The following is a 230,686-nucleotide window of genomic DNA, read 5'->3' as shown; positions in this document are numbered from 1 at the left end:
GCTTCATCTGCGGCGTCTTCTCGTACTTCGTCCACAGCGGCTGCATCGCCTTCACGAACGCCGCGCGGTCGATCTGCGCGGCCGGCAGGATCTTCGCGCCGCCCTTCGTCACGGCCTGCTGCGCGGACGCTTCGCGCGCGGTCCACAGCTTCTGGTAGTACGGCACGGAATCGGCCGCCGCCTTCCTGATGGCCGCCTGCTCCTGCGGCGACAGCGTGTCCCAGACCTTCTTCGAGAACACCAGCACTTCCGGCGTCATCGCGTGCTGCGTCTCCGAGTAGTCGGGCGCCACTTCGTAGTGCTTGGTTTCCTCGTACGACGGCATGTTGTTTTCGGCCGCGTCGACGAGCCCCGTCTTCAGGCCCGTGTACACCTCGGCGAACGGCATCGGCGTCGGCGTGCCGCCCATCGCCCTGATCTCGTCGACCATCAGGTCGGACGGTTGCACGCGCACCTTCAGCCCCTTCATGTCGGCCGGCGAGCGCACCGGGCGCTTCGCGTAGATCGAGCGCGCGCCGCTCTCGTAGAACGTCAGCGCGATCATCCCCTTCGCGGTGAACGCGTCGAGGATCTTCTGGCCGGCCGGGCCGTACATCGCCTTGCGGAAATGATCGATGTCGCGGAACAGGAACGGGAACGACGGGATCAGCGATTCCGGCACGATCTCGTTGAACGACGCGCCGTTCACGCGCGCCATGTCGATCGCGCCGATCCGCACCTGGTCGACCGTGTCCTTCTCCGAGCCGAGCGCGCTGTTGCCGAACACCTTGATCGAATCCTTGCCGCCCGTCTGCTTCGACAGCTCGTCGCCCATGAACTTCACGGCCATGTTGGTCGGGAAGTTGTCGCCATGCACGTCCGCCGAGCGGAACACGCGCGCCTGGGCGGACATCGCGAAGCCGGCCAGCAGCGCGACGGCCAGGGCGACTCGGGAGCGGTTGAATCGGTGCTTCATCGTCAGTCTCCTTGATGGTTGTGCTTGTTGTTGCGCGGCGGCCCGACGGCATGCGCATGCTTCGGCGCCGTGCGCGCTGACCGCTGACCGCTGAGTCATACGTCGTATGACGTGTTGACGCGAATGTACGTCGGTTAATCGTTTAACTCACTTGGTGCATACCCGTAGAACCATTGCCATGACGGGTGTTGGGGAAATTTCAGGGAATCGTTTTCTCTGTTTAGGCGTGTTTGCGCGAAACGTTTTCTGGAACGGGACCTGCATTCGAGCAGGAGGGACAGCCCGTTGCTTCCGCTGGCATCGGGAAGTAATCTTTCGCGTCACTTGCATTTGTTGTAGGATGACTGATCACACCGCTAGTCCGTTGGCGCTAGTCCGTTGGCGCTAGTCCGTTGGCGCTAGTCCGTTGGCGCTAGTCCGTTGGCGCTAGTCCGTTGGCGCTAGTCCGTTGGCGCGATGCCATGCGCGCGCGCCGGCCACGCACCGCCGCGTGCGGCACGACCGGGAAGGAACGACTGGGAATCCGGACGGCGGCAGGCACCCAGGCCTGCCCCGCGCCATCACGTCTGCATGACCAGCGATGTCAATTGCGCCGCGCGCGCCACTGCCGTCTTCGCGTAGATCGATTTGATCTGCGAACGGATCGTGCCGATCGACACGCCGCGCAACCCGGCGCATTCCTGCGGCGACAGCCCGTCGCAGCACAGCAGCACGGCAAGCTCGGCTTCAGCCGACGACAGCCCGTAGAACACGCGCAGCCGCTGCGCGCGGGCCGACGGCGAACGCAGGTCGGCGGCCGTCATCAGCGTCGCGACGCCCGGCCGCTCGCGCATCAGCCGTGACTGCTCGGGCACCGGCATCAGCGCCAGCGGCAGCGGTTCGCCCGTCGAGCGCCGCAACAGCAGCCCGCCGCGCGCGTGCGCGCGCCGCCATTGCGCATCGTCGACACAGCCTTCCGGCGCGAATCGCCCGTTCACCACCCGCAGCGCCGGTTCGGCCGCGAGCAGTTGATCGGCCGCGCGATTCGTATAGCGCAGCTCACGCTGCTCGCCGAGCAGGAAGACCGGCACCGGAATCGCGTCCAGCGCCGATTCGGCGGCGGCCACGCGTGCCTCGAGCGCGCCGATCCGTGCCTGGATCTGCAGCGCGCGGCCGATGTGCATTCCCATGGTTTCGATCGCGTGGCGCTGGTCATCGGAAAGGCCTGGCGATTCGGGGCCGTTCTGGACGCTGAGGAATGCGCCGGAGCCCTCGCTGCGACGGATGTACAGGCCCGAGATGCTGCCGAGCCCATAAGGGTGAAGGAATTCCTGGTAGAACGCGCCGTGCGCGCGCTGATGGGCGGACAGGTGCTTGACGTCCTCGAACCAGCGGCCCGCCGGCCAGTTGGCGGCGACCGGCACGACCGGGTCGTACAGATAGAACTCGGTGTTGTAGGCGTCGTAACACGCGGCGACCCATGACGCGTCGTCACCCGCCGCCTGCTCGATCGCCGGCACCCGCGCCGCGTCGTCGAACGACAGCAGCGTGACCATGCGCACGCCGACCCACGATCGCAGCCCGTCCAGCACCGTTTCCCATCGCTGATCGCCGAGTGCCGCAGCATAGACGTCATCGACCCATGCCGATGGAATCAATCCGTTCAGTTGCATCTGGCCACCCCGCGCCGTGCGTTTTTGTCGAACGTCTTCTGCGCATCTTAGTCAATCGGCGCCCACGTTTGAATCACTCGTTCGCGCTTGATCGAAATACCACGTTTGTTACCGCTTATCGTCTGACGTAATGGCCGTTATTCCGGCACACGCAATGCCGATCGCTTTTCATCCGGATCACGGTATGCCATGATGCGGCGCATGACGATTCGAAACACCACGCTCTCGCTGCACCATCACCACGGCCGCCCCCGGTTGCGCCGTGGTTCGTTTCGCATCTAGCAATTGCATCGGGTCAATACCCGATCAAGACGACAACCAAGGCGCCTCCGGCGCCTTTTTTGTTTTTTGCCGCCTTAAAAACCTGCCGCGCCGATCAATCGAACCCGTTATGGAGCGTTTTCAATGCAACCACCCTGGAAAGCAGTCGCCTTGCCGGATTTACCGCTCCGCGAGGATCTCAAGTTGCAGCACGCGTACGGGGCGCCGCAGCTCGATGTGCCGGTCTGCCTGAACGTCAACGAGAATCCGTATCCGCCGTCGCCCGCGCTCGTCGAGCGCATCGCGACCGCGGTGGCCGACGCGGCGCGCGCGGCGAACCGCTATCCCGATCGCGACTTTGCCGCGCTGCGAGCGCATCTGGCTGCGTATCTGACGCACGACACCGGGGTGACGGTCGACGCCTCGCGCATCTGGGCGGCCAACGGCTCGAACGAAGTGATCCAGCAGATCCTGCAGGCATTCGGCGGCCCGGGGCGTTCGGCGCTGGCCTTCACACCCGCGTATCCCATGTATGACGAATACTGCCGCACGACTTTCACGCGCCCGCATGCGTTGCCGCGCACCGTGGATTTCGTGCTGGACCGGGATCAGGCGCTCGACGGTATTCGCGAGCACCAGCCGAGCGTGGTGCTGCTGACGTCGCCGAACAACCCGACCGGCACCGCGCTGCCGGTCGACGATATCCGCGCGATACTCGACGTCGCGCCGGGCGTGGTCGTCGTCGACGAAGCTTATGCGGAGTTCCGGCGTCGCGGCGTCCCCAGCGCGGTGACGCTGCTGCCCGAGCATCCGCGGCTCGTCGTCACCCGCACGTTGAGCAAGGCGTTCAAGTTCGCGGGCGGCCGCGTCGGGTATTGCGCGTGCGCACCGGCGATCGTCGAAGCGCTGAAGCTGGTTCGATTGCCCTACCACCTGTCCGCCTTTACCCAGGCGGCGGCCTGCGCGGCGCTGGCCGCGCGTGACGAGATGCTGTCGCAAGTCGAGGCCATCAAGGCCGAGCGCGATTCGACCGTCCGCTGGCTGCGTGGCCTGGGCCTCACGGTAGCCGATTCCGACGCCAACTTCGTGATGTTCGGCGAGTTTGCGGATCGGCACCGGATCTGGAGCGGACTCCTGCGCCATGGCGTCCTGATTCGCGAGTCCGGGCCGCCGGCGTATCTTCGCGTGTCCATCGGCACCGCTGCGGAGATGGCCGCGTTTCGCGCGGCCCTGCTCGACGTGATGGCGCCCGGACAAGCGACCGGCCATCCGGTCGGCGACGCGACGGAGCGCATGTAGGCGCCGCATCCGACGATCGACTTACTTCATCGTCGCGAACCGTATCTCCATCGCGTCGAGCTTCGCGAGCACTGCTTCGCTGAGCGTCCTGACGTGGCGCGGCACATCGGGCGCCGACAGCAGCGCCTCGATGCGCCCGCGCCAGTAGCTCGGATGCCGCACACGCCCCGCGCCCGACATCGACACATCGTCAGCGTTCGTCTCGCTGTCCAGGAGAGCGACCATTCTCTGAATGTGAGAGAGCTCTCGTTCTGCATAGTCTCGTGCCAGCATATGGATTGAAATTCCCCGAAATACGACACCAGGCCTTCCGTCGACAACGCGCCATCGTGTTGCGATGCAAACGACTCACCGCACACGTCGTGTCGCCATCGTACGCAGAAGCTGTGTCAGTCAACCTCGTAGGCATGTGCTGATTTCGATACGGAACGGCGGGCCTGTCCGTTTGTTCTGATGACAGCCGGCCCGATGCCCTGCGGTCAATCGTAGGCTTGCTGTCGGGTGACGGCATCTCCCAAAGTGGGGATGCGGCGCGAGATTGGCGGGACAGTGATTTCCGGTGGTTGCGGGGAGCCCGGAGTCGCGCGGCAGGCATGCAGCACGGATGTGTGGCGTGCACGGGCGCAGTGCACGCCCCCCATGCGCGACGACTGCGAGCGCGAACGTGGAGCGCCGTGCGCCGTATGCGTCGGCCACGGCAACGTCCGCCCCCTGCTCGACGAGCGAGATCGTCTGGATGCAGGTCGCACGCCAGCGCAGCCCACCTTCCCCGCCCGCCGCGCAGGTTCGCATCACAGGTATCGATGCCGCCTGAACCTTCGCGAGATCCTCTTCGTCAAGCGACGTCTCGAATTCGTTCGCCAGCCGTTTCATTTTCTTTCGGCATTGCAGGGCCTGTTGTCACTCGCAGGCGCGTCGTGCGCCGGATATCCGAATGTTTCGCGCAACTACGCACCCGCGAGAGACGACCCGTTGCAGTCAGCCATCGGCATTGCCCTGCTTCAACCCGAAAATGAAATCCGCTTCCACCGACGCGCCTTTGGGCAATTGCAGCACGCCGACCGACGAACGCGCATGGACGCCTGCGTCGCCAAGCACCGCGTACAGGACATCGGATGCGCCGTCAGCCACTTCGCTTTGCATCGTGAAGTCAGGCGTGCTTCGCACATAGACGGTGATGCGAGGCACCGTCGCGATCGCGTCGAGCGTGCCGCAGTGCTTTCGGATCAGCGAGAGCGCGCGCAGCGCCGATACGCCGGCGGCCCGGCGAGCTTCGTCGAGCGAAACGGATTCCCCCACGACGCCAACGAAATGCACCACATCGCCGATCCGCGGAATCTGACCGGCAATGTAGGCCGCGTTCCCGTCGACCAGGACGGGCCTGTACTTTCCGCCGATCCTGATTTCCTCGTCCGGATTGAAGCCGAATTCGGCCGCGATCCGGCTCAGCTTATCGTCTCTGTTCATGGGTGAATTCCCCGATACTTCATAAAAAATGTAAAGCGGAGTTAAGTTTTTGCTGCTTGCTTTCAAGAAGAAAACCCGCCGGGAACGGTCAAAGCGACGTGCCGCCGCCGTTAAAAGTCTCCGGGTAACCCTCTACGATTTCTCAAACATGACACACTTTTCAGGTGTTCGAAGCAGTCCTGTGTCGTCTTATCGACAACAAAACGCGTCGTGGAAGAGAATTTCCTCAAAATTTTCCGCTGAAACCGCTATCATGTGTGTACTCAACCTGAAGAGCGATACATGGCAACGTACAAGGAACTGAAAGCCCAAATGGAAGCTTTGGCTGAGAAAGCCGAAGCTGCACGTGCCGCGGAATTCCAGGCGATCGTCGACGACATCCGCACCAAAGTAGCGGAATTCGGCATTACCGAGAAAGACATTTTCGGTACGCGCCGTGGTCGACCGGCCAAGCAAGCGGCCGCCCCCGTGCAGGCAAAGTATCGCGACCCGAAGACCGGGGCAACCTGGTCGGGCCGTGGTCGCGCGCCCGCATGGATCAAGGACGCGAAGAATCGCAATCGATTCCTGATCCAGGAATAAGATTCCAGACGTGCAACGGCGTGCGGTTCAGCACGCCGTCCTGTTATTTGGGCATCGATACCGGCGGTATTCAAAGACCGTTCCGGTTGATGAAGCTTTGTCTCATTCGGCGCGTGGCGGCATGCCACGCGCCCGATCGCATTCCGCCCAATATTTCCTGATTCAACGTTCGTAATAAATCGCAAGCCAGACGGATTGCGTTTCTTCGTGCGTCCACGCGACGCGATGGCGGCAATGCGGCTCGATCAGCACGTAATCGCCCGGGTGCATTTCATGGCGCGCCGGGCCGCCTTCGAATTCGAGTACGGCTGCGCCCGACAGCAACACGACCCATTCGGCGCGTGAGTCGTCATACCAAAAGCCGTCGGGGCTCGCGTGCCCCATCGATACGATTCGCTCTACGTTCAGACGCTGGCCCGTGACGAGGAGATCGATTTGCTCGTCGTCGCCGCGCCGGCCTTCGGTGGCGAACAGGTTACCGGTTTGAAGTTGCATGGTCTGGCCTCGTCGATGATCCGCGTAAGAAGGAAGCCGGTTCGAAGGCGCCGGGCAAGCGTTCACTCTAGCCCAATGACCTGACGGACACCATTGCTCGGGCAAGACCGGTTCAAGCGCATCCATGAACGCGCCGATGAATCGATCGCGGCGAATTGATTGCATAAACTCGGCCGGAGTGCGATCGCGTTCGCGTTTGCCGCCGACGCCAACCTGCGCCGCGCAAAGAGCCATCGTTGCGCATCCGGCTACCATGCGTCGGGAATTGTCTTTTGAGCACCCACGCATTGGCATGACCCGAACTGAATAATGCGTGCCGGTTTTTCAAGAAATATTCCGCGACCGCAAACCGACACCCTGCATGTCGGTAAAAATCCAAGCCATTCTCACCTCGATATATGGCGGCGCGAGTCGGGACCGCTTGATCTGCAAATCGCAACTCGATCATGCCGACATCCTGAACCGGTTTGCAGATTCACCGGCACGCCAGGATGGACGAAAACAACTGAATCGGCATTCGACGGACTTCATTGCGCGGAGAGTGCTTTTATCAACCTGGCTTGCGAGCAGAGGCACGACCTGCGCGAAGAGCAGGATGCCATCGTGTCCGGCAAGCGCCAGCAGCCATTGAGCGATGCCGTCGAGGCGGCGGCCTTGCTCCACTTGCCGCGGTTCCGGCACTGCAGCAACCGGTGAATCGGCAGTCTTGTCGGGTTGACCGGCGTTCTTCGCATCGCGCGACAGTGACCCCATGCTCCCGCCTGCATCGATTGTTTCGAGTGTGGCGCCGGAATGGAGACAGATATCTGCTCGATCAAACCACTTTGATTCATCGAAAAACCATCGAAACCAGAAAGACGACTCCAGATCGACCGACTCCGGCTTCAGGATCGAAAAAATCACGTTTAAATTATCGCATCAATAATTTCAACTTTATCAACCATTTAAAATAAGACAAAGATACATTGCATTTTGCTTGCAATGAATGACGAATGATGTAGGCTTGACGCCGCTATCGTGAACTTCTCGCAAACCCTATCCATGGTGCATTTAACTATGCGCAATATATCAGGCCGTTCTGCATCGAATTCGATTAAAGCCCTCGCTGGAATGCTGCTGATTGCAGCCTGCCTGACCGAAATCGCCCATGCGGCGCCGATCGAGGCGTCGTTGCAACGCTCGATCGAGCAGGCGCTTGAATCCCGATCGGGCAGGACGTTGGCACTGCCGGCCCAGTCGGACAGCAACCTGGTCGAGGCAATCAAGACCGATGACGTTTCCGGATGGATATTCGGTACTGCGACGCAAATCCTGCGTGAAGACGAATCCGCCGATCCCGTCACGAAGCTGTTCATCGCGCGCAACATGAATGGCCGATGGATCACGGGTGTGGAGGGCAGCGGCACGTTCGGAGAACTGCTCGATGCGGCGCCCCCCACGCTGCTCGCGGCCGGCGAGCGAAAAAATCTCGCGTCAAGACGCGCCTCGCTTGCGCCGCGGGCGGCGGCATTGCCGCAACCGGGCCTTGCGTTGCCGTGGGAGCCGAATGCCGGGTGGTACTGGACGGGCGGCGCACACGGCTGGTCCGGACAAAGCAGGCCGTATAACTCGCTCGATTTCTCGGGTGGCAACGGCCGCGTGCTGGCGGCGCGAGACGGCTATCTTTACAAGAGCTGCGAGCGCAACGGCAGCGCGATCGTGAAGGTGGTTCACGACAATGGCTATGCGACGACGTATTACCACATGGTCCAGCTGACGTCGCTGAACAGCGGTACACGCGTCCGTCAGGGGGAATATCTCGGCACCGTCGGAAACGGCCTGCCGTGCGGCGGGCAAACGACCGGGCCGCACGTTCACTTTTCATTGAGCAAGGATGGCAATGACGTGTCCGTCAATGGCATGACGATCGGCGGCTGGCAATTCTTCGAAGGCACTTCACCGTATTCCGGATACGCGGTTCGCAATCAACGGCGCGTCACCCCGCAGGCCTGGCTGGTCAACTACGGGAGCGCGGATTCCGGCGATCCGTCCACGCCCGTCAGTGCGCGCGTCCAGGCGCCGGGGCCGGCGAATCTGCGCAGCGCGCCTTCGCTGTCGGCGCCGATTGTCGGTACGCTCGAGAACGGGCGCACCGTGCAGCTCGCTTGCCACCGGTACGGCGACTCCGTGAACGGCAACTGGGGCGCCACACGGCTTTGGTATCGACTCGACTCGAATCAGTGGATCTCCGACGGATTCGTCTACACGAACAGCAATGACCCGGTGGTGCCGGAATGCGCGAATTAGCGCGGGCGCGTCGGCACCCGACTCACTCGGTCAGCAATTCGGTGCCGACGCGCGACGAGATCCCGGCCAGTTGTTCGGCGGGCTGCGGCCGCGCGAACAAAAAGCCCTGCACCTGGTGGCAACCGATCTCCCGCAGGAAAGCCAGCTGCTTTTGCGTCTCGACGCCCTCCATCACGACATCGAGCCCCAGCGCGCGCCCCATCGCAACGATCGCGCGCACGATCGCGTCGTCCGTGCTGCCCGAACCGCAATCCGTGAGGAACGACCGATCGATCTTCAGCGTATCGACGGGCAGATCCTTCAGATAGACCAGCGACGAATACCCCGTACCGAAATCGTCGATCGCCAGGCTGATGCCCCGCGTCGCCAGCTCGCGCAGCAGAATGCCGATTTCCTCGCGCGTGTTCATCGCCATGCTTTCGAGCAACTCGAGCTGCAGGCATTCGGCCGGCAATGCGGTTTCGCTGAGGATGGTCGTCAGGTCGCTGAGAAAATGGTCCGTGAAGCACTGCCGCGCCGACACGTTCACCGACACACGCCCGAACTCGAAGCCTTCGTCGAGCCAGCGGCGCGCCTGCCGGCAGGCCTCGTGCAGCACCCACCGTCCGATCGGAACGATCAGCGCCGATCGCTCCGCGAGCCCGATGAAGTCGCCCGGAGGCACCAGGCCCTTGCGCGGATGCATCCAGCGCAACAGCGCCTCCACACCGACGATCCGGCCGCTGGCCAGATCGTATTGCGGCTGGTAGAACAGGCGGAATTCGTTCTGCTCGAGCGCGCGGCGCAGTTCGCCGAGCGTCTCCAGCTGCTCCATCGCCGACGACGTCATCTTGTTTTCGAAGAACTGGAACACGTTCCTGCCCCGGCTCTTCGCGCCGTACATCGCCTGGTCCGCGAGCAGGATCAAGTGCTCCGCCTCGGTGCCGTCGTCCGGATAGATGCTGATGCCGATGCTCGGCGTCACGAAGATCTCGCGACCGCCGATGTCGATCGCCCGCCCCACTTCGTCGAGCAGCTTGCGCGCCACTCGCCCGACGTCGCGGACATCGTCGAACTCCTCGAGCACGAGCGCGAATTCGTCGCCGCCCATGCGCGCCACCGTGTCGTTCGCGCGCACGGTCGCGACGATGCGCCCCGCGACCATCTTCAGCACCTCGTCGCCGGCGTTGTGGCCGAGTGTGTCGTTGACCAGCTTGAAGCGGTCGAGATCGAGGTACATCACCGCGACCTTGCGGCCGAGCCGCTTCGCGTGAACGATCGCGTGCGCGAGCCGCTCCTCGAACAGCGTCCGGTTCGCGAGATCGGTGAGCACGTCGTGCGTGGCGAGATAGCCCAGCCGCTCCTCCGCCTGGCGCCGCTGCGTGATGTCGGAGAAGATCGCCGCATAGTGCGAGATCTCGCCGTCGTTGTCGCGGATGCTGGTGATCGTCAGGTATTCGAGAAACAGCTCGCCGGTCTTGCGGCGATTCCAGATTTCGCCTTGCCAGTGGCCATCGGTCGTCAGCGAATGCCACAGCTGCTTGTAGAAATCCGCCGTCTGGCGCCCGGAACTCAGCAGGGCCGGATTGCGCCCGACCACTTCGTCCTCGGTGTATCCGGTCAGGCGCGTGAAGGCCTGGTTGACGCGCTCGATCTTCGCGTGCCGGTCGGTCACCATGATGCCTTCGAGCGCCGATTCGAACACCCGATCGGCCATGCGCAGGTTGAAGCGGGCGAGACCCAGCGCTTCGTCGCGCTCGCGCAATGCGCTGCGCAGCTCGTTCGCGTATTCGTGCTCGATGCTCTGCAGCACGTCCGCGAAACAAAGCAGCCCGGCCAGCCTGCCCGCCTCGTCCTGGATGCCGACGTGCCGCATATTGTGCTCGGTCATGAAACGCTGCGCCGCATACAGGCTCTGCTTCGCGGTCAGCATCTGCAGCGGCTTGCTCGCGTAGGCCCCGACCGCGCCTTGCGCCCCGCCGTCCGCCAGGAGCCGGACGATGTCCCGTTCGGTCAGGATGCCGTGCTCGCCGTCGTCGTAGCCGACGAGGACCGCATCGAGTCGTTGCGCGCGCATCCGTGCGACGACCTCGTGCAGCGCAACCTGCTCGTGCACCACAACGGGCGGATGGACGCGGATCGATTCGATCGGCTTCAGGTGCAGGAAGAATTCCGGCCCCTGGTTCACGACGACGTCGGTCTGCGTCAGCACGCCGATCGCGGCGCCATCGCGAACCACCACGAAGTGCCGCACGCCCGACTGCTTGAACTTCATCGCGGCTTCACCCAGCGGCGTATTGGCTTCGAGCGTGAGCACCGGACGGCTCATCACCTCGCTGACGGGCCGATCGAGCCCGGACGGATTGTCGCCGGCCGACAGCGCATCATGCTCGGTCCAGATCCCGACGACCTGTTCATCCTCCATCACGACGATCGAGCTGCAACGCTCGGCGAACATGCGTCGTGCGACCTCCCGCACCGGCGTGGCGGGCGCGCAGGACAGAATCTGACGCGCGACGAGGCGCGCAATCGGAACATCGTAGCTGCTCGGATACATTCTCTAACCAAGACGACGAAAAACCGCCGGCGCACGACGATTCGGCAACCTGCGGGCTCGCCCGCGGCGACAAGCGCGGTGCGATCTCACTTGCCTCGAATGGTTGCGCACTCATCGAACTCGCAAACGGGGAATCGATCCATCGTTTGAAGCGTCGTGGCGGCGAGCGCGGCACATTGGCCTCGATGCCGCATTTGACGATCCCTTGTCCAACGGATCCACACGCCGGAGCCCTGCCCTTGCAGGGGCAGCCGCCCCGAGTTTACGGCAGATTTGGACAAGAGTTGAGTGCCGCGACGATATTCGGGCTGCGCGCCGGCAAGTCGAGCGGCGGCGGCCCGGGTGACATGTCGACGCTCCTGCGACGTCACCGCCCCACCCGGCTCGTGTGCTCTACGCGGGCGGCGCGATGTGCCATCGTGTTCGGCGCTGCGTCGTATGCCCGAGCGAACCCGCTTGGCGGAAAATCAGACTGTATGTCGCGCGAACGGGCGCCGGTGAAGCCGATCAATGGAGGCTGCCGGGCGGCACATGCTTCCTGCGCCGCGCTCGCGGCTCCCTTGCCTGAAAAGGACTCGCCTGAAATCGATCATCGGCAGAGCGGCACCGACACGCAGCCATCGATCTGGCGTTGCCGATCGGCCGCCGTCGGTCGAAGCCGGCTTCATGCTCACTGCGCGAGTGCGGGATCGATCTCGCTCTGCGTCAGGCCGAATGCCGCCATCCTGGCTCGATGGTCCGGCGAACCCAGATACGCACGGAGTTGCCTGTTGACCGCCTCGAGCAGATCGCTGTCTCGCCGGTTGAACGAGAACGCGCCGAGCGGGAGCCCCTGTTGCTGACCCGCCGTGCCCCGCTCGTGCGGCACGGCCTCGAGCACGGAACCGCCGATCCGATTCTGGTGGTGCGGATGTCTCCTCGGGGTCGTCCGGCGCCGTGCGCGTCGCCCAGGCGCCGCCATTCGCCGCCGTACGCAGTGCCGATGCGGGATGACCGTCTCGTCAAACAACAACTTCGCCACTGCCGGCAAAACGAACGATCAACGAGAGGAATTTTCCGCTCACGACACCCGCGCGAGGTGAAGCGCCACCAGCAGAGTGCCGCTTTGCCGGAGCAGTGCAGCCACTACTCCGGACTTCCGCGCCGGCGATCAGAAGCCGTGGTACATGCCGATGTTGACTTGAACCTGGTTGCCGCCCGATGCGGTGTTGCCAAAGTCGGCAACCGAAGCCTGAGCGCCCTGAGCATGAACGTAGCCGCCCATCGCGTACAACGCGGTGCTCTTCGACAGCGAGTACGTCGCCCCCAGCGACACCTGGTTGATCGACGCCATCGTGCGGCCTTGGGCAGCCAGCGCGGGCGTGGCTGCGGAACCGTAGACGTACGTGTACCCGGTCGCCAGCGACAGCGCCGGGGTGACCTGGTACTGCAGGAGGGCACCCAGCACGTTGAAGTGGATCGACGGCTGGCCGGCGTTGCCCTGGTACTGAGCGTTCGAGTAGCGCAAGCCGGCCGTGTACGGACCCATCTGGTATTGCGTCGCGACTTGCGCGATGCCCGCGCTCTTGAACGCATTGCCGCCGTTGTAACCCGAACTCGGATAGCCCAGCGCACCACCGAAACTCGGTTGCGCCGTTGCGTTCGTCCACCCGTTCTCACCCTGGTTGACGGCATGGAAGTAGCCGCCGGCGACCGTCAGACCACCCTGGGCGTAGTTTGCAGCCACCGACCACGATTGACCCGAACCCATCGAACCGGCAACGCCGCCGAACGAGTACGCGCCTTCAGCCTGGAAGCCATGGATGAGCGGCGAAATGTACTTCACGGCGCTGTTCTGGTTCGTCGTGTTGTCGTTGTTGTCCACGTCGCCCGGGGTCGAGAATGTCGACGCCGAAATGGCGTCGCCCGTCAGGACCTGAACCATTTCCGTCACGGCGTCGAGCTGGCGCCCCAGACGCACGGTACCGTACTGATCGGAAGCGAGCGATACGTAAGCCTGGCGGTTGAACAACGAACGCGTCGAACCGATGGGCCCCTGGCCGCCTATCCCGCCCGTACCGATGTTGAAGCCGTTTTCGATCTTGAAGATAGCCTTGAGGCCGCCACCGAGATCTTCCGTCCCCCTGAGGCCCCACTTGTTCGAACCTGCGGCACCGCCGTCGAGGCCGAACCGATTGTGGCCATTGATGTTCGACGTGTAGCCGATCCCCGCATCGAGCATGCCGTACAGGGTGATCGACGACTGGGCCATTGCCGCCGACGATGCTGCGAAGGCGGCAACAGCGATAACGCTGACCTTGGTTTTCTTGTTTTTCATCGGTATTTCACTGTCAGGAGTGGTTTCGGGATTGTTTGAAACGGTTTTTGTTGTATTCGAATGCAGATGACGGCGCACGAGCTGCGCGTCGTCTCAAGCCGCAACGGCCGGCGTCATGTTCTCCAGATCGGCATATCTGACTCAATCATTTCGTCATCCTCAAAATTTCATGCGGAAAGGCGTCTCGCATCTCGACCTGTCCGGCATTCTCTCGATTAGAACCATCGCGGCGTCCCTGCCTGGACGAAACCGCTTTCCTGCTTCCGTTGCCGCTCCGGCCATACCGCGCCGCGGGTTGATAACATGCCGAGCCGCCTGTCTGCAGCACAAACATGCAGCCCCCGCTCCAGCAACACGGCACCGTCGATCACGCAAAGGGACTCGCCCCTGAGTGGCGGCTTCCGAGCGCGTCTTGCCCATAGGCAAACGCCCGGGCATTCACTCGAACCGGCGTCCTGCTACCGAATTCGTGATCCGGACGAGCCGATGTGCCAAATCCGCGCAGCCGAAGAACCCGAACGACTCACCGCGCGAAACCGGACGCTTCTTCGACGGCATTTCGAAGAAGCACTGCATCGTCACGTTCCATGCTCGCGCCATACCCACGCGCGCGGTCGGCGATGACGAAGCCGAGCGCCAACGCAACCGGGCCGCGCTTTGCAGGTGCGAAAAACCATATCAGGAACATAAATCATCGTCAAAATTTGTTTGATATAAGTTAATCGCGTTTGATAACCCTAGCTTTACCGGGATTTCCCTAATAGGAACTGGCGCGAAGACAAAGCTTCAGGGAAATCCGTGCCGTCACTCCGATGCACGGCTCGCATGGCATCGAGCCATGTAGCGGGCTGACGCCGGGAGCTCCCGAGCAGCGAGGCGGGCCAGGCATCTGGCGGTCAAACGGTTTGGGTGCACCGAAACCTGTATGCCGCTATGTCGGCGTGCGGATCAAAAACTTCTCCCGATCTTGTCCGGCCATCCAACGCGGCGTCCGTCCACGTCCACTCCAGACAGCGCCTGACACCGGGTCCCGATATTTCGGGATCGCCGGTGCGCGACGCCTGACCCGACAGGGCACACATTGGATCCCGGCAAACAAATCCTCGGGCCTCAGATCGAACTCGGCGATGATTTTCTGAACATCCTTTACGGCGTTCTCCATTTCATTCTTGCGCGCAAGTTCCACCTGAGCTTGAAGTGTACGCATCTTGGCTTTCAGCTCCAGGTAGGTAGACATCTCGGTTCCTTTGGTTGGGGCAATGTTTTGAACTGGTTGATTTGAAACCGTCACCGTTCTATATTTTTCGCAATACTTACTATATTTGACTGAACGAACGCAATGGTCGCTCGAAACAAAAGGTGCGATCGAGAGGGGAGATCGCGAACCGCCTGCGCCGAGCGCTGACGCGTCGCAGAAGACAGGCGGGGCAGTCGACCGAGGCTAATGGTTCTTACAAGAATTTGCCGATCTGCTCACTGCTTGATGACCCGGCTGCGTGCCGAGGGACGCACGGGGGTGCCTACGCAACGCGTTTCGGCAGGTCGATATCGTCGTGGCATGCGGTCGGCCATGGTGGTCTCTCAATGTGTACGCCAAGGTCAGGCCATAGACGATGTTCGCAGCATCGTCCATGGCCGCTTCCGACGCCTCACCGCTCGCTTTCGGCAAAATGCGGCGAGGATTCGTTCAGGAAGTCAACGAGCGCCAGCGCTACTCATTGATTTCCCTTCAACTTCAGCCAGACCTTGTTGCGTAGCTGAATCGCCGCAGGCGAGCACATCTTGTACGGTTTGAGCCTGTCCTTGTATTGCTCGGGCATCTTGGTCGCGGGGTTGTTCAGCAGCGCAGGATCAACGTAGCGCTCCGACCCGATGATCTCGTTGTTGTACCGGATCGCGTTCGTCACCAGCGCGATGTTTTCAGGCCGCATCATCCAGTCGACGAACTTGTAGGCCGATTCGACGTTCCGCGCTTTCGCCGGGATAAGCAGACTATCCATGAACAACCGGACGCCCTCTTTCGGATACACGAATCGGATGCTCGCCAGACGATCCTGCGCGCGCGCAGCGGCACCATTCCAGATGTGCTGAACGGTGATTTGCCTGGACGCGAGACGGTCGATCGTTCCGTCGTTGCTGTATGTCTTCACGAACGGCTTCTGCTTCTGCAGGACGTCAAGCACGCGCTTCGCATCCTCGGGGCGCTCGGTGCATTCGTCCTGCCCCAGATACCAGCTCGCGGCCATGTACAACTCCTCCTCGACGTCCAGGTCGCCGACCTGGCCGCGCAGTGCCGCCGGGGGCTCGAAGAAGGACTTCCAGCTATCGTCGAGCCTGCCGCCCGGCACGCGCGCGCTGTCATACGCAAACCCGGTCAGGACGACCGTAAAGGGCATCGCGTAGTCCCGCTGAGAATCGAATGCCGGATGACGGTATTCCGGCTTGATGTTTGCGATATTCGGCAACTTGCTCTTGTCGAGCTTGAGCAACAGGCCGGATTTCACGAGCACCGGGACGTAATAGTCGCCGGCCACCACGACGTCGTAGCCGCCGCCGCCAGCCTGCAGTTTCTGGGTCAGCGCGGCATCGCTTGCATACGTGTCCAGCGTCGTCTCGATGCCGGTATCCGTCTGGAACTTCTTGATCAAGTTCGCAGGCAGGATGCCCGGCCAGCTTCCGATATGAAGCTCGGCAGCCTGCGTCGTAACAGCCGCCAGGAGCAACATCGCCCCGATTGTTTTTTTCATACTGTTCCTATTGCTTGGAGATTTGCGTGATGCATCCCGGATTGCTTGGGCGCGGTTCTTCTTTTACCTCGAGCACCGATGAGCCAGACCGCCATCAGCTGCACCGACGAAAGGCCGATGACGACGGTCGAGACCGCACTGACCTTGGGCGTGATCCCGATCTTCATCGCACTGAAGATGTACATCGGCAGTGTGGTCATGCCGGCCCCGGCGAGAAAGTAACTGGTGACGTAGTCGTTCATCGACCCGACGAACGACAGCAGCGCCCCGGCGACTATGCCGGGTAGCGCCAGAGGCAAGGTAATTTGCCGGAACGCCGCCCAGGGTGTGGCCGACAGGTCCGCGGCGGCCTCGAGCAAGGTGCGATCGATCCGCTTGAGCCTGGCTTTGATCGGCAGGTAAGCAAGCGGCACGCTAAAGACCACATGCGCAAACAGGACGACACCGAATGCGGGCTCGGTCTTGAACATCGAGAACAGCATCATGGTGGCGATCGCCAGCACGATTTCGGGGATTGCCAGAGGAAGCGCGATGAGAAGTCCCGCCGGGTCGAAACCGCGCCGATCGCTTCGCGACCACCAGGCGAGCGCTGCACTCGTCGCAAGCGTGGTGGAAAGCACCATCGACGCCAACGCCAGCAGCAGCGAGTTCTTCGCGGCGCGGACCAATGTCGGATCAGACCAGGCTTCCACGTAACCGCGGATACCGAACCCGTCCCATATGAGGGCCGACTGTCCGACGTTGAAGCTCATCCAGATCACGGTCAGCATCGGCAGATAGAGGAACGACAGCGCCGCGAATGCGATTGGACGGGTCAACGGAAACCGGCGCAGTTCACGCGAACTCATGAACGCGCTCCTGTCGTTGAAAGAGCACGCCCAGTCGAGACACGAGCATCGCCAGAAGCACCACGGCGAGCAATGCAAACGACATGGCAGCGCCCAAAGGCCAATCCCGTCCACCGGCGAACTGGAAATCGATCAAGTTGCCGATCATGAAAGCATGGTTGCCACCGAGCAAACCCGGGATCGTATAGGAGCCCAGTGCCGGAACGAAGACGAGGCCGACGCCCGCCATGATGCCCGGACGGCAGCACGGCACGACGACATGGACCAGTGCGGCCGGCTTGTGCGCCCCCAGATCGTAGGCCGCTTCGACCAGCCGCCAGTCGAGGTCATCGAGCGCCGCGAAGATCGGCAGGATCATGAATGGCGTGAACGCATAGACGAGGCCGATCAAGGTCGCGAGATCGGTATAGAGCAAGCCGAGCGGGCCTTTCATGATGCCGGCCCTGGTCAATAGCTGATTCACCAGGCCGTTGTCCGCGATGATGATGATCCACCCGTACATCTGGACGACGACGCAGGTCCAGAACGGGATCGTGATCAAGATCAGCAACGCGGCTTTCCACTTCCGCGGGCGCGTCGCCATGAAAAGCGCCGTCGGGAATCCGATCAACAGGCATCCCGCGGTGGTCAGCAGGGCCATGACCATCGACCGCGCGAAAATGGCGAGATAACCCTGCTGAACGACAAGCGAACCATCAAAGTCCTGATCGAAGACGACCCGCTCGTACGCCCGAGCAGTGAAGTCGCCCCACGCGACGCCGCCGAAGTCGAGCGGCGCGCTGAGCGAGACCACCGCCAGGACGATCAAGGGAAGCACGACACCCGCGACCATGACGGGCACTGCCGGGTTATACATCTTCCGCCATGATTTCAGCAGACGGACTATAGGGACTTGGCGCACTACCAACAACCTCGAATCGGTCGGTTAGATGGGCAGGAAGCGTATCAAATTGACTGCTCCATTTACAGGGGTTGCCCGTGCCGTTCGCGCCAATGTGTTACCCGTGAGCGACAATGAAATTATAAATTTGCCGATTGACATTTTTAGGCAAACCATTTCAGATATGGAAATTCACTAATTAGTGTAATTTGGATCGACGCAGGGATATTAAATTATTGCCCAATCGCCAGGCCACCATGAACGGTCACCGGGTGCTGCGCCCCACGCCGATGGCCGACTGGCCCTCAGTCCGCGGCGGCACATGTCGACAGCTATCCCGCTCCCGCGTCAGGATCGTTGGTGGATTTGCAAAAATCGTGAGATAGTTGCCCAAGTCGCACCACGTATATTTCATATAACGAGATGAGAGACGATAACGAATATGGCCATTGCTGAGAATCTGGAATACCGCCGAATGACCGAGCGCGACATCGGCGCTTTTTATGACGTGCGATTCTCCGTGAGCGAGAATAGAATCCATCCGCACCAGGTTCACCTGCTCAACCGCAACCTCTTGATCGAGAAAATCAGGCAGGGAGGCGGCTGGATTTGTGAATCTCGCGATGAGGTGGTCGGGATCTGCCTGCCGGTCATCACCGAAAAGCCGTTCATCACGGCCTTGTTTGTGAGGCCGTCATTCCATGGCGCCGGCATCGGCCGCGCGTTGCTCGACCGTGCGCTGACGTGGTTGAAGGAAAAGGGCGTGGCGCAAGTCACGCTCGTGACCGACCCGGGCTCGCGAGCCGATGGCTTCTACCAGCGTCTCGGGTGGAAGCGCGGCGAACTGGACGAGTATGGATGCCAGGTCGTGTTTACGAAGTCGCTCGGAAATGCGTGATCCAAGGCGTCAAATGAGGCCGGTAGCCGACGTCATTCACCGCACTGCAGCGCAACGTCCCGCGCCGCTTCACACCATCTTCGTCACGCTCGACTTCATGAAGCGCATGGGGGTTCCCGTCGACGTCCTGCTGAAAGGCACGGGCATTTCTCCCTCGGACGTCGAGCGACCCGACGCAATGGTCACGCATGCACAGGAAATGGTGCTGTTTGCGAATGCGCTCGAGGCAACCGGCGACACCTCGATCGGGCTTCATATCGGAAACGCGATCCCGGTGACATCGTACGGCCTGCGAGCCCACGCGATGCTGGTGAGCCCGACGCTGGGTGACGCGCTGCGCCTGGGCTTCGATCATCCATTGCTGGGGATCAGTTATTTCAGAATGAGGATGACGACAAGGGGCGATGTGGCCAGGATTGCGGTTGGCGGCTATACCTATCGCCCGGATCTCCTTGTCTTGAACACCGACATGGTTTTCACCGCCATTCGCCGGGAGATGCATGATTTGATCGGAAAATATCCGGCGTTTCTGAAGATAGGATTTTCTTATCCGGAACCCCCGCACGCGGAGTCTTACCGCGCCTATTTCAACTGCCCGATCGAATTCAATTCCAGCGAAAATTTTCTCGAGTTCGATCGATCGACACTCGAGACCGAGCTTCCGCTCGCCCACCCGATAGAATTCGAATTGGCGAAAAAGGCGTGCGCAAAGCGCGAATTCGAACTGGCGCACTGGGCCCCATCGGACCTCATCGGACGACTACTTGCGCTGATGTATGACAACCCCGCGTGTCAAGACATCGCTGATTTTTCCAGCGCGCTCGGGCTTTCACTGCGCAGCTTGCAGCGCAAACTCCAGGAAATGGGAACGTCGTTCAGCGCCATGCACAACCTTGTGCGTCAAGATCTGACGTCGCAATATCTTTCCAAAAAGGAATATTCGATCAAGGAGATCGCAGCGCGATTGGGGTACAAAAACACATCCGCATTCAGCCGGGCGATGAAGCGCTGGTCGAAAGAAGCGACCGGATGACATCCGGAAGATTGTCCATACGACAACGACAACGCGATCGAGTCGCCGCACCTGCAGCTTCGCAAGATCATCAAGGCGGCAGCCGATCGTGCACGTCACCAGCCGCCCTTCATCCCACCGCCGCCCTCAACCACCCCAGCAACTCCGCCTGCGCACTCCCCGCCGCCACCGGTTCCGGCGTCAACAAGCAGTAATGCGAACCATCCTCGACGAACCCCATCGGCGCGACCAGCACGCCGCTTTCGATATCATCGCGAACGAGATGCCACGGACCCATGGCGACACCGAGCCCCGCGACCGCCGCCTGCAGACTGAAGTAGAAATGGTCGAACATCTGCCCGCGCCCGCGGGCTACCGGCTGATGCGCCGCCACCGCCCATTCCTTCCACGCGTCCGGCCGTGTCCGCGTCTGCAACCGCGGCACGTCCGCCTTCAATGAACGATCGCCGCGACGCGCAGAAAACCACGCATCGACCTTGTCCGGCCGGCAAACCGGCCCGACCTTCTCCGCGAACAGACGCTCCGCGTGATAACCCGCTGGCCACGCAAAGTCATTGCGTCGAATCGCCATGTCGATGCCGCTGTCGAACGAAAACGGGCCACCCGCGGCCGCCAGGTGAATGTCGACGCCTGCATGCCGCTCCTGAAAATCCGGCCAGCGCGGAATCAGCCAGCGCATCAGAAGCGTCGGCTCGCACGACAGAACCCAGCGCCGCGCCCGGGCAGCCTCGGTACGCAATTCCTGCGCGGCGTGACGCATCAGCCCGAGCCCGTCATGGACAGCCTGCGCCAGCTTGCGGCCCGCATCGGTCAGAAACACGCGACGGCTGCGCCGCTGAAACAGCGCCACGCCCAGGTCGCCCTCGAGCAATCGCACCGCGCGGCTGACCGCGCCATGGGTCAAGCACAGTTCGTCGGCGGCACGGCTGAAATTCTCATGACGCGCCGCCGCCTCGAAGCAGCGCAGCGCCATCAGCGACGGCAGGCTCCCGCGAACCGATTGTGAGTCAATCTCACCATTCTGGTCAGAAATCATCGCTTTTCCCGATGGAACATGACCCATAAGATTGCGCCATCAAGCCATCAATCGCAAGGACAAGACGATGACCGAATTGATAGTCGTAATCACCATCACGCTGCTTGCCGTGATCAGCCCGGGGCCGGATTTCGCGATGGTCACGCGCAACAGCCTGATGCTGTCGCGCCGCTCGGGCGTGCTCACCGCGCTGGGTATCGGGCTCGGCGTGACGATTCACGTGAGTTACACGCTGCTGGGCGTCGGCCTGCTGATCCGCCAGTCCCTGTGGCTCTTCAACGCCGTCAAGCTGGTCGGCGCGATCTACCTGATCTACCTCGGCGTGAAGATGCTCATGACGAAGGCCGGCAACGGGCGGCCGGATGCACCGCCCGCACCGCTATCCGATCTGGCCGCGCTGCGCACCGGCTTCCTGACCAATGCGCTGAACCCCAAGACCACGGTGTTCATCGTCAGCCTGTTCATGCAGGCCGTGCGGCCGGACACGCCGTTGATCGTGCAGATCGGCTACGGCGCGTTCATCGCCGTCGCGCATGCCGGCTGGTTCAGCCTGGTGGCCCTGTGCTTCTCCGCCACGGCCGTCCGCGATCGGCTGCTGGCGCTGCGCCACTGGATCGACCGTACCTTCGGCTGTCTGCTCGTCGGCTTCGGCGTCGCGCTCGCCATCGCGCGCGGCGGGCGCTGACTCGAAACGACGCGCCGCGTGCCGATGCAACCGGCGAGCGCGCTTCGCTGGCGCGCCGGATGCGCCGTTCGGCAGCGTCAGAACCTGCGCGCGATCGATCCGGCCGATTTCGATGCGATCTACTTCACCGGCATCCATGCGGTGATGTGGGACTACCCGGACGATGCGGGGCGGCAGCGGCTCACGCGCGAGATCGACGAACGCGGCGGCATCGTGTCGTCGGTCTGTCCCGGCTACCGCGGGCTGCTGAACCCGAAGCTGTCGGACAGCTCGCTGCTGGTTGCCGGGCGCCGGATCACCGGCTATGCGTGGTTGGAGGAAATCCTGGCCGGCGTCGCGAACAAGGTGCCCTGCAACGTCGAGCAGCAGATGCAGCAGCGTGGCGCGCGCTACGAGAAGGCGCTGCTGCCGTTCACGTCGAACGTCGTCGTCGACGGCCGCCTGGTGACCGGCCAGATCCTGAAAGGGTGCGAAAGCAGGGAGCGTCATCGGGGAAAGCGGTCGAGGTCGGGATGTCGATGATCGCCGCAAGCGCCACGCGGCACACGATCCGCCATCCGATTCGCATTCGATTCCGCCATCTCGAGCAAACCGTTACCTGCGGCGGAACCGGTTGGCTTATAGTGCGAATTGCCCATTCGACAAGGAGCGCTGCGATGACATCGCTGGCCAACGGTCCGTTTCAAGTGAAGCTGAATCCGGAATCCCTGAGTACCGTCGCGGAACGGTCCGGGCTCGGCCGCATGTCGCTGGACAAGCAATATCACGGCGACCTGGAAGCCGTCAGTCAGGGCGAGATGCTCGCGTTTCGAAGCAGCGTCCAGGGTTCCGCCGGCTATGTGGCCATGGAAACCGTGCAAGGTGTGCTGGGCGGCCGCCACGGCAGTTTTGTCCTGCAGCACAGCTCCACCATGACCCGCGGGCAGCCGCAGCAATCGATCACCGTCGTGCCCGATTCCGGAACCGGAGAATTGCTGGGGCTCTCGGGCTCGATGACGATTGCCATCGACAACGGCCAGCATTCGTACCGCTTCGACTACACGCTGCCTGACTCGCCCCGCTAAGCCGACGCATCGGGATGCGGCGACTTCGTCGCGTCGCCGCGACGCTACAGTCACGCCCTCCGTGCAGCATTCATCCGCCCGATACCCGGCGCTTGCGCTTCGACGAAGGCATTGCCGGGTTCGCTCATGATCGGGTGAAGGCATTCGACCGCGGCGATGCACTCAACCATCGCCGAGCCATCACACCACGGTCGCCATGCGTTCAATTCCATGCATGGCGCGCCGGCCGCACGCCGTTCAGGTAGTAGTTGCCGACGAGGTGGTATTTCCAGCGCACCGGATCGTGCAGCGTGTGCGTGCGTGCATTGCGCCAATGCCGGTCGAGGTTGTGCTCGGCCAGCGTCGACTGCGTGCCGGCCAGCTCGAACAGCTTCTCGCCCGCGAGCAGCGCGATCTCCGTCGTCAGCACCTTCGCCTCGCCCACCGCCACCGACGCGCGCGCGACATCGCCCTCGGTCACGTCGCCGCGCGCCGCGATCTCGTCGAGCGTCCGCGCCGCGCGCTCCAGCAGCGCCTCCGCCGCATGCAGCTGGATGTGCAAGTGGCCGATCTCGCGAATCGTCAGCGGATCGTCGGCCGCCCGCTCGACGCCGCTGTCGACCCACGGCCGCGTGCGCGTGCGCACGAACGCCAGCGTATCGTCGAGCGCGGCCTGCGCGATGCCCGCGTCGATCGCGGCCTGGATGATCTGCGACAGCGGGCCGTTCAACGTCGGCAGATCCGACACGCGCTGGGCCGGCAGCACATGCGACGCAGGCACGCGCACGTGGTCGAGCACGACGGTGCCGCTCGCGGTGGTCCGCTGCCCGAACCCCGACCAGTCGTCGATCACGGTCAGCCCGGGCGTCGGCCGGCGAATGTACGCGAGCCACGCGTGGCGCTCGTCGTCGAGGCCGAGCACCGGCACGTAATGCGCGAACAGCGCCCCGGTCGAATAGAACTTGGCACCGTCGACGACGTAATCGTCGCCGTCCCGCCGCACGCGCGTCTTCAGGTCGAGCACGTGCTTCGTGCCCTTCTCCGAAAAGCCGTTGCCGAACCGCTTGCCGCTCAGCACTTCCGAGAAAAAGTGGCGCTTCTGCGCGTCGGCGCCGGTCAGCGCGATCACGTCGACCAGCCCGAAATGATTTTGCGGCAACTGCCCGAGCGACGGATCGGCCGCCGCGACGATCTTCACGACCTCCGTCAGCGTCACATGCGATACGCCCGCGCCGCCATAGGCCTTCGGCACCGTGATGGCCCACAGCCCCGATTGCGAGAACCATTCGATCTCGTCGTGCGGCAGCCGGCGCACCCGGTCGCGCTCGGCCGCCCCTTCCGCAAGCCGCTGCGCAAGCGCATGCGCGGCCGCGATGGCCTGCGCGTCGTCGGCGATCACGCGGGCCGCCTGCGGTTGCGTATCGGCCGGCCGTTCCTGGATCGTGGCGCTCGTCTCTGACATCGGGCTCTCCTGCTGATTGACGGAAAGATTCAATCTAGCAGCGCCCCGCATGCCCGCAAACCGATCGATTCGCACAACGATATTCCTTCGGACGACAAACAATCCGGCACGCCGCATGCAGGCAACCGCGCGTCAGCGGCGAGATCGACGCTTCAGCATCGACACCACGCCGCCCCGCCGGCGTAATGCCCGATGGCGATAACGATGTGCGAATCCGTTATTGGATCGTCCTCAGCACGCTTCCTATACTGGCCTGCCGGCATCGACGGCCCCGCCTTTCAAGGACTCCCGCATGACTTCGTCTCCCGCAGCAACCCGCCTTTCCACCGGCGCCGACTATGACGCGCTCGCCAGCCGCTTCAGGCCGATCTTCGAACGCATCGCGGCCGGCACCGCGGAACGCGAACGCCGTCGCGAACTACCGCATGAGGCGATCGGCTGGCTGAAGGCCGCCGGCTTCGGCGCCGTGCGGCTGCCGGTGCACGATGGCGGCGCCGGCGCGTCGCTGCCGCAGCTGTTCCGGCTGCTGACCGAACTCGCCGCAGCCGATTCCAATCTGCCACAGGCATTGCGCGGGCACTGCGCGTTCGTCGAGGACTGGCTGAACGCACCGCCCGGCGCCGATCGCCAGACGTGGTTCGACCGCTTCGCGAGCGGCCAGCTCGTCGGCAATGCGTGGACGGAAACCGGCGACGTCGCGCTTGGCCAGACCATCACGAAGGTTTCGGAACAGAACGGCCGGTTCGTGCTGAACGGCCGGAAGTTCTACAGCACCGGCAGCCTGTTCGCCGACTGGATCGACGTGTTCGCGCAACGCGCGGACGACGGCCGTGACGTGATCGTCGCCGTGGCAACCGCGCAGCCCGGCGTGATCCGCGAAGACGACTGGGACGGCTTCGGCCAGACGACGACCGGCAGCGGCACCACGCGCTTCGAAGACGCGGCGGTCGACGCACGGGACATCATCGACTTCGCGCGACGCTTCAAGTACCAGACGGCGTTCTACCAGCTCTTCCACGTCGCGACGCTGGCCGGCATCGGCCACGCGATCGTGCGCGACGCGGGCGACCTGGTGCGCCGCCGCACCCGCGTCTACAGCCACGGCAACGCCCCGCGCGCGGCCGACGACGCGCAGCTTCAACAGGTCATCGGCGAGATCGCGTCGTGGGCCTATGCGGCCGACGCGCTCGCGCTGCGCGCCGCGCAGCCGTTGCAACAGGCCTACGAGGCGCACTTCGGCGACGACGCAACGGCCGAGCACGATGCGAACGTCGCGGCCGAGATCGAATCCGCGCAAAGCCAGCTCGTCGTGTCGGAACTCGTATTGCGCGCGGCGACGCGCCTGTTCGACGCGCTCGGCGCGTCCGCCACCCGCAGCACGACGGCGCTCGATCGTCACTGGCGCAACGCGCGCACCGTGTCGTCGCACAATCCGCTCGTCTACAAGGCGCGGATCGTCGGCGACTGGGTCATCAACGGGCGCACGCCGCCGTTCGTCTGGCAGATCGGCAACGGCGCAGGTGCGGGTGCGGATGCGGGCGCGAGCACGCAGGCAGCGACAGGAGCCGCCCGATGAGCAAGACCATCCGCTTCAACGCGTTCGAGATGAACTGCGTCGGCCACCAGTCGCCCGGGCTGTGGGCCCACCCGCGCGACCGGTCGTGGCAGTACAAGGATCTCGACTACTGGACCGACCTCGCGCGCGTGCTCGAACGCGGGATTTTCGACGCGATCTTCATCGCGGACGTGATCGGCTATTACGACGTCTACCAGGGCAGCAATTACCACGCGCTGAAACAGGCCGCGCAGATCCCGGTCAACGATCCGCTGCAGCTCGCCGCGCCGATCGCGATGGCGACCGAGCATCTCGGCATCGGCATCACCGCATCGACGACGTTCGAACACCCGTACACGTTCGCGCGCCGGCTGTCGACCGCCGACCATCACACGAAGGGCCGGCTCGCGTGGAACATCGTCACGTCCTACCTCGAAAGCGGCGCGAAGAACGTCGGCGATCACGGCTTGCGCACGCACGACGACCGCTATGCGGTCGCGGCCGAATACGTCGAGGTGCTGTACAAGCTGTTCGAGGGAAGCTGGGAAGACGGTGCGGTGGTCCGCGATCGCGACGGCCGCGTGTTCACGCATCCGGAGAAAGTGCACGAGATCGGCCACAAGGGCCGTTTCTTCGAGGTGCCCGGCTATCACCTGTGCGAACCGTCGCCGCAGCGCACGCCGGTGCTGTTCCAGGCCGGCGCGTCCGGTCCCGGCAAGGCGTTCGCCGCGCAGCATGCGGAATGCGTGTTCGTCGCCGCGCCGACCCGCCCGCAGCTCGCGCGCTACGTGGCCGACATGCGCGCGCAGGCCACGGCCGCCGGGCGCGACGCGAGCAAGGTCCTGATCTACAACCTCGTCACCGTGATCGTCGACGAAACCGACGAGAAAGCGCAGGCAAAGTTCGACGACTATCGCCAGTATGTGTCGTACGACGGTTCGCTGGTGTTCATGTCCGGCTGGACCGGCATCGACTTCGGCCAGTACGCGCCGAGCGATCCCGTCCGGCGCGTCGAAACGAATGCGATCGTGTCGGCGGTCGAACACCTGGCGGGCGGCGATACCGCATGGACGATCGAGGAACTGGCGGCCTGGGGCGGCATCGGCGGCCTGGGCCCGGTGTTCGTCGGCTCGGCCGCGACCGTCGCGGACATCCTGCAGGAATGGGTCGCCGCTACCGACGTGGACGGCTTCAATCTCGCGTATGCGGTGGCGCACGAAACCTTCGAGGATGTCGTGCGTCATCTCGTCCCCGAGCTGCAGCGGCGCGGCGTGTATCCGACCGGCTATGCGCCCGGCACGCTGCGCGAGAAACTGTTCGGCGGATCGGCGCGGCTGCCTGACGAACACCCGGCCGCGCAGTTCCGCGACATCGAGCAGGTCAAGCGCGATGCCGAGCGGGTGGCTGCCTGAGCGTGACGTCAACGCGTCGGCTGGTTGGCCCGCGTGCGGGCCGGCTGGCTTCACGATGAGCAGAAACCGGTGCGTCGGGCCACCACTCGCCCGACCCGCCGCCGCTTGATTGCCCCTCTCCCGTCACTCGGTGCGGCCACTACGTGCGCGCTGCTTCCGCGCTCGCACATCGAGCGGGCGAGCATAGCCGTTGCGGCAACGGCGACGCGCGCACCAAGCGCGCCCGCTTTCCCAATGACGAGCGACCACGACCTCGCTCAAGCAACGCCCTCGTCGTCGATATCACGCGCCGTCGGCTCGTCACGCACGATCAGCAGGAACACGATCGGCGTAGCGGCGCTGATCGCGACGACCTGGAACATGTCCGTACCGAGCCGCGCCTGCAGGATCGGCAGCACGAACAGCGCGAGCGCCTGCTCACCCCGCAGCGGCGCGACAGGCTGCAACGCGCCGGTGCACCGGCGCACTTCAACCGTGCGTATGCCGCAACTCGCCGTCGATCGTCTGCGGCAGTCGCAGCAGGTTGAAGATCGGGCACAGGGCCTCGACCGCCTGATGCAGTGCGCGAATCGTCTCCGGCGGTTCGGGCGACACGATATCGAGCGTGTAGCGGAGGTTGTGCGGAAACACCGGCACATGCTCGAAACCCGGTTGCTGCGCGAGCGGATGCTGGTCGCCGGTCACTTCGACCTCGATCGAGTCGATTTTCAGGCCGCGCTCCGCGGCCTGGATCAGCGTGATGTGCGTCAGGCAGCTGCCCAGCACGCCGAGTTGCAGCTCCGGCGACGCCGGCCCGAGGTTGTAGCCCGCGAAATCGGGCGGGCTGTCGCTGATCACCTGGAAATCGCGAATGCGGATTTCCCGCACGCCGCTGCGGCCCAGCGCGCGTACGGTCGCTTTCAGCGGGGTCGCCTTGAGATCCGGATGGCTGCGGGCGGCTTCCTTTTTCGCGAGCCACGCGTCGCGCTTTTGCTGGAGATAGTCGTTCAGTGTCGTCATGTCGGGCCGGGATGGTCGCAATGACTGGCCACGCATGCGGCGACCAATCGAGAGGGGTCTTCATGCTATGCCCTTTCGCGACAGCCACGAAACGATCATTCCGGCAAAGCAATTCGCGGTACGTGATGTCGCATGGCGACACGCGCGCACGAACCATCGGCGGTTCTTCATCCGCTCGAGTTATCCACATTTTCCGTGCATAACCCTGTGGAGAACGTTCGAGAAATTACGCGGCCGCCTTGGCCGACAAGGATCGCGGCGGCGACGCCGTCGCCTCGCGGGCCGTGAACGCAGACCGCTTCGCACCGCGTTCGGCGATCGTCCGATTGTCGTGCTTCACCACGCCGGTGCATGAAGCGCGCGTCGACGTCGGCAATCACGATGTCCGCACCAGAACCGTGCCGCTTCGACACCGGCGCACCGCGTCGGCCACACGTGCGGCCCGACGATCCCGCTCCGGTCGCGCGCATCGATGGGTCAGGCGAGCGCTGCGTCACGCACACGGAACTGCGCAACCGCCGCACTCAGCCGCGAGCCTTGTTCGTCGAGCGACAGCGCCGCGGCCGCGGCCTCCTCGACCAGCGCGGCATTGCGCTGCATCGTCTGCTCCATCTGGATGACCGCGGCGTTCACCTGCTCGATGCCCGACGATTGCTCCTCGAACGCGTTGCTGGTTTCGCTCATGATCGTATTGACCCGCTCGACCGCCGCGACGAGCTCGGCCATCGCCGAGCCGGCCTGTGCGACGAGGCCGCTGCCGTCTTCGACACGCTGCGCGGATTGGCCGATCAGTTCGCGGATCTCCTTCGCCGCCGACGCGCAGCGTTGCGCGAGCCCGCGCACCTCGGTCGCGACGACCGCGAAGCCGCGCCCCTGCTCGCCTGCGCGCGCGGCTTCGACGGCGGCGTTCAACGCCAGGATGTTGGTCTGGAACGCGATGCTCTCGATCACGCCGACGATTCCGGAGATCCGCGTGGAACCGTGCGAAATCGCCGACATCGTCTCGACGACGCGCTGCATCGCCTCGCCGCCGCGCGACGCGATGCCGGCCGCGCCTTCGACATAGGTGCGGGCATCGCGCGCGTTGTCCGCGTTCTGCCGCACGGCCGCCGTCAGCTGCTCGACGCTCGCCGCCGCCTGTTGCAGCGATACGGCCTGCTGCTCGGTGCGCGCCGACAGGTCGACGTTGCCGCTCGCGATCGTGCGGACGTCGCCGACGATCGTCTCCGTGCTCGCGCGCACCTGGTTCACGGTGTCGACGAGGCCGTCCTGCATCCGCTTCAGCGCATGCAGCAGGTAGGCCATCTCGTTCTCGCCAGGCACGACCACCGTTCCGGTCAGGTCGCCCTTCGAGATCTTCTCGAACTGGTCGACCGCGAGATTGATCGGCTCGATGATCGCCTTCGCGAGCACGCGCTGTGCAAAAAAGCCGACGACGAGTGCGAAGGCCGCAACGGCCGCCATCCCCCACACGATCCGGTGGAAATGCGCACCGGCCGCCTCATAGCGCGCCTTTTCGCGCGCAACCTGGAACGACTCGAGCGCATCGATCGCCTCCTGGTAGGCGGCGAACAGCTCGGGCGGCGCGGTGCGTTGCGTGTCGAGAAAGCCGAAACCGTCGTCGCCGTCGAGTTGCGACAGCGCCTTCAGGAACACGCGGTCGAGCAACGCCCGCCGGCGATTCTGCAGCGTGTCGAACCGCGCCTGCTCGTCGGCGTTGCGTGCGTGCAGGCCCGCATAGGCATCCAGTTCGTCGTTGCTCTGCTTGAGGAGCGTGCGGAGTGTCGCGATCTCTTCCTTGCCCGAGCGGCCGGCGCTGATGATCTGCGCGACGTCGCTCATGCGTTCGCGCAGCACGAGCATCCGCTCGGAGCTGGTCTTCAAGTGCAGCAGCGACGCGGTGTCGTCGCGGTACATCGCCTCGAGCGAACCGTTGCCCATGTAGAGGGCCGCGATGCACGCGCCGACCACCAGGACGAGCAGCACGGTATAGCCGGCGATGGTCGCGACGAGACCACCCCGGATAGTGAGTTGTTTTCGCATGACGTTCCCTTGCGCCGGCCGGGCGCGGCCAGCGGCGGATGTGGATTCCGGATCACGAAAGACGCGCGCCGCGTCGCAACACGGGGCGCATGGGCTGCGAACGGGTTAACGGCGGGGGGAACGGGGAGGTTTTATCTGCACGCGACGCGAATCTTGACGATTGCGACAGGTGTCGGTTGCCCCGCTCCTCTTGCAGTCACATCCACCGCGGCCGGCGCCTGCCTGATCGGTTGCGGGGCGGGCGGCGACGTGCCCTCGAGGGACCGGGATCGAACCGGGCCTGCGCACCCGGCCATGTCGCGAGTCGCTACGAACCCGCTTCGTCCAGCAAGACATTCCGCAGCTGAGCCAGACCCTGCTCACCATCCCGACGATCATCGTTCAATCGGTCGTGCTGATCTGCAGCATCGCCTATCTCGCCTATCTCTCCTGGATCGTGTTCGCTTCGACGATCATCCTGACCATCGTCGGCCTGGCGCTTTATCTGTTTTTCTATCGAAAGGCGGTCAATTTCACGGAGCGGGTTCGCGATGAATTTGTCCAGTTCAACGAATATACCCATCGCCTCGTGTTCGGCATCAAGGAGCTCAAGCTCAACCGGGCCAGGCGACGCTGGTTTACCCGGGCCGCGATCGAATTGTCGTCGAGGCGCGTGGCAGGCTTCAATTACATCGAACGCTTCTGGTTCATGAGCGGCGACAGCATCGGCCAGATCATGGCAGCGGTCCTGCTCGGATGCCTGCTGTTCGGCGTACCTTCGCTCGGCGTCGTGGACCCGTCCGTACTCACGGCGAGCATTCCGGCCGTGCTCTACATGATGGGGCGCTTGACCATGCTGATCAATATTCTGCCGGTGATGGCCGAAGGCAAGACCGCGCTCGCCAGGCTGGCTGAATTCGGTTTCCTGATCGACGACACGCAGGATTCACGCAAGGAGCCGCCCTCTCCGGGCACCGTGGAATCGCCATCGGCGAAGCTGTGGAAGGTCATCGAGTTGAAAGAGGTGACGATGAACTACCGTGACAACGCGTCGTCGGTCGACTTCGTGCCCGGCCCGATCAACATGACGATTCATGCCGGCGAACTTGTCTATGTCATCGGCGGAAACGGCAGCGGCAAGAGCACGTTGGGCAAGGTGCTCAGCGGCCTCTATGCGCCTAGCGGCGGCACCATTTCCCTCGATGGAAAGTCATCGACGACGACGCCAGGGAACGCTACCGAAACCTGTTTTCCGCCGTCTTCACCGATTTCCATTTGTTCAACCGGATCATAGGATCGGATCGGGGCAACGAAAGCGTCGAGCTTGCGCGGAAATACCTCGAAACCCTGAAATTGGCGGACAAGATCGAAATTTCCGGCCGGACGTTCTCGACAACCCGGGCTTTGTCGACCGGGCAACGCAAGCGCCTGGCATTGCTTTGCGCGTACATCGAGGATCGTCCGATCTATATCCTGGACGAATGGGCCGCCGATCAGGATCCGGTCTTCAAGCGATTTTTCTATGAAGTGCTGGCTCCCGACCTGAAATCCCGCGGGAAATGCGTCGTCATCGTTACCCACAACGATCAGTATTTCAAGCTGGCGGATCGGGTCGCTCGCCTGGATAGCGGCCGCATCTTCTCCGATACGGCCCTGTGCGACGCCCGGGCCGAAGCGGCCGGATGAGCGGCGATCCGGATGCGGACACGATGCGCGCAGTCTGTCGCAGACGGACGGAACGGTCGCCGTGCGCCGTACCGGATTCGGCGGCCGGCGATGCTTCGGCTGTCCCGGCAATCCGTTACAGACGCGTGCGCAGCCGGGTGTTTAAATCATGTCGGCATCCATGCGCGCACGCGCAGCTTCAACGTCTCATCAGGAATCCTTTCATGGAGTTCAGCAGATTGTTCGCACACGTCGGCGCAGCGATCTCGAGCAGCGGTAGCCGGCGTTTTCCCCGAATGATGTACAACCTGATCTCCGCGGCGGTCCCCGTCGACGAGATCCGCATTTCGGAGCTTGCGGGCGACGCCGCACCCGACGGCAATCCCGGGGTGCGCAGCCTCGGTGCGGTCGGTGCGGTCGGCGCGGCGCTCGCGCAGGCCGGCCCGGCCGCTGCCTGTTGCGGGCCGCAGATGCCGCCGCGCCCGGGTGCGAGCCGCCTGCACGTCGACGACACGCTCGCCGGCCACGGCCCGACCCACGCGCAGCTCGACCGCTTCGTCCACATGCAGGCGGCGATCGTGTCGCCGCGTTGCGCGCAATTCCACCTCGTGACCCGCAAGCGGGGCCACTGTTACGTGATCTCGTTGTATCGCACGAGTACGTTCGACGATTTCTCGCCGCAGGAGCGCACCTTCCTCAAGGAACTCTCGCATGTGCTGTTTCCGATCGTCGCGAGCCATGTCGCGGCGCGCGATTCGGCTCCGCCGGCCGCCCGTGTGACCGGCGCCGCGCCGCCGGCGACGCAATCGGGCCGGGAGCGCGTGGCGCGGCGGTTCGCCGACCGGCTGCGGCAAGCCGGCGTCAAGCTGTCGACGCGCGAGATAGAGGCCTGCACGGCACTGCTGGCCGGCGACACGGTGCCCGCCATCGCCGTACGTTTCGCGCTGCGCGAAAGCACCGTCGAGACCTACCTGAAGCGGGCAGCCGTCAAGCTGGGCTTCGGCGGGCGTCATGGCCTGACGCGCTGGATGCTCGACGAGACGGCCGGAGCCGCGACGGAAGCCGGCCGGGACGGCGCGAGAAGCGTGCGGCGCGACTACGCGCCGCCGCGCATCGGAACCTGACGGCCCGCTGCCCGAACGCGCATGCGTGGCGGCATGGCGTGCGTCGGGTGCGGCACGCCAGGCCCTTCAGCGCGCGCAACGCCGACGCAGGCGACGCACGAAACGACAGGGGACGGCTGCCGCCGGCCGCCACCTCGAGTCGCACGCCGGCAATCCGGCCGGCGACACCGTCGTCATCGCCCGCTACGACGAGCGTCGGCGCGGGCACGCGCGTCAGCCATCCAGGCACGTCGGCCGGCAGGGTGCGTCGTGCGTCGGCGTCACGCCGCCGACGCGCACGGCACGGCATCGTCGATCATCCATTTCGTGAGCCCGTGCCGGCCGCTGATGCCGAGCTTCAGCGCGGCGCGCTTGATGTACGTCTCGACCGTACTCTCCTTCACACCGAGCTCGCCGGCCATTTCGCGCAGCATCTTGCCCGCGAGCAGGCCGAGGCACACTTCGTTTTCACGCACCGACAGCGCGACCCCCGCGCGCGCGAGCCGCGATTCGAACTCGTGGCGCAGCGCCTCGACGCCGGGCATGCCTGCCGCCGCACCGGGCGCCGTCGCGCATTCAAGCTCGCCGTGCCGACGCGTCGACGCATGCCACTCGACGAGCGGCAGCAGCGTATCGGCGAAATTCTTCAGGAACGACATCTCCTGCAACGAGAAGTCGCGATGCGATGCCGTGCGATGCAGCGAGATCACGTAGCGGCGATTCGCCTTGCCCGACACGAGATGGCACTGAAATCCGCCGCCCGGTCCGCGTGGCGGCGCGACTTCGCCGCCATTGCCGCTCCGCATCAGCGGATTGATGTGAATGAGCTGCCGGTCGCAGGCCGCCAGGATCCGGTTCAACGGCGGATGCGCTGCCGGTTCCCGCGCGTCGTGCGCGGCCGGCTTCCCGCGCCCGTCGTCGCCCGGCGCGCCGAACGCGCCGAGCGACTGGACGCGGACGACTTCGCCCGCCGGCTCGTCGAGCGTCCATTCGGTCATCCGGGTGATCGCGAGCGGAATCGATTCGACCAGCAATGCATGCATGTCGGATGCGAACCGCTCACTGCCGGCGCTCGAAATCACCTTCCCGAGCTTCGCGAACATCTGATTCTCCTTGTTGTGCGTGCTTGAGGACGTGGCGCAGCGCCAGCGCGGGCGAGCCGGCACGGTTTGCGCGGCGCGCGTCTGCCCGCGCTGCGTCGCGCGCCTTCTTCAGCGGGCAACGCGCCGCCGCCATCGCGCGCCGATGCGTTCGGCTCACGCGATACGACGGCGCGCCGTTCCCTGTTCAGCCCGATGCGAGACCGCATGCGGGAACGGTGGCCGCGCCGCGCTCAACGGCCGGCTGCGAGCCCAATGCGTCGGCGCGCCAGCGCGAGTCGAATGGCTCGGCAACGTGGCGCGGGCCGTCGAGCAAGCATCCATAGCCCGCGATCCGGAAGACGCAGCGCGCGTGCGAGCGATCTTCAGGCGCGGCGAGTGCCGCCTCGGCACCGACGATCGAACAGTCCGACGACAAGCGTGAAACAGGCACGATGTTTCCTCCGTATTGGACGGCGCGATGCGGCCGGCGCCGCATCGATGGACGATCATGACTGGCGAAGCTGCAAGAGGCTGAAACGTCCATTTCAAGCGACGCGCGTTGCAGGATGAAAACGCGCCGCCGCCGGACGTACTGAAAACCTGAATTGAAAAACCCGGCGCCGCCCCGGAGTGGGTGCGTTCCCGGTGAATTCAACGAAAAATCGCGATCAAAAAGCGCAACGATTCTTTCCATTGAATTTTATCCATGCATATCCCAGCCGCGTATGATAGCGATGATTTAAGACATTTGCGGTTAACCTGACATCTATTTTTAAATCACGTCGCTCGCAAACCGGAAATCGACCAATCTGCCAGCCACCCATTGGCATGATTATGAATGCGCGGATAAACCAACATCTGCTTACCACGAACTTTTGCAATAATCCCCCAGGCGACGCATACCACGAATTTTCATCCTGACGCCTTATTCGATCAAATAATTTCCGAATTTCGCCATACCCACCCGCTCACCGAGCTGGCTTCAAATATTGCCTACCGGACGTTATTTCGATTCGCTCAACGATCGATTCAATTCGCGCGGCGGCAAAGCATAATCTCCACCTCCAGCCCACGGCTGCTTGCCACCGATACCGGCGTTGCAAAATATCCACAAATGGCAAAGCCACCTCTCGTCATGAAATTTCCATATTAAGTAATCGGAAATTCGTCAACCCCGCCGCTTGCCACCCGACAGATAAATTGCTAGGCTCTCGACCGAAATACATGACACATCCTCAATCAATTTTGAACTGCGGCCGGGTTTATTTAAAAAACCGAAACATGGAAATTAATATTCACGTGAAATCATTTTTTACCGATCGCCACGGCTAGCGCTTCGCCACACGCGATTTCGTCGAATCTCCCTGTCTGCTTGCCGCCAGAACGGGCCGACGGCCAATTGAAGAAGTCGCCCGGCGGTTTTCCGATTTCCTGTTAGACGTCCGTGGCAATGCGCGGCCGCGCATTGCCGAACACACCGTCTTTTTCAATCCCGGCTGCCAACGCGCAACGCTTTCCACGCGCCGCGCCTGCTCGAATTGCCACACGAGTCTCAACGCGTCATTTGTCGTCTTTCCAATCTGCAAAACAATTCCGAAAAATTGGAGCACACCATGAGTCACGACTTCCGAGACGAACCTGCGCCGCGTCGCGCCTTCCTGGCCGACATGGCGAAGCTCGCGGCGGCCGGCATCGTCACCGGCTGGACCCCGCTCTATCAGATTGCGGCGCACGCGCGGACGGCCGGCGACACCCCGCCCGGCTTCCCGGCCGACATCCCGCTTTACAAGCAGGCGTTCCAGAACTGGAGCGGCGAGATCGCCGTGCAGGACGCATGGACCGCCGCGCCGCGCTCCGCCGACGACGTCGTCGCAACCGTCAACTGGGCGCGCGCAAACGGCTACCGGATACGCCCGCGCGGCTACATGCACAACTGGTCGCCGCTGACGCTGGACCCCGGCGCCGGCGCCGCGAACCTCGTGCTGCTCGATACGACGAAGTCGCTGACGGCCGTCTCCGTCGACACGTCGGCGCGTCCGGCGCGCGTCACCGCCCAGACGGGCGTCTCGCTGGAGTCGTTGCTCGCGACGCTCGAGCAGTATGGCCTCGGCGTGATTGCCGCGCCTGCGCCGGGCGACATCACGCTCGGCGGCGCGCTCGCGATCGATGCACACGGCACCGCCGTGCCGGCGGCCGGTGAAACCTTGCAACCGGGCCAGACCTACGGCTCGCTGAGCAATCTCGTGGTCGCGCTCACCGCGGTCGTGTTCGATCCGGCCCGGCAGCAATACGTGCTGCGCCGGTTCGAGCGCAGCGATCCCGAGATCGGCGCGTTCCTCGCGCACATCGGGCGGGCGTTCGTCGTCGACGTCACGCTGACGGCCGGCCCGAACCAGCGGCTACGCTGCCAGAGCTACGTCGACATTCCGGCATCCGAACTGTTTGCCCCGGCCGGCGCGACGGGCCGCACGATCGCGTCGTTTCTCGACGGCTCGGGCCGGGTGGAAGCCATCTGGTTCCCGTTCACGACCAAACCGTGGCTCAAGGTCTGGACGCCGACGCCCAGCAAGCCGTTCCTGTCGCGCGCCGTCACGCAGCCGTACAACTATCCGTTCTCCGATTCGATCTCGCAGTCCATCTCGGATCTCGTCAAGCGGATCGTGATCGGCGGCGAAGGCGCATTGACGCCGCTGTTCGGCCAGACGCAGCTGGCCATCACGACGGCCGGTCTCGCACTCACGCTCAGCGGAGACATCTGGGGCTGGTCGCGCACCGTGCTGCAGTACATTCGACCGACGACGCTGCGCGTCACCGCGAACGGCTACGCGGTACTGGCGCGGCGCGCCGACGTGCAGCGCGTGATCAGCGAGTTCGTGCAGTTCTATCAGAACCGCGTCGACACGTACAAGGCGCGCGGCGAGTATCCGATGAACGGCCCCGTCGAGATCCGTGTCACCGGTCTCGACAAGCCGGCCGATGCCGGCGCGGGCGCGGTCGTGCCCACCTTGTCCGCGCTCAAGCCGCGCCCCGACCGGCCGGAATGGGATACCGCCGTATGGTTCGACATCCTGACGTTGCCGGGCACGCCGGCCGCCGATCGCTTCTATCGCGAGATCGAGCAATGGATGCTCGCGAACTACACCGGCTCGTATGCAACGGTGCGCCCGGAATGGTCGAAGGGCTGGGCCTATACGGACACGGCCGCCTGGCAAGACGACACGATGCTCACCACCACGATTCCGAACCTGCATCGTGAAGGCCAGCCGGCGTCGAGCAGCTGGGATACGGCGCGCGCGACCCTCGAACGCTACGACCCGCACCGGATCTTCCGGTCGCCGCTGCTCGACCGGCTGATGCCGTAGCGATCCCGGCACAAGCCGGTCGCCACGGCTGTCCCCGAACGGATCACGATGACCGTGCGCAAACCGGACAGGTTCAAGGTCGTTCCGGACGCGGCGGACGGCAAGCCCGAACCGTGGCGAACGGCGGAACGGGTGAAATCGGCGACCCGGCAGGCTCGCCTGCGGGTCGCCAGGCTGCGGGAGTGCAGCCTCGATGTGCTCCGGCCCATGCCCCGCGGTCGAAGCGATTGCCGGATTCGGCGCGTGAGTCGAACGCCCGCCCCGCGAAGCCAGCAGCGCGCGCAAGCCGGCCGTCGCGCGCTCGTCAGGGCGGCCACGCGCCGCGACGCATGCATCACGCGGCGCCGTCGCGCCCCTTCGGAAACACGCCGTGGCTCATCGCGTCGAGCTGCCGGACGATCTCCGCGCGCAACTCGGCCGACACCTCGATGCTGTCGAGCAGTTTCGAGATCCACAGCCCGTCGGCGGCGAGCCGGCAAATCATCAAGGTCGCGGCCTGCTCGAGCGGCACCGGGTCGGGCCGCGTCCATTCGCGCATCGGCACCGACCATCGCTCGCGCGTGTCCTGGTCGGTAATCATCGACGCAACCAGCACGCGCAGCACATCGGTGCTCGCAGCCGGATGCGACTCGTCGAGCACCGCATGCACGTACGCCCGCGCCGCCGCACCGGCCCCGCCGGCATCCGCCGCCACCCGCGCGGCCATCTGCGCGGCGAACCGCTCGGTGGCCTGACCGAACAGCGCATCCAGCAACCCCTGCTTGTTCGCGAAGTGATATTGCAGCGCGCCCTTCGTCACGCCGGCGCGCTCGGCCACCGCGTCGAGCGTCAACGCGGCCACGCCGTGATGTGTCGCGATCTCCGATGCGGCCGCCAGCAACTGCGCGCGCACCTGATCGGGTGCTTTTTTTCGACGCACGCCGGCGGTGGCGACAGCCGGCGCCGACGATGCCTCAGGCGCCCGCGCGCCGGCCGTTCCAGCCGGTTCGGCGGGCGCGGACGCAGCGTGCGGCGCGGGTTCGAGGTGTTTTTTCATGGTGCGGATGGTAGCACCGAGCGTCTCGATATAAACATTCCGGCTGGATGGTATGATCCGCCGCATGACGACACCCACCTCCTCCCCCTGGTCCGCGCTCGACACCGCCATCGCCCGTGGACGCGACGCCCTCGTGCGTCTCCAGCAGCCCGACGGCAGCTGGTGTTTCGAACTCGAATCCGACGCGACGATCACCGCGGAATACATCCTGATGATGCATTTCATGGACAAGATCGACGACATCCGCCAGGAGAAGATGGCGCGCTACCTGCGCGCGAACCAGCGGCTCGACACGCACGGCGGCTGGGCGCTGTACGTCGACGGCGATCCGGACGTGTCGTGCAGCGTGAAGGCGTACTTCGCGCTGAAGGCGGCCGGCGACAGCGAGCATGCGCCGCACATGATCCGCGCGCGCGACGCGATCCTGAAACTCGGCGGCGCGGCGCGCTCGAACGTGTTCACGCGCATCCTGCTCGCGACGTTCGGCCAGGTGCCGTGGCGCGCGACACCGTTCATGCCGGTCGAATTCGTACTGTTCCCGAAGTGGGTGCCGATCTCGATGTACAAGGTCGCGTACTGGGCGCGCACGACGATGGTGCCGCTGCTCGTGCTGTGTTCGCTGAAGGCGCGCGCCCGCAATCCGCGCAACGTCTCGATCCGCGAGCTGTTCGTCACGCCGCCGGACGAGGAGCGTCACTACTTCCCGCCCGCGCGCGGCATGCGCAAGCTGTTCCTCGCGCTCGACCGCACCGTGCGTCATGTCGAGCCGCTGATGCCGAAGGGCCTGCGGCAGCGCGCGATCCGCCATGCCGAGGCGTGGTGCGCGGAGCGCATGAACGGCGAGGACGGGCTCGGCGGCATCTTCCCGCCGATCGTGTATGCCAATCAAATGATGCAGGTGCTCGGCTACCCGGACGATCACCCGCATCGCCGCGACTGCGACGATGCGCTCAAAAAGCTGCTGGTCACGCGGCCCGACGGGAGCATGGTTTGCCAGCCGTGCCTGTCGCCGGTGTGGGATACCGCGTGGAGCACGATGGCGCTCGAGCAGGCGCGCGGCGTGGCGGTGGCGGAAGACGGCGAGCCGGGCGATGCACGGCGCGCACTCGACGAGCGCATCGCGCGCGCATACGACTGGCTGGCCGAACGCCAGGTGAACGACCTGCGCGGCGACTGGATCGAGAACGCCCCGGCCGGCGTCCAGCCGGGCGGATGGGCGTTCCAGTACGCGAACCCGTATTACCCCGACATCGACGACACGGCGGTCGTCACCGCGATGCTCGATCGCCGCGGCCGCACGCATTGCAACGCGGACGGTACGAACCCGTATGCGCCGCGCGTCGCGCGCGCGCTCGACTGGATGCGCGGGCTGCAATCGCGCAACGGCGGCTTCGCGGCGTTCGACGCCGACTGCGACCGCATGTACCTGAACGCGATCCCGTTCGCCGATCACGGCGCGCTGCTCGATCCGCCGACCGAGGACGTGTCGGGCCGCGTGCTGCTGTGCTTCGGCGTGACGAAACGCGCGGACGAACGCGCATCGCTCGCGCGCTGCATCGACTACGTGAAGCGCACGCAGCAGCCCGACGGCAGCTGGTGGGGCCGCTGGGGCACGAACTACATCTACGGTACGTGGAGCGTGCTGGCCGGCCTCGCGCTCGCCGGCGAGGACAAGTCGCAGCCGTATATCCAACGCGCGATCGAATGGCTGCGCTCACGGCAGCATGCGGACGGCGGCTGGGGCGAGACGAACGACAGCTACATCGATCCGAAGCTGGGCGGCACCAATGGCGGCGAGAGCACGTCGAACTTCACCGCGTGGGCGCTGCTCGCGCAGATGGCGTTCGGCGACTGCGAATCCGATTCGGTGAAGCGCGGCATCGCGTATCTGCAGTCGGTCCAGCAGGAAGACGGCTTCTGGTGGCACCGCTCGCACAACGCGCCAGGCTTCCCGCGCATCTTCTACCTGAAGTACCACGGCTATACCGCGTACTTCCCGCTGTGGGCGCTCGCGCGCTATCGGCGGCTGGTGGGCGCAGCGGCGGCGCGGGCGTCGGCCGCGCGCGGTGCGGCGGCGGTCGCCGCGCCGGACACGGCGGTCGCCTGAGCGCTCACGTGGCGGCGCAAGGCCGTCACACGAAGCCCTCGTCGACGAGCGTACAACCCTGCGCCGTGATCTCGTGCCGCTGGCCCGAGCCCCCGGCCACGCGGCTCCAGCTTTCGGACACGAGCACGGCCGCGGCGCCGTCGTTGCGCAGCACGTAGCCGAATCCGCCGTACATGCCCGGCACCGCGAACCATGCGCGTTCGGCCTGCCCATCGAGTTCGAGCAGCGGTTCGAGTTCGGGCAGGCGCAGCGCGTCGACGCGCAAGTGTGCGATGCGGCCGAGAATCGTCTCGTGGAAGTGGCGCTGGATGTCGCGCAGCGTTGCGTCGGGTACGAAGCGCCGCGGCTGCGGCGTCAGCGGATCGACGAGATGTCGATGCCCACGCCGCTCGGCAAGATCGACCGGGCGCGCGCCATGTGCATCGCGCAGCATGCGCCATGCGCCGAGCTGCAACAGCTCGACGACAACCTCTTTCGGTGCGCCGCCGCAGGCAGCCTGATGCAGCGGCGTATAGCGCGACGTGCCGCCCAGCCGTGTCGCGTTGACGAGCCCCGGCTGTTTCGCAACGAGATCCAGCATCGTCGCCCAGTCGCCGTTGCGCGCCGCATCGGCCAACGCGTGCCGGCGCGCGACCTCGGCTTCGCCGAGCACGTCGGCGCCCGTGATTCCATCCCATCTGATGCTCAATCGGCTCTCCTCGTGTTTCGCGCCAGCGCTATCGTAGCGCGATCGCGCAATGCCTCTCCGGGTAGACGACGCATCGAGCACGCCATGCTCCAGCAGCAGGTTCAGAAGCTGGCGGCGTGATTCGATGCCGAGCCGACGCGCCTGCCGCGCCCGCGCCATCCAGGTTGCCCCGCCGCACGCGCCGAGCGGGCCAGCCAAGGTCAGCCGGCACCGCAGCCGCGCGAGCGTGGTCTTCCGCATGCCCCCCCCGACCGGACTATCCGGACACGCCCGCAGATCGGCCCGGATTCTGCTCAGGGGATGCGACGCACGTATTTCGTTTTGCAGAAGCACGCCGATACAGTAATGCCGTTCAGTTAAGAACTGAACGGCATTTTTCATTAGCAGCGCCACCCGATAGAACGGGTGGCGTTTTTTTTCAATCGCATCGCATGACGCGCCGGGTCGCCATCGCGCTTCGGATTTCAGTGCGCGGATTCGCGGGTGGCGCAAGTGCGCCGGAAACGCTGGGCGATAGTCAGGCACTCGCCAGGACGATCGCAATGAGCCTGGCTTTCACACGTCTCAAAATGGAGAATTGGCCATGAGCAGCCCGCCGGGAATCAACCGTTCGTCATCGAGCATGCGGCAGTTGGAAACATCCCAGGTTATCGCCGCGCGCCCCGACAATTCGCGTCCCGGCGGGAGCGTATCGGAAGGCGGATCGTCACCACAGCTCCAGGCTTTGACGCCTCATTCGAGTACGGCGACACTGGTAACGAACAGGGCCCCCCTGCCCTCGGCACGCGCGTCATCGGCATCGGAACCCGCACCGGAAACCCGCTTTTCACCGGCGCCGACGAGAGGAGGCGCCAAAGACTGGGCGGAATGGTATGCAGCCAACGCGTCGAAAGCCGGCACGTCGGCGGGCGACGTAGCGGCAGGAAAACAACTCCCTCCGAGGCTCCAGGAGGCGCTCAGATTCATCGAGAAAACGGATCCCCTCAAACAATATAGCTCTCCGAAAGAACTTATCGACCACCTCAAGCAAGTGAACAACTCTCGGCCCGGTGTGCAATTTTTCGGCGAGACCACGAGCCCGTTTCGTGTTTTCCCCGGTGAAATGGACCCCTCCAACAATGGGTTCCCGAAGAATTGGAACCTTGGAACACCCACGGCGCATGCGGTTCCGACCGAACTGGACCCGGCGACCACGACCTCCCTCGCACACGTCACCCGGCCGAGTGCGCTGCGCCACTTCGATCAAAAACAGGTCAAGGTGGACAGTGGAGAGGGAGAATTCGGCAAAGGATTCTATCTGACGACCGGGCACGAGATCGCCGCGCAAAACAAAATTGCTTCGGTCTGGAACAAGCCGGGCGCCAAGGAGAACCTTCAGGAGGTGCTTCGCTTCGACGTCGGAAACAACGTGTTGCGCAAGATGGTCGAGACGGATGGACAGCGCGATTTCCTCGTCCATGTGATGCAGAATCGCAATGGTTACCCGGAGGACATGACCGAGCAGGCTGCCGTCGAGATGATCAATCAGATCAACGCGCAGGGAAAGGTTCTGATCTTTCCCGACAACAAGGACACCAAGGTCAAGATCGACTCGACCAACGAGAAGAGTTGGCACGAGTATGTCGAAATGAAAGGCGGGACCGGCGATCACTATATGGTGATCGGTCCGCAAAAGCCCGACGACCTACAAGGCATCCGGCAAATCGCGATGCGCTATCAGATGGGCGAGTTCATGATCAATTCGGTTCCGCGCTCGCATCAACGGATGTGAACCGAACAGGTGGCGGCGGCCCGTACCGGCCCCGCTTCTGCAAAAGACCGGGCATCGCCCTGATACCGTTCAGTTAAGGTCTTTCCGAAGATATCGAACGGCATAACGAGCCGGACGGGATTTGACGGCCCGATCGCATTTGCGGTCGGGCCGTTTTACGTTGATGAGCAGTTTGAGGTGCTCGCGCAGTCGTTTGAGAACGGCGGGAAGCTTGGCCAATGCTGGCGTACGTGCAGCCCACATCATCTCGTGCTGGATGAGATGGAAGGAGCAGACGAAACTGAGTTCGGTCGGCTCGCACTTGGCCTCGAAGGCAGCACTGGCCATTTCGCGGCGGATCAGGTTGTAGGCGATCAAGGCGCCCCGGATTTCCTGATAAATGCCCTCGACAGTCCGACTGCGTTGCGTCAGTTCGCTGCCAAGCATGGATTGCTTGAGTTCGCGATAGCTGGTTTCGACCTGCCAGCGACGTTCGTGGCAGGCATCCAGATCCGCCACCTCGAAACGACGTCGATCGGTCAACGAAGTCAGCAGTATCCGCTCGCGGCCTCCGGCATCAACCACACGAATCGCACGAGCCGTCCACCATTCAGGCAACTCTGGACACTTCTGCCGCGCCTGCGGTGACGCGCGCATTCGCACCAAGGCATCCTCGGGTTTGCCAGACACAACCTCCCAGCGTGTATTGGATTTGGCAGGAATCAGGAAGTGGCGATTACGTTCGCCTGCGCTCATGCCGCACAGGATCTCGGCGGACAGAAAGCCCTTGTCGAAGACCGTCAGCGAGTGATCCGGAATCTGTTCCAGCAATTGCTTGGCATACAGCATCTCGTTCGTGTCGTAGCGGCCGAACGCAATGTTTGCAACGAGATGGGTCGGAATCGAAGTCAGGGTCACGGCCCGCACCTGCGGATAGCTCGCCACCTTGCCGCTGGCATAGCCCTGTGCGCCAAAGTGTTCGCGATTCGCCGGACTATCTGGCGTGCGTAGCGTGGTGCCGTCCATGGCCCACAAGCTCAACCCCTTGAAGGCGTGGCGTGCCGCGTCTTGCTCGCACCAAGCTTGCGCGGTTCGCTCGAACAGCCAGGCCATGGGCGCGTCGCCCAATCGCTGCCGCGCCTGGGCGATGGCGCTCTTGCTGACGAACGTGGCTTCGTTGGGCAACACCAGATCGAGGCTGTCGACCACCTCACTGATGGACCAATGGCGGTAGATCGCCAGAGCGATGACCAACCACACGACCTGTTCGGCCGGTAAGCGCCGGCGACGAATGCTGGCCGTGCCCGTGGCATCAATGGCCTGCTCGATCCACTCCTGCGGCAGATGCTCGCCCAGCCGACTTAGGTCGGCGAGCGCTGCATCCAATAGGAAGGTCAGGTGGTCGCTTAGCATCGCGACCAACGCTAACAGCTTGCCGCTCCGTTTACAACTCCAACCCTAAAAACAAAAATGCCGTTCAGGTCTTAACTGAACGGCATTAGCGCCGATACAGGTATCGGTTTTTTTGGGGAGAGCCGGCCACGTGGAACGGCCGGCTCGTCGGTGGCAACGTTACCGCCGCCCGTCGAGCGCCGCGAGGATCCCGTACGCGGCCTTCACGCGGTCCTCGTTCGGATAGCTGCGGTTCGCGAGCATCACGATCGCGATCCGCTTCGACGGGACGAACGCGACATAGGTACTGAAGCCGTTGGTAGAGCCCGTCTTGTTGATCCACGTATCCGCGCTCGGCGCGAGCGGCGGCTTGATCGCGGTGGCCGGCAACCCGTCGCGCAGCATCTTCATCGAGTTGCCTTCGAGCAGCGTCGGCAGCGCGACCGGATACGGATACTGTTCCCAGATCAGGTCCTGCGTCAGCGGCCCCGCGCGGAAATAGCCGGTATGCGTGCGTTCGAGCGCGCGCTGCAGGCGCGGCGCGGTTCCGGTCAGCCCCATGTTCGCCTGCACGAAGCGCAGCAAATCGGCCGCCGTGGTCCGCACGCCGTACGCCGGCTGCCACAGCATCCCGCCCGTCATCCGGATGGGCTTGCCGTCCTGCGTATAGCCCTGCGCATAGTCGGCCTGGCGTGCTTCCGGCACGTCGATGTACGTGTGCGTCATGCCGAGCGCGGGAAAGAGCCGCTGCTCCATCAGCGCCGCGAAATCCTTGTGCATCGCCTTCGCGGTGAGCCACCCGAGCATGCCGACCGACACGTTCGAATACGTCCTGTACGTACCCGGCGCATGCGCGGGCCGCCACGCGTCGAGATAGCGGATCAGGCCTGCGTCGTCGCGGATGCTGTCCGGCACCTGCACCGGCATGCCGCCGGACGTGTGCGTCCCGAGCTGCAGCAGCGTCAAGACACCGAACGGCTTGCCCTGCAGCGCGGGCAGGTACTTGGCAGCCGGGTCCGCGAGCGACAGTTCGCCGCCCTCCTGCGCGTCGGCCGCGAGTGTCGCGGTCAGTGTCTTGCTGACGGAGCCGATTTCGAACAGCGTATCGCCCGTGACGGGCTTGCCGGTTTGCGTCGACATCACGCCGTAGTCGAACACGTAGGGCTTGCCGTCGGCGACGATGCCGACCGCCATGCCGGGAATCGCGTACTGCTTCATCAGCGGCGCGATGTGGCGGGTGACGGTGTCGTGGAGGTCGTCCTGCGTGGCGGCGGCCGCGCGGCCGGCCGTGGCGGCGGCGCACGCGGCGACGAGCAGGGTCGCGGCGAAGCGTGTCGCGTTGAATCGCATGGTTGCGGTTCCCTTGATATCTGATGGTTGCGTGGACAACGGATCCGGCCGCGCCATGCTGAAACCGCATGGCCGGCCTGCCGAAGCAGGACTATCGCCTGTCGGCGCGCCGCCAACAATCGACGATATGTTGCGCGAGCCTAAAGAAAAACTAATGAGATACCCGAAGCCTTGCCTTGCCCGGACGCCGTTCCACGAACGTTCGCCGGTTTCCCGGAAAACCTGTCGGTTTTAACAGCATGCAATCCGACGGCCGAATCGCACCGCTTCGAAAATCGGTGAAAAAGAGATAAGTCTTAAGAGATAAGTCTTGTCAGATCCGCATACGCGGGTACGCGGCGCGATCGAACGGGCATCCCGACGCGCGCGTGCACGGCGGCCGTGATCCTGCGCGGCTACGGACACCGCGCGGGCGCATTCGGCTTCGCCCGCGACGACGCGCATTCCCGCCAGCGCTACATCGACGAACTGCGGCGGCACGCCGAAGGCGGTCATCCGGCGGCGATGGCCGCGTTATCGGGTTTCCTCTGCGGCGGCCGCGACAAGTCGCACTACAACTACCGCGAAAGCGTGCGCTGGATCATGGGCGCACAGGCCGTCGCACCCGACGACGAATACGTGCTCAACATGACGCGCGCGTGCCACGAGGACGGCATGCTCGGCAAGCTGTTGTACAAGCTGCACCGGAAGCAGATCAAGGCGCACGAGATTCCGGGCAGCGACAACGCGATGGTGTGAGCCCCGGGCGACGAATGCGCGGGCCCACGGTCGGGCCGGATGATTTCATCGTGCTCGCCCGGCACGATCGTGACCGGTACGGCGATCGCCGCGGGATCCCGCGCGCTGCAATCCGGTTGCGTGCGCATCGTTTCGCCGACCGCCGCGGCGACTGCGGCGGATGCGTCGAACCGGTCCGGCGTCGCGGACCGTTCTGCGTCGTCCTTGCGGTGCCGCGCGAAGCAGCGAAACAGGGCCGGTCGCCGCGCGGGCCGCGGCCGCAGCCGGTCAGGCCTGCGTCGACACCAGCCCTCCTGCCGTCGAGCCGCCAGTTTTCTCGATCGCCGCCGCCAGTTGCGAGATCGCGGTCGCGAGCGCCCCCGAAATCGCGCCGGCTTCCGCGCTCAGCGACTGCTGTTCGATCGCGGCGGCCGGATCGTCCTTCGCGCGCTGCGCCGCGCTCGCCATCTGGCGCTCGATCGTGGCCAGCTGTTTCTGCAGCCGGTCGATCAACGCTTTCAACTGGGCGACCGCCGGGCTGTCCGACGATCCGCCCGAGGCGCCGAGCGTTTCGCCGGTGGCGCCGGTCGAACCCTGCGTGCCGGTGGTGCTCGTGGTGCTCGTGGTGCTCGTCGCGCCGATGGGATTCGTCGCGCCGTCGGTGGACGACGTTGCGGCAGGCGCGGTCGAGCGGGTCGCCGCGGCGCCCGACGACGTATTCGCGGTCGGGCCGCCGTCCGCCAGCGGGGCGCGCGTGGTTGTGGAGAAGTCGATTTGCATCGTGTCGGTCCGTGAGTCGGTTGTGTCGGTAAACGTCGAATCGTGACGGAGGGCAGGAACTGCCTTCCAATTCGTTTACGGCATTCGTCACACGAAACTTGAGTCTCGGGGCCGGACGGGATTGGCCGAAGATCGCCGCGTTTTCGCCGCGAAAGGGCCAGATTGGCGACACGGCGGCGCTGGTAAAATCGCCGGTTCGCCGGCCGGATTCGCGCGCCGACCGCCGCCGGGCTCGAGCGCGCGACGCCGCCGGTCTCGGCTCCCGTCCTTCCGGGTGTGGCACGCCACGCGCGCTGGCGCCGCGGTCGCGGCTTCGCGGCCGGCTTTTCCGTCCGCCGGCATGCCCCGCGCGCCGATCCGCGCGGCGCACGCCGTTCGGCGCGCACTCACTTCATCACGCATTCGAGGAACACACGATGGCCCGCATCGGCGCCTTCTGCATCACGACGTGGCTTGCGGCCGCGATTCTCTACTTCGGCCAGCACTCCGTCGCGATGATCGCGTTGAGCGGTGTCGTCGTATTCGGCGGGTTCGATCTGCTGCGTCCGTAAGCACGCGCGGCGGCACCGCCCTGCGCGGCTGCGACGGCCGACGCGACTGTGATAGCCTCTGCCGCACCATCCATCACGCGCACGCCTCGCCGGCGAACGGGAGACAGGAATTTGAATCGCGACCTGAACCGCCATCCAACGGCCCTCGCCTGCAAAGTGTGTTCGGCCCAGGCGCGCATCTGCGGCCTGGTCGATTTTTCGCGCTGCGGCGCCGATGTCATCGCCGGCAAGAAAGTCGACCCGTATGCCGGCATCCCGATCTACTACCACGCCTGCGAGCAATGCGGCTTCACGTGGGCGCCCGCGTTCGACGACTGGACGCACGACGATTTCGCGCAGCATGTGTACAACGCCGACTATGCGCGCCACGACCCCGACTATCTCGAGATCCGTCCGCAACAGCACGCCGACCTGATCTGCGGCAGTTTTCCGGAAATGCGCGAAGGCCGGATTCTCGACTTCGGCTCGGGGCTGGGCTTGCTGGAACGGAAGCTGTCGTCGCGCGGCTTCGCGGACGTCACTTCGTACGATCCGTTCTCGCACCCGGTTCCGCCCGAAGGCCGGTTCGATACGATCCTGTCGTTCGAAGTGTTCGAGCATCATCCGGCGCCGCTGGAACTCTTCGACCAGATCGCGCGCTACCGGAAGCCCGACGGCGCGTTGCTGTTCCAGACGTCGCTGATCGACCGCGACATCATCGAACGCGGCATCGATCAGTGGTGGTACTGCGCGCCGCGCAACGGGCACCTCTCGTTTCACACCGCGCGGTCACTGACGCTGCTCGCCCAACGCCACGGGCTCGAATACGGCGCGTTCAGCTCCGAGCTGCACGTCGTCTTCGATCGTGCGGCGACACCGCGCTGGCTCGACAGGTTTCTCAAGCCGTAACGGATTGCCGGGCCGCCGGCAAGCCATGAGCGCCGCGCGCATTCACGCGGCATTTCACCGGCTGGCTCCCGATCCCTCTTGCGCTTGCGCTTGCGCGCCATCACGCAGCACACGCCACCGTCAGCAGAGCGCGAACGTCGGCCCGTTGTGCAGCGTCACGCCGGAAGCAGTCGATCGCGCCGCCAGTCCCGCCCGACGACAGCTAGCCGCCCGAGCCGTTGAAGTCGTAGCGCGGCGTGTTCGGCCCGGCATTCACGCTCCCGAACGGCGCCATCGCGCCCAGGCTCACGTTGCTGGCGCAACCGGCATCCGCGTTGGTTCGTTTAACCAACCAATCCGGCGTCAAGCGGCTTCGGGTGCAAACTTCCGCCATTTGCTGCGTTGCAACGGCGGCGCACGGGAAGGGCATGGACGGGCGCCCGGCGAATCCGGGCGCCGCATGAACTTGCAGAACTGAACGAGTCGATGCCGGGCGCGTCAGCGCGGCAACGTGCGCAACGAAGACGGCCCGCCCGTCAGCGCGATCCGCTTGCCCGTATCGTGCAGCTTGCCGCCTTCGACCGAATAGAGCGCGAGTTGCCGCTCGACGTTGAACTGCACGATCACGTGCCGGCTGTCGGCGGTGAACACGATGCCCTGCGCGGCTTCGCCGCCGGGCAGCTCGCTCACCTTCACGGCCTGCCCGTTGCGGATCTCGAACAGCAGCACCTTGCCGATCTTGTGGCGGCCCGGATTGTCGGGCGTCAGGTTCGAGCCGTCCATCGCCTGCACGGCGATCCACTTCCCGTTCGGCGAGATCGCGACGCCCTCCGGCAGCGACGGCACCGTCAGGTACTGGACCGTGCGGAACGGCACGCGCGACACGTCGATCAGCGCGACCGAATCGGCGTCGCCCGCCAGCGTGCCCGTATAGCCCGGCAGCCCCGCGAGCCCGACGTTGCTGACGACGGCCCAGCGGTTGTCGCTCGACACGTCGATCGTGTAAGGCGCGACGCCGGTGCTCAGGCGCGACCCGCTGTCGGTCACCTTGCCGTCGTCGACGTTCAGCACCGCGATGCCCTGCTCGTCGCGCAGCGACACGAGCGCATGCTTGCCGTCATGGGTGAAGCTGATCCCGGCCAGCCGCTTCTTGCCGATCTTCAGGTTGCCGTCGAGCGTCACGTTCGTGCCGTCGATGCGCAGGATCGACACGCTGCCGTCGACGTTCGCGACCAGCGCGAGCTTGCCCGAGCGGTCGATCGCGATCCCTTGCGGATGCGTGCCGAGCTCGATGCGCGCGATCGACGCCGGCGCGGCGTCGAGATTCACGACTTGCAGGAACGTGTCGAACACGAGCTGCTTCGCGGCCGTGTCGTAGCGCGTCGGCGCGCCGACGAGCGCGAGCTTCGCGTCGGGCGTGATCGCGACCGCCTGCGGCGGCCCCTGGATGCCGTTCTCGACATCGACCTGCAGCGCGACCTTCGGCGGGAACGTGCTGGCGTCGAGCAGCGTCAGCGTGTCGGCGGGCGGCGCGGCCAGATAGGTGTCGCGGCCCTCGACGCGCTGGTACTTGCCGTCGTTGCCGGACACGATCCAGTCGGCGGCATGGGCGGCAACGGCCGTCGTGGCGAGGGTCAGCGCGGCGAGCAGGCGCGCGCTGCGCGGGCGGAATGGATTCGAATGCATGGCGGTCGGTTCTCCGGATCGGTTGCGGACGCAATGAATGGATCGACCCAGCTGCTCGACGGGTCGACGCCACCGCATGATGCCCGAAAGCCGGCCAATCCGGCGCCTCGCGCCCGGTTCGTTTCCGTCAATCCGTCCGCTGCGTCCGCTGTGCGCCGGACGACGGCCACTCGCCGACATCGTCGAGCGGATACATGGGCCGCGCGAGCCGCTCGTAGCGGAACAGCCCGTAGTCGGAACCCGTCACGCCGCGGCTGTCGCACTCGACCAGCGCGGCCGCGATCGGCACGAACACCGGCCGGCAATACATCCGCGACTTCAGCAGCAGGAAGCGCGCACGGCGCGGATCGACACCGACGCTCTCGAACACGCCGAGATCCCAGGGCTCCTGCGTACGCTCGCTGATGACGAGCGTGGCCGCGCCGATGTCGAGCACGGCCGTGCGGCCCATGTACGCGCGCTGGCCCGTGTATGTCGGCCCCGTGATCACGTATTCGCCGTCGGTGAGCGCGCGCACGATGCCGGTCGCGCGGAACGGCTCGCGCCGCACGCCGCCGTGCGACGGCAAGCGGTTGCCGACCGGTACCGCGACGGTCGCGCCGACCCCCGCGTCGATCAGCGCCGCGACGGCCTGCGGGTCGCACAGCGGCCCGCTGACGATGCCGTCGAGCCCATACTCGAGCGCGGCCTCGAGCAGGTCCATCGTGTCGCACGGGCCGCCCGACATGCAGTTGTCGCCGTGATCGAGCATCAGCACGGGGCGATCCGCGCCGCGCGCGAGCGCCGCAGCCTGCGCAACCGATTCGGCGAGCGGCGCGCTGCGATAGACGAAATCGTCGCGCTCGTCCCAGATCTGCCGCGCGATGCGCTCGGCCACCGCGTCGGCCGCGGCCCGGTCGCCATCGGCCACCACGACGACGCTGATGCACGGCGCGGGAATGTCCGCGAGCGAGAAGCCGGGCAGCACCGAGACGGCGAGCATCCCGTCGGCCTCGGCCGCGCGCGCGGCCTCCACCGCGCGCCGCATCGCGCCTTCCGCGCTCGCGCTGCGCAGCGTCGAGGTCATCAGCGGCGGCTGCCGCCACGCGAGCACGGGCCGCGCGCGGCCGTGCAGCCGGTCGAGCAGCACGCGTGCCGCATGCTCGCCGGTCTCGACCATATCGACGTGCGGGTAGGTCTTGAAACTGACGATCACGTCCGCGTGATCGATCATCTTCTGCGTGACGTTCGCGTGCAGGTCGAGCGCGATCGCGATCGGTGCGCCGGGCAGCACCGCGCGCACGCGCGCGAGCAGGTCACCCTCGCCGTCCATGCTCTGCTCGGCCACCATCGCGCCGTGCAGGTCGAGCATCACCGCATCGCAGCCGGGCGCTGCCGCGACGATCGCGTCGCAGATCGCCGCATATGCGTCGGCCGCGACTGGCCCGCTCGGGTTCGCGGCCGCCGACACCGGCGTCACGATTTCAGCGCCCTCACGCTCGGCCGCATCGATGAAGGCGGCCATCGCGGTGCGCATCCCGCGATTCGCGCGATACGCGTCGTCGCCCCAGTCGGGGCCGGTGCGGCCGAACGCGGCAAGCGGCGTCGGCACCGGCGAGAACGTGTTGGTCTCGTGGTTCATCCGCGCGATCAGGATCTTCATCGCACGCGGCCCACCGCGCGCGCCGCCGCGTAAACGTTCGGTCGTCTCCGTCATCTGCATCGTCGAATTCCTCCCAGTCGATCAATCGATGTACAGGGGTGCGGTGCCCCTTCCCGCGGGACGCCGCCGCCCGGTCAGCGCATCCGCGCGTCGCTCAAGCGTACCCCGTCGTGCCCTTCGTCTCCAGATACTCGATGAGGCCGAACTCCGCATACTCGCGGCCGTTGCCCGAGCGCTTGTAGCCGCCGAACGGCGCGGCCGGGTTCCATGGCGGGTAGTTGATGTGGACATTGCCGACCCGCAGCCGCGCCGCCACCCTGCGCGCCCGCTCGAGATCCTTCGACTGCACGTAGCCCGCGAGCCCGTAGACCGAATCGTTCGCGAGCGCGACGGCCTCGTCTTCGGTGCGGTAGGTCATGATCGCGAGCACCGGCCCGAAGATTTCCTCGCGCGCGATCGTCATGTCCGGCGTGACGTTCGAGAACACCGTCGGCCGGACGTAGAACCCGTCGCCGAGCCCGTCCGGCCGCCCGGGGCCGCCGGCGACGAGCGTCGCGCCTGCTTCGATCCCGAGCCGGATGAAGTGCTGGATGCGGTCGAACTGCGTGCGGCTGACCACCGGCCCGATGCCGGTTTCCGTCGAACGCGGATCGCCGACGACCGTGCGTTCCGCCTCCCGCCGCGCCGCCTGCTCGGCCTGCGCGAGATGGTCGACATGCACCAGCATGCGCGTCGGCGCATTGCACGACTGGCCGCTGTTGCTGAAACAGCTGCGCACGCCGCGCGTGACCGCCTCCTCGATATCGGCGTCGGGCAGGATCAGGTTCGGGCTCTTGCTGCCGAGTTCCTGGTGCACGCGCTTCACGGTATCGGCGGCCGCCTTCGCGACTTCGACACCCGCGCGCGTCGACCCCGTGAACGACACCATGTCGACGTCCGGATGCCGCGACAGCGCGTCGCCCACTTCATGCCCGTAGCCGTGCACGAGGTTGAACACGCCGGGCGGCACGCCGGCTTCGTGCAGGATCTCCGCGAACAGGATCGCGCTGAACGGCGCGATCTCGCTCGGCTTGAGCACCATCGTGCAGCCGGCCGCGAGCGCCGGCGCGACCTTGCACACGATCTGGTTGATCGGCCAGTTCCACGGCGTGATCAGCGCGCACACGCCGATCGGCTCGTGCGACACCAGCAGCGAATCGGTCTGCGTGCTGAAGCGGAACGACTGCAGCGCGCGGATCGTCTGCTCGAGGTGCGCGGTGCCGACCGCGGCCTGCGCCGCACGCGCGAACGCGATCGGCGCGCCCATCTCCTGGCTGATCGTCTGCGCGACCTCCTCGTAGCGGCGCCGGTAGATCTCGAGCACGCGCCGCAGCAGCGCGACGCGCGCGTCCACCGGCCAGCGCGAATACGTGTCGAACGCCTGCTTCGCCGCGCCGACCGCGCGATCGACGTCGGCCGCGCCGCCGATCCTGAGCTGCGCATACGGCCGCGCGGTGCTCGGGTCGATCACGTCGATCGACCGCGCATCGGCCGGATCGAGCCACCGGCCGTCGATATAGGACTGTTGTGAGGTTCGCATCGCATGCTCCTGAAATGAAGGACGCCGCGCTCAGCGCGTCGCCCGTGCATAGGTGTCGACGAGGATGTCGCGGATCTTCGCGACGAACCACACGATCTCGTCACGCGACATCACGAGCGGCGGCGAGAATTGCACGATCGGCGTGCCTTCGTGATCGACGCCCGCGCGACACAGCAGCCCAGCGTCGAAGATCGCGGGCGCGAGCAGCGTCGACACGAACGCCTGCGCACTGATGCCCGCCGCCCAGCGGCGCGCGGCCTTGTCGGTCACGAGTTCGAGCGAGTAGTGATAGCCGTCGCCGCGCACGTCGCCGACGCACGGCAGTTCGAGCAGGCCGTCGAGCGTCTGGCGGAACACCGCTTCGTTGTCGCGGACGTTCTCGAGCACGCCTTCGCGCGCCATGATCGCGAGGTTCGCGAGCGCGGCCGTGCACGCGACCGGGTGGCCGCCGTACGTCGCGCCGTGCAGGAACATCTGCTGCGGGCCGTCGAGCACCGTGTCGACCACCGCATCGCTCGCGATCACGCCGCCGAGCGGCACGTAGCCCGACGCGATGCCTTTCGCGAACGTGATGATGTCCGGCTTCAACCCGTAGCGCGCGGAGCCGAAATATTCGCCGAGCCGGCCGAACCCGCAGATCACCTCATCCGCGACGAGCAGCACGCCGTGCCGGTCGCAGATGTCGCGCAGCCCGGCGGCATAACCGGCCGGCGGCGTCAGGCTGCCGCCCGCGTTCTGCAGCGGCTCGACGACGATCGCGGCGACGGTATCCGGCCCTTCCTGCACGATCAGCGATTCGATCTCGTCGAGCAGGTGGCGCGTGAACTGCGCTTCCGTCTCGCCCGCCGGGCGACCATAGCGCTTCGTGTTGCCCACATGCCGCACGCCCGACATCAGCGGCTCGAAATGCTTGCGGAAGTTCGTCATCCCGTTCAGCGCGAGCGCGCCGAACGACGTGCCGTGATACGCGACGCGCCGCGCGATGAACTTGCGCCGCTGCGGCTCGCCGCGCGACTGGTGGTACTGGCGCACCAGCTTGATCGCCGCTTCGTTCGACTCCGAGCCGCTCGACGTGAAGAACACGCGGTTCAGCCCTTCCGGCGCGAGCGCCGCGAGCGTGTGCGCGAGCCTGATCGCCGGCTCGTGGCCCACGCCCCAGTTGGTCGCGAACGGCAGCCGCACCATCTGCTCGCGGATCGCGTCGCCGATTTCCGCGCCGTGGCTGTAGCCGACCTGCACGCAATACAGCCCGGCCAGCCCGTCGAAGTAGCGCTTGCCGTTGCGGTCGACGAGCCAGCAGCCTTCGCCGCGGTCGAACACGGTCAGCGCGTGGTCGCGGTACGCATCGGCGTGCGTGAAATGCATCAGCAGGTGGCGTTTGCCGATGGCCTGCAGGTCCGCATCGGGATTGACGTCAACAGCGTTCATGGATGATTCCTCCTTCAGGGTTTCAGAGCCGGCGGCCGGCAGCCGGCCACCGGTCGTTCAATTCATCGACAGCGTCGGCGCCGGGCGCGTGAAGCCGCGCGTCAGCCACACGAGCTGGCAGAGCCCGAGCACGAGCCAGCCGATGCCGACGTAGAACGTCTGGCGCGACAGGCCCGACCAGAGCCACACGTTCATCGCGAAGCCGATCGCCGGCATCGCGCCGAACGTGATCCAGCCCGCGAAGCGGCGATGCTCGGCGCGGCGCAGATAGCTGCGCATCACGCACAGGTTCACGACCGCGAACGCGACGAGCGCGCCGAAGCTGATCATCGTCGACGCGAGGTCGAGCGTGATGAACAGCGCGGACAGCGACACGATGCCGACCGCGAGCGTCGCGCGCACCGGCGTGCGCAGCCGCGCATGCAGATGGCCGAATACGCGCTCGGGCAGCACCCGGTCGCGCCCCATCGCGAACAGCACGCGCGTCACGCTCGCCTGACCGGCCATCGCGCTCGCGAAACAGCCGGCCACGTACACCGCGACGAAGAACGCCGACAGCGTGCCGCCGCCGATGCGCCGCATCAGTTCGAGGCTGGCCGAATCGAGATCCTTGAATGCGCGCCAGTCGGGAAACACTACTTGCCCGACGTAGGCGACCAGCATGAACAGCACGCCGCTCGCCAGCGTGCAGAGCAGGATCGCGCGCGGCACCGTGCGCGTCGGCTCGCGTGTTTCCTCCGACAGCGTGGTGACCGCATCGAAACCGAGGAACGACAGGCACAGGATCGCGGACCCTGCGAAAATCGCATGCGCATCGCCCGACGACGGCAGCGCGACGGCCATCGACAGCCCTTCGCCCGTCGCGACCCGCGCGGAAGCGACGAAGAAGGTCGCGATGAACACGAGCTGGCTCGCGATCAGGATCAGGTTCACGCGATTGACGAGCCGGATGCCGACGATGTTCAGCCCGGTGATCAGCACGATGCTGCCGACGATCCACACGCTGGCCGGCACGCCAGGGAAAATCTGCTTCATGTAGATGCCGATCGCGAGGTAGCTGATCATCGGGATGAACAGGTAGTCCATCAGCAAGGCCCAGCCGACCATGAAGCCGGCCGACGCGCCGAAGTTTCGGCTGGCGAACGTATAGGCGGACCCGGCGCTCGGCATCAGCCGCGCCATGTGGCCGTAGCTGCGCGCGGTGAACAGCATCGCGACCAGCGTGAGCGCATACGCGGCCGTCAGGTGCCCGTTCGTCTCGCTCGTGACGAGCCCGTAGGTCGTGAACACCGTCATCGGCAACATGTACGCGAGGCCGAAGATCACCAGCGTCGCGAGCCCGATCGGATGGAGCTGGCGGCGCTCGTCCGCATCGCCTCGCATGGCGTGCGCGCCGAACTCATGCGTCGCGGCGGCCGATGCGTATCGACCTGGGCTGTCGTTGTCCATGCTGTCCTCACGTGGGTGGCGTTCACGGCTTCAACACTCGTTCGCCCGGCGCGGCCGGCGGCGCACGGCTGGAAGAAAGTGTGGTGCGCCAAAAAATCGGCCACGAATGAGAAAAGCGGACGTATTCAGGGGATATTTACGGACACGGTGCCGCGCGTCGCGCCGGCGAGTCATGCATGATGCGGTGCCGCACTGGCATTTTGCGGACATTCCGGCTATGTTCTACGCGACCCCGTCGCCCCGTCAGCCCTATGAACCGCCGCTCCCATCCCAACCCGAGCCGGGCCGAGCGCAGCCTGCGCTCGTCGCTCGGCCTCGCGCGCCCGGCCGGGCGCCAGGAGGACATTCCCGCCACCGTCCACGCGATCGCGGTCGCGCTGGACGAGTGCCGCGTGCGGCATATCGACGGCGCCGCGCTGCTCGAAGGCACGGGGCTCGGCGCGGACGAAGTCGCGTCGCCGAACCTGCACGTCAATCGCGGCCAGGAGCAGCGCTGCTTCCGCAACCTGCTGCAGCGCAGCGGCGTGCCGTCGATCGGGCTGTCGATCGGCGCGCGGCTGCATGTGTCGACGCTCGGCCTCGCCGGCTACGCGATGCTGATCAGCGGCTCCGTGATGCAGGCATTCCGGTGCATGAGCCAGTTTCCGCTGTTCATGGGGCTGTATTTCGACGTGCGTATCGATGCGCATCCGGACGGCATGAGCGTGACGATCGGCCGTTACAACGGCGAGCCCGATCTCGAGGTGTTCCAGGTCGACATGTGCCTGTCCAGCCTGCGCCTGATCGTGTCCGATCTCGTCGGCAAGCCCGTCTGGCCCGAGCAGGTGCAGCTCGCGCGCCGCACACCGCGCAATGCGGCCGACTACACGCGCCACTTCGGCTGCAAGGTCGCGTTCAATGCGGGCGACAACCGCCTCGTCTTCACGTCGGTGAACGGCACGGAGATGCCGCTTCTCGCGAACGAAGTCAGCTTCAATGCGTTGCATGGCCAGTGCGAGGCGCTCGAACGGCAGTGGGCCGCGTCGGTCGGCACGCGCTTCGCCGATCGCGCGAAGGAGCTGATGGCGCGCGACCTCGCGCGCTTCAAGTCGATGACGTCGCTCGCGAACGCGCTGCACCTGACGGAGCGCACGCTGCGCCGGCGGCTCGACAAGGACGGCCTCACGTTTCAGGCGTTGCTCGACGACGTGCGCCGCGACGAGGCGGTGCGGATGCTCGACGACCCTGAGCTGACGGTCGCGGCCATTGCGGAACGTCTCGGCTACAGCGAGCCGCGCAGTTTCCGTCATGCGTATCGGCGCTGGACCGGGCGCACGCCACGCGCGGGCATGGATCCCGACGCGTAAAGCGCAACGGACACCCGTTCGGAAAACCCGCGGCGGAAACCTTCACGGCGAACGACGGCATGCCGGTTTCATTGCCGACGTCACGCCTCCCCGCACGCGTCATGCATGCCCAGCGTCTGAACGGAGTCGCGCTGGGCATGGTCGCAGTCATCCGCGTCCTCACGAGAAACATGAGCCTGACCGGGCTGTGTTCCGGTCAGGCTCTACGTTCCACGGTCGCGCAAAGTGCGCGTTTCGATCCGGATCATCCACCGGCTTCGATGCATTTCAGCGAATCGACCTCCGGTCATGCGAACGGGTCACGGATCGACAGGCCCGCAACCGGAACGAAAATCGCCTCGAATCGACTCGCGTAGAATGCCCGCGACAATCAAGCATCAAGCCGAGCGGGCCGCCCTTTCATTCCACTCGCACCGGCGCAACGCGAACAAGACAACACGAACAAGACCCGTGGCATCCGCCAACGGCGCCGCCCCGACCGGGCGGGCGCCACCGCGACATCGCCCGCCGACGAAGCATCCATGAGCAAACCGATCCTGTACCTCCTTGCCGGCAACGGCAGCGCGGCCGACTGGTGGGACGATGCGCTGCCCCACTTCCGGCATTCCCGGCCCGTGCCGCTGGAACTCCCGGGCTTCGGCGACAACCCCGCGCCGCCCTGCGAGGATCTCGCCGCGTATGCGCAAGCGCTGCTGGACGCGACCGAGCCGGGCCACGCGATCATGGCGGTCGGCGTGAATGCGCTGCTGGTGCTGCACGCATTGCAGCGACGCCCCGGCCACTTCAGCCGCAGCGTGCTGCTCGCGCCCGTCGGCGCATTTCTGTGGGAACGGCGCCTGCCGAAACTGATGGCGCCGAAACCGCTGCGCAAGACGATCCACTGGCTGCTCGCGCACTACCCGGCGCTGTTCGCCCGCAAATTCTCGAACCTGACCTGGACACGCGCGCAGTACCGCCGCATGGGCGCCGGCTATGCGCGCTGCCGCGCGTTCCTGCCGCACTGGGATCTCGTGCGCGCCGATACCGCACTGCCGCTGCTCGAGTGGGTCACCGATCGCATCGAACTCGTGTGGGGCGACCAGGACAACGTGCTCGGGGTGCGCCAGGCCGCTGCGTGGTCGGCCATCCTCGCGCGTGCCGACCTCACCGTCACGCTGCAGGCCGGCTGGGGACACTATCCGTGGATCGACGCGCCGGCGGCGTTCGTGCAATGGCTCGAAGCGGGCGACGCCGGCTTCGTCGCGCATACCAAAGGCGGGCGCCTGGCGCTCGCCGCGATGGCCGGCCTGCCCGTGCCGCCCGCGCTGTCGCTGACCCGCGCCGCCGATCCGCACCTGCCCGGCTTTCTCGCGAGCCAGCCGGACGCCGAGTGGGCGATCCGCTCGTCGAGCCACGGTGAGGATCAGGCCGATGCGGCCAACGCCGGCCTGCATACGACGTTCCTGCGCGTCCCGGCCGCGCAGGCGGCCGCACGCGTGGCCGAGTTGCTCGCGAGCGGCCTCGAGGAAACGGTCGTGCAGCGCTTCATCACGCCGGTGCTGTCGGGCATCGCGTTCGTGCGGCATCTGGCCGTCGAAGTCGAATGGGTGGAAGGCCACCTCGAAACGCTCGCCGACGGACAGGCCAGCCCGCAACGCGCGATCCTGTCGCGGCTCGGCGAGCCCTGGCAGCGCGGCACGTTCCCGGCCGCGCACGGCCTGAGCGCGACCCAGCTATGGACCTTCCTGCAGCGCGTGCTGCGCGCGTTCCACTACGTGCCGGGCGATGTCGAATGGGCGTGGGACGGCCAGCAGATGTGGCTGCTGCAGTACCGTCCGATCAGCCGCTACGGCTGGCATCGCCACCTGACCGCCGCGAACATCGCCGAGATCCTGCCGCCGCAGCCGAGCCGGCTGGTCGAGTACGCGCAACGACGCGCGGCCGGCAGCATCCCGGCCATCATGGCGCGCTGGGATGCACGCGTACTGCAGGACAACGAACCATTTACCGCGCTCTATGGCGGCGCGTCGTACATCAACAACGACCTGTTCCTCGCCCGTCTCGCCGACTGGGGCGTCTCGGCCGGCAACTACAGCGGCGAGATCGGCGGCGCGACGCCGCCGCTGCGCTGGCGTCCGCTGCGGCTGCTGCGTTCGCTGCCGGTGTTCTGGCGCATGCTGCGCGCCGCACGCGGGCATCTGCCGACGCTCGAGCGCGGCTTGCGGCGCTTCGACCAGGAGCTCGCGACGCTCGTCGAGCGACGCGCCGACGGTCAGCAACTGGCCGACTGGTTCACGCGCTTCTACGTGTTCGTCGTGCAGGGCAACCTGTGCATCGCGTCATCGCTGGCCAGCAGCGGCGGCGCACTGTGGGGGCGTCCGCCGACCGCATACGGCCAGCTCGACGACAGCCCGCATCGGCTGCCGTGGGAAACCGATCCAGGCACCGCGCGGCCCGCACCGACCGACCTGCCGCTACAGCCATTTCCCGACTGGCCGCTGCCCATCCGCGTGCTCCACGCACTCGGCGCGCCCGGCCTGCGCGGCTGGTACCTGCAGGTACGCGAGTGGTATCGCGACAACCTGATGCGCGTGTTCTTCCGCCTGCATCATGCGATGCCGGCTACCGACCGCGACGTGTGGTTCGCGCCCCATCCCGATCGCCGCGAACGCAACGGCAGCTTCTGGCAGGACGGCAGCGAAGGCGCAGATGAAGCGGCCGGCTTCATGATCTATCCGGGCCACACGCAAGGTGTGCTCGGCCTCGACATCCTGCTGGAAGACACGCTCGACCCGGGCCGGCACGCGCAGTACCAGGCGGCGCGCGCCGTGATCGCGCGCATGGGCGGCCGGCTGTCGCACGGCGCGACGCTGCTGCGCGAACTGCGCAAGCCGTCGGCCGTGCTACCGCGCGTCGATGCCGCGTGGATCGGCCGCGAGGTGCGGCTCAGCGACGGCCGACTGACGCTGGTCGAGTAAGCGCGACACGGTTGCCGCGCGCCTGCGCCGGTACTCAGGGCACCGGCGTGCGGACTTTCCCGTCGACCTTCAGCGTGCGCCGGTCGTGCGCGGCTTCGTATTCGACCGTCTGCGCGGGCGTCACCGCGCCGTACGAACGACCGTTCACGTAGACGGCGCCGTCCCGCAGCTCGACCCGGTCGCCGTCGACCGTCGCGGTGGCCCGTTCGCCCTGCAACACCGCGCCCGAGCAGCCGGCGGTCGAAAAGCTGCGGACCGACGTGCCCGGCATCGCGGCGGCCCCGCCCTGATCCGCCGCTTGCGTTGCACTGCAAGGCGGCGCATCCATGCTGCCGGCAGCGTGGACCGTTCCGGCGCTGATGCCGCATCCGGCAAGCAACGCAATCGTCATCGGCTTCAGATGGTTCATGGCGAGCTCCGTTGTCCGCAGCCGCGGATCGATGACCGGCCGACGCCCGCGTTCGCATGGCAGGCGGTCCGGATTCATCCAGTATGCGTCCGGTTCGTGGCACGCCGCCATCCGCACCAGTACCACTCACCGCCGTTCTGGTTCACGCCGGCTTCGGCCTCGGTAAACGCGCCCCCCGGCATGACCCGCCTCCACGAAGATCCACCTTGACAAGGCGCTTTGGCTGCGCCGGGAAGACGGGCGGACGCTCGCGATCGACGGCGACCCGGCGACGGGCGTCGCGCCCCTGCGCTGGTTCATCGTGAACGATGCGCTGCGCGGGTCGGGCGTCGGCCGCCGGCTCATGACGGAAGCCATGCGCTTCGTCGACGCACGGCGGTTTCGCGAAACCTGCCCGTGGACGTTCAAGGGACTGGACTCGGCGCGCCATCGGTACGAGTCGTTCGGCTTCACGCTGACCCACGAATCCGCGGGCACGCAGTGGGGAACCGAGGTGGTCGAGCAGCGCTTCAGCCGGCCGGGGCCATCGGGCAATTGAAGTTCGGCGGGCTATCTCGACCTGAAGCTGATCGGCGCGGTCTACGCGACGACGCGCGGCACGATGTACTCGACGATGAATGCAAACGACGTGATGCGTGTCACGCAAGAGCGCGCGCTGACGCTGCAGCGCTTCGAATCGGATGTCGCGAAGCAGGGCTTCGACCTGACCGGGCGCCTGCCGCCGGCGACCGATCCGACACCCGAGCGCGTCGCGACCGTCCCGCCACGCGGTGCGTGTTTCGAACCAAAGTTCTCCCGTGCGCGGGCTCAACTCATTCGGGCCGCCTGCCCGATCAATCCGATGAGCCAGCGCAGGCCGCTGTCGCCCTGATGCGCGGTCTTCCACAACGCGCTGACCTGATGGATCGGCGTATCGAACGGCAACGGGCTGATGCGCAGGCCAAGACTACGGCTCCAGGTGCGGGCGATGTAGTCGGGCACCGTCACCAGCACGGGGTTGTCGCGTGCGATGAAAGGCTGGGTGGCGAAGTGCGGATTGGAAAATATCACGCGCCGTTGCTTGCCCAGCGCCTCCAGCCGCTCGTCGATCAATCCTCGAAGTTCTCCCTTGAACGAGGTGAGCGCATGCGGATGCGCCAGAAACTCGCTCAAGCTCAACGTGTCCCCTCGCGTCCGTATCAGCGCCGGGTTGTAGAGGCAGACGAAGCGCCAATCCAGCAGCGTGCGCTGCTGTTGCCATTGAGCGCATTCGTTAAACACCCCCAACGCGACCTCGATCTCGTTGCGTTCAAACATGCTGGAGACACGGTGGCAGTCCGTATCCAGCGATATGAGCCTCACGCCCGGCGCCTCGGCGGCCAGCGATTTCAACAACGAAGGAAACAGCGTCACCGCAATCGCCTCGGAAACACCGACCCGGAACGTCCGATTGGCGGCCCGGGCATCGAACGGCTGGCCAACCCGCATGGTCTCGTGAAGGCCGATCAGCAGCGCGTCGATCTGCCGGGAAAGCTCCAGCGCGCGCGGCGTGGGTTCCATTCCCGAGCGACCGCGCACGAACAACTCGTCGCCAAAGGCGGCACGAAGCCGTTTCAGCGCACCGCTCACCGCGGGCTGACCAAGAAACAGCCGCTCCGCCGCACGCGTGACGTGACGCTCCTGCATGAGCGCATGGAAGACCAGCAGCAAATTGAGATCGAATCGGCGAAGATCATTCTCAATGATGGAAGTCATCGTGACAAACAATTGGAGTGATGGTCGGCCTAGCATGCATGCTATCTCCACCCGCTGCAACTGACGCAGCGCGAACATCGAGGAATGCTCGCGAACGGGCCGCGGCCCGGGTCAGCGCGGTCTCCCCCGGTGTGGTGGAAACGCCGTGACCGGCGAAGCCCGGCAGGCCTGCTTCGCACCGCATGCAAGCGAATTGCCGGTGGGACGCGTCGGTCAGCCTGACGATGGCGCGCAGGCCATCGCCTTTCTCGTCGGGAACGGCTATACCACCGGCACCATCATGGAATGCGATGGCGGCTTGCATCTCGTCTGAACACGAGATGCGTGCTCGACATCCGGCGCTGCGCCCCATGGAAGGTCCTGCGTCCTATGACTGAATCGAACGGCATTGGCGTTTCGAGCGCCGGTGACGACAAGGCGCACGCGAAGAAGTCGATCCTTGCGCCGCTATGCCTTCTTTTTTATCTCAACCTGTTTGAAAGGAGAAGAATTCGTGTCCAGGCAAATCTTCATCAACCTGCCCGTGCAGGACCTGTCAAAAGCGACGGCCTTCTATACCGCCATCGGCGCCGGCAAGAATCCGCAATTCAGCGACGACACAAGTTCCTGCATGGTGTTGTCGGACACCCTCTTCGTGATGCTCATGACGCGTGAAAAATGGACGCATTTCACGAAGAAACCCATCGCCGACGCCCGGCGCGAAAGCGAGGTGATGCTGGCGCTCAGCGCAGAGGATCGCGACAGCGTGGACAGGATGACTGAAGCCGCCGGAGCGCATGGCGGCACGGCGGACGTCAATGCCAAGCAAGATCTCGGCTTCATGTACGGCCGCAGCTTCGAAGACCCCGATGGCCATATCTGGGAAGTGATTTTCGTCGATATGTCCCAGATGCCCCAGCAATGAAATACAGGAATCCATAGTTTTTGTTCCGCATCGTTTACCTGAGAATTCACGGGCCAAACCGCCGTGAAAAATGGGAATCGATGAAAATCGCACACGCCGGAACAATGATCTTCGGTGGCAGCTCAGGGATGGGGCTCGCACTGGCACAGCGCTGTCTCGATGCCGGTGCAAGCGGCATCGTCATCGGGCGCAGCGAAAACAAACACGAGCGTGCTCGCGAAACATTGGCCAGCGCAGCCAGGCTGGCCATCGTCGTCGCCGATATCGCGCAACCGAGGCCGTTCCCCAAGATTGGCCAGGTTCATCACGGCTCGGCCCCTGTCTGCGCCAGCGATGATCCCGCCGGGGCTCGCCGCACGGGGCTCCCAATCCTGGTCCGCCATCGCTCGCCTAGCTGCGGCGGCTGCCGAAGAGCCGCATCAGCATCAGGAACAGGTTGAGAAAGTCGAGATAAAGCGCAAGCGCGCCCATGATCGCCTTCTTGCCGGCGATCTCGCCCGCTTCGCCCGCGATGTAGATACGCTTGATGCGTTGCGTGTCGTACGCGGTGAGCCCCGTGAACACGAGCACGCCGATCACGGAAACGACGAACTGCAGCGCCGACGAAGCCAGGAAGAGATTCACGAACCCCGCGATGATGATGCCGATCAGCCCCATGAACAGAAAGGAGCCGAAGCGCGAGAGATCGGCCCGTGTCGAGTAGCCATAGAGGCTCGTTGCGCCGAACGTGGCCGCGCTGATGAAGAACACGCGCGCAATGCTCTCGCCCGTATACACGAGGAAGATGCCGGAAAGCGAGAGCCCGACCAGCGCGGCGTAGGCCCAGAAACTGATCTGCGCCGCGCCGAAGCCGATGTGCTCGATGCGGAAGCTCAGAAACATGACCAGCGCCAGCGGTGCGAGCAGCACCACCCAGAAGAGGGGCGTTCCGGCGATCGACCGGTAAAACCCGGTTGACGCGCCGAGGTACGCAACGGCGCCCGTCAGCGCCAGGCCCCCGGCCATATAGTTGTAGATGCGCCGCACATACTGCCGAAGGCCGACGTCGTCGCCGCCCGATACGCGCTGCGACTCTTCTGGTCGCGCCCCCTGTCGAAAGTCGTTTTCCATGATCGATTCTCCTCGGATCGCATTCGTGGCGGCCGCGCTTCGTCGTGGCCGTCCCCGTGATCAATCTCGCCCCTCGGGTCACCGGGCACCTTGATGCACATCAAGCCCATCCGGCGCCGCACCCGCTCAACAGGGCCTCGCGCGCACCCGAATGGCAGCGCACGAAGCCGCGGATCTGCTTGAGTTGCGTCAAGCCGCGCGCGATACGCACCGGCATGGCCTGCCGCATCCGGATCGGTTGACGCATCTCAATCGCCATGCCCGGAACGCGGATATCGTGGCGCGAGCGCTCGCCAATGACGGCAGCGCGATCCGGCGTCCCCGGGCGTCGACAGCGGTTTCACCCAATCTGAACAGGGGCATTTCCATGCAACGCAGCACACGGGATTCGGATCGAGCCGCCCGCCGACGCGCGGCCGGCATCGATCGGGACAACAGCCGGTTCTATCTGGTGGGCGGCGGCATCGCATCGCTGGCGGCGGCGGCCTTTCTGATCCGGGACGGCGACATACACGGCTGCAATATCACGATCATCGAAGCGCTCGATCGCCTGGGCGGCAGCCTGGACGGCGCGGGTTCGGCCGAGGAAGGCTACGTGATCCGTGGCGGCCGCATGCTCGAAAGCAAATACCTCTGCACCTACGACCTGTTTTCATCGATCCCGACGCTCGACCAGCGAGGTTCCGTCACCCGAGAAATCTTCGACTGGAACGAGACCATGCGGACCGCGTCGAAGTCGCGCCTGGTGCGCGACGGCCGACGGGTGAACAAGCCGCCCTTCGGGCTCGACGAAGCGCACATCGTCGCGCTGGAACGCCTGTCGATCGAGCCGGAAAGCATGCTCGGAGACAGCCGGATCTCGGATCACTTCAACGCCGGTTTCTTCACGACGAATTTCTGGCTGATGTGGTGCACGACCTTCGCGTTCCAGCCCTGGCACAGCGCGGTCGAATTCAGGCGCTATCTGCTCCGGTTCGCGCACATGGTGTCCGGATTCAACCAGCTCCAGGGCATCATGCGCACGGTCTACAACCAGTACGACTCGCTGGTGAGGCCGCTCGAGAAATGGCTCGACGAGCGCGGCGTGCGGTTCGAGTCGAATACCCGCGTGACCGATCTCGTGTTGAGCCGCACCGAGGGCGACACCCGCGTCGAGGAAATCGTCTGCGAGCGCGACGGCGTCACCCGCCGAATCGCGGTGCGCGAAGGCGATTGCGCGATCGTCACGCTGGGCTCCATGACGGAAGGATCGAGCCTCGGCGGCATGGACCGCCCCGCGACGCTCAACGGCCGGGCCGACGCCGGCGCATGGGCGCTGTGGGAGAAGATCGCCGCGGGACGGCCGGCATTCGGACGCCCGGCCGCGTTCGCCGATCACATCGACGAATCCAAATGGCTGTCGTTCACGGCCACGCTGCGCGAACCCGTCCTGCTCCAGCGGATTCGCGACCTGACCGGCAATGTGCCCGGCGAAGGCGGCCTGATCACCTTCGCGGAGTCGAACTGGCTGATGTCGATCGTCGTGCCGCATCAGCCGCATTTCCTCGGCCAGCCCGAGGACGTCAGCGTGTTGTGGGGATACGGGCTGTTCGTCGACGCGCCCGGCAACTTCGTCGCGAAGCCGATGGCGGCCTGCACGGGGCGCGAGATCATGACCGAATTGCTCGGACATCTGCGACTCGCCGAGCAGGCTGACGACCTCCTCGCCAGACTCACCTGCATCCCGTGCATGATGCCGTTCATCACGAGCCAGTTCCTGGCGCGCCAGGACGGCGACCGGCCGCAGGTGACGCCGGAGGGCACGGCCAATCTTGCTTTCGTCGGGCAGTTCTGCGAGTTGCCGGACGACGTCGTGTTTACCGTCGAATACTCGATCCGCAGCGCGCAGACGGCCGTCGCGGCACTGCTCGATCTCGACCGGCGGCCGCCCCCGGTCTACAAGGGACAGCACGACCCACGGGTGCTGTATCGAGCATTCACGACGCTGCACGATGCCTGAGCGCGGGCGGATCGTGGTTGGCGGGTTGCGCTGCCGGCCTCCCGATCCCGCCCGGAGCATGCTTGACCCATGTCAACGGCCCGGACGCTGCCGCGACCGACGATGTTGCCACCCGGAACGATGTGCGCCGTGGCGCTTCATGCAGACATCCGAACGACGGACCCTGCCGCACGCGGAGTCCGTCTGACGCGATCCGACTGTCGCGCGGCGGATGCATGATCGGACGCCGCCCATCGACGCCGGCGCGTGACAAAGGGCCGGTCTCGTCGTTATCGCATCGCACGGTGAAAACCGGGCGATTCGCCACGTGTCGAGTGTCCGTCACGCGGCGCGTCACTTGCAGGAGCATGGCATGACCCAAGCCGACCCAACCTCCCCCGCCCCGCTTTCCGACACGCTGCTGCATCGCATGAACGCGTGGTGGCGGGCCGCCAACTATCTGTCGGTCGGGCAGATCTACCTGCTCGACAATCCGCTCCTTCGCGAGCCGCTGCAGATCGCGCACGTCAAGCCTCGCCTGCTCGGCCACTGGGGCACGACGCCGGGGCTGAACTTCATCTACGTCCATCTGAACCGCGCGATCAACGCGCGCGATCTCGACGTGCTGTTCATCGCCGGCCCGGGCCACGGCGGCCCCGGCGTGCTCGCCAACGCCTGGCTCGAAGGGGGGTACAGCGACACCTATCCGAACGTGCCGCAAAACGCCGAGGGCATGGCCGCGCTGTTCCGCCAGTTCAGCTTCCCCGGCGGCGTGCCGAGCCACGTCGCGCCGCAGACGCCGGGCTCCATTCACGAAGGCGGCGAACTCGGCTACTCGCTGTCGCATGCATTCGGCGCGGCCTTCGATCACCCCGGGCTGATCGTCGCCTGCGTCGTGGGCGACGGCGAGGCGGAAACCGGGCCGCTCGCCACCGCCTGGCATTCGAACAAGTTCCTCGATCCGGCCTCGGACGGCGCAGTGCTGCCCATCCTGCATCTGAACGGCTACAAGATCGCCAGTCCGTCGATCCTCAGCCGCATCGGGCAGGACGAACTGGAGAGCCTGCTGACCGGCTATGGCTATCGGCCGCTGTTCGTCTCCGGCGACGAGCCGATGGCCACGCACCAGCGCATGGCGGCCGCGCTCGACGACGCGCTGGACGAGATTCGCGGCATCCAGGCGCGGGCGCGCAGCGCAGGCAACCTCGCCCGCCCTCGCTGGCCGATGATCGTGCTGCGCACACCCAAGGGCTGGACCGGCCCGAAGCGCGTCGACGGCCTGAAAACGGAGGGCAGCTTCCGCTCGCATCAGGTGCCGATCGCCGACCTGAAACAACCGGCGCACCTGCACTTGCTGGAAGACTGGCTGAGCAGCTATCGCCCCGACGAACTGTTCGACGCGCACGGGCGTCCGTGCGAGGCGATCCGGTCGCTGGCGCCGGCCGGATCGCGCCGAATGAGCGCGAATCCGGTGGCGAACGGCGGCGGCGAGGCGCGCGAGTTGCGGATGCCGGATTTCACTCGCCACGCGGTGGCGGTGCCCGCGCCCGGGCAGGTCGACGCACAGGCCACGCGCGTGATGGGCAGCTTCCTGCGCGACGTGATGTCCGCGAATCTGGCCGACCGGACGTTTCGCGTGTTCGGCCCGGACGAAACGGAATCCAACCGCTTGTCGGCGCTGTTCGACGTCACCGCGCGCACCTGGATGGCCGCGACCGATCCCGACGACGTCCAGCTCGCGCCCGACGGCCGGGTCATGGAGATGCTCAGCGAGCATACCTGCCAGGGCTGGCTCGAAGGCTATCTGCTGACCGGGCGGCACGGGCTGATGTCGTGCTACGAAGCGTTCATCCATATCGTGGATTCGATGTTCAACCAGCATGCGAAATGGTTGAAGGCGTGCCGGGAAATCCGCTGGCGGCGGCCGCTGCCGTCGCTCAACTACCTGCTGACCTCGCACGTCTGGCGGCAGGACCACAACGGCTTCAGCCACCAGGATCCGGGTTTCATCGATTTCGCGGTCAACAAGAAGGCCGACACGGTGCGCGTCTACCTGCCGCCGGACGCGAACACGCTGCTGGTCGTCACCGATCACGCGCTGCGCACCTGGAACCGGATCAACGTGATCGTCGCCGGCAAGCAGCCGGCGCCGCAATGGCTCGACCTGGATGCCGCGATCCGGCATTGCAGCGCCGGCGCGGGCATCTGGGAGTGGGCGGGAAACGACGGCGACGGCGAGCCGGATGTCGTGATGGCTTGCGCGGGCGACGTGCCGACGCTCGAGACGCTCGCCGCCGTCGACCTGCTGCGCATCCATCTGCCGGCGTTGCGCGTCCGGGTCGTCAACGTCGTCGACCTGATGACGCTGGAGCCTGCCGACGTCCATCCGCACGGGTTGAGCGACGCGGATTTCGACGCGATGTTCACGACGAACCGGCCGGTGATCTTCGCGCATCACAGCTACCCCGCCCTGATTCACCGGCTGACCTATCGCCGCGCGAATCACGCGAATTTCCATGTGCACGGTTTCATCGAGGAAGGGACGACCACGACGCCGTTCGACATGACGGTCCTCAACCGGGTCGACCGCTTCCATCTGTGCGAGGCCGTGCTCGATCACGTGGGCGAACAGGTGCAGGCGGCCGCGCATTTCAGGCAGTACCTGCGCGACAGGCTGGTCGAGCATCGACGCCATGTGGACCGGTACGGCGACGACCTGCCGGAAATCCGCGACTGGCGCTGGCAGGCGACGCCGGGCAGCCGGAACCCGATGCGGTGAGCCGCTCGGTCAAGCGGGGCGAGTCGCTGTATCGTGCGCACGATCCGTTCCAGAGTCTCTCCTCGGTCCGCACCGGCTCGTTCAAGACGATCGTCATGCATCGCGACGGCCAGGCGCAAGTGACCGGATTCCAGATCGCCGGCGAGCGCGTTCCGGCGTTTGACTTGCATCAATCGCCTGCGCGGGGCCGCGCATAGACTGGGTCGGACGACTTGCCGAACGCACCGCGCGATGACGTCCGCTCCAATGACACGCATGCCGGGATACCTGCTCGCCCTCGCGTGGCGCGCGGGCGGACCGGCGTCCGGCCCAGGTGCGGGAGCCCGCCACGCTCGTCGGTCAGCAGCATTGCATGCTCTGCCACACCGCCGACGTGCCGTTCCTCGCACCGTCGTTTCACGAGATCGCGGAGCGGTATCGGGGCACGCCGCATGCCGAGACATCCTCGCGGCCAAGCTGAGACTCGGCGGCCGCGCACTGGGGCGACACCGCGATGCCGCTGCCCGCCGAGCGTGGCGGCCCGCTGTCTTCCGAGGACGCGCATACGCTGATTCGCTGGGTCATGAGCCAGTAAAAGCGTCGGCCGCCGGTGACGGCGGCCGCCCTCCTTCGTCGATTCGGAGCCCATCGTGCGAATCACCCTGCATCTCGATACTTTCGCCTGCGACAACCCTTCGGCCTATGCCATTCTCTGGATCGACACGGCCATGCGTCGCTGGTCGCGCGAAGGTCATGCGGGGATGGACCTGCCCGCGTGGGGGACGCTCGTCCGCGAAGGCAGCGCCACGCTGATGGCGGGTCCCGACGACGCCGGCGCGCTGTGCCGGCTCGACGATTTCGATCTCGACGCACCGTCCGGGCCGTTCGAAGGCCAGGCCGGCATCGCGCGTTGGCTGCGCGATGCCCGGCAGGCGCCAGTGCCTGGCGCATGGCGGGTGCAGTGTGTCGACGATACGGCCGAGACGCCGGAGCACGAGATATTCACGGGCGACGAAGAAGATTAGCCGGACCACCGGCGCCGACTGCGCCGCCTCCATCGCCGCGCCGGATCGACTCACGCCTGGCGAACCGCGGTGGGCCGGTGGGCCGATGCGTCGAGCCACGGCGAATGGCGTCCGATGCGCGGGACGTGTCAGCTCAGGTTCTCGTGGGTCTCAGCAGCGGCGATCCCGGCAAGTTGCCGCTCGGCGATGTCGAATGCCCGCTTCAGTGCGTCCATGGGATCCATGCCCGTCATATGCGGAACGGGACGAAATTCCCCCTTGCGCGTGATCAGATCGAGTCGCACGTCATACGTCGGCTGGCGGGTCGACGCGCCCATGGCCTCGATCGCGAGATGGCAACCGGCCAGTTGCGGACTGAACGGCTCGAGACGCATCAGCTGGATGCTCGCTTCCGCCTCCAGCTGAGCCGACCCGGCGAAGCCGAAATAAGCGATCTGCATCCCGATTCCCATGTTCCGCTCCTGTTGATCGCGCCGATCGGCGGCGAGAACCGGTTCATCAGTGTGGGGCGCTCGCCATACCCGATTCCGTGCATCCATCTTCCGGGGCGACGGCCCGGCCTCATTGATGTGCGTCAAGCGACGGACATCGCCGCACGCTGTCCGCCAACCGGCGCGGGTCTCGCGAAATCGGCGCCGGCCAGCCGGCCGGGAGCGCAGCGGGGCCCCACCAACGCCGGCTCGTTCAGTCGGAGACCATGCAGACATCGGCGATCTGCCCGGGCAACAGCCGCAGGCCGATCGGTAGCCCGGACGGTGGCAATCATCGGCACCGTACCGTCAGCCACACGCGGCAACCGGACGGCCACGGTGCCCGGCACCGCGCGCCGGATACCGCGGCGGCCTGCTGGGCAGCAGGTCGGGCCCTGCACCTGCCCGCGCCGCCCGCCGCACGAAACCGTCGAACGCGGCGAACGAAGCCATACCTTCATCTTCGAAGCTTCGGAATCCGCAGCGCTGACTTTCATCAAGCGCGCGCACGGTTCCGACTGGCCCTCGAAAAAACAACGGCGCCGCCCGGATTGCCTGGCGGCGCCGTCGACGACGACGCGCAGCGTCCCCCGGTTCGCGCTAGCGCGCTTCGATCAGATCCATCACCTCGACCTACCTCCCCGCCTGGACACCGAGCACCGACGCACCCGAGTCAACGCGACGTTCGCGTGACGCCCGGAACTCAGGGTTCGATCAGGCGCGAATGGTCGGTGAATGCCACGCCCGTGTCGGCCGGGCGCGCGAGCTGCGCGGCCTGGCGCGCGGGTTCGCGCGTCGCGGCCAGCCAGCGCGTGAACTCGGCGGCGGTCATGCCGACCGCCGCGGCCGAGCCGGACGACGAAGCCGCGGCAAGCGCCGCGTCGTCATGGCGCGACGCACGCACCTTCGGCGCGGCGGCATTCGCGGCAGTTGGCGCAACCGATGCCGTCGACGCCGCCGGCGGCCGGGCCGGGGCGATGCGGGCGTGCTTGCGGCGCGGCGCCGTCGCGGGCTTCGACGCGTCCGCGGGCGCGACGGACGCGACGACCTCGCCCGCGTCCAGCGCTGCCGGGCTATCCGTCTGCATCCCGAACGATTCCTGCCGATCCGCCACCGGCTGCATGCTTTCCGGCGCGACGACGGCGGCCACCGGCGCCGCGACGCCTGCCTCCGGCGTCACCGAGATCGCCGCCTCGTAGAACGTGTCCGGTGACGGCGCACGCTTGCGGATGTCGATGATGTGCGTCGCCGCGACACATACGGAGCCGAACACGAGGCCGACGAGCAGCGTCATCAGTGTCGGCCGCAACCGGCGCCGGCCGTGCGACGCCGCCCACGCGCGATTCTCGGTGCCGAAATCCGCCGCCCGGACTGCCGCGATGCGCGGCGCCTCGAACGGCTCGCGCGTCACGCGCAGATCGAACACGCTCGGCCGGGGCCGCCGGCTCGCGACGAACGGCGTGCGCCGCCGGCCATACGGCGGCGGCACGTCTGAATATGGATGCGCGAGCGGTAGCGCGAAAACGCCGGTGATGTCCTGCATGCCCATGATGATATTGACGCGGCACTGCACGACGTCCGCCGTGACGACCCGCGCTCCCGTAGAGTGACTCGATGATGGCGAGTATCGCCGTTCGTGCCGCGCGCCGTAAATCGGACCAGGCCGGATCGGCGCGTCGATACGGTCAGCCTGGTCCTACCGGCGGGCGAACGGCCGCGCCGGATGCGCGCGCCCCAACCGGCCTCGACGCACATCGATCCCGTCATTCATCGTCAACGCCCGGCGAGCCTGCCGGCCCTTACACATCGGGCCGATCAGGCAGCGTTCAGAACCGGCCGCGCAGGCCGATGAACACCTCGTTCGACGACAGCTTCGACTTCAGTTGCTCGTCGCGCGCGAGCACGCGGTTCGCGAACGTGTTGTAGCCGGTCTCGACGTTGCCCATGTCGACATAGCGATACCCGACATCGATCGAGAAGCGCTTGTTGATCGCATAGCTGACGCCCGCGCCGGCCGAATACGCGAGGTTGGTCTGCGTGCGCGACGCGAAGCGGCGCGTGTCGTTGGTCTGCCAGCCGTCGGCCGACACGATCGCCACGCCCACGCCAAGCGTGCCGTACACCGAGAAACCGCGGCCAAGATCGACATCCTTGTAGCCGTTCAGCATCAGGCGCTGCGCCGACACGTGGAACTCGTTCGCGTTCGCGTCGAACGGCGCCCAGTAGCTGACGAAGTTGTCGGTGCGCTTGAACGTGTATTCGCCTTCCGCGCGCCAGCCGTTGCCGAACTGGTAGCCGAGCGCCACCGCGCCCGTCACGCTCGAATTGCCGTCGGGGCCGCCGACGCGGTTCGTCACGCGCGGGCTCGTCAGTTCCATGTTGGTCGCGTTGTCGAACGCGCCGACCACGCGCGCGGTGGCGTAGTAGCCCGCGTCGCCCGGGTCCTGCCGCTTCGTTTCCGGTGCAATCGTGTCGGCCAATGCGGCGCCCGAAAACAGCAGGGCGAGCGACGACGGGAGGGCGAATTGCTTGATCATGAACAGGCGTCCTTCTCGATGATTCGTGGAAAACCTCATCGTAAGGAGTGCACCGCATTCGCAGAACCCGTTCGCCTACGGGTTGCGCCTCCGTAGCGCTACGGAGGCGATGCCGCCGCGAACGCCGCGTAGTCGCGCACGAGTTCGACGAGCGACGCCGCGTGCAGCTTGTCGAACACGTTCGCGCGATACGTCTCCACGGTGCGCGGCGACAATCCGAGCGCACGGGCGATTTCCTTGTTGCTGCGGCCGCGCACGATGCCGTCGAGCACCTCCCGCTCGCGCATGCTCAGCGTCGCGACCCGCGCCGCGCGCACCTGTTCCGCGCCGTCGCCGTCGCGCCGGTTCTCGTGCTGGCGGATCGCCTGCTGCACGGCGTCGATCAATTCGTCGTCGTCGACGGGCTTGCGCAGGAAGTCGCTCGCGCCGCGCTTGAACGCGCGCCGGCATGCATCGACGTTGCCGTGGCCCGTCAGCACGATCACCGGCAGTGCGCGCCGCGCGCTCAACCGGTCGAGCGCGTCGAGGCCGCTCATGCCCGGCATGCGCAGGTCGAGCAGCACGCAGCCGAGCGCGCGATCGTCGGCGTCGGCGAGAAACGCCTGGGCGTCCGCATAGCAACGCGTCGGCAGCCCGACCGTGCGCAGCAGCAGCGCGAGACCGTCGCGCACGGGTGCGTCGTCGTCGACGATCGCGACGATCGGCATGTCGTGCGGCATCGCTTGTGCCCCGTTCATGCGCCCGCCTCCTCGGCCAGCGGCAGCAGCAGCGTCGCCTCGACGCCGCCCGACGGCCGGTTGCGGATCATCAGCGTGCCGTCCTGCCGCTGCGCGAGCGTGTCGCACAGCGGCAGCCCGAGGCCGAGCCCGTTGTCGCGCGTCGTGAAGAACGGCTCGAACAGGCGCGGCAGCGCGTCGTCCGGTACGCCGGGGCCGTTGTCGACGACGCTGAAGCGATAGTGCCGGCCCGCGCGGCCGCCGCCGATGCGGATCTCGCCGAACGGCATGCCGGCCAGCGCGTCGCGCGCATTGCGGATCAGGTTGTGCAGGATCTGTTCGACCGCGACCGGCTCGGCCACCGGCGCGGCGCGCGGCGCCGCGTTGTGCCACTGCAGCGCGATGCCTTCGCGCGCGAGTTCGTCGCGATGCAGGAACAGCACGGCCTCCATCACCGCATCGGGATCGAGCGCGTGGGCGCGTCCGCCGCCGCCGGACGTCATCGCGCCGCGCAGCCGGTCGAGGATCGCCGCCGCGCGCTTGGCCTGCGCAACGCTCGACTGCAGCGCGCGCCGCACGCCGTCGCGTTCGGCCGGCAGGTCGAGCATGCGTTCGGCGGCGCGCGTATGCGCGACGATCGCGGTCAGCGGCTGGTTCAGCTCGTGCGCGATCCCGGCCGCCATCTCGCCGAGCGTGTCGAGCCGGCCGAAGCGGTCGATCCGCTCGCGCGCATGTTCGCGCCGCCGCGCTTCCCGCAAGCGCCACCCGCCGAGCGCGCCCGCGACGAGCAGCGCGGCTATCACGTTCCACAGCGCGATCGGCAGCCACGGCAAGTCGGCCACGGTCAGCGTGCGCGTGGTGGTCAGCACGAACGCCTGCGGCTGCGCAGGCAGGCGCTTCTCCAGATGCATCGTCCAGCCGAACGGGGTCGCGGGCGCGTCGCGCCGCAACAAGTCGAAGGTGCGATCGCGCAGTTGCAGCGTCGCCGACGACAGCGCATCGGGCCAGTCGCCCGGCTGCAGCAACCGGCGCGGATCGATCAGCACCGCCCATCCCGTATCGCCGACGAGCCAGTAGCCGCCGTCCGCGTCGAACGTCAGCGCGAACGTCGAGGCGCCGTCGCGCGAGGGCACGCCGGCGGGCCGCCGCCCGCCCGTGCCGAGCCACTCGCCGCCGCGCTGCCGGTGCGCAAGCGCGTCGAGCTGCGGCATGCGCTCGCGCAGGCTGTCGAGCATGTTCGACGGCGGCGCGGACAACGCGGTGGCGCCGAGCGTCGCGAGGATCGCTTCGTGCTGCGCGGCCTTCTGCGCGAGCAGGCGAATCACGATGCTCGAGTTCTGGAAGAAGCGGTCGTGCGCGTCGGCGACGAAGCGCGACGTGACGAACGCCGTGCCGGCCAGGCTGAGTGCGAGCCAGGCGAACAGCACGGCGGCGCGGAGAGAAGGTTTCATCATCGATGGCGGAAACGGACGGCAGGCGAAACGCACGGGATGCGCGGCCGGCACACGACACATCGCACGCGGCGCGCACCTCGGCGGCAAGGTTGCGTGCGCAACGACATGGCCATGCCGCCGCGCCACACGGGTTCCGTCACATTGTCGGCACGACGCCGCTACCCATGGTCCGATAACGCCGACGGCAACGGTCGGCCCCGTCCTAAATCGCGGCACCGCCCGCGCTTTCCGGAAAAAACCTGCAGAAAACCCGCGCACATTCGGACTGGGCCGATGTTCTTGCGATGCCGAACACCCCACAATGGCCTCACCTGCCGCTCGCTGCCTGGATGCGGGCGGCCGGGGTTTCCATAGTCGATATTTGTCCCGCCGCCCCCGGCGGGATCTTTTTTCCGAAGCCGTTGCATCGTGACCGACGCATCTCCGCTCGCCATCGCAATTCTGACGATCGACCACCCGAGCCGCCACGCGTTCGACGATCGCCTGCGCCGCGCCGGATACGGCTACGACCGCTTGCGCATCGACGACATCCTCAGGAAATCCGGCTACCGCCCCACCCGCTTCGAATACCTGCCCGAGTTGCTGTCCGCCTGCGACGCGCGGCCGTTCGACCTGTTCGTCGTGCAGTGCGAAACGGCCTGCTTCCGCACGCTCGAAGCGATCCGCACGCTGCGCGCGCGCTTTTCCGACACCGCGCCGATTGTGTCGATCAGCCAGCGCGACGACGAAGCGGCGCGCGCCGTCTGCTTCGCGGCGGGCGCCAACGAGCACCTGCCCTACGCGTCGCCGCCCGAGCTGCTCGTCGCGAGCGTGTCGACCTGGCTCCGATGGGCGCACCACCGGACCACGCATCATCGGCACTGGCGGGTCGGCCGCTTCGAGTTCGATGCGGCCGAACGCACGATCCGCGTCGGCGGCCGCGAGCACGTGCTGACCGAGAAGCACTTCCAGATCACGACGGCGTTCTTCCTGAACATGGGCCGCGCGCTCGGGCGCGCGCACCTGAGCCAGCTCGTGTGGGGCTCGCTCGTCGCGACGGCGAGCCGCCGCGTCGATACGCACGTCGCCGCCCTGCGCGACCGGCTCGAACTCGACGGCCGGCACGGCGTGCGGCTGATGACGATGTACGGGGTCGGCTATCGGCTCGTGATGTGCGAACCGGGCGACACCGGCGGGACCGACGAAGCCGACGAAGCCGGCGAGACCGGCACCCTGCACGACATCGACGGCGTGCCCTGAACGCCCGGCCGTGCAAGCGCGGGCCCGCGCTGCCGCCATGCAGCACGGGAACGGGTCCGACTCCATTATCATGGCGGAACCCTGGCCGACTCCCCGCTCCCGATGGACCACCGCGCCGCACCCGATCGCCCGCGCCCGGCCGCCCGCGCCGCGGCCCCTTCCCGCCCGCCGGTCGGCCGCCGGCAGCGCGCGCTGCTCTACGGCGGCGGCATCGCCGTGACGATCGCGATCCTGCTCGCCAGCGGCCTGATGCTGTATGCGGTCGCGAAGGAAACCATCCACGAGCGCTACACGGCGTTCTCCGTGCGCCACTTCCTCGTCCAGTTCGAATTCAAGCTGCGCATGACCGGCATGGTTTCGCTCGTCACGCACGACGAGGCGTTCCACGCCACGCGCGTGACCGACCCCGCGCTGGTCGCCGAACTCGACGCCGGGCACGGCCGGCTCGAACTGAAAGGCGGCGAGCGCATCCCGTCGATGCTGGTGCTCGCCGACCTGTCACCGGCCACGCCCGCAGCGTCGTACGAGCGCGATCTCGCGATGGCGAGCGACCTCACCTATCGCGTCGGCGCCTATCTCGCGAACCACGACACCGAACGCGCGGTCGCGGGCTACGTGTACCGCCCCGATCGCCGCTTCGCGCTGGTGATCCCGGCTCCCGCCGCGGGTTCGCCGGCGGCGGGCGCGGCCGGCGCGTCGGCGTTGCTCGCGCAGGTCGCGGCCGGCCTCGAACCGCCCGCCGCCGGCCAGTTCATCTGGCACGCACCCGCTTACGATCCGGTGCAGCGGCGCGACGTGTTCCGGCTCGTCGGCGCCGCGTATGCCGGCGGCCGGCCGTTCGAGGTGCTCGTGTCGACGCTGCCCGTCGACGTGCTGCGCACGCGCCTGACCACGGAGTACGCGACCAACGGCGCGATCATCGCCGATGCGCAGGGCAACACGCTGCTGCGCACTGGCGCGGCCGTGAGCGACGCGGCCACGCTCGCCACGCTGAAGCGCCTCGCCGCCCGCACCCGCGCGGCGACCGGCAGCGGCCCGCGCACCGCCTACGGCGGCGGCCTGTTCGCGCTGAGCCAGCCGATCCCCGATACCGACTGGACGGTCGTGCAGGCGTTCACGCTGCGCTCGCTCGCCGCCGCGATCGGCCTGCAGGCCGGCTGGTACGGCGCGGTGATGCTGGCCGCGCTCGCGCTCGTGTGGGGGCTGCTGGTGCTGTTCGACCGCCGCGTGCTGAAGCCCGACGATGCGCGCACGCGCCGCGTGGTCGAAAGCGAGAACCTGAACCGGACGATCGTCGAAGCCGCGCCGTCCGGCATCGCGCTGCTGTCGCTCGCCGACGGCACCGTGCTGCTGCAGAACGACACGATGCGCGCCTACGACGCGCGCATCGCCGCCGCGCCGTCGCTCGCGGCCCGGCTGCTGGCCCGCTTCGACACGTCGCCCGGCGCGAGCGCGTGGCAATCCGACCTGCACGTCACGCTGCCGGCCGGCGGCGGCGAAACCGTCGACCTGCTCGTCAATCTCGTGCGCACCCGCTACCGCGACGCGGACGTCGTGCTGTGCAACTTCTCCGACATCACGTCGCAGAAGAACATCGAGCGCAAGCTCGACGAGGCGCTGCGCGCGGCCGACGCCGCGAACGACGCGAAATCGGCGTTCCTCGCGACGATGAGCCATGAAATCCGCACGCCGCTCAACGCGATCCTCGGCAACCTCGAGCTGATCGGCCGCGAGCCGCTCGCCGACACGCAGCGCGAGCGGCTGCAGACGGTCGAGGGCGCGTCGTCGGTGCTGCTGAACCTGATCAGCGACATCCTCGACCTGTCGAAGATCGAGGCCGGCCAGATGACGATCGAGGCGATCCCGTTCGATCTCGCGGAAGCGATCGAGCAGACCGGCGCGATGTTCGAGCCGCTCGCGACGGCGAAGGGGCTGCAGTACGACGTCGTCGTCGACGATGCGCTCGCGTCGCGCTACGTCGGCGATCCGGTGCGGATCCGGCAGATCGCCGCGAACCTCGTCGGCAACGCGATCAAGTTCACCGACCGCGGCGACGTGACGCTCGAAGTCTATCTGCGCGACGATGCGGACCCGGCGTCGCCCGTCGTGATCGGCGTGAGCGACACGGGCATCGGCATGACCGACGCGCAGCGCGCGGCGCTGTTCCGGCCGTTTACGCAGGCCGATACGTCGATCACGCGCCGCTACGGCGGCACGGGGCTCGGGCTCGCGCTGACCCAGCACCTCACGCAGATGATGCACGGCGCGATCGACGTGAAGAGCGCGCCCGGCGAAGGCAGCACGTTCGTCGTCACGCTGCCGCTGCGCGCGGCGACCGACGCGGAGATCGCGCGCCACGACGCCGAGACCGCCGACGCGCACGCCGGCGCGGCGCTGCCGGCGCTGGCCGCGCGCGTGCTCGTCGTCGACGATCATCCGGTGAACCGCACGCTGCAGCAGAGCCAGCTCGTCACGCTCGGCTACGCGGCCGATGCGGCCGACGACGGCGCGTCGGCGCTGCGCCGCTGCGCCGACGCGCGCTACGACCTCGTGATGACCGACTTGAACATGCCCGGCATGGACGGCTACACGCTCGCGCGCGTGCTGCGCGCGCGCTACCCCGACTTGCCAGTGGTCGCGATCACCGCGCATGCGAGCGCGGCCGAACATGCGCGCTGCGCCGAAGCCGGCATCGTCGCGGTGCTCGTGAAGCCGGTGCTGCTCGATACGATCGACCGCACCGTGCGCCGCTTCGCGAAGGTGGCGGCGGCAAGCCGGCCCGCGCGAAGCACGCTCGTCGATCTGGCCGAAGGCCCGTTGCCGCCGGACGTGCACCAGTTGTTCGGCGACACGCTCGACCGCTCGCTCGCGGCGATTCGCGATACGCTTGCGCGTGGCGACATGCCTGCGCTGCGGGCGGAACTGCATTCGCTGCGCGGCGCGTTCGCGACGATCCACGAGCATGCGGTTGCCGATGCGGTGCGCGACATGCAGGACGCCGTGCAAGCCGGCGATCCGGCCGCGCTCGAACCGTTGGTCGACCGCACCGAGCGCCTCGCGCGCGACACGCTCCTGCGCCGCGCGGCGCAGGCGCCGCAAACCTGAGCGGCCGCCGTCCGGCGGCTGTCTTTCCTTTCCTCTGCCCTCTCCATGGCCGCCCGTCCGGGCGGCCCGTTCGCGCGTGCGCGCGTGTAGGACCCGCCCTACACACATCGCTTCCCGAATAGGTTTTGGACGACAGATTCGGACGAGGCCGATCCCTACCATTGGCTCACAAACCTGACGAACTGAAAGGAGTAGGGTCAATGAACAAGACGTATCGCAACATCTGGAACACGGCGACGGGCACGTGGACGGCCGTGGCCGAAACGGCGCGCTCGCGTTCGAAGGGCTCGGCGCGCGCGGCGCGCCAGGCCGTGGCGGCGCTCGCGCTGGGCAGCGCGTCGATCGGCGGCGCGTTCGCGGCGGATGCGTGCACGACCGAGGATGGCAAAGCGGGTTCGGTCGATGCCGCCGGCATCTGCCAGATCGCAAACACGATGGGTACCTGGCCGATCGGCACGATGGCAGGCCCGAATTCTTACGAAGCCGGCACCGGCGCAAACGCATCCGGCGGCACATCGGTCGCAGTCGGCGTCAATTCCGCTGCCACCGCAACATCCACTACGGCGCTCGGCTATGCCGCAAGCGCGACGACGCATTGGGCGATCGCGATCGGCTCGACCTCGAGCGCCTCCGGCGAAAGTGCAATTGCCCTAGGCACCGTGGCAAACGCGACTGGTGACAATTCCTTGGCAATCGGTGCATCAACAAGGGCAACCGACACGAATTCGATCGCACTCGGCAACGGAGCCGCGAGCACGGGGGCCAATGCCACTGCCATCGGCCGTCTTGCTACCGCTGGGGCTGTCAACACCACCGTATTGGGCGGAAGCGCAAATGCAACGGGGACCAACGCAACTGCAGTCGGCCAAAGCTCGGCCGCAAGCGGATTATCGGCGGTCGGTATCGGCTTCCGGGCCAATGCGCAGGCAGACAACTCGGTTGCGCTCGGCACGGATTCGGTCGCGAATCGCACCAACACCGTGTCCGTCGGTTCGGCCACGCGGCAGCGCCAGGTCGTCAACGTCGCCGCAGGCACGCAAGCGACGGACGCGGTGAACGTCAGCCAGCTCCAGCCGGTCGTGACCGCACTGGGCGGCGGCGCCACCATCGACCCGACGACGGGCGCCGTGACCGGCCCGACGTACACGCTCACCAACGGCGGCGCGCAAACGACGGTCGGTGGCGCACTCGGCGCACTCGACGGCGCGCTCACGACCGCCAACGGCAACATCGCGCGCAACACGGGCGACATCACGACGATCAACACCAAGCTGGACGGTCTGTCGAACGGCACGGTCGGCCTCGTCCAGCAATCGGCTCCCGGCGCCGACCTGACGGTTGGTGCGAGCACCGACGGCGCAGCGGTGAACTTCACCGGCACGGCCGGCGCTCGCAAGCTGACCGGCGTCGACGCTGGCGCGGTCACGGCGTCGAGCACCGACGCGGTGAACGGCTCCCAGTTGCACGGCGTGGCAGACAGCATTGCATCGGCCATCGGCGGCGGTTCCGTCGTGAACACCGACGGTTCGATCTCGGCCCCCAGCTTCACGCTCGGCGACGGCAGCGGCGGCACGACCACGGTTCACTCGGTCGGCGGCGCGGTGACGAACCTCGATGGTCGCGTCACCACCAACGAAGGTGCGATCGCGTCGCTGGCCGATCAAATCGGCAACGGCACGGTCGGCCTCGTCCAGCAAGCGGCTGCCGGCGCGGATATCACGGTTGGCGCAAGCACCGATGGCGCAGCCGTCGACTTCACCGGCACGGCCGGCGCTCGCAAGCTGACCGGCGTCGACGCTGGCGCGGTCACGGCGTCGAGCACCGACGCGGTGAACGGCTCCCAGTTGCACGGCGTGGCAGACAGCGTTGCATCGGCCATCGGCGGCGGTTCCGTCGTGAACACCGACGGCTCGATCTCGGCCCCCAGCTTCACGCTCGGCGACGGCAGCGGCGGCACGACCACCGTCACGTCGGTCGGCGGTGCCGTGACGAACCTCGATGGCCGCGTCACCACCAATGAAGGCGACATTGCGTCGCTGGCCGACCAGATCGGCAACGGCACGGTCGGCCTCGTTCAGCAAGCCGGCGCGGGCGCGAATATCACGGTCGGCGCGAACACCGATGGCGCAGCCGTCGACTTCACCGGCACGGCCGGCGCTCGCAAGCTGACCGGCGTCGACGCAGGTGCCGTTACGGCGTCGAGCACCGACGCGGTGAACGGCTCGCAACTGCACGGCGTATCGGACAGCGTTGCATCGGCCATCGGCGGCGGTTCCGTCGTCAACCCCGACGGTTCGATCTCCGCCCCGGGCTTCACGGTCGGTGACGGCAGTGGCGGCACGACCACGGTCCGCTCGGTCGGCGACGCGGTGACGAACCTCGATGGTCGTGTCACCACCAACGAAGGTGCGATCGCGTCGCTGGCCGATCAAATCGGCAACGGCACGGCCGGCCTCGTTCAGCAAGCCGGCCCGGGCGCCAACCTGACTGTCGGCGCGAACACCGACGGTACGGCGGTGAGCTTCATCGGCACGGCCGGTGCACGCACGCTGTCGGGCGTCGCGAACGGCGTGAACGACGACGATGCCGTGACGATCGCGCAGTTGAAGGCTACGGGCCTCATCGACTACACGGGCAAGGAAATCGCGGCCGTGACGTATGACGACGTCTCCCTCGCCAGCGTGACCTTCGGCGGCTCGGCGGGCACCAAGCTGCTCAACGTTGCGCCGGGCCTGATCGCGGCAGGCAGTATGGAAGCCGTGAACGGCGGCCAGCTGTATGACCTCCAGGAGCGGTTCGCGCAGGAGTACGCACGGCTCGACGGCCGGGTCGGCGACCTCGAAGCCGGCGGCGGTCCGGGCGGTGGCGGTGGCGGCGGCGGCAACGTCGGCCCCGGCACGGGCGGCGAAGGCTCGCTCGTGGTCGGCGACGGCGCGGCAGCCTCGGGGGAGAACAGCTCGGCGATCGGCCAGGGTTCCGCCGCATCGGGCGACGGCAGCACGGCGGTCGGCCAGGGTTCGAACGCATCGGGCGGCAACAGCTCGGCGATCGGCCAGGGCGCGGTAGCCTCGGGCGACAGCAGCACGGCCATCGGCCAGGGTTCGAGCGCGACCGGCAGCGGTTCGGTGGCGATCGGCGCGGGCTCCGTGGCGACCGAAGCGAACACCGTGTCGTTCGGTGACGGCACCGCCGAAGGCAACCGCCGGCTCGTGAACATCGCGGACGGCGTCAATGCCAGCGACGCGGCGACGAAGGGCCAGCTCGATCGTGCGATCAACGGCATGCAAGGGCAGATCAACGACGTCGCGAAGAACGCGTACGCCGGTGTCGCGGCCGCCATGGCGATGCCGAACCTGACGCCGTCGCAGCCGGGCAAGACCGTCGTCGCGGCCGGCGCCGCGAACTACAAGAGCGGCTCGGCGATCGCGGCTGGTGCGACCTACCGGACGCGCGACGGCAAGTGGCTGATGAACGGCGCCGTGTCCGTCACGTCGACGGGCGATGCAGGTGTGCGTGCACAGGTCGGCTACGAGTTCTGACCGGACGGCTCCGCCTCGCGCGGAGCTTCGACCCGAAGCGGGGGAGCGATCCCCCGCTTTTTCGGCCGACGGCCAGTGACGGTTCCGAACGAGCCGCCACCGGCCGTCGGCGCGACGACATCGCGTCCGGCCTGCTTGCACGCCGGACGCTCATGCATTCGTGCCGACCTCCCCCGCGCGGCACCCGCCGCGCGGCGCAACATGCAGGTACAACCGACATGCCAAGAACTTTTCCCATCCGCATCGTGATCGCCGACGACCATCCGGCGGTGGTCATCGGCGCACGCTACGAACTGTCCGCGACGAATACGCTCTCGGTGGTCGCGAGCGCCAACAACTCGACCGAACTGATGGAAACCCTCGCGAACCATCCGTGCGACGTGCTCGTGTCCGATTACGCGATGCCGGGCACCGAATACGGCGACGGACTCGCGATGTTCTCCGCGATCCTGAAGCGTTACCCGAATCTGCGCATCGTCGTGATGACGATGATGGAGAACGCGGTGGCGCTGCGCGCGCTGCTCGACCTCGGCATCGCATGCGTGGTCAGCAAGTCCGACATGACGAGCCACCTGACGATGGCGATTCACGCGGCCTATACGAACGGCCGCTACCTGTCGCCGTCGATGGACCGGATCCTGCGCGCCGCGGGCAACACGGGCGGCAAGGCGCCGGCGCTGTCCGCGCGCGAGCTCGAAGTGATCCGCCTCTTCGCGTCGGGCCTATCGGTCAACGACATCGCCGAGCAACTCAGCCGCAGCAAGAAGACGATCAGCACGCAGAAGAGTTCGGCAATGCAGAAACTGGGCATCGAGCGCGACGTCGATCTCGTCCGCTACGCGATCGCGTGCGGGCTCGTGTCCGACTACGGTTATGCGACGGCGCTGCCGGCCGTCGACGAAAGCGCGCGCTGATGGCGCGGTGACCATGCCGGCACATGGCCGGCCACTCGCCCGGACGAATGACCGGACACCCGATCCTTGCCGGCGCGCACTACGCGTCGGTCAAGCCGGATCGGTGCGCCCGTCCCCTTCTCCTTCCTGCTCCACCGACTTGCCCTCGCCGCCCGACGCGGCGACGATCCCGTGCTCCATCGCGTAGCGCAGCAGGTCGATATCCTTTTCCACGCCGAGCTTCTGCATCGCCCGCGCCTTCTGCGTGCTGATCGTCTTCTTGCTGCGGCTCAGTTGCTCCGCGATCTCGTTGACGGTCATCCCCGACGCGTACAGCCGCACGACCTCGATCTCGCGGCTGCTGAGGCTCGGCGCCTGGTCGACGATCCGCGCGCTCGAATGCGCGGACAGCGTGCGCACGACCTTCTCGACCGACGGCGAATAATAGGTGCCGCCCGTCGCAGCCGCATGCACAGCGGGAATCAAGTGATCGATCGCGTCCGACTTGCTGACGATGCACGCGATGCCGAGCCGCACCAGCGCGCCGACCACCGCCGCGTTGTCGAGCATGGTCAGCACGACCAGCTTCACGGCCGGGTAATTGCGTTGCAGGTAGGAGAACAGCGCGATGCCGTCGCCGTGCGCGTTGCCGGGCATCGCGTAGTCGGACACCAGGACGTCGCACGCACCTGCATCAAGCAGCGCGATCAGCTCGGTCGAATTGCCGGCCGTGCCGGCTAGCCGGATCGTCGGCACCGACGACAGCCCATGCTGGACGCCGACGAGCGTTGCCGGATGGTCGTCGGCCAGTACCACACGTATCTGATAGCTTCCCATAGTCGTCCGAGTATTCACCGCTGTCGCGGGGGCCGAACGGCCGCCCGATTACCGGCGACGGCGCATGCGCGCCGTTCTTTCTGGATCGTAATTGGGCGCTAGTTTCGCATGAAACCGGGGCGATCAGACAAGGATCGGACGGGAGCGGCCGCCGCGCGGCGCGCCGCAAAAGGAAAAAGCCGCCGGCTCGGTCGGAGCGGGCGGCTTGGCATGCCTGCCGGGACAACGGGGTGCGACGGTCGATTGCGCCCCGTTCCTTCATCGGCTCGTGACCGGCGAAGGCCCTGGCGGCGCCGGCGAACCGGCGCCGCGATACGGTCATCGCGTCATTTCACGTCCAGGCGGATCTCGACGCGGCGGTTCTGCGCGCGGCCGTCGGCTGTCGCGTTGGATGCGACGGGGTCGGCCGCGCCGAGGCCTTCGGCGGTGAACGAGCGGGCCTGCAGCCCGTTCGCACGCAGGTAGTTCACCACGGTGCGCGCCCGCGCTTCCGACAGCGTGCGGTTATGCGCGGCGCTGCCCGTCGAATCGGTGAAGCCCGTGATCGCGACGCGCGCGAATTCCACGCCGCGGTTGGTCGCGATGAAGCGATCGAGATCGTTGCGGGCCTGCGACGTGAGCGCCGCGCTGTCGGTCGCGAAATTCGCATCGCCCTGCAGCAGCACCTGGCGTTGCTGAACCGGTTGCGGCTGCGGCGCCGGTGCCGGCTGCGGTGCCGGCGCGGGCTGCGCGACCGGCTGCGGCTTGCCACACATGAACGTGATTTCGCGCGGGTCCTTCATCGGCGCGCGGCTGTAGACGCGGTCGATCATCTCGAGCGGTGTGAAGCCCTGCCCGCGGCAGAATTCCTCCGCCGCACGGGCGCACGAATTGGCGCTGCCGAGCAGCCCGTCGCAGCTCACGCGGAACACGTTGTCCGGCTTCCCCGGGATCGACACCGCACGAATGTCATAGGTGAGCCCCGATTGCGTCGTACACGCACCGAGCACCATCGCGAACGCGCCGATCGACGCGACGCGCAAAAGCTTTGAAGTCATGGTCTTGAATTGGCGTCCGCCCGCAGGCGGACGCGCTTGTATGAGAGGTTTGAAAGATCGGAACGGCGTTGCACGGGCGGGGCGCATTGCCCCGCCCTGCGCATTACCACTGGTACGACGCACCCACGCCAACCGTGTTGCCGCCGCTCGACAGACCCACGCCGGCCTTCATCTTCAGGTTCTGCGTGATGCGGGCTTCGCCGCCGAACGCCACTGCCTGATAGCCCTTGTAGGTCGCGCCGCCGACACCGAACGACAGCGTCTTGCCCGGATCCACGCCCGGGATCATCGTCAGCGCAGTGGCAGCCGCGATACCCGAGTACGCGTTCTTCGACACGTCGTTGATCTGGCCTGCGAGGCCGCCGACCGCACGGTCGAGCTGCCCCTTCGTCGCGGCGTCGTTCGCGCCGATACCGTCCGCGATGTTCACGATGCGGCGGTTGCCGGTGTCGGTGCCGTCGCCGAACGAGACGGTGTTCGCCTCGGTCGCTACGGAGCCCGAGCCGATCGCCACCGAACCGCTGCCGGTCGCGCTCGAACCCTGGCCGATCGCCGTCGCGTTCTCGCCCTTGGCGGCCGAACCCGAGCCGATCGCCGTTCCGCCGCTCGACCCGACGGTCGAACCGGAGCCGATCACCGTGCCGTTGTTCACGCCGGTGCCAATCGACGAGCCGGAACCTGCCGCCACGTTGCCGGTACCGGTGCCAGGGTTCGCCGCTGACGAGCCGTCCGCGGTCTGGTCGGTCGCGCCGAAGTACGGGCTGTCGCCCGAACCGCCGCCACCGCCACCCGGGTTGCCCGGCTGCAACTCAAGGCCGCCGACACGATCGTCGAGGTTGCCGATCTTGTCGTTCAGCGCGCTCAACTGCCCGTAGTTCACTGCGTCGTACTGGCTCGTACCGTCCGCGACGTTCGTCAGCCGCACCGGCGCCGCGCCCGACCCGCCGAGAGTCACCGAACCGAAGTTCGGCGTGCCGTCACCGTTCAGGTCGTAACGCACCGCGAGCGAATCGGTCGCGCCGTATGCCGCCGCCGCTTGCACGGCTTCCGCCACGGTCGAGTACTTCTGGCCGTGCACTTCGATCGCCGTGTTCGCGAGCGTGCCGTCCGCGCCAACCGTCGTGCCGCCACCGATCGTGTCCGCCACGCTCTGCGCCGTGCCATACAGCTGCGAACCGTTGATCGCGTCCGTGCTGGTCGCGTTCACCGCTCCCGCCGCCACGTTCGTGATCGTCGTGCCGCTCGTGCCCTTCAGCGTCACTTCGTCGAAGTTCGCCGAGCCGTCAGCGTTCGTGCCGTACGTCACCGCAAGCGACGCCAGACCCGTGCCCGGGTTCGACGGGTCGACCGGCGCGACGAGGCCAGCATCCTTCAGCTGAGCCACGTTTACCGCGTCGGTGTCGTCCGTGCCGGCTGCGACGTTCTTCAGTTGCACCGGTGCCGCTGCGCCCACACCGCCCAGCGTCACGCTGTTCTTCGTCGCGCTGTCGTACACCACCGCGAGCGACTGGCCCGTCGTCGGATCGATCACGCCGCCATCGCGCAGCGATTCCTCCAGCGAGCCGACACGCGTGTTCGTCGCGAACAGTTGCGAACCGTTCACCGCGTCCTTGCTCGTCGCCGACAATGCACCGTCCGCCAGGTTGTGGATCGCCACCGGCGTCGTTGCGCCCGTGCCGCCCAGCGTGATACCCGCCTTCGTTGCGTCGTCGTACGTTACCGCCAATGACATCAGATTGCCCTTGTCGTCGTCGCCGACCAGGCCAGCATCCTTCAACTGCGCCACGTTAACCGCGTCGGTGTCGTCCGTGCCGGCTGCAACGTTCTTCAGTTGCACTGCCGTCGTTGCACCCGTGCCGCCCAGCGTGACCTTGTCCTTCGCCGTGCTGTCGTACACCACCGCCAGCGATTCGCCCGTCGTCGGGTCGATCACGCCACCGTCGTGCAACGCGTCACGCAGATCCGCGAGGTCGCCGGTGTTCGTCGCCACGCGGCCGTCCAGGTTCGTCAGCGCATCGCCGACGTTGTGGTAGTCGACCTTACCCGAACCGCCAGCCGGATCGGTCAGCGAGTACGTCGGCGCCGTCACGTTGCCGCTCGCGTCGACGGTCGAGCCGCCACCCAGCGCGGTTGCCACGCTGTTCGCCGTGCCGTACAGCTGCGAGCCGTTGATCGCGTCCGTGCTCGTCGCGTTCACCGCTCCCGCCGCCACGTTCGTCAGCTTCGTGCCGCTCGTGCCCTTCAGCTTCACTTCGTCGAAGTTCGCCGAGCCGTCAGCCTTCGTGCCGTACGTCACCGCGAGCGATGCCAGACCCGTGCCCGGATTCGACGGGTCGACCGGCGCGACCAGGCCAGCATCCTTCAGCTGCGCCACGTTAACCGCGTCGGTGTCGTCCGTGCCGGCTGCAACGTTCTTCAGTTGCACCGGCGACGATGCGCCCGTACCACCCAGCGTCACCTTGTCCTTTGCAACGCTGTCGTACACCACTGCCAGCGAATCGCCCGTCGTCGGATCGATCACGCCACCATCGCGCAGCGAGTCACGCAGATCGCCGATGCTCTGGTTCGTCGCGTAAAGCTGCGAACCGTTCACTGCATCCTTGCTCGTCGCCGACAGCGCGCCGTCCGCCACGTTGTGGATCGCCACCGGCGTCGTTGCACCCGTGCCGCCCAGCGTGATGCCCGCCTTCGTTGCATCGTCGTACGTCACCGCCAGCGACGTCAGGTTGCCAGAGCCATCGTCGCCGATCAGGCCCGAGTCCTTCAACTGACCCACGTTCACTGCGTCCAGATCCGCCACGCCCGCCTTCACGTTCGTGATGGTCGTGCCGTTCGTGCCCTTCAGCTTCACTTCGTCGAAGTTCGCCGAGCCGTCAGCCTTCGTACCGTACGTCACTGCCAGCGAAGCCAGACCCGAACCCGGATTCGACGGGTCGACCGGCGCAACGAGGCCAGCGTCCTTCAGCTGCGCCACGTTCACCGCATCGGTGTCCTCCGTACCAGCCGCAACGTTCTTCAGTTGCACCGGCGACGATGCGCCCGTACCACCCAGCGTCACGCTGTTCTTAGCGACGCTGTCGTACACCACTGCCAGCGACTGGCCCGTCGTCGGATCGATCACACCACCGTCGTGCAGCGAGTCTTCCAGCGAGCCGACGCGCGTGTTCGTCGCGAACAGCTGCGAACCATTCACAGCATCCTTGCTCGTCGCCGACAGCACACCGTCCGCCACGTTGTGGATCGCCACCGGCGTCGTTGCACCCGTACCGCCCAGCGTAATGCCGGCCTTCGTTGCGTCGTCGTACGTCACCGCCAGCGACGTCAGGTTGCCCGAGCCATCGTCGCCGATCAGGCCCGAATCCTTCAGCTGACCCACGTTCACTGCATCGGTGTCGTCCTTACCCGCCGCGACGTTCTTCAGTTCCACCGGCGTCGATGCACCCGTACCGCCCAGCGTCACACTGCTCTTCGCAGCGGAGTCATATGACACTGCGAGCGGATTCAGCCCGGTATCCAGATCCTTGAGTGCCGCCGTCAACTGATCCACGTTGACTGCATCGGTGCCCGCGACCCCTTCCGCGACGTTCGACAGAACCACCGGAGTCGATGCCCCAGTACCACCCAGTGTGACCTTGTCCTTTGCGACGCTGTCGTACACCACTGCCAGCGACTGGCCCGTCGTCGGGTCGATCACGCCACCGTCGTGCAGCGAGTCACGCAGATCGCCGATGTCCTGGTTTGTCGCGTAAAGCTGCGAACCGTTCACCGCATCCTTGCTCGTCGCCGACAGCACGCCATCCGCCACGTTGTGGATCGCCACCGGCGTCGTTGCACCCGTGCCGCCCAGCGTGATGCCTGCCTTCGTTGCGTCGTCGTACGTCACCGCCAGCGACGTCAGGTTGCCAGAGCCATCGTCGCCGATCAGGCCCGAGTCCTTCAGCTGCCCCACGTTCACTGCGTCCAGATCCGCCACGCCCGCCTTCACGTTCGTGATGGTCGTGCCGTTCGCGCCCTTCAGCTTCACTTCGTCGAAGTTCGCCGAGCCGTCAGCCTTCGTGCCGTACGTCACCGCGAGCGATGCCAGACCCGTGCCCGGATTCGACGGGTCGGCCGGCGCGACGAGGCCAGCATCCTTCAGCTGAGCCAGGTTCACCGCATCGGTGTCTTCCGTCGCAGCCGCGACGTTCTTCAACTGCACCGGCGTCGATGCACCCGTGCCACCCAGCGTCACGCTGTTCTTAGCGACGCTGTCGTACACCACTGCCAGCGATTCGCCCGTCGTCGGATCGATCACGCCACCATCGCGCAGCGAGTCACGCAGATCGCCGATGTCCTGGTTCGTCGCGTAAAGCTGCGAACCATTCACCGCATCCTTGCTCGTCGCCGACAGTACACCGTTCGCCACGTTGTGGATCGCCACCGGCGTCGTTGCACCCGTGCCGCCCAGCGTGACGCCGGCCTTCGTTGCATCGTCGTACGTCACCGCCAGCGACGTCAGGTTGCCCGAGCCATCGTCGTCGATCAGGCCCGAATCCTTCAACTGACCCACGTTCACTGCATCGGTGTCGTCCTTACCCGCCGCGACGTTCTTCAGTTCCACCGGCGTCGATGCACCCGTACCACCCAGCGTCACCTTGTCCTTTGCAACGCTGTCGTACACCACCGCCAGCGACTGGCCCGTCGTCGGATCGATCACACCACCGTCGTGCAGCGAGTCTTCCAGCGAGCCGACACGCGTGTTCGTCGCGAACAACTGCGAGCCATTCACCGCGTCCTTGCTCGTCGCCGACAGCACGCCATCTGCCACGTTGTGGATCGCCACCGGCGTACCGGCGCTACCCAGCGTCACGCTGTCCTTCGCCGTGCTGTCATACACCACCGCCAGCGATTCGCCCGTCGTCGGGTCGATCACGCCGCCGTCATGCAACGCGTCACGCAGATCCGCGAGGTCGCCCGTGTTCGTCGCCACGCGGCCATCCAGGTTCGTCAGCGCATCGCCGACGTTGTGGTAATCGACCTTGTCCGCACCGCCAGCCGGATCGGTCAACGAATATGTCGGTGCCGTCACATTGCCATTCGCACCAACGGTCGAGCCGCCGCCCAGCGCGGTTGCCACGCTGTTCGCCGTGCCGTACAGTTGAGAGCCGTTGATCGCGTCCGTGCTCGTCGCGTTCACCGCACCCGCCGCCACGTTCGTCAGCTTCGTGCCACCCGTGCCGGCCAGCGTGACCGTACCCTTCGTGTCGTCGTCGTAAGCTACCGCCAGCGGGTTGCCGCCGTCACCAGCGTTGTCGGCAACATACTTCTTCAACTGATCGACGTTCACCGCGTCGGTCCCGGCCGTACCGGTCGCGACGTTGGTGATCTGGCGTTCCGCGCCGACGTTACCGACCGAGATCGAGTTGATCCGGTTCGCCACCGAACCCGCGCCGAGCGCGACCGAGTTCGTCGCGGCGGCCTGCACCTGTGCGGCACGGCCGAGCGCGAGCGAATTCGTCGCGGCCGATGCAACGTTCGACAACGTACCGAGCGCGATGGAATCGGCCGCTGCCGCATTCGACGTATTGCCGATCGCGAGGCCGTTGGTCCCGGCCGCGTTCGCGTTCAGGCCGAGCGCCACCGCATAGTTGCCGGTTGCATTCGTGCCGTTGCCGAGCGCCGTAGCGCCGGTGCCGGTCGCGTTGCTATTGGCGCCGAATGCCATGGCGTTGTTGGCCGTCGCATTCGCGCCCGTGCCGAGCGCGATCGAACTGGTGTTGGTCGACGTCGCCGCTGCGCCGATCGCGATGCCGGTCGTGCCGCTCGCGTTCGCATCGGCCCCGATCGCCACGCCATAGCTGCCCACCGGGACGCTCGCGCTGTCCGAGCCATCGCCCTGGCCGTCCACCTTCACGTAGGGATCGGTGCCGACAACCGCGTTCGTCGACAAGCGCGAGTCGAGCGCTGCCACCTTGAAGTTGACGTCGTCGATGGCCGACTGCGTCCTGGTCGACACGCCGCCGACCAGATCCGACACCTGGCCGACCGTCGCGGCATCCGATGCCGCGTTGCCGTCGGCCACGTTCGTGATCCGACGCGTCAGGCCCGTCGCCGAATTACCCACCGAGATCGTGTTGATCTGGTTCGCCACCGAACCGAGACCGAGCGCGACTGCGTTCAGCGCCGTCGACTGTGCTGCCGTACCCGTGCCACGACCGCCGATGTACGGGTTGCTCACGCCCGCATCCGCCACTGCCTTGTTCAGCTGGCTCAGGTTCACCGCATCGTTTGCGTCCGTCGCGTTCGCCACGTTCTTGACCTGCACCGGCGTCGTCGCGCCCGTGCCACCCAGCGTGACCTTGTCCTTGGCCGCGCTGTCGTACACCACTGCGGCAATTGCCTTGCCGTCGTCGCCGATCAGGCCCGAGCCCTTCAGCTGGCTCACGTTCACCGCATCCGTGTCGGCCACACCCGCCTTCACATTCGCAAGCGTCGTGCCGTCCGCGCCGCCACCCAGCGTCACCTTGTCCTTCGTCTCGCTGTCGTATACCACTGCGGCAATTGCCTTGCCGTCGTCGCCGACCAGGCCCGAGTCCTTCAGCGAATCTTCCAGCGAACCGACGCGCGTGTTCGTCGCGAACAGTTGTGAACCATTCACGGCGTCGTTGCTCGTCGCCGACAGCAGGCCGTCCGCCACATTGTGGACCGCTACCGGCGTACCGGCACTACCCAGCGTCAAGCTGTCCTTCGCCGTGCTGTCGTACGTCACCGCCAGCGATTCGCCCGTCGTCGGGTCGATTACACCACCGTCCTTCAACGCGTCGCGAAGGTCAGCGATGTCGCCGGTGTTCGTCGCCACACGGCCGTCCAGGTTCGTCAGCGCATCGCCGACGTTATGGTAGTCAACCTTGTCCGTGCCGCCGGCAGGGTCGGTCAGCGAGTACGTCGGCGTGGTTACGCCGCCATCGGCGCCAACGGTCGAGCTGCCACCCAGCGCGGTTGCCACGCTGTTCGCCGTGCCGTACAGCTGCGAGCCGTTGATCGCATCAGAGCTCGTCGCGTTCACCGCGCCCGCCGCCACGTTCGTCAGCTTCGTGCCGCTTGCACCACCCAGCGTGATCTGATCCTTCGTTGCGCTGTCGTACACCACCGCCAGCGATTCGCCCGTCGTCGGGTCGATCACGCCGCCGCCCTTCAGCGAATCTTCCAGCGAGCCGACGCGCGTGTTCGTCGCGAACAGCTGCGAACCGTTCACCGCATCCTTGCTCGTCGCCGACAACACACCATCCGCCACGTTGTGGATCGCCACCGGCGTCGTTGCACCCGTACCGCCCAGCGTGATACCGGCCTTCGTTGCATCGTCGTACGTCACCGCCAGCGACGTCAGGTTGCCCGAGCCATCGTCGCCGATCAGGCCCGAGTCCTTCAACTGACCCACGTTCACTGCATCGGTGTCGTCCTTACCAGCCGCGACGTTCTTCAGTTCCACCGGCGTCGATGCGCCCGTGCCGCCCAGCGTGACCTTGTCCTTCGCCGTGCTGTCATACACCACCGCCAGCGATTCGCCCGTCGTCGGGTCGATCACGCCACCGCCATTCAGCGAATCCTCCAGCGAACCGACGCGCGTGTTCGTCGCGAACAGTTGCGAACCGTTCACGGTGTCCGTGCTCGTGCTCGACAGCGTACCCGCCGCCACGTTGACGATCTTGCGTTCCTTGCCAGCGCTACCGACCGATACGGTGTTGGCCACGGTCGCTATCGAGCCGTTACCCAATGCGACCGAATTGCTCCCGATCGCGACCGAATTGGCACCCAACGCGACCGCGTTCTGAGAAGCTCTCGCGTTATAGCCAAGCGACGCGCCGTTCTGGTCGGCCGACGAATTCGTACCGATCGAAACACCGTTCGAGTTCGGCGCCGAGGCGCCATGGCCGATCGCCACGCTATCCGTCGACGCGATCGCTGTATTGCCGATAGCGACACCATTAGCCGCGCTTGCCGTGGCTTTGCTGCCAACGGCGATCGAGCCGAATCCCGTAGCTACCGCGTTATCGGTGCCGTCACCTGCGCCATTCGCCTTGAAGTACGGGCTGTTGACGCCGACATTCGCAATCGCGGCATTCAACTGGGTGACGTTTACCGCGTCCGTGCCTTGCGTGCCCGCGGCCACGTTCGTGATCTGTCGTTGTACCGCCGCCGAACCAACCGACACGGCATTGCCTCGGTTTGCTACCGAACCTGAGCCGAGGGCTACCGCCCCGTCCGCCGTGGCAGTAGCATTGTCACCAAGCGCTGTTGCTCGCGCGGCTTGAGCGGCACTAAGTCGTCCAAGCGCCGTTGCACCTTGCCCATCGGCTTTCGAAGCTGACCCGACCGATATCGACGACAGACCTTGCGCATTGGCAGAGCTCCCGATTGCAATCTGAGTGCTGATGCTATTCGGATCGCCGGCTCCGCCGGCAACCGCGCCGTTACCGATCGCCACGCTATTGACGCCACTTGCCGTCGATGCAGTCGAGCCCCTGACCTTGATATAGGCATCGTCAAGCGCCGCGGTGATTCCGATCGAACCGAACGTGCCGATCGTGCTCCCATCCAACACCTGGACCACGTCATTTTCGCCGGCTGCTTCCTCGCCGCTTTCCGACGTGCCGACGATATCGGCAGCCGACGCACCACCGATAGCCACACCCCCCAATGCGACCGCGACCAGCGCCTTGCGCGCAGCGCGCGACGATCCCTTCGATTTCGACCGCGCGGTTTCCCCGGCGGCCACCCATGTACCTGTCGACGCGTTCCAGACGGTCCGATAAGTTTTGTTCACGTTGATTGCCTCTAGACGAAAGTGTGAGACGAGATTTGAGCTACGTGAGCCAATATATTTTTTACAAGTGCGTTCGATAATCAGACACCGGGCCGACGTAAAACTTAATTTGTAAGACTGGTCCGAATATGACGATGCCTGACACTTTTGCGAGGAAAACACCACACGGCATTTCGCTAAAACGCCGCATCGTTTGACACGCACGCCGATCGCGCCTTATAAACGCAGCGCGCAGGCCATCTCGCAAACTAGGACCAGTCCTACCGCTCAGAGCGAATTGCTTCGGACTGCCCTACATACCGGTGGCCCTGCCATCCCGATAATTGGCTCGTTCCCCGAGCCGGCAGCGCAATCGCCTGCCATCCCACACGGCTTACGGATATCGCTACGCGTCGCGGTTCGCGAGCGGCTCTCGCCGTTCGCATCGCGCGCGGCCCCCGAGTTGCGCATTGATTTCACGGTATTCGTCCCATGCCCATCCGAAACCTGTTCGCGTCCCCGGTGGACGCCAACGCGCCGTTCGCGTCGATCGATGGCGAGGCGCGCGACCTGAGCCTGCTGCACCGCTACCAGCGCTTCACGCTGTACGGCGGTGCTGCCGTGCTGTCGCTCGTGATCCTGTTCGCGACGAGCGTGCTGCTCGACGGCTCGGTGCGCGACTACATCGCCAAACGGCGCGAGCTGTTCACCACGCACAAGGCGCTCGTCGAACTCGAGATCGATGCGAAACAGGCATCGGTGCGGCGCTCGGTGATCAACGCGGAGCTGCTGTGGAACAGCCACCCGCACCATTCGCGCAGCGCGGCCGAGGCGCTCGCGCGCGACGGCCATGTAGTGCTGTCGCCGTTGCGCAACGTGAGCGACATCTTCGTGGCCACGACACCGGAAGCATTGGCCGGCAACGACGCCGACGAATACGTGCAGCTGATGGAACGGCTGACGATCTCGGTGGCGGCCGCCGAGCGGCAATCGGGGATGCCGCTGTCGGGCTACGCGTACAGCCCCGACCGCAACGTGCTCGCGATCACGCCGCCGCCGTCGATGCCGTATCGCGACGTGCTGGAGCACATCGGCGTGGCCGACACGCGCGCGCTGATCGATCGCCTCGCGTTCAACACCGCCGACTGGTCGAATCCGGCCGTCGCGCGCTACTGGCGCGCGACGCGCCGCATCGCGTGGGAGCCGCCCGCGATCGACCCGCTCACCGGCAAGAAGGTGTTTCGCCTGGTCGAACCGGCGTTCGACGGCCCGCGGCATTTCATGACCTTCGTCAGCGATCTCGACGTGAACGTGCTCGACGACCGCCTGAAGCAGGCGCCGGAGGACGCGGTGGTGATGCTGGTCGACCAGGCCGGCCGCGTGCTGCTGGACGAGGACCGCACGCGCGCGTCGATCGACGGCGCCGCGCTGATACGCCACGCGCTCGCCGAGAACGCGTGGCGGCGCGGCCTCGACCGCTTCGACGAAAGCTATCTGCACGGCGTCTTCACGATCAGCGACCGGATCGCCGACACGGGCTTCGCGATCGTCTATGCGTATTCGTGGCGCACGATCGCGATCGCGATCTGGCCGACGATCGTGCGCGAGTTCGGCGTGGCCGCGCTGATCCTGGCCGTGCTGTGGACGCTCGTGATCGCGTTCGACCTGAAGGTGTTCGCGCCGGTGTTCCGCCGCTCGCGCCGCGTGTTCGAAACCGACGAGATGAGCCGCGCGATCATCGCGACCTCGCCGTTCGGCATCGTGCTCGTGTCGCTCGACAGCGACGCGGTGCTGCTGCGCAACCGGATGCACGAGCTGTACGAAAGCGCGGCCGGCGAGCCGCCGCTGCACGAGCGCCTGCTCGCGCGCTACCGGCAAGGAGCGGACGGCGCGCCGGTGCAGCTCGACGTGGAATGCCCCGTGACGCTCGACGATGGCCGCGCGCGCGACCTGCTCGTCAACTTCGTGCGCGTGCGCTACCGCGGCAAGGACACGCTGCTGTGCGGCTTCTCCGACATCACGACGCGCGCCGACACCGAGCGCGCGCTCGACAGCGCGAACCGCGCGAAATCGACCTTCCTCGCGACGATCAGCCACGAGATCCGCACGCCGCTGAACGCGATGCTCGGCAATCTCGAACTTCTGGACAAGGCGCCCGACCGCAATCGCGAGAAGTCGCGGCTGCACGCGGTCACGTCGGCCGCGCGGATGCTGCTCGACATGCTGAACAACGTGCTCGACATGACCAAGATCGAAGCCGACCGGATGACGCTCGAAGCGACCAGCTTCCGCATCGACGAGCTGGCGCGCGACATCGTCGAGCTGTTCGAGCCGATCGCGCGCGCGAAAGGCGTGGCGCTGCGCGTCGACGTCGATGCGCAGGCCGAGCGGCCGTACGTGGGCGATCCGCTGCGGGTGCGGCAGATCGTCGTCAACCTGGTCAGCAACGCGATCAAGTTCACCGATCGCGGCACGGTCGCGCTGTCGGTGACGGCGCCCGCGGCCGACGGCACGCCGGTGATGATCCGCGTCAGCGATTCCGGCATCGGCATGACGGCCGCGCAGCTCGAACACGTGTTCGAGCCGTTCGCGCAGGCCGACGAATCGATCGCGCGCCGCTTCGGCGGCACGGGCATCGGCCTGCCGCTGAGCAACCGGCTCGCGGAATCGATGGGCGGGCGCATCGCCGTGGACAGCGTGCCGAACGTCGGCTCGACCTTCGTCGTGTCGCTGCCGCTGCCGCTCGACCCTCAGCACGGGATGCAGCCCGCGCCGGCCGGCGGCGATACGCCCGACCTGCGCGTGCTGTTCGTCGACGACAACCCGGTCAACCGCTCGCTCGTGCACGACCAGCTCGACGTGCTCGGCTATCGCGCCGACGTGGCGTCGAGCGTGGCGGAGGCGCTCGATCTCGTCGAGCGGCACGACTACGCGATCGTGATGACCGACCTCAACATGCCGGGCCTCGACGGCTATGCGCTCGCGCGGATGCTGCGCGAGCGCGGCCGCGCGCTGCCGATCCTGGCCGTGACCGCGCATGCGGAGCCGGACGAGATGCGGCTGTCGAAGGAAGCGGGCATCGACGAGATCGTCACGAAGCCGACGTCGCTGCGTTCGCTCGAACAGGCGATCGCGAAATACACGGGCCCGTGGCGGCCGGGCCGCGCACTGCTGCCGGCGCCGGCCAGCACGCGCGGGCCGCTGCCGCGCGACCTGCGTGCGGCGCTGGCCGATGCGACGCATCGGGCCAATGCGGCGATCGCGCGGGCGCTCGAATACGGCGACCTGAAGGCCGCCCGCGCGGAGATCCACAGCATGCGCGGCGCGTTCGCGATGATCGGCGAGCGCGACGTGTCGGGCCTGTGCGCATCGCTGGAAGCGCTGGCGCTGGCCGGCGACGCCGTGGCGTTCGCGCGGGAGTTCGAGCAGTATCGAAGCAGCGCCGAAAGCGCACTCGCGCGGCGCGCCGAAGCAAGCGCGGAGCAGCGTGCCGACCCGCTCGCGATGGCGGCGGCAACGAAGCAGTAAGAATGGAGGGAGAGCGAGGCGGGCATTCGGCTCGCTTCGGTTCGTCCGGATGACGAAGGAAGGAAGTGCGCGGCAACCGCGGGCCGGTGTTCGACGCTCGCATGAGGCAGCGTGAGGAGTAGTGCTACAACCGACGTAGCGCGCATTACGGCCGGGCCCAACGACCGCCGTCGAATATGCGTCACGGTGCCGCGCAAACCAAGCTTACCGTCACGGGATACGGTATCCAATAGGACTGAACCGATTTGCGCTCGGATTTTTTCCCGTCAATCAACCGCCATTCGTTGACGGATGGCGGCCGGTTCGTCGTTTCGCGCGGTCATGCCTGGATCGTCGACGGTTCGTGTGCATTCATCGTCATGGTGAGCGGCGAATGAACGCGTCGTGAGGTGTGCCACGGGTACATCGAAGCGATCGTCCGACACGCTTTTCAACACATTGGTGATGAAACGAAGATGCGGCCAGCCAACGCAAGCGCCGCGAAATCGTTGACCAGCAAGCATCCGAGCCATAGGCCTGATGGCCAGTTCTGCAGAAACGCAAATAACCCTCACCCGAAACCGTTCGAACTTGGCTAAAGTGGTTGCACGTTTTCGCAAGGAGGTTCAGGTCATGTCGCCACGCCACGCGTGTGACGAAGTGACGATCGGAATCCCCTGCGTAAACGAGCGCGGCCTGCAGATGTAGGAGCACCTGCAGGCCGCTGACCACAACCAACTCAAACTAGCAAGGAGTTGACCATGGCTGACGCGAATCATAGCGCACCATTTATTTTCCAAGACTGTTTCGTCAACACTCAGACATCGTCTCAATCTCGCCGCATCGTCCCGCACCTGAGGCTCACCGACATGGCGCCGCCTGTCCTGCATCTGTGGATGAAGCTGTCCGGCCGGTGGATCGAGGCAGCGGGCTTCGAACCCGAGCAGCGCCTGCAGATCGAGGTGTCGCACCAGCGGCTGGTGATCACGCCAATCGACGCCGCGGGCAGCGATCCTGTCGGGAAGGTCGGGAAGAATGGATTCCCCGCTGTCGAACCCGCGACGGAGCGGCGGCAGCGGCAGCGGCAGTTCTCGGTGATCACGGGGGAAGCACAATGAGTCACGACAATCAGCATCACGACGCCGACAACGTGCCGGACGATTTCGACTACTACGACGTCGGGGAACTGGCGGCCAAGTCCGCACTCGTGCTGAAACTCAACGCATTGATCGCCACGCACGGCCTGAGTGAGGATGAGGCTGCGGCGCTCGCGGAAATGGTCCGGGCGGCGGTCACGCCCGAGCAGCGCGAGCGGCTCCGGAACGTTACGCTGGATCATCTGATGGTGATGCTGGCGGCATTTGGCCAGCATGTGGAAATCGTGGTGCGGCCCGTGGGGGAATCGGGCCCGGCAGGTATCACGGTGTCGGTCTGACAGCGGGCGTAGCCCGATAAGGAAGGGGTAGCAGCCTTAAGCGCGCTGGCGTGCGCTTAAGGCAGCGTCAGGCGTCGGTGCCATCAAGAAAATCACGACTGCGGCCTGGCCGAACGGTCGGGACCTAAGCGGCTTCGGCGCCACACCCCTTCCATTTAACGTGGACGATTGTCACAGCCAATCGGAACAGGCTGATTCCGTCATCCGCGTTGAATCCGCAAAATAACCGCTGCCGTGATCATCGGCAGCGGCTCACCCAACGGATCGCCCGATCCGCCGTGCGCCTGATACACACGCCGATTGCCGTAGAGCAAATTAATTCAACTCGCGTCGTAAACTTCGAAGCCCGACCGTAAGGCCCTGATGGACGATTCCCGGCACGCGATGCGGCCGGTTACGACGCCGCGCCCGCGCGGCGCACCCCGGCTGGACGCCTTCAGCCTCAAACTCAATCGCCGACTGACGCTGTTCCAACGCGGCGCGCCTGAACTGTGGCTGCTCATCGAGACAGATCCCGTCGTCCACTCCTTTTGCGAGCGTCCGGGTTACGCGCAGCTCGGTGGACAACGTCATCTCGTGGATTTTTAGGTCCGCTATGCCGACCGCGAAGAGTGGGTCATCCTGTCCGATGCGCTCGCGGAGACGTCGCAGACCGCTGCGCGCCCTGACGACGAACGCATGGGCATGCCCATGCGTATGGTGACATCAACCGACCTCGCGGCCGGGCGCGCCTGGATCGACAACTGGCGGCACATGCTGCCCTGTCCAGGCGTCGCAGGACTTGGCAGCCAGTTTCATGCGTGACGTCCGGACGCTGGTCGCGCTCAAGCGAGAGCTGTTGCCGGGCGTGACCACCTTCGTCGACAGCGTTCGACTCGAAGCGATCGACGACAAAGCTGATCGACTCGTGGTGACGACCTCGGTTGGGGACGAGGCGCGCTTGGTTCATTTCAATCTCGATTTCACGGGAACGCCGTCGTTCGGGTGACGCCTGTATCGCTTGCGCGACTGGACTGACGATCTTGCCGATTGGGTGGATCGGCTGCGTCGCGAGGAACAGTTGGCCGATAACGCGAAGCGTGAAGCCGCGGCGATTGGCGGCATGATGCGCGTCGAGCTGACCGGATGCCGCGTGGTGTCCGCATGCTTGCATTCGATACAGACGGCGCCGAGCGCCCGGCGGGTGACCGCCGAATGGATCAACCTCGCCGATGAGATCGATGCGTAAATCAACAAGGTTCTTGCTCCGCTTCGATGATGAGCCACACGCGTTGGCCCTCCGCGTGGCCTCCGGAGAGGCGGCCGGAAAGTCCGGGTGCCGCGTCAATCAGATGCGTCCGAAAATCCGAATTTGTGGTTTTCCGTCAACGGCTTGCAATTTCTGACAGTAATTCGTAATGCTTTCGATATGCTTTCGGCCAATCATCCAACGAATGAGCGCGGGCCGCGTCGAAAGTATGAACAAAAATACGCATCGTCTGGTGTATTCCGGACTTCGGGGCATGGTGGTGGCCGTCGCGGAGACAGCGACGGCCGAGGGCAAATCGGCAACGGGCGAAGCACGTGCGCGGCGGCGGTCGTCGACGTCTGGTGTCCGCGTCGTTGTGGCAGGTGTCGCAGCGCTCGGCATGCTACCTACCCTGTCCGATGCGCAGATCGTGCCGACGCCGGGTACCAGCACGCACGTGATCCAGACGCCGAACGGCTTGCCTCAAGTCAACGTGGCCGCGCCGTCGGGCGCCGGCGTCTCAGTCAACACCTACAACCAGTTCGACGTCTCGCGCGCCGGCGCGATCCTGAACAACTCGGCCACGATGGTTCAGACCCAGCAGGCGGGCTGGATCAACGGCAACCCGAATTACAGTGCAGGCCAGGCCGCACGGATCATTGTCAACCAGGTCAACAGCCCGAATCCGTCCCAAATTCGCGGCGCCGTAGAGATCGCTGGCGCGCGTGCGGAGCTCGTCCTGGCGAATCCGTCCGGGATTTTCGTAGATGGCGGAACCTTCCTGAATACCAGCCGCGCGACCTTGACGACCGGCGTGCCGTACTACGGCGCCGATGGTTCACTCGCCGGATACAACGTCAACCGCGGGCTCGTGACCGTCTCGGGTACCGGCTTGAACGCAACCGGTACCGATCAGGTGGACCTTATCGCCCGCGCTGTACAGGTCAATTCCGCCATCTATGCGAAGAACCTGAACGTGATCGCCGGCGCGGCCCAGGTTAATCACGACACGCTCGCCGCAACGCCGATCGCCGGTGACGGCTCCGCTCCAGCGGTCGCGATCGACGTGAGCCAGCTGGGCGGAATGTATGCCAATAGGATCGTCCTCGCATCGAACGAGTTCGGTGTGGGGGTCGCCAACGCCGGCGTCATCGCCGCGCAGGCAGGCGACCTGACGCTGCAGTCGAACGGTCGGCTCGTCCTTACGGGTAAGACCACGGCAAGCGGCAATATGGCGCTGTCGGCCGCGGGTGGCATCCAGAACAGCGGCACAACGTACGCGCAGCAATCGCTGTCGGCCAGCACAGCAGCCGATCTCACGAACAGCGGGACGCTCGCGGCGCTGCAAAATACGACGGTGAACGCCGGCAGCATCAATTCGACTGGCACGCTCGGCGCGGGCGTGAACAATGACGGCTCCGTCGCACACAGTGGCGACCTGAACCTGACGGCGTCCGGCCAACTGACCGCGACCGGCCAGAATGTCGCGGGCGGCAATGCATCGCTGACCGGCGGCAGCGTGAATCTCGCCGGCAGCCAGACGGCCGCGAGCGGCAATCTGTCGCTGAACGCGACGGCTGGCGACGTGAACCTGTCGAACGCGACGACGAGCGCGCAAGGCGCCATTCAGGCGAACGCATCGGGCACCGTGATCAACGATCACGGCAGCCTGTCGAGCGGCGGCAGCACGACGCTGACCGGTGGCAATCTGTCGAACCAGAGTGGCAAGGTTTCATCGCAGGGGCCGCTGTCGGTCAACGTGGCCGGCCAGATCGCCAACCAGTCCGGCGAACTGGTATCCGAGAGCACGGCGGACGTGCGTGGCGGCGCCATCGCGAACAATCAGGGCACCCTCCAAAGCGCGGCCGGCATGACGGTGGCCGGTGTGTCACTGGACAACACGGCTGGGCGGATCACGTCGCTCAATGGCGACGGTTTGTCGGTGACGACGAGCGGCCAATTGACCAATGCGGCGGGGACCACCGCGAGCAGTGCGCAAGGCGGTGTCATCGGCGGCAACGGCGATGTGTCGGTCCAAGGCGCAAACGTTGTCAATCGCGGTGCGATCACCTCCAACACGAATTTGCGTGTCGCGGGCCAGTCGGTCGACAACGGCAGCGGTACGCTGCAGGCTGCGCAAAAGGTTGCTGTCGATGCGGGCGCGCGCCTGATCAACAACGGCGGCTCGATCGTCGGTCAGACGGTCGCGCTGACTGGCACGACCCTCGACAACAGCGCCGGTACCGTGCAGGCGAGCCAGGTGTTGTTGAACGCGACCGACCTCGTGAACCACGGCGGCACGATCACGCAGACCGGTACCGGCCCGATGGCCGTCAACGTGTCGGGCACGCTCGACAATTCCACTGGCGGCACGCTGCAAACCAACAGTACCGACCTGACGCTCACCCCTGCCGCGCTCGTCAACGACGGCGGCACGATCACCCATGCCGGCAACGGCACGCTGACGCTTGGCGGTGGTACGGGGTCGGTGTCGAACGTGGGAGGTTCGATCGCGAGCAACGGGCGCGTGGCCGCGCAAACCGGCACGCTGAACAACACGGCGGGCTCGATCAACGCGCAGAACGGCCTGACGGCAACCGTCGGCGGTACGCTCAACAACGCGAGCGGCAAGCTGCTGTCGAACACGGATCTAGGCGTCACCAGCGATACGCTGGCGAACGACGGCGGCCAGATCGGTGCGGGCACGAACGCAACGATCCACACCGGTTCGATGACGAATCAGGGCGGTTCGATCGTCGGGCCGAACCTGTCGGTCACCGCCGATTCGACGCTGGACAACAGCGGCGGCAAGCTCGAGGCCAATCAGCTTGCGCTGACCGCCGCCAACCTCGTGAACCACAGCGGTACGATCACGCAGTATGGATCGTCAGCGATGGGGATGAACGTCAGCGGCACGCTCGACAACTCGGCTGCCGGCGTGATCCAGACCAACGCCACGGATCTGACGCTTGAACCGGCCGAGCTGAACAACGCGGGCGGCACCATTACGCATGCCGGCACCGGCACGCTGACGATTGCGCCGGGCAAGGGAGGCAGTGCGCTGAACAACGCGTCGGGCACCATCGTGACGAAGGGACAAGCCATCGTCAACGCGGCCGCCTGGAACAACGCGAGCGGTATCCTCGCCGCGCAGCGTGGCATCAACGCGGCCATTGCGGGCGACGTGAACAACGCGCAGGGCCTGCTGCGATCGGACGCGTCGCTGTCGTTGAAGAGTGGCGGCGCTCTGTCAAACCGAGGCGGCCACATCCAGGCGGGGCAATCGGTTGCGGGCGACGCCAGCACGCTCGCCATTCAATCGGCCTCGATCGACAACGCGGACGGCGCCATTGTCGACCTCGGTGCCGGCAAGATGACGGTGCAAGGCGGCAGCCAGATCGCCAACAGCCACACCGGCGGCGTATCGGGCATGGGGGCGATTACCGGCAACGGCGACGTGACGATCGTCGCAGCATCGATCAGCAACACGCAAGGCGGGCAACTCAGCGGCGCGTCTCTGCATGTCCAGGGGAATACACTCGACAACAGCGGTGGCACGATCGGTAACGTTGCCAATTCGAACGGCGACGTCGACGTGACCACGGCTGGTGCGATCACGAACACGAACGGCCAGATCAGCTCGACGCACGACCTGTCGGTCGCGGCGGCCACGCTGCAAGGCGGTGGCATGTACAGCGCGACGCATGACGCCAACGTGAACCTCCAGGGCGATTACACTTCGGCATCCGACACGCAATTCAACGTCGGTCACGATCTTGCCTTCACGCTGCCCGGCACCTTCACGAACAACGCGAACCTGCAATCGGTCAACAACCTGAGCGTCAACGCGGGCAACATCGTCAACGTGGGCGCCTTGACGGCCGGCGGCCTGCTGCACACGCAATCGACCAACCTGATCAATACCGGCGCGCTCGTGGGTGCCAGCGCTTCGCTCAACGCGACGAATACGCTCTCGAATCTCGGGCCGACCGCGCTGATTGGTGCATCGGACAGCAACGGCACACTGGAAATCCTCGCGCACGACATCGAGAACCGCGACGACACGACCACGACCGATTCGATGGCGACGACGGCCATCTTCGGCATGGGCAAAGTCGTGCTGGCGGGCGGCAAGGATGCCAGCGGTAATTACACGAACGCGGCGCTGGTCAACAACGTGTCCGCGCTGATTCAGTCCGAAGGCGATATGGAACTGCATGCGGACAAGGTGACGAGCACGCGCCGCGTGATGAAGACCTCGACGAGTTCGATCGATCCATCGCTGCTCGGCCAGTTCGGTATTCCGATCAGCGGCCGTACTGGCCAGGTTGGCGTGAAGGATCCGGACAGCATCGGCGGCGTCTACACCGAGCCGCCTCACGGCGGTCAGTGGAACAGCACGTATCAGTTCACGACCTACTACGCGGACAGCGCGATGGCGACGACCGTGACGGACATCAGCCCGGCGGCGCAGATCGTGTCGGGCGGCAGGATCGATGCGTCGTCGGTCGGCACGCTGCAAAACTACTGGAGCAACATCGCCGCGGTCGGCGACATCAAGATGCCGGCCTACTACGACGCCGACGGCTGGGCGGCGTCCGGCCAGAAGCTGCCGGGCGTGTCGGTTTCCTACTCGGGCCAATATCACTACAACAACTACGACAACACGGAACACGACTGGCAATTGCCGTTCGGCAATGCGCCGTTCGTGACCGGTCGCCCGGGCGGTTACACGCAGGCGGCGCCGGCCTCGATCAAGGATTACAAACTACCGAAATACGACTCGACGTTGAGTTCGAACGGCACGATTTCGGGCACGGGTGTCAGCGTCAACAACTCGGCGGGCAACGCCTCGATTCCGTCGCTCGGCTTGCTGCCGGGGCAGTCGGTGCCGGGTCTCACCCCCACCAACCTGAGCGGTAACGCGAGCGGCGCGAAATCGGGTGCGTCGGCCGTGCACGGTGGCCCGTCGGCGCCGGTCGATCCGATCATCGCCAGTGCAACGGCGCTGAACGTGCTGAACAACCTCACCATTCCGCAAGGCGGCTTGTTCAAGCCGACGACTGCGCCGAATGCGGGCTACGTGATCGAAACGAATCCGGCGTTCACGAACCGGAAGAATTTCATTTCGAGCGACTACTTCTTCAGTCAGCTTGGCGTCGACCTGACTCATATCCCGAAGCGGCTCGGCGACGGCTTTTATGAGCAACAGCTCGTGCGCAACGAGATCACTTCGCTGACCGGCAAGGCAGTGCTGGGACCGTACACGGACCTGCAGACGATGTACCAGTCGTTGATGGCGGCCGGCGCGGATCTGTCGAAGTCGCTCGATCTGCCGATCGGAGCCAGCCTATCGGCCGATCAGGTGTCGAAGCTGACCAGCAACGTGATCATGATGGAAACGCGGGTGGTCGACGGCCAGTCGGTGCTGGTGCCGGTCGTGTATCTCGCGAAGGCCAGTCAGCAGAACATCGACGGGCCGTTGATCAGTGCGACGAACATCGACTTCCAGAACGCGCAGTCGTTCACGAACAGCGGCACGATCAAGGCGGACAACGCGCTGGCGATCCAGGGCAAGCAGATCGACAACGCGTTCGGCGCGCTGCAAAGCGGCGGATTGATGTCGTTGAAGACCGAGAACAATATCGATCTGACGTCGGCGAACGTGAAGGCCGGTAGTCTGCAACTGGACGCCGGGAAGGACCTGATTCTCGATACGGCGACGCAGACGAATACGCGGGTGAGCCGCGACGGCGCGACGAGCGTGGTGACGACGCTCGGGCCAATGGCGAAACTCGACGTCACAGGTGACGCGTCGATCACGACGGGTGGCAATTTCCAGCAGAACGCGGGCAATTTGTCGGTCGGTGGCAATCTCGGCATGAATGTCGGCGGTAACTGGGATCTCGGTGCGGTGCAGACGGGCGAGCATAAGATTGTGCAGCGCGCGAACGGCGTGTCCAACACCGACATCAACAAGGTTACCGGTAGCTCGGTGACAGTCGGTGGGCAGTCGATGATCGGTATTGGTGGCGATCTGTCCGCCAAGGGCGCGCAGATCGACCTCGGCCAGGGTGGAACGATTGCGGCCAAGGGCAACGTGACGCTCGACGCAGCGAGTGCGACCTCGACAGTGAACAGCAACAGTTCGGGTAGCGACAGTCACGGCAGCTACGCGGAAACGCTGCATACGGCGGATCAGGCGCTGACCGGGACGACGCTCAAGGGTGGCGACACGGTGAATATCGTGTCGGGCAAGGACATTACGCTCTCCGGTAGCGCAATCAGCCTCGACAAGGGCAACGCGAACTTGCTGGCGGCCGGCGATGTGAATGTCGGCACGGCAACCGAGACGCATGAGCTGAACTCACACGAGACGCATAGCCACAGCAATGTGGTGAGCGGCGTGAAGATCGCGAGCGGAATCGACCAGACGGCGACCTATAGCCAGGGCAGTACGATTTCGGCGGATGGCGTGACGGTCACGAGCGGCCGGGACATCAACGTGACGGGCAGTAATATCGTCGGTACAAACGATGTGTCGCTGTCGGCTGCGCGGGACGTGAACATCAAGACCTCGCAGGACACGATTCAATCGTCTACCTATTACGACAAAAAGGAAACCGGCCTGATGTCGAATGGGGGCCTCTCGGTGTCGGTCGGTTCTCGTTCGAACTCGGACAAGCAGCAGTCTTCATCGGTGACAAACAACGGCAGTGCGATTGGAGCACTGAACGGCAACCTGACTGTGAGTGCGGGCAACGATTTGCACGCGACCGGCAGCATCCTGCATGCGGGCAACGACGTGAATCTTGCCGGCAAGACCGTGAAGATCGACGCCGCGACGGATACATCCAACTTCGCAGAGCAGCAGCAGTTTCGTCAGGCCGGCGTGACGGTGGGCGTGACGAATCCGGTCGTGGCCGCGGTGCAGACTGGTCGGCAGATGACGAACGCTGCGCAAAGCGTGGGTGGCGATCCGCGCTTGATCGCGCTGGCAGCCGCTACGACGGGCCTTGCGGCGAAGAACACCTATGACTCGCTGAAGCAGATGGGCGGCGACCCGGTGAAAGCCGCGACAAGTGTCGGGATCAACGTGTCGGTCGGCGCGAGCAAGAGCGACAGCCAGATGCAGGCACAGTCGAACACTGCGGTGGGGAGTACCGTGTCGGCAGGCCGCAACGTGACGATCGCTGCCGCTGGCGCCGGCAAGGACAGCAATATCGACGTGATCGGCAGCACGATTTCTGCAGGCAACAATGCGAAGTTGGCCGCCGAAGGCAATGTGAACCTGCAGGCGGCAGAAAATACCAGTAGCCAGCACAGTACGAACAGTGGGTCGAGTGCGTCGGTGGGCGTGTCGTTCACGGTCGGCGACAAGTCGGGGATAGCCTTTACGGCGGGCGTTGCAGGCAATCGAGGCAACGCGGATGGAGATTCGTCGACGTGGACGAATACGCACGTGGCTGCAGGCAACCAGCTTGCAATCCAGTCGGGCGGCGATACGAATCTGAAGGGCGCGGTCGTGTCAGGCAAACAGGTGGTTGCCGATGTCGGCGGTAACCTGAACATCGAGAGCCTGCAGGACAAGGATCACTATGATTCGAAGCAGCAGAGCGCCGGTATTTCGGCGAGCGTGTGTGCGCCGCCGCTTTGCGCCGGGAAGTCGAGCGTGGCGGGCAGTGTCGGCCAGACCAAGATGAACAGCGATTACGCAAGTGTGATCGAGCAATCGGGAATCAAGGCGGGTGATGGCGGTTTCCAGGTCGATGTGAAGGGCAATACCGATCTCAAAGGCAGTGTGATCGCGAGCAGCGACAAGGCAGTGCAGGACAACCTGAACAAACTGACGACCGGCACCCTCACCCATAGCGACATCGAGAACCACGCATCGTACGACGCATCGTCGGTCGGGCTCTCGGGCGGCTATGGCGGCACTATCGGCAAGGATCAGAAAGGCACGGCGGATAACGTGAATCCGGTGCCGGGAACCAGTGTGCCGAGCAAGGGCGGGGTGTCGGTTGCGCCGCCAGTGGTGATGGGCGCATCAGGTGACGCGAGCTCGACCACGAAGAGCGGTGTGAGCGGTGGTACGGTCACGATTACAGACGGCGCGAAGCAACAGCAGCTGACGGGCGAGACCGCCGCCGAAGCGGTAGCGAACATCAATCGCGACACGTCGAACACGAGCAGTGCGCTCGCGCCGATCTTCGACAAGGACAAGATTCAGGCCGGGTTCGACATCACGAGCCAGTTTATCAACCAGGTCGGGACCTTCGTCGACAATCGATTGAAGGAAGCGGACGCAGCGCAGGCCGCCGCCAAGAATCCAAATCTGACGCCCGAGCAACGATTGCAGGCGCAGCAGCAGGCCGACAAGTTGACGGCTGAGTGGGGGCCGGGTGGTACGTATCGGCAGGTGCTGTCCGCACTGACCGCAGCTGCGGGCGGCAACGTTACCGGCGGCGCAGGTCAGTTTGCGCAGGCCGGTGTGGTGAATTACCTGCAGCAGCAAGGTGCATCGTACATCGGCAAGCTGGTCGAAAACGGCACCGTGACGGAAGGTAGCCCGCTGCATGCAGCGCTGCACGCGATTGTGGGGTGCGCTGGTGCGGCGGCTAGTAGCCAGAGCTGCGGCGCTGGGGCGATGGGCGCGGCGGCATCCAGTCTGCTGACGAATCTGTTTGCGCCCCCAACTCCTGATATGACCGAGCAGGAGAAGGAAGCGAAACAGAATCTGATTTCGTCCATCGTGGCCGGCGTGGCGGCTGAATCCGGGGTGGGCGGCGCCTCGGGCGCGACCACGACAACGACCAGCGCGACCGTGGCCGCGCAGAACAATTGGCTTGCGACTGAACAGAAGGTGCAGGCGCAGAAGGAGTTGATGGCCTGTACGAATCTGATGTGTGCTGTCCAGACAACAGGAAAGTGGGCAACGGTATCGTCAGTACAGGATGCCGCGACGTTGGCTGGATTTGGCAAGGGGCTTGCGCAGGCAGGCTGGAACGACGTCCGTGGGTTGGCGGAATTCCTGAGCGACCCGGTGACCGGCCTGAAAGGGATGTATGACCTGATCAACAGCAAGGAGATGCGTGACCAGCTTGGACAGGCGGTCGTTGACAACTTGAATGTCAAGATCGGACAGATTCAGACCGCGCTGCGCGTCGGCGGGACGGACCAGGCGCTGCAACTCGGTGAAAATATAGGCGATCTGACTTGGCAGGTCGGTTCCGTGGTGGCTGGCGTTGGCGGTGCTGTGAAGGCCGGTGTAGGCCTTGCCAAGGTCGGCATCACGGTCGGTCGCGATATGCTTGATAGCATGGCGCTCGCGGGGCGTAGCGCGACCGTGGTCGATGCCGGCATTACGTGGGGGAAGGGCATTGGTACGCAGGGACTTCCGTGGGAAAATTATCTTGAGACGAAGATGCCCGCGGGATCACGTTTGCCACCGAATTTCAAGACGTTCGATTTCTACGATATTGAAACCCGAACGGCGACAAGCGCCAAGACATTGGACACGACATTGCAATCTCGGGTCACCAACCCACAGCAGGTATATTCGTCGGTGAAGGTCAACATTGACGCTATGTTGAACTATGACAAACCCTACACCCTCCTTGGCACACGGGTTGATCCTGCACAAATAGTGAGTAAAGAATTGCAACTTGCAGTGCCGGAACAAACAAACGCGGCGCAGTGGGAGCAGATCAATCGGGCTATCCAGTACGGTGAGAGCCAGGGTGTTAAGGTTGTTGTGACAACGGTAAAGGGGAAGTGAATTGAGTGACGTTAATCCTTGGCGCGGTGCGGCCATTTATCGAAATCGAGATTTCATTTTCATTGGAACGCAGTCTGGATATAGCGTTTCAATCGCAGATCCGGATGGAGGTGCACATTTTCTCGACACAGATGCTGATGACGAAACACTCGGTCGTTGTCTCAACGATGCGTTGTTGAAAAGCCGTTTCATTACCCCGCAGCAACGTGCGGAAAATCCGCTTTTCTTCGACTTTCGGCTGGTTGGAGAGAACTATAAGAAGTGGGTCGATGGCCTTCTTACACGGTTCGGGTACAAAACCAAGCAAGCCCTGTTCAAGAAAATGATCTTGTGCCACGCAAAAGTCGTTGACGGTGTTCTAACGCTTGATCCAAACCGTCATGACAAGCTCGAAGCGTGGGAAGGGTTGGGCGACGACACCAAAGTCATCCTTCCATTCGATTCGCCAGAAGCCGAAATCGGCGCTGCTCTGCGAGTCGCGTTGGATCGATGCATTCCATAAATCGACGAACCCGATTGATAAGAACAACATCTATGAGCATTAACCGACGGGGGAATTGCATTGCAGCCTCGCTGCTGTTTGTGGTACTTCATTCGTGCAATGATCGAGTAAAGATATGAAGAGGCTGTCGACAAAGAAAGTCATTTTTTTCCTCGTTTGGGTGGTGCTGGGAGTTTGGGTGATTTCCCGGACTCCGACAGTTTCCACTGCGAAAGCGAAATTGGAAATTATGACTGCGGATTTGAGTTATCTTTTTGATAATGCAACAATTTTGTCTCGGCGAGAAAGCGCAAAAACGGGGGCGGCTCTTGCGCTTTATGACGTAGATGCATCGACTTTCGGTGAGGAAAAAGAAAAATTTCTCAAAAATTCTCTGAAAGAAAAGGGGTGGGTGTTTTTGGGGGTGGATGATGGTGCATATGTGATGTGCAAGAGTGGAATGAAGGCGTCTCTTGCTGAAAAATCTGATAAGCAGGAGTTGGATAGGATGGGAAGGCGTGTCTTTTCTGTAAGCATGGAATTCAATGCGGGAACCGAGGATTTCTGTCGCCGGAGAATGCGCTGATCGGTTCAATCTGCAGTTGCACGAGGACAGCAAGGCGAAGGAATTGACTCTGGCGAAAAGTTGACGACGGAGAGCGGCGGCAAGTACACGGTTGAGCAAATCGTGGACCAAATGGGCCAGATGAATCTGGTGACGTCGGATGGCGGGATGCTACCGGGCAATGTGCGGGTGACGTCGGGCGACAAGCCGCAAGACGGGACGCAATGGACGCAGTACGGCGTAAACAGGGCAGGGCAAACGGTGTGGACGCAATCTCTGGGGCCGGGTGATCCCGATTTGCAAGCGTATATTGCGAAGGGAGCGCAGGGTAGCGGGTTCTCGTATCAGGTGACGACGACAGGATCGAATCCGGGATTGATGAGAGCACCGGACTTTGTGAACTTCCAGATTGATTACTTTGTTGGGAGCGTGTGGGGAACGTTTACGCGAGATGGGAATGCGTTCTTCGGTGGAGGATTGAATATGGGCCTGCCGAACCCGGTCGGTGCAGGTGCGAGCGTATCGGCTGGCTATCCGAATACAAGCACCGTGCGGCCGGGGCAGACGAATAATTTTGCAGGCGGATACGCAGGTGGAGGATCCGCTCTCTATCGTGGTTTAGGGGGAGGCATCATGGTGTCGCCCGGCAACGGTACGGCGACTGTTGTAGGCGTGGGTGCAGGTGTGAACGTGGGGAAGACAAACAACCCGGCATCGGTTGGTTGGGGCTTCTCCGTTGATCAAGGGAAAACTGGGATTAGGTGGTAACCATGGGACCGTCAATTACATCCGTTCCGAAAACGCACACGCAGAAAATCATCTGGTGGTGCTGTTTTACAGCGATGATGGGCTTCATTGCTTACGTGATATTGAAGAACTTCTTCTTTAAATGAAGATTCATCGAGGATGGGAATTTCCTCCGATGGATTAGATTCAGTTTGATCGTGATCGGCATCATGGCAATGTATGTCGCGGTGGGGACGTGTCAGGAATTTCGTGTGATGAGACCTTTAACCCGCCTCAGCACACGAAATTCCTGACACGTCACCAGAATGGGTCGATATTGGCTTTGGCGTTTCCAAGTACCTTCCGCCCAGCACGTTGCCGTCTCTTGGTGGTACCGCCGTGGGTGCGATAGGCTTCGAAGGAACCAACGGAACAATTGGGACCATCGCCACTCCTCCATCCAAAACGATAAAGAAATGAACAGATTAAAGCGTGAACTCTTAGCCGTCGCTTACTTTTCAATTTTTCTTCTGGTGCTGTTTGTGATGGCGGGTCTTTTTTTAGAATTTTTGTTCTGGCCTGCATTGATGTGGTTGAGGGAGGGGGGAGGCTATCATCTACCGGAAATTGACCGACTGTACAAATGGGTGAAGCTAATTGTTCTAGTGGTCCCTCCATGCTCATTGATAATTTGGTTATACGAAAAAAAAGCGTCAGGCCGTTAGATGAGAAAGCTATCTGAACGAGAGCGGTAGCAGCACCGCGACGACGAAGAGCGCGATCAGCGACGGCAGCATCACGCTCATGGATTCGGCGAACCAGAAGCAGGATGTGGCGAGCTTGAACCGCGACACGACGAACACGAACGGTACGGTTGCCAAACTTCCCGACATGCAGAATCTGCTGGCCAACCAGTCGGACATGATGGCTGCGGCCAGCGCGGCTGGTGAAGCCGTGTCGCGCCGGATTGGGGACTACGCTGACGAGATGAAACGGCAAGCCGAGAAGAATGGTGACCAGGCAGGTGTCGACGCGTGGAAGGAAGGCGGAGCGAACCGCGCACTGATGCAAGGCGCGGGCGCGGCGCTGTTGACCGGACTGGCGGGCGGCAACGCGGTCGGTTGGGGCGGCCGGTGCGGCGATTGCATCGATCGCGGCGGACAAGCTGAACGACTTGAGCAGCGCAATTGCGGGCAGCGATGGGCATTGCGTGTGGAACGGTTCAACGTTTGAGATTGACGTTGGTGCCGGAGGCGTAACCAAAGTCCCAGGCGTGGGTGGTGCTTTTTGGGGGGGGCGGGGGCAAATAGGCAAGGTTCAATAATGGAAGGTGGTCGTTGATGAAGGTACTCAAAGCTTTGATTGCCGGTGTTTTGGTGTTGGGGGTGATGTATGTTTTCTTTCAAAAAATATTGATTAATAGTCCTGATAATACGACTGAAAAATATCGGCAAATGAAGATCGATATGGATTTGATTGTTAGGCGGGGAGGGGTGGTTGTATTGTCAAAAGAGAATGAGCGAGGCAGTGCGGCGCTAATTATAAGGGGGGTCGATGCTCGGTCTGTAGATGAAAATATATTGAGTGCCTACAGGGATGGATTTGTTTTTCGAGGATGGGGTGTTATTGATTCTGGTGTGGAAAAAATATCGTTTTGTAAAGATGGAGTTCATGCCACGTTTAATCTTGTGCCGGAATGGTTTCCTGAGAAGCAGATTGATATATATGGCCTGTCAATGGAGTACAATTCGGGGACTGTAATGAGTTGCAGGCGGTGAGGTTCTAGATATGACGATTTCATCACTCCGTCAGCGCTGGGCAGATAGACGATGCTGTCTCAGTTGGCTTGAACTTCTCTATTGGCTAAGGGAAGTCTGGTTAGGTGCCGAGCAAGCCGAATGCGATTTTCGGTTCGAGTGCTGACAAGGGAAAGAAATGGGACTCATCGAAGACGGCAATTTCGCAGGGTGGCTTAGGGGTGTACTTTTTTTGGTTGGCTTAGCCGTGGCCGTGGGAGGGCTTGGACTTGACCAAATGCCACGGTGGATCAGGGCGGGGGCGTTCCACCTTGGTTTTGCGGTGATAGCCCTTGGCGGCATTTCCAGTCGAGCGCATATGCTGAAGATCAAGCCCTTCGATAACAGCTACAAAAAGGCGCAAGAGCTACGAAGTGAAGGGCGACACGCAGGACAAGTCCTAACAGCAATGAAGCACTGGGAGAGCGAGCCGCTTCAATCGGCAGTTGCATCATGAAATTCCGATAAGCGCGATATAGAGTTGGTACGGGACTAGGGTTTGGGCGAAATCATCAGGTCAATATCTGTTTAACTCGAACGACGTTACTGAAGTTGGTGCCGATATGGCTGGTAGTTATCGCTTCACGACGGATGAGTTGCCGGCGTTATCGACTATTGGGCGAAGCGATGGGCAACTCGGGGAACAGTTGTCATCTCAACTGATGAAGGAAGCGACTGGGCAGAATTTTGTGCCGATCCAGAACGCATCCGGACATGGCATTGATTTGGTCTATATCGATCAGCAGACCAGGACGATTTATCATGTCGAGGTGAAAACCGTTACCGGTGATCGGATTCCCATCACACCGGAGGATGATCTCACTGGTCGATTTGGAAATTGGATTGGACAGGCGTCTCAAGGTAAGCTCAGTGGGCAAGTATTGCCGCAAGATGCTGTTGACCTGGCGAACCGGATTGGTAAGGCGCAGGACGAAGGTTATACGGTTAGTCACAATGTCATGCAGGTCCAAATTCCTCGGCCGGGGAGCACTGGTTCGATTTCCGCGAACCTTTTGCCGTGGCCACCTGCAAAATGAGAGAACACATGAAGCGCCTTGGGATTCTTCCGCGTTGGGAGACTGAAGCTCAACTCCTTTCTCAGGTTGAAGGGAATTGGGAGCAATTGCGGAAAAACGTATGGGAGCCACGTCGGAAAGACTTGGAGGCATATGCGTTTGGTGAAAACCCATTTACAGATGTATCTGGCGTGTCTCCGGCGAAGCATCTATCTCTGGGTGTCAGCAATTCATTGGTCTGTGCTCAACAGGAGCAGGCTGAAGCTGCAAAGCTTATGTTTTCTCCTGGTAATGATTTTGGATGGGATGAATATTTGGCGAAGAATTGGGCTTATGAGTATTGGCGAACACGAATTGATCAGTATAAACAAATCAATTCTACGCGCGCCGACTATCTGACGTCACTGAATCGCGCCGTCGAAACCCTGTCGACTTGCCTATGCGCGGGATGGATCGATCAGGCACGAATGCTGGCGGAAGAAATAAAAACTCTATACGAGCGAAGGCGGTTCTTTGATGCTGACCATTATCCGCTTTATCATTGGTTGCTGCGAGTCTGCTTCGATCACTGGAACATCCAATTTGACGCATGGGGCCGCCCTGATGAAGAGAAGCCGCAAGCATTGAGCCAGCCCGTATTGAATGAATTGTTTGAGCATTGGCGTGATACCGATCTAACACCGATGCAGGATCACATCATCTGGTTATGTGATTACTATACGCACCGGACGCGCAGGAAAGAGTGGTACGAGTTCAGTAACAGCCATCTTCTTACGCGTTTTCCAGCACTGATACTGGCATGGCAACGGCTCCGGGAAGTTCGAGGGCTGGAGAGCGAGCCGATTGATCACCCGCTGATGAAACCCACCTACGCGCGACTCCGGCCCGCGACGCCGCTTTATACGGATTCGGTGTTGGAGGTCGCGTTGGAGCGGCTTCGTCGCGAGGAAATGCCAGATTTGGGTAGTGCGCGTCCGTCATCTCCATCCGTTGGTCGTGAGAAACGTGGCCTGATCGCCAGACTGTTTGGACGAATCTGAATTCAGGTATCTTTATCCATGAAGGCATAGCAATGAACCATGCGATGACGACGTTTGCGAGTTGGGGGCCGGTTGCCGTAATGATGTCGGCTCTATTCTTTTGCCTGTTCCTTTATCCATATGTTCGAATTTTGCGCCGAACAGGACATTCGGGCTGGTGGGTGATTGTGCTGTTGATTCCTGGTGTGAATCTCGCTTCGATTTGGATTTTTGCGTTTGCGGAATGGCCCGCGTTCAACCGAAAGTAACGCGTTGATAAGCGCACGACATCGCTATCGGTCACGATCAAGTTTCTAAAAAATACATGAAAACTATTCGCCGGGGAAATTCCGCAGCCGCAACGCTGCTGTTTGTCGCGACCAGCTTGTCTGCGCAAGAAGCGCCGCGCGCTATTCTTCCGGGCAATGACCAGCAGACGCGTCAGCAAGAAGAAGCGCGCGAGCGTGAACGAAGAGTTTCCGCGCCGGGCGTACGCTCGGGCGTGACGGCACGCCCTGGGCATCCAATGCTTCCGTCGGAAGCAGCCTGCTTTCGCATCGACCGGTTTGTGCTCGACGCACCGAGTACATTGCCCGATGCGGTAAAGGCACAAGATGCGTCGGCCCTCCCAATGGATCGTTTCACGTTCGCGCGCGAATGGCTTGACCACTACGCGGGGCAGTGCGTCGGCAAGCAGGGGCTCGACTTGCTCGTCAAAGGCCTATCGCAAGTGATTCTGGCGCGTGGCTACGTCACGACGCGCGTACTGGTGCCCGAGCAGGATCTGGCCTCCGGTACGTTGAAACTCGCGCTAATCCCCGGCGTGATCCGCCATGTGCGCTTCGCCGATGAAAAACTGCGCGGTACGTGGAAAACTGCCTTCCCGATTCGCGATGGCGAACTGCTGAACCTGCGCGACCTCGAACAAGGCCTCGAGCAGATGAAACGCGTATCGAGCCAGGACGTCTCGATGCAAATCGTTCCCGGCGATCTGCCTGGCGAAAGCGATGTCGTGCTCGATGTGAAGCGCGGCAAGCCGTGGACGGTCGTCGCGTCGATCGACAATTCCGGCACGCGCGCCACCGGCAGGTTGCAAGGCAATCTGTCGGTCGGCATCGACAACCCGCTTGGCCTGAACGACGTGTTCAACATCGGCGTCAGCCAGGATCTCGAACTCGGCGACAAGCGCCTCGGCTCGCATGGCTGGAACGGCTTCTATTCGATCCCGTGGGGCTACTGGACGGCCACGCTGTCCGCCTACACGAATACGTACTACCAGCAGATCGCCGGCGTGAACCAGACGTTCGTCGCGAGCGGCAATTCGAAGACGGTCGATTTGAAGCTGGCCCGTGTGCTGGCACGCAGCCAGAACGACGTGTTCGGTGGATATTTCCGGTTGTCGCGCCGTTTCGGGCAGAGCTTTATCGAAGACACCGAGATTTCGCAGCAGCGCCGCAATAACACGATGATCGAACTCGGCCTGACCGATCGCCACTACTTCGGCGGCGCGCAGTTCGATGGCTCACTTGCATATCGTCAAGGCGTCGGCGGGTTCGGCGCGCAGGATGATGTGTTGGCGGCAGGCGATGGCCAGACCTATCGCTTCAAGATGGCGGTACTCGACGCGAACCTGTCGGTGCCGTTCGCGATCGCACAGCAGCCGTTCCGGTACGTTACGACATTTCACGGCCAGTACACGGGTAACACGCTGCACTACATCGACGATCTGACAATCGGTAGCCGCTACACGGTGCGCGGCTTCGACGGCGAAACGATGCTCGCCGCAGCACGCGGCTTCTACTGGCGCAACGAGCTACAGGCACCGATCGGGCAAACGGGGCAAGCAGTTTATGTGGGACTAGATTATGGCCGCGTATGGGGTCCGCAGCCAATCGCACTCGTCGGGACGCAACTGGCCGGTGCGGTGATCGGCGTGAAGGGCAGCGTCGGCACGCGTTTCGGCGCCTACGCGTACGACCTCTTTGCGGGTACGCCTGTCTACAAGCCGTCCGGGTTTCCGACGGCGCGTGTCACGGTCGGATTCCAGGTGACGGCGCAGTTTTGAGTTGATGAGGTGCGCCTGGATCCTACGGTAGTTTTTCCCGGCGCTTCCTGGCGTGGCGTCGAGCAGTAGGCAGAAATCGATCACGAGGGTCATCGATTTTATTAGTTATATTTATCAAATGAGAGAGTGAAAGATGAAAAACAATATTTTTCTGGCGATCCTGGCAGGTTCTACCGTCTTGTTGTCGGCATGCGGTGGTGGCGGTGACGGCGGCGGGAGCAACGCGACGAGTAGCGACAGCGCGGCGGGAACGCCTTCGCCGACCGCACCGGACCCTCAACCTGTCGCGTTCAAGTGTCCGGACGGCTACAAGTCGATCCAGCTTACCAAGAGTGCCGTTGCGAATGCGACGATGACGCTGGTCACCGACGACGGCATTGCGACGTTGACCTTCAAGACTCCGCCGGATGGCGTGGTTCGCGACGGATTGATTTGCCTGGGCAAACCGGATCCGGTGCCGGCAGGAGTGAACGCGGACTTTGTCTACGAGATCAAGTCCTACGGTGGGTTCGACAACATGTACGACCGTACGCTGACCCTGAACTTCACCTCGAACATCATTCCCAATCCGAGCCCGGCGGTCATCGAAATGGCCGACATCTCGGGCGGGACCGTCACGTACAAGCCAACCATCATGGGATCGATCATTTCGACCCCGCCGAACTTCAGCCTGGCGGCGGCTGCAAACTTCACCGGCCTGTACGTTGTGCGTCTGAAGCATTAACGCTCGGCGACGCGAGCCGGGGCCGCGAATCCGCTGGCGATACGCCGATTCACGGCGGCGATCGCGGCGCGGCCAGCCAGGCAGCGTGCGAACCGGATCGGGACTTTGTGGGCCACGTTCCGTTCCACCGGAATGCGCGGCGCCGTATCGCACGCGGCTGGCCAGCACGATACGCGAGCTGGCCGACCGGGTCGCAACCACCCGGCCGTGCGTGCACGGCTGGTGCCGTTCTGTCGAACCGACTACACTGCGCAGTCAACGCACACCGCAAGGATTCCTCCATGGGAGCCGGCCCGTCCACGGATCGCTAAGCCGCAACGACCTTCGTCAACCGGTCGTTGCGGCGATCTCCCGTTGTCCCTCGCTGACCAGGCAGATCGCCGCCAGATTCCCTTTTCTGAGCGGATGCCTTGTCATGCCTGAACAATCCACGCCCGTCTGGGCCCATTCGTTGCCGTCGGCGCTGCTGCTGATGGCGCCTTTCGATCTCCTCGCTTCGCTGGCGATGGACGTGTACCTGCCGGTGATCCCGGAGATGCCGTCCGCGCTGGGTACGTCGCCGGCCATCGTCCAGTTGACGCTGAGCGTCTACATGGTCGTCCTCGGGCTGGGCCAGATGATCTTCGGCCCGTTGTCGGACCGCGTCGGCAGACGGCCGGTGGTGCTGGGCGGCGCGCTGTGTTTTGCGGTGGCTTCCGTGGCCCTTGCGATCGCCACCGGCGGCGGCCTGTTCGTCGCACTACGGGCGCTGCAGGCGCTGGGCGCGTCGGCCGCGCTCGTCGCCACGTTCGCGACCGTTCGCGATGTCTACGCCGATCGCCCCGAAGGCCGCATCATCTACAGCCGGTTCGGTGCGATGCTGGCGTGCGTGCCCGCGCTGGGGCCGCTGCTGGGCGCAGCCATCGCGACAGCCTGCGGATGGCGCGCGATCTTCGCGACGCTCGGCCTGCTGGGTCTGCTCGCGTGCGGTCGCGCGTGGCCACGCTGGCACGAAACGCGGCCACGGACGGCGAACCGGCAGGGGCCGTCCGTCGCATCGATGCTCGGCAGCCGGCCTTTTCGAGTTCATACGCTCGCGTTTGCCGCCGCGATGGGGGCGTTCTTCGTGTTCTTCTCCACCGCGCCTCGCGTGCTGGTCGGCGGTGCTGGCTATTCCCGCGAGGCATTCAGCATGGCCTTCGCGACCGTCGCGATCGTGATGGTCGTCGTGTCGCGCTTCGCAGGGACGTTCGTGTCGAGGTGGGGCGAGGCAGGCTGCGTTGCGCGAGGGGCGCTCACGATGATGACGGGTGCGATCGTGCTGGCCGTCGGTACGGTCCTGGCGAAGCCGTCGTTCGCGACGTTCGTGATGCCGATGTGGCTGGTTGCGGTCGGTATCGTGCTGATGTCGTCGGTGTCCGCGAACGGTGCGCTGCGCGATTTCGGCGATGCGGCAGGCAAGGCGGTTGCGCTCTACTACGCGGTGCAGGGCGTGATCGTCACCGGCGTGGGCACGCTCGCGACGCTGGTCTTCGACGGGGCTACCCCGTGGCCGTTGGCGGCCTGCTGCTTCGGCATGGGCCTCGCGAGCTTCGTCGCGATCAGGGGGCTGACGCGTGCGACCGGTCGCGCGCGCGACGGGCGCGACAGCAGTGTCGCGTTCGACTGAGCACGCGTGCAGCGACGCGTGGCGGTTTCGGGCCGCGCGGCATTCAGCGGAAGTCGCGGGTGCGCGCGGCCGGTGTCGTCAACCGGCCACCGCGCGCTCATAGAGCGAAGCGATGTAACCGCTGGGCAGCGGGCGAAGCGCGACACGTTCAAAGCCGAATGCCTCGTAATACGCACACAGCTTCGCGTTGCGCGGATCGCAATCGAGCCGCAGAAACGTACGTTGCTGCGCGCGTACCTGATCCGCACACCAGTCGATCATATGGCGGCCGAGCCCGCGGCCGTGGAAGCCGTCACGTACCGAGAGCCGGTGCAGATAACCGGCGACGGGCGCCTGCGGCCCCCAGTACTCCTCGTCTTCCCACCTCAGCACGAACATCGCGGCAGCGACGCCGTCCTGCTCGACGATGTGAAGGCTGCCGGCGTCGAGCATCGGTCGAACGTCCTGTTCGGTTCGCGCACGGTGTCCCCATGCCGGGTCGTCGTGCGCGGTCTTGAACGCAACGGCGTCGGTCAGGATGCGTGCGGCGATCGCCGCATCATCGATCGTAGCCGGCCGTACCGTGGTGACGCTCATCGTTGGTCTGTTGCACCGTTCTCGAAGGGCGCGCATTGTGCGCCGGAACCGGCGAAACGTCGATGCGGGAACGCCAGCGCAGACGAGGGCGGGGCAGCCGGCCCCGCCTTTTGCCGCCGCGTCAGGCCGGCGCGCGCTGCCCGAACGCCTGCCTGATCCGCGCGAACAGCCCGTGTTGCGCGATCCATTCGGCATACGCGCGATAGTCGGGATCGCGCATCAGGTGGCGCTCTTCCGTCTTCGCCCGCGTGTAGTAGATCAGGTTGACCGCGACGAGCCCCGCGCAGTGCATGAGCCCGACCTGCCAGCCGAGCGGCTCGACGAACGGCACGGACACCATCCAGTACGACAGGTTCTTCGTGATGTACGCCGGATGCTTCGTGAAGCGGTAAGGGCCCGACGTGATGATCCCGCGGTTGGTGAGGTTCGAGAAACGCAGCCCGAACGAGATCGTGCACAGCGCGTAGGTCAGCAGCAGCAGGATGATCACGGTGCCCCAGATCACGCGCAGCGTCGGAGCCGACATCAGCCAGTTGTCCCAGAACATCGAGCCTTCGTAGCGGATGTAGTTGTTCGAGAACAGCGACCAGAACGGCTGGTAGCACATCAGCGCGGCCACCCAGCCGAGTGTCGTCGGCTCGACGGTGCGCACGTGGCTGTCGAGGATGCGGAACGTGCACAGGTAGCCGACGGTGCCGAACATCAGGTCCATCGTGAACGACAGGTCATACATGAACACGAAGGCCGCGATCGTCATCGGCGCGTGCATCGCGTTCGTGAGGGACGCGGTCAGGTGATCGGCGTCCTTCGACAGGTAGACGGTCATCAGCGGCAGAAAGAACGCCTTCACGCCCCAGCCGGCCAGCATCTCGCGCACCGGCCTCCAGCTCGCGGGCTGCTCGCGGCGGAACAGGAAGCGGCCCCACAGCAGGTAGGCGTCGTTGGTCTCGCGCTGGTGGCGGTCCATCCACGCGAAGTAGAACGGCGCGGCGACGATCACGTACGGTGCGAGCGAGCGCAGCAGCGACCAGAACGGCAGGTAGAACGCGCCATGGTATTCGGGCAGCAGCCAGTAGATCGCGCCGATGCCCGCATAGATCGACGTCAGCGCGCCGAGCCGCGTCGCGACGCGCGCGATGCCGAGCGGCCGGACCGCCTGCCGCGACAGGCCCGCGCTGGGGCGCAGGTAGACGCGCGAGATGAAGATTTCGTGCAGCGCGATCGTGCCGATGATCGCGAGGCTGGCGATGACCGCGCGCGTGGCTGCATCGAGGGTCGGCTGGCCGCGCGTGATCCACAGCGCGAAGAGCCCGGCGGCAATGCCGAGCAGGCCGGCGCGCAGGGGCGTGGCGGAACGGGGTGGGCGGTCCTGGACCGCGGCGATGCCGTCAAGCGTGGAATTCATGATCGGGTCCTCGTACGTTTGAGGGCCGGCGCCCCCGCTTGGCGGGTGACGCCGGCCGTCGGCCGGGCTTGGTAGGGATGCGCGCCCGGCCATTGGCCTGTGGTTCTGATAGGTAAAGCGTTACTTCTTGTTGCCGCCGCCCAGCAGACCGCCGAGGAGGTTCGTCACCGGCGAGAGCAGGTTGCCGGCGCCGCCCGCGGCACCGCCGTTCGAGCTGCCGGTCAGGCCACCCACCACGGTGCCGCCGCCAGCCGGCGTCGTGACCGAGCCGGCCGCGCCGCCGGGGCTGGCCGTGCCGGTGGCGCCCGCGGCGCCGGCCGGCGTCGTCAGCGCACCCGTCACCGTGCCGACCGGGCCGCTCGACAGCAGGCCGCCGAGGGTGCCCGTCACGTTGCCGCCGGGCGTCGTGACCGTGCCGGTGAGGCTGGCGCCGAGCGGCGTCAGCGCGTTGACGAGGTTGGTGACCGGCGCCAGCAGGCCGCCGATACCCGCGCCACCGGTGCCGCTGGTGCCGCCGGTGCCACTCGTTCCGCCGGTGCCGCTCGAACCGAGGCCGCCGAGCGCGCCGGTCAGCGAGCCGAGCAGGCCCGTGACCGGTCCGAGCGGGCCGCCGCTGCTCGTGCCGCTGGTGCCGCTGGTGCCGCTGGTGCCGCTGGTTCCGCCCGAACCGCTCGAGCTGCCGCCGCCCAGGCCGCCCGTCAGCGAGCCGAGCAGGCCCGTGATCGGGGCGAGCGGGTTGCCGCCGCCCGTGCCGCTGCTGGAACTGCCCGCGTTGTTGTCGTGGACGAGACCGCCGGTGGACGTCACGGTGTTGCCGAGCTGCGCCACGACGCCGCCGAGACCGGCGCCGACCGGGTTGTCGGTTGAGCCGCCGACCTTCGTGCCGGCGCTTGCGAGGCCGTTGCCGAGCGCGCTCAGCAGGCCGTTGAGCGGCGTGCCGAGCAGCGTCACGCCGCCGAGCGTCTGCGTGGCGCCCGGCGTCGTGACACCGCCGGTCAGCGTGTTCGTGATCGGGTTGATCACCTTGCCGACCTGCGTCTCGAGCTGCTGGACCGGCGAGCTGTTCAGCGCCGTGTTGAGGCCCGACGCGGTCGAATTGACGGCGCCGCCGACGGTGTTGACGAGATCGCCGACGAGCGTCGTGACCGGCGACAGCGGCGACAGCGGGCCGGAGCCGAGGCTCTTCACCGCGTTGCCGAGGTTGTTGACCGCGCCGCCGGTGCCGGTCAGCAGGCCGGTGGTCGACGTCAGCGTCGGTCCGAGCGGGTTGGCCGACACGCCGATCGAGCCGAGGCCGGCCGCGACGCCATTGCCGAGCGCCTGCACGCCGTTGCCGAGGCTCGTGACCGCGTTGCCGACGCTGGTGGCCGTCGTCGGATTCGTGCCCGGGATCTGCACGCCGCCGATCTGGCCGCCGCCGTTCGCGACCGTCGTGCCGACTGCCGTCACGAGGTTGCCGGATTTCTGGAGGACATTGCCGAGAGGGGTGACGCCGGTGCCCGAGGTGCCTGACGTACCGGAAGTGCCCGACGTACCGGAGGTGCCCGACGTGCCGGAAGTGCCCGACGTACCGGAGGTGCCTGACGTACCGGAAGTGCCTGACGTACCGGAAGTGCCCGACGTACCGGAGGTGCCTGACGTACCGGAAGTACCCGAAGTACCGGAAGTGCCTGACGTACCCGACGTACCGGAAGTGCCCGACGTACCGGAAGTGCCCGACGTACCGGAAGTGCCCGACGTACCGGAAGTACCCGACGTACCCGAAGTACCCGACGTACCCGACGTACCCGACGTACCCGAAGTACCGGAAGTACCCGACGTACCCGAAGTACCCGACGTACCCGAAGTACCCGAAGTACCCGAAGTACCCGAAGTACCCGAAGTACCCGAAGTACCCGAAGTACCCGAAGTACCCGAAGTACCCGAAGTACCCGAGGTACCGGAAGTGCCCGAGGTACCGGAGGTGCCGGACGTACCGGAGGTGCCCGACGTACCGGAGGTGCCTGACGTGCCGGAAGTACCCGACGTACCGGAGGTGCCGGACGTACCGGAGGTGCCCGACGTGCCGGAGGTGCCCGAGGTACCGGAGGTGCCCGACGTGCCGGAAGTGCCCGAGGTACCGGACGTACCCGAGGTACCGGACGTACCCGAAGTACCCGAAGTAGTCCCCGACGTACCGGAAGATCCCGAGGTCCCCGAAGAACCGGATGTACCGGAAGAACCCGACGTCCCCGAAGTCCCCGAGCTGCCGCCCGTCCCTGACGTGCTCGGCTTGATCGTCGGCGGCGTCGTCGGTCCATCGACCGAGCCGCAACCATAGAGTGCGAGCAGCGACGAGACGGCCATCGTTACCGTCGTCTTCTTGAAGAATGTGTGCATGTTGGCCTCGACATTGGAAATGCGTCCAAGCCTCCTCTGCAAATTCCGCGCCATGACAATTCTCTCGAAACGGTGTCGCGCTTTATTGCAGAAATCGGGAATATCGGCGCGATTTAAACGGAGCTGCGGCGGTTTCGCGCGGCGGGCACGCAGGGTGCGCCGGCGCGGCGGTTGCGATGTTCCCGCAAGCCGCCGTAACGCGCGGCGCGATGTTACGTAGCGTTCGATATCGCGTGACGCGGGCGGCCGCGAACCGAGGGCCGCATCTTTGACGAAACGCGCCGGCCCGATGAACATGACGCGACTCCCCGGCTGCCGACGCCGCAGCAGCCGCCACGACCCCACCGAGGACACGGACATGAGCGAACAGGACAGGGAATACGGCAAGGCGCGACGCATCGACGTGATGGGCGAGGCGTTCGTCGAGCGCGCGATGCGCGACCTCGACGGTTTTTCGCGCCCGCTGCAGGACTGGCTGAACGAGCACGCGTGGGGCAGCACGTGGCAGCGGGGCGGAATCGACCTGAAGACGCGCAGCCTGTGCACGTGCGCGATGCTGGCGGCGCTTGGCCGCGGCACGGAACTGAAGGGTCACATTCGCGGCGCGCTCAACAACGGCGCGAGCCTCGTCGAAATCCGCGAGGTGTTGCTGCACAGCGCGCTGTACGCGGGCGCGCCGGCTGCGGTCGAGGCGTTCCGCAGCGCACGGGAGGTGATATCGGATCTCGGGCTGCCGGTGCCCGACGACGAAGCCTGATTCCGCGCCGGCGCCGGCGGCACGGCACGGACTCAGGCCCGGGTGACGCGGTCGCGGCTTACGCGATGCGTGTTGCCGGCGCGGCAGTCTCGGCCGGCGCGGCGGCGACTTCGAGCAGCCAGTCGGCCGTTGCATCCGGCATCGTGATCGGCAGCATGTGCCCGCCCTCGACAACCTTCAGCCGCACCCGCGCCGATTTTTTCGCGAGCGCTTCGCCGTGCTCGCGCCAGTTCAGGATCGGATCGGCGCGGCCGTACAGCACGTCGACCGGCAGCGCGAGGTCCGGGTAGCGGCGCTCCATCGCGGGCAGGTCGAGCGGTGCCGACAGCAGGTCGGTCGCAGTCGCGTAGAACACGTGCGGGCGCATCCCGAGCAGTCCACCCCCCTTCACCGGAAAGTCGCGCGGCACGTCTTCCGGCGCGAACACCTGGCGCACCGCCTTGCGGCCGGTCAGGATCGTCAGCGGAATCGCGAAGGTCCACGACACGAAGCGGCGCACCAGCGGCGAGGGCAGCATCAGCGGCTTGAACGGCGCCGGCGGCTCGCTCTGCTCGTGCGACAGCGGCGCGATCAGCGCGAGCCGGCTCACGCGGTCCGCATGATTGAGGCCGACCGCGAGCGCGATCGCGCCGCCGAGCGAATGGCCGACGAGCACCGGCTTGTCGAGCTGCAGCGCATCGATGAACGCGGCGACCGTGCGGGCCTGCGCGAACACGTTCGCCTGCGAGCCCGCGCCGCGGAGCGAGCGGCCGGCGCCCGGACGGTCGATGAGGATCACGCGATGCTGCTGCGCGAGCCGCGCGAGCGGCAGGTACGCGAAATTGCGCAGTTGCCCCGCGAGCCCGTGGACGAACACGAGCGGCGGGCCGTTGCCGTATTCGACGTAGTGGATGCGGTCGCCGCCGATATCGACGAAGCGGCCTTCGGGCGGAAACGCGCGCGTCACGCGGCGGCCCACGTAACCGGTAAACAGCGCGAGCGCGGCGAGCACCGCGACGACGCCGAGCAGCACGTTCTGGATCAGATGGAGCGTAGGGGTCATGTCGGCCTCAACGGGTTTCGAGTGCGGGTTCGGCAACCGGCGTCGTGGCGGCCGGGCCGGCTTTCGCGCGGCGTTCGAACCGCATCGCCGAATCGGCGAGTCCGCTGAACTTCAGCGATGCGAGATCGAGCACGTAGTTCTGGTGGAACTTCCACGGCTTGCCATGCCCCTGCTTCGGCAGGATGCCGGCCGCGCGCTGGATGTAGCCCGAGCTCAGGTTGACGGCCGGCACGTTGCCGAGATCGCCGGGGCCGAGCCGCGGCACGCAAGTGTCGTAACCGTTCGCGCGCATGTGGTTGAGCAGCCGGCACACGTAGCGCGCGATCAGCTCGGCCTTCAGCGTCCACGACGCATTCGTGTAGCCGAACGATGACGCAAGGTTCGGCACGTCGCTGTACATCATCCCCTTGTACGACACGGTATCCGGCAGGTTGACCGCGCGGCCGTCGACGGTGACGCGCGCGCCGCCGAGCATCTTTACCTTCAGCCCGGTCGCGGTGACGATCACGTCCGCGTCGAGCTGCTGGCCGCTTTTCAGCTTGAGGCCGGTCGGCGTGAAGCGCTCGATCTCGTCGGTGACGATCGACGCGCGGCCCGCGCGGATCGCCTTGAACAGGTCGCCGTTCGGCACGAGGCACACGCGCTGGTCCCACGGCATGTAGCGCGGCGTCAGGTGCTTCGCGACGTCGAAGCCGGGGCCGAGCTGCTTGCTGGCCGCGCGGATGATGAACTGCTTCGTCCGGTCGGGTTTGCGGCGCGACACGTTGTACAGGTACATCGTCAGCAGCACGTTCTTCACGCGCACGAGCCGGTGGGCGAGCCGCGACGGCAGCACGCGGCGCAGCGCGTTCGCGATCCTGTCGCGGGCGGGCAGCGACACGATGTAGGTCGGCGAGCGCTGCAGCATCGTCACGTGCTGCGCATCGGCCGCCATCGACGGCACGAGCGTGACGGCCGTCGCGCCGCTGCCGATCACGACCACGCGCCGGTTCGCGTACGACAGGTCCTTCGGCCAGTGTTGCGGATGCACGAGCGTGCCCTCGAACGTGTCCATGCCGGCCCAGTCGGGCAGGTAGCCGGCGTCGTAGTCGTAGTACCCGCTGCACATGAACAGGAAGCGGCAGGTGTACACGAGCGTGTCGGTCGCGCCGTTCCGCGTGCGCTCGATGCGTACCGTCCAGCGCGCGCGGTTCGAGTCCCAGTCGGCCGCGACCACTTTCTGGCCGTAGCGGATCGTCTTGTCGATGCCGTACGCGCGTGCGGTGTCGCGGATGTAGTCGAGGATCGTCTGGCCGTCCGAGATCGCCTTGTCGCTGTGCCACGGGCGGAAGCTGTAGCCGAGCGTGAACATGTCGGAATCCGAACGGACGCCCGGATAGCGGAACAGGTCCCACGTGCCGCCGATCGCGTCGCGCGCCTCGACGATGGCCACGCTGGCATGCGGGCAGCGCTGCTTCAGGTGATAGGCCGCGCCGATGCCGGACAGGCCGGCGCCGACGATCAGCACGTCGAGGTCGTCACTGTCGCCGCGGGCGTCGGGGGCGGGCGGCGCGTCGCGCCGGTCGGTCGTCGTCGAGGTCATGCGGGATCCTTGGTCGGCGTGGTCGGGAGCGCGGCCGGGGCGTGCGCGCGTTCGAGGTTGCGGGCGCGGGCGCGGCGCACGTGGCGCAGCATCAGCCACTGGTAACCGGCGCCGAGCAGGCGCGCGATCCGGTCGAGCCGGCGCGCGTCGGCGCCGACGAGTACGCGGCGCGCATTGCGCTCGACACCCGCGAGGATCTGCCGTGCTGCATCGTCGGCGGTCGTCGCGTTGATCAGGCGGTTCGCCTGGCGGCGATGGGTCGCTTCGTCCTGGCCCGTGAGCGCGTGGATGCTGGTATCGACGCGGCCCGCATCGACGATGTTCGTCGCGACGCCGCCCGGATGCACGCAGGTCGCGCTCACCGGCGCGCCGTCGAGTTCGAGCTCCATCCGCAGCGCCTCGGTGAAGCCGCGCACCGCGAACTTGGTCGCGTTGTACGCGCTTTGGGTGGGCATCGCGACGAGGCCGAACAGGCTCGACGTGTTGACGACGTGCCCGTCGCCCGACGCGCGCAGATGCGGCAGGAATGCCTGGGTGCCGTGCACGACGCCCCAGAAGTTGATGCCGACGATCCATTCGAGATCGGCGATGCGCGCGGTCTCGGCGCCGGCGGCCAGCGACACGCCCGCGTTGTTGAAGACCAGGTTGACCTTGTCGTGCTCGGCGCGCACGAAATCGGCCCACGCGAACACCGCATCGCGGTCGGACACGTCGAGCCGCCGCTTGCTCACGCGCACGCCGTGCCGTGCGCAGGCGGCCGCCGTGCCGGCGAGGCCGGTTTCGTTGACGTCGGCGAGCGCAACCTCGCAGCCGCGCCGCGCGAGCTCGACCGCGAGGCTGCGGCCCATGCCTGAACCGGCGCCCGTGATCGCGGCGACCTTGCCGGAAAACCCGTTCATCCGTTGCTCCTCCCGTTCCGCTTGCCCTGCGCCGACGGCGCGTCTAATGTGGTGTTGTTCGTCACCACTTTAGTTTTCGGGTGTCCTGATGTCAAATAGCGGAATGGAGAAAGCACTCGAAACAAAAAAAAGGGGCCGGTCGTATGGCGGCGTGGCGCCCGAGGTGCGGGCCGCGGAGCGGCGCGACGCACTGATCCGCGCGGCGACGCGCGTGTTCGGCACGGTCGGGTTCCGCAAGGCGACCGTGCGGTCGATTTGCCAGGAAGCGAAGCTGAACGATCGCTATTTCTATGCGGCGTTCGACAGCACCGAGGATTTGCTGCGCTGCACCTACCTGCATCACGCGCAGCAGTTGCACGACGCGGTCGCGCGGGCGGTGGCCGAGCGCGGCGGCGATCTGCGCGAGAGCGTCGAGGCGGGGCTCGCCGCGTTCTTCGCGTTCCTGCGCGACCCGTGCGCGGCGCGCGTGCTGCTGCTCGAGGTGATGGGCGTGAGCGCGGACACCGATATGACCTACCAGCGCATGCTGATCGACTTCGGCAAGCTGATCATGGCGATCGGCGCGCCGCGCGAAGCGGCGACGCCCGCGGAGCGCACCGAACAACGGCTGGTCGGGCTCGCGCTCGTCGGCGCGATGACGAACGTCGGCGCGGCGTGGCTGCTCACCGAGTATCGCGATCCCGAGGCGCAGATGATCGCGAGTTGCAGGAAGGTGCTGCTGGGGACGCTGCGGGAGATCGGCTGACCGGATGGCATCGCGCCGCGCGTGTTCTTCCCCGGCAATTGCAGGCTGAAAATGAAAATACAACGATAACCGCACGGCGCACGGGCGCCGTGTCGTATTTTCGTGAGAGTTAGTCGTCTTTTTAATAAATAAAAGGCGATCTATTTTTTTGGTGGCGAATGAATGTCAGGAAATCGTCATTGTTTTCGATTTCTGGTTCATGTGTCGATCAATTGACGAAAGCCATATGGAGCGAATTAAAAAACGGCGCAATGAAAACCGGCTTGCATTGCGCCGATCGTGGCGCGAAACCCTTCGCGCCCCAGGCACGTTTGATCAGGAGCCCGTGTAGGCGCCGCGGGTCCAGCCGTCGCCGTCCCAGCAATACTCGGTCGTCGTGCCGCCGCTCGTCGCGTACACGCGGATGTGGATGGCGCTCCCCTCCAGCCAGCACGTGGCGGACACGTTGTCGCCGGCCTGGTTGAACGCGCCCGTGTACCAATTCTTCCCGTCGTAGCAGCGCTCGGTGATCTTGTTGCCGTTGGCCGTGTAGACACGAATCGACGGCGTGGTTCCCCATGAAATCGCAGCGGTTTGCATTTCCCGACTCCTTTTTATTGAATAAAGGTGGAAATTGAATAATTTAGGTAAACGCGAATTGGCGTATTACCGAGAATAAGCTTAGTGGAAAATATGGAAAGCGCGGCGTGATTTTTATGAAAATTAAAGGGGTGTATTCGTCCCGAACGGGAAAGCCCGGTGAAAGGGGATTGGAGGCGGGGCAAAAAACGCGCGGAGCGCCGGATTCAGCCTGTCGCGCGTGTCGATCGTTTCGATCGTGTCGGGTTTGCCGGCGCCGCCGGCGGTGTATTGCCGATCCTTCCCTTCATCGCATCGATGAACGCCCGCACCTTCGGCGAAGGCAGCCGCGTCGACGGATACACCGCATGAATCCCGGCCGGCGCCGAGCGCCACGCGGGCAGCAGTCGCACGAGCCGGCCGGCCGCGACGTCGTCGGCGGTCGAGAAATCCGTCAGCAACCCGAAGCCTCCGCCCGCGAGCACGATCGCGCGGCACGCGGTGGCGGTGTTCGACACGACCTGCGCGGCACAGCGCACGGAAGCGGCGCCGCCGTTCGCGTCTTCGAGTTCGACGGTATGCGGGTGCGGCAGCGTTGACAGCATCACGAACGGCAGCGCGGCGAGCGCATCCGGATCGTGCGGCCGCCCGTGGCGCGCGACGAACGCGGGGCTCGCGACCAGCCATTTCTCGTACGTGCCGAGCTGCACCGCCCGATAGTTCGAATCGGCGAGGCGGCCGATGCGGATCGCGACGTCGAGGTTGTCCGCGACGAGATCGACCACGCGGTCGTTCGCGACGAGTTCGACGTCGAGCCCCGGATGCCGGTCGCGCAAGGCGACGACGGCAGGCGCGACAACCAGCGCGCTGTAGTCGATCGGCACGCTCACGCGCAGCGTGCCGCGCAGCGGCCCCGCGTCGGACGACACCGCGTCGAGCGCGCTTTCGGCGGCGCGCACGATGTCGCGGCACGCATCGTAGAACGCCCGCCCCGCGTCGGTCACGCTCAGCCGCCGCGTCGTGCGCACCAGCAGGTTCGCGCCCACCTCGGATTCGAGGCGCTGCATGTGCGTGCTGACGACCGTTTTCGCCAGGCCGAGCCGCTCGGCAGCGGCTGTCAGCGAGCCGGCGTCGACCACCGCGACGAAGATCGCCAGCCGGTTCAGGTTCACGTCGCGCAGATCGGCCATCGTCGATTGTCCTATGAAAAAGGATAATGTTTCCACGATTATCCGTCTTCTGGCGATGAACGGCGAGCGCTACGCTGCAGTTGTTCGTCGCCGATCCCCGGCGGCGCGAGATTCCGGAGTGCTTCCATGTCTGCTGCCCGCCAGCCCGCCTCGCCGATCCGCGTCTATTCGTTCCTGCTGTCCGGGCACGCCCATCGCGTCCGGTTGTTCCTGTCGCTGCTCGGCCTGCCGTCCGAGACGGTCGAAGTCGATCTCGCGGCCGGCGCGCAGCGCGAACCGGCGTTCCTCGCGGTCAATCCGCTCGGGCAGGTGCCCGTGATCGACGATGGCGGCACGGTGATCGCCGATTCGAATGCGATTCTCGTCTACCTCGCGAAGCGCTATGGCGACGCGCACTGGTTGCCTGACGACCCGGCCGGCGCGGCAGTCGTGCAGCGCTGGCTGTCGTATGCGGCCGGGCCGATCGCATCGGGGCCGGCCGCCGCGCGGCTCGTGACCGTGTTCGGCGCGAAGCTCGACCACGAGGCCGCCAAGCGTACGGCCGCGAAGGTGCTCGACGTGATCGACCGCGAACTGGCCGGCAAGCCGTTCGCGGCCGGCGCGCAGCCGACGATTGCCGATATCGCCGCGTATTCGTACATCGCGCACGCGCCGGAGGGCGGCGTGACGCTCGAGCCGTATCCGCACGTGCGTGCGTGGCTGGCGCGCATCGAGGCGCTGCCGGGTTTCGTCGCCATGCCGACGACGCGCGTGGGCCTGCTCGCCGCGTAACGCCCGCCGAAGCCGGGCCTGAACAGGGAGAACGTGATGAACACCCCGACCGCGGTCGTACCGGGCTGGGAACTCGGTGCCGCGCCGTTTCACGCGGGCGAGCTCGCCGTGCAGCAGCGCGCGGGCGTGACGGAGGCTGCCGGTTCGGCCGGCCGGCGCGGGATCCGGCGCTTCATGCCGGATCAGCACCGGACTTTTTTCGCGCAACTGCCGTTCTTTGTGCTCGGCGGCGTCGACGCGAACGGCCAGCCGTGGGCGACGCTGCGGGCCGGCGCGCCGGGGTTCGTGACGTCGCCCGACGCGCGCACGCTGCGCATCGCGGCGCGCGCGCTGCCGGGCGATCCGCTGGCCGGCGCGTGGCAGCCGGGCGCGCCGCTCGGCGGGCTCGGCATCGAATTCGCTACGCGGCGGCGCAATCGCGTCAATGGCGTCGTGCGCGCGGTCGACGGCGATGCGTTGACGATCGCGGTCGAGCAGAGCTTCGGCAACTGCGCGAAGTACATCCAGGGCCGTAAGCCGACGTTCGTCGCACGGGAAGTCGATAGGTCCGCCGGGCCCCGCGTGTCGGACGCGCTGAACGATGCGGATCGCGCGCTGCTGGCGCAGGCCGATACGTTTTTCGTCGCGAGCGCGAACACGTCGGCGGACGCGGGCGCCGCGCGCGGCGCGGACGTGTCGCATCGCGGCGGGATGCCGGGCTTCGTGCGCGTCGACGATGCGCGCATGCTGACGACGCCGGATTTCAGCGGCAACCGCTTTTTCAACACGCTCGGCAACCTGCAGCACGATCCGCGTGCCGGGCTGCTGTTCGTCGATTTCGACAACGGCGACCTGCTGTATGTGGCCGCGCATGCCGAGATCGTGTGGGATGGGCCGCTCGTTGCGTCGTTCGACGGCGCGCAGCGGGTCGTGCGGTTCCATGTCCGGGAAGTGCGGCGCATGCGCGCGGTGCTGCCGTTCCGGTGGTCGGCGGTCGAGCGTGCGCCGCAGTTCGCCGCGATGGCGGCGGGCGTGGGCGCAAGCGCAGTTGCGGGGGCGGTGGTGGTGTCGTCCACATCCGCACCTGCACCTGCATCGGCAACGGCAACGGCACCGGCACCGGCACCGGCACCGGCACCGGCACCGGCACTGGTACCTTCACCTTCACCTTCACCTTCACCTTCACCTGCATCGGCATCGGCATCGGCATCGGCATCGGCACCGGCGAGCGCATCGGCGAGCGCCTCGGCACCCGCATGGCGGCCGCTGCGCATCGCGAAGATCGTCGATGAAGCGCGTGCGATCCGTTCGTTCCATTTCGAACCGGCGGACGGCGGCGCGCTGCCTGCCTATGAAGCCGGGCAGCACCTGACGCTGCGCGTCGCGCTGCCGGGCGGCGACGCGCCGGCGATGCGCAGCTACACACTCTCCGATGCACCGGGCGGTGCGCATTACCGGATTACCGTGAAGCGCGAAGGGCGCGTATCGGCGTGGCTGCACGATCACGCGCAGGCGGGCATGACGCTCGACGCGCAGATGCCGCGCGGCCGCTTCTCGTTCGACCTCGCGAGCCCGCGCCCGGCCGTGTTCGTGTCGGCCGGTATTGGCATCACGCCGATGATCGCGATGCTGCGCCGTGCGCTGGCCGACGATCAACCGTCGCGCCGCGTGGTGTTCGTACACGGTGCGCGCGAGCCGGACGATCGACCGTTCGCCGAGGCGCTGGCACGCGTCGCCGCCGCCGATGGACGATTGTCGCTCCACTGGTTCGACAGTCATCCTCAAGAAGGCTCGGCGGCACATGCCGGCCGCATCGACATCGATCGACTGAAGCGGATCCTTTCGTTCGACGATTACGATTTCTACCTCTGCGGACCGTCGGCGTTCATGCGCGACTTGTACGACGGACTGCGCGCGCTGAACGTGCCCGACGAACGCATCCGTTTCGAGGCATTCGGGCCGTCGAGCGTGGCGCGCAGCGCGACCCGCGCGTCTGCAGCGCCCGCGGTGGCGAGCGTGCCGGTCGTATTCCGGCGCACGGGCCGCGAAGCCGCGTGGACGCCCGCCGACGGCACCTTGCTCGAATTCGCGGAGGGGCAGCGCGTGGACGTGCCGTCCGAATGCCGATCCGGGTCGTGCGGCACATGCGCGACGCGCGTGCTGTCCGGGGCGGTCGGCTACGAGCAGGCCCTCGATGCGCCGGTTGAACCCGGTTGCGCGCTGCTGTGCATCGCGCGGCCCGCACAAGGGACGGAACCGCTCGTGCTCGACCGCTGATGCACCCTGCGACACGCCGCCGCAGACGGCCTGCTGCGCGAAAAGCGCGCACAACTGCTTCTTTTTTCGGATGCCGGTCGGATCGACGATAGCGTCAACCGATAGATGAAAGGAGCGCAATCATGAAACTGCTCGGCATGATCCGACTGGTCCTGTGGAGTTTCTTCGGCGTACGCAACAGCAAGGCGCACGCGACGGATCTCGCGAACGCCAACTTCACGCTGCTGCCGTTCGTGGCGATCCTCCTCGCGCTGCTCGTTGGCGCGGTCATTTATGGCGTCGTGCACCTGGTCGTCGATCCGACGGTGACGATGCAGGGGTTCTGAGCGGCCGGCCGCCGGATCGCGAGCGGGCAATCGCGCCCGCTCCGAATGGCGGCCGCATGACCGGCGCGCCACTGCGCCGGTTTTCGAGACTGCCGCGCACGACGCCAGTCACGCGCACGTCGGCGCCGTCGTCGCGCCGCACGAATCGCGCTTTCCCGATTTCCGCCTTCGCCGCCCCCGTTTCGCCCGATTCCAGGGCGGCCGGCCCCGCCCGGGGTAAAATGCGCGCCGCGCCGCGATGTCGTGCGCGACGGGCACGCCGCCGTTCCATCGAACGGTGCGCGCAAGCGCGTCGCACCCGCACCGAGGCGTTCGAAGCGTCCCTCCGCATGACAAGGCCGCGCGATGCAGCCGGCCACCCGACACGCCCCCGACGAACCCGTCGACGGCTGCGTCGGTGCCCGGTGCGTCACCCGAATCCGATGTCCCATCCTGCGTCGTCCCGACCGAGCGGCCCGCCTGCGCGCCGTATCGCCCGGTTCGTCTGATGAATATCGAGCCGACCCATGCGTGCGGCTGAAGGGCTGGGTCCGGTCGCGGGCACGCTTCGAAGCTTCGTAACAGGTTTCGACAGGTCGAGTGGCGAGTTTTCCATCCAGAACAATGACGGTGCATAGAACAACAGCGTTGCCCGCACGGCGGCGGCGCGCGAAGATCGGGCTTGGCGTCGGTCTCGGCATCACGCTTTTCGCGGCGCAGGCCGCCGCGGCGCAGGGCGATGCGCCGGCGCCGGACGCCGAGGCAGCCGGCAGCGCGACGCTGCCGACGATCACGGTGAGCGGCGAGCGCGGCAATGCGCTGCGCGCACGCAACGCATCGGTCGCGGGGCTCGACGACACGCCGCTGCGCGATACGCCGGCGTCAGTGAGCGTCGTCACGCGCGCGCAGCTCGACGACCAGCAGGCAAAGCGGTTGAGCGACGTCGTGCGCAACGACGCGTCGGTCGTCAACGACTATGCGCCGGTCGGTTATTTCGAAGGCTTCGCGATCCGCGGCTTTCCGGTCGACCTCGCGAGCGCGATCCGGATCGACGGGCTGACGGTATCCGGCGAGCAGAACGTGCCGCTCGAGAACAAGGAGCGCGTCGAGATCCTGAAGGGGCTCGCCGGCATCGACAGCGGCGTCGTCGCGCCGGGTGGCGTGATCAACTTCGTGACGAAGCGCTCGGCCAATGTCGCGAGCGTGACGGGGGGCGTCGACAGCCGCGGTTCGACGTCGGCAGCCGTCGATCTCGGCCGCCGCTTCGGCCCCGACAACCAGTTCGGCTTCCGGATCAATGCCGCGAAGGAGAACATGCACTCGTACGTCGACGGCACGAACGGGCGGCGCACGTTCGGCTCGATTGCCGCCGACTGGGACATCAGCCCGCGTGCGAGCCTGCAGCTCAACGCCGAATTCCAGCAGTGGATCCAGCGTTCCGCGCCCGGCTACCAGTTGCTCGGCGGCACCGTCGTGCCGTCGGTCAACACGACGTCGAAGGCGCTCGGCACGCAGCCGTGGGCGAAACCGGTGACGACCGACGCGCTGAACCTGAACGCGCGCTTCGACTACCAGTTCGACGACGACTGGAAGGCCTACATCGCCGCCGGCCGCAGCCGCACGATGATCGACGACAACAGCGCGTTCCCGTACGGCTGCTCGTATGCGGCGAGTTGCACGGGCGGCGCGACGTCGCCGTTCTTCTTCGGCGCGAACGGCGACTACGACGTGTACGACTTCCGCAGCCCCGGCGAATATCGCCGCAACGACGATCTGCGCGCGGTCACGACGGGCAAGTTCGCGACGGGCCCGCTGCGACACGAGCTGACGCTCGGCGTGAGCGTGCAGCGCCGCGTCGTGAGCATGGCCGACGCCGTGTACGACTACGTGGGCAGCGAGAACATCTACGGGCCCGACACGACGTTTTCGCCGTCGCCGAATTCGCCCGGCCCGTCGTATCCGCGCCTCGATGCGTGGCAGTACGGCGTGTTCGGGCTCGACCGCATCAGCCTCGGCGAACACTGGCAGGTGCTCGCGGGCGGCAAGGAAGTGCTGCTGCGCCAGCGCAGCTGGAGCAGCCTCGACGGCGACGCGACGCATACCGACCGCTCGGTGTTCCTGCCGCAGGTCGCGCTCGTCTACAAGCCGGTGAACGTGCTGTCGCTGTACGCGTCGTACAGCAAGGCGCTGTCGCTCGGCGACCAGGCGCCCGTGCGCGCGACCAACGCGTATGCGTTCCTGCCGCCCGTCGAATCGCACCAGGTCGAGCTCGGCGCGAAATACGACTGGCTCGACCGGCTTAGCCTCACGGCCGCCGTGTTCTCCATCAGCAAGCCGTTCCAGTTCGCCGACCCGGACGCATCGGGCACGAGCTATACGTTCGTGCAGCGCGGCACGCAGCGGCACCAGGGGATCGAACTCGGCGCGGCCGGGCGCGTGACCGAGCGCCTGGGGCTGACGGCCAGCGTCGCGGCGATTCGCGCGCGTGCATACGATTCCGGGTCGCCGGCGTACGAAGGACACCAGATCATCAACGTACCGGCGCTGCGCGCGTCGCTGTATGCGGACTACGCGGTGCCGGGCGTCGCGGGGCTGAACGTGCTGGGCGGCGTCGAGTACAGCGCGGCCCGCAACGCGAACGAGGAGGGCACCGCGCGCGTGCCGTCGTGGTTCGTGTTCAATCTCGGCGCGCGCTATACGACGAAGATCGGCGGCCATCGCACGGTGTTGCGCGTGTCGGTGGACAATCTGTTCAACAAGTTCTACTGGCGCGATGCGGGCGAGCAGCAGGGCGATGCGTACCTGTTCTCGGGTGCGCCGCGCACCGCGCGCGTGTCGTTGACCTATGATTTCTGACCGTCCGGAACCGGCCGCGTGACACGCGGCCCCGGCGGCTAACCTGGAGAGCACAGACGATGTCCCCACTTGAAATCGCCGGCGTGATCGTCAGCGCGCTCGCGATCTGGCTGACCGCGAAGCGGCGCATGCTGTGCTGGCCGGTCGGGCTCGTGTCGGTCGCGCTGTACGGCTGGATCTTCTTCGACGCGAAGCTGTATTCGGACATGCTGCTGCAAGGCGCGTTCGCGGTGCTGCAGGTGTACGGCTGGCAACGCTGGCTCACGCAGCGTGCAAGCGAGGCCGACGGCAATGCGGCGCCGGCCGGCGACGTGGCGCCCGTCACGGGCGTGCGGCCGATGCAGATGCTGCCCGACCTGATCGCGGCCGTCGTCGGCAGCGCGCTGCTCGGCGGCATGATGGCGCGCTGGACCGATGCGGCGCTGCCGTTCGTCGATGCATCGTTGACCGCGTTCAGCCTCGTCGCGCAATACTGGACCGCGCGGCGCTACATTGCGTCGTGGGGGCTGTGGATCGTCGTGAACGTCGTGTACGTCGGGATGTTCGTGTTCAAGGAACTGTATCTGACGGCCGGACTCTATGCGCTGTTCATCGGGCTGGCCGTCGTCGGCTGGCGCGACTGGCGCCGCACGGCCGCGGCGCTGCGCGCGGCGGCCGGCGGCGCGCTGGCAACAGGCGGCGGCGCGCGCTGATCCACGCGCCGATTCGGATTCAACTACGGAGCAACGTCGTTCATGTCATTCCCACTCGAGCCGGACGGATCCCTGCCGCGTGACGTCGCGCCGCCGCAATTCGGCGTCGACGGCGTGCAGGCCGAACGCGACTGGCCGCTGATGACGCACGACGAGGTGGCGGCGGTGCTCGCGCGGATCGACGGCGCCGGCGAGCCGGCGCGGCTCACATGGCACAGCCCGCGGCAGTTCGCGGCGGCCGTCCTGGTGCAGATGACGGACGGCCGCGGGCTGTTCGTCAAGCGTCATCACGTGAGCCTGCGCGATGTCGAAGGGCTCGAGGAAGAGCATCGCTTCATCGCGCATCTGCGCGAACGCGGGATGCCCGTGGTCGACATTCTCGCGGATCGCGACGGCGCGACCGCATTCGCGTCCGGCGAGTGGACCTACGAGGTGCACGTGCGGGCGCCCGGCGTCGACCCGTATCGCGGCGTGATGTCGTGGCAGCCGTTCACGCATGCTTCGCACGCGTACGCCGCCGGCCGCGCGCTGGCCGAGCTGCATCGCGCGTCGGCCGGCTACGATGCGCCGGCGCGGCCCGTGCGGACCTTGCTGTCGAGCTTTCGCGTGCTGTCGTCCGCCGATCTGGCGGGCGCGCTCGAACGCTGGGTCGAGGCGCAGCCGCTGCTCGTGCGCGCGCTTGGCGCGCGCGACTGGCGCGGCGACGTGGCCGACGCGATCGGCCCGTATCATGCGCGCCTCGTGCCGCTGCTGCCTGCGCTGCCGCCGCTGTGGACACACGGCGACTGGCATGCGTCGAACCTGCTGTGGACCGAAGCGGGGCCCGGCGCGCAGGTGCGGACCGTGCTCGATTTCGGACTGTCGGATCGCACCTGCGCGGTGATGGACCTCGCGCTCGCGATCGAGCGCAACACGGTCGACTGGATGGCGCCGGCCGACGCGCGCCGCGTCGAGTACGCGCAGATCGACGCGCTGCTCGACGGGTACGAATCGCTCGAACCGCTGGGAGACGAAGCCTACGCGGCGCTGGTCGCGCTGCTGCCGATCGTGCACACGGAGTTCGCGCTGTCGGAGGTCGCTTATTTCGGTTGCATCATCGATGCGCCGGCCATTGTCGACATCGCGTACGACGGTTATCTGATCGGGCACGCGCGCTGGTTCGGCGAACGCGACGGGCGGCAACTGCTCGACTGGCTCGTGCAGCGCCGGCGCGCGAAGCACGGGATCGTTTGATTTGCCTGCGGGGGATCGCGGTGCAGGCGTGCCGATTCCCCGTGCCACCGCCATTTTCCGTGCGCCGTCGCGCCGCACGCTCATTGAATTCTCCTGATCGCTGAAGCGGGGCACGACTCCCGCGGGGCGCCGTACGCATGCGCACGGCTGCGCCCAAGATGACGGAAATGTCATCTTCGCCTCATGTTCGCACTGCGGCCGGACCGTAGCATCGGTCGCGAACCGTTACCGCAGAACCGACCATGCTCAAGCTCAACCTCGCCGTGGCCGTCGCTTTCGCGATGGCCGCGACGGCTCATGCGCAGCCGCCGCTGTCGTCGGCCCCGGCCCCGGCTGCCTCCGGCAGCGCCGCGCCGATAAGCGCCTCGGCACCCGACGCTCTCCCTCCCACCTCGTTGACGCTTTCCGACGCGCTGTTGGTCGCGGCCCGGAACAATCCCGCGCTGCGCGGCGCGCGCGCGGACGTCGATGCGTCGGCCGGCGCGCTGATGCAGGCCGGCGCGCGTCCGAATCCGGAAGTGTCGTTCCTGCAGGAGGGATTTCGTCGCGCCGAACGCACGTCGACCGCGCTGATCAACCAGACGATCGAACTCGGCGGCAAGCGCCGTGCGCGGCTCGATGTCGCGTCGTACGGCAGGGAAGCGGCCAATGCATCGCTCGACGAGCAGGGCGCAGTCGTGCGCGCCGACGTGATTGCCGCGTTCTACGGGCTGCTCGCCGCGCAGCGCCAGCTTCAGGTGACCGAGGAATCGGCCGCGATCGCCGCGCGCTCCGCGGATCTCGCGAGCCGCCGCGCACAGGCCGGCAAGGTGTCGCCGGTCGAGGCAACCAAGGCGCACGTGGCGGCGGCCGGCGTGCAGATCGAGGTCGTGACGGCACGCGGCCGTGTCGAGGTCGCGCGCGAGAAGCTGAACGCGGTGATGGGCGAAGCGCGCGACGGCCGGCTTGCGGTGCAGGGCGATCTCGAAACCGTGCCGCCGGTCGAGCCGCTGTCCGCGCTGGCCGCGCAGCTCGACGATGCGCCGCTCGCGCGGATCGCGCGCGCCGAGATGCTGCGCTCGAACGCGGCCGTGTCGCTCGAACGCGCGCGGCGCATGCCGGACGTGACGATCAGTGCCGGCGTGAAGCGCGTGACCACGGGCGGCGTGCCGGACAACCAGGCGGTGGTCGGCGTGTCGATCCCGATTCCGCTGTTCAACACGAACCAGGGCGCGCTGCTCGAGGCGACGCACAAGGCCGAGCGCGCGAACGCCGATCTCGATCGCGAGCGCACGCGCCTGCGGCTCGACCTCACGCAGGCGTACGCGAATTTCGAAGCCGCCGCGCAGGAAGCGCAGCGCCTGAAGGCCGACATCCTGCCGGCCGCGCGCCTCGCGCTCGACGCGATGTCGCGCGGCTACGAGCTCGGGAAGTTCAGTTTCCTCGACGTGCTCGATGCACAGCGCACGCTGTTCCAGGGCCAGTCGCAGTACGTGCGTGCGCTCGCCGATGCCCATACGGCCCGCGCCGACATCGGCCGGCTCGTTGGTACGCCGCTCGCGCCGCTTGCACCGCCCGAGCCGGTCACGCAATAGCGCAACAGACGCCTCTTTTACCTGAAGGATCACCATGTCACACAGCAGAATCCTGATCATCGCGGCGATCGTGCTCGGCAGCGCCGGGATCGTCATCGGCGCACTCGGCGTCACGCGCAACGGCGGCGGCAACGGCGCGGCCGCATCGACGGCTTCCGGAGCCGCGTCGTCCGCCGAAGTCGCCGGCGAGCGCGGCGGTGTCGTGCTCAAGCGCGGCAAGCTGTCCGTCGAAATCGTGATGACGGAGAAGCCCGGCGATGCGCGCCTCGTCGTCTATCCGTTCGTCGACGGCAAGCCGGCCGGCAAGGGCGTCACCGTGTCCGGCACGCTGGTTCGCTACGACCGCACGCACGAACCCCTGCGTTTCGATGCGGCCGGCCTGAAGTTCGTGTCCGCGCAGTCGATCGGCAAGCCGCACGTGTTCGATGCGACGATCGACGTGAAGGCAGGCACAGAAGCCGCGTCGTTCCCGTTCGCGCGCGCCGACGGCGCGATCGCGCTGACCGACGCGCAGCTGGCGACCTCGAAGATCACGCTGGCGAAGGCGGGCCCCGCGCAGATCGCGACGCCGTTCCAGTTGCCGGGCGAGATCAGGTTCAACGAGGATCGCACCGCGCACGTGGTGCCGCGCGTGGCCGGCATCGTCGAGCAGGTGTCGGTGTCGCTCGGGCAGAACGTCGCGAAGGGGCAGGTGCTGGCCGTGATCGCGAGCACCGATCTTGCCGACCGGCGCAGCGAGCTGCTGACGGCCGAGCGCCGGCTGTCGGGCGCACGCGCGACCTACGAGCGCGAACGCACGTTGTGGACGGAGCGCATCTCGGCCGAGCAGGACTATCAGCAGGCGCAGGTGCAGTTGCGTGAAGCCGAGATCGCCGTGCAGAACGCGCGGCAGAAGCTTGCCGCGCTGAACGCGCCGGCCGGCGCGGGCGCGTTGAACCGCTACGAACTGCGCGCGCCGTTCGCGGGCACCATCGTCGAGAAGCACGCGACGCCGGGCGAAGCGATCGCCGCCGATGCCAGCATGTTCGTGATCTCCGACCTGTCGACCGTATGGGCCGAGATGGCCGTGCCTGCGCAGCGGTTGAACGACGTGCGGGTCGGCCGCGACGCGACGGTCGTCGCGACCGCGTTCGAATCGCGTTCGAGCGGCCCGATCGCGTACGTGGGCTCGCTGCTCGGCGAACAGACGCGCACCGCGCCGGCGCGCGTCGTGCTGCCGAACCCGGACCGCGTGTGGCGGCCCGGGATGTTCGTGAACGTATCGGTCGACGCGGGCAGGCAGGGCGTGCCCCTCGCGGTCGCGAGCGACGCGCTGCAGGATGTGGACGGCGCGCCTTCCGTGTTCGTGCGCTCGCCGAAGGGGTTTGTCGCCCAGGCCGTCGAGACGGGGCGGCGCGACGACCGTGCGACCGAAGTGCTGAAGGGCCTCAAGCCGGGCCAGGAGTACGCGGCGTCGAACAGCTTCGTGCTGAAGGCCGAACTCGGCAAGGGGAGCGCGGAACATGAATGAGCGTGACGTGTGCGCCGTTGCACGACTCGCGGCCCGCCATGCGGCCCGCTTTCCGGCTCGCCGCCTGACCGGCCGGGCGGCCCGTCCGTCGAGGGTGACCGTCCCCCGTTTCAAGGAATCCCGTCATGTTTGAGCGCCTGATCCGCTTTGCGATTGCGCATCGCTGGCTCGTGATGCTGGCGATCGCGGCCGTGGCCGCGCTGGGCGTGTTCAGCTACCAGAAGCTGCCGATCGACGCGGTGCCCGACATCACCAACGTGCAGGTCCAGATCAACACGTCCGCGCCCGGCTATTCGCCGCTGGAGGCCGAGCAGCGCATCACCTATCCGGTCGAGACCGTGATGGCCGGCCTGCCGGGCCTCGAGCAGACGCGCTCGATCTCGCGCTACGGGCTGTCGCAGGTCACGGTGATCTTCAAGGACGGCACCGACATCTATTTCGCGCGACAGCTCGTCAACGAGCGCATCCAGGAAGCGAAGGACAAGCTGCCGCCCGGCATCGCGCCCGCGATGGGGCCGACGTCGACGGGCCTCGGCGAGATCTACCTGTGGACCGTCGAGGCGGACGCGGCTGCGCGCAAGCCCGACGGCACGCGCTATACGGCGGCCGACCTGCGCGAGTTGCAGGACTGGGTCGTCCGGCCGCAGCTTCGCAACGTGCGCGGCGTGACCGAGGTCAACTCGATCGGCGGCTACGTGAAGGAATACCGCGTCGCGCCGAACCCGGCGAAGCTGATGTCGTACGGGCTGACGCTCGCCGACGTCGTGCGCGCGCTGGAACGCAACAACGACAACGTCGGCGCCGGCTACATCGAGAAGCGCGGCGAGCAGTATCTGGTGCGCGTGCCGGGCCAAGCGCGCACCGTCGACGATATCGCGAACATCGTGCTGACCAACGTCGGCGGCGTGCCGGTGCGGATGAAGGACATCGGAGTGGTCGACATCGGCCGCGAGCTGCGCACGGGCGCGGCGACCTCGAACGGCGAGGAGGTCGTGCTCGGCACGGTCTTCATGCTGATGGGCGAGAACAGCCGCACGGTCGCGAAGGCCGTCGCCGCGAAGATGGAAGACGTGAACCGCACGCTGCCGTCCGGCGTGAAGGCGATTCCCGTATACGACCGCACCGTGCTCGTCGAGAAGGCCGTCGCGACGGTGAAGAAGAACCTGCTCGAAGGCGCGATCCTCGTGATTGCCGTGCTGTTCCTGTTCCTCGGCAACATGCGCGCGGCGCTGATCACGGCGCTCGTGATCCCGCTGTCGATGCTGATGACCTTCACCGGGATGGTGAACGCGAAGGTGAGCGCGAACCTGATGAGCCTCGGCGCGCTCGACTTCGGGATCATCGTCGACGGTGCGGTGGTGATCGTCGAAAACTGCGTCAGGCGGCTCGCGCATGCGCAGGCGGCGGCCGGGCGGCCCCTCACACGTGACGAGCGCTTCGCCGAAGTGTTCGGCGCGTCGCAGGAAGCGCGCCGCGCGTTGATATTCGGACAGCTGATCATCATGGTCGTGTACCTGCCGATCTTCGCGCTGACGGGTGTCGAAGGCAAGATGTTCCACCCGATGGCCACGACCGTCGTGATGGCGCTCGCGGCCGCGATGGTGCTGACCGTCACGTTCATTCCGGCGGCCGTCGCGCTGTTCATCGGCGAGCGCGTGGAGGAAAAGGAGAATCGGCTGATGGGCTTGGCGCGACGTGCGTACGAACCGGCGCTCGCCGCGTTCATGACGCGCCCGGCGCGCGTGATGATCGGCGCGGGCGCCATCGTGCTGGTCACTCTCGGGCTCGCCACGCGGCTCGGCAGCGAGTTCATCCCGAGCCTCAACGAAGGCGACCTGGCCGTTTCCGCGCTGCGGATTCCCGGCACGAGCCTGTCGCAGTCGGTCGAGATGCAGAAGTCGATCGAGAAGACGCTGAAGGCGCGCTTCCCCGAGATCGAGCGCGTGTTCGCGCGCACCGGCACGGCCGAGATCGCGGCCGACCCGATGCCGCCGAACCTGTCGGACGGCTACATCATGCTGAAGCCGGCCGACCAGTGGCCGAACCCGAAGAAGCCGCGCGACCGGCTCGTGCGCGAGATCGAGGAAGCGCTCGCCGAGCTGCCGGGTAACGCCTACGAGTTCTCGCAGCCGATCCAGCTGCGCTTCAACGAGCTGATTTCGGGCGTGCGCAGCGACGTCGCCGTGAAGATCTTCGGCGACGACATGGCCGTGCTGAACCAGACCGGCGAGCAGATCGCGGCCGCGCTGCAGAAGGTCCCCGGCGCGTCCGAAGTGAAGGTCGAGCAGACCACGGGCCTGCCCGTGCTGACCGTCAACCTCGATCGCGACAAGCTCGCGCGCTACGGCGTGAGCGTTGCCGACCTGCAGGACTCGGTGGCCGCGGCCGTCGGCGGGCAGAAGGCCGGCACGCTGTTCCAGGGCGACCGCCGCTTCGACATCGTCGTGCGGCTGCCCGACGAGCTGCGTTCGGACCTCGAGGCGATCAAGCGGCTGCCGATCGCGCTGCCCGCACCCGCGGCCGGCGCCCGCGCACCGCTCGCGGCGGCGCCGTACGTGCCGCTCGCGGAGCTCGCGACGATCGACGTCGCGCCGGGACCGAACCAGATCAGCCGCGAGGACGGCAAGCGGCGGGTGGTCGTCAGCGCGAACGTGCGCGGCCGCGACGTCGGCTCGTTCGTCGCCGATGCGCGCGAGCAGTTGCAGCAGGACGTGCGCGTGCCGGCCGGCTACTGGGTGTCGTGGGGCGGGCAGTTCGAGCAGCTGCAAAGCGCGAGCGGGCGCCTGAAGCTGGTCGTGCCGCTCGCGCTGTTCATGGTGTTCGTGCTGTTGTTCGTGATGTTCGACAACGCGAAGGACGGGCTGCTCGTGTTCACCGGCATTCCGTTCGCGCTGAGCGGTGGCGTCGTGTCGCTGTGGCTGCGCGGGATTCCGCTGTCGATCACGGCGGCGGTCGGCTTCATCGCGCTGTCCGGTGTGGCCGTGCTCAACGGGCTCGTGATGCTCTCGTTCATCCGCAACCTGCGTGATGAAGGGATGCCGCTCGAGGCCGCCGTGCGCGAAGGCGCGCTTACGCGGCTGCGGCCGGTGCTGATGACAGCGCTCGTCGCGTCCCTCGGCTTCCTGCCGATGGCGTTCGCGACCGGCACCGGCGCCGAGGTGCAGCGCCCGCTCGCGACGGTCGTGATCGGCGGTATCCTGTCGTCCACGGCGCTGACGCTGCTGGTGCTGCCCGTGCTGTACCGTGCCAGCCATGCGGTGTCGTGGCGCGCCGCGCTTCGGGGCAGCTTCGGCGGCGGCTTCGGCATGAGCGTGCTGCGCCGGTTGGGTTTCTTCAAGGGTAATGCGTGATGCGAATTCTGATTGTCGAAGATGAACCGAAGACGGGCGCCTACCTGCGCAAGGGGCTCACCGAGGCCGGCTATGTCGTCGACTGGGTCGAGGACGGCATCACGGGCCAGCATCAGGCCGAGACCGAGGAGTACGACCTGCTCGTGCTCGACGTGATGCTGCCCGGGCAGGACGGCTGGACGCTGCTGCAGAACCTGCGGCGCAGCAAGTCGACGCCCGTGCTGTTCCTCACGGCGCGCGACGACGTCGGCGATCGCGTGAAAGGGCTCGAGCTCGGCGCCGACGACTATCTCGCGAAGCCGTTCGACTTCGTCGAGTTGACCGCGCGCATCAAGTCGATCCTGCGACGCGGCCAGCCGCGCGACTCGAACACGCTGCGCGTGGCCGACCTCGAACTCGACCTGACGCGCCGCAAGGCCACGCGGCAGGGCGACACGATCCTGCTGACCGCAAAGGAATTCGCGCTGCTCTGGCTGCTGATGCGCCGCGAGGGCGAGATCCTGCCGCGCGCGACGATCGCGTCGCAGGTCTGGGACATGAATTTCAACAGCGACACGAACGTCGTCGATTCGGCGATCCGGCGCCTGCGCTCGAAGATCGACGACGCGTACGACCCGAAGCTGATCCACACCGTGCGCGGGATGGGCTACGTGCTCGAGGCGCGCGGCGGCGCGGCATGATTGCGCGCCTGCTGCCGCGCACGCTGCGCGGACGCCTGACCGCGCTGATCATCCTGTCGACGTCGGTCATTCTCGCGTCGAGCGGCGTTGCGCTTTATGAGGCACTGAGCAATCGCATCGAAACGACGGCGGCCGAGCAGATGGCCGGCATTTCCGCCGCGTTGGGCGCGCACCTGGCCGAAGCGCGCTCGACGGCCGACGTCGCGCGCAACACCGATATCTGGATCGACCAGTTACACGGCCATCCGAACATGGATCTCGCGATCTTCGATGCGACGGGGACGCGCCTCGTCGGCACGCCCGGATTTCGTCCGGTCGCGCCGTTGATGTCGCTGGATGCAGGGCGTGTGCCGGTCGGCGTCGCGCCTCCCGGCGCGCGGCAGCGGTATCTCGTCGCGACCGTGCCGCTTGCCGGCGCAGGCGCGCCCGTGGTGCGCGTCGTGGTGCAGTACGACCGTAGCGCCGACGTGCTGTTGCTGCGCACGCACGCCTATACGATCGTCGTGATCGAGGTGTTCGGCGTGGTGCTCGCGGCCGCGATCGCATACGGCATTGCGGCGCTCGGGTTGAGCCCGCTGCGGCGGTTCGCGGCGCGCGCCGAACAGATGTCGACGAGCCGGCTCGCGCATCCGCTGCCGGCGCTCGATACGGCCGGCGAGCTGAAGGAACTCGAGCATGCGTTCAACGGGATGCTCGAACGGCTGAACGAATCGTTCACGCGGCTGAGCCAGTTCTCGTCGAATCTCGCGCACGACATGCGCACGCCGCTCACGAACCTGCAGGCGGCCGCGCAGGTCGTGCTGTCGCAGCCGCGCAGCGCGGATGAATACCGGAGCGTGATCGAGTCGAGCATCGACGAATACCAGCGACTGTCGCGAATGATCGAGGACATGCTGTTCCTGGCGCGTTCGGAACAGGTTGGCACGTCAATCAGCGTGCGGCGCCTGGACGCGTCGGAAGAGGCGGGGCGCGTCGCGGGATACTACGAGCCGCTGGCGGAGGATGCCGGCGTGACGGTGAAGGTCGACGGTCATGCGTGGGTCGATGCGGACCTGACGTTGTATCAGCGCGCGCTGAGCAACCTGCTGTCCAATGCGTTGAGGTACGCGCCGCGCGGCGGCGTCGTGACGATCGACTGTGTGGAGCAGGGCGGTGCGACGACGATTGCCGTGTCGGATACGGGGCCCGGCATCGAGGCCCGGCATGCCGGAAAGATCTTCGAGCGCTTCTATCGCGTCGATCCGTCGCGGCACAACTCGGCGTCGGGGACGGGGCTCGGTCTTGCGATCGTCCGGTCGATCATGGACAACCACGGCGGCGAATGCGGCGTCGACAGCGACCCGGGCCGGCGCACGACGTTCTGGCTGCGCTTTCCGCGCCAGCCGGCCGAACTGAAACGGCCGGCGGCCATCAGCACCTGACACCGCGGGCGGGCCCGCCCGCGCGTTCGCCATGAGGCGGCCGCGCGCGGCGCGCTGCCCGCGGTCGTGTGGCCGAGCGTCATTACCGCGCGGTCAGGTTGTCGTGATTGTCGGTCTGCAGCTTCTTCTCGCCGCCATGCACCGACATCCCGTGAAGCGCCTTGTTGCGCGCGACGAGCTCGCCGGTCGGCGGGTACTGCGTCTTGCTCGTCGGCACGACGCCGTCGTGCTGCGCCTGCTTCAGTTCATTGACGACCTGCGTGCGGGTCTTGCCCTGCGTTTGCGTCTGCGCGAACGCGGCTTGCGTGGCGATGCCGAGCGACAGCGCGGCGGTGACGAACAGTGCTGCGAGTGTTGCCGTTTTCATCGAGTGCTCTCCTTGATCAGGGCCGCCGGGTGGCGAACCATGGACCCAGTATGCGAAAGCAGCCGTGCGTGATCGTGATCGCGAGATGAAAAATGCGTCAGATTGCGCGATGCGGAGATACGGCGTGCGGACGCGGCCGACATGACGCATTCGTCATGTTCGCGTCACGGGCGCGATGAGCGGGAAGCGGAACATGAAGTCTGCCGAGGGTCGATGTGGCCGGAGGCATTCGCGCCGTTCGCGACAGCCGCATGGCAAGCGGGCGGCCCCGTTCTGACTTTCACACCGGACTTGAAACGTGTATCGTCCCGCCACTCGCCTAGCCTTGATCGCAGTCCTGATCGTCCCGTTGTTCGCGGGATGCGCATCGACACGTTCCGGCACGACGTCAACTGCGCAGGCCACGCCGGCCCTGGCTAAAAAGCCGGTGCCGGCCGATCTCATGCCCGGCGAGCAGATCGACTATGCCGGGCATCGCTGCGGCAATCCGAACCTGTACGTGAAAACGCATCCGTGCCTGTTCCCGCAGCGCAATTCGACACCCTGATCATGTGGGCGCAACCAAAAAAATGCCCGGCACTCGACGTGTCCGGGCCTAATGCGTGACGCGCCGTGCGGCAGCGACTCGCTTGCGTGGTCTGGAACGGGCGCTGCCCGTCACGTTTACGATCGTAGCGACACGACGCTTCGCGAACCTGACCGGAACATGAAATTTTCGTCACGCGGCGCGCGTATTGCCTGCGCGGTCAGAACCGGCGGCGCAACCCGAGATCGACGATGCCCTGGGTGCGCGTTCCGCCATAGTCGCAGGAGCCGATCGACGTCTGCGCCGTTTGCGTGCCGCCGTCGAGCGTGCGCTGTTCGCCGTTCGCGCGTTGCCACGCGCTGACCTTGTAGAGATCGGTACGCTTTGACAGCACGTAATCATGGACGCAAAAACCGACGACGAATTTTTCATTCGCAGTGCGATGCAGCGGATGTCACGGCGGTGACGAAACCGTCATGCTGCGATCACGATTCCGCACCGCTGCCGGATCAAAGTGAAGGCTCCTGTCATGGATCAACAGCAAGGAGCGAACCACATGAATATTCCGCGACCGATGATCGTCATCGCCGCCGCCGCACTATCGTTTGCGGCCTTCTCGCAGGCAGTGGCCGCGCAGCAGAAGACCCGGCAGGAAGTCCGTCAGGAACTGGTGCGCGCGCGCCACGACGGCGCGATCCCGAGTCACGACTACCCGGCAAGCCCGGCCGCCGTCGCACGCAATCGGGAGATCCATCGCGCGACCGTGCATCGCGGCGAAGCGGCGCCGCTGGTCGATGCGCACGACAACCGTTTTGCGGTTCGCTGATCGTTCGTTCGCTCGCGGCCGACCGGCGCGGTGCCTGTCGGCCGCCCCCCCACATGAAGAGGAGAGCGCCATGCGCCATTTCGCGAAAGGAATCGTGCTTGCGGCGACCCTGATGTCGACGGCCGCGATGGCGGCCGGCTGGCCGGAACGTGCGCTGTCGCACGCGTCGGCGCACGATGTCGGCCGGCGCGTGGAGCGCGACGTTCACGCGCGGGCAATGCGAGGTCGACAACGGCCGGCTGACGTTCGTACCCGCCGATGCAAGTGGCGGATCGATTGCCGCGGAGCAGCGGATCGTGCTCGGCGAGGTCCGCACCGCGTCGCATCAGTCGCGCAAGCTGAAGGAGCAGTTGCAACTGACGACGCGCGACGAAGTGATCGCGCTGAACGTGCTGACCGACGACGGCAGCCGCAAGTCGCGCGAACATGCGATCGACCTGTGGGCCGCGCTGCGCAACCAAGGCGTGATGGCCGTCAACGGCACGCGCATCGTCGAGTCGTATCCGACGGGCGCGACGACGTGGTAGCCGGTGCGCCGCCGCGCCGGGCTTATCCGGCCTTCACCGATCCTTCGATCAGGAAGAACACGATGAAGCCGATGAAGAACGCGGCCGTCGCGAACGGCGTTTCGGGCACCTCGTGCGCTTCGACCAGCAGTTCCTCGGTGACGAGGTACAGCAGCGCGACGGTGCCCAGCCCGAGCAGCGCCGCGTAGATCGTGGGCGGAAGTCCGGCGAACGCCGCGTTGCCGGCAACGGCCGCGAGGCTCAGCAGCGCCGCGAGCCCGACCGGTACGACGATCGACAGCATGCGGCCGACGCCGGCGGCCGCGAGCGCCGCGCTGACCGACAGCGCGAGGAACAGCACCTCGAGCGTCAGCGCGACGGTCAGGATGATGCCGCTTTCGTCGCTTGCCGAGAACGCGATGCCGAGCACGAGGCCGTCGATGACGAGATCGATCGCGGTGACGATGATGAGGCTCATGGGCAGCCGCGCTTGCTCGAAGCGCGTCTCGATCGCACCCGACAGCGCTCGGATCGCGAGCATCAGCGCGAGGCCGAGCACGAAGCCGACGACGACCGGAAACAGCGCATGCGCGCGGTCCTGCGGCAGCAGCTCGAGCGCGGCGGCCGCGAACACGATGCCGCCGGTGAAATGCTGGATGACGCCGGACGTTTTCGGGCCGGGGGCACGCCAGGCGGCCGCGAGGGCGCCGAAACAGGCCGCCAGCACGGGCGGCAACGTGAGCAGCGCAAGCTTCGCGGTCGGTGTCATGAGGCCTCTCGAACGGTTGGCGTACCGCAGCGGGCCCGGCGTCGCGCTGCCCGGCTGCGTGGTACGGTTCATACGCGCGGGGCGTGGCCCCGGCATCAACCGGCAATTGAACACCTTGAAGCCGCTTCAAGGTCAACCCATTCGATGCGGCGCGCACCGGCAAGCCGGCGCGCCCGTGCCGGTCAAAGCTGCGCGAGCGCCTGGTCGAGATCCGCGAGCAGGTCGTCGATATGCTCGATGCCGATCGACAGCCGCACCGTTTCTTCCTTCACGCCGGCCTTCGCGAGTTCGGCCGGCGACAGTTGCCGGTGCGTCGTCGACGCCGGGTGCGTCGCGAGCGATTTCGTGTCGCCGATGTTGACGAGCCGCGTGAACAGTTTCAGCGCGTCCTGGAATTTCGCGCCGCCGTCGCGGCCGCCCTTCACGCCGAACGTCAGGATGCCGGGCGCGCGGCCCGACAGGTAGCGCGCGACGAGCGCATGATCGGGGTGATCGGGCAGGCCCGCGTAGTTCACCCATTCGACGTTGTCGTGGCGCGCGAGATGCTGCGCGATCTTCAGCGCGTTGTCGCTGATCCGCTCGACGCGCAGCGCCAGCGTTTCGATGCCCTGCAGGATCTGGAATGCATTGAACGGCGAGATCGCCGCGCCCATGTTGCGCAGCGGCACCACGCGCGCGCGGCCGATATAGGCGGCCGGCCCGAACGCTTCCGTGTAGACGACGCCGTGATAGCTGACGTCGGGCTCGTTCAGCCGCTTGAAGCGGTCGGCATGCTCGGCCCACGGAAACTTGCCCGAATCGACGATCGCGCCGCCAAGGCTCGTGCCGTGCCCGCCGAGATACTTCGTCAGCGAGTGCACGACGATGTCCGCGCCGTGCTCGAACGGGCGCAGCAGGTACGGCGACGGCACCGTGTTGTCGACGATCAGCGGGATGCCGTGGCGATGTGCGACTTCGGCGAGCGCGGCGATGTCGGTGACGTTGCCGAGCGGGTTGCCGACCGATTCCGCGAAGATCGCCTTGGTGCGCGCGTCGATCAGCGGCTCGAACGATGCGGGATCGCGCGGATCGGCGAAGCGCGTGGTGATCCCGTATTGCGGCAGCGTGTGCGCGAACAGGTTGTAGGTGCCGCCGTACAGCGAACTCGCGGACACGATGTTGTCGCCGGCTTCGGCGATCGTCTGGATCGCGTACGTGACGGCCGATTGCCCCGACGCGAGCGCCAGCGCGCCGATGCCGCCCTCGAGCGCGGCGATCCGCTGTTCGAGCACGTCCGTCGTCGGGTTCATGATCCGCGTGTAGATGTTGCCCTGGACCTTCAGGTCGAACAGGTCGGCGCCGTGCTGCGTGTCGTCGAATGCGTACGCAACGGTCTGGTAGATCGGTACGGCGACGGCGCGCGTGGTCGGGTCGGGGCGATAACCGCCGTGCACGGCGATGGTTTCGAGACGCCAGTTCGATGCGGCCTGATCGGTCATGGGTGCTCCTTCCGTTGTTGTGGTGGTCGAGCGATTATAGGAGCACGTGCGCGGCTAGCTTTAGAACGAATGGTGTGTTGCTTATGGCGGGGCGCCGCATAAAATGCCTGTTCCGCAAACAAGGGGTGCGCGATGAATCAGGATCACTGGAACCAGGTGGATGCGTATTTCTCCGCGACGCTCGTGCCGTCCGACGACGCGCTCGACGCCGCGCTGGCGGCGAGCGACGCGGCCGGTCTGCCCGCGATCAACGTCGCGCCGAACCAGGGCAAGCTGCTGCAACTGCTCGCGACGATTCGCGGCGCGCGGCGGATCCTCGAGGTCGGCACGCTCGGCGGCTACAGCACGATCTGGCTCGCGCGCGCGTTGCCGCCGGGCGGCACGCTCGTGACGCTCGAACTGAACCCCGCGCATGCGCAGGTCGCGACACGGAACATCGCCCGTGCAGGGTTCGCACAGGTCGTGACGGTGGTGGTCGGCAGCGCGAAGGACAGCCTCGCGCGGCTCATCGACGCGGGTGAAGCGCCGTTCGATTTCATCTTCATCGATGCCGACAAGGACAACAACCCCGTCTACCTCGACGCGGCGCTGAAGCTGTCGCGGCCCGGCACGGTGATCGTCGTCGACAACGTCGTGCGCGGCGGGCGCGTGGCCGATCCGGACAATCGCGAGCCCGACGTGGCGGGCGTGCGCGACGGGTTCGCGCGTCTCGCGGCCGCCCCGAACGTCACGACGACCGCCGTGCAGACGGTCGGGCAGAAGGGCTGGGACGGGTTCTCGATCTCGATCGTCGGCGCGTGATGTGATGGCGGGTCGCGCGTGCGGTCGGCCCGCACGCTAGTTCTTGTCTGGATTCTTCTCTTCGCACTGGTCGGGCTCGTCGCTCAGCACGATGCGGCGGATGCGGCCGTTGTCGTAGAACGGGACATCGGGGCAGAACTTCATGCCGGCGCGGGTTTGCGTGCGCTTCCACGTGACCTTCTCGGTGCGTACCCGCGTCAGCGGTTCGCTGCCGCATCCGCCCGTCGATACAGGCGTGGCCACTGATCGTCGAACAGGCCGTTGCACGTGCCGTGCGTGGCGATATCGTCGAGCACGAAGCGCCGGCCGTCGAAGATCCACGATGCGGTCGAGCCGCAATCGCCGAGACTGCGCAGCCGGACCTTGCTCGACAGCGCCGCGGTGGCGGAATCGTAGGCGGCGTCGGTCAGTTCGTTCGCGAACGACGCCGAATCGAGCCCCGCGTTCGCGTTCTCGCCGAAATTCATCGGTGTCGGCGTGAGCGGCGCCGTCCGTCGCACGCGATACCACAGGTCGGTGTGGTTATACAGGCTGCTGGTCTGGCACGGTATCGCGACCAGTGCTTCGTCGGCGGAGATCGCCACGGCGCGCGACGCCTTCCTGCGCTCGCTCGCCGGCATTTCGTCTTCGACATCGGCCGCACATTGCTTCACGTCGCCGCCGAACTTCGCGAGCACCGCGTCGACGAGCGAGCGTTGCTCGGCGGCCGACAGGTTCGCGACGGCCGGCGCCGGCGTGACGGCGGGCGGCAGCGCCGGTGCGGCCGGTACCGACGATGCGGCCCGGGTGCCCGGGCGCAGCAGCGCGGTGACGGTGCCGACCCGGCCCTGCGTGTCGTCGATCAACAGCAGCGCGGCATTCAATCCCGTCAACGGCGTGCGGGCGGTTTGCGCCGACGCCGGATCGCCGAAGCTCAGCAACTGCGCATTGCGCAATGCGGCGAGCCATGCGGCAACCGTTGCCGGATCGTGGGTCCGGATCCGGAACGGGTACGCGTCGTCATCGTCCGGTTTGCCGCCGAACGCATGCCATTGGGCCGCCATTGCATCGAACGGGCGGCCGTCCACGCGGGCGGTGCGCAGGTCCAGCGGCGCCGACGCGTAGAGGTCGAGCGATGCTTGCGCGTCCGGGCCGGCATCGCGCGTCACGCGCAGGATGAGGCGGGTGCGTGCGTCGTCGCTATCGTCGGCTTGGCTTTCGGCAATGCAACGGTTGCCGTTGTCGCAGACGACCGACCAGTTCTTGAAATCGCGCTCGACCGGCGGCCGCGCGAGCGGGCGAGCCTGGGCAACGATCGGGGAAACGGCGAGGAGCGCGGCGATGGCGAGCGAAAGGCGGTGCGACATGACGGTTCGTATCGACGGTGGATGGGCGGGCGGAAACGTCGGGCTGCAAGCACATCGTCAGCAAGCCGGGCAGGTCGAGGGCTGCGGCGCATGCGGCGGCGCGCTTTACCGAACGGCGTCGAGTATACCGCCGCAACGGGCTGCGATCGTGACGACGACGCGTAGCGTGCGGGCACGACCATGGCTGGCCGGCATGGGGCGGACACGTGCGGACGCGAAAACGGCGCGATGCCCGCAGGCATCGCGCCGTTCACTTGTCATCGACCGTCGACCACGTCGCGCAGGAACGCGTCGAGCATCGCCACGTCGCCCCACGGCCGCTCGTATTCGCGATCGTGTTCGGCATCGGCGAGCATCGTCTCGACGAGCGCGTGGATCGCCGGCCGGCGCGGCCCGTATTCGCTTTCGTTCGCGCTCATCTTCAGCGCGAGCAATGCGTCGAGTTCCGCGCGCACCGCCGGCGCGTGCACGGTGCCGTCGACGAGATCCGCGAAGCGCATCGGCGGCATCCCGAGCCCCATGTCGATCCAGCGTGCCGCGAGCAGCGGCCGCAGCACGTACAGGTACTTCTTGTAGCGCACCGTGTCGCCTTGCAGGTAGCCGCGAAAGTTCTTCTTCGCCATCGCGAGGTAGTGGTGCCGCCCGCGCACCGGCGAGAAGAACGCCGATGCCAGCGACCTGAGCCGCGGCGCCCAGCGTGCGTCTTCGCGATACACGACGGGCGAGTCGAGCCATTCGAGCAGCGTCGGGTTCGAGCGGCGCAGCAGTTGCAGCGCCTTGCGCAGTTCCCAGCCGCTGACGTCGAGTTCGTCGTCGAGCGGCCGCTCGATCACGTCGCGCTGCGGTTCGACGCTCAGGTACCAGTCGCGCCGGTGCGCATACACGAAGCGCACGTCGTAATCGCTGTCCGGCGATGCGAACCCCCAGCCGCGGCTGCCCGATTCGCATGCGAACAGCACGCTCACGTCGTGGCGGCGCTCGACTTCCGCGAGCTCCGCCATCACGCGTGCCCGCACGGCCGGGTCGACGGGGTGCGCGCTGCGCACGGTCGTCATTGCCTTTTTCGTTTTCATGGTTGTCGTTTCCCTTTCGTTGCGCGCGGCCGCCGGCCATCGGCCGCGCACCGCGCTATCCTTTCACGCACACCACCTGGCGCAGCGTATGCACCACTTCGACGAGGCTGCGCTGGGCCGCCATCACCGCGTCGATGTCCTTGTAGGCCATCGGGATTTCGTCGACGACGCCCGCGTCCTTCCGGCATTCGACGCCCTGGGTGGCCTTCACCTGGTCGTCGACCGTGAAGCGGCGTTTCGCTTCGGTGCGGCTCATCGTCCGGCCCGCGCCGTGGCTGCACGAGCAGAAGCTTTCCGGATTGCCGAGCCCGCGCACGATGAAGCTCTTCGCGCCCATCGAGCCCGGAATGATCCCGAGCTGCCCCTTCTGCGCGGACACCGCACCCTTGCGCGTCACGAGCACGTCTTCGCCGAAGTGGCGTTCGCGCTGCACGTAGTTGTGGTGGCAGTTCACCGCGTGTTCGTCGACCGAGAACGGCTTCGCGATCACGCCGCGCGCCGCACCGATCACCGCGTCCATCATCGCCTGCCGGTTGCGGCGCGCGTAGTCCTGCGCCCAGCCGACCGCCTCGACGTAGTCGTCGAAGTGGCGGCTGCCCTCGGTGAAATACGCGAGGTTGCGATCCGGCAGGTTCGCGATGTGCTGCCGCATGTCGGCCTGCGCGAGCTCGATGAACAGGCTGCCGATCGCATTGCCGACGCCGCGCGAGCCGCTGTGCAGCATGAACCACACGTGGTCCGCTTCGTCGACGCACACTTCGATGAAGTGATTGCCGGTGCCGAGCGTGCCGAGATGCGCGTAGTGGTTCGTCTTTTCCAGCTTCGGGTACTTGTCGACGATCCGCTGGAAGCCCGGTTGCAGCGACTTCCACGATTCGGTCACGGCGGCCGGCGCGCGGTCGCCCCACGCGCCCGGATCGCGGCGGCCCGGCGCGCGGCCGTGCGGCACCGCGCGTTCGATCGCGCCGCGCAGGCCCGCGAGCGAATCCGGCAGGTCGGACGCCGTCAGCGTCGTGCGCGCGGCCATCATCCCGCAGCCGATGTCGACGCCGACCGCGGCCGGAATGATCGCGCCCTTGGTCGGGATCACGCTGCCGATCGTCGAGCCCTTGCCAAGGTGGACGTCCGGCATCACCGCGACGTGGCGGAAGATGAACGGCATCTGCGCGGTGTTGCGCAGTTGCGCGCGCGCCTCGTCCTCGACGGCGACGCCTTGCGTCCACATCTTCACCGGCTTGCCGTTGGCCAGTTCCATCACCTGATAATCCATGTTGCTCATTTGCTTCACCTGATTCATTCATTCATTCATTCGTGCGGCGCGGTGCACATGCGCCGCGCCGCGTGTTTCGAGCCTTATGCGCCCTTGATGCTGACGAGTCCGTTCAGCACCTGGTCGAGACCGCCGAACACCGAGATGCGGTCGATCCGTTCCGCGACGCGCTCGAGCGTTTCCAGCTCCTTGAGCCGCAGCGCAGTCGGGTTTTCTTCCATCACCTTCGCGGTGTTCAGCAGCGAACGCGTGGCCGCCGTTTCCTCGCGGCGGCGAATCACGTTCGCCTGCGCGGACTTCTCCGCTTCGACCACCTGCGCGAGGATCGTCTTCATGTCGCCCGGCAGCACGATATCCTTCACGCCGACGCTGCGCACGTCCACGCCCGAATGGCCGAGGCGGGCACGCACCTGCGCGATCACGACGTCGTCGATCGACTGCTTGTCTTCCAGCAGTTCGTCGAGCGAGCGCGTGCCGACGGCCGAGCGCAGTGCGAACTGCAGCTCGCGATACAGGTGTTCGACCGGCTTCTGCAACTGGCCGAACGCGTGCAGCACGTCCGCATAGCACCACGTCGCCGACAGGTTGAGCCGCAGCGCGACCTTGTCGCGCGTCAGGATTTCCTGCCCGCCGACTTCGATCGCCTGCAAGCGCAGGTCGACGAGTTCGACCGCGACGTCGCGGTTGAAGCGCCAGAACGCCGCGACACCCGCGTCCAGCAGCCGCTCGATCTTGCCGTCGATCTTCAGCACGCCGACGTGGTACGCCGGCACCTGCGCCAGCAACACGCCCGTCAGGCCCGCCACGCCGCGCGCACGCAGCGCCGGTTGCGCGATGCGCTTCACGAGGGCGGTCGGCAGCACGCTGTCCTGCGCGAGATCGACGCGTTCGAGACGGTGCGCGGTCAGGCCGCGCCAGTACAGCCGGCGCGTGCCCGGCGCGAGGATCTCGACGAGCACGTCGTCTTCGTAGCGCAGGCCCGCTTCGTCGTCGGCGAGATCCATCGCGACGAAGTGCCGGGCGAGCACGTCCGGTGCGTCGTGACGCAGGTAGTCGGCCAGGGCCGCGTCGGCGAGCGGCGCGTCCAGACGCGCGGTCTGCACCGACAAACGCTTGAACGGATCGAAGGCCTTGAACACGCCCGGTTCCAGCACCTTCACGAAATCGCCCTCATTCATCAGCAGCGCGCGTTCGTTCTTTTTCACCACATGTCGCATCCACATATTCTTGTCCTTTTCTTCAATGACCGCCGGGTGACGCACATCGTGCGGATCGCGGGGCGGCGCAACCGGGCGGGCGGCGCGCCGGCCCGGCGCCGACGTGCACGGCGACGCATCCTGCATCGCGTCGTCGTGCGCCTTCGCGCGGGCCGTGCGGCCGTCCGGCCGATCGCGCGGAACCGCAACCGGTCCGACGCGCGGCGGGCCTCGCGGCCCGCACCGGCGGGTACTGCTTCTATCGAGAGACTGTCCTTGCGGACAGTGTTCGAGCGGGATTCGAACCCGCTACACACCGGCTTGCGCCGGCTGCTCTACCCAAATGAGCTACCGAACGGTGGGCGCCCCGGGATTCGAACCCGGGCGAAGTTCCAGTACGCGCCCGTTTGCCTTCGTCTGCCCATGGCGGCATGCGCGACCGCGACGAACCAGGTTCGGCGGCGGCGCACCAGCAGGGCTTGTTGAACCCTGACTCGCGGGCCAGCGGGACATCCGGCGCTTTCTATTTAGCGAGGAGCGTGCCAGTGGGCGGCTCGATGCGCTCAATAAATCCCAAGTAATTGAAATAAAAGGGGAATTATTTTTGTGTGGTGGGTTGCGTAGGGAAATCGGGCCATGGCTCGATCCGGAAATATCGATACAATCGGATCGTTCATTATCTTTTGGGATAAACATGCGCAAGACCGTTGCGATCGGTTTTCTCGGTACGGTGCTCGACCAGGGCGGCGGCTCGCAGCGCCGCTGGCGCAACTGGCGGCCGACGATTTCGTTGTGCGAACAGCGCGACACGCCGATCGACCGGCTCGAACTGCTGCATTCGCCGAACTACGCGCGTCTCGCGAACCGCGTGAAACAGGATCTCGAGCGCGTGTCGCCGCACACCGACGTGCGGCTCGTCCCGATGGAGATTCGCGACCCGTGGGATTTCGAGGAGGTCTATGCGACGCTGCATGATTTCGCGCGCGCCTACCCGTTCGATCTCGACCACGAGGATTACCTGATCCACATCACGACCGGCACGCACGTCGCGCAGATCTGCTGGTTCCTGCTGGCCGAAGCGCGCTACCTGCCTGCGCGTCTCGCGCAGACGGCGCCGCCGCAGAAGACCGACGAAGGATTGAGCGGGCCCGGCGCGATGTCGGTGATCGATCTCGACCTGTCGCGCTACAACCGCATCGCGCAGCGCTTCACCCGTGAGCGCGACGAAACGGTGTCGTTCCTGAAGGCCGGCATTGCGACACGTAACGCGCGCTTCAACGCGCTGATCGAGCAACTGGAGCGCGTGGCCGTGCGTTCGCGTGCGCCGATGCTGCTGGTCGGGCCGACGGGCGCCGGCAAGTCGTTTCTCGCGAAGCGCGTGTACGAGCTGAAGCGCGGCCGCCATCGGCTCGCGGGGCCGTTCATCGAGATCAACTGCGCGACGCTGCGCGGCGACGCGGCGATGTCGACGCTGTTCGGTCATGTGAAGGGCGCGTTCACCGGCGCGCAGTCGGCACGGGCCGGGCTGCTGCGCGCGGCGGACGGCGGCCTGCTGTTTCTCGACGAGATCGGCGAACTCGGGCTCGACGAACAGGCGATGCTGCTGAAGGCGATCGAGGAGAAGCGTTTCCTGCCGGTCGGCGCGGACGTCGAGGCCACCAGCGATTTCGAGCTGATCGCGGGCACGCATCGCGACCTGCGGCAGATGGTGGCGGCCGGCACGTTCCGCGAGGATCTCTATGCGCGGATCAACCTGTGGACGTACGAACTGCCGGGGCTGGCCGAGCGGCGCGAGGACATCGAGCCGAACCTCGAATTCGAACTCGACCGTTTCGGCCGCGAGCAGGGCGAGCAGGTGCGTTTCAACGTCGAGGCAAAGCGGCGCTATCTCGCGTTCGCTGCGTCGCCGCGTGCGGCGTGGCCCGGCAACTTCCGCGAGCTGTCCGCGTCGGTCACGCGGATGGCGACGCTGGCCGATGCCGGGCGGATCACCGAAGCGCTCGCCGAGCAGGAAGTCGAACGGCTGACGCGCACGTGGTCGCCGCCGGGCGGCGCGGGTGCGTCCGATGGCTGTGTCGACGCGGTGTTCGGCGCGCGTGCGGCGGAACTCGACCTGTTCGACCGCGCGCAGCTCGAACGCGTGCTCGACGTGTGCCGCGCGTCGGCGAGCCTGTCGGAGGCGGGGCGCACGCTGTTCGCGGTATCGCGGCAGAACAAGAAGCAGCCGAACGATGCGGACCGGCTGCGCAAGTATCTCGCGCGATTCGGGCTGGATTGGGAGGGCGTGCGGCAGGCGCTCGACGGGGCATGACGAGTACGGCAGCGCGGACGCCGCGTGGAGCCGGAGGGCCCGGCACGCGGCCGGCGGGATCGATTATGCCGCCCCCGCTGCCTGCCGGAATGGCGCCAGGAATGTCCACTCCGGCTGCGCTGCCGCGACATCCTCGAGCCCGCGCGCGAACGCCTGCGCCGGCAGCCACGGATATCCGAACGCTGCATGCAGCGCATCGAGTTTCGCCGACTTCGGATCGTCGATCGTATCCATCCGGGCGATATGAATGTGCAGCGCGGCAGTCCGCGCGGCGTCCTCGCTTTCGCGGTTGCCCGCGAACTGCCAACGGTACGTGCCATGTCCGATCCGCAACGCGCCGTTGTCCTTCTGTCGCATCACGACGAGCCACGACATCCCGCTGACGCCGTGCGGGTCGACTTCGGGTTCCGTGCAAACGTAATAGGTCCGGCACCGCTCGAACCGCTCGCCGAATTCCTCGACCAGCGTGCGTGCAATGGCCGCCGCGCCGGTCACGCGCGGCGGAAAATCGATATCGTCGTTCGCGAGCGAAAAGCTCAGCTCGGCATCGGCCGCGAAGCAGTCGGCGATCAACGCGGGCCGGTTCTGGTCCTTCGCGCGCAGATAGCATTCGAGCAGCGCGCGAACCTGCGCGGGATGAAGCGGGAAGGGCATGGTGATCTTCCAGTATCGGGTTATCGGGCCGCACGCTCCGGCATGCGTATGCGGTGGACACGCTGCCCGTTGCGGGCTGACGTCATCGAACGCGCACTCACGCGCGGCAGATCGCGATGATCTCCGCGCTGGTCGCGGCATCGAACGGTGTGCGTTGCCAGTCACCGAACCAGTCGGCCGACGAGAATCCGGCTGCGACTATGCGCGCCTGCAATTCGGGTTGCGCGATGAAGCGCAGCCGGCTCGTGTTCATCAGCAATGTGTCGTCGCGGCGGAAACGGTAGTACGTGTCGAACGTCACGATCGCGCCATCGACCGCGCGCACCGCATGATGGAGATCGACGACGCCGGATTCGCGCGATTCGACGCTGCGTGCCGAATGCTCCGGTGTCCATGCACGCCACGGCTCGACGCGCGGGTTGCGGGTATCGAACAGGAAACGGCCGCCGTCGGCGAGCACGCGCCGCACGCCGCGCAATGTCGCGTCGATGTCGTCGTCGGCCAGCAGGCACTGGAATGCGTGGCCGGTCATCACGACCGCATCGAACCGGGCGTCGGGCGGCAGGCCGGCTAGATCGCAGGCGATCCAGCGTACCGCGTCGGCGCCCGGCTGGCGTCGTGCGTAATCGATCATCGCCGGCGCGGGATCGATCGCGACGACGTCGTGCCCGGCCGCCGCGAGCCTGCGCGCGAACGTGCCGGTGCCGCAACCGAGATCGAGGATGCGTTGCGGCGCGGCGCCGATCACGGAGGCGTAGAACGCGAAATCCCGATCGCCCGCGTTGAACAGGTCGTAGGCCGCGACGAGGCGCGGGTCGGTGTAGAGGGCTTCGCCGGCAGGCGCCGCGGCGGACGTCATGCGGCCGCGCGTGTCAGCGTTGCTGCACGGCCACGCGCAGCCCGAGCGCGATGAAGATCGAGCCGACGATCTTCCCCTGCCAGCGCGTGAGCCACGTGAGCCGCTTCACGACGCGGCCGAGCGGGCGGATCGAACAGGCGATCAGCGTCGTGTAGAGCGAGCTGAGCACGACGAAGATCAGCCCGAGCACCGCGAACTGCACGAACGTCGAGCCGCGTTCCGGATGCACGAACTGCGGCATGAACGCAAGGAAGAACAGCGCGGTCTTCGGATTCAGCACTTCGGCGGGAATCGCCTGCAGGTACGCCTTGAGCGGCGTGACGGGCGATACGCTCGGCAACGACGGATCGGACGGCTTCTCGATCAGCGCGCGCACGCCGAGGTAGATCAGGTACGCGGCGCCGACCCCCTTCACGACATTGAACGCGAGCGCCGACGTCATCAGCAGCGCCGACAGGCCGACCGCCGCGAACAGCGTATGCACGAAATCGCCGCTGGCGACGCCGAGGCCGGTCAGGATGCCGGTCTTGCGGCCGCCCTGCACGGTGCGGCTCAGCACGAGCAGCACGGCGGGGCCGGGGATCAGGAACAGGCCCAGGACGACGGCCGTGAAGGTGGTCAGCGTGGTCAGGTCGAACATGGCGGCTCCGGCAGGTTGGCGCAGCGGCGGGGGATCGGGGCATTGTATTCGCTTCGGCGTGCGGCTGCCGACGCAGCCGGGGCAACCGGGGCAGCCGGGGCAACCGCACGGCTGCCCCCGGCGCCTTTCTGGTATAAGCACGAGGGGACGCGCGGGCAGCGCGTCCGGCTTCCTCCATCGTCCACCTTCATGCGCAAGCTTCCACCCACCACCGATCCCGCAGCGGATGACGCGGTCTTTCACGTGCCGCGTCCGCTCGTCGTGTTCGGCGGCTCGGTCGTCGAGCCCGAATGGCGGCTGGAGCGGCACAGCCATCCGCAGGCGCAATTGCTCTACACGCTGAGCGGCGTCATCTACTGCGAGATCGACGGCGGCGTGTGGAGCGCGCCGCCGCAGTGCACGGTGTGGATTCCGGGCGACGTCCCGCACGCGGCGCACGGCTCGGCCGGCGCGACGTTCTATGCGGTGCTGGTCGAGCCGGACGCCGCGCTCGACCTGCCGGCGCGTTGCTGCACGCTGTCGGTGTCGCCGCTGCTGCGCGAGCTGCTGCTGAAGGCGGCGAGCTTTCCGAACCTGTACGACGTCGACGGGCCGCAAGGGCGGCTGATGGCGACGCTGCTCGACGAACTCGTCGCGGCGCCGGTCGAGGATCTGTACCTGCCGATGCCGGCCGACCGGCGGCTGCGCAAGCTGATCGACCAGCTGCTCGCCGATCCGGCCGACAAGTCGCCGCTGCCCGAACTCGCGCGGCGCGTGGGCATCAGCGAGCGCAGCCTGACGCGGCTCGCGGCGAAGGAGCTCGGGATGAGCCTCGGCGACTGGCGCCGGCGGCTGCACGTCGCGCTGTCGCTGCGGATGCTGACGACCGGCCGCCGCGTGCACCAGATCGCGATCGATCTCGGCTATGAAAGCGCGAGCAGCTTCGTGACGATGTTCCGCAAGGCGACCGGCAAGTCGCCCACGCAATTCCTGACCGACCGGCAACGCTGAACCGCGCGGTTCGCGCCATACATGCGCGATTGGCCGGATTGAGCAAGCGGTTGGCCGGGACGATAAATGACGCCGCAGGCCTCGATCCATAAAATGAGAATCGTTCTCATATGGAGGTCGACATGCAAATCGTCACGACCGAATTCCCGTTTGTCTGGCTGCGTTACACCGGTTCGACGCACACCGACCCCGCCCGCCTGATCGCTGAACTCGACGCGTTGCTGGCGCGTCGCGAACCGTTCGTTTTCCTGACTGACGACGCGCCGTCCGGCGACGATCGCGGCGCCGACGATCACGCGTTGCGCAAGCAGCTCGCGAAGTGGAGCAAGGCCAACCGCGCGCAGTCGCGTGAATGGATTCCCGCGATGATCGCGATCGAGCCTGACGCGTCGCGGCGGGTGGCGCTCGATGCATTCTCGGGCGCGTTCGAGAAGGTCTGGGGCTATCCGCTGAACGCGGCGGCAACCCGCGACGACGCGCTCGCGCTGGCGCGGCGGCTGCTCGACGAACCGGCGCGCGGCGCCGCGGCGGCGAACGGCTGAACCGTCTGCCGCGCCGGCGGCGCGGCGTTCCTCGATACGCATGCACGGCACGCGAATGCGCGCCGCGGCATGCGGCAACCATGCAGGGGTGTCCGGTGGACAATCCGATCCGCTCGATGCGCATCTTCACGCGCATCGTCGAAATGAACAGCTTTACGCGTGCGGCGCAGGCGCTCGGCATTTCGCGCGCCACCGCGACGCGGACCGTGCAGGAGCTCGAAACGGCGCTCGGCATGCCTTTGCTGGTGCGCACGACGCGCGCGCTGCGGGCGACCCCCGAAGGCGACGCGTATTACCGGCGCTGCGTGCGCATCACGGCGGATGTCGACGAGCTCGAGGCCAGCATCCGCGGCGCCGCGCTGCATCCGAGCGGGCCGCTGCGCGTCGAGCTGCCGGCGGCGGTCGCGGACGCGATCGTGCTGCCGGCGCTTGACGCGTTTCATGCGCGGCATCCCGACCTGATGCTGACGGTGGGGGTATCCGGGCGTGCGGCCGACAGGGGCGGCGACGCGATCGACTGCAGCGTCCGGCTCGGCGAGTTGCCCGATTCGTCGCTCGTCGCGCGCCGGCTCGGCATGCTCGAGCGCGTGACGTGCACGAGCCCCGCGTATCTCGACCGTCACGGCGTGCCGCGCACGCTCGACGATCTGGCCTCGCATCGCGCGGTCAGCGTGTCGTCCGTGCCGTGCCAGCGCACGGCCGAACTCGATTTCCTCGCCGATGGCGCGGTGCGCAAGGTGCGGCTCGACGGGATCGTCGCCGTGGACGACGAGCAGGCGTATCTGGCGTGCGGCGTGCACGGCCTCGGGCTGATCCAGCCGCCGCGCGTCGCCGCGCAGCCGCTGATCGACGCGGGGCGGTTGCGCGAAGTGCTGCCGCGCTGGCGGCCCGGCGCGATCGCGGTGTCGGCCGTCTACGTGAAGCGGCCGCATGTGTCGCCCGGCGTGCGCGCGTTCGTCGACTGGATTGCGGAGCGGTTCGTGGACGCCGCGCGGGACGGGGAGGGCATGATCGTTGCGGGGGCAACGGCGGTTCGGCTCAACGCGCGTGCGGCCGCCGCGTGCCAGCGCGAAGACCGGCAGGTCGCGGTGGTGTGACGGCGCTCATGCTTCTGCGAGATGGAACGCGTGCGCCATCCGGTCCTGTTCCCGGGGCGGCAGCGCGAGTCGCGCAGCGAGTGTTTTCCATTGTCTGACGGTGCCGCGAAAGTCGTCGATGATTTCGTCGGCGTCCTTGAGGCTCAGCCGGAAGTATTCGGATACTTCGCGTGCGAGTTCGAGGTTCAGTGCGTTGTCGGCTTCCGTGATGTTGAGCTTGAGGCCGTCGGCGACAGGGACGGGATTCATGTCGTAGGCCGCCGAAAGCCGCCGGCCCGAACCCGGCACCAATCAAAATAATGTAAGTATTTTGGCTATTTGGTGGAGTAATAGCCAAAATATTGGCGTTTTCCTGACTGGCGCCTCACTCATCAACGCGAGATCGGCACCCGGGCACCGGGCGGACACATCGCATGCCCGCCCGGCGTACTCCATCGAGACGCGATCAGCTGTGTCAGCTATGCGTGAGCGTCAGCGCATAGAACTTCACGACGGTGCCGGGCGTCGTCAGCGGCGTGCCGGACACGGCCGTCTGGTCGTAGTCGCCCGCCTTGAAGTAGAAGCGCTCGCCGTCGAAACTCGAATCCATCGTGAAGGTCTTGGTCGTGCCGTTCGCCGTGACGGTGATCGTCGTGCCGCTCAGGCTCAGCGCGTAGCTGAACTGCTTGCCGATGCCGACCGTGGTGATCGGCGTGGTCGTCGCCTTGCCGCCCTGGTTGGTGCTTTCGAGCAGCAACTGCACGACGCCGCCGGACGTGAACTGCAGCTCGCACAGCGGCTTGCTCGGGCCGGTGCCCTGGAAGATCTGGCCGATCGTCGTGTGATCGGGCACCTGCGTGACGGCCACCGTCGCGTTCAGCCGGTTCGTGCCGGAGGTCGGCCAGATTGCGTTCTCGCGCAACTCGGTGCGCGGATGCAGCGAGCCGGACGTTGTCCAGCCCTGCGTCGGGTCCATCATCACCATCGATCCATCGCTGCCGTCGGTATAAAAGTACGTCGGGTTCACGTAGCCGCCCGCGAGCGACGAACCGCTCACCGTGTCGACCTTGCCGGACGCGCCGGTCGGCAACTGCAGCGTGAACGGCGCGAGGTTGAAGTTCGAGCCGGGCGGGTTCGACGGGCTGAGCGCCATCGCGGTGGCCTGCTGGCGGGCGGCGGCGGCCGGGCTGGCCGGATCGTCGCCGCCGCACGCGGACAGGCATGCAACGGACAGAACGGCGACGACGCACGGGATGATCCTGTTCTTCATGGTGTCTCTCTCTGATGGTCCATGGCTGGGCGCCATGTTGTGGATAACGTTTTCCTGTTCAGGCGTGCGATCGTCGAAGCGAGATCGGTGGCCCGTAGAAAGCACTCCAAAATGCAGAAAGCAGGTATGACGCGACAGATAGTAAAAGGATGCGAAAAAGCGGTGGAATAATGGCGCTTTCGGTCGGCTTTCCACGTGTCTGGGCCAGTCGATCGGGAACGATGCTAACAAGAAGCCTTGGAAGAGTAAACGTTTTCCTCGCATGAGGGATGCGGTTACTATCCGCTGGGTCGCGGCAAGCGCGACTGGAGCAGCTACATGGCGTGCGCGCGCGTCGTCGCAGGCGTTATGACTCCGTTACTGCGACATGCTGCGCAATTCGCGCCGCGCAAGCATCGGGTGTCGCATCGGACGTATCGAGCACCATCTGGCTGAATGGCCGCGACGCATAGCCTTCGCGATACATCTCGGCGATCCGGTTCCGCTCCCAGTCCGTCAGCGCGCGCGAGCCGCGATTCGACGATGCGACCGCTTCAGGCGGCGCGAGCGTCACGACGAACAACCGCGCATCGCGCGCAGCGCTTGCGGCGCGGAGCCGCTCGAACTCCGTTTCGCCGATCGGATAGGCAATGACCAAATGACGCTCGCGTGCGTTCGTGATCCGCGTGACGAGACGTTCGAGCGCGATCGCCCACTGAACGTCGAACGGCGCATCCTCGGGCGCATCGTGATCGTCGCCGTCGATGAAGCGCGCATCGGGCAGCACGCGTGCGAGCGCGAGACCGATCGTCGTCTTGCCGCTGTTGATCGGGCCGTTCAGGTGGATGACGGTAAGAGGTGGCGGGGCGATGGGGTGTTGCACGGGGGCTCGTGATTGTCGTAGAGGGAGCGGGACGCGGCACCGATCCGGCGCGGTCGATTGAAATGTATTTGTAATATTTTGGTGGCACCTCCGAAATGAAAATTTATTAGGGATATACCCTAAAGAAAGGTGGCGTGTGTGCCGTTAGCTCACCTCGGCAGCTCACAAAAGCATTACGGAAGCACTACATCCGTACAACCACACGACCAGATCAACCGAGGGGCGCACGGCCGGCGAAGCCGTGCGTGTGATTCGAAGATGGGACGCATCGATTTATTTCGGCGCGCAGGCATCGGGGGCTTGCGCGTCATCTTCCTTTGCCTGGCGGCGGCAGGGGGGCTGCCGCATTGTGCGGTCGCCGCGGGGATCGTGCCGGACGGCGGGACGCCGACGAGCGTGTCGGCGGGGCCGAACGGCCGGCAACTCGTGAATCTCGCGCCGGCGGTCGCCGGCGTCTCCAGCAACACCTACTCGTCGTTCAACGTGACGACAGCCGGCGCGACGCTGAACAACGTCGGTATCAACGCGCGCACGATCGTCAACCAGGTGACGAGCACGAACCGCAGCCTGATCGAAGGCGAGATCGCCGTGGTCGGGCCGCGCGCGAACGTGGTGCTGGCGAACCCGAACGGCATCACGATCAACGGCGGATCGTTCGTCAATACGGGGCATGTCGCGCTTGCCACCGGCAATGTGAGCTTCAACGACCTGCAGATCGCCCCGGGCGTGATCCAGCGCAACATCGTGCTCGATACGTCGACCGGCACGATCGTCGTCGGCCCGGGCGGTCTGGCCGGCGCACTGATCGGCCTGGACATGATCGCGAAGACGATTCGCGTAGACGGACCGATCGACAACACCTTTTCGTCGGCGACCGCCGGCGTGCGCCTGCTGGCCGGCCGCAGCCGGGTGGAACTGAACACGGGACTGTCGCCGAACGACAACGCCAACGACTGGCTGGCGCGCGGCGCGACGACGAATCCCGATACTGCGTCGTCCTACGCGATCGATATCACCGCTGCCGGCAGCCTGACCAGCGGCCGCGTGCAGTTGATCGTGACCGACCGCGGGCCCGGCGTGCGCAGCGCCGGCCCGATGAATGCGTCGCTGGGCGATTTCACGCTGACGTCCAACGGGAACGTCGCGTTTTCGCACACGAAGCTCGGCGTCGCCGGGGATTTCGCGGTGACGGCGCAGGGCAGCGTGACGTTGACGGACACGGAGGTGAAGGTCAACGGCGGCCGCGCCGGCCTGTCCGCTGCGGACGCGATCACGCTCACCGGCAGCAGCCTGCTGGCATCGGGCGGCATCAAGCTGAATGGCGCAGGTATCGCACTGCAGCCCGACGAAGCGATGGCCGGCTCGACGGTGGCGTCGTCGCAGAGCGGCGTGGTGCTGAAGAGCGGCGCAGACATCGTGAACGTCGGTTCGCTCGTGCAGGGGCAGGCCGCGATCGACGCGGATGCCGACTCGGCAGGCGCGGTGACGCTGAACGCGGCCGGCCGCATCCTGAACCAGTCGCAGCCGCAGACGCGGATCGGCATCCTGTTCGGCGTGCAGGGCGACGTATCGCTGACCGCGGGGGCGGACATCGTCAACCAGAATGCGCGGATCCTGTCGAACCGGAGCGTCTCGATTGCGGCTGGCGGCGACCTGGAGAACGTCGTCGATCACAGTACGGGCGTGCAGGACGGCGCGGTGATCGGGTTTGCCGAGCAAGGCGGCCGATTCCTGTTCTTCCGGCATCGCAGCGACGGCTTCACGGTCGATTACGGCGCGCTCGCGGACGCCTCCAAGCTTGCGTACATCACCGCCGACGCAGGAAATGTGTCCGTGCGCGCCGCGAACGTCAGGAACATCGGCGGCTCGATTCTTTCGAACGGCGGCTCGATCGACATCGCCGCGCGCGACAGCCTGCTGACACAGGCGATCTTCACGGGCCAGGCATCGTTCCGGCGTTCGTGTTTCGTCTTCTGCCGCTCGAGCGCATCGTCGAGCGTGCAGGCTTTCGGCGGCGCCATCGAGGCCAACACCGACATCCTGTTGAAGGCCGGCGCGCAGATTACCAATACGGGCGGTATCGTGCGCGCGCTCGGCGGGTTGACGCTCGATGCGCCCAGGACCCTCGCGCAGGGCGTGCCGGGCTATACCGTGATCAACCGCGATCACGATTTGAAGGCATGGTTCGGCAATCGCTGGGCAGCCATCTATCGGAGCGATACCGGCGGCCTGTTCAGCGGCGGAACCGGCAAGGTGCGCCTGACGGGCGAGGCGGATATCGAGGGCGGCGCGTACCTTGCGCCCGACGGCGTGCTGGCGGCCGGCGGCGTGGTGACGATTCGGCCGCCGCACCGGGATCTCGTGACGATCGGCAACCGCAATCATCTGGGCCTCGTGTCGTGGTTCGGTCTGTGAGGGGCGGCATGTCGCCGGCAATGGTGCGGGTGCTCGCGCTGGCGATCGGCGCGATGCCGTTGTGCGTGCGCGCGCAGCTCGCCGGCGGATTGCCGCCCGGCGCGCCGCCGGGATTCGGCGCGATACCGCCGGGGCTCGCGGTGCCGCGCGCCGAGCAGGACCCCGCGCAGCGCCTGCTCCAGGAACAGCGTGACCGGCAGCGCCGCGAGGAAATCGCGCAGCCGCCGGCGCAGATCGCGTTGCCCGAGCAGCCGGCCATGCCCGACCTGCCGCCGGGCACCGATGTCGAAACGCTGCCGGATGTGGCGCCGATGTTCCTGATCGAGCGCGTCGAATTCACGGGCGACACGATTCTGGGGCAGCCCGCGCTCGACCGTATCGCGGCACCGTTTCTCGGCAAGCAGCTCGGGCGCAACCGGATCAATCTGTTGCTGCGCCGGCTGACCGAAGCCTTCATCGCGCACGGCTACATCACGACGCGCGCCTACCTGGGCCCGCAGAACCTCGCGTCCGGCACGCTGAAGATCAATCTCGTCCCGGGGCGCGTGGCCGCGCTGACGCTGAACGGCAAGCCGCTGCGTCCGCGCGACCCGAACGAGAAATGGTACGAGGTGCGCGGCGGCGGGCTGTTGACCGAGGCCGGCACCGCATGGGCGTTCGCGAGCGCCCCGGGCGACCTGCTGCGCCTGCCCGATCTCGAGCAGGGCGTCGACCAGATCAACCGGTTGCGGCGCAACCAGGCCGAGATCCGCATCCTGCCGGGCGAAGCGCCGGGGGATTCGGTCGTCGCGATCTCGAACCGCTATGGCGACCGTCTTCACTACGACTTCGGCATCGACAACTACGGCAGCTCGCAGACCGGCAAGACGCGCTATCGCGCGGGCGTCGAGGCCGACAACGTGATCGGGCTGCAGGAGTCGCTGTCGTTCAACTACGTGGGGACGACCGAAACGAACGCGCTCGTGTTTTCCGCGGCGGTGCCGTACGGGTATCAGACCTTCAGCTACACGGTGTCGATGTCCGAGTACCAGCAGGCGATCGGCGACGTCGCGCTGCTCGAAGGCCGCACGTTCAGCCAGATGCTCGGCTGGAACGATGTGCTCGTGCGCTCGTCGAGCGGGCGCCTGAGCGTCGACGTGACGCTCAACAAGCTGCGCACCGAGCGCGATGTGAACGGCCTGCCGCTCTCGCCCCAGAACCTCACGGTGCTGCGCGTCGCGCTCAATGGACTGGCCCGGTTCGCCGCGCGTGGGCAGGGCGCCGCGGCGACCTGGGACGTCGGCGTATCGCGGGGGCTGCCCTGGCTCGCGGCCAACCATGACGCATCGGACATCGGCATCGACGACGCGCACAGCCAGTTCACGAAGCTCGATGCGACCGGCACGCTGCAGTTTGCGCTCGGCAGTCTCGCCGGGAGCGCATGGGCCTATCGCGGCACGCTGCGTGCGCAATACAGCCGCGTGGCGCTGTTCGGCAACGAGCAGATCTTCCTGGGCGGCATGGGGTCGGTCCGCGGGTTCACCGAAGGCGGGATCGCGGGCGACAGCGGCCTCTTCGTCCGTAACGAGGCCGCGTGGCAGAACGTGCCCGCCTGGCGCGACGCGCGAATCGAACCGTACGTGTTTCTCGATGGCGGCAAGGCCCACCTGAATGCGCAGGGCGGCTGGCCGACGCTCGTCGGCGCCGGCGTGGGCACGCGCGCGCAATGGCGCCTGAAGAGCGGAACGGTCTCGGCCGAAGTGCTGGTCGGGCAGGCGCTCGCGCAGCCGGCGGCGCTCGGCAGGAAAGCCACCGTGCTGCTGGCAACACTCAACTGGTCGGACTGAATGAAGGAGAACGTCATGAATCGTCTGTCGAACGGTCGCGCGATCGCGATGCAACGGAATCTGCGGGCGCGCCTGCGCCGGACGGGCATTGCGTTCGTCGCCGCCATGCTTTGCGGCACGGTCGCGCCGCAAGCGCAGGCACTGAACAAGGCCGCGAAGAAGCCGGCGGACACGGTCGCCGCGATGCCTGCCGATACCGTCGCGAGCGTGAACGGCGTGCCCGTCACGCAAACGCAAGTCGACGAAGCGGTGCGCGCGTCGAAGGCCGCCGATACGCCGGCGCTGCGGGCGGCGATGAAGAACCAGCTGATCGCACGCGAACTGTTCCGGCAGGCGGCGCTGAAGCAGCACTACGACACCCGGCCGCAAGTCGTTGCCGCGGTCGAGCAGGCGAAGACGCTTGCGATGACGCAGGCGTACCTGCACGACCAGGTCAAGCCGGCACCGGTCCCGGAGACGGACATCCGGGCACGCTACGACGCGATCGTCGCGGGGCTCGGCGAGAACGAATACAAGCCGAGCGCGATTGCGGTCAACGACGCGGACACCGCGAAGCAGATCATCGCGCGACTCAGGAAGGGCGAGGACTTCGGCACGCTCGCGCAGCAATTCAGCAAGGGGCCGGGTGCCGCGCAAGGCGGTGCGCTGAACTGGATCTCGTTCAAGACGCCGATCGAGGCGGGCAATACGCAGAACTGGCCGCAGCCGCTCGCCGAAGCGCTCGTGAAGCTGCCGCAGGGTGGCCTGACGCGAGAGCCCGTCCAGGTCGGCGATGCGTACTGGATCCTGCGCGTCGACGACAAGCGCGCGACGCAGGTGCCGTCGTTCGACCAGGCGAAGGACATGCTGCGGCAGCAGCTCGAGCAGGTCGCGATGGAGAAGGCCACGGCGCAGGTCGTGGTGGACCTGATCCGGAACGCGCGCATTCAGCAGTAGACGGCAAGCAGTTGTGCCGGGCCGATGCCCGGCGATCACCCACGCGATACCGGGCGGGGAAATCCCGGCATCGCGCGACGCCACGGTCGGCCGGCCGATGGCGCGAGACGCACGGCGCAAGCCCAAAAGAACGAAGCAGAAAAACAGATGAACACGTCCAAGCGTAAGGTCCTGCAGCAGCTCGCCGCCGCCGGTGCGGCGCGAATCGGCGCGCGCGCGCGGTCCGCGGCAGGTGGGCCGCGTTTCCTGGCGGTCGCGCCGGTCGTTCACCCGTATCGCTGGTGGCAGCGGGCGACCTGCGCGATCGTCGCGCTGACGATGTTCATCGGACCGATCACGGTGACGGTCGAGCAGGGGCGCGACGCGGCCGGCGTGCTGGGCGCGGGAAACCGCCGTATGGATGACGAAACGTGGCAGCGCGTGCTCGACCTGGCATCGCTGCGCGTGCGGCTGTCGATGCAGATTGCCGCTGCTGCGCCGATCGTCGACCCGACTGCGCCCATCGCATTCCAGCCCGCGATCACGCAATCGACGGGTGCCGGCGGCGGCGTGCCGGTCGTCAATATCACCGCGCCCAACGCGGCCGGCATTTCGCTGAACCAGTATCAGCAGTTCAATATCGACCCGGTCGGACTGATCCTCAACAACAGCCTGATGTCGGGGACTTCGTTGACGGGCGGCAACGTGCAGGCGAACGCGAACCTGAACGGTCGCACGGCGAGCGTGATCGTCAACCAGGTGACGTCGACAGGCAATGCCTACGCGAGCATGCTGAACGGCCCGCTCGAAGTGTTCGGCGCGCCGGCGACGGTCGTCATCGCGAACCCGAACGGCATCACGACGCGCGGCACGGGCTTCACCAATACCATCGGCGTCACGCTGTCGACCGGCGCGCCGCAGTTCCTGGGCAGCGTGGGCGGCACGGCGACCGGCTTCGCGAACGCGAAGGCGATCGGCTACAACGTGACCGGCGGCCATCTGCAGATCGAGGGCAATGCCGGCGTCAACGGGCCGGGCGCGGGGATCGAGGGGACGGTCGGCACGATCGACCTGATCGGCGAGACGATCGGCATCAACGCGCCGCTGTATGCGGGCACGCGTATCAACGCGATTGCCGGGCGGCAGTTCGTGACGCCGACGGCCGCGGATGCGTACGGCGCCACGTATGGCACTGCGTCGAACGGCGCGGCGAATTCTGCCGCCGCAATCAATGCCGCCAACGGCGGGGCGAACCGTTCGCTCGCGATCGACGCAACCGCGTTCGGCGCGATGACCGCCGGCCAGATCCAGGTGATCAGCACCGCGGCGGGCATGGGCGTGCGGGCCGACGCGCAACTGGCCGCGAACGCAGGCGACCTGCTGATGTCGTCGAACGGCGACGTGTCGGTCGCCGGGTCCGCCGCGCAGCAGCAGGCGACGCTGCACAGTGCGGGCAACGTATCGATGACGGGCGCGCACCTGGGTGTCGGCGGCTACACGATCACCGCGAACGGCGACGTGACGTCGACGGGCGCGATCCAGTCCGGCGGCAGGCTCGCGGTATCCGCTGGCGGCAACGTGAACGTCGCGAACGCGCAAGCCAGCGGCGACGTGGCGATTGCCGGCGGCGCGAACGTGACGCTGGGCGACGTGCAGACGGGGGGGGCGTTGGCGGTTGCGGCGCAGGGCGGAGCGGGCGGCGACGTGACGCTGAACGGGACGGCGCTGGCCGTGGCCGGCTCGTCGCTGCGTGCGTCGCGCGACGTCCGTGTCAACGGCCGGCTGGATAGCAGCACGGTCGACGCAAGCGCGCAACGCAGCATCGCATTGGCCGGCCCTGTGAACGCATCCGGCGACCTGACGCTCACGGCGCGTGACGGCGACCTCGCCACGACCGCGCGCGTCGCCAGCGGCGGGAACCTGTCCGCCAGCGCGGGGCACGATGTCGCGGCGAGCGGCGCGCTGCTGGCGAATGGCGACGTGAGCGTGCGGGCCGGAAACAGTGCGAGCGTCGGCGATATCCACGCGGGCGGCGTCATCGACGTGAGCGCGCAGGGCGGGGCCGGCGGCGGCGACCTGGCGTTCAACGGCAATACGCAGGCGACCGGCGCCACGCGCATCGCGTCGGCGCGCGACATCGCCGTGAACGGCACGCTGACCGGCGGTTCGACGCTGGCGCTCGACGCACGGCGCGACGTGACGATCGGCGCGCACGGCACCGTGCAGTCGGCGGGCGACCTCGCGCTGACGGCGCGCACCGGCAGCGTGACGTCGAACGGCACGTTGACGGGCGCATCGAACCTGTCGGTGCAAGGCGCGCAGGACGTCACGCTGCTCGGCGCGACGGGCGCGATGGCGGACACGACGCTGAACGCGGGCCGTGACGTGACGGTGGGTGGCACGCTGTCCGGGCGCGGTGGCGCGCGGCTCGACGCAGGGCGCGACATCGTCCTCGGCGGCAGCACGGGTTTCGTGAAGGACGTGCAGGCGCAGGCGGGCCGCAACCTGACGACGACGGGTTCACTTGCCGCGACGAACGTGACGCTGGGCAGCGGTCAATCGATGACGCTGCACGACGTGCAGTCGTCCGCGGCGTTGCAGGCGAACGCGCAAAACGGCGCGCTCACGATCGACGGCAACGTGACGTCGTTGTCGACCACCCAGCTCGAATCGGGCGGCGACACGGCGGTGACCGGCAGGCTGCAAAGCACGGGCCGCCTCGATGTCACGAGCGGCGGCGCCGTCGCGATCGCGGGGCAGGTCAATACGTTGTCGACCGGAACCTTCCGCGCAGGAAACCGGTTCAGCGTGGACGGCACGCTGCAGACGACCGGCACGCTCGATATCGCCAGCGGCGCCGACGCCTCGATCGGCGGCACGGTGAACGCGCTGTCGGATGCGATCCTCGCGTCGAGCGGCGGCGTGACGGTCAACGGCCTGCTGCAGAGCGCGGGCCCGTTGGCGCTGACGAGCGGCGCGAACACGTCGATCGGCGGCACGGTGCTGTCGACGGGTGACGTCACCCTCAAGAACGCCGCGGGCTCGCTGACGAGCACCGGCACGATCCAGGCGGGCCGCGATCTGCTGATCGACGCCGCGCACGCAGTCGATCTCGGCAAGCAGCAGACGATCGCGCAACGCGACCTGGCGGTGCGCGCGGGCGGCGACCTCGTCGCGAACGGCACGGTGATCGGCCAGCGCAACGGCATGCTGAATGCCGGTGGCGCGCTGGGCGGCGCGGCGGCGATCGCATTCGGGCAGGCGGCGACGCTTCGATCGGGCGGCGATACGCGCCTGACGGGCTCGTTGCGCGGCGACACGGTGCAGACGCAGGCGGGTGGATCGGCGTCGCTGCACGACGTGCAGGCCGTGTCGTCGATGTCGCTGGCCGCGACGCAGGATCTCGCGACGACGGGCAACCTGATCGGCAACGCAACGACGACGTTGCAGGCCGGGCGCGATCTCGGCGTCAGCGGCGCGGTTCAGTCGTCGCAGACGCTGACGCTGGCAGCCGGTCGCGATCTCGCAACCACGGGCGCACTGCGGACCGACCAGGATCTGCACGTTCGTGCGGGCAACGACGCAGCGATCGGCGATATGCGGGTCGGCACCGTGCTCGACGTGAAGTCGCAAGGCACGGCGGGCGGTGGCGACGTGGCGCTCAACGGCAACGCGATCGTCGCAGGCGTGACGAACGTGCAGGCGGCGCGCGACGTCGTCGTGAACGGTTCGCTCACCGGCGCCACGCAGGTGGCGCTGTCGGCGCAGCGCGACGTCGGCGTCAACGGCGGCGGCGCCGTCCGCGCCATCGGCGATCTCGCAATCACCGCGACGACCGGCAGCATCGCGTCGGCCGGCGCATTGAGCGGCGCAGGCGCGCTGACCGCGAATGCGGCACAGGATGTCGCGCTGACCGGTACGACCGTGTTCACCGGCGACACCGCCGTGACGGCGGGCCGTGACGTGACGGTCGGGGGAACGCTGGCGGGCCGTGGCGGCGCACGCGTCAACGCGGGGCGTGACATCGCGCTGGGTGGCAGTACAGGATTCCTGAAGGATGTGCAGGCGCAGGCGGGACGCAACCTGTCGATGACGGGTTCGCTCGCCGGCGCGAACGTGACACTGGGCAGCGGCCAGTCGATGACGCTGCATGACGTGCAGTCGTCGAGTGCATTGCAGGCCAATGCACAAAACGGGACGCTGACCGTCGACGGCACGGTCACGTCGTTGTCGAGCGCGCAGCTCAAGTCGGGCAGCGATACGTCCGTGACCGGCACGCTGCAAAGCGCGGGCCGTCTCGATCTGACGAGCGGCGGCGATCTCGGGATCGGCGGCACCGTCAGCGCGTTGTCCGATGCGGCCGTCACGTCGAGCGGCGCGGCGAGCGTGAACGGGCTGTTGCAGAGCGTGGGCCCGTTGACGCTGACGAGCGGCGCGAACACGTCGATCGGCGGCACGGTGCTGTCGACGGGGGACGTCACCCTCAGGAACGCGGCGGGCTCGCTGACGAGCACCGGCACGATCCAGGCGGGCCGCGATCTGCTGATCGACGCCGCGCACGCGGTCGATCTCGGCACGCAGCAAACCACGGCGCAACGCGACCTGACGGTGCGCGCGGGCGGCGACCTCATCGCGAACGGCACGGTGATCGGCCAGCGCAACGGGGTGCTGAATGCCGGCGGCGCGATGGGTGGCGCGGCGGCGATTGCATTCGGGCAGGCGGCGACGCTTCGATCGGGCGGCGATACGCGCCTGACGGGCTCGCTGCGCGGCGACACGGTGCAGATGCAGGCAGGCGGGGCGGCGTCGCTGCACGACGTGACGGCCGCAGCGACGATGTCGCTCACGGCCGCGCAGGATCTCGCGACGACGGGTACCGCGGTGGCCGGCTCGACGGCGACGCTGCAGGCCGGCGGGAACCTGGGCGTCGGCGGCGTGATGCAGGCGGTCGGCGATATCGCGCTGACCGCGACGAACGGAAGCGTGTCGACCAGCGGACCGATCGCCGGCAACGGCGCGATCGACATGCAGGCGGGTACCGACATCCTGCTGAACGGAACGGTCGGCGCGGCGCGCGGCATGTCGCTGAACGCGGCGCGTGACGTTTCGACGACGCAGGCCCTGAACGTGCTGGCGAACGACCTGCGGATCACGGCCGGCAACAACGCCGGCGTGGCCGATGTGCAGGCGGGCGGGGCGTTGTCCGTCACCGCCCGAAACGGCGACGCGGCGTTCAACGGTACGGCTGCGGCGCTCGGCGAAACCACCGTGATCGCAGGGCGCGACGTGGTCGTGCGCGGCGCGCTCGCCGGTGGCGGCGACGGCACGAGCGCGACGCATGCGCCGACGTCCGTGCAGGCCGGGCGCGACGTCCAGGTCACGGGCATGCTCGCGGGCGGCGCAACGCTCGGCGTCAACGCCGCGCGGGACGTGACGATCGGCAACGCCGGTCAGGTCCAGGCGGCCGGCGACATGACGCTCGCCGCCGGCGCGGGCAGCGTGACGTCGCAGGGCACGCTCGCGGCCGAACGCAATGTCGCGCTGACGGCGGCCAAGGACGTGTCGCTGATCGGCAAGACCAGCGTCGGCGGCGATGCGGCGCTGACGGCCGGGAACGACCTGACGCTCGGCGGCTCGGTGGTAGGCAAGGGCGGCGCGGTGCTGAACGCGGGCCGCGATGTGGCGATCGGCGGCAGCACCGTCTTCGCGAACGACGTCGCGGCCAGGGCCGGCAATGACCTCGCGGTCGTCGGCGCGCTGCAGGGGCAGGCGGTGTCGCTGAGCGCCGCGCGCTCGGTCGCGCTGAAGGACGTGCAATCGAATGCGGCGCTGACCGTCAACGCGAAGGGCGGCGCACTGACGATCGACGGTACCGTCAACTCGCTTGCAGGCGGCACGTTGAACGCCGCCGGCGACCTGGCGGTCAACGGCGCATTGCAGACGGCCGGATCGCTCAATGCGGCGAGCGGCGGCACCCTCGCGGTCAACGGGGCCGTCAATGCGCTCGCCGATGCAACCTTGCATTCGGCCGCGGACCTGAACGTGAACGGCACGCTCCACGCGGGCGGCCCGCTGGCGGCATCGAGCAATGGCGTGCTGTCGGTCGGCGGCAAGCTCGACGCGGCCGCCGATGCGGCCTTGAGCGCGGCGGGCGGCCTCGTGGTCGACGGCACCTTCAACGCCGGCCGCAAGCTCGACATGACGAGCGGCGGCCCGACGACGCTGCGCGGTGTGGTCAACGCGGCAGCGGCGGGCGTGCTGCGCTCGGACGGCGACATCACGGTCAACGGCACGCTGCAGGCGGCGGGGCCGCTCGACGTGATCGGCGGCGGCAACACGACGGTCGGCGGCGCGCTGGTGTCATCGGGCGACATGACGCTGCGCAATGCCGCGGGCGCGCTGACGAGCACCGGCACCCTGCAGTCGGGCGGCAACCTGTCGGCCGACGCGGCCGGCACGATCGATCTCGGCCAGGGGCGCACGACGGCGCTTGGCGATCTCGCGGTCAACGCCGGCCGGGATCTGCGCACGGACGGCACGGTGATCGCGCAGGGGCGCGGCACGCTGACGGCCGGCGGCGCGATCGGCGGGGCGGGGGCGCTGGCGATCGGCGGCGCGGCGACGCTGCAGTCGGGCGGCGACACGCGGCTCACCGGCTCGCTGCGCGGCGACAAGGTCGACGTGAACGCGGGCGGTCACGCGACGCTGCACGACGTGATGGCGGGCGCATCGATGACGCTCGCATCGGCCGGCAACCTGCGCACGACCGGCGCGGTGACCGGCAACGCGGACGTGCTGCTGCGCGCGGGCGGCGACATCGATCACAGCGGGGCGTTGCAGGCCATCGGCCATGCGACGGTCGACGCGCGCGGCGGGCATGTCGCGTCGACGGGCTCGATCGCGACGAACGGCGCGCTCGCGGTGAAGGCGGGCACGGATATCGCGCTCGGCGGCAAGACGGCCTCGGCGCTGAACACCGCCCTGACCGCCGGCCGCGACCTCGCGATCGGCGGCTCGCTGGCGAGCGGTGGCGCGTTCGATGCGACGGCCGGCGGGAATGCCGGCATCGCCGGCACGGTGCTGGCGATCGGCGACACGCAGCTCGGCGTGGCCAACGATATCGACGTGACCGGCAAGCTCGAGGGCCACGGGGCCGGTGCGCTCGGCGCCGGCCGGGATCTGACCGGCGCGGGCACGATTGCGTTCGCGCAGGCCGCGACGCTCGATGCGGGCCGCGATGTCGTGCAGGGCGGGCTGGTGCAGGGGCACACGGTTGCGGTCACGGCGGCAGGCAATGCAAGCGTGACGAACGTGCAGGCGGACGAGTCGTTGTCGCTGCGCGCGAACGGCTCGCGCACGGACACCGGGCCCGGCAACCTGACGATCAACGGCACGGCCGCCGCCGGCGGGCGCATCGATGCGGTCGCGGCGCAGGATGTATCGGTGCCCGGCAAGCTGCAAGGGGCAACCTCGGTCGGCATCGACGCGGGGCGCAACGCCGTGATCGGGGGCGCGGCCCAGTCGGGCGGCGCGATGACGATTGCCGCGCATGCCGGCGATCTGGCCGCAACCGGGGGGATCAACAGCGGCGCGACGCTCGACGTGACGACCGGACGCGATCTGTTGCTCGGCGCGACGACGAGCGCGGTTGGCGACATGGCGCTCACCGCCGGGCGCGATCTCAACACCGGCAGCGGGCTGCTGATCGGCGACGCGAACGGCACGCTGCGCGCGGGGCGCGACCTGATCGGCGCCGGGACGCAGTCGTTCGTCAACGGGACGTTCGATGCCGCCGCGCAGCGCAATGCGACAGCGGACGGTCTCGTCCAGGCGAAGGGCGTGCAGTTGAAAGGCGGCAACGATGCGTCCGTCAACGATGTCGTCTCGGCCACCACCCTCGACCTGAAGGCGCTCGGCAATGCCGGCGGCGGCGATGCCGTGGTGCGCGGCGCCGCGCAGGCGGCCGGCGCCGCGAGCGTGACCGCCGCGCATGACGCGCGGGTGACGGGCACGCTGGCGAACGGTGCGGCGCAAACCTTGAGTGCGGGCAACGATGTCGTCGTGAGCGGTACGTCGCAGTCTGCCGGCGACATGAAGGTGGCCGCATCGGGTGGCAACGTGCAATTGAACGGCACGACGACGTCGGGCGGCGCGCTCGATGTGCGCGCCGGCGTCGATGCGCAATTGAACGGGACGATCGCCGCGGCGGGCATGACGACGGTCCAGGCCGGCCGCGATATCGGCATCGGCGGCAGTCTGGCCGGTCAGGCGGGCGGCACGCTGACGGCCGCGCGGGATATCGCCGGCGTGGGGTCGGTGGCGTTCGGGCAGGCCGCTGCGCTTGCCGCGACGCACGACGTCGCGTTGTCGGGGGCGCTGCAGGGCGCGAGCGTGTCGGTGACGGGCGGCAACAATGTCGGCCTCGCCAGCGTGCAGGCAGTGTCGGGCGACCTGTCGGTCGTCGCGAACGGTCTTGCGGGCGGCGGCGACGTGACGCTCGGCGGCGCGGCCACCGCGCTGGGCGCGTTCTCGCTGCAGGCGGCGCGTGACATCAACGTGAATCACGCGATCAATGCGGGCGCGGCGACGGACATCAAGGCCACGCGCAACGTCGCGCTCGCCGACGTGAACACGGCCGGCGACCTGAGCATCGCCGCGTCGAACGGCAGCGCCGCAGCAGCGAACGTGACCGCGCGCGGCAACCTGAACGTGACGGCAGGGCAGGCGATCGCGCTGTCGGGGCAAACCGTGTCGGGCGGCAATGCGACGCTGGCGTCCGGCGGCGACATGACGCTGGTCGGCAGCATCGCCGCGCAGCAGGCCGGCAAGCTGACGGCGGGCGGCTCGATCGACGCGGCGTCGATCGCGTTCGGCAAGCAGGCCACGGTCAGCGCGGCGAGCAGCATCGCCGTGAAGGGCGGCGTCTCGACCGACGGCGACCTGGCGATGACGGCCGGCAACGACCTCGCGATCGGCAGCGCGCAGACGGGCGGTGCGATCGACTTGCGCGCACAGGGGCACAACGGCGCCGGCGACGTGGTCGTGAACGGCAGCCTGACGTCCGGCAAGGCGACGACGCTCGCCGCCGCGCGCGACGGGGTGATCGCCGGAAGCGTCGGCAGCGGCGCAAGCCTGACGGCCGGCGCGGGCCGGAGCCTCGGCATCGCCGGCGCAATTCGTTCGAACGCCGATACGTCGCTGAGCGCGACGAACGGCAATCTCGTCGTGGGCGGCGACTTCGTGTCCGTCGGCAATTTCGGTGCGCGTGCCGGCGGCACGCTGACGCTGCTGACGGGCGGGCTCGCCAACGGCGACACCACGTTGACGTCCGGCGGCGCGATGACGCTCGGCGGCGCACTGTTCGGCCTCGGCGGAGCGAATCTCGACGCGGGCGGCGCGATCACGGGCGGCAGCGCGCTGACGTTCGGCAAGGATATCGGCGTCACGTCCGGCGCGGGTGTCACGCTGGGCGCGATCCAGGGCGCAGGGAAGTTCACGGCGACGTCGACCGGCGACCTGTCGCTCGGCGCGACGACCGCGGTCGGCGGTGTGTCCGCGACGTCGCAGGCGGGCAGCGTCGCCGTCAACGGCGCGCTGCAGTCCGGCGGGAACGTGCAGATCCAGGCCGCGAACAACGCGCAGGTGACGGGCGCGGTGTCGTCGATGGGTACGGTGAACGTCAACGGCGTCAGCGGCAACGTGACGCTCGCGGGCGTGTCGTCGAACGGCGACACGACGCTGCATGCCGGGCAGAACCTCACGCTCGGCGGCTCGAGCATCGTGGCCGGTCAGCTGGGCGTGTCGGGCGGCAACGTGGCGCTCGACGGGACGGTGACCGGTTCGAAGAACGTGACCGTCTCCGCGCAAGGGACGGTGGATGCCGGCAACGCGACGATCGTCGCGTCGCATGACCTGCAGGCGAGCGGCGCGAACGTGACGCTCGGCAACGTGACCGTCGGCGGCGGGCTGAACGCGCAGGCGTCGAACCAGCTCACGCTGGCGGGCGGGCATGCGGTGAACGTCGTGGGCAAGGCGACGCTCGCATCGCAGAACGCGTTGCATAACGCGGCCAGCGTGCTGGCCGGTTCGCTCGACGTCAACGCGCCGAACCTGACGAACGCGCGCGGCGCGTCGCTCGCGTCGATCGGCGCGACGACGATCAATGCGTCGAATTTCACGAACGCGGGGCTGGTGAACGGCACGACGACCAACGTAGGCGTCGGCGGCGCGCTGACCAACGTCGGCGGGTCGCTGATGGGTGTCAATTCGCTCGGCATCAACACCGGCACGCTGAACAACCAGAACGGGATCATCTTTGCCGGCAATCCGGGCGCGGCAACCGGCGCGATCGGCGACGTGTCGCTGACGGTCAACGGCGGCAACGGCGCGCTCTACAACGCGGGCGGCCAGTTGCTCGCGCAGCGCGACATGGGCATCCGCGTCGCCAACATGACGTTCGATCCCACGCAGGGGACGATTAGCCAGGGCGGCAACCTGTCGATCACGGCCGGCTACGTGAACGTCGGAAGCACGTGGAATTACGGCGGGCAGAGCGTGTCGCTGACCGGCCTGAACGGCATCACGAACACCGGCACGATGACCGGCACCGCCGCGCTGACGCTGTCGTCCGGCGGCGGGACGTTCGAGAACCACGGGCAGGTCACCGGCCGCGACGTGACGTTCAACGGCACGCTGAACAATGCGGGCGGTGCGGTGATGCATGCGGACAACGCGTTGACGCTGAACGGCGATACGACGAACCGCGGGACGGTCGAGGCCGGGAGCGTGCTGACCGTATCCGGCTGGAACTACGACAACCAGGGGGCGACGACGCAGTCGAAGGGGGATGTGGTGTTCCGCCTCGGCGGAACGCTGCAGAACACGGGCGGGTCGATCTTCGCCGGGCGGAACGTCGATATTTCGGCGGGGGCGGTGGTCAACGATCAGACCGCGCCGGGCGCGGCGGTGACGACGACGCGGGCCGTCGACGATCCCAATCTGCTGTGGTCTGGTGTGGTCGGAAGCGTTACGTTCTGGGTAACCGATAGAACATTGGGGGGCGACCACGGATATACGCTTCCGGCTCAGCGCAAGTTCGATGCCACGCTTGGCGATCTACTTTCACCGACAGGTTCACGCAACGGAAGAACACTGTACGCATACGGGTGTACCGAAGCGACTTGCCAGATTCGCGCGTCGCAACCCGTTGCCGGGTCGGGTTCGGTCACGTTTGCTCAGTACACGACGTATGTCGAGACGAGCAACGGAAACGCTTCGATGCAGCCGAAATGGGCAGTCGATACCGGTGCCGGCGGCGCGATACAGAAGCAGACCTTCACGCTGCCTACCGTCTGGGAAACGACGACTACCCAGCAGGCCGGAACCTCAGGTGTCATTTCGGCAGGCAATTCGATTTCGCTTGCGGCGTCGACGCTGTCGAACCGCGGTGGCCAGATCGCCGCCCAGGGAGACGTCACGCTCAACGTACAGTCTTTGAGCAACGGCGCCGTCGCGCCGACGATGGTCAACCAGACCATGCATCAGGTCGACCAGGCGCAGTACACGGCTTTCCTCACGCAGATCAACGCGCTTGGAAATGGCTCGGGTTCGGCGGCCCCGTGGGTCGGAATGTTCAACAGACTGGGTCCCGTTTTCGTAAAGGGATCTGGCAGCTATAGAGACGACCTGTCGCCAACGACGTTCACGATCAACGTGAACAGCACCGCACCGTCATCGACCGGAACGCTGAGCACCTCGACTCCGACCGGCATGATTGCCGCCGGGCGCGATCTCGTGGTCGCGGGCGGGAATCTCGTCAATAGTGGCCTGCTCTATGCCGGCCAGAACGTGCGCGTCAATGCGCAGAACCTGTCCAACCAGGGCGGCAACCAGCAGAACTACGCGAGCCAGGTCGGTTGCGCATCCGGCGTGCCGAATTCCGCCTGCGGCAATGCGGGACATCCGCGCGGCAACAACCCGACCACCACGACGTTCGGCTACCAGCAGAGCGACGCGACGATCTACGCCGGTCATGACCTCGTCATCGCGGCCGGCCAGATCAACAACACGTACGGCAACCTGCTGGCGGGCCACGACATCGTCATCGGCGGCGTTGGCTCGACCGCGGGCTCGACCACGCCGGCGCAGAGCCTGAACAACACGTCGGGCAATATCGTCGCGGGCAACGACATCAAGCTGAACGTCTCGGGCGCGATCACCAACAACCTGCCGCCGCCCGTCCCGGTCCACGAGAACTACGGCAAACAGGAAAAGTATTCCGGCTGCATGACCGCCGGTGGTTACAAGGAGAGCTACTGCGAAGGTTACGTCGACCAGCAGTCGGGCAGTTCGTCGGCGATCAGCGCGGGCAACAACCTGCAGGTCAGCGCGGGCAGCCTGACGAACATCGGCAGCCTGATCGCGGCCGGCAACAACGCGACGATTTCCGTCGCGGGGCCGGTCGTCAACGAGGCGCAGGTGCTGAACGCGTACTGGCACTCGCACTGGGTGCAGGAAACCGGGATGTTCAGCAGCGACAAGCGTCACGACATCTGGGCATGCGGCACGCCTGAGCAGTGCAAGGCGCTGTACGGGAGCGCCTATACGGGCACCGGCGGCACGATCGATCCGCCGACGCCGGTCGGCAACATCGCGGCGACGATCCAGGCGCCGAACCTGTCGATCTCGTCGGGCGGGCAGATCCAGAACGTCGGCAACGTGCTCGGCACGTCGGTGTCGTTGAGCGGGCAGAAGCTGATCAACGGCATCACGACGCCGAATACGTACACGCCGCAGGTCGCCGCGCCGCAGCGTGTGATCACGCTCAGTCCGGTGACGCTGCCGGGGCTGAACCTGTCGATCCCGCGTGCGGTAGGGATGGGCGCGCTGCCGACGCCGGTCGCCGGCAAGGCGTCGTATGTCAACGAGTCGCTGGGCGGATCCGCGCTTGGCTCGATCGGGCCGCAGGATCTGCTGAACAACCTGCCGAAGAACTTGCAGCCGTCGTCGACGCTGTTCTATTTCAATCCGCAGGAAGAAGACCTGCTGTTGCAGCAGGCGGCGCTGAAGCAGACCGGCAAGGCGAGCTTCGTCGACGGGCTGACGTACGACAGCAAGAACAACGTGTCGGTGTCGGAGCAGCAGAAGGAGTACCTGTACCAGAACGCCGTCGAGTATTCGAAATCGCGCGGCTTGCAGCTCGGCGCGGCGTTGACGCAGGAGCAGATCAATACGCTCGACAGGCCGATGCTGTGGTACGTCGAGCAGACGGTGCCGGACCCGACGTGTCATGCGACGGGAGCCGCGACGTGCCCGACGATAACCGCGCTGATGCCGCAGGTGTATCTGCCGCAGGACACAACGGCGATGTCGGCCGGCGGCAACATCTCCGGCCGCGATGTCACGCTGAAATTCAACCAGGACGGCAACGGCAGCATCCTCAACACGGGGAGCATCACGGCGTCAGGGACGCTGAGCGTCGATACGCACACGCTGACGAACCAGGCGAACCAGGTCAATGTCGGGGAGATCTGGCAGAAGGTCGATGGCGGCTATCTGAAGACGACCGGGACGGTGGTGCAGCCCGGCGGGTTCATGAGCGCGGCGAACATGGACCTGAACGTGCAGGCGCTCAACCAGATCGGTGGGGCGCTGCAGAAGTTGAATGCAGACGGCACGGTCGATCAGGCAGGTACGCAGCAGGTGCTCGCAAACCTGCAGCAGCAACTTGGCGTGAATTTTACGCAGACGTCGGTCAGTGATCACCTGCATTCGGACTTTGTGAAGGAAGGCGGTGGGCTGCCGACGTTTGCCATCGCGGCCATCGCGATTGCGGCGTCGATCGTGACGGCTGGTTCGGCTGCCGCGGCAGCTGGCGTTGTGATGACGCAGTTGTCGGTTGGTTCGGTCATGATCGGTGCTCTTGGTGGCATGGTTGGAAGCATCACCAGCCAAGCATTCTCAGGGAACGGGCTGAATTTCGGACAGATCCTGCAGGCGGGCGCACTTGGCGCATTGACTGCCGGTGTCATGGCTGGGACGGGTCTTGCGAATCTTCAGGGTTTGCAGGATCTCGGTCGAACAATCGGAACCGGTGGAGCGGTCTCGATGGGGCAACTCGGCCAGGTGTTGGAGAAGATTGTTGAGCGCGGCGTCGTGTCGGCGGCGATCAACACGGTCGTATCCGGCGGTAGCTTCGGCAGTGCGCTTACGAGCAGCATGATTAGCGATCTCGGTATGGTCGGTGCAGGTGCGATCGGAGTTGCTTCGACGGACAGCAGCTCAATGCTGGTAGAGGGGAGCCCTGGATACGTATTGGCCCATGCCGGATTGGGATGTGCATTGTCGGCGGCGAAAGGAACGGGGTGTGCAAGCGGGGCGATTGGTGGAGCGGCCAGTGCGTTGGTTGCTCCGGTTGTGCGCGATGCGTTGTACAACGGCAAGGAGGACTCCAACTATGTGGAGCGTGCGGACGGTACCGTTGAGAAAGTAACGGGTTTTGACGATCCGGGGCTCAATGCGCTGACCGCGGGGATCTCGACGATGGCTGGAGGCGTGCTGGCCAGCGCAGCGGGGCAGAACACTTCGGGTGCAACCTTTGCAGCTGAGAACGAGGTGCTGAACAATGCACTGAGTCGGAAGTATGCGCCGGTCAAGGCTCAATTGGATGCCTGCGGCGGACAACCGAAATCATGCTACGTCGAGGCGCTGAAATCGACGCAGGACGCCTACGAACAATCCAAGAAGGACGTGGAGGCATCATGCGGTGCTGGTGGCAGCAGCGCGTCGTGCAAGACGGCACAGGCTGACATGGCGCAGTTGTACGTCAATCAGAAGGCGCTCGCGCAGTCCGTCGCGACGATGACGGACAACAACACGATCGTGTCCAACGCGATTCACAACGTTGTGTCCGCCGGTGTTGGGCTGCTTGCAGGCAGTATTCTCGGCAGGATTATTGGAGCAGTGCGCGGCTTTGGAGCATCGTCGTCGGTTACCGTTGGCAAAGCTTCGGAGCCGCTCACGGTGGGCGACGAACCTTACGCGGGTCCGGGTAAGACTTGGGATGGAGGAATGTCGCATCCGGTTGCTTCCAATGTTGCCGGTACCACAAGCAACGCGGCTACTGCTGGAAGCGCGGCGAACATGACAACTTCTGTGCAGCTTCGCACGCAGTTGGCGTTTCAGGAGGCAGGTATTCTTGACGCGAATGGTTTGCTGACGCAATCGGCGATTCGAAATTCGGATCCGATTGCGCTCGCGGAAGGGAAAATCAAGAACCCGGTTGTCGTGCAGGAACTTACGCGCGACGGCTCGGCCATCACCGACTGGGGGAAGTACACGACGCAATCTGCGAAAATGCCTAACGGGCAGTCAATGCAAATTCACTACTACATGAACGCGGTGACGGGTAAGGTTGATTACGTCACCTCTGATTTCAAAGTTAAGGGTATTGTCAAACCATGAAGGTTAGATATTGCAAGGCGCAGGCGCATGACGGGCGAGAACCTGACCCGAGTTTTACATTGGGAAATACGTATTTGGTTCTCGGTGTCCGCTTTCAGCCGGAAGCACGGCCAGCGATGATTATTGTCCAGCGTGACTCGGATGGAACTCCGGTCATGGTGGAGCTTCGCAATTTCGACGTTGTCGATTCAGCTATTCCGACCGACTGGTGCTTCTCTGATTTTGGTGGGGGCTCCTATGCCCTTGAGCCATGCGCATTTGCAGGAGATTTCTGGGATCGTTATCACGATGCCAACCCCGATGCGGAGAAGGTGTTCTCGCAAGTGGTCGAAGTGCTCGCCGCCTTTCATGCGGGAGCGGTTCCTCGTGCTGCCAAGTAGCAAAGTGTTGATTGTTTGGGGGCTTGAGTCTGTGAGTTTTCGATAGGCTTGGACTTGTCCCTACATGACCCGACGCGATGTCACGCTGAGGTTGGAGAATTTGAACCGCTTGGATTTCTTGGACAGCGCATTTACCCGGCGTTAACTCCTTGAGCGCCATGTGAGGTCGCATATCACTATAGTCGCGGCGCCAAGCCTCGATCTCACGCTTGCCTTCCGCCAACGATTCGAACCAGTGCTTCGCGCGCTTCAATATCAGCGGGGGTCGAGCCGACTTTGAGGGGCCCTTCACGAAGCATTCGTGAGAGTGCTCGGTTCGTCCGGTTCACGCGGATTAACCACATTGCTTGGCCCTGCGTCCGGGCGGGAAGGGGGGCTCCCGAACAAAGCCCCTGGAAAATTCCCTCGACAAAACTCCCTAAAGAAATCCCCACCACCGCCGTTACCCTACCTCAGTAGCTCAAAAAAAGTATTACCAGAGCCGTAAAACCAAACCACACGACCAGATAACCGAGGGGGCGCCCGGCCGGCGAAGCCGCGCGCAGTATCAGAAGATGGCATGCACCGACCGGGGGCTGGCGCGCGCTGCGCTGTTGCCTTGCCGGCATGCCTGCTGCATGCGGTTCTCACCACTGCGTGCGCGATCCCGCGCGACCCCACCTCCCCGCTCGTGTCCGTCGTGCCGAATATCCGGCAAGCGACGACCGCTTCGTCGTCCTTCCCCGACACATCACACCACGCATCCAACATCGCTCGAGGAGGCCCCCGCAACACACCGGAAAAGTAACGCGATTCGAATCTGAACCACTAAAAAAAACGCACCAAAAAAATCGAGGATTGAATTGAACAAGCATTCCCTTTATCTGCTGGCGGCAGCCGCCATTTCGGTATTCGTCGTCGCGGGTTGCGGCGGCGGTGACGGCTCGTCGAACGCAGGCAGCGGCACGCCCGCAAAGACCGGCGGCACCGATAACGCAGCCAGCGCACCGGTCGTCGCATCCACGCCGCTCGCGGCACAGCCGGCGAGCGCGCCGGTCGCCTCGTCGCAGCCGGTGACGGTCGGCGAGGCGCTGCCCAGCCTGACGAACCCGCAAGCCGGTTCGACTGCCGCAACCGCGAGCAGCCCGATCGGGATCTGGACGGAATCCGGCAACCTGGGTTACTCGACCATCGCCCTGGTCGATCCGCACAACAACCTGACCACGCTCAATCTGCTGGGATCGTTCGTGATGTCCGAGGATTTCGCGAGCCTGACGGTCAACGGCGCGACGTGGTCGCTCGGTTCGGGCGTCAATTTCGGCTCGGCCGGGTTGATCACCAAAATCGACTCCGGCTCCGGTGCTTACAGCGCGAAGCAGACGTTGTCCGGCACGATCAGCCGAGGCGGTACGGCATCGAACTTCACGTGGACCTACAACGCCGCGAACGCACTCAGCGTCACGCAGGACAGCGTGGTGGGCACCTGGGCGACTACGAACGCGTCGTTCGCAATTCCATCGGGCGGCTCACTGACAGGCACGCTGAGCGGCTGCAACCTGACCGGCACACTGCTGCTTTCCACGCCCGGCTCGAACCAGAACATGTACGACATGACGGTGACGGCTTCCGCCTCGACGGGCTGCAAACTGCCGGCCGGCGTTCCGCTGTCGGGGAGCGCGGCAATCATGTTCGTGCCGATCAAGGGGACCAACGGCTTCCAGCGATCGATCCTGTACGTGCTGCGCGCGGCCGATTACAGCTTTGTCGCATACGGCCAGGTGATCAAGCAATAAACGCACGGCCTGCTCGCACGCGGCGCTTTCACACGCCGCGTGCGACGGCCCGACGAAAACGTTCCGTCAACAACGAAAGCCAATTCACTCAATGAAGAACTCATCCAACGCCACCCTGCTCGGTTGCGGCCTGGTCGCAACGCTGCTGTCCGGCTGCGTCACGTTGCCGAACACCGACATGAATGCCGAAGCGCGTCAGAATCTGCATTCGATCGCCATCCTCGAAGTCAACGAGCCGAAGCGTGTCGCGGTCGTCAATCTCGGCGGCGCGGCGGGCGGGTTCGGTCTGATCGGAGCACTGGCGCAAACCGCCGTCAACGCGAGCCATACGAGCACCTACACGGATCGCGTGGCCACCGGCAAGATCGTATTCGCACCGGACATCGCGGACGGCGTCACGGGCCGCCTCACCGGCAACGGCTATCAGGTCGTGAAGCTGGACGGCCAGAAGGTGAAGCTTGCCGATGACGGCAAGTCGGACGACTACTCCGCGATCCAGACTGACGCGGATGCGATCATGAACGTGTGGTTCACGTCGTTCGGCTATGTCTCGCCGCCCAACCGGCCCGACTACATCCCGTGGGTCGTTATCCGCGCGCGCATTCTCGACGCGAAGACGAAGCAGGACATCTATTACAAGACGTTCGCGTGCGGCTACGACATCAAGGCGAACAGCGTGCACATCGACAGCGATTTCGCTTACACGTACGGCAGCTTCAGCGATCTCGAGAAGAATTTCGACAAGTCGGTGGAGGGGATCAAGTCGTGCGAGAAGTCGGTCGCGGACATGATCGGTCAGGATCTGGCACGTACGCCGGCGCCGGCCACTGCTTCCACGACGATGACGACGCCTGCAGCCCCTGCGACGGCCACGGCGTCGAAAAAACTTTGACGCGCCGCAGGATCGTCGCGATACGCGCTGCGAATCCGGCAGTGCTTGAGAGAAAAAGCGGGAGGGGAGTACTGCACGCAGCCGGGCGGTTGTCACGCCGCCCGGCCGCTCGCGAAAGCGACCGGCTTACTCGCCGCTATCGCCCTTGATCTGCGGCAACGCCGACGATTCACCCGGCGTGAGCAAACCGACCTGCGTATAAACGCGCAGCTTGTCGCGCGTATCGGTGATGTCGAGGTTGCGCATCGTCAGCTGGCCGATCCGGTCGCGCGGCGAGAACGTCGACGCCACCTTCTCCATCGACAGGCGCTCCGGCTGATACGTGAGGTTCGGCGACTTCGTGCTCAGGATCGAGTAGTCGTTGCCGCGGCGCAGTTCGATCTTCACTTCGCCGGTGATCGCGCGTGCCACCCAGCGCTGCGCGGTTTCACGCAGCATGATCGCCTGCGGGTCGAACCAGCGGCCCTGGTACAGCAGGCGGCCGAGGCGGCGGCCGTTCTCGCGGTACTGCTCGATCGTGTCTTCGTTGTGGATGCCGGTGACGAGACGCTCGTACGCGATGTACAGCAGCGCGAGGCCCGGGGCTTCATAGATGCCGCGGCTCTTCGCCTCGATGATCCGGTTCTCGATCTGGTCGCTCATGCCGAGGCCATGGCGGCCGCCGATGCGGTTCGCTTCCAGCAGCAGCTCGACCGGGTCGGTGAACTCGACGCCGTTCAGCGCGACCGGCTGGCCGGCTTCGAAGCGCACCGTCACTTCTTCCGCGGCGATCTTCACGTCGTCGCGCCAGAACGCGACGCCCATGATCGGGTTCACGATCTTGATGCCGCTTTCGAGGCTTTCGAGATCCTTCGCCTCGTGCGTCGCGCCGAGCAGGTTCGAATCGGTCGAATAGGCCTTCTCGGCCGACATCTTGTACGCGAAACCGGCCTGGTTCATGAATTCGGACATTTCGGCACGGCCGCCGAGCTCGTCGATGAACGTCTGGTCGAGCCACGGCTTGTAGATCTTCAGATCCGGGTTCACGAGCAGGCCGTAGCGGTAGAAGCGCTCGATGTCGTTGCCCTTGTACGTGCTGCCGTCGCCCCAGATGTTGACGCCGTCTTCCTTCATCGCGGCGACGAGCATCGTGCCCGTCACGGCGCGGCCGATCGGCGTGGTGTTGAAGTACGTGACGCCGGCCGTCGTGATGTGGAACGCGCCGCTTTGCAGCGCGGCGATGCCTTCGGCGACGAGCTGCGCGCGGCAGTCGATCAGGCGGGCGCCGGCTGCGCCGTATTCGATCGCGCGTTTCGGGATCGCGTCGTAATCGTCTTCGTCGGGCTGGCCGAGGTTCGCCGTGTATGCGTACGGGACGGCGCCCTTGAGTTTCATCCAGTGCAGCGCTGCGCTGGTGTCCAGGCCGCCGGAGAAGGCGATACCGACCTTCTGGCCGGTCGGGAGGCTTTCGAGAATCGTGCTCATAGGAATTACCGTGGATTGAAGCCGGTGGGATCGTATTTCGCGGAATATGCGAGTATCGGCTGTCCGGAAGGTTGGGGCAAGGGTTGATTTTTGCGCGGAACCGTCGTCGAGCCTGTCGCGGCGGGCCTGACGGGCGGTTAACCGGGTGGAGAACACGGTGCGGATCGGGGCCGGGCGGCGGTCGAAACCGCCGCGGGCGCGCCGTCGCGGGCCGCATTTCCGGGGCCGGATCGATCGAACGGCGTAGGCGCTATCGCCAGGATGCCGGGCTGCTGCGCTGAAGGGAATTTGAAAGATTGGCGTACGAGGCCCGGAAAGCCCGGCATCCCGCGAACGTCAGATATTCCACGACCGCGCGGTGTCGAGCAGCTTCTCGCGCAGTTGATCGACTTCCCCGGCCAGCTTGGCCGTGATCGACACGTAGCCGGACACCTGCGGCGGCGGCGCGTCGTGCGGCGGGTCGGCCGGCCGGCGGCGCGGCGAGAGCCGGCTCGGCGTGCCGAACTTGAGCGCGCGGCTCGCGCCGACCAGCGTGTCGCGGATGCGCCGGTTCATGCCCTTCATGGCGACGCGCATGTATTCGCGGGCCGCGATGTCGTCGCGGGCCGGCACCGCGCTCGACAGGATCTCCAGATAGCCGATGCACAGGCGCAGGCTGCGCTGGATCGCCTCGAGCTGTGCCATCGACGTCTCGCATTCTTTCGACACCGACGGCATCAGCGAGCGCAGCTGCACGAGCAGCGCGCTCAGCGCGGCCATTTCCTTCAGGTGCGCGTCGTCGCCGATCGGGCGGTCGCCGGCGAGCCGCGCATGCACGGCCGCGCACGCGCGCAGCGCGTCGGCGAGCTTGTAGCGCCACGAGTAGGTGGCATACAGCGGCAGCGCGAACGAAAACGCGAGCGCGATCGCGATGCCGGTCAGCACGTTCACCGCGCGCCACAGGCCGTCGACGATCTCGTTGTCGCCGTGCCCGGCGACGATCACCATCGTGATCGCCGACAGCAGCGCGATATAGCCGGCCTTGCCGATCGCGTGATACGCGCAGATGCCGCACGCGAGCGCCATCAGCACGTAGATCGCGAGCGGTGCGTGCACGAACGAATACAGCAGGATCAGCCCGAGCCCCGCGAGCGCGCCGATCGACGTGCCGAGCGCGCGCTCGGCGGCCTTCTTGCGGATGTTGCCGTGATGTTGCAGCCCGCCGACGACGATCAGCACGGTAATCGTCGACCACTCGCCGTGCGGCACGTTCAGGCCGGTGGACAGCGCGATCGACACGAGAATCGCGAGCGAGACGCGCGCCGCATGGATCAGCTTCGCGTGCCGGTAGCGGCGATACGGGTCGAGCAGCGGGCGAAGCCCGTTGCGCAGGAGCGGCGGCAGCCGGGCAGGGAGCGGGGTGGTCATGGTGGAGCTGGAGTGGCCGGAACGCGCATGGCGGCCTGCGCGGGCCGGCGCCGCGCCGCATGCGCAGCAGACGTAACGCTAGCCGAACGCGGGAGGGCTGTCCATGGCGCGGTCATCCGGCCCGGCCGGCGGCCGCGCGGCTTCACGTCACGTCAGGGTGGCGTCATGCGTCGGTGGTGCTCGGCTGCGCCTCCAGCACGCGGTTGCGGCCCCCGGACTTCGCGCGGTACAGCGCCTCGTCGGCACGCCGCAGCAGCGTCGCGGCGTTCAGGCGGCCGCCGGCGGAGGTGGCCGCGCCGATGCTGGCGGTCACGCGCCCGTACGGGCTTTTCGCGTGCTCGATGCCGAGCGCCACGATCGCGCGCCGGATGCTCTCGGCGACGGTCACCGCGCCTTGCGCGTCGGTGTCGGGCAGCGTGACGACGAATTCCTCGCCGCCATAGCGCGCGACGTGATCGCTGTCGCGGCGCAGGCAGTGCGATGCGGTCTGCGCGACGCGCCGCAGCACGTCGTCGCCGGCCGGGTGGCCGTAGTAGTCGTTGAACGCCTTGAAGTGATCGACGTCGACGAACAGCACCGACAGCGGGCGGCCGCTGCGCGACGCGCGCTGCGCCTCCTTCGCGAGCACCGTGTCGAACGTGCCGCGATTGTCGAGGCCCGTCAGCGCATCGGTGTGCGCGAGCCGGTACAGCTTCGATTCGGCGACCTGCCGGCGCCTGAGCTCGCGCGACAGCGCCAGCGAACCCCACGCGATGAACCCGGTGAACAGGCACATCAGCACGACGGTCCAGATCGCGCGGTGGTGCCACGACGCGTCGACGTCGATCTCGGCGGGCGCGACGTCGACGATCAGCGGCAGGCCGGCGAGATGCTTGTAAACATAGATGCGCCGGATGCCGTCGATCGCGCCGACCCCGGTCAGCGCGCCGTCGCGGGCGCGCTGCGCGTCGATGAAGAGCGCCGAGTCGTGCAGGTCGAGGCCGACCACATGCGGGTCGTACGGCAGGCGCGACACGAGCGTGCCGTTGTCCTCGACGATCGCCGCGCTGCCGTGCTTGCCGACCGCGAGGCCGTCGAGCAGCGCGCGGAAATAGTCGACGCTGAGCGTACCGGCGACGATGCCGGCGAACGTGCCGTCGGGCCGGTTGATCCGGCGGCTGAGGGCGATCGTCAATGCGCCGCCGCGTAGCCGGGCGGCATACGGCTTGCTGATGTAGAGGCCCTGCGCGAGCCCGTCGCGATGCACGGCGAAATAGTCGCGGTCGGCGAAATTGCCTTGCCGCGCGGGCGACGCGCTCGAATCGATCACGATATTGCCCTGCGCATCCACCACGAAGATCGACCCGAGATACTCGCCGGTCGCCGCGCGGTCGAACAGCAGCCGGTGGCGCTGGCGCGGCGGCAAGGCCATCAGTTCCGGGTCGGCAATGCCGTCGACGACGTTCTGCAGCGACAAATCGTAGAGTTCGATATTGCGTGCGATATCGCGTTCGATCAGCAGCATCAGGTTGCGAGCATTTTCGACCGCATGGTCATATGCATCGCGCCGCGTCTCGATTAAAAGCGACGTGGAAAGCCCCCAGCTGAACATCAGCAGCACGATCCCCGCAACGAGCACGCCGCGGGGTGACAGAATGCGTGCCACGATCGACGCGGTATGGCGTCGCAGCGCGGCGGGCAGCGTGAATGACTTCATCCTCGAGGGTGGCGGGCGGCGGATTTTCGCGTCGTTGGCGATTCCGTACGCTGTTTATTTTGAATCGAGCCGCATTATCTCGCGAATTCCTGACATTCGCGTGCGCATGCAAAACATGCATGCAGATACAGCGATTCAGGAGCGTTACGCATCATTACTGCTTAACTTGCACATGATTTGATTTGAATCAATCGTCGATATCGGTTGTATTGTCTGAATAATCCCGTGATTACCCCGTGATTATGAATGCTGACGCGGTATCGGGAGGATTGCGACGGGACAGTAGAGAAACGCCGGGCGGATCGGCGTACCGGATAACCATCGGGTCGCGCGGGGTTTTTGAGCCGGCCTGCGGCAACGGCCCGGTTCGGCGCGGCCAACCCCTTGATTCTGCGAAATCTCCGCGGCGGCGGCGGGCGGCGGCACCTGAGCTGACCCCGTGACGAATCAGGTAGAATCCGCGCTTCGCCGCAGGCGCCCGCCGCGCAACGCGTATCGGGGCCGCATCGAATGGATCGCAGGACGCGCCCCGCGCTCCGATTCCGCATGCGCCGGCTACGGATGCCGGCCCGCTCAACGTCAGTCTTGTTTATGTCCGCCATTCCGAAATCCGACCCACCCGGTTCGCCAGCGAACCCACCCAAGCTTCATCGCGCGCTGAAGGCGCGCCACCTGACGATGATCGCCATCGGCGGCTCGATCGGCACGGGCCTGTTCGTCGCGTCCGGCGCGTCGATCTCGCAGGCCGGCCCCGGCGGCGCGATGGTCGCGTACATGGCGATCGGCCTGATGGTCTATTTCCTGATGACGAGCCTGGGCGAGATGGCCGCGTTCATGCCGGTGTCGGGCTCGTTCGCGACCTACGGCGCGAAATACGTGGACGAAGGCTTCGGCTTCGCGCTTGGCTGGAACTACTGGTACAACTGGGCCGTGACGATCGCGGTGGAGCTCGTCGCCGCGCAGCTCGTGATGCACTACTGGTTTCCGGACGTGCCGGGCGTGTGGTGGAGCGCGGCGTTCCTCGGCGTGATGTTCCTGCTCAACGCGCTGACCGTGCGCGGCTTCGGCGAAGCCGAATACTGGTTCGCGCTGATCAAGGTCGTCACCGTGGTCGCGTTCATCGGCGTCGGCCTGCTGATGATCTTCGGCATTCTGAAAGGGGCGCCGAGTAACGGCTGGGGCAACCTGACGATCGGCGACGCACCGTTCGCGGGCGGCCTGCCGGCGCTGATGGGCGTCGCGATGATCGCGGGCTTCTCGTTCCAGGGCACCGAGCTGATCGGCGTCGCGGCCGGCGAATCGGAAAACCCGCGCACGACGATCCCGCGCGCGGTGCGCCAGGTGTTCTGGCGCATCCTGCTGTTCTACGTGTTCGCGATCTTCGTGATCGGCGTGCTGATCCCCTATACCGACCCGAACCTGCTGAAGACGGACGTCACCGACATCGGCGTGAGCCCGTTCACGCTGGTGTTCCGCCACGCCGGCCTCGCGTTTGCCGCCGGCGTGATGAACGCGGTGATCCTGACGGCCGTGCTGTCGGCCGGCAACTCGGGCATGTACGCGTCCACGCGAATGCTCTACAACCTCGCGACCGAAGGCCGTGCGCCGAAGATCTTCGCGAAACTGTCGCGCGGCGGCGTGCCGCGCAATGCGCTGTACGCGACGACGGCCGTCGGCGCCTTGTGCTTCTTCACGTCGCTGTACGGCGACAAGACCGTGTACCTGTGGCTGCTGAACACGTCCGGGATGACGGGCTTCATCGCGTGGCTCGGCATCGCCGTCAGCCACTACCGGTTCCGCAAGGGCTACGTGAAGCAGGGCTACGCGCTCGACCAGTTGCCGTACCAGTCGAAGTGGTTCCCGTTCGGCCCGCTGTTCGCGTTCGTGCTGTGCCTCGTGATCGCGCTCGGGCAGGATTATCAGGCGTTCCTCGCGAACCGGATCGACTGGGCCGGCGTGGCCGCGACCTACGTCGGCATTCCGCTGTTCCTCGTCGTGTGGCTCGGCTTCCGGGTCCTGAAGAAGAGCCGTTTCGTGCGCTACGAAGACATGGAAATCGCGCCGTGGATCGCCGCAAGCCGCGGCGCGCAGCGGCAGCCGGTGGTGAACCGCGAAACCGCGAGCTGACGCGGGCGCGGCATCTGGCCGCGTGACAGACGACGAAACGGGAAGCCTCGCGCTTCCCGTTTTTTTTGCCCGGCTTTTGCCTGCACGGGGTCAAAGCCGGTTATATTGCCCGACCCTACCGGGCCACGGCCCGGCCGGCGCGAGGCGCGCAGCGCGGATCGGCATCCGGCGCGCGCGGCGTGCGGCGGCCGGCGCGCGGCCCGGCGTTTTCATCGTTCCATCCGGGCCGATACGGCCCGCGGAGCGCGCAACCCAGAGGAATCCATGAGCGCATCACCCGCCGAGCGGAAGGCCGAACCCGTTTCCATCGTGCGACTCGAAGCCGCGATCAACGCGTGGCGCGAAGTGTACCCGCCGGCTCCGGACGGCGAGGACGGCTACGCGCTCGACGCCGGCAGCAATTGCCTCGCCGAGCTGTACGGCACGATGATCTGCTACAAACTGCCGGACGTGCCGCTCGACTCGCTGAGCGACGCGCAGCGCGACGCGCTCTATGCGACCGAGGTGTGACGGACGGCGCGTTGCGCCGCCGCGCCGCGGCGTCGATGAAACAACGGGAAGCTCGCGGGCTTCCCGTTTTTGCTTGGCGCGGCGCGGGGCGGTTTGCGCCGCCTGCGGTATCGTGACGACATCATCCGGCCGGGGTTGAGCGCCGGATCGTTGTCCGGGAGGCATCGAACATGGAGTTGAGACACGTCCGCTACTTCGTCGCGGTCGCCGAAGAGCGGAATTTCACGCGGGCGGCCGAGCGGCTGCATATCGCGCAGCCGCCGCTGAGCCGGCAGATCCAGCAGCTCGAGGAAGCGCTCGGCGTGCCGCTGTTCGAGCGCAACGCGCGGCCGCTGAAGCTGACCGACGCGGGACGCTTCTTCTATTCGCACGCGGTGCAGCTGCTCGCGCAGACGGCCGAGCTTGAATCGATGACGAAGCGGGTCGGCAAGATCGAGCGCAGCATGTCGGTCGGCTTCGTCGGTTCGACGCTGTACGGGATGCTGCCGAAGATCATCCGGCGCTTTCGCAGCGAATACCCGGCCGTCGAGCTGAGCCTGCACGAGATGTCGACGATGGACCAGATCAAGGCGCTGAAGGAAGGGCGCATCGACGTCGGGTTCGGGCGCATCCGCCACGAGGATCCGAGCGTGCGGCGCGTCGTGCTGCGCGAGGAGCGGATGATCGTCGCGCTGCCGGTCGGCCATGTGCTCGACAGCGCGAAGCCCGTGCTGTCGCTGCACGATCTCGTGAACGACACGCTGATCATCTTTCCGAAGGCGCCGCGCCCGAGCTATGCGGACCAGGTGCTCGCGGCCTTTCACGACCGGGCGCTGCAGCCGCGCAAGATCTACGAGACGCGCGAACTGCAGATCGCGCTCGGCCTCGTCGCGATGGGCGAGGGCGTGTCGGTCGTGCCGCACAGCGTGTACGGCCTGAAGCGCGACGACATCAGCTACAAGCCGCTCGACGATCCGAACCTCGTGTCGCCCATCATCATGAGCATGCGGATGCTCGACGAATCGGAGGACATCCGCGCGATGCAGGCGCTGATCTACCGGCTGTACGACGAGGCGCAGATGGAGTATCTGCCGCCGCAGCCCGAATGAACGCGCGGGCGGTGGGGGCATGCTTGACGCCGTGTGCGGGCGCGGGCCAGCATCGCGGGATCCGATACGGCCGCCGAGGAGCGGCCGCTTTCATGCAGACGACAGACACATGACCGATATCCTGATCGAGGAGACCACCGTCGAGACGCCGCAAGGGCGCCTCTTCGCGAAACGCTGGCGCGGCGGCCCGGCGCGACAGGCGGCGGGGGCGGCGAAGCCGTACGCCCCTGAGCCGTACGCGCCCGAGCCGGCCGCACCGATCGTGCTGCTGCACGATTCGCTGGGCTGCGTCGAACTGTGGCGCGACTTTCCCGCGCAGCTTGCGAGCGCCGCGCAGCGCGACGTGATCGCGTACGATCGCCTCGGCTTCGGTCGTTCCGATCGCCATCCGGGGAAACTCGCCACGACGTTCGTGCGCGACGAGGCCGATCACGCGTTCGCGGCGCTGCTCGAACAACTGGGCGTCGGCGCGTTCGTCGCGCTCGGGCACAGCGTTGGCGGCGGGATGGCGGTCGGGTGCGCCGCCGCGCATCCGGTGCGTTGCCGCGCGCTCGTGACGATCGCCGCGCAGGCGTTCGTCGAGGATCGCACGCTGGCCGGCATTCGCGGCGCGGCGCAGCAGTTCGACGAACCGGGCCAGCTCGACCGGCTCGCGCGCTATCACGGCGACAAGGCCGAATGGGTGCTGCGCGCGTGGGTCGACACGTGGCTGTCGCCGGCTTTCCGCGACTGGAATCTCGACGACGCATTGCCGCGCGTGCCATGCGCGACGCTCGCGATTCACGGCGAAGACGACGAATACGGGTCCGACGTGCATCCGAAGCGGATCGCCGCGGGCGTCGCGGGGCCGTCGTCGTATCTGCTGCTCGGCCAGTGCGGGCACATGCCGCACCGCGAGCGAACCGGCGACGTGCTGGCCGCCGTGACGACGTTCCTGCGCGACGCGCTCGCCTGAGCGCTGCCGCCGCCGGCGGGCAGGCGCCCGCCGGTCATCAGAACGCGAGCTGGATCGCGAGATCGATCGCGAGCAGCGCGATCGAGCAGCCGATCCCGAGGACCACGTTCGGCAGCCGGTGCTCGAAGTCGCGATGATCCTTGCGCATCGCTGCGCCGAGCAGGAAGATCGCCTCGACGACGATCTGCAGCCCGACGAACAGCAGCATCAGCAGATACTCGTAACCCATCTGCTTGAACGCGGCGAACTGCATCCCGTGATCCCGGATCCATTGGCCGACGCGCAGGAGTTCGTAAACGAACAGCAAGGCGGGAAACAGGTAGCTGATGAAATAGGTCGGCGCGGTGGCGTGCCGTAGTTCGAGGTGGAAATGCTGATGCGTGGTGGTCATCACGAATCCCTCCTTGCAACGCATGATTGCGATCGCGACGGCGGCGCGACAACGTGCAAACGAAGGGATTACCCGAAGCGTCGTGCGCGGCCGTACGACATCAGCATACTGCTGCACGGGAAATTTGGCATGCGATGTATGCGTTCGTCGTAAAAATGCATCTGAGCCGCGCGATGCATCTGTCGCGCCGTCTTTGCCGGATGCGCCGGATTCGCCATATTCGTCGCCTGCGGAATGGCGGTCGCCCGCATCGGGCGCTTGCGGCTCGCGGTCGTGCCCGGGCGCTTGCGATCCGGTGAACGCGTGACCGGCCGCCGGCGCCGCTCAGTCTTTCGCTTCCGCGCCTTCGACAAACAGCTTCGCGACCGCCTGGAACTCCCGTTTCAGCGACAACCCCGGCACGGTCAGCCAGCGCAGCATCGCCGCGAGATACAGGTGATGGAACCATGTCGCGAGCTGGTCGGCGCGCAGCGCGCGGTTCAGTTCGCCGGATTGTTGCCCGGCTGCGATCAGTTGCCGCCACACGAGCGCGATATCGCCGCCGTTCTCTCCGCCGCTTTCAGGTTCGGCCGCGCCGATGCTCAGGAAACGATGGCGCAAATACGCAAGCAGGTAGGCGGGATGCTGCTCGCACCACGCAGCCGACGCATCGAGCACGCAGCCGATGCGTGACGCGAAGGTCTTGCGCCGCGCGACGTCGCGCTGCAGATGCGCGAGATCGCGTGCGAGTTCACCTTCGAGCCAGTGCGCGAGCACGGCTTCCTTCGTTGCAAAGTGGTTGTACAGCGTGCGCTTCGCGACATCGGCCTGCGCGGCGATCTGTTCCATCGTGACGGCTTCGTAGCCGTGCGCGTCGAACAGGCGTGCGCCGGTGGCGGCGAGATGCGCAAGCATCTGGATGCGCTTGCGCGCGCGGCGGCCCGGATCGTCGGTCGGAGTCGGCATGGCGAGGGATTGGCTGAAAGTGCACGAGTTGCATTAGTATACGACGTGCACTTTTACGAATCCACCCGTTAACGCCGTGCTCGAGGAGTCACGCATGAAGCTCGTCATCGCCACCTACGGCACCGAAGGCGACACGCGCCCGCTCGCGGCGCTCGGCCGTGCGCTGATCGATGCCGGCCACGAGGTCCGGCTGCTGGCCGATGCGGCGACGCTCGGCGCGGCCGCCGCGCGCGGCGTGCCGTCGGCGCCGTTGCCCGGCGATATCCGCCGTGCGATCGCGCCGGACGGCGCATTGGCGGATGTGGTGCGCGGGCGTGGCGGTTTCAACGACACGTCGAAGGCGCTCGCGGCGATCGCCAATGCGAACACGGCCGCATGGATGCGGGAAATCGCGGCCGCGTCGGCAGGCTGCGACGCGATCCTCGTGTCGGGACTCGCGTCGTTCGTCGGCTTGTCGATCGCCGAGTATCGCGGTGTGCCCGCGATCGGCGCCGGCATGATCCCGATCACACCCACGGCGGCATTCGCGTCGCCGTTCCTGCCGCCGGGGAAGCTGCCGCGCTGGCTGAACCGCGCGAGCCACCGGCTCGTGAATGCGCTGTTGTGGCAGGCGTTCAGGAAGGCGACGAATGCGGCGCGCGCGAGCGTGTGCGGGTTGCCGCCGCGCAAGCATGTGTGGACCGATCATCCGATGCTGTACGGCGTGTCGCCGGCGCTGCTTGGCGGCCCGGGCGACTGGCCGTCGAATGTGCAGGCCTGCGGCCAGTGGCGAATCGATGCGCGTGCATGGGAGCCGCCGCCCGATCTTTCGGGCTTTCTCGACGCGGGCGATCGGCCCGTGTACGCCGGTTTCGGCAGCATGGCCGGCTTCGATCGCGCCGCCATGGTCGAGGCGCTTACGCGTGCGCTCGCCGGCCGCCGCGCGCTGTTCTATCCGGGCTGGAGCGGCATCGACGCATCGATGCTGCCGGCGCACGTTCACGTGATCGGCGAGACACCGCATGACTGGCTGTTCCCGCGCGTCTCGATGGCGCTTCATCACGGCGGATCGGGCACCGCGCATTCGGCTGCGCGGGCCGGCATTCCGTCGGTCGTCGTGCCGTTCGCGGGCGATCAGTTCTTCTGGGCGAACCGGCTGCAGCGGCTCGGCGTGGCGGGTGCGCCGGTCGCGGGGCGGCGCATGGACGCCGCCGCGCTGGCGCGGGCCATCGCGTTTGCCGAACGGGACGAAACGAAAGCGCGCGCGATGGAACTCGGCGCGCGCGTCGCGCAAGAGGAAGGGTTGAAGCGGGCCGTCAGCGCGATCGAGCGATGGGGGCGGCCGGGCGCGCGGTAAGCCCGCGCATCGACCTCAGAAATGCCCGGTGAACCGGTAACGGCTGCCCGGGTGCCACAGATTGGCGACCGACGCGACCATCCCCTGCGACCACGTGCGCCGATGCAGCAGCAGGCAGGGTTCGCGGTCGTCCATCGTCAGGTGGCGGCGCGTCTCGGTGTCGGGCATCGCGGCCTCGATCCGGTATTCGACGCGCTGCAGCGGCGCGACACGCGTCAGGTACTGGTTCGGGGTCGTGGTCGTGAAATCCTGCAACGCATACTCGGGCGCGCAGGCCGGATTGACCCAGCGTTCCTCGAGCTGCACGGGCGTGTCGTTCTCGAAGTGCAGCACGCGCGAATGGAAGATCGGGCTGCCCGTGTCGATCTGCAGCTCGTCGGCGAGCTTCGTATCGGCGACGGCCGCGCCCACCTGCAGCACCTGCGCGCGATAGCCGTGGCCGCGCGCGGCGACTTCGTCCGAGATGCTGCGGATCGCGACGAGCGTCGATTCGTACTTCGGAGATGCGACGTACGTGCCGGAGCCGCGCGTGCGCGTGAGCACCTGCTCGGCGGTCAGTTCGCGCAGCGCGCGGTTGACGGTCATCCGCGCGACGTTGAATTCGCGCGCCAGTTCGTTCTCCGACGGCACCTGGTCGCCTTCCGCCCACTCGCCGGCATGAATGCGCGCGAGGATGAAGTCCTTGATTTCCTGATAGATCGGTGTGGTCATGGGATCACGATTCCAGAGTCGGCAGCGGCCCGCCGCCGAATGCCGATCCGGCGCGCGCCCGGCGCCGAGTGTACCGGTTTCGCGGGCGCGCGGGCCCGGATTCCCCGAATGATCCCTGTTCGGCCGGCGCGCGTCCATGCGGGATTGCACAGAGCGGCCGGCCGCGGGCGGCCGGCGTGCGGTCAGAACCGATGCCGGATGCCGACCGTCCCGACGACCTGCGTGTTGGTCGACGAAGCCGCGAGCCCCGTGACGTTCGCGAAGCCGAGCGTCGCGCCCGACGGCACGCCGAACTGGTGCTGGTACACGGTTTCCGCGTACACGTCGGTGCGCTTGCTCAACGCGTAGTCGGCCATCAGCGTCACCTGATGCCATTTCGGCCGATGGCTGCCGGTTGCGTCGTCGTAGCGGCCGTTGGTGAACGTATAGGCGCCCGCGAACGAGACGGCCGGCGTCAGCGCATAGCGCGCGTTGACCTCGAAGTTGTCGAAGCGCAGCGCATTCAGCGCGCCGGGCAGCGACGACGCGGCCGTTTCATCGAACATCGAATGCGTCCACAGCGCGCCGAGCGTCAGCCGGTCGAACGCGTAGCTGCCGCCCGCGCCCATCACGCGCTGGCGCACCGCCGGGAAATTTGGCCCGTCGTTGTTCGACAGCGCGCCGCCGGCCGTCAGCCCGCCGCGGTTGAGCTGCAGGTACGCGGCGCCGAGGCTGACCGGCCCGTTCGCGTACGACACGCCCGCACTGTACGCGCGGTTGTTCGCGAAGCCGCCGGCCGCGTTGCTGAACCCGTACAGGCCGCCGAACTGCCAGCCGGCGAGCGTCGGGCTCGTGTATTTCACCGCGTTGTCGATGTAGAACGAATCGTCGATGTTGTCGTTGTCGAACGGATGCGACGCGAGGTTGTTGCCGTCGCCGTTGTTCGCCATCGCGAGCGGGCCGAGATAGTCGACCACGGCGTCGTACTGCCGGCCGAGCGTCAGCGCGCCGTACCGGTCGCTCTGCAGGCCGACATACGCGCGGCGGCCGAACATCGTGTTCTTGTAGGACTGCGTGCCGTTGTTCAGGTTGAAGCCGTTTTCGAGGCGGAACAGCGCATGCAGGCCGCCGCCGAGATCCTCGTTGCCGCTCAGGCCGAAGACCGTGTTCGACAGCAGGCCGCTGCCTTGCTGCCACGCGCTTTTACCCGACTGGTTGTTCGTATAGACGATACCCGCATCCAGCATCCCGTAGAGCGTGACGCTGCTTTGCGCATGCGCGGCCGCGCCGAGGAACGCAAGGGAGAGGGTACCGACGACTGCTTTTTTCATTGTGAGTGCTTCCTGGAAAAACCCGTTGCGACGGGAACGACGATCCGGCGCGCGCACCGGTGGCGCACAGGCGCGGCTCGTGATGAGCCGCACGCGTTCGCCCCGCAGACGCGCGTTCGAATCGATGAAAAGGGAGCGGGCGCGTGTCACGCGCGGCCGCAACGGACGCCGGCTAGTGCTGCAGCAGGCGGATCGTGCCGAACTCGGCGGCCGGCAGCAGGCGGAGGATCGACAGGATGGCGGGCGACGCCTGCGACCGCGCCACGTCGAGCTCGATGCATGCGCGCCCGGTGCGGTTGTCGATCGCGGCCGTATAGAAATTGAGCGCGGTGCCGACCGCCTGGTGCAGCAGGCGCCGCACGACGGCGAGGTTGTCCGATTCGACGCGGATCGACAGCAGCACGTGTTCGTCGGCCGGGGACCGGCGCCGCGCACGAACGGGCGGCAGGTCGCGTGAAGCGGCGGTTTCGGTAAGGGTCGGTTTCATGCTGGCACCCCGGGTCGCGTCGTGCTCCGCATCGCGGAGATCTCGTCTTGGACATGCCGCCCATTCTAGGAATCGCGATGACGATACGGTGTATAGACTCGACCCGGCCCTGAAAATAATGCATAAAAACGCCATCGCCGCCGGCTTTCGTCTTTACAGCTTTTTTATTCCTTGTAAAGAAATTGAACACCGCTTTGATACGCGGATTTTTACACTGTCGCATCCCATTCGCCAGATGAGCATGGGGGCGTCACACGGGCCTGCGCCGGCATGGCAAGGCCTGTACGCCGACGATCGCGCGGCGTTGCCGCGCATATGAAATAAAGGGGAAAGCCATGTTGTGGATCACCGGCGCGTTGTCGCTCGCGCTCTTTATCTATCTGTTTCATGCATTGATCCAACCCGAGCGGTATTGATCGGCACGATTCAACAGGAATTCGAAAATATCGGTGAATGTCATGAGCGATCTGCTTTTCATTCTGTTCACGCTCGCGTTCTTTGCCTTGACGGCGGGTTTCATCACCGGCCTTGACCGGATCTGAGCGAGCGTCGACATGTTCAACAATCTCATTCAATTCGCGATCGTTCTCGCGATCATGCTGGCGCTGGTGCCCGTCGTCGGGAAATGGCTCGCGCACGCCTTTACGAGCCCGCGCCACGCGTGGGTCGAACGCCGGACCTACGCGCTGCTCGGCGTGGATCCCGACGAAGCGATGTCGTGGCAGCGCTACGGGATGGTGCTGCTGCTCAGCAATGCCGGGATGATGCTGGTCGGCTACCTGCTGCTGCGCATCCAGGACGCACTGCCGTTCGACGCGCTGCAGCGCGCCGCGCAAAGTCCCGACCTCGCGTTCAACACGGCCGCGTCGTTCATCACGAACACGAACTGGCAGGCGTATGCAGGCGAGAGCAGCCTGTCGAACTTCTCGCAGATGGCCGTCATTACGTTCCTGATGGTGGTCAGCGCGGCGACCGGCGTCGCGGCCGCGGGCGGCTTCATCCGCGGGCTGAGCCGCAAGAGCGCGGCGGACATCGGCAACTACTGGGTCGACTTCACCCGCGTGACCTATCGCGTGCTGCTGCCGCTCAGCTTCGCGATGGCGCTCGTGTACGTGTGGCAGGGCATGCCGCAGACGCTCGCGTCCGACGCGTGGGCGACCACGCTCGAAGGCGCGCGTCAGCAGATCGTGATGGGGCCGGTTGCCAGCCTCGAATCGATCAAGCACATCGGCACGAACGGCGGCGGCTTCTTCAGCATGAACGCCGCGCATCCGTTCGAGAACCCGACGCCGCTCACCAACACGCTGCATATGCTGTCGATGCTGCTGATTCCGTCCGCGCTGACCTACGCGCTCGGCACGATGATCGGCCGGCGCCGCCAGGGCTGGGTGATCCTCGGTGCGTTCGTCGTGATGTTCGTCGGCTTCCTGGCCATGATCTATTCGGCCGAGCAGCACGGCAACCCGCTCGTGGCCGGGCTCGGCGTCGATCAGCAGATGAGCGCGGCGCAGCCGGGCGGCAACATGGAAGGCAAGGAGATGCGCTTCGGCATCGCGCAGACGAGCCTGTTCGCCACCGTCACGACGGCCGCGACCACCGGGTCGGTCGATGCGATGCATGACTCGCTGACGCCGCTCGGCGGCCTCGTGCCGATCGCGCAGATGATGCTGAACAACGTGTTCGGCGGCGACGGCGTCGGGCTGATCAACCTGTTCACGTTCGCGATCCTCACGGTGTTCCTCGTCGGGATGATGATCGGGCGCACGCCGGAGTTCCTCGGCAAGAAGATCGAGGCGCGCGAGATGAAGCTCGTGATGCTCGCGGTGCTCGCGCATCCGTTCAGCATCCTCGGCTTCACCGCCGTGGCGTCGATGCTGCATTCGACGATGGACAGCCTCGCGAACCTCGGCCCGCACGGCTTCAGCGAAGTGCTGTACGCCTATACGTCGGGCACGGCCAATAACGGCTCCGCGTTCGCGGGCCTGAATGCGAACACGCCGTTCTTCAACACGACGATCGGCTTCGCGATGCTGATCGGCCGTTACCTGACGCTGCTGCCGATGCTCGCGGTTGCGGGCAGCCTCGCCGCGAAGAAGCGCGTGCCGGAAAGCGCGGGCACGCTGTCGACGTCGACGGGCCTGTTCGCCGGCCTGCTGATCTTCGTGATCCTGGTGGTCGGCGGTCTCACGTTCCTGCCGGCGCTCGCGCTCGGCCCGGTCGTCGAGCATCTGCTGATGTCGGGCGGCCAACTGTTCTGAGGGAAACATCATGATGCAAGGCAATCGCCAGGCAGCGGCCGCCGCCGCGCCGGCACCCGGTTATTCGTTCGGCGCGGCGACGCGCGGCCTCGTGCGGCCCGTGATCGCGTCGTCGGTGCTGTTCATGCTCGTCACGGGGATCGCGTATCCGTTGCTCACCACGGGCGTCGCGAACGTGCTGTTCCCGTCGCAGGCGCGCGGCAGTCTCGTGCAGCGCAACGGCACGACGATCGGCTCGGCGGTGATCGGGCAGCCGTTCACGCATGCGGGCTACTTCCACGGGCGGCCGAGCGCGACGGTCGGCGCCGATCCGGCCGATCCGTCGAAGACGGTCGACCAGCCGTACAACGCGGCCGGCAGCGGCGCCAGCAACCAGGGCGCCACCAGCAAGAAGCTGCTCGCGGACATCGCGCAGCGTGTGCGCGCCTATCGGCAGGAGAACGCGCTCGCCGCCGGCACGCCGGTGCCGGCGGATGCCGTGACCGCGTCGGCGTCGGGGCTCGATCCCGAGATCTCGGTCGCGAACGCGCGGCTGCAGGCGGCGCGGGTCGCGCGGGCACGCGGTGTCGATGCCGCCCGGGTGGCGGCGCTGGTCGAGCGCATCGCCGTGCCGCGCCAGCTCGGCGTGCTCGGCGAACCGCGCGTGCGCGTGCTCGACCTGAACCTCGCGCTGGACCGCGCATTCGGCCAGGCGGCCGGCGCGAAGCAATAGCAGGAACCACGGAGTCACTCATGTCCCATATCGAAACCCCGATCAATCCGGCGGCGATGCCGGTCGGCGGCGTGCCGCCGATGCGCTGGACGGCCGTGCTGCGCGAGGCATTCCGCAAGCTCGCGCCGCGCGTCCAGTTGAAGAACCCCGTGATGTTCGTCGTGTATCTCGGCAGCATCGTCACGACCGTGCTGTGGCTGCAGGCGCTGACCGGCGCGGGCGACGCGCCGGCCGGCTTCATCTTCGCGGTTGCCAGCTGGCTGTGGTTCACCGTGCTGTTCGCGAACGCGGCGGAGGCGCTGGCCGAAGGGCGCGGCAAGGCGCAGGCCGACGCCCTGCGTGCGGCGCGCAAGCGCGTGTACGCGAAGGTGCTCGACGAGCCGAAGCAATACGGCAGCACCTGCCATCGCGTGCCGAGCGACGAACTCGCCGCCGGCAGCATCGTGCTCGTCGAGGCCGGCGACACGATTCCCGCCGATGGCGAAGTGATCGACGGCGTCGCGTCGGTCGACGAGTCGGCGATCACCGGCGAATCCGCGCCGGTGATCCGCGAATCGGGCGGCGATTTCTCGTCGGTGACGGGCGGCACGCGCGTGCTGTCCGACTGGATCGTCGTGAAGATCACCGCGCAACCGGGCGAAGCGTTCCTCGACCGGATGATCGCGATGGTCGAAGGCGCGAAGCGCGGCAAGACGCCGAATGAAGTCGCACTGACGATCCTGCTCGTCGCGCTGACGATCATCTTCCTGCTCGTGTGCGTGACGTTGCTGCCGTTCTCGCAGTTCAGCGTGCTGCTGAACGCGTCGGGCACGGCGGTGAGCCTGACCGTGCTGATCGCGCTGCTGGTCTGCCTGATCCCGACCACGATCGGTGCGCTGCTGTCGGCGATCGGCATCGCGGGGATGAGCCGCATGATGCGCGCGAACGTGCTCGCGACGTCGGGCCGCGCGATCGAGGCGGCCGGCGACGTCGACATGCTGCTGCTCGACAAGACCGGCACGATCACGCTCGGCAATCGCGAGGCCGTGCAGTTCCGGCCGGCGCCGGGCGTGGACGAGCGTGCGCTGGCCGAGGCCGCGCAACTGTCGTCGCTCGCCGACGAAACGCCCGAGGGGCGCTCGATCGTCGCGCTCGCGAAGCAGCGCTTTTCGCTGAACGTGGCCGCGACCGCCGGCAGCATCACCGTGCCGTTCAGCGCGCGCACGCGGATGAGCGGCCTCGACATCGGCGAGCGTCAGGTGCGCAAGGGCGCGGCGTCGGCGATCCGCGCGCACGTCGATGCGCTGGGCGGCGCGTTTCCGCACGCGGTCGAGACGGCCGTCAACGATATCGCGCGGCGCGGCGGCACGCCGCTCGTCGTGGCCGACGGCGCGCGCGTGCTCGGCGCGATCGAGCTGAAGGACATCGTCAAGCACGGGATCGCCGCGCGCTTTGCCGAACTGCGCAAGGTTGGCGTGAAGACCGTGATGATCACCGGCGACAACCGGCTCACCGCGGCCGCGATCGCGGCGGAAGCCGGCGTCGACGACTACCTGGCGGAAGCGACGCCCGAAGACAAGCTGCGGCTGATCCGCGAGCACCAGGCGAAGGGCCATCTCGTCGCGATGACGGGCGACGGCACCAACGACGCGCCCGCGCTCGCGCAGGCCGACGTGGCCGTCGCGATGCACAGCGGCACGCAGGCGGCGAAAGAGGCGGCCAACATGGTCGACCTCGACAGCAACCCGACCAAGCTGATGCAGGTGGTCGAGGTCGGCAAGCAGATGATCATGACGCGCGGCGCGCTCACCACGTTCAGCGTCGCCAACGATCTCGCGAAGTATTTCGCGATCATCCCGGCAGCGTTCGTGGCGACGTATCCGGCGCTCGGCGCGCTGAACGTGATGGGGCTGCACAGCCCGACGTCGGCGATCCTGTCGGCGGTGATCTTCAATGCGCTGATCATCGTCGCGCTGATCCCGCTCGCGCTGAAGGGCGTGAAGTATCGCGCGGAGCCGGCCGAGACGTTGCTGGGGCGCAACCTGCTGATCTACGGTGTGGGCGGCATCGTCGCACCGTTCATCGGCATCAAGCTGATCGACATGCTGTTGACGCCGTTTATCTGACCGAACGCGCCGTCGCGGCCCCGTTCACGCCTTCACGGCGTGCGCGGGGCCGTTCGGCGTTTCAATTGCCGGAAGCGATCATGGATGTGAATGTGAACGTGAGCGAAGCGAATCGACGGGCAACGGGGCCGCGGAACACCGCCGCCCGCCGCGATCGCTGGCGAAGCGTGCTGCGCGCGTGCGCGGCGCTGGCCGACCGCATCGCGGGTGCGGGGCCGGATACGCGGCCGACGCTGGCCGTGCGCGAAGCGCGGCCGCGCACGCACGTGTGGGTGTCGCAGTACGCGGCGCCGCTGCTGCTCGCCACGCTCGTGTGCGCGCTGGCCACGCTGGCGGCGAGCGCGCTGCTGCGCGTGTTCGACCTGTCGAACGTCGTGATGCTGTTCCTGATGACCGTCGTGCTGATCGCGCTGCGGCTCGGCCGGCTGGCCGGCGCGTGGGCCGCGTTCGTCTGCGTCGGCTGCTTCGACTTCTTCTTCGTCGAGCCGAGGCTGTCGTTCGCGGTGTCCGATACGCAGTACGTGTTCACGTTCGCGCTGATGCTGGCCGTCGCGCTCGCGATTGGCCAGCTCGCGGCGCGCCTGCGCGCGGAGGCGCGGGCCGCGCGCGCGAACGAGAAACGCTCGGCCGCGCTGGCACGGGTCGCGCACGACCTGTCGGCTGCGATCGAGACCGAGCAGATCGCAGCGATTTGCACCGGCACGATCGCGCCGCTGCTCGGCGTGCGCGTCGCGCTCGTGCTGCCGGATGCGGATGACCGTCTGCGGCCGGCGCGGCATGCGGGGTTCGTCGACGCACCGATCGCCCGCTGGGTCTACGAGCATGCGCATGGCGCGGGGGGCGGGCTGCCGCCGTTCGAGCGTGCGGCCGCGCAATACCTGCCGCTGAAGGCGCCGATGCGCGTGCGCGGCGTGCTCGTGCTGTTCGGCGACGCGCAGCCGGTGCCCACGGACCCCGACGATCGCCGCCTGATCGATGCGCTGTGCTCGTCGATCGCGATGGCGCTCGAACGCGTGCACTACGTCGGCGTCGCCCAGCACACGCTCGTGCGGATCGAAGGCGAGCGGCTGCGCAATGCGCTGCTCGCCGCGGTGTCGCACGACCTGAAGACGCCGCTGACCGCGATCCGCGGGCTCGCCGAGACGCTGGAGCGGCCCGAGCGGCTGGCCGACGGCCAGCCGGCCGCGCTCGCGCACGGCATCCGCAACCAGGCCGAGGCGCTGCACGGACTCGTCGTGAACCTGCTCGATCTCGCGCGCATGCAGAGCGAGGGCGTGCGGCTCAATCGCGAGTGGCACATGCTCGACGAGATCGTCGGCAGCGCGCTCGCGCATTCGGCGGGCGTGCTGGCCGGCCGCGACGTGAGCGCCGACTTGCCCGCCGACCTGCCGCTGATCGACGTCGACGCGCTGCTGATCGAACGCGTGTTGATGAACCTGCTCGACAACGCGGCGAAATATGCGGGCGCGGACGCGGCCGTGGTGGTGCGGGCCCGCGTGTTCGGCGAAACGCTTTACGTATTCGTCGAGGACGACGGGCCCGGCTTCATTGCGCGCAACACCGAGCCGCTGTTCGAGCCGTTCGAGCGCGAACGCAAGGAATCGTCGATCAGCGGCGTGGGGCTCGGGCTCGCGCTGTGCCGCAGCATCGTCAACGCGCACGGCGGCTCGATCCGCGCGGTGCCGCTCGATCCGCACGGCGCGCGGTTCGAGATTCGCCTGCCACTGGGCGCGCCGCCCGACATCGAACACGAGAGCCGGACATGATCAGATCGCGCGTACTTATCGTCGAGGACGAATCGGACATCCGCCGTTTCGTGCGGATGGCGCTGGAACAGGAGGGGCTCGACACCTGCGAGGCGTCGACGGCACGCGAGGCGCGGATGTATGCGGCGAGCAGCAAGCCCGATCTCGTGATCGTCGATCTCGGGCTGCCGGACGACGACGGCAAGACGTTCATCCGCGAGCTGCGCGAGTGGTCGACGGTGCCGGTGATCGTGCTGTCGGCACGGCAGCAGGAGGTGGAGAAGGTCGCGGCGCTCGATGCGGGCGCGGACGATTACCTGCCCAAGCCGTTCGGCGTGCCCGAACTGCTCGCCCGGGCGCGCGCGCAGTTGCGGCGCGCGGCGTTCGTGTCGACCGACGGGCAATCGTCGTCGATCGTGCGGTTCGGCGACGTGACGGTCGATCTCGGCAAGCACGAAGTCGCGCGTGGCGGCGAGCCCGTCCATCTGACGCGCCTCGAATTCCGGCTGCTCGCCGCGCTGATTCGTGCGCGCGGCGGCGTGATCGCCGCGCGGCAATTGCTGGCGGAGGTCTGGGGCATCCACGACGCGGACCGCGCGCATTACGTGCGGGTGTACATGACGAACCTGCGGCAGAAGCTCGAGCCGGTGCCCGCGCGCCCGCGGCACCTGCTGACGGAGCTGCAGTTCGGCTACCGGCTGGTTGGCCTGGAGACGGTCGGCATGGCGGCCGGGCCGCGCGACGCGGCGTTGCCCGGTCTAGACAAGTGAAAGCCGGCGCCCGGCCACGCGCCAAGGCGCGGAGAAAGCGGTCGTTTAGCTTGGCGTAATGCTTAATTAATTGAAATATAAGGAAATTTGCAACCCACGATCCTATTCAGCCGACAATTAGAGATAAACACGGATTGCTGGCGAACCCGTGGAAAAGGCAAAGTTGTATGTACAACTTGGAGTGTCGCCGGAAGGGACGATCTCCGGGTTGGAAGGGTTCGCGGCGGCGCCGCCCGACGGGACCCTTGCCCAGCTCGCCTCCGACAGGAACGCCATGAAGAAACTCGCGCTCAGTATTGCCCTTGCCTGCATCGCGGTCGGTGCCCACGCCAAGGATTGGTCGACGATCCGGTTCGGTGTCGACGCCAGCTATCCGCCGTTCGAATCGAAGGACGCAAGCGGCAAGGTCGTCGGCTTCGACGTCGATCTCGGCAACGAGATCTGCGCCCGCCTGAAGGCGAAATGCGTGTGGATCGAGAACGACTTCGACGGGATGATTCCCGCGCTGAAGGCGAAGAAGTTCGACGGCGTGCTGTCGTCGATGTCGATGACGCCGGCGCGCGCCGAGCAGATCGCGTTCTCTGACAAGCTGTTCAACACGCCGACCCGCCTCGTCGCGAAGAAGGGCGCGAACCTGCAGCCGACGGCCGACTCGCTGAAGGGCAAGTCGGTGGGCGTCGAGCAGGGCACCATCCAGGAAACCTACGCGAAGGCGTACTGGGCGCCGAAGGGCGTGCAGGTCGTGCCTTACCAGAACCAGGACGGCGTGTACCAGGACCTGATGTCGGGCCGCCTCGACGCGGCGCTGCAGGACGCGGTACAGGCCGACATCGGCTTCCTGAAGACGCCGCGCGGCGCGAACTTCGCATTCGCCGGCAACGACATCGACGATCCGAAGACGCTCGGCAACGGCGCCGGCATCGGGCTGCGCAAGGACGACGCCGACCTGAAGGCGAAGATCGACCACGCGATCGCCGACATCATCAAGGACGGCACGTACAAGAAGCTCGAGAAGAAGTACTTCGCGTTCGACGTCTACGGTAGCTGACCCGCCATGCGGCGCGCACCGGCGGTGGCGCGCGCCGCGTCTGTCGTGGCTGCAACCCGCTTCGCGCGAGGCGTCCGACTTGATGAGCTGGGTGCATCAGGTCGTGCGCAGATATCGTTTGATGCGCGGCTAATGGCTATCGACAATCCAGCCACCTCGCTCTGGATCCCTCATATGATCTTCCAAGGATTTGGCCCGCTGCTGTGGGCCGGCACGGTGGAAACCGTGAAGCTCGCGGTGCTGTCGCTTGCCGCGTCGCTCGCGCTGGGCCTCGTCGGCGCGAGCGCGAAACTGTCGACGAACCGCTTGCTCAAGTCGATCGGCACCTTCTACACGACGCTGATCCGCGCGGTGCCGGATCTCGTGCTGATGCTGCTGCTGTTCTACGGGATCCAGATCCTGCTGAACAACTTCACCGACATGCTCGGCTGGGACCAGATCGACATCGACCCGTTCGTGGCGGGCGTCATCACGCTCGGCTTCATCTACGGCGCGTACTTCACCGAGACCTTCCGCGGCGCGTTCCTCGCGGTGCCGCGCGGCCAGCTCGAAGCGGGCTTCGCATACGGGATGAGCGGGTGGCGCGTGTTCCGCCGCATCCTGTTTCCGCAGATGATGCGCTTCGCGCTGCCCGGCATCGGCAACAACTGGCAGGTGCTCGTGAAGGCTACCGCGCTCGTGTCGATCATCGGTCTCGCCGACGTCGTCAAGGCGTCGCAGGACGCCGGCAAGAGCACGCTCGATTTCTTCTTCTTCACGCTGGCGGCAGGCGCGATCTACCTCGCGATCACGACGGTGTCCAACGTCGTGCTGCATCACCTCGAGAAGCGTTATTCCGTCGGCGTCCGGAGGCTCGCACTGTGATCGAACTCGTCAGCCAGTACTGGCAAAGCTATCTCTACACCGACGGCTACCGCTTCAGCGGCCTCGCGGTCACGCTGTGGCTGCTGGTGGTGTCGATCGCGCTGGGCTTCGCGTTCGCCGTGCCGCTCGCGATCGCGCGCGCGTCGTCGAACCGCTGGATCTCGGGCCCGGTGTGGCTCTACACCTACGTGTTCCGCGGCACGCCGCTCTATGTGCAGCTGCTGATGTGCTACACGGGCATCTACAGCCTGCAGGTCGTGCACAACCACGTGCTGCTCGACACGTTCTTCCGCAATGCGATGAACTGCACGCTGCTCGCGTTCGTGCTGAACGAATGCGCGTATGCGACGGAGATCTTCGCGGGCGCGATCAAGGCGACGTCGGCCGGCGAGATCGAGGCCGGCATGGCCTACGGGATGTCGCGCTTCAAGCTCTATACGCGGATCATCCTGCCTTCCGCGCTGCGCCGCTCGCTGCCGAGCTACAGCAACGAAGTGATCCTGATGCTGCACGCGACGACGCTCGCGTTCACCGCGACCGTGCCCGACATCCTGAAGGTCACGCGCGACGTCAATTCGGCGACGTACATGTCGTTCCAGGCCTATGGCATCGCGGCCGTGCTGTACGCCGTCGTCGTGTTCACGCTCATCTGGGCGTTCCGCAAGCTCGAGACGCGCTGGCTCGCGTACCTCTCGCCGCGCGGCCATTAACGCTTTCGCAAGATTCGCAAGGAAGGACCAAGCATGTACAAGCTCACCGTTGACAACCTGCACAAGAAGTTCGGCGACAACGAGGTGTTGAAGGGCGTGTCGATGAAGGCGAAGGCCGGCGACGTGATCAGCATCATCGGCTCGAGCGGCTCCGGCAAGAGCACGTTCCTGCGCTGCATCAACTTCCTCGAGCAGCCGTGCTCCGGGCAGATCACGATCGGCAGCGAGCCGATCCAGACCACGCGCGACCGCAACGGCTCGCTGCGCGTGGCCGACCCGAAGCAACTGCAGCGGATGCGCACCAAGCTGTCGATGGTGTTCCAGCACTTCAACCTGTGGGCCCACATGACGGTGCTCGAGAACGTGATCGAAGCGCCGATGGCCGTGCTCGGCGTCGGCAAGGACGAAGCGATCGCGCGGGCGCGCAAGTACCTGGAGAAGGTCGGCCTCGCGCCGCGCGTCGAGGGCATGTATCCGTCGCACCTGTCGGGCGGCCAGCAGCAGCGGGTGGCGATTGCCCGCGCGCTCGCGATGGAGCCGGAAGTGATGCTGTTCGACGAGCCGACGTCGGCGCTCGATCCGGAACTGGTGGGCGAAGTGCTGAAGGTGATGCAGAAGCTCGCCGAGGAAGGCCGCACGATGGTCGTCGTCACGCACGAGATGGGTTTCGCGCGCAACGTGTCGAATCACGTGATCTTCCTGCATCAGGGGAAGATCGAGGAGGAAGGCAATCCGCAGGAGATTCTCGTGAACCCGAAGAGCGAACGGCTCGGGCAGTTCCTGTCGGGGCGGTTGAAGTAACGCGGCACGCGGCGTCGCGCATCGTCCGCGACGCCGCGCACTGGAACGCAAAATGCTTGTCACGCGTGATCCTGTCGATGAAGGAGCACCGCGATGAGCACACCGACCTCCACCGCTTTTTCCCATGTGAAGCCGCAGGACACCGCCTTTGTCGGCGAAGGCCTGCGCGACTTCTTCCTGTATCGCGATCTCGGCATCGCGGCCGCGACGAACGGCAAGGTTCTCGCGCAACTCGTCAGGGCGAATCATGCACCGGAGGCGGGCACCGGCTGGCACCGTCACGAGGCCGAATTCCATATCGTGATCATGCTGAAGGGCTGGGCGCGCTTCATGTACGGCGAACGGGAGACGCTGGTGGCGGCCGGCGATTGCGTGCACCAGGCGCCGGGGATCGTCCACTACCTGTTCGACTACTCGCCGGACATGGAATACCTGGAGATCGTCGGCCCCGCCGATTTCAAGTCGATTGATGTCGAGGGGCCGTGCGCGGTGCCCCCGCCGACGCCGTGGGGAGAGGCGGGGGCGTAGCTGCGCGGTGTTTCCGCATGCATCGCCGGTACGCTTGTTTGTGACAAACCGCCTTCGGGCGGTTTTTTTGTTGCGCCTTCCGCGGAGGTTTCCGTGCGATCCGCTCTCCTTTCTCCCCATTCTTTCGAATTCCATGCGGTCGAAATGCTGAAGGTTCGGAAAGAAAAGAAAGACATTCGTCAGCTTCGAGGCGTTGACGGCGCTGCGTTGTCAAAAATCGTCAATTGAGCGTGAACGCGGTGCACGGCTTGTCGACGACCGGCGTTAATGAGGTACCAGCCGGATCGCCGGTTGACCTACCCGGGAGAGTTCCATGAAGCGCATCGCAAAGATCCTGACGGCTACCGCCGTGGCCTGTGCCGTTCTCGTGCCGGCCCTTGCCGAAGCCCATCCGCACCGTGTGTGCCACTTCGATCACCACCACCACCGCGTGTGCCACTGGGTGCGATAACCGCGACGTTCCCGGGGATACCCGGGACGCATTCTTCATTCAGGCAAATCAGGAGAGGACCATGAAAAAAACGATGTTGATCGCCGCGCTGGTCGCCGGCATGGGTATGTCGATCGGTGCGTTCGCGCAGGTTCCGGCCAGCGCGCCGGCCGGCACGACCGGTCTGTGCAAGGACGGCTCGTTCTACTCGGGCGCGTCGAAGAAGGGCGCATGCGCGGGCCACAAGGGCGTGAAGACCTGGTACGGCGCATCGTCGGCGGCAGCCGCGAGCGCACCGGCCGCCGCGCCGGCCATGGCAGCCTCCGCAGCCCCTGCATCCGGCACCGCGCCGGCGAAGAGCGCGGCGGCGACGACCGCGGCGGCAGCGCCGGGCGGCGGCCCGGGCAAGGTGTGGGCCAACGACAGCACGAAGGTCTACCACTGCTCGACCGACAAGTACTACGGCAAGACGAAGCACGGCAGCTACATGTCGGAAGCGGATGCGAAGGCGAAGGGCTACCACGCATCGCACGGCAAGGCCTGCTCGTAACGCAGGCTGACGCGCGAGGCCGCTTCCTCGCGCGTCGTCCGCACGCTGCAGCCACGCACGCCCCGCCATCGATGGCGGGGCGTTTCATTTTCAGCGTCGCATGCGTTCAGTGGGCTTGATGCGACGGCATATCGGCCGCCGCATCGTGCGCGGCTGCGCGGGCATCGAGCAGCGCGCGCAGCGTCACGTAGTGCGTGCCGTCCGCGTTGCCTTCCGCACCGGCAGTGCGATCGTACGGCTCGTTGTCGTGGATCGTCGCGCGCACGATCGGATAGATCTGCGTTTCCCAGCGGCTGCCGTTGAACACGCCGTAATGGCCGGCGCCCGTCTGCACGTGGTGCGTCTTCAGGTAAGGCGGCAACCCGGAGCACAGCTCCTGCGCGGCCACCGTCTGGCCGACCGCGCAGATATCGTCCTTCTCGCCTTCGATCGTCAACAGCGCGGTGCGATGAATCGCCGCCGGTTCGACGAGCCGATCGCCGACCGTCAGCTCGCCGCGCGCGAGCGCGTATTGCTGGAACACCTTCTCGACCGTTTCCAGATAGAACTCCGCGGTGAGATCGGCGGTGGCGAAGTATTCGTCGTAGAAGTGCCGCAGCGTGTCGGCTTTCGCCGGGTCGCCTTTCGCGCGCTCGTAATACAGGTCGGCGAACGACGCCGCATGGCGATCGGGATTCATCGACATGAACGCGCCGACCTGCACGAAACCCGGATACACGCAGCGTTGCGCACCGACGAAGCCCGCCGGCACGACGCTGATCAGGTTCCGCGCGAACCATTCGATCGGCTGGCTCGTCGCGAGCGCGTTGACCTTCGTCGGATTCACGCGGCAGTCGATCGGCCCTGCCATCAGCGTCAGGCTCGCCGGCTGCGCGGGATCGCCGCCGGCGGCCATCAACGCCACCGCCGCGAGCGCGGCGACGGTCGGCTGGCAGATCGCGAGCACATGCGCATCCGGGCCGATCTGGCGGATGAAGTCGATCACGTGCGTGACATATTCGTCGAAGCCGAATCGTCCGGCCGTCAGCGGGATGTCGCGCGGGTTGTGCCAATCGGTGATGTACACGTCGTGGTCGGCCAGCATCGTGCGCACGGTGCCGCGCAACAGCGTCGCGAAATGCCCGGACATCGGCGCGACGATCAGCACGCGCGGCTGGCGCGCCACCGGCCGCGCCTTGCGGAAATGCAGCAGCGTGCCGAACGGCGTCGCCGCGGCGGCTTCCTCGACGATCGGCACCGTTTCGCCGTCGACGACGATCGACGCGATGCCGAACGGCGGACGCCGATGCGAGAACGCGCAGCATTCGAGCAGTTCGCACAGCGCGTCGAGCATGCGGCCGGTCGGCGTCGAGGTGGCGGGCGGCCACAGCGACATCGTCGCGCGGGCGGCGGCGGCCCATGCGCGCGCCGGGCGCGTGCATTCTGCAGACCATTGGTAGAACGGATAGGCAAGCAGATTCATGGCTGTCGCTCGTTGTGCCGCGTTGCAAGGAACGAGGCAAGCGATGTGCCAGCCCGCGGCTGGCACGCGCGTTGCACGCGATTCGGGAGCGCGGCAACGCAGGTGGCACGCCACACGCGGCAGCCGCGCGCGATGCGTTGCCCGGCCGGCCTGGCGTGCGGCACGTGCCGCGACAGCGTGCGGTGCTGCGCCAGTTCGGCGAATGCGCCGCACCGGCATGGTGCGGGCGATGCCGCATGGCATCCGTTTCGGTGCAGGGGCACGAACGGCTTTGAACAGGGGAGCGACATGGAAGTCACCGGACAGACGACGCTGACCATCAGCAGCCGCAATTACTCGTCGTGGTCGATGCGCGGCTGGCTGCTCGCGAAGCTGAGCGGGCTCACGTTCGAGACGGTCAGCGTGCCGATCGATGCCACGTCGCGCGCGGAGTTGCTGCTGCTGTCGCCGTCGATTCTCGTGCCGTGCCTGACGCACGACGGCAACACCGTGTGGGACACGCTCGCGATCGCCGAATACCTGAACGAAATCCGGCCGCAGGCGCGGCTGCTGCCTGAAGACCGGAAAGCACGCGCGCATTGCCGGTCGATCTGCGGCGAGATGCATTCCGGTTTCAGCGCGTTGCGATCCGCGTTGCCGATGAACCTGCGCGCGCATTTCCCCGGCTTCCGCATCTGGTCGCGCGCGCAGCACGACATCGAGCGGATCGTGACGATCTGGCGCGAGTGCCTCGCCGCATACGGCGGCCCCTGGCTGTTCGGCGCGGAGATCGGCATCGCCGACGCGATGTATGCGCCGGTCGTCACGCGCTTCCTCACCTACGACGTGAAACTGGAGCCCGATATCGCCGAGTACTGCATGCAGGTGCTCGCGCATCCGTTCGTGGCGGAATGGATCGCTGCGGCGAAGGCGGAGCACGAAGACATCGACGAACTCGACATGGAGTTCTGACGCACGGGTTTGCTCGGCGCTTTCAATTGCACTACACGAACAAGCATCGAAATGAGCTTCCCGACGTGGCTGAATGACCCGTAAACGTTTTATCTTGATTTCGGCTCGAAACGAGGACCGATTCCCTAAAGGATGTTGAGCCCGATGACGTAAACGAGTCACGGGGATGACTCGCGATCGCATGCTTCCGACGTGCGACGCGCAGTCCGCAATAATCAGCGCAGCAGGGGAATCGACTTGAATCGTCAGCAATCGTGGACGCGTACGGCGGCGCCAGGGGAAATCATTTACTCCGAGGGCTTTGCGGGCGAGCCCGTCATCTTTCTGATCGCCGAAGGCAAGGTCGAGCTGTCCACGCGATGCGAAGACAAGCGCGTCGTCGTCGCGACACTCGGCCGCGGCGAGTTCTTCGGGGAATCGGCGTTGCTCGCGGCCGAGCCGCGCGCCCATACCGCGAAGGCCCTTTCATTCTGTCAGCTCACGGTCGTGCCGGCCGGCATGCTCGATGAGGAAATCGAGCGCGTGTCGGCGCTGCTGCGTCATATCGTGCGGACGATGATTCGCCGCGTGAAGCGCAAGGACGACCAGCTCGCCACCTACACGCACGCGGACTTCATGCCGGGCGTGCTGTCGTATGCGCATGTGCTGTCGCTGATGGCGGGCGCCGATGCGCGCGATGGCGGCGACGCCTGGACGCGCCGGCCGATGCAGGCGCATGCGGCCGAAACCTCGGTGCCGCTCGCCGAAGTGATCCGCAAATGCCGCACGATCGCCGGCCATTCGCGGCCGCACGTGCTCGCGATGCTGCGACGCATGGAGAAGCTCAACCTCGTCACGATCGAGGCCGCGCAGACGGACCTCTCCGGCGGGGCAACCGACTATGCGGCGTCGTCGGACGCACGCCAGGTCGTCACGTTCGACGCCGCGCGCGTGATCGATCGCGCGCAGCAGGTGGCCGATCACGATCTCGACCTGTCGATCAACAGCGAACTCGAGCTCATCGAGCTGGCCGATCTCGAATCGCTGATCGGCGTCGAGAAGACGATCCTGCTCAACAAGCTGTCGAACGGCGAGATCGCCGACGAAGTGTTCGCGTTCCGCAAATCGAAGGTGCTCAGCTACGTCGAGCAGAAGGGTGTCGCGTACTTCTCGCGGCGCAATGCGCGTCGTGGAGAGGTGCGCTCGCTGGAGGATCTCGTGTCGATCGACCAGCGCACGCTGTTCGATGTCATCAGCACATTCGACACTTACGATCTCGCGAAGCTCATCGCGAATCTCGACGATCGCGCGGTGGCCGACAAGCTGTTCTCCGTGATGACCGAGGCGCGGCGCAACGAGGTGTCGTGGGTGATGCGCCGCGAGCTCAAGCTCGATCCGGTGGAGATCGAGGACATCGAGCGGCGCGTGCTGGATGCCGTTCGCGCGGCGAAGGCGCCGGCGGCGGCCATCGCGCCGGTCGCGTCGGCTTCGGATGCATGACGAGGGGGCGCGCATGGATCTGTTGACCCTGGCCGGTGTGGTGTTGGGCGGCGCGGCGATCGTGTTCGGTTTCGCGCTCGAAGGCGGGCACTTCTCGATGCTGTTCCAGTTCGAGGCGCTCGTGATCGTGCTCGGCGGCACGCTCGGCGCGGTGATGATCCAGAACACCTGGGCGCGCTTCTTCGACGCAGTGAAACAGCTGCGGCTCGCGTTCGTCCGTGCGCGCGAGGTCGATCGCCAGAACCTGTCCGACCTGCTCGAATGGGGCGACCGCGCGAAGCTCGACGGGCTGCTCGCGTTCGAATCGATGGACGTGAGCGGCATCCATCCGTTCGCGCGGCGCGGGCTCGAACTGCTGGCGAACGGCGTGTCGACCGCCGTGCTCGAGGACGCGTTGCAGCGCGAACTCGATGCCTACGAACGCAGCCGCCTCGCCGCCGCGCGCGTATGGCAGCAGGCTGGCGGATATGCGCCGACGTTCGGCATTCTCGGCTCGGTGCTCGGGCTCGTGCAGGTGACGAGCCATATTCTCGAACCGGCGCAGCTCGGGCCGGGCATCGCGGTCGCGTTCATCGCGACGCTGTACGGGCTGGCGTTCGCCAACCTCGTGTTCCTGCCGCTGTACGGCAAGCTGCGCGCGCAGATCGACAGCGAGCTGCGGTTTCGCAAGCTGTATCTCGACGGATTGCTGGCGATCTCGCGCAAGGAATCGCCGCATACGATCGAGACGCGCCTGACCGGCGACGTGCGCGGGCGCGCGGTCGAATCGCTCGCGTGACGGGCGCATGCCGTACGACGAACCCGGAATTCCAATCGCATGACTGCTCGAACTGACGGTGCATCCGCCGCCGATCGCGACGACGAACACGAAGGCGCGCAATCCGGCCGCTGGCTGATTTCGTACGCGGATCTCATCACGACGCTGATGGTGCTGTTTCTCGCGTTGTACGTGCTTCAGCTCGCGAAGTACAACGCACTCGACGCGCGGTACCAGACGCTCGCGCGGCATGCCGAAAGCGCTGCGGGTGCATCCCCATCCGCTGCCGTGACGCCCGAGCACGCGCCGCCGTGGCTCGCGTTGCTCGATTCGTTGAAGTCGAACGGCCGGATCTCGCTCGTGAAAGCGCCGCATGGCGTCGAGATCGGCATCGACGCGAAGATCCTGTTCAATGTCGGCGATGCGCGCTTGCTGCCCGATTCGTCGCCCGTGCTGAACCAGATCGCGCAGGCGCTGAGCGATCACGCGACCGGCGACATTCTCGTCGAAGGGCATACCGACAGCGTGCCGATCGCGAACGCGAAATACGAATCGAACTGGGAGCTGTCGTCGGCGCGCGCAGGGAGCGTTGTGCGTTACCTGACCGAGCGCGGCGTCGCACCGCATCGGCTCGCGGCCATCGGGCGGGCCGATACGCAGCCGCTCGTCGCGGGGGACGATGCCGCCGCGCGGGCGCGCAACCGGCGTGTCACGATCTTCGTTGCGTATTGATTCGCGCTGAATTTCCGTTGATCGCGCATCTATAGGCAGCCGCATATGCCCGCCTGACAACACCATAACGAATCTCGCATGATGAACATCTGAAATCAGCGATGCGGTTCTGCGCGTGCATGCCGATAACCCAAACTGGCTCAGACCGAGCGGTTATCGAGGGTTCCCCATGCATTTCTGGCGCAAGCTTTCCATACAGAACAAGCTGATTCTCAGCATGACGAGTTGCCTGCTCGTGTTCGTCGCGATCTCGAGCGGGCTCAGCATCCGCCTGATCGGCAACGCGGTGCGCGATCGCGTCGTGCGCGAAGAGCTGCCGACGGCCGTGAACGGCATCCGCGCCGACGTGCAGCGGCAGATGGCCGGGCCGATCGCCGCGTCGCGGATTCTCGCGCGCGATGCGTTCCTGCTGCAATGGGAAGCCGACGGCGAACCCGACGCCGGCACGCGCAACTGGATCCAGCTCGCGAAGAACGTGAAGGACGAGCAGAAGGCCGCGTCGGTGCAGTGGGTGTCCGTGAAGAGCGGCAACTACTACAACGAATCCGGCCTGCAGCGGAAGGTGACCGACCAGGATCAGTGGCTGACCGGCTTCCTGTCGTCCGGCAAGGCGTTCGACGTGAACATGGACCGCGAGGTGACGGTCGGCGGCTACATGATGTTCATCAACAGCCGCGTCGAGCTCGACGGCGTGCCGATCGGCGCGGCCTGCATGAGCCTGTCCGTCGATGCGCTCGCGAAGGGCATCGCCGCTTACCGGATCGGCGAGACCGGGTTCGCGTATCTCGTGCGTCCCGACGGCGCGATCATGATGCATCGCGATTCGTCGCTGATCGACGGCAAGCATTTCATGAAGGATCAGCCGGGCTTGCCCGGCGATGCGTCGTCGACGCTGCTGGCCGGCCAGCCGTATGCGTACCTGAGCTACAACGGCGACGGCGGCGCGCGCTTCATCGCGACGTCGTTCATTCCGGAGTTGAACGCGTATGTGGTCGTCGAGGTGCCGCAGGCCGAACTGCTCGGGCCGGTGACGCGTGCGATCCGCAGCGCCGCGCTGGTTGCGGCGGTGGTGGGCCTTGGCGTCGCGTTGCTCGTGATCTGGCTGGTGGGCCGCGCGATCGCCGCGCCGATCCGCCGCGCGGCGACGCTGCTGTCGGAGATCGCCAGCGGCCAGGGCGACCTGACGCGCCGGATGACGGTCGAGAGCCAGGACGAGATCGGGCAGTTGTCGGATGCGTTCAACCGGTTCGTGTCGTCGCTGTCGACGCTGGTGCATAGCATTCGCGCGGCGTCCTCGTCGATTGCGACCGGGTCGGCGCAGATTGCGACCGGGAATGCCGATCTCAGCGAACGCACCGAAGGGCAGTCGAGCAACCTGGAGCGCACGGCTTCGTCGATGGAGGAGATCACGGCCGTCGTGCGCAACAACACCGAAACGGCGACGACTGCCGCGAAGATGATCAACGGCGCTTCCGATGCGGCGGCGCGCGGCGGGCAGGTGGTGGGTGAGGTCGTGACCACGATGCAGGAGATCAGCGACGCGTCGCAGCGGATCTCCGAGATCATCGTGATGATCGACAGCATCTCGTTCCAGACGAATATTCTTGCGTTGAACGCGGCGGTGGAAGCGGCGCGGGCCGGGGAGCAGGGGCGCGGGTTTGCGGTGGTGGCTTCGGAAGTGCGGAATCTCGCGCAGCGCAGCGCGCAGGCGGCGAAGGAGATCAAGGGGCTGATCGAGCATAGCGCGGGCACGGTGAATACCGGGTCGCGGCTGGTGAGCGAGGCCGGGAAGGTGATGCGCGATGTCGTGTCGCAAGTGCAGGGCGTGAGCGCGATGATGAACGAGATCGCCGAGGCGAGCCTGGAGCAGAGTGCCGGGATCGATCAGATCGGGGAGGCGGTGCAGTCGCTCGATCAGATGACGCAGCAGAATGCGGCGCTGGTGGAAGAAAGCGCGGCGGCTGCGGCGAGCTTGAAGCAGCAGGCGGCGGAATTGACCCGGCTGGTGTCGGCTTTCAAGGTGGATGAATAAAGTCTGATTCGCGATTTAGAATAGGGCGTTTCTGAGGGACGGCTGCCGTGGGCTCACGGCAGCCGTTTTGCATATCGGCGCGAAATTCGGTGGCGGTTATAAAAATGAAACGCATTTCCAGGTGGAAGATCGGGGTGGGGGCGGTGGTGCTCGTCGCGGTGGTGGCTGCGGTGGGCGCGAAGGTGATTGCGTCGCCTACCGATTCTTATCTTGCCTATCGGAAGAAAGCCGTCGACGCGGTTACGGCGGCGCGGATGGAAGATCAGGCGGATCTGGACAAGAAATACACGGCCGAGGTGAATGCGCGGCTGGTTAAGCTTGTCGGGACGGTCAGGGCGAAAGGGTTTTCCGCGAAGGTGGTGAGTACCGTGGATACCCTCTACATCGACAACGGGATGACGCCGGGGCCGGATGGACTGCGATTGGAGTCGAATGACGGGAAGGTGAATCTCGTCGTGACGACGGTTCCGCTTTTGAAAGCCTGGGTGGCGACGGCGGATGCGGGGATCAAGTCGGCGGATGACACGGCGGCCATTTTCGACAACGAGACGTTTTACACCGACGTGCTCGGTGGCGACGCTGCGGAGTATCGGTTTGCGGAATTGCCGGTGAAGCGGAAACCGGCCGATGCAGTGGTGAAGGCGTTGCTGTTGGGTGACAGTCAGGACGGGATGCCGGATGGGCCGAATACGTTGATGGTGTCGATCAAGCAGGGCGCCCGGGTTTATCTCATGTGGCGGGATGCGACGTTGCCGACGATTGCCGCCTGCAGCGCGGAGCACGTGGCCGAGGAACAGCGGCCAGCCTGTTTCTCGCAGCAATTGCCCAAACAGAGGCGCTATTCGCGGTTTGTGTCCGATGCGCAGGCGATGGTCGATGCGGTTGTTCAATAGGATGCAATTGTTTTGATGGTCGTTGAGTCGGGTGATATCACGAGGTGATCGGATTCTTCCGTTTTTTTGAGAGGTTCGACAGTATCGGACGCATCGCTGACAATCAGCTGCTGGAACCCGGGCAGCCATCGATGTCGCGCACGGCTGCGTCGTCGGGTACTTCAATTTTTGTTTTTATCCAGCTTCGTCTGCCATGACTATCGCTTTCGAGTCTCCCGACCAACCCGACGTGATTGCCCTTATCGCCGATCTGGATGCGTACCAGGACACCCTGTACCCGCCTGAGAGTCGGCACGCGCTGGATATCGCGTCGCTGAAGCAATCCAATGTGCTGTTCGCCGTTGCGCGGGACAGTGAGGGGCAGGCAATCGGGTGCGGGGCGATTGTCCTCAACCCGGAATTCGGCGAATTGAAGCGGATGTATGTCAGTCCGCGTGGGCGTGGGCAGGGTGTGGCGAGGAAGCTTATGGCGGTGCTTGAGTCACGGGCAGTCGGATCGGGTTGCAAGGTGATCAGGCTTGAGACTGGCCCCTATCAGCCTGAGGCGCTGGCTTTGTATGCGTCTGCCGGATATCAGCGGCGGGGACCGTTTGGGGATTACGCGGACGATCCGTTGAGTGTTTTTATGCAGAAACGGATTGTGTTGTGAGGGGGGCTCGGGCGGAGTCGAGATGGTATCTGGTGATGTCCTGTTGGCGGTCTGGGTTCGGCCAGGACCGGTCCGTCGACCGCAGTCAGTGTGCGTCCGCTCATTGCACGAAAACGGCAGGCACCGAAATGGAAGACTCACGATAACATTTCAGCCTACTTTTTCGTCGATAGCGCGTTGGCCGTCATTTTTGATTGCACGGGCCGCGTCCGACCATCCATCAGGATCGCATGTACGAATCCTATAAAACGTTTCGCAATCGAATACCCACACGCCTCCCCTCGCCACGAAGCGATCCTTTGTGGTCATTCAGCCACAGATGGTATCCCCGACGGTGGCTTATTTTTTCCGGCTGATCAGTTCGGCGCGAACAATGATCCTGGCGCAGTCACGACTAGCTCAACGCCCGTAAGCCGTTCAACGATTATTTCAGGCATGACGTGATCGAGTATCACCAGATACTCATCGAGCAAGGATCGAAGGTGATCGAGTGGGCCATCCTCGATCTCGTGCCAAAGTTCGGGAAGGTAACGAACCACGATGCTGAACGCGTACAAAATGGTGAAATGCAAGACAAAGGGATCATCAATGCCCCAGAAGGGGGCGATCAAACTGGTTCCGCAATACGCCGACTTGTATGTTTTCAGGCATTCATACCAGTACTTGCCCTTGGGGTGCTTAAATAAAACCGACAAGGATGTTCTGCCCTGATTGTCCGTCTCTTCCTGCACGTCGGTGAACGGAAGCCCAAATGCATCAATGTTCGGAGTCGGATCGCCCACGTTTGACGGGTAGATGCGTAACCATGTTTCATCCATTTCACCCGGCAATCCGGGATCTGCATACGTGAACACACCCGTTTGTTTTATATGCGCTTGTGTGCGCTCAAGGCGAAGTGCCATGTTTTTGTCGCTATGGCCGACATGTACCGACAGCGCAGGCCGACCCAGCAACGCTCGCGCGCTCGTTTGAAGTTCTGGGACCCGTAAAAGAAGATCCGTTAACGACACCACCTTTGCCAACCCGTCGGAATCCAAAGCGGCGAAGTTTTTGGGTTTTTTCGTGAAAATGAACGGGGTAAGGTCTAGTCCGAGATACTTTGCATACGAAGTGAAGTGTCCCGATTGAGTACAGCCAACGACTAGTCCCTCAGGAAACTGGCCGTTCGTATTTCGACTGGTGAACAGGCCGTGCCCAAACTCGGTATGACGCTGGATCGCGGGCAGCAAGTCCTTGTCGTCTGCCGATCCAACCTGCTCAGCGATGGAAAGCTGGAGCATTGCATAGTAGCGAGACAATACCCGCGAATTTAGGCCACCGCCCTCTGCTTCCCAGTAGCCGAGTCCGCTGCGCACCGCCCAGGCCATGCCTTGGGCCTTTTTTTCGAGCACATCAGGATCAATCGGAGTGTTATTCCTAGCAACGATAGCGTCCGCGCAAAGGCGATGGCTCATGAGGCGATTCAAGCGCAGCCGCGTCGCACCGATAGGATCGGCTGCCACGATCCGTTCTGTTCTTTGTTTGTCCATTCGTGATCCCTTATCGTGATTCAAAACTGGGGCGTCTAAGCCAAGTGTAAAGCCTATGCCGACCACGCCGAATTCGGCGCGATTTCCTGACAAGACACACGCAATCAGCGGACTCCGTGCGCTACTCGCCTTCCTGTCTATCCCAGCGAGCGACCAGAAGGCAATCGGCCTCCAATCGAATGCGCCTGTCCAAAACCGATCCCTTACGGACAGGGGCATTTTGCCCTGTCCGTAAATCAGGGTTGAAATGTTTTGGACATTGTCTTACATTCGGACATCTATTTTGTACAGATTGAGTGCCCGATATGTCCCGAACCTTTGCCTATGCCCGCGTCAGTACGTCCGACCAGACCACCGCGAACCAGTTACGAGAGATCGAGGCGGCCGGCTTCTCGGTCGACAAGCGCCGCGTTGTGTCGGAAAGCATTTCGGGGAGCGTAAGCGCCGATCAGCGGCCGGGGTTTGCGCAGTTGCTCGTCAAGATGGAAGAAGGCGACGTGTTGATCGTGACGAAGCTCGACCGACTCGGCCGCAATGCGATGGACGTGCGGTCCACGGTCGAGGGATTGGCCAAACGCGGTATCCGGGTTCATTGTCTCGCCCTGGGCGGCGTAGATCTAACGAGCGCGGCCGGTCGGATGACGATGCAGGTGTTGAACGCGGTGGCCGAATTCGAGCGGGATCTGTTGATTGAGCGCACACACGCTGGTATCGCTCGCGCGAAGGCTGTCAACGTCGGACGTAATTTCCCCAGAAGTGTCGAAGTAAAATTCCCCACCCTGTTCGGACGGTGATCAGCCGGCGATGTGATCGGATGAGCTCCTTCGAGGACGGCCCGGACGCCGACGAACCGGCTCAGCGGGCGCGGGATTCAGGGAAGAAGGCCGGTTGCGTAGATGGTCGGGCAACAGATCGGCGTGTTCTCGC

At 66.1% G+C, this 230,686-nt stretch carries 178 protein-coding genes, 1 tRNA gene and 11 pseudogenes (1 of these 190 cut by a window edge); 108 read left to right on the top strand and 82 right to left on the bottom strand.

Features of this window, described 5'->3' with window-relative positions:
- Positions 1-955, bottom strand: the 5' portion of a protein-coding gene (locus tag HWX36_RS12205) for a TRAP transporter substrate-binding protein (RefSeq protein WP_175952343.1). 32 nt of this gene lie to the left of the window's left edge; the window shows 955 of its 987 coding nt (coding positions 1-955); the start codon lies at positions 953-955; its stop codon lies beyond the left edge, outside the window.
- A 560-nt stretch (positions 956-1,515) separates the two neighbouring features.
- Positions 1,516-2,607 carry a helix-turn-helix transcriptional regulator gene (locus tag HWX36_RS12200; protein WP_175952342.1) on the bottom strand — a complete coding sequence of 364 codons (1,092 nt, stop codon included), beginning with the start codon at positions 2,605-2,607 and terminating at the stop codon, positions 1,516-1,518.
- Between the two features lie 405 nt (positions 2,608-3,012).
- Here HWX36_RS12200 and HWX36_RS12195 point away from each other — a divergent pair, with 405 nt between their 5' ends.
- The gene (locus tag HWX36_RS12195) at positions 3,013-4,167 is read left to right on the top strand and encodes a histidinol-phosphate transaminase (RefSeq protein ID WP_175952341.1); all 1,155 of its coding nucleotides are present in this window, start codon (positions 3,013-3,015) and stop codon (positions 4,165-4,167) included.
- A 21-nt stretch (positions 4,168-4,188) separates the two neighbouring features.
- Here HWX36_RS12195 and HWX36_RS12190 read toward each other — a convergent pair whose 3' ends face one another.
- Together HWX36_RS12190 and HWX36_RS12185 are read right to left on the bottom strand one after the other, a co-directional pair.
- Positions 4,189-4,440, bottom strand: coding sequence for a hypothetical protein (locus HWX36_RS12190; protein ID WP_175952340.1), 252 nt, complete (start codon positions 4,438-4,440; stop codon positions 4,189-4,191).
- A gap of 705 nt (positions 4,441-5,145) precedes the next feature.
- Entirely contained in the window at positions 5,146-5,634 is a 489-nt protein-coding gene (locus HWX36_RS12185) for a RidA family protein (protein WP_175952487.1), read from the bottom strand.
- Positions 5,635-5,916: 282 nt separating this feature from the next.
- On the opposite strand from HWX36_RS12185, the gene HWX36_RS12180 reads away from it, so the two are divergent.
- Positions 5,917-6,216 carry an H-NS histone family protein gene (locus tag HWX36_RS12180; RefSeq protein WP_011350136.1) on the top strand — a complete coding sequence of 100 codons (300 nt, stop codon included), beginning with the start codon at positions 5,917-5,919 and terminating at the stop codon, positions 6,214-6,216.
- A 162-nt stretch (positions 6,217-6,378) separates the two neighbouring features.
- On the opposite strand, the gene HWX36_RS12175 is transcribed toward HWX36_RS12180, so the two are convergent.
- Entirely contained in the window at positions 6,379-6,711 is a 333-nt protein-coding gene (locus tag HWX36_RS12175) for a cupin domain-containing protein (protein ID WP_175952486.1), read from the bottom strand.
- Between the two features lie 444 nt (positions 6,712-7,155).
- Positions 7,156-7,614: a hypothetical protein gene (locus tag HWX36_RS12170; protein WP_175952339.1), complete on the bottom strand. Its 459-nt coding sequence runs from the start codon at positions 7,612-7,614 to the stop codon at positions 7,156-7,158.
- A gap of 153 nt (positions 7,615-7,767) precedes the next feature.
- Here HWX36_RS12170 and HWX36_RS12165 point away from each other — a divergent pair, with 153 nt between their 5' ends.
- Complete coding sequence (locus HWX36_RS12165; RefSeq protein WP_175952485.1) at positions 7,768-8,997, top strand: peptidoglycan DD-metalloendopeptidase family protein; 1,230 nt, start codon at positions 7,768-7,770, stop codon at positions 8,995-8,997.
- Between the two features lie 22 nt (positions 8,998-9,019).
- On the opposite strand, the gene HWX36_RS12160 is transcribed toward HWX36_RS12165, so the two are convergent.
- The 8 genes and pseudogenes from HWX36_RS12160 to HWX36_RS12125 form a co-directional block, all read right to left on the bottom strand.
- Positions 9,020-11,533 (bottom strand): EAL domain-containing protein, encoded by a 2,514-nt coding sequence (locus HWX36_RS12160; protein ID WP_175952338.1) that lies wholly within the window; start codon positions 11,531-11,533, stop codon positions 9,020-9,022.
- 670 nt (positions 11,534-12,203) lie between these two features.
- Positions 12,204-12,428: pseudogene (locus tag HWX36_RS12155) on the bottom strand (amino acid ABC transporter substrate-binding protein); the annotation flags it as partial.
- Between the two features lie 255 nt (positions 12,429-12,683).
- Positions 12,684-13,850 (bottom strand): porin, encoded by a 1,167-nt coding sequence (locus HWX36_RS12150; RefSeq protein WP_175952484.1) that lies wholly within the window; start codon positions 13,848-13,850, stop codon positions 12,684-12,686.
- A 523-nt stretch (positions 13,851-14,373) separates the two neighbouring features.
- Positions 14,374-14,538 carry a hypothetical protein gene (locus tag HWX36_RS12145; RefSeq protein ID WP_175952337.1) on the bottom strand — a complete coding sequence of 55 codons (165 nt, stop codon included), beginning with the start codon at positions 14,536-14,538 and terminating at the stop codon, positions 14,374-14,376.
- A 243-nt stretch (positions 14,539-14,781) separates the two neighbouring features.
- Positions 14,782-15,087, bottom strand: coding sequence for an H-NS histone family protein (locus HWX36_RS12140; protein ID WP_175952336.1), 306 nt, complete (start codon positions 15,085-15,087; stop codon positions 14,782-14,784).
- 478 nt (positions 15,088-15,565) lie between these two features.
- Positions 15,566-16,597: an extracellular solute-binding protein gene (locus tag HWX36_RS12135; protein WP_175952335.1), complete on the bottom strand. Its 1,032-nt coding sequence runs from the start codon at positions 16,595-16,597 to the stop codon at positions 15,566-15,568.
- A complete protein-coding gene (locus tag HWX36_RS12130; RefSeq protein ID WP_175952334.1) occupies positions 16,594-17,445 on the bottom strand; it encodes an ABC transporter permease in 852 nt (283 codons plus the stop codon). Before HWX36_RS12130 ends, HWX36_RS12135 begins: the two co-directional genes overlap by 4 nt.
- Positions 17,432-18,277, bottom strand: a complete 846-nt coding sequence (locus HWX36_RS12125; RefSeq protein WP_244136411.1) for an ABC transporter permease — start codon at positions 18,275-18,277, stop codon at positions 17,432-17,434. Before HWX36_RS12125 ends, HWX36_RS12130 begins: the two co-directional genes overlap by 14 nt.
- 490 nt (positions 18,278-18,767) lie before the next feature.
- Between HWX36_RS12125 and HWX36_RS12120 the strand changes: the two genes are divergently transcribed.
- Together HWX36_RS12120 and HWX36_RS12115 are read left to right on the top strand one after the other, a co-directional pair.
- Entirely contained in the window at positions 18,768-19,223 is a 456-nt protein-coding gene (locus HWX36_RS12120) for a GNAT family N-acetyltransferase (protein WP_175952332.1), read from the top strand.
- Positions 19,224-19,236: 13 nt separating this feature from the next.
- Positions 19,237-20,256: an AraC family transcriptional regulator gene (locus HWX36_RS12115; RefSeq protein WP_175952331.1), complete on the top strand. Its 1,020-nt coding sequence runs from the start codon at positions 19,237-19,239 to the stop codon at positions 20,254-20,256.
- A 109-nt stretch (positions 20,257-20,365) separates the two neighbouring features.
- Here the strand turns inward: HWX36_RS12115 and HWX36_RS12110 are convergent, their stop codons facing one another.
- Complete coding sequence (locus HWX36_RS12110; protein WP_175952330.1) at positions 20,366-21,292, bottom strand: LysR family transcriptional regulator; 927 nt, start codon at positions 21,290-21,292, stop codon at positions 20,366-20,368.
- Between the two features lie 67 nt (positions 21,293-21,359).
- Between HWX36_RS12110 and HWX36_RS12105 the strand changes: the two genes are divergently transcribed.
- The 3 genes and pseudogenes from HWX36_RS12105 (at position 21,360) to HWX36_RS12095 (ending at position 23,041) form a co-directional block, all read left to right on the top strand.
- Positions 21,360-21,977 (top strand): LysE family transporter, encoded by a 618-nt coding sequence (locus HWX36_RS12105; protein ID WP_175952329.1) that lies wholly within the window; start codon positions 21,360-21,362, stop codon positions 21,975-21,977.
- 93 nt (positions 21,978-22,070) lie between these two features.
- Positions 22,071-22,499, top strand: a pseudogene (locus tag HWX36_RS12100) (type 1 glutamine amidotransferase domain-containing protein); the annotation flags it as partial.
- Positions 22,500-22,633: 134 nt separating this feature from the next.
- A complete protein-coding gene (locus tag HWX36_RS12095; RefSeq protein WP_175952483.1) occupies positions 22,634-23,041 on the top strand; it encodes a DUF3224 domain-containing protein in 408 nt (135 codons plus the stop codon).
- A 50-nt stretch (positions 23,042-23,091) separates the two neighbouring features.
- Here the strand turns inward: HWX36_RS12095 and HWX36_RS12090 are convergent, their stop codons facing one another.
- On the bottom strand, positions 23,092-23,253 hold the full coding sequence (locus HWX36_RS12090) for a hypothetical protein (protein ID WP_175952328.1): 162 nt from the start codon (positions 23,251-23,253) through the stop codon (positions 23,092-23,094).
- Positions 23,244-24,482, bottom strand: coding sequence for an SfnB family sulfur acquisition oxidoreductase (locus HWX36_RS12085; protein ID WP_175952327.1), 1,239 nt, complete (start codon positions 24,480-24,482; stop codon positions 23,244-23,246). Before HWX36_RS12085 ends, HWX36_RS12090 begins: the two co-directional genes overlap by 10 nt.
- Positions 24,483-24,774: 292 nt before the next feature.
- On the opposite strand from HWX36_RS12085, the gene HWX36_RS12080 reads away from it, so the two are divergent.
- Positions 24,775-26,058 (top strand): acyl-CoA dehydrogenase family protein, encoded by a 1,284-nt coding sequence (locus HWX36_RS12080; protein ID WP_175952326.1) that lies wholly within the window; start codon positions 24,775-24,777, stop codon positions 26,056-26,058.
- Positions 26,055-27,449, top strand: a complete 1,395-nt coding sequence (locus HWX36_RS12075; protein ID WP_175952325.1) for an LLM class flavin-dependent oxidoreductase — start codon at positions 26,055-26,057, stop codon at positions 27,447-27,449. Before HWX36_RS12080 ends, HWX36_RS12075 begins: the two co-directional genes overlap by 4 nt.
- A 257-nt stretch (positions 27,450-27,706) precedes the next feature.
- On the opposite strand, the pseudogene HWX36_RS12070 reads toward HWX36_RS12075, so the two are convergent.
- The 3 genes and pseudogenes from HWX36_RS12070 to HWX36_RS12060 form a co-directional block, all read right to left on the bottom strand.
- Positions 27,707-27,865, bottom strand: a pseudogene (locus tag HWX36_RS12070) (MFS transporter); the annotation flags it as partial.
- A gap of 52 nt (positions 27,866-27,917) precedes the next feature.
- Entirely contained in the window at positions 27,918-28,448 is a 531-nt protein-coding gene (locus HWX36_RS12065) for an OsmC family protein (RefSeq protein WP_175952324.1), read from the bottom strand.
- A gap of 477 nt (positions 28,449-28,925) precedes the next feature.
- The gene (locus HWX36_RS12060; RefSeq protein WP_175952323.1) at positions 28,926-30,491 is read right to left on the bottom strand and encodes a methyl-accepting chemotaxis protein; all 1,566 of its coding nucleotides are present in this window, start codon (positions 30,489-30,491) and stop codon (positions 28,926-28,928) included.
- Positions 30,492-30,759: 268 nt separating this feature from the next.
- On the opposite strand from HWX36_RS12060, the gene HWX36_RS12055 reads away from it, so the two are divergent.
- From HWX36_RS12055 to HWX36_RS12050, 3 genes are all read left to right on the top strand, one after another.
- Positions 30,760-31,764, top strand: coding sequence for a cyclic peptide export ABC transporter (locus HWX36_RS12055; RefSeq protein ID WP_347879214.1), 1,005 nt, complete (start codon positions 30,760-30,762; stop codon positions 31,762-31,764).
- The gene (locus HWX36_RS37115; RefSeq protein ID WP_347879212.1) at positions 31,746-32,156 is read left to right on the top strand and encodes a hypothetical protein; all 411 of its coding nucleotides are present in this window, start codon (positions 31,746-31,748) and stop codon (positions 32,154-32,156) included. The genes HWX36_RS12055 and HWX36_RS37115 overlap by 19 nt, the downstream gene beginning before the upstream one ends.
- A gap of 203 nt (positions 32,157-32,359) precedes the next feature.
- The gene (locus tag HWX36_RS12050; protein ID WP_175952322.1) at positions 32,360-33,259 is read left to right on the top strand and encodes a LuxR C-terminal-related transcriptional regulator; all 900 of its coding nucleotides are present in this window, start codon (positions 32,360-32,362) and stop codon (positions 33,257-33,259) included.
- 260 nt (positions 33,260-33,519) lie between these two features.
- On the opposite strand, the gene HWX36_RS12045 is transcribed toward HWX36_RS12050, so the two are convergent.
- Both HWX36_RS12045 and HWX36_RS12040 read right to left on the bottom strand, forming a co-directional pair.
- Positions 33,520-34,341 (bottom strand): helix-turn-helix transcriptional regulator, encoded by an 822-nt coding sequence (locus tag HWX36_RS12045; RefSeq protein WP_175952321.1) that lies wholly within the window; start codon positions 34,339-34,341, stop codon positions 33,520-33,522.
- 184 nt (positions 34,342-34,525) lie between these two features.
- Entirely contained in the window at positions 34,526-35,014 is a 489-nt protein-coding gene (locus HWX36_RS12040) for a hypothetical protein (RefSeq protein ID WP_175952320.1), read from the bottom strand.
- Between the two features lie 919 nt (positions 35,015-35,933).
- On the opposite strand from HWX36_RS12040, the gene HWX36_RS12035 reads away from it, so the two are divergent.
- Positions 35,934-37,682: a cholesterol oxidase substrate-binding domain-containing protein gene (locus HWX36_RS12035; protein WP_175952319.1), complete on the top strand. Its 1,749-nt coding sequence runs from the start codon at positions 35,934-35,936 to the stop codon at positions 37,680-37,682.
- 334 nt (positions 37,683-38,016) lie between these two features.
- On the opposite strand, the gene HWX36_RS12030 is transcribed toward HWX36_RS12035, so the two are convergent.
- The gene (locus HWX36_RS12030; protein WP_175952318.1) at positions 38,017-38,718 is read right to left on the bottom strand and encodes a TetR/AcrR family transcriptional regulator; all 702 of its coding nucleotides are present in this window, start codon (positions 38,716-38,718) and stop codon (positions 38,017-38,019) included.
- Between the two features lie 52 nt (positions 38,719-38,770).
- On the opposite strand from HWX36_RS12030, the gene shc reads away from it, so the two are divergent.
- A complete protein-coding gene (gene shc, locus HWX36_RS12025; protein WP_175952317.1) occupies positions 38,771-40,825 on the top strand; it encodes a squalene--hopene cyclase in 2,055 nt (684 codons plus the stop codon).
- 25 nt (positions 40,826-40,850) lie between these two features.
- Here shc and HWX36_RS12020 read toward each other — a convergent pair whose 3' ends face one another.
- Positions 40,851-41,513 carry an ankyrin repeat domain-containing protein gene (locus tag HWX36_RS12020; RefSeq protein WP_175952316.1) on the bottom strand — a complete coding sequence of 221 codons (663 nt, stop codon included), beginning with the start codon at positions 41,511-41,513 and terminating at the stop codon, positions 40,851-40,853.
- A gap of 583 nt (positions 41,514-42,096) precedes the next feature.
- Between HWX36_RS12020 and HWX36_RS12015 the strand changes: the two genes are divergently transcribed.
- The gene (locus HWX36_RS12015) at positions 42,097-43,284 is read left to right on the top strand and encodes a hypothetical protein (protein WP_175952315.1); all 1,188 of its coding nucleotides are present in this window, start codon (positions 42,097-42,099) and stop codon (positions 43,282-43,284) included.
- 69 nt (positions 43,285-43,353) lie between these two features.
- Here HWX36_RS12015 and HWX36_RS12010 read toward each other — a convergent pair whose 3' ends face one another.
- Entirely contained in the window at positions 43,354-44,676 is a 1,323-nt protein-coding gene (locus HWX36_RS12010; RefSeq protein WP_175952314.1) for an IS4 family transposase, read from the bottom strand.
- A gap of 159 nt (positions 44,677-44,835) precedes the next feature.
- A complete protein-coding gene (ampC, locus tag HWX36_RS12005; protein WP_175952313.1) occupies positions 44,836-46,005 on the bottom strand; it encodes a class C beta-lactamase in 1,170 nt (389 codons plus the stop codon).
- A 381-nt stretch (positions 46,006-46,386) separates the two neighbouring features.
- Here ampC and HWX36_RS12000 point away from each other — a divergent pair, with 381 nt between their 5' ends.
- Positions 46,387-46,743: a hypothetical protein gene (locus HWX36_RS12000; RefSeq protein ID WP_244136394.1), complete on the top strand. Its 357-nt coding sequence runs from the start codon at positions 46,387-46,389 to the stop codon at positions 46,741-46,743.
- Between the two features lie 267 nt (positions 46,744-47,010).
- Here HWX36_RS12000 and HWX36_RS11995 read toward each other — a convergent pair whose 3' ends face one another.
- Complete coding sequence (locus HWX36_RS11995; RefSeq protein ID WP_175952312.1) at positions 47,011-47,502, bottom strand: hypothetical protein; 492 nt, start codon at positions 47,500-47,502, stop codon at positions 47,011-47,013.
- 416 nt (positions 47,503-47,918) lie between these two features.
- Here HWX36_RS11995 and HWX36_RS37615 point away from each other — a divergent pair, with 416 nt between their 5' ends.
- Complete coding sequence (locus HWX36_RS37615) at positions 47,919-48,053, top strand: hypothetical protein (protein ID WP_006405345.1); 135 nt, start codon at positions 47,919-47,921, stop codon at positions 48,051-48,053.
- A gap of 111 nt (positions 48,054-48,164) precedes the next feature.
- Positions 48,165-48,941 carry a class I SAM-dependent methyltransferase gene (locus tag HWX36_RS11990; RefSeq protein WP_175952311.1) on the top strand — a complete coding sequence of 259 codons (777 nt, stop codon included), beginning with the start codon at positions 48,165-48,167 and terminating at the stop codon, positions 48,939-48,941.
- A 202-nt stretch (positions 48,942-49,143) separates the two neighbouring features.
- Here the strand turns inward: HWX36_RS11990 and HWX36_RS37610 are convergent, their stop codons facing one another.
- The 6 genes from HWX36_RS37610 to HWX36_RS11965 all read right to left on the bottom strand — a co-directional run bounded on the left by HWX36_RS37610 (position 49,144) and on the right by HWX36_RS11965 (position 56,704).
- Positions 49,144-49,272 (bottom strand): hypothetical protein, encoded by a 129-nt coding sequence (locus HWX36_RS37610; protein ID WP_279613387.1) that lies wholly within the window; start codon positions 49,270-49,272, stop codon positions 49,144-49,146.
- Positions 49,273-49,418: 146 nt separating this feature from the next.
- Positions 49,419-50,606, bottom strand: coding sequence for a beta-propeller fold lactonase family protein (locus HWX36_RS11985; protein ID WP_175952310.1), 1,188 nt, complete (start codon positions 50,604-50,606; stop codon positions 49,419-49,421).
- A 127-nt stretch (positions 50,607-50,733) separates the two neighbouring features.
- Positions 50,734-52,248: a M81 family metallopeptidase gene (locus HWX36_RS11980; RefSeq protein ID WP_175952482.1), complete on the bottom strand. Its 1,515-nt coding sequence runs from the start codon at positions 52,246-52,248 to the stop codon at positions 50,734-50,736.
- Between the two features lie 154 nt (positions 52,249-52,402).
- Positions 52,403-53,827 (bottom strand): aldehyde dehydrogenase family protein, encoded by a 1,425-nt coding sequence (locus HWX36_RS11975; protein ID WP_175952309.1) that lies wholly within the window; start codon positions 53,825-53,827, stop codon positions 52,403-52,405.
- Positions 53,828-53,857: 30 nt separating this feature from the next.
- Positions 53,858-55,255 carry an aspartate aminotransferase family protein gene (locus HWX36_RS11970; RefSeq protein WP_175952308.1) on the bottom strand — a complete coding sequence of 466 codons (1,398 nt, stop codon included), beginning with the start codon at positions 55,253-55,255 and terminating at the stop codon, positions 53,858-53,860.
- A 57-nt stretch (positions 55,256-55,312) separates the two neighbouring features.
- On the bottom strand, positions 55,313-56,704 hold the full coding sequence (locus tag HWX36_RS11965) for an APC family permease (RefSeq protein WP_175952307.1): 1,392 nt from the start codon (positions 56,702-56,704) through the stop codon (positions 55,313-55,315).
- A 251-nt stretch (positions 56,705-56,955) separates the two neighbouring features.
- Here HWX36_RS11965 and HWX36_RS11960 point away from each other — a divergent pair, with 251 nt between their 5' ends.
- Both HWX36_RS11960 and HWX36_RS11955 read left to right on the top strand, forming a co-directional pair.
- On the top strand, positions 56,956-58,050 hold the full coding sequence (locus HWX36_RS11960; protein ID WP_175952306.1) for an AraC family transcriptional regulator: 1,095 nt from the start codon (positions 56,956-56,958) through the stop codon (positions 58,048-58,050).
- Positions 58,051-58,571: 521 nt separating this feature from the next.
- Positions 58,572-61,007, top strand: coding sequence for a PEP-utilizing enzyme (locus HWX36_RS11955; protein WP_175952305.1), 2,436 nt, complete (start codon positions 58,572-58,574; stop codon positions 61,005-61,007).
- A gap of 34 nt (positions 61,008-61,041) precedes the next feature.
- Here HWX36_RS11955 and HWX36_RS11950 read toward each other — a convergent pair whose 3' ends face one another.
- Positions 61,042-61,416, bottom strand: coding sequence for a sugar ABC transporter ATPase (locus HWX36_RS11950; protein WP_175952304.1), 375 nt, complete (start codon positions 61,414-61,416; stop codon positions 61,042-61,044).
- Positions 61,417-61,627: 211 nt separating this feature from the next.
- Here HWX36_RS11950 and HWX36_RS11945 point away from each other — a divergent pair.
- Together HWX36_RS11945 and HWX36_RS11940 are read left to right on the top strand one after the other, a co-directional pair.
- A pseudogene (locus HWX36_RS11945) lies at positions 61,628-61,954 on the top strand (GNAT family N-acetyltransferase); the annotation flags it as partial.
- A 75-nt stretch (positions 61,955-62,029) separates the two neighbouring features.
- Positions 62,030-62,287, top strand: coding sequence for a hypothetical protein (locus tag HWX36_RS11940; protein WP_175952303.1), 258 nt, complete (start codon positions 62,030-62,032; stop codon positions 62,285-62,287).
- Here the strand turns inward: HWX36_RS11940 and HWX36_RS11935 are convergent.
- On the bottom strand, positions 62,224-63,150 hold the full coding sequence (locus tag HWX36_RS11935; protein ID WP_175952481.1) for a LysR family transcriptional regulator: 927 nt from the start codon (positions 63,148-63,150) through the stop codon (positions 62,224-62,226). The genes HWX36_RS11940 and HWX36_RS11935 overlap by 64 nt on opposite strands.
- A gap of 145 nt (positions 63,151-63,295) precedes the next feature.
- On the opposite strand from HWX36_RS11935, the gene HWX36_RS11930 reads away from it, so the two are divergent.
- Both HWX36_RS11930 and HWX36_RS11925 read left to right on the top strand, forming a co-directional pair.
- Positions 63,296-63,463 (top strand): SDR family oxidoreductase, encoded by a 168-nt coding sequence (locus HWX36_RS11930; RefSeq protein WP_175952302.1) that lies wholly within the window; start codon positions 63,296-63,298, stop codon positions 63,461-63,463.
- A gap of 180 nt (positions 63,464-63,643) precedes the next feature.
- The gene (locus HWX36_RS11925; RefSeq protein ID WP_175952480.1) at positions 63,644-64,054 is read left to right on the top strand and encodes a VOC family protein; all 411 of its coding nucleotides are present in this window, start codon (positions 63,644-63,646) and stop codon (positions 64,052-64,054) included.
- Between the two features lie 390 nt (positions 64,055-64,444).
- Here the strand turns inward: HWX36_RS11925 and HWX36_RS11915 are convergent, their stop codons facing one another.
- Positions 64,445-65,164: a Bax inhibitor-1/YccA family protein gene (locus tag HWX36_RS11915; RefSeq protein WP_175952300.1), complete on the bottom strand. Its 720-nt coding sequence runs from the start codon at positions 65,162-65,164 to the stop codon at positions 64,445-64,447.
- 100 nt (positions 65,165-65,264) lie between these two features.
- Positions 65,265-65,423, bottom strand: a complete 159-nt coding sequence (locus HWX36_RS11910; protein WP_175952299.1) for a hypothetical protein — start codon at positions 65,421-65,423, stop codon at positions 65,265-65,267.
- Positions 65,424-65,531: 108 nt separating this feature from the next.
- Here HWX36_RS11910 and HWX36_RS11905 point away from each other — a divergent pair, with 108 nt between their 5' ends.
- The 5 genes and pseudogenes from HWX36_RS11905 to HWX36_RS11890 all read left to right on the top strand — a co-directional run bounded on the left by HWX36_RS11905 (position 65,532) and on the right by HWX36_RS11890 (position 70,925).
- A complete protein-coding gene (locus HWX36_RS11905) occupies positions 65,532-67,163 on the top strand; it encodes an oleate hydratase (RefSeq protein WP_175952298.1) in 1,632 nt (543 codons plus the stop codon).
- A 352-nt stretch (positions 67,164-67,515) separates the two neighbouring features.
- The gene (locus tag HWX36_RS11900; protein ID WP_175952297.1) at positions 67,516-69,921 is read left to right on the top strand and encodes a phosphoketolase family protein; all 2,406 of its coding nucleotides are present in this window, start codon (positions 67,516-67,518) and stop codon (positions 69,919-69,921) included.
- Positions 69,921-70,073 (top strand): annotated as a pseudogene (locus HWX36_RS11895) (Crp/Fnr family transcriptional regulator); the annotation flags it as partial. The gene HWX36_RS11900 and the pseudogene HWX36_RS11895, both read left to right, overlap by 1 nt.
- Before the next feature lie 161 nt (positions 70,074-70,234).
- Positions 70,235-70,495, top strand: a pseudogene (locus tag HWX36_RS37110) (c-type cytochrome).
- A 55-nt stretch (positions 70,496-70,550) separates the two neighbouring features.
- Entirely contained in the window at positions 70,551-70,925 is a 375-nt protein-coding gene (locus HWX36_RS11890) for a DUF3564 family protein (protein ID WP_175952296.1), read from the top strand.
- Between the two features lie 128 nt (positions 70,926-71,053).
- Here the strand turns inward: HWX36_RS11890 and HWX36_RS11885 are convergent, their stop codons facing one another.
- On the bottom strand, positions 71,054-71,365 hold the full coding sequence (locus HWX36_RS11885) for a hypothetical protein (protein WP_174915148.1): 312 nt from the start codon (positions 71,363-71,365) through the stop codon (positions 71,054-71,056).
- A gap of 315 nt (positions 71,366-71,680) precedes the next feature.
- Here HWX36_RS11885 and HWX36_RS11880 point away from each other — a divergent pair, with 315 nt between their 5' ends.
- On the top strand, positions 71,681-72,088 hold the full coding sequence (locus HWX36_RS11880) for a hypothetical protein (RefSeq protein ID WP_175952295.1): 408 nt from the start codon (positions 71,681-71,683) through the stop codon (positions 72,086-72,088).
- 10 nt (positions 72,089-72,098) lie between these two features.
- Here the strand turns inward: HWX36_RS11880 and HWX36_RS11875 are convergent, their stop codons facing one another.
- From HWX36_RS11875 to HWX36_RS11860, 4 genes are all read right to left on the bottom strand, one after another.
- Positions 72,099-72,944, bottom strand: coding sequence for a hypothetical protein (locus HWX36_RS11875; RefSeq protein ID WP_175952294.1), 846 nt, complete (start codon positions 72,942-72,944; stop codon positions 72,099-72,101).
- Between the two features lie 277 nt (positions 72,945-73,221).
- A complete protein-coding gene (locus tag HWX36_RS11870; RefSeq protein WP_175952293.1) occupies positions 73,222-73,932 on the bottom strand; it encodes an outer membrane beta-barrel protein in 711 nt (236 codons plus the stop codon).
- Between the two features lie 98 nt (positions 73,933-74,030).
- Complete coding sequence (locus tag HWX36_RS11865; protein WP_175952292.1) at positions 74,031-74,669, bottom strand: response regulator; 639 nt, start codon at positions 74,667-74,669, stop codon at positions 74,031-74,033.
- Entirely contained in the window at positions 74,666-76,099 is a 1,434-nt protein-coding gene (locus tag HWX36_RS11860; RefSeq protein ID WP_175952291.1) for an ATP-binding protein, read from the bottom strand. The genes HWX36_RS11865 and HWX36_RS11860 overlap by 4 nt, the downstream gene beginning before the upstream one ends.
- Positions 76,100-76,510: 411 nt before the next feature.
- On the opposite strand from HWX36_RS11860, the gene HWX36_RS11855 reads away from it, so the two are divergent.
- The 4 genes from HWX36_RS11855 to HWX36_RS11840 all read left to right on the top strand — a co-directional run bounded on the left by HWX36_RS11855 (position 76,511) and on the right by HWX36_RS11840 (position 84,899).
- On the top strand, positions 76,511-77,341 hold the full coding sequence (locus tag HWX36_RS11855) for a response regulator transcription factor (RefSeq protein ID WP_175952290.1): 831 nt from the start codon (positions 76,511-76,513) through the stop codon (positions 77,339-77,341).
- Between the two features lie 102 nt (positions 77,342-77,443).
- Positions 77,444-80,446, top strand: coding sequence for a sensor histidine kinase (locus HWX36_RS11850; protein WP_175952289.1), 3,003 nt, complete (start codon positions 77,444-77,446; stop codon positions 80,444-80,446).
- A 200-nt stretch (positions 80,447-80,646) separates the two neighbouring features.
- Positions 80,647-83,985, top strand: a complete 3,339-nt coding sequence (locus HWX36_RS11845; protein WP_175952288.1) for an ESPR-type extended signal peptide-containing protein — start codon at positions 80,647-80,649, stop codon at positions 83,983-83,985.
- A gap of 218 nt (positions 83,986-84,203) precedes the next feature.
- Positions 84,204-84,899 (top strand): response regulator, encoded by a 696-nt coding sequence (locus tag HWX36_RS11840; RefSeq protein ID WP_175952287.1) that lies wholly within the window; start codon positions 84,204-84,206, stop codon positions 84,897-84,899.
- Between the two features lie 90 nt (positions 84,900-84,989).
- Here the strand turns inward: HWX36_RS11840 and HWX36_RS11835 are convergent, their stop codons facing one another.
- The 3 genes from HWX36_RS11835 to HWX36_RS11825 form a co-directional block, all read right to left on the bottom strand.
- The gene (locus tag HWX36_RS11835; RefSeq protein ID WP_175952286.1) at positions 84,990-85,715 is read right to left on the bottom strand and encodes a response regulator transcription factor; all 726 of its coding nucleotides are present in this window, start codon (positions 85,713-85,715) and stop codon (positions 84,990-84,992) included.
- Between the two features lie 326 nt (positions 85,716-86,041).
- On the bottom strand, positions 86,042-86,752 hold the full coding sequence (locus tag HWX36_RS11830) for an OmpA family protein (protein WP_175952285.1): 711 nt from the start codon (positions 86,750-86,752) through the stop codon (positions 86,042-86,044).
- Between the two features lie 103 nt (positions 86,753-86,855).
- Positions 86,856-95,507, bottom strand: a complete 8,652-nt coding sequence (locus HWX36_RS11825) for a YadA-like family protein (RefSeq protein ID WP_244136407.1) — start codon at positions 95,505-95,507, stop codon at positions 86,856-86,858.
- A gap of 519 nt (positions 95,508-96,026) precedes the next feature.
- On the opposite strand from HWX36_RS11825, the gene HWX36_RS11820 reads away from it, so the two are divergent.
- Complete coding sequence (locus HWX36_RS11820) at positions 96,027-99,062, top strand: ATP-binding protein (protein WP_175952284.1); 3,036 nt, start codon at positions 96,027-96,029, stop codon at positions 99,060-99,062.
- A gap of 266 nt (positions 99,063-99,328) precedes the next feature.
- Here HWX36_RS11820 and HWX36_RS11815 read toward each other — a convergent pair whose 3' ends face one another.
- On the bottom strand, positions 99,329-99,574 hold the full coding sequence (locus tag HWX36_RS11815) for a hypothetical protein (RefSeq protein WP_175952283.1): 246 nt from the start codon (positions 99,572-99,574) through the stop codon (positions 99,329-99,331).
- Positions 99,575-99,802: 228 nt separating this feature from the next.
- Here HWX36_RS11815 and HWX36_RS11810 point away from each other — a divergent pair, with 228 nt between their 5' ends.
- The 16 genes and pseudogenes from HWX36_RS11810 to cml all read left to right on the top strand — a co-directional run bounded on the left by HWX36_RS11810 (position 99,803) and on the right by cml (position 121,522).
- On the top strand, positions 99,803-100,159 hold the full coding sequence (locus HWX36_RS11810; RefSeq protein ID WP_175952282.1) for a SymE family type I addiction module toxin: 357 nt from the start codon (positions 99,803-99,805) through the stop codon (positions 100,157-100,159).
- A complete protein-coding gene (locus HWX36_RS11805; RefSeq protein ID WP_175952281.1) occupies positions 100,156-100,476 on the top strand; it encodes an XRE family transcriptional regulator in 321 nt (106 codons plus the stop codon). Before HWX36_RS11810 ends, HWX36_RS11805 begins: the two co-directional genes overlap by 4 nt.
- A gap of 363 nt (positions 100,477-100,839) precedes the next feature.
- Positions 100,840-101,064 carry a hypothetical protein gene (locus HWX36_RS37105; RefSeq protein WP_244136393.1) on the top strand — a complete coding sequence of 75 codons (225 nt, stop codon included), beginning with the start codon at positions 100,840-100,842 and terminating at the stop codon, positions 101,062-101,064.
- A gap of 208 nt (positions 101,065-101,272) precedes the next feature.
- A pseudogene (locus tag HWX36_RS11795) lies at positions 101,273-101,530 on the top strand (Imm75 family immunity protein); the annotation flags it as partial.
- Between the two features lie 403 nt (positions 101,531-101,933).
- On the top strand, positions 101,934-111,482 hold the full coding sequence (locus HWX36_RS11790; protein WP_244136406.1) for a hemagglutinin repeat-containing protein: 9,549 nt from the start codon (positions 101,934-101,936) through the stop codon (positions 111,480-111,482).
- A 1-nt stretch (position 111,483) separates the two neighbouring features.
- Positions 111,484-111,984 carry a contact-dependent growth inhibition system immunity protein gene (locus tag HWX36_RS11785; RefSeq protein ID WP_175952280.1) on the top strand — a complete coding sequence of 167 codons (501 nt, stop codon included), beginning with the start codon at positions 111,484-111,486 and terminating at the stop codon, positions 111,982-111,984.
- Between the two features lie 115 nt (positions 111,985-112,099).
- Positions 112,100-112,549, top strand: coding sequence for a hypothetical protein (locus HWX36_RS11780; protein WP_175952279.1), 450 nt, complete (start codon positions 112,100-112,102; stop codon positions 112,547-112,549).
- A gap of 60 nt (positions 112,550-112,609) precedes the next feature.
- Positions 112,610-113,296 carry a hypothetical protein gene (locus HWX36_RS11775; protein WP_175952278.1) on the top strand — a complete coding sequence of 229 codons (687 nt, stop codon included), beginning with the start codon at positions 112,610-112,612 and terminating at the stop codon, positions 113,294-113,296.
- 762 nt (positions 113,297-114,058) lie between these two features.
- A complete protein-coding gene (locus HWX36_RS11770; RefSeq protein WP_175952277.1) occupies positions 114,059-114,487 on the top strand; it encodes a hypothetical protein in 429 nt (142 codons plus the stop codon).
- Between the two features lie 107 nt (positions 114,488-114,594).
- A complete protein-coding gene (locus tag HWX36_RS11765) occupies positions 114,595-115,032 on the top strand; it encodes a hypothetical protein (protein ID WP_175952276.1) in 438 nt (145 codons plus the stop codon).
- A 157-nt stretch (positions 115,033-115,189) separates the two neighbouring features.
- Positions 115,190-115,507: a hypothetical protein gene (locus HWX36_RS11760; RefSeq protein WP_244136392.1), complete on the top strand. Its 318-nt coding sequence runs from the start codon at positions 115,190-115,192 to the stop codon at positions 115,505-115,507.
- A gap of 106 nt (positions 115,508-115,613) precedes the next feature.
- On the top strand, positions 115,614-116,087 hold the full coding sequence (locus HWX36_RS11755; protein WP_175952275.1) for a hypothetical protein: 474 nt from the start codon (positions 115,614-115,616) through the stop codon (positions 116,085-116,087).
- 8 nt (positions 116,088-116,095) lie between these two features.
- Positions 116,096-117,106 (top strand): hypothetical protein, encoded by a 1,011-nt coding sequence (locus tag HWX36_RS11750; RefSeq protein ID WP_175952274.1) that lies wholly within the window; start codon positions 116,096-116,098, stop codon positions 117,104-117,106.
- A 304-nt stretch (positions 117,107-117,410) separates the two neighbouring features.
- Positions 117,411-119,150, top strand: a complete 1,740-nt coding sequence (locus HWX36_RS11745; protein ID WP_175952273.1) for a ShlB/FhaC/HecB family hemolysin secretion/activation protein — start codon at positions 117,411-117,413, stop codon at positions 119,148-119,150.
- Positions 119,151-119,283: 133 nt separating this feature from the next.
- A complete protein-coding gene (locus HWX36_RS11740) occupies positions 119,284-119,874 on the top strand; it encodes a hypothetical protein (protein ID WP_175952272.1) in 591 nt (196 codons plus the stop codon).
- Between the two features lie 415 nt (positions 119,875-120,289).
- Positions 120,290-121,522: a CmlA/FloR family chloramphenicol efflux MFS transporter gene (cml, locus tag HWX36_RS11735; RefSeq protein ID WP_175952271.1), complete on the top strand. Its 1,233-nt coding sequence runs from the start codon at positions 120,290-120,292 to the stop codon at positions 121,520-121,522.
- 78 nt (positions 121,523-121,600) lie between these two features.
- Here the strand turns inward: cml and HWX36_RS11730 are convergent, their stop codons facing one another.
- The 3 genes from HWX36_RS11730 to HWX36_RS37755 all read right to left on the bottom strand — a co-directional run bounded on the left by HWX36_RS11730 (position 121,601) and on the right by HWX36_RS37755 (position 124,952).
- Positions 121,601-122,098 carry a GNAT family N-acetyltransferase gene (locus tag HWX36_RS11730; protein WP_175952270.1) on the bottom strand — a complete coding sequence of 166 codons (498 nt, stop codon included), beginning with the start codon at positions 122,096-122,098 and terminating at the stop codon, positions 121,601-121,603.
- Positions 122,099-122,219: 121 nt separating this feature from the next.
- The gene (locus HWX36_RS11725; RefSeq protein ID WP_175952269.1) at positions 122,220-123,503 is read right to left on the bottom strand and encodes an isoprenylcysteine carboxylmethyltransferase family protein; all 1,284 of its coding nucleotides are present in this window, start codon (positions 123,501-123,503) and stop codon (positions 122,220-122,222) included.
- A gap of 120 nt (positions 123,504-123,623) precedes the next feature.
- Positions 123,624-124,952 carry a collagen-like triple helix repeat-containing protein gene (locus HWX36_RS37755; RefSeq protein WP_347879211.1) on the bottom strand — a complete coding sequence of 443 codons (1,329 nt, stop codon included), beginning with the start codon at positions 124,950-124,952 and terminating at the stop codon, positions 123,624-123,626.
- Between HWX36_RS37755 and HWX36_RS37750 the strand changes: the two genes are divergently transcribed.
- Complete coding sequence (locus HWX36_RS37750; RefSeq protein WP_347879210.1) at positions 124,846-125,823, top strand: highly repetitive protein; 978 nt, start codon at positions 124,846-124,848, stop codon at positions 125,821-125,823. The genes HWX36_RS37755 and HWX36_RS37750 overlap by 107 nt on opposite strands.
- Before the next feature lie 417 nt (positions 125,824-126,240).
- Positions 126,241-126,639, top strand: coding sequence for a carboxymuconolactone decarboxylase family protein (locus tag HWX36_RS11715; protein ID WP_175952267.1), 399 nt, complete (start codon positions 126,241-126,243; stop codon positions 126,637-126,639).
- Between the two features lie 58 nt (positions 126,640-126,697).
- Here the strand turns inward: HWX36_RS11715 and HWX36_RS11710 are convergent, their stop codons facing one another.
- The 3 genes from HWX36_RS11710 to HWX36_RS11700 are packed head-to-tail and all read right to left on the bottom strand — an operon-like array spanning position 126,698 to position 130,162.
- Positions 126,698-127,681 carry an alpha/beta fold hydrolase gene (locus HWX36_RS11710; protein ID WP_175952266.1) on the bottom strand — a complete coding sequence of 328 codons (984 nt, stop codon included), beginning with the start codon at positions 127,679-127,681 and terminating at the stop codon, positions 126,698-126,700.
- A gap of 7 nt (positions 127,682-127,688) precedes the next feature.
- Positions 127,689-129,263, bottom strand: coding sequence for an NAD(P)/FAD-dependent oxidoreductase (locus tag HWX36_RS11705; RefSeq protein WP_175952265.1), 1,575 nt, complete (start codon positions 129,261-129,263; stop codon positions 127,689-127,691).
- Entirely contained in the window at positions 129,260-130,162 is a 903-nt protein-coding gene (locus HWX36_RS11700; RefSeq protein WP_175952264.1) for an SDR family NAD(P)-dependent oxidoreductase, read from the bottom strand. The genes HWX36_RS11705 and HWX36_RS11700 overlap by 4 nt, the downstream gene beginning before the upstream one ends.
- A 103-nt stretch (positions 130,163-130,265) precedes the next feature.
- On the opposite strand from HWX36_RS11700, the gene HWX36_RS11695 reads away from it, so the two are divergent.
- Positions 130,266-130,907 carry a TetR/AcrR family transcriptional regulator gene (locus HWX36_RS11695; RefSeq protein ID WP_244136391.1) on the top strand — a complete coding sequence of 214 codons (642 nt, stop codon included), beginning with the start codon at positions 130,266-130,268 and terminating at the stop codon, positions 130,905-130,907.
- Between the two features lie 315 nt (positions 130,908-131,222).
- Here the strand turns inward: HWX36_RS11695 and HWX36_RS11690 are convergent, their stop codons facing one another.
- The gene (locus HWX36_RS11690; protein ID WP_175952262.1) at positions 131,223-131,486 is read right to left on the bottom strand and encodes a fucose-binding lectin protein; all 264 of its coding nucleotides are present in this window, start codon (positions 131,484-131,486) and stop codon (positions 131,223-131,225) included.
- 206 nt (positions 131,487-131,692) lie between these two features.
- Positions 131,693-132,655: a LysR family transcriptional regulator gene (locus HWX36_RS11685; protein WP_175952261.1), complete on the bottom strand. Its 963-nt coding sequence runs from the start codon at positions 132,653-132,655 to the stop codon at positions 131,693-131,695.
- A 126-nt stretch (positions 132,656-132,781) separates the two neighbouring features.
- On the opposite strand from HWX36_RS11685, the gene HWX36_RS11680 reads away from it, so the two are divergent.
- From HWX36_RS11680 to HWX36_RS11630, 11 genes are all read left to right on the top strand, one after another.
- Entirely contained in the window at positions 132,782-133,426 is a 645-nt protein-coding gene (locus tag HWX36_RS11680; protein WP_175952260.1) for a glutathione S-transferase, read from the top strand.
- Positions 133,427-133,462: 36 nt separating this feature from the next.
- Positions 133,463-135,682 (top strand): pyridoxamine 5'-phosphate oxidase family protein, encoded by a 2,220-nt coding sequence (locus tag HWX36_RS11675; RefSeq protein ID WP_175952259.1) that lies wholly within the window; start codon positions 133,463-133,465, stop codon positions 135,680-135,682.
- Positions 135,683-135,804: 122 nt separating this feature from the next.
- Complete coding sequence (locus HWX36_RS11670; RefSeq protein WP_175952258.1) at positions 135,805-136,008, top strand: DUF2970 domain-containing protein; 204 nt, start codon at positions 135,805-135,807, stop codon at positions 136,006-136,008.
- Between the two features lie 603 nt (positions 136,009-136,611).
- A complete protein-coding gene (locus HWX36_RS11665) occupies positions 136,612-138,843 on the top strand; it encodes a TonB-dependent siderophore receptor (protein WP_175952257.1) in 2,232 nt (743 codons plus the stop codon).
- A 59-nt stretch (positions 138,844-138,902) separates the two neighbouring features.
- On the top strand, positions 138,903-139,535 hold the full coding sequence (pnuC, locus tag HWX36_RS11660; RefSeq protein ID WP_175952256.1) for a nicotinamide riboside transporter PnuC: 633 nt from the start codon (positions 138,903-138,905) through the stop codon (positions 139,533-139,535).
- A gap of 42 nt (positions 139,536-139,577) precedes the next feature.
- On the top strand, positions 139,578-140,768 hold the full coding sequence (locus HWX36_RS11655) for a phosphotransferase (RefSeq protein ID WP_175952255.1): 1,191 nt from the start codon (positions 139,578-139,580) through the stop codon (positions 140,766-140,768).
- Positions 140,769-141,010: 242 nt separating this feature from the next.
- Positions 141,011-142,342, top strand: coding sequence for a TolC family protein (locus HWX36_RS11650; protein WP_175952254.1), 1,332 nt, complete (start codon positions 141,011-141,013; stop codon positions 142,340-142,342).
- Positions 142,343-142,376: 34 nt separating this feature from the next.
- Positions 142,377-143,852, top strand: a complete 1,476-nt coding sequence (locus tag HWX36_RS11645) for an efflux RND transporter periplasmic adaptor subunit (RefSeq protein ID WP_175952253.1) — start codon at positions 142,377-142,379, stop codon at positions 143,850-143,852.
- A 125-nt stretch (positions 143,853-143,977) separates the two neighbouring features.
- Complete coding sequence (locus HWX36_RS11640; RefSeq protein ID WP_175952252.1) at positions 143,978-147,202, top strand: CusA/CzcA family heavy metal efflux RND transporter; 3,225 nt, start codon at positions 143,978-143,980, stop codon at positions 147,200-147,202.
- A complete protein-coding gene (irlR, locus tag HWX36_RS11635) occupies positions 147,202-147,882 on the top strand; it encodes a heavy metal response regulator transcription factor IrlR (protein ID WP_175952251.1) in 681 nt (226 codons plus the stop codon). The genes HWX36_RS11640 and irlR overlap by 1 nt, the downstream gene beginning before the upstream one ends.
- Complete coding sequence (locus HWX36_RS11630) at positions 147,879-149,303, top strand: heavy metal sensor histidine kinase (protein ID WP_175952250.1); 1,425 nt, start codon at positions 147,879-147,881, stop codon at positions 149,301-149,303. Before irlR ends, HWX36_RS11630 begins: the two co-directional genes overlap by 4 nt.
- 82 nt (positions 149,304-149,385) lie before the next feature.
- Here the strand turns inward: HWX36_RS11630 and HWX36_RS11625 are convergent, their stop codons facing one another.
- Positions 149,386-149,670 (bottom strand): DUF4148 domain-containing protein, encoded by a 285-nt coding sequence (locus HWX36_RS11625; RefSeq protein ID WP_175952249.1) that lies wholly within the window; start codon positions 149,668-149,670, stop codon positions 149,386-149,388.
- A 298-nt stretch (positions 149,671-149,968) separates the two neighbouring features.
- On the opposite strand from HWX36_RS11625, the gene HWX36_RS11620 reads away from it, so the two are divergent.
- Positions 149,969-150,217: a hypothetical protein gene (locus tag HWX36_RS11620; RefSeq protein ID WP_244136390.1), complete on the top strand. Its 249-nt coding sequence runs from the start codon at positions 149,969-149,971 to the stop codon at positions 150,215-150,217.
- 199 nt (positions 150,218-150,416) lie between these two features.
- Here the strand turns inward: HWX36_RS11620 and HWX36_RS11615 are convergent.
- A pseudogene (locus HWX36_RS11615) lies at positions 150,417-150,596 on the bottom strand (porin); the annotation flags it as partial.
- A gap of 156 nt (positions 150,597-150,752) precedes the next feature.
- Here HWX36_RS11615 and HWX36_RS11610 point away from each other — a divergent pair.
- Positions 150,753-151,022, top strand: a complete 270-nt coding sequence (locus HWX36_RS11610; RefSeq protein WP_175952248.1) for a DUF4148 domain-containing protein — start codon at positions 150,753-150,755, stop codon at positions 151,020-151,022.
- Positions 151,023-151,198: 176 nt separating this feature from the next.
- Positions 151,199-151,549, top strand: a complete 351-nt coding sequence (locus HWX36_RS11605) for a hypothetical protein (RefSeq protein ID WP_244136388.1) — start codon at positions 151,199-151,201, stop codon at positions 151,547-151,549.
- 22 nt (positions 151,550-151,571) lie between these two features.
- Here HWX36_RS11605 and HWX36_RS11600 read toward each other — a convergent pair whose 3' ends face one another.
- Both HWX36_RS11600 and HWX36_RS11595 read right to left on the bottom strand, forming a co-directional pair.
- Positions 151,572-152,297 (bottom strand): hypothetical protein, encoded by a 726-nt coding sequence (locus HWX36_RS11600; protein ID WP_175952247.1) that lies wholly within the window; start codon positions 152,295-152,297, stop codon positions 151,572-151,574.
- A gap of 182 nt (positions 152,298-152,479) precedes the next feature.
- Positions 152,480-153,775, bottom strand: a complete 1,296-nt coding sequence (locus HWX36_RS11595) for an aminotransferase class I/II-fold pyridoxal phosphate-dependent enzyme (RefSeq protein ID WP_175952246.1) — start codon at positions 153,773-153,775, stop codon at positions 152,480-152,482.
- 132 nt (positions 153,776-153,907) lie between these two features.
- Here HWX36_RS11595 and HWX36_RS11590 point away from each other — a divergent pair, with 132 nt between their 5' ends.
- Positions 153,908-154,576, top strand: a complete 669-nt coding sequence (locus tag HWX36_RS11590; RefSeq protein WP_175952245.1) for an O-methyltransferase — start codon at positions 153,908-153,910, stop codon at positions 154,574-154,576.
- A gap of 197 nt (positions 154,577-154,773) precedes the next feature.
- On the opposite strand, the gene HWX36_RS11580 is transcribed toward HWX36_RS11590, so the two are convergent.
- The 5 genes from HWX36_RS11580 to HWX36_RS11560 all read right to left on the bottom strand — a co-directional run bounded on the left by HWX36_RS11580 (position 154,774) and on the right by HWX36_RS11560 (position 159,819).
- Positions 154,774-155,922: a DUF1176 domain-containing protein gene (locus HWX36_RS11580; protein ID WP_175952244.1), complete on the bottom strand. Its 1,149-nt coding sequence runs from the start codon at positions 155,920-155,922 to the stop codon at positions 154,774-154,776.
- A gap of 257 nt (positions 155,923-156,179) precedes the next feature.
- Entirely contained in the window at positions 156,180-156,995 is an 816-nt protein-coding gene (locus tag HWX36_RS11575; protein ID WP_175952243.1) for a nucleotidyltransferase domain-containing protein, read from the bottom strand.
- 55 nt (positions 156,996-157,050) lie between these two features.
- Entirely contained in the window at positions 157,051-158,274 is a 1,224-nt protein-coding gene (locus HWX36_RS11570) for an RtcB family protein (RefSeq protein WP_279613386.1), read from the bottom strand.
- Positions 158,275-158,348: 74 nt separating this feature from the next.
- The gene (locus tag HWX36_RS11565) at positions 158,349-159,488 is read right to left on the bottom strand and encodes a slipin family protein (RefSeq protein WP_175952242.1); all 1,140 of its coding nucleotides are present in this window, start codon (positions 159,486-159,488) and stop codon (positions 158,349-158,351) included.
- Positions 159,489-159,746: 258 nt separating this feature from the next.
- Positions 159,747-159,819: transfer RNA gene (locus HWX36_RS11560), tRNA-Cys, on the bottom strand.
- A gap of 336 nt (positions 159,820-160,155) precedes the next feature.
- Here HWX36_RS11560 and rtcR point away from each other — a divergent pair.
- Positions 160,156-161,772 carry an RNA repair transcriptional activator RtcR gene (gene rtcR, locus HWX36_RS11555; protein WP_175952241.1) on the top strand — a complete coding sequence of 539 codons (1,617 nt, stop codon included), beginning with the start codon at positions 160,156-160,158 and terminating at the stop codon, positions 161,770-161,772.
- A 63-nt stretch (positions 161,773-161,835) separates the two neighbouring features.
- On the opposite strand, the gene HWX36_RS11550 is transcribed toward rtcR, so the two are convergent.
- From HWX36_RS11550 to HWX36_RS11540, 3 genes are all read right to left on the bottom strand, one after another.
- Positions 161,836-162,426: a nuclear transport factor 2 family protein gene (locus HWX36_RS11550; protein WP_175952240.1), complete on the bottom strand. Its 591-nt coding sequence runs from the start codon at positions 162,424-162,426 to the stop codon at positions 161,836-161,838.
- A gap of 97 nt (positions 162,427-162,523) precedes the next feature.
- Positions 162,524-163,285, bottom strand: a complete 762-nt coding sequence (locus HWX36_RS11545; RefSeq protein ID WP_175952239.1) for a class I SAM-dependent methyltransferase — start codon at positions 163,283-163,285, stop codon at positions 162,524-162,526.
- A gap of 13 nt (positions 163,286-163,298) precedes the next feature.
- Entirely contained in the window at positions 163,299-163,925 is a 627-nt protein-coding gene (locus HWX36_RS11540; RefSeq protein WP_175952238.1) for a LysE family translocator, read from the bottom strand.
- A gap of 189 nt (positions 163,926-164,114) precedes the next feature.
- Here HWX36_RS11540 and HWX36_RS11535 point away from each other — a divergent pair, with 189 nt between their 5' ends.
- From HWX36_RS11535 to HWX36_RS11525, 3 genes are all read left to right on the top strand, one after another.
- Positions 164,115-164,915 carry a helix-turn-helix transcriptional regulator gene (locus HWX36_RS11535; RefSeq protein WP_175952237.1) on the top strand — a complete coding sequence of 267 codons (801 nt, stop codon included), beginning with the start codon at positions 164,115-164,117 and terminating at the stop codon, positions 164,913-164,915.
- Positions 164,916-165,037: 122 nt separating this feature from the next.
- A complete protein-coding gene (locus HWX36_RS11530; RefSeq protein ID WP_175952236.1) occupies positions 165,038-165,457 on the top strand; it encodes an ATP--cob(I)alamin adenosyltransferase in 420 nt (139 codons plus the stop codon).
- A gap of 95 nt (positions 165,458-165,552) precedes the next feature.
- The gene (locus HWX36_RS11525; protein ID WP_244136387.1) at positions 165,553-166,554 is read left to right on the top strand and encodes a LysR family transcriptional regulator; all 1,002 of its coding nucleotides are present in this window, start codon (positions 165,553-165,555) and stop codon (positions 166,552-166,554) included.
- Between the two features lie 6 nt (positions 166,555-166,560).
- Here HWX36_RS11525 and HWX36_RS11520 read toward each other — a convergent pair whose 3' ends face one another.
- From HWX36_RS11520 to HWX36_RS11510, 3 genes are all read right to left on the bottom strand, one after another.
- Positions 166,561-166,803, bottom strand: a complete 243-nt coding sequence (locus HWX36_RS11520; protein WP_244136386.1) for a hypothetical protein — start codon at positions 166,801-166,803, stop codon at positions 166,561-166,563.
- A 205-nt stretch (positions 166,804-167,008) separates the two neighbouring features.
- Entirely contained in the window at positions 167,009-167,803 is a 795-nt protein-coding gene (locus tag HWX36_RS11515) for a polysaccharide lyase family 7 protein (protein ID WP_175952235.1), read from the bottom strand.
- A gap of 346 nt (positions 167,804-168,149) precedes the next feature.
- Positions 168,150-168,665 carry a shikimate kinase gene (locus HWX36_RS11510; RefSeq protein ID WP_244136385.1) on the bottom strand — a complete coding sequence of 172 codons (516 nt, stop codon included), beginning with the start codon at positions 168,663-168,665 and terminating at the stop codon, positions 168,150-168,152.
- A gap of 258 nt (positions 168,666-168,923) precedes the next feature.
- On the opposite strand from HWX36_RS11510, the gene HWX36_RS11505 reads away from it, so the two are divergent.
- From HWX36_RS11505 to HWX36_RS11485, 5 genes are all read left to right on the top strand, one after another.
- Positions 168,924-171,080: a filamentous hemagglutinin N-terminal domain-containing protein gene (locus HWX36_RS11505; protein ID WP_175952234.1), complete on the top strand. Its 2,157-nt coding sequence runs from the start codon at positions 168,924-168,926 to the stop codon at positions 171,078-171,080.
- An 8-nt stretch (positions 171,081-171,088) separates the two neighbouring features.
- Positions 171,089-172,906, top strand: a complete 1,818-nt coding sequence (locus HWX36_RS11500) for a ShlB/FhaC/HecB family hemolysin secretion/activation protein (protein WP_175952233.1) — start codon at positions 171,089-171,091, stop codon at positions 172,904-172,906.
- 15 nt (positions 172,907-172,921) lie between these two features.
- Positions 172,922-173,842 (top strand): peptidyl-prolyl cis-trans isomerase, encoded by a 921-nt coding sequence (locus HWX36_RS11495; protein ID WP_175952232.1) that lies wholly within the window; start codon positions 172,922-172,924, stop codon positions 173,840-173,842.
- Positions 173,843-173,989: 147 nt separating this feature from the next.
- A complete protein-coding gene (locus HWX36_RS11490) occupies positions 173,990-189,283 on the top strand; it encodes a filamentous hemagglutinin N-terminal domain-containing protein (protein ID WP_244136384.1) in 15,294 nt (5,097 codons plus the stop codon).
- The gene (locus HWX36_RS11485; protein ID WP_175952197.1) at positions 189,280-189,663 is read left to right on the top strand and encodes a hypothetical protein; all 384 of its coding nucleotides are present in this window, start codon (positions 189,280-189,282) and stop codon (positions 189,661-189,663) included. The genes HWX36_RS11490 and HWX36_RS11485 overlap by 4 nt, the downstream gene beginning before the upstream one ends.
- A gap of 118 nt (positions 189,664-189,781) precedes the next feature.
- Here HWX36_RS11485 and HWX36_RS11480 read toward each other — a convergent pair.
- A pseudogene (locus HWX36_RS11480) lies at positions 189,782-189,901 on the bottom strand (integrase core domain-containing protein); the annotation flags it as partial.
- A gap of 604 nt (positions 189,902-190,505) precedes the next feature.
- Between HWX36_RS11480 and HWX36_RS11475 the strand changes: the two are divergent.
- Positions 190,506-191,435, top strand: a complete 930-nt coding sequence (locus tag HWX36_RS11475) for a hypothetical protein (RefSeq protein ID WP_244136383.1) — start codon at positions 190,506-190,508, stop codon at positions 191,433-191,435.
- A 91-nt stretch (positions 191,436-191,526) separates the two neighbouring features.
- Positions 191,527-192,327: a hypothetical protein gene (locus HWX36_RS11470; protein ID WP_175952231.1), complete on the top strand. Its 801-nt coding sequence runs from the start codon at positions 191,527-191,529 to the stop codon at positions 192,325-192,327.
- 126 nt (positions 192,328-192,453) lie between these two features.
- Here HWX36_RS11470 and argG read toward each other — a convergent pair whose 3' ends face one another.
- The 3 genes from argG to HWX36_RS11455 form a co-directional block, all read right to left on the bottom strand.
- On the bottom strand, positions 192,454-193,791 hold the full coding sequence (gene argG / locus HWX36_RS11465; protein WP_175952230.1) for an argininosuccinate synthase: 1,338 nt from the start codon (positions 193,789-193,791) through the stop codon (positions 192,454-192,456).
- A 336-nt stretch (positions 193,792-194,127) separates the two neighbouring features.
- Positions 194,128-195,198: an FUSC family protein gene (locus HWX36_RS11460; protein WP_175952229.1), complete on the bottom strand. Its 1,071-nt coding sequence runs from the start codon at positions 195,196-195,198 to the stop codon at positions 194,128-194,130.
- Between the two features lie 163 nt (positions 195,199-195,361).
- Positions 195,362-196,894, bottom strand: a complete 1,533-nt coding sequence (locus HWX36_RS11455) for a sensor domain-containing diguanylate cyclase (protein WP_175952228.1) — start codon at positions 196,892-196,894, stop codon at positions 195,362-195,364.
- Between HWX36_RS11455 and HWX36_RS11450 the strand changes: the two genes are divergently transcribed.
- From HWX36_RS11450 to HWX36_RS11430, 5 genes are all read left to right on the top strand, one after another.
- Positions 196,833-197,075 carry a hypothetical protein gene (locus tag HWX36_RS11450; protein ID WP_175952196.1) on the top strand — a complete coding sequence of 81 codons (243 nt, stop codon included), beginning with the start codon at positions 196,833-196,835 and terminating at the stop codon, positions 197,073-197,075. The two genes, HWX36_RS11455 and HWX36_RS11450, sit on opposite strands and share 62 nt — an antisense overlap.
- 410 nt (positions 197,076-197,485) lie before the next feature.
- Complete coding sequence (locus HWX36_RS11445) at positions 197,486-199,021, top strand: amino acid permease (RefSeq protein ID WP_175952227.1); 1,536 nt, start codon at positions 197,486-197,488, stop codon at positions 199,019-199,021.
- Positions 199,022-199,285: 264 nt separating this feature from the next.
- Positions 199,286-199,531: a DUF3717 domain-containing protein gene (locus HWX36_RS11440; RefSeq protein ID WP_175952226.1), complete on the top strand. Its 246-nt coding sequence runs from the start codon at positions 199,286-199,288 to the stop codon at positions 199,529-199,531.
- A gap of 170 nt (positions 199,532-199,701) precedes the next feature.
- Positions 199,702-200,619 (top strand): LysR family transcriptional regulator, encoded by a 918-nt coding sequence (locus HWX36_RS11435; RefSeq protein ID WP_175952225.1) that lies wholly within the window; start codon positions 199,702-199,704, stop codon positions 200,617-200,619.
- 109 nt (positions 200,620-200,728) lie between these two features.
- The gene (locus HWX36_RS11430) at positions 200,729-201,574 is read left to right on the top strand and encodes an alpha/beta hydrolase (RefSeq protein ID WP_175952224.1); all 846 of its coding nucleotides are present in this window, start codon (positions 200,729-200,731) and stop codon (positions 201,572-201,574) included.
- Between the two features lie 37 nt (positions 201,575-201,611).
- Here the strand turns inward: HWX36_RS11430 and HWX36_RS11425 are convergent, their stop codons facing one another.
- Positions 201,612-201,965 carry a hypothetical protein gene (locus tag HWX36_RS11425; RefSeq protein WP_175952223.1) on the bottom strand — a complete coding sequence of 118 codons (354 nt, stop codon included), beginning with the start codon at positions 201,963-201,965 and terminating at the stop codon, positions 201,612-201,614.
- Between the two features lie 324 nt (positions 201,966-202,289).
- A complete protein-coding gene (locus tag HWX36_RS11420; protein WP_175952222.1) occupies positions 202,290-202,910 on the bottom strand; it encodes a TetR/AcrR family transcriptional regulator in 621 nt (206 codons plus the stop codon).
- A 94-nt stretch (positions 202,911-203,004) separates the two neighbouring features.
- Here HWX36_RS11420 and HWX36_RS11415 point away from each other — a divergent pair, with 94 nt between their 5' ends.
- Positions 203,005-204,246 (top strand): glycosyltransferase, encoded by a 1,242-nt coding sequence (locus HWX36_RS11415; RefSeq protein ID WP_175952221.1) that lies wholly within the window; start codon positions 203,005-203,007, stop codon positions 204,244-204,246.
- A gap of 15 nt (positions 204,247-204,261) precedes the next feature.
- Here the strand turns inward: HWX36_RS11415 and hutC are convergent, their stop codons facing one another.
- The 3 genes from hutC to HWX36_RS11400 all read right to left on the bottom strand — a co-directional run bounded on the left by hutC (position 204,262) and on the right by HWX36_RS11400 (position 206,754).
- On the bottom strand, positions 204,262-204,957 hold the full coding sequence (gene hutC, locus HWX36_RS11410; protein WP_174938882.1) for a histidine utilization repressor: 696 nt from the start codon (positions 204,955-204,957) through the stop codon (positions 204,262-204,264).
- 182 nt (positions 204,958-205,139) lie between these two features.
- Positions 205,140-206,267: a porin gene (locus HWX36_RS11405; protein WP_175952220.1), complete on the bottom strand. Its 1,128-nt coding sequence runs from the start codon at positions 206,265-206,267 to the stop codon at positions 205,140-205,142.
- 172 nt (positions 206,268-206,439) lie between these two features.
- Positions 206,440-206,754 carry a hypothetical protein gene (locus HWX36_RS11400; protein WP_244136382.1) on the bottom strand — a complete coding sequence of 105 codons (315 nt, stop codon included), beginning with the start codon at positions 206,752-206,754 and terminating at the stop codon, positions 206,440-206,442.
- Between the two features lie 88 nt (positions 206,755-206,842).
- Here HWX36_RS11400 and HWX36_RS11395 point away from each other — a divergent pair, with 88 nt between their 5' ends.
- Positions 206,843-207,073, top strand: coding sequence for a hypothetical protein (locus HWX36_RS11395; RefSeq protein WP_175952219.1), 231 nt, complete (start codon positions 206,843-206,845; stop codon positions 207,071-207,073).
- A 66-nt stretch (positions 207,074-207,139) separates the two neighbouring features.
- Here the strand turns inward: HWX36_RS11395 and HWX36_RS11385 are convergent, their stop codons facing one another.
- A complete protein-coding gene (locus HWX36_RS11385) occupies positions 207,140-207,310 on the bottom strand; it encodes a hypothetical protein (RefSeq protein ID WP_175952218.1) in 171 nt (56 codons plus the stop codon).
- Here HWX36_RS11385 and kdpA point away from each other — a divergent pair.
- The 12 genes from kdpA (at position 207,309) to HWX36_RS11325 (ending at position 219,275) form a co-directional block, all read left to right on the top strand.
- Complete coding sequence (gene kdpA, locus HWX36_RS11380) at positions 207,309-209,012, top strand: potassium-transporting ATPase subunit KdpA (RefSeq protein ID WP_175952217.1); 1,704 nt, start codon at positions 207,309-207,311, stop codon at positions 209,010-209,012. The two genes, HWX36_RS11385 and kdpA, sit on opposite strands and share 2 nt — an antisense overlap.
- A gap of 10 nt (positions 209,013-209,022) precedes the next feature.
- Entirely contained in the window at positions 209,023-209,724 is a 702-nt protein-coding gene (kdpC, locus tag HWX36_RS11375; protein WP_175952216.1) for a potassium-transporting ATPase subunit KdpC, read from the top strand.
- 80 nt (positions 209,725-209,804) lie between these two features.
- A complete protein-coding gene (gene kdpB, locus HWX36_RS11370; protein WP_175952474.1) occupies positions 209,805-211,829 on the top strand; it encodes a potassium-transporting ATPase subunit KdpB in 2,025 nt (674 codons plus the stop codon).
- Positions 211,830-211,909: 80 nt separating this feature from the next.
- Positions 211,910-213,595 carry a DUF4118 domain-containing protein gene (locus HWX36_RS11365; RefSeq protein ID WP_175952215.1) on the top strand — a complete coding sequence of 562 codons (1,686 nt, stop codon included), beginning with the start codon at positions 211,910-211,912 and terminating at the stop codon, positions 213,593-213,595.
- Positions 213,592-214,344 carry a response regulator gene (locus tag HWX36_RS11360; protein ID WP_175952214.1) on the top strand — a complete coding sequence of 251 codons (753 nt, stop codon included), beginning with the start codon at positions 213,592-213,594 and terminating at the stop codon, positions 214,342-214,344. Before HWX36_RS11365 ends, HWX36_RS11360 begins: the two co-directional genes overlap by 4 nt.
- 274 nt (positions 214,345-214,618) lie before the next feature.
- On the top strand, positions 214,619-215,392 hold the full coding sequence (locus HWX36_RS11355) for an ABC transporter substrate-binding protein (RefSeq protein ID WP_175952213.1): 774 nt from the start codon (positions 214,619-214,621) through the stop codon (positions 215,390-215,392).
- A gap of 174 nt (positions 215,393-215,566) precedes the next feature.
- A complete protein-coding gene (locus HWX36_RS11350) occupies positions 215,567-216,256 on the top strand; it encodes an ABC transporter permease (RefSeq protein WP_175952212.1) in 690 nt (229 codons plus the stop codon).
- The gene (locus HWX36_RS11345) at positions 216,253-216,966 is read left to right on the top strand and encodes an ABC transporter permease (RefSeq protein ID WP_175952211.1); all 714 of its coding nucleotides are present in this window, start codon (positions 216,253-216,255) and stop codon (positions 216,964-216,966) included. The genes HWX36_RS11350 and HWX36_RS11345 overlap by 4 nt, the downstream gene beginning before the upstream one ends.
- Positions 216,967-216,999: 33 nt before the next feature.
- Complete coding sequence (locus HWX36_RS11340) at positions 217,000-217,767, top strand: ATP-binding cassette domain-containing protein (RefSeq protein ID WP_175952210.1); 768 nt, start codon at positions 217,000-217,002, stop codon at positions 217,765-217,767.
- Between the two features lie 93 nt (positions 217,768-217,860).
- Entirely contained in the window at positions 217,861-218,295 is a 435-nt protein-coding gene (locus tag HWX36_RS11335; RefSeq protein WP_175952209.1) for a cupin domain-containing protein, read from the top strand.
- A 313-nt stretch (positions 218,296-218,608) separates the two neighbouring features.
- Positions 218,609-218,746 carry an HHHH-motif protein gene (locus HWX36_RS11330; RefSeq protein WP_175952208.1) on the top strand — a complete coding sequence of 46 codons (138 nt, stop codon included), beginning with the start codon at positions 218,609-218,611 and terminating at the stop codon, positions 218,744-218,746.
- A gap of 61 nt (positions 218,747-218,807) precedes the next feature.
- Positions 218,808-219,275, top strand: a complete 468-nt coding sequence (locus tag HWX36_RS11325; RefSeq protein WP_175952207.1) for a hypothetical protein — start codon at positions 218,808-218,810, stop codon at positions 219,273-219,275.
- A 106-nt stretch (positions 219,276-219,381) separates the two neighbouring features.
- Here HWX36_RS11325 and phaZ read toward each other — a convergent pair whose 3' ends face one another.
- The gene (gene phaZ / locus HWX36_RS11320) at positions 219,382-220,737 is read right to left on the bottom strand and encodes a polyhydroxyalkanoate depolymerase (RefSeq protein WP_175952206.1); all 1,356 of its coding nucleotides are present in this window, start codon (positions 220,735-220,737) and stop codon (positions 219,382-219,384) included.
- Between the two features lie 288 nt (positions 220,738-221,025).
- Here phaZ and HWX36_RS11315 point away from each other — a divergent pair, with 288 nt between their 5' ends.
- The 7 genes from HWX36_RS11315 to HWX36_RS11285 all read left to right on the top strand — a co-directional run bounded on the left by HWX36_RS11315 (position 221,026) and on the right by HWX36_RS11285 (position 228,230).
- Positions 221,026-221,688, top strand: coding sequence for a glutathione S-transferase family protein (locus tag HWX36_RS11315; protein ID WP_175952205.1), 663 nt, complete (start codon positions 221,026-221,028; stop codon positions 221,686-221,688).
- A gap of 237 nt (positions 221,689-221,925) precedes the next feature.
- A complete protein-coding gene (locus HWX36_RS11310) occupies positions 221,926-223,167 on the top strand; it encodes a cyclic nucleotide-binding domain-containing protein (protein ID WP_175952204.1) in 1,242 nt (413 codons plus the stop codon).
- Positions 223,168-223,180: 13 nt separating this feature from the next.
- Positions 223,181-223,945, top strand: coding sequence for a flagellar motor protein (locus HWX36_RS11305; protein ID WP_175952203.1), 765 nt, complete (start codon positions 223,181-223,183; stop codon positions 223,943-223,945).
- Between the two features lie 39 nt (positions 223,946-223,984).
- On the top strand, positions 223,985-224,656 hold the full coding sequence (locus HWX36_RS11300) for an OmpA family protein (RefSeq protein ID WP_175952202.1): 672 nt from the start codon (positions 223,985-223,987) through the stop codon (positions 224,654-224,656).
- A gap of 169 nt (positions 224,657-224,825) precedes the next feature.
- Positions 224,826-226,688 (top strand): methyl-accepting chemotaxis protein, encoded by a 1,863-nt coding sequence (locus HWX36_RS11295; RefSeq protein ID WP_175952201.1) that lies wholly within the window; start codon positions 224,826-224,828, stop codon positions 226,686-226,688.
- Positions 226,689-226,792: 104 nt separating this feature from the next.
- Entirely contained in the window at positions 226,793-227,581 is a 789-nt protein-coding gene (locus tag HWX36_RS11290; protein ID WP_175952200.1) for a hypothetical protein, read from the top strand.
- Between the two features lie 193 nt (positions 227,582-227,774).
- Positions 227,775-228,230 carry a GNAT family N-acetyltransferase gene (locus tag HWX36_RS11285; RefSeq protein WP_175952199.1) on the top strand — a complete coding sequence of 152 codons (456 nt, stop codon included), beginning with the start codon at positions 227,775-227,777 and terminating at the stop codon, positions 228,228-228,230.
- Between the two features lie 356 nt (positions 228,231-228,586).
- On the opposite strand, the gene HWX36_RS11280 is transcribed toward HWX36_RS11285, so the two are convergent.
- Entirely contained in the window at positions 228,587-229,759 is a 1,173-nt protein-coding gene (locus HWX36_RS11280; protein ID WP_175952198.1) for a hypothetical protein, read from the bottom strand.
- 305 nt (positions 229,760-230,064) lie between these two features.
- On the opposite strand from HWX36_RS11280, the pseudogene HWX36_RS11275 reads away from it, so the two are divergent.
- Positions 230,065-230,484 (top strand): annotated as a pseudogene (locus HWX36_RS11275) (recombinase family protein); the annotation flags it as partial.
- Positions 230,485-230,553: 69 nt separating this feature from the next.
- On the opposite strand, the pseudogene HWX36_RS36820 reads toward HWX36_RS11275, so the two are convergent.
- A pseudogene (locus HWX36_RS36820) lies at positions 230,554-230,686 on the bottom strand (AAA family ATPase); the annotation flags it as partial.

It is taken from the genome of Burkholderia sp. BCC0405 (genome assembly GCF_902833075.1).
Taxonomy (GTDB): domain Bacteria; phylum Pseudomonadota; class Gammaproteobacteria; order Burkholderiales; family Burkholderiaceae; genus Burkholderia.
This window is presented reverse-complemented; position numbering and strand designations above follow the sequence as displayed.

Excerpts from the sequence above, each read along its gene's own strand:
- HWX36_RS11325 (WP_175952207.1), top strand. The coding sequence starts at position 218,808 with ATGAAAAAAACGATGTTGATCGCCGCGCTGGTCGCCGGCATGGGTATG.
- HWX36_RS11460 (WP_175952229.1), bottom strand. The coding sequence starts at position 195,198 with ATGACCACCCCGCTCCCTGCCCGGCTGCCGCCGCTCCTGCGCAACGGG.
- HWX36_RS11740 (WP_175952272.1), top strand. The coding sequence starts at position 119,284 with ATGAAAAACAATATTTTTCTGGCGATCCTGGCAGGTTCTACCGTCTTG.
- HWX36_RS11910 (WP_175952299.1), bottom strand. The coding sequence starts at position 65,423 with ATGGCGATTGAGATGCGTCAACCGATCCGGATGCGGCAGGCCATGCCG.
- HWX36_RS11940 (WP_175952303.1), top strand. The coding sequence starts at position 62,030 with ATGAATGCAAACGACGTGATGCGTGTCACGCAAGAGCGCGCGCTGACG.
- HWX36_RS11530 (WP_175952236.1), top strand. The coding sequence starts at position 165,038 with ATGCAAATCGTCACGACCGAATTCCCGTTTGTCTGGCTGCGTTACACC.
- HWX36_RS11495 (WP_175952232.1), top strand. The coding sequence starts at position 172,922 with ATGAATCGTCTGTCGAACGGTCGCGCGATCGCGATGCAACGGAATCTG.
- HWX36_RS11870 (WP_175952293.1), bottom strand. The coding sequence starts at position 73,932 with ATGATCAAGCAATTCGCCCTCCCGTCGTCGCTCGCCCTGCTGTTTTCG.
- HWX36_RS37105 (WP_244136393.1), top strand. The coding sequence starts at position 100,840 with ATGGACGATTCCCGGCACGCGATGCGGCCGGTTACGACGCCGCGCCCG.
- HWX36_RS11355 (WP_175952213.1), top strand. The coding sequence starts at position 214,619 with ATGAAGAAACTCGCGCTCAGTATTGCCCTTGCCTGCATCGCGGTCGGT.
- HWX36_RS11955 (WP_175952305.1), top strand. The coding sequence starts at position 58,572 with ATGAGCAAACCGATCCTGTACCTCCTTGCCGGCAACGGCAGCGCGGCC.
- HWX36_RS12110 (WP_175952330.1), bottom strand. The coding sequence starts at position 21,292 with ATGATTTCTGACCAGAATGGTGAGATTGACTCACAATCGGTTCGCGGG.
- HWX36_RS11750 (WP_175952274.1), top strand. The coding sequence starts at position 116,096 with ATGAAGCGCCTTGGGATTCTTCCGCGTTGGGAGACTGAAGCTCAACTC.
- HWX36_RS11435 (WP_175952225.1), top strand. The coding sequence starts at position 199,702 with ATGGAGTTGAGACACGTCCGCTACTTCGTCGCGGTCGCCGAAGAGCGG.
- HWX36_RS12010 (WP_175952314.1), bottom strand. The coding sequence starts at position 44,676 with ATGCTAAGCGACCACCTGACCTTCCTATTGGATGCAGCGCTCGCCGAC.
- HWX36_RS11440 (WP_175952226.1), top strand. The coding sequence starts at position 199,286 with ATGAGCGCATCACCCGCCGAGCGGAAGGCCGAACCCGTTTCCATCGTG.
- HWX36_RS11290 (WP_175952200.1), top strand. The coding sequence starts at position 226,793 with ATGAAACGCATTTCCAGGTGGAAGATCGGGGTGGGGGCGGTGGTGCTC.
- HWX36_RS11485 (WP_175952197.1), top strand. The coding sequence starts at position 189,280 with ATGAAGGTTAGATATTGCAAGGCGCAGGCGCATGACGGGCGAGAACCT.
- HWX36_RS11850 (WP_175952289.1), top strand. The coding sequence starts at position 77,444 with ATGGACCACCGCGCCGCACCCGATCGCCCGCGCCCGGCCGCCCGCGCC.
- kdpC (WP_175952216.1), top strand. The coding sequence starts at position 209,023 with ATGATGCAAGGCAATCGCCAGGCAGCGGCCGCCGCCGCGCCGGCACCC.
- HWX36_RS11455 (WP_175952228.1), bottom strand. The coding sequence starts at position 196,894 with ATGAAGTCATTCACGCTGCCCGCCGCGCTGCGACGCCATACCGCGTCG.
- HWX36_RS11865 (WP_175952292.1), bottom strand. The coding sequence starts at position 74,669 with ATGAACGGGGCACAAGCGATGCCGCACGACATGCCGATCGTCGCGATC.
- HWX36_RS11575 (WP_175952243.1), bottom strand. The coding sequence starts at position 156,995 with ATGAAAACGAAAAAGGCAATGACGACCGTGCGCAGCGCGCACCCCGTC.
- HWX36_RS11595 (WP_175952246.1), bottom strand. The coding sequence starts at position 153,775 with ATGACCGATCAGGCCGCATCGAACTGGCGTCTCGAAACCATCGCCGTG.
- HWX36_RS11645 (WP_175952253.1), top strand. The coding sequence starts at position 142,377 with ATGTCACACAGCAGAATCCTGATCATCGCGGCGATCGTGCTCGGCAGC.
- HWX36_RS12185 (WP_175952487.1), bottom strand. The coding sequence starts at position 5,634 with ATGAACAGAGACGATAAGCTGAGCCGGATCGCGGCCGAATTCGGCTTC.
- HWX36_RS11820 (WP_175952284.1), top strand. The coding sequence starts at position 96,027 with ATGCCCATCCGAAACCTGTTCGCGTCCCCGGTGGACGCCAACGCGCCG.
- HWX36_RS11885 (WP_174915148.1), bottom strand. The coding sequence starts at position 71,365 with ATGCAGATCGCTTATTTCGGCTTCGCCGGGTCGGCTCAGCTGGAGGCG.
- HWX36_RS11710 (WP_175952266.1), bottom strand. The coding sequence starts at position 127,681 with ATGACCCCTACGCTCCATCTGATCCAGAACGTGCTGCTCGGCGTCGTC.
- HWX36_RS11415 (WP_175952221.1), top strand. The coding sequence starts at position 203,005 with ATGAAGCTCGTCATCGCCACCTACGGCACCGAAGGCGACACGCGCCCG.
- HWX36_RS11950 (WP_175952304.1), bottom strand. The coding sequence starts at position 61,416 with ATGAACCATCTGAAGCCGATGACGATTGCGTTGCTTGCCGGATGCGGC.
- HWX36_RS11845 (WP_175952288.1), top strand. The coding sequence starts at position 80,647 with ATGAACAAGACGTATCGCAACATCTGGAACACGGCGACGGGCACGTGG.
- argG (WP_175952230.1), bottom strand. The coding sequence starts at position 193,791 with ATGAGCACGATTCTCGAAAGCCTCCCGACCGGCCAGAAGGTCGGTATC.
- HWX36_RS11315 (WP_175952205.1), top strand. The coding sequence starts at position 221,026 with ATGGAAGTCACCGGACAGACGACGCTGACCATCAGCAGCCGCAATTAC.
- HWX36_RS11535 (WP_175952237.1), top strand. The coding sequence starts at position 164,115 with ATGCGCAAGCTTCCACCCACCACCGATCCCGCAGCGGATGACGCGGTC.
- HWX36_RS11625 (WP_175952249.1), bottom strand. The coding sequence starts at position 149,670 with ATGAAAACGGCAACACTCGCAGCACTGTTCGTCACCGCCGCGCTGTCG.
- HWX36_RS11655 (WP_175952255.1), top strand. The coding sequence starts at position 139,578 with ATGTCATTCCCACTCGAGCCGGACGGATCCCTGCCGCGTGACGTCGCG.
- HWX36_RS11965 (WP_175952307.1), bottom strand. The coding sequence starts at position 56,704 with ATGGACAACGACAGCCCAGGTCGATACGCATCGGCCGCCGCGACGCAT.
- HWX36_RS12090 (WP_175952328.1), bottom strand. The coding sequence starts at position 23,253 with ATGGAATTGAACGCATGGCGACCGTGGTGTGATGGCTCGGCGATGGTT.
- HWX36_RS11875 (WP_175952294.1), bottom strand. The coding sequence starts at position 72,944 with ATGGGCATGCAGGACATCACCGGCGTTTTCGCGCTACCGCTCGCGCAT.
- HWX36_RS11650 (WP_175952254.1), top strand. The coding sequence starts at position 141,011 with ATGCTCAAGCTCAACCTCGCCGTGGCCGTCGCTTTCGCGATGGCCGCG.
- HWX36_RS12065 (WP_175952324.1), bottom strand. The coding sequence starts at position 28,448 with ATGACGACACTGAACGACTATCTCCAGCAAAAGCGCGACGCGTGGCTC.
- HWX36_RS12035 (WP_175952319.1), top strand. The coding sequence starts at position 35,934 with ATGAGTCACGACTTCCGAGACGAACCTGCGCCGCGTCGCGCCTTCCTG.
- HWX36_RS11970 (WP_175952308.1), bottom strand. The coding sequence starts at position 55,255 with ATGAACGCTGTTGACGTCAATCCCGATGCGGACCTGCAGGCCATCGGC.
- HWX36_RS11600 (WP_175952247.1), bottom strand. The coding sequence starts at position 152,297 with ATGACACCGACCGCGAAGCTTGCGCTGCTCACGTTGCCGCCCGTGCTG.
- HWX36_RS11570 (WP_279613386.1), bottom strand. The coding sequence starts at position 158,274 with ATGAGCAACATGGATTATCAGGTGATGGAACTGGCCAACGGCAAGCCG.
- HWX36_RS12135 (WP_175952335.1), bottom strand. The coding sequence starts at position 16,597 with ATGAAAAAAACAATCGGGGCGATGTTGCTCCTGGCGGCTGTTACGACG.
- HWX36_RS11300 (WP_175952202.1), top strand. The coding sequence starts at position 223,985 with ATGACTGCTCGAACTGACGGTGCATCCGCCGCCGATCGCGACGACGAA.
- HWX36_RS11420 (WP_175952222.1), bottom strand. The coding sequence starts at position 202,910 with ATGCCGACTCCGACCGACGATCCGGGCCGCCGCGCGCGCAAGCGCATC.
- HWX36_RS12160 (WP_175952338.1), bottom strand. The coding sequence starts at position 11,533 with ATGTATCCGAGCAGCTACGATGTTCCGATTGCGCGCCTCGTCGCGCGT.
- HWX36_RS11860 (WP_175952291.1), bottom strand. The coding sequence starts at position 76,099 with ATGAAACCTTCTCTCCGCGCCGCCGTGCTGTTCGCCTGGCTCGCACTC.
- HWX36_RS11520 (WP_244136386.1), bottom strand. The coding sequence starts at position 166,803 with ATGAATCCCGTCCCTGTCGCCGACGGCCTCAAGCTCAACATCACGGAA.
- HWX36_RS12080 (WP_175952326.1), top strand. The coding sequence starts at position 24,775 with ATGACTTCGTCTCCCGCAGCAACCCGCCTTTCCACCGGCGCCGACTAT.
- HWX36_RS11765 (WP_175952276.1), top strand. The coding sequence starts at position 114,595 with ATGAAGGTACTCAAAGCTTTGATTGCCGGTGTTTTGGTGTTGGGGGTG.
- HWX36_RS11810 (WP_175952282.1), top strand. The coding sequence starts at position 99,803 with ATGGCTGACGCGAATCATAGCGCACCATTTATTTTCCAAGACTGTTTC.
- HWX36_RS11730 (WP_175952270.1), bottom strand. The coding sequence starts at position 122,098 with ATGAGCGTCACCACGGTACGGCCGGCTACGATCGATGATGCGGCGATC.
- HWX36_RS12175 (WP_175952486.1), bottom strand. The coding sequence starts at position 6,711 with ATGCAACTTCAAACCGGTAACCTGTTCGCCACCGAAGGCCGGCGCGGC.
- HWX36_RS11685 (WP_175952261.1), bottom strand. The coding sequence starts at position 132,655 with ATGGCCGATCTGCGCGACGTGAACCTGAACCGGCTGGCGATCTTCGTC.
- HWX36_RS12050 (WP_175952322.1), top strand. The coding sequence starts at position 32,360 with ATGGAGTTCAGCAGATTGTTCGCACACGTCGGCGCAGCGATCTCGAGC.
- HWX36_RS12115 (WP_175952331.1), top strand. The coding sequence starts at position 19,237 with ATGAGGCCGGTAGCCGACGTCATTCACCGCACTGCAGCGCAACGTCCC.
- kdpB (WP_175952474.1), top strand. The coding sequence starts at position 209,805 with ATGCGCTGGACGGCCGTGCTGCGCGAGGCATTCCGCAAGCTCGCGCCG.
- phaZ (WP_175952206.1), bottom strand. The coding sequence starts at position 220,737 with ATGAATCTGCTTGCCTATCCGTTCTACCAATGGTCTGCAGAATGCACG.
- HWX36_RS11985 (WP_175952310.1), bottom strand. The coding sequence starts at position 50,606 with ATGCATTCGAATCCATTCCGCCCGCGCAGCGCGCGCCTGCTCGCCGCG.
- HWX36_RS11705 (WP_175952265.1), bottom strand. The coding sequence starts at position 129,263 with ATGACCTCGACGACGACCGACCGGCGCGACGCGCCGCCCGCCCCCGAC.
- HWX36_RS11835 (WP_175952286.1), bottom strand. The coding sequence starts at position 85,715 with ATGGGAAGCTATCAGATACGTGTGGTACTGGCCGACGACCATCCGGCA.
- HWX36_RS11360 (WP_175952214.1), top strand. The coding sequence starts at position 213,592 with ATGATCAGATCGCGCGTACTTATCGTCGAGGACGAATCGGACATCCGC.
- HWX36_RS11365 (WP_175952215.1), top strand. The coding sequence starts at position 211,910 with ATGGATGTGAATGTGAACGTGAGCGAAGCGAATCGACGGGCAACGGGG.
- HWX36_RS11540 (WP_175952238.1), bottom strand. The coding sequence starts at position 163,925 with ATGTTCGACCTGACCACGCTGACCACCTTCACGGCCGTCGTCCTGGGC.
- HWX36_RS12120 (WP_175952332.1), top strand. The coding sequence starts at position 18,768 with ATGGCCATTGCTGAGAATCTGGAATACCGCCGAATGACCGAGCGCGAC.
- HWX36_RS11815 (WP_175952283.1), bottom strand. The coding sequence starts at position 99,574 with ATGGCTCGGATGCTTGCTGGTCAACGATTTCGCGGCGCTTGCGTTGGC.
- cml (WP_175952271.1), top strand. The coding sequence starts at position 120,290 with ATGCCTGAACAATCCACGCCCGTCTGGGCCCATTCGTTGCCGTCGGCG.
- HWX36_RS11505 (WP_175952234.1), top strand. The coding sequence starts at position 168,924 with ATGGGACGCATCGATTTATTTCGGCGCGCAGGCATCGGGGGCTTGCGC.
- HWX36_RS11640 (WP_175952252.1), top strand. The coding sequence starts at position 143,978 with ATGTTTGAGCGCCTGATCCGCTTTGCGATTGCGCATCGCTGGCTCGTG.
- HWX36_RS11490 (WP_244136384.1), top strand. The coding sequence starts at position 173,990 with ATGAACACGTCCAAGCGTAAGGTCCTGCAGCAGCTCGCCGCCGCCGGT.
- HWX36_RS12180 (WP_011350136.1), top strand. The coding sequence starts at position 5,917 with ATGGCAACGTACAAGGAACTGAAAGCCCAAATGGAAGCTTTGGCTGAG.
- HWX36_RS11335 (WP_175952209.1), top strand. The coding sequence starts at position 217,861 with ATGAGCACACCGACCTCCACCGCTTTTTCCCATGTGAAGCCGCAGGAC.
- HWX36_RS11900 (WP_175952297.1), top strand. The coding sequence starts at position 67,516 with ATGACCCAAGCCGACCCAACCTCCCCCGCCCCGCTTTCCGACACGCTG.
- HWX36_RS11675 (WP_175952259.1), top strand. The coding sequence starts at position 133,463 with ATGAACACCCCGACCGCGGTCGTACCGGGCTGGGAACTCGGTGCCGCG.
- HWX36_RS11805 (WP_175952281.1), top strand. The coding sequence starts at position 100,156 with ATGAGTCACGACAATCAGCATCACGACGCCGACAACGTGCCGGACGAT.
- HWX36_RS11515 (WP_175952235.1), bottom strand. The coding sequence starts at position 167,803 with ATGAAGAACAGGATCATCCCGTGCGTCGTCGCCGTTCTGTCCGTTGCA.
- HWX36_RS12195 (WP_175952341.1), top strand. The coding sequence starts at position 3,013 with ATGCAACCACCCTGGAAAGCAGTCGCCTTGCCGGATTTACCGCTCCGC.
- HWX36_RS11565 (WP_175952242.1), bottom strand. The coding sequence starts at position 159,488 with ATGTGGATGCGACATGTGGTGAAAAAGAACGAACGCGCGCTGCTGATG.
- HWX36_RS11340 (WP_175952210.1), top strand. The coding sequence starts at position 217,000 with ATGTACAAGCTCACCGTTGACAACCTGCACAAGAAGTTCGGCGACAAC.
- HWX36_RS11760 (WP_244136392.1), top strand. The coding sequence starts at position 115,190 with ATGGGACTCATCGAAGACGGCAATTTCGCAGGGTGGCTTAGGGGTGTA.
- HWX36_RS11305 (WP_175952203.1), top strand. The coding sequence starts at position 223,181 with ATGGATCTGTTGACCCTGGCCGGTGTGGTGTTGGGCGGCGCGGCGATC.
- HWX36_RS11725 (WP_175952269.1), bottom strand. The coding sequence starts at position 123,503 with ATGAATTCCACGCTTGACGGCATCGCCGCGGTCCAGGACCGCCCACCC.
- HWX36_RS12150 (WP_175952484.1), bottom strand. The coding sequence starts at position 13,850 with ATGAAAAACAAGAAAACCAAGGTCAGCGTTATCGCTGTTGCCGCCTTC.
- shc (WP_175952317.1), top strand. The coding sequence starts at position 38,771 with ATGATCCGCCGCATGACGACACCCACCTCCTCCCCCTGGTCCGCGCTC.
- HWX36_RS11295 (WP_175952201.1), top strand. The coding sequence starts at position 224,826 with ATGCATTTCTGGCGCAAGCTTTCCATACAGAACAAGCTGATTCTCAGC.
- HWX36_RS37615 (WP_006405345.1), top strand. The coding sequence starts at position 47,919 with ATGGCCCGCATCGGCGCCTTCTGCATCACGACGTGGCTTGCGGCCGCG.
- HWX36_RS11905 (WP_175952298.1), top strand. The coding sequence starts at position 65,532 with ATGCAACGCAGCACACGGGATTCGGATCGAGCCGCCCGCCGACGCGCG.
- HWX36_RS11680 (WP_175952260.1), top strand. The coding sequence starts at position 132,782 with ATGTCTGCTGCCCGCCAGCCCGCCTCGCCGATCCGCGTCTATTCGTTC.
- HWX36_RS11445 (WP_175952227.1), top strand. The coding sequence starts at position 197,486 with ATGTCCGCCATTCCGAAATCCGACCCACCCGGTTCGCCAGCGAACCCA.
- HWX36_RS11745 (WP_175952273.1), top strand. The coding sequence starts at position 117,411 with ATGAAAACTATTCGCCGGGGAAATTCCGCAGCCGCAACGCTGCTGTTT.
- HWX36_RS11580 (WP_175952244.1), bottom strand. The coding sequence starts at position 155,922 with ATGTCGCACCGCCTTTCGCTCGCCATCGCCGCGCTCCTCGCCGTTTCC.
- rtcR (WP_175952241.1), top strand. The coding sequence starts at position 160,156 with ATGCGCAAGACCGTTGCGATCGGTTTTCTCGGTACGGTGCTCGACCAG.
- HWX36_RS11790 (WP_244136406.1), top strand. The coding sequence starts at position 101,934 with ATGAACAAAAATACGCATCGTCTGGTGTATTCCGGACTTCGGGGCATG.
- pnuC (WP_175952256.1), top strand. The coding sequence starts at position 138,903 with ATGTCCCCACTTGAAATCGCCGGCGTGATCGTCAGCGCGCTCGCGATC.
- HWX36_RS11500 (WP_175952233.1), top strand. The coding sequence starts at position 171,089 with ATGTCGCCGGCAATGGTGCGGGTGCTCGCGCTGGCGATCGGCGCGATG.
- HWX36_RS11960 (WP_175952306.1), top strand. The coding sequence starts at position 56,956 with ATGAACCGCCGCTCCCATCCCAACCCGAGCCGGGCCGAGCGCAGCCTG.
- HWX36_RS11285 (WP_175952199.1), top strand. The coding sequence starts at position 227,775 with ATGACTATCGCTTTCGAGTCTCCCGACCAACCCGACGTGATTGCCCTT.
- HWX36_RS12075 (WP_175952325.1), top strand. The coding sequence starts at position 26,055 with ATGAGCAAGACCATCCGCTTCAACGCGTTCGAGATGAACTGCGTCGGC.
- HWX36_RS11400 (WP_244136382.1), bottom strand. The coding sequence starts at position 206,754 with ATGAAACCGACCCTTACCGAAACCGCCGCTTCACGCGACCTGCCGCCC.
- HWX36_RS11670 (WP_175952258.1), top strand. The coding sequence starts at position 135,805 with ATGAAACTGCTCGGCATGATCCGACTGGTCCTGTGGAGTTTCTTCGGC.
- HWX36_RS11450 (WP_175952196.1), top strand. The coding sequence starts at position 196,833 with ATGCGTGCCACGATCGACGCGGTATGGCGTCGCAGCGCGGCGGGCAGC.
- HWX36_RS12040 (WP_175952320.1), bottom strand. The coding sequence starts at position 35,014 with ATGGAAAGAATCGTTGCGCTTTTTGATCGCGATTTTTCGTTGAATTCA.
- HWX36_RS11545 (WP_175952239.1), bottom strand. The coding sequence starts at position 163,285 with ATGACGTCCGCCGCGGCGCCTGCCGGCGAAGCCCTCTACACCGACCCG.
- HWX36_RS11350 (WP_175952212.1), top strand. The coding sequence starts at position 215,567 with ATGATCTTCCAAGGATTTGGCCCGCTGCTGTGGGCCGGCACGGTGGAA.
- HWX36_RS11630 (WP_175952250.1), top strand. The coding sequence starts at position 147,879 with ATGATTGCGCGCCTGCTGCCGCGCACGCTGCGCGGACGCCTGACCGCG.
- HWX36_RS11830 (WP_175952285.1), bottom strand. The coding sequence starts at position 86,752 with ATGACTTCAAAGCTTTTGCGCGTCGCGTCGATCGGCGCGTTCGCGATG.
- HWX36_RS11780 (WP_175952279.1), top strand. The coding sequence starts at position 112,100 with ATGAAGAGGCTGTCGACAAAGAAAGTCATTTTTTTCCTCGTTTGGGTG.
- HWX36_RS11755 (WP_175952275.1), top strand. The coding sequence starts at position 115,614 with ATGGCTGGTAGTTATCGCTTCACGACGGATGAGTTGCCGGCGTTATCG.
- irlR (WP_175952251.1), top strand. The coding sequence starts at position 147,202 with ATGCGAATTCTGATTGTCGAAGATGAACCGAAGACGGGCGCCTACCTG.
- HWX36_RS11840 (WP_175952287.1), top strand. The coding sequence starts at position 84,204 with ATGCCAAGAACTTTTCCCATCCGCATCGTGATCGCCGACGACCATCCG.
- HWX36_RS12125 (WP_244136411.1), bottom strand. The coding sequence starts at position 18,277 with ATGGTCGCGGGTGTCGTGCTTCCCTTGATCGTCCTGGCGGTGGTCTCG.
- HWX36_RS11935 (WP_175952481.1), bottom strand. The coding sequence starts at position 63,150 with ATGACTTCCATCATTGAGAATGATCTTCGCCGATTCGATCTCAATTTG.
- HWX36_RS11590 (WP_175952245.1), top strand. The coding sequence starts at position 153,908 with ATGAATCAGGATCACTGGAACCAGGTGGATGCGTATTTCTCCGCGACG.
- HWX36_RS11690 (WP_175952262.1), bottom strand. The coding sequence starts at position 131,486 with ATGCAAACCGCTGCGATTTCATGGGGAACCACGCCGTCGATTCGTGTC.
- HWX36_RS11470 (WP_175952231.1), top strand. The coding sequence starts at position 191,527 with ATGAAGAACTCATCCAACGCCACCCTGCTCGGTTGCGGCCTGGTCGCA.
- HWX36_RS12095 (WP_175952483.1), top strand. The coding sequence starts at position 22,634 with ATGACATCGCTGGCCAACGGTCCGTTTCAAGTGAAGCTGAATCCGGAA.
- HWX36_RS12015 (WP_175952315.1), top strand. The coding sequence starts at position 42,097 with ATGAGCAGCCCGCCGGGAATCAACCGTTCGTCATCGAGCATGCGGCAG.
- HWX36_RS12165 (WP_175952485.1), top strand. The coding sequence starts at position 7,768 with ATGCGCAATATATCAGGCCGTTCTGCATCGAATTCGATTAAAGCCCTC.
- HWX36_RS12045 (WP_175952321.1), bottom strand. The coding sequence starts at position 34,341 with ATGTTCGCGAAGCTCGGGAAGGTGATTTCGAGCGCCGGCAGTGAGCGG.
- HWX36_RS11385 (WP_175952218.1), bottom strand. The coding sequence starts at position 207,310 with ATGTCGACGCTCGCTCAGATCCGGTCAAGGCCGGTGATGAAACCCGCC.
- HWX36_RS12030 (WP_175952318.1), bottom strand. The coding sequence starts at position 38,718 with ATGAAAAAACACCTCGAACCCGCGCCGCACGCTGCGTCCGCGCCCGCC.
- HWX36_RS11665 (WP_175952257.1), top strand. The coding sequence starts at position 136,612 with ATGACGGTGCATAGAACAACAGCGTTGCCCGCACGGCGGCGGCGCGCG.
- HWX36_RS11975 (WP_175952309.1), bottom strand. The coding sequence starts at position 53,827 with ATGCGAACCTCACAACAGTCCTATATCGACGGCCGGTGGCTCGATCCG.
- HWX36_RS11605 (WP_244136388.1), top strand. The coding sequence starts at position 151,199 with ATGTCGGCCGGCGCGTGGAGCGCGACGTTCACGCGCGGGCAATGCGAG.
- HWX36_RS12085 (WP_175952327.1), bottom strand. The coding sequence starts at position 24,482 with ATGTCAGAGACGAGCGCCACGATCCAGGAACGGCCGGCCGATACGCAA.
- HWX36_RS12060 (WP_175952323.1), bottom strand. The coding sequence starts at position 30,491 with ATGCGAAAACAACTCACTATCCGGGGTGGTCTCGTCGCGACCATCGCC.
- HWX36_RS11550 (WP_175952240.1), bottom strand. The coding sequence starts at position 162,426 with ATGCCCTTCCCGCTTCATCCCGCGCAGGTTCGCGCGCTGCTCGAATGC.
- HWX36_RS12130 (WP_175952334.1), bottom strand. The coding sequence starts at position 17,445 with ATGAGTTCGCGTGAACTGCGCCGGTTTCCGTTGACCCGTCCAATCGCA.
- HWX36_RS12145 (WP_175952337.1), bottom strand. The coding sequence starts at position 14,538 with ATGTTCCTGATATGGTTTTTCGCACCTGCAAAGCGCGGCCCGGTTGCG.
- HWX36_RS11980 (WP_175952482.1), bottom strand. The coding sequence starts at position 52,248 with ATGAAGATCCTGATCGCGCGGATGAACCACGAGACCAACACGTTCTCG.
- HWX36_RS11330 (WP_175952208.1), top strand. The coding sequence starts at position 218,609 with ATGAAGCGCATCGCAAAGATCCTGACGGCTACCGCCGTGGCCTGTGCC.
- HWX36_RS12105 (WP_175952329.1), top strand. The coding sequence starts at position 21,360 with ATGACCGAATTGATAGTCGTAATCACCATCACGCTGCTTGCCGTGATC.
- HWX36_RS11695 (WP_244136391.1), top strand. The coding sequence starts at position 130,266 with ATGGAGAAAGCACTCGAAACAAAAAAAAGGGGCCGGTCGTATGGCGGC.
- HWX36_RS11405 (WP_175952220.1), bottom strand. The coding sequence starts at position 206,267 with ATGAAAAAAGCAGTCGTCGGTACCCTCTCCCTTGCGTTCCTCGGCGCG.
- HWX36_RS12190 (WP_175952340.1), bottom strand. The coding sequence starts at position 4,440 with ATGCTGGCACGAGACTATGCAGAACGAGAGCTCTCTCACATTCAGAGA.
- kdpA (WP_175952217.1), top strand. The coding sequence starts at position 207,309 with ATGTTCAACAATCTCATTCAATTCGCGATCGTTCTCGCGATCATGCTG.
- hutC (WP_174938882.1), bottom strand. The coding sequence starts at position 204,957 with ATGACCACACCGATCTATCAGGAAATCAAGGACTTCATCCTCGCGCGC.
- ampC (WP_175952313.1), bottom strand. The coding sequence starts at position 46,005 with ATGCGATTCAACGCGACACGCTTCGCCGCGACCCTGCTCGTCGCCGCG.
- HWX36_RS11425 (WP_175952223.1), bottom strand. The coding sequence starts at position 201,965 with ATGACCACCACGCATCAGCATTTCCACCTCGAACTACGGCACGCCACC.
- HWX36_RS11700 (WP_175952264.1), bottom strand. The coding sequence starts at position 130,162 with ATGAACGGGTTTTCCGGCAAGGTCGCCGCGATCACGGGCGCCGGTTCA.
- HWX36_RS11995 (WP_175952312.1), bottom strand. The coding sequence starts at position 47,502 with ATGCAAATCGACTTCTCCACAACCACGCGCGCCCCGCTGGCGGACGGC.
- HWX36_RS11715 (WP_175952267.1), top strand. The coding sequence starts at position 126,241 with ATGAGCGAACAGGACAGGGAATACGGCAAGGCGCGACGCATCGACGTG.
- HWX36_RS12140 (WP_175952336.1), bottom strand. The coding sequence starts at position 15,087 with ATGTCTACCTACCTGGAGCTGAAAGCCAAGATGCGTACACTTCAAGCT.
- HWX36_RS11280 (WP_175952198.1), bottom strand. The coding sequence starts at position 229,759 with ATGGACAAACAAAGAACAGAACGGATCGTGGCAGCCGATCCTATCGGT.
- HWX36_RS11610 (WP_175952248.1), top strand. The coding sequence starts at position 150,753 with ATGAATATTCCGCGACCGATGATCGTCATCGCCGCCGCCGCACTATCG.
- HWX36_RS11915 (WP_175952300.1), bottom strand. The coding sequence starts at position 65,164 with ATGGAAAACGACTTTCGACAGGGGGCGCGACCAGAAGAGTCGCAGCGC.
- HWX36_RS11770 (WP_175952277.1), top strand. The coding sequence starts at position 114,059 with ATGGATTCGGCGAACCAGAAGCAGGATGTGGCGAGCTTGAACCGCGAC.
- HWX36_RS12200 (WP_175952342.1), bottom strand. The coding sequence starts at position 2,607 with ATGCAACTGAACGGATTGATTCCATCGGCATGGGTCGATGACGTCTAT.
- HWX36_RS11430 (WP_175952224.1), top strand. The coding sequence starts at position 200,729 with ATGACCGATATCCTGATCGAGGAGACCACCGTCGAGACGCCGCAAGGG.